Raw genomic sequence first — 228,458 nt, forward strand, 5'->3', positions numbered from 1 at the left:
ATGATGTGAGCGACATCGTCAATCCGAACGGGCCGCTCGGACGGATGGACGCGAACGATTAACGTGTAGAAGGGGTTCCCGGTTCCCATGGTGTATGTTCTCGTATCGCTGCTCGTCCTGCTAGGCATCCTTCTGTTCGCCGCTCGGCGCCGGAGGGACGAGCGGAACAAGCCGGCCATCGCGAATCGCGGCGCCGCGGACCCGCGCCGCCCGAAGCCTCCGGAAACGTCCGGGCGGGAAATCGGGGCTTCGGGCGAGCCGGCCGGCGGCGTCCGCCGCGTGCTCATCGTCGACGATCAGCCGCTGATCCGGACGATGCTCGCCGAACTGTTCGAACGGGAAGGCGCGACGGTCAGCCAGGCGCTGAACGGCGCATCCGCGATCGACGCGGTGCGGTCGGGCGGCATCGATCACGTCCTGCTCGACCTGAAGCTGCCGGACATGGACGGCATCGAAGCGTTAAGAGCCATCAGGCGCCTGGACGACCGCGTGCCGGTGTCGCTGATGACGGGCTACGGGAGCCCCGAGCAATTGGCCGAGGCCGAGCGGCTGGGGATCGGCGCGTGCTTCATGAAGCCGTTCGACCTGCAGCAAGTGAAACGCCACGTGCTGGGAGGCGCGAACGACGCGGGCATCGACGCCGGCGAATTTTCCTGAACGGTGCGGCAACCGGGCATTTCCTCTAAGTCCGAATCAAGCGCCTGCATCAAGCGTCTTTATCAAGCGGTTGAGTTTATAAACCCTAGTCCTTAGCCTCATAACGACCCACGTTCGTCCGCCGGCTGCGCGCAGCCGGCGGTTTTTCATTGGCGGGGAAATGTTTGCGGGGAAATGCTCCGGCGGCGTGCTGACCGAACGGGCCGCTTCATAGAGTCAATTAGGAGGTGTCGGCATGCTGCTGCTTTGGATCGGATGCGCGTTGTTCGCCGCGGTATGCGGACTGGCCTTCTTTTTGGCGCGCGTCGCCGAGCGCGGCGCGAAGCTGTCGCTGCACCGGCCGCTGCGAAGCCATGGCGCCTACGTCCGTTACATGCGGGACAAACACGAGCTGAACGGACTGGGCATCGCCCAGCAGCTCACCCGGCATATGGGCGCCCCGTCGTCCTTCGGCCTCGCGTTCTCGTCGCTGCCGCTTATCGGGGGCGCTCTGTTTCTGCTCGGTCCCGCGATCGCGGCCGGCGGGCCCGCGGTCATCGGCGTCGGCTGGCCGATCGTCGGCTTGTTCGGCCTGCTGACGGCATGCTCGGTCGCCGCGTACGCATCGGCGGTGCCGACGGCCGGCGGCTGCTACCATTGGGCGCTGGCCGCCAGCGGCCGGCGGGCCGGGCTGTGGTCCGGCTGGCTGCATACCGCCGGATCGGCGCTGCTGTTGATTACAACGAACGTGTGGCTCGCGGATTGGAGCTGCCGGACGATCGAACGGCTCTTCGGCTCGACCGGCGGCGCGGGCCTATATTATACGGTGCTGACGGGGCTCTTCGCGTCGCAGGCGGCCGTGGCCGCGCGGGCGATGCGCGGCTTCGGGCGCGTGCTGGCGTGGTCCGCGGCCGTCCAGCTGCTGCTGCCGGTCGCGATCGTCGCGCTGCTGGCGGCCCAAGTCTGGCACGGAGACGATCCGTTTCAGGCGCTTGGCCTGACGGCGGCGGACTTGAGCCCGGCGGGAGAGGGGGGCGGGCTGGCCCCGGCGCTGCTCGGCTTCGTGCTGCTGCAGCGGCTGTTCCTCGGCCTGGGCGAAGGGGCGCAGGCGGGGGAAGAGACGAACGACCCGCGCGTCACCGTGCCGTGGTCGGTCTTCCTGTCCGCCGCGGCGCTCGCGCTGCTCGGCTTCGTGCTGTTCGCGTTCATCGCCATGCACGCCCGGAACGGCGCGGGCGGCCCGGTCCCGCAGGCCGCGGTCGGCGATTGGCTCGTCGGCGCGTGGGAGCGGCTCGGATCCGCCGCCGCCGCGCTGTTCTTCGCGCTGGCCGCGGCAGTCGTCTGGGCGGGCGGAACGACGACGCTGGCCTCCGTTTCGAAGACGCTCTTCGCCATGGCGCGCGACGAATCGGCGCCGTTCGCGGCGAAGCTGGCCGCCGTGTCCATGCGGCACCGCTGGCCGGTCTGGGCGACGCTGGCGGCCGCGGCGGGCGCCGGCTTGCCCGCCCTGGCGTTCGCCCTGGCGGTGCCGCGCGACGCGCTGCCGCTGCTGCTGCCGCAGCTCGTGCTGGCCGGCATCGCGGCCATGCATGCGGCCTACGTCCTGCCGATCGGCGGCCGGCTGAAGGAAACGCTGCGCGGGCAAGGCGCCGCGGGGACGCGGAAGCGCTCCAGGCTCAAGGGGCCGTGGGAACTCGGAAAATACGGCGCCGCCGTCGACGCGGCGACGGCGTGCTGGCTCGCGGGAACCGGCTTGACGGCCGTCTGCCTCCTGAAGCCGGCCGCGCTGCTGACCGCGGCGGCCGTCCTGTTGGCGACGGCGATCGGCATCGAGCGCCGGCATCGCGCGCTGCGGCGCAAATCGCCGCTCAAAATCGTCGGGTCGATGCGCTTCAGCCGAAAGTCGATCGAAGAATGTATCAGAATTGAAAGAAAATTCCCGCAATAACGGATCGGACCAGCGCCTGCGATGCCCGGACGGGAAGTGGCCGAGCGCGCTCGGACGCGCTTGGAAGCGCGGGAAATGACGCGCGGATGACCGGGGAAATATACGCGGCTAGCAGACCGTCATTTCCCGGGGAAGCGCAGAAAGCAACACGATCGGCGGACTTTCGACACGGACTGTAACATTCTGCCTGTTCGTGCCGGCTCCGCTGCCGCGCCGACGCCGGAAGGATTGCCAACCTCCCGGGCTGCGCGTATAATTTCGTTAACGCATGCTAGGCTGGAGGTCGAAAATGGAACTCGGAACATTGCTGTCGTTGAACGTCTCGCTGCTCGAAACCGTGCCGTTCGGCAACAAGGAAGTCGTCACGGGCATCAACAAGAAGCCGTTCGCCGGCGCGCTGCGTCTGGGCGCCGCGGGACTGACCGGCGACGCGCAGGGCGATCTCGTCTTTCACGGCGGACCGGACAAGGCGGTCTGCGTCTACAGCGCCGTCCATTTCCCGTATTGGACGGAACGTTGGGGGAGACCCGCGGGAGCCGGCGATTTCGGCGAAAACTTCACCGTATCCGCGCTGACGGAGACGTCGCTCTGCATCGGGGACGTCGTCGAAGCCGGCGGGGCGCTGCTGCAGGTCAGCCAGCCGCGGCAGCCGTGCTACAAGCTCGGCATGAAGCACGGTCTTCCGTCGCTGCAGCTGGACGTGCAGGAAAGCGGCTATACGGGCTTTTACTTCCGCGTGCTCGAGGAAGGCGACGTCGCGCAGGGCGACCGGCTCGTGCTGCGGCACCGCAGCGACGCCGGAGTTACGGTCGCGGAGGCGAACCGCGTCATGCACCGCGACCAAAAGGACCGGGACGGCATCGCGAGGCTGCTCGCGCTGCCCGAGCTCTCCGAGAGCTGGCGTCAGACGCTGGCCAAGCGGCTGGCCAAGCTGGACGGGGCGCCGGCATGACGGAAGCGCGTGCCGCGGCGTCCGGGGCGGACGCGTATTTCGCCGCCGTCGCGGGCCGGTATCCGCTCGCCGAGCCGCTGCGGATCGCCAAGGAAGAGAGCGGCATGAACAACACGACGCGGATGGTTTATGCCGCTAACGACCGCTACGTGCTCCGCGTGTACGACAATCACCGGGACCGCGCGATCGTCCGCATCGAGCACGGGCTGTTGGCGGCGCTGCAGCATGCGGGCCTTTCCTTTCGCGTGCCGTCGCCCGTCGCGGGCCGGGACGGCTCGACGATCGCCGAGGCGCCGGACGGCAAGCTGGCCGCGCTGTTCGGCTACATCGCAGGCAGCCGGCCGACGCCGGCCAATCCCGCCCACGTCGCGGGCTTGGGCCGCGCGGCCGGCGAATTGACGCGGGCGTTCGCGGCGTACGGCCCGCAAGCCGGGCTGGAGCCGGCGTACAAGCCGTATTACGACTTCGAAGCGACGCATGCCGCCGCGGACGAGGCGATGCTCATGGCGCTGTGCCGGCGTTCGCCGGCGCTTGCGGAACGGGCGGAAGCCGTGGCGTCGCTGCACGCGCTGCGCACGCGGTCAACGGCGTTAATCGATCGCGTCAAACGGCTTCCGCATCAGTGGATCCACGGCGACATCGTGTTTTCGAACGCGCTGGCGGAGGGCGACGCGATCGTCGGGCTGCTCGATTTCGAATTCTGCACGGTCGACGTCCGGGCGATGGAGCTCGCCGTCGTGCTGGCCGAATTTCCGTGCGGGGACGAAGAGCGTGCCGTCCGGCGGATGGAGCTGTTCTGCGCCGGCTACGGCGAGAAACTTCCCCTCGAACCCGAAGAGATCGCGCTGCTGCCGGACTTGATGCAGCTGCGCATGATCGACGTCTGGCTGCATTTCGCGGTCCGTCTCGCGGAAGGCCTGGATCCGGAGCAAGTATGGCTCCGGGAAATCGAACGCGTCTCCTTCGCATGCGGCTGGGTCGAACGCCGTCGGGAGCGGCTGCTGGCGCTGTTTCGGAACGCGCTCACGCGGAAGGCCGCCGTTTGACCGAAAGGAACGACGCGGGCAAAGCCCGGCGGTTCGTCCCCGAAAGGGGCATGAACCGCCGGGCTCTCGTCATATACATGCCATGATGGGTTCGTAATGCCACCGCGTCCGCAGGCGCAGCAGGAGGGGAACGCAATCGATGAAAAGCACGGCCGAGCAGCTCGGATACGGTCCGAACGACCGCCTTTTGATCATTAACGCAGACGATTACGGCGTATGCCATTCGACCAATCTCGGCATCCAGAAGCTGCTGGAGGAGCGCGCGGTCTCGTCCGCCACGATCATGATGCCCTGCGCGTGGGCCCGGGAAGCGGCGCAGTGGAGCGCCGCCCGCGGCCGCCTGGACGTCGGGGTCCACCTGACGTTCACGAGCGAATGGGACGCCTTGAAGTGGGGGCCGGTCTACCGCGGCGGTCCGACCCAGTCGATGACGACGGCGGAGGGGTATTTTTACAAGGACGCCAAGGCGTTCGAGCGGCGCGCCGACGCCGCGCAGGTCAAGCAGGAAATCGTCGCCCAGATCGAAATGGCGCTGACGCTGGGCGTCGACGTGACGCATGCCGACAACCATATGGGCAGCCTGTACGGGCTGCAGACGGGCCGGGATTTCCTAAGCGAGACGTTCGAGGCGTGCGCGCACTACGGCCTGCCGTTCCGGCTGCCCCGCTACTTGCTGCTCGAGAGCGGCATGCCGGCGCCGCCCGAGCTGGGGGGCTTGGCCATGAAGCAGGCGGAGGCCGCCGCGCGCAAAGGCGTGCTCGTGCTCGATTACCTCGTCGGCATGCCGTTCCGGTCGGCGCCGGGCGAGACGTACGCTCAGTTCAAGGCGGGGATGATCGCGCTGCTCAAGCGGCTGAAGCCGGGCGTGACGGAGCTCATCATCCATCCGTCGTTCGTCACCGACGAGCTCGTCGCCTTCCACGGCGAGCCGTACCGCAGGGGCATGGAGCTGGACGTCTTCCGCGATCCCGAGGTGCAGGATGCGATGAGCAGGGAAGGAATCGCGCGGATCGGGTGGCGCGAACTGAGACAGTACCAGCGCAGGCGCAGCGCGCCGTAACGGGCGGCGCGGCAAGGCGGAACCCGCTGTTCCAGCCTTGTTGCGGCAAAACGGACGAGCTGTACTAGCACAGTACGTCGGACAAATCGGCTGTAGCAGTGTTTTGGGCTCCCTGTTTTGGAAAAAACCGCTATTCGGTGGGGGGTTCTAGTGTTATACTGACTGTTGTGAATATAAAAAGTTTTCAGTTAATTCGGAAAGGGAGTGGAGCAAGTGGCAATACTTCCAAAGCAGAATGAACTTGGATTCTTTGAAATTCGTTTGGAGTCGATCGGCGGCCTGGGGGCAAACCTGGCAGGCAAAATGCTGGCCGAGGCGGGTGTTGTTGGAAGCGGTTTCAACGGAGTCAGCTTTTCCTCGTACGGTTCGGAGAAGAAGGGTTCGCCGGTCAAAGCGCATATCCGGTTTTGCGACATCGACACGAATATCCGCGACACGACGCCGGTGGAGCGCCCGCACATCGTCGGCGTGTTCCACGAGAACCTGTCGAAGACGATCGACGTCATCAGCGGCATCTACGAGGACAGCGTCGTGCTGGTCAATTCCTCCAAGACGCCGGAGCAGCTGAAGGACAAGATCAAGCTGGCCGGCGGCACTCTGGCGGTCGTCGACGCGACGGGAATCGCGCTCGAGGAGAACAACCGCGTCAACATGGCAATGCTCGGCGGGCTGTTCCGGCTGTGCGATTTTCTCGATTTCGAGCATATGAAGGGCATTATCCGCAAGTCGCTGGAGAAGAAATACCCGCAGGCGGTCGACCCCGCGCTGCGCACGTTCCAGCGCGGCTACGACGAGGTTCGGTTCCAGACGTTCGCGCTGCCGGAAGGCGTCGCGATGCCGGAGCCGACGCGGTGGGACGTGCCGGCGCTCGGCTACGCGACGCAGCCGATCGGCGGAATGATCGTCAATCCGGGCAACAGCGTGCTGAAGGACCTCAGCATCTCGCGGCAGGGCATGATGCCGCATTTCGACGAAGAGAAGTGCATCCACTGCGCGGCCTGCGACACGGCCTGCCCGGATTTTTGCTTCGTCTGGGAGGAGCTGCCGGACAAGAAAGGCCGGCCGCAGATGTTCCTGCAGGGGATCGACTATCAATATTGCAAGGGCTGTTTGAAATGCGTCGTCGCCTGTCCGACCGAAGCGCTCGCCTCGGAGCGCGAAACGGACGGCTACGGCGACGAGCACCGGGTACCGCACAGATTCGAATGGGCAGCAGCGAATTAACGTCGTGGCGCGGCACCGCGCACGAAAGAGAGGAGCTTCGAAATGGCCATTGAAATCAATAAAGAAGTGAGCACGGGCACGGTCGAGCAGCGGATGGTGTACGAATCGGGCAACGAAATGGCCGCTTACGCGGCGCATCAAATCAACTACCACGTCATGGGCTACTTCCCGATCTCGCCTTCGACGGAGGTCGCGCAGTTCCTCGACCTCATGAAGGCGAACGGCCAGCACGACATCAAGCTGATCCCGGCGGACGGCGAGCACGGCTCCGCGGGCATCTGCTACGGGGCGTCGGCCGCGGGCGGACGCGTCTTCAACGCGACGAGCTCCAACGGTTACCTCTATATGCTGGAGCAGATGCCGGTCCAATCCGGCACGCGCTTCCCGATGGTCATGAACCTCGTTTGCCGGTCCGTTTCGGGGCCGCTCGACATTCACGGGGACCACTCCGATTTGTATTTCGCGCTCAACACCGGCTGGCCGATCCTGATGTGCCGCGACCCGCAAGCGGTGTACGACATGAACATCATGGCGCTCAAGCTGGCCGAGGATCCGGAGGTCCGGCTGCCGGTGCTCGTCGCGTCCGACGGCTACTTCACGTCCCACCAGAAGCGCCGCGTGCAGACGTTCGCGCACCGGGCCGACGTGCACGCCTTCATCGGCGAGCATGCGCCGGACGGCTTCAAGCACGTCCTCGACCGCAACAATCCGATCACGGTCGGCCCGTACATGAACGAGCCGGACTATATCAACAACTGCTACCAGCAGTCCATGGCCATGTACAAGGCGGCGGACGTCTACGACCGCATCCGTCAAGAATACGCCGCGCTGACGGGACGCGATTACCCGATCCTCGACCTGTACCGGATGGACGACGCCGAGGTGGCGGTGTTCCTGATGAACTCGGCTTCCGAGATCATCAAGGACGTCGTCGACCAGCTGCGCGTCAAGGGCATCAAGGCCGGCTCCATCGCGCCGAACATGATCCGCCCGTTCCCGGCGAAGCAGATCGCCGAGGCGCTGCGCGGCGTCAAGGCCGTCACGATCGGCGACCGCGCCGATTCCTACGGCGGGCACGGGGGCAACATGACGAACGAGATCAAGGCGGCGCTGTTCACGCACGGCGCCAAGGACACGCTCGTCGTTAGCCGCATTTACGGACTCGGGGGCAAAGACTTCTACGCCGAGGACGGCCACCATCTGTTCGAGCTTGCGATCGAAGCGGCGAATACGGGCAAGGTCGACGTGCCGTTCGATTATTGGGGCCATACGCCCGGCGATCCGGCCAAAGCGCCGAAGCGCGTCCTGGAGCCGCTGAAGTACGAGGATCTGAAGACGGGTCTGATCACCGTCGACCGCGACGCCACGAGCGGCAAGCTCAAGGTGAAGGTGCCGCCGGTCCGTCAGCTGACGAAGAAGCCGAAGCGGCTCGCGCCGGGGCACGGCGCATGCCCGGGCTGCGGCATTTTCTCGGGGCTCGAGCTGTTCTTCAAGGGCATCGAGGGCGATATCGTGGCGCTCTACCAGACGGGCTGCGCGATGGTCGTCACGACGGGCTTTCCGTATTCCTCGCACAAGGCGACGTATATCCACAACCTGTTCCAGAACGGAGCGGCCACGCTGTCCGGCGTCGTCGAAATGTTCTGGGAGCGCAAGCGCCGCGGCGAGCTGGACCAGTACGGGCTGAAGGACGACTTCACGTTCGTCATGATCACGGGCGACGGCGGCATGGACATCGGCATGGGCCCGGCGATCGGCAGCGCGCTGCGCAACCATAAGATGATCATCCTCGAATACGATAACGAAGGCTATATGAACACCGGCGCGCAGCTGTCGTATTCGACGCCGCTCGGCCACCGCACTTCGACGTCGAACGTCGGCAAGCATCAGGGCGGCAAGCTGTTCCATCACAAGGACACGGCGCAAATCATGGCGGCCACGAATATTCCGTACGTCTTCACGGGCTCGGAATCGCTGCCGCAGGATCTGCTCCGCAAAGCGGCCAAGGCGCAGTACTACGCGCAGAACGTCGGTCTCGTGTACGGCAAAATCCTCATCACGTGCCCGCTCAACTGGCTGTCCGAGGAGAAGATCGGCCAGACGCTGATCGACGACGCGGTGAACAGCTGCTTCTTCCCGCTCTACGAGGTGGAGGAGGGCATCACGTCCATCACGTTCAACCCGGAGGACAAGGGCAAGCGGATTCCGCTCGGCGACTGGCTCAAGAACATGGGCAAGACGAAGCACATGACGCGGCCGGAATACGCCGAAGCGCTGAAGATGTTCGAGGACGAAGTGGAACGCCGGTGGCAGCGGCTGAAAGCGAAGCACGAGAACGCGTATCTGTAATAAGGATCCTTCACGCCGTTAACAAGGCGCGGCTCGAAAGGGCCGGCGCCTTGCTTGCGTTCCGGCATCGGCCCCGGGAAGACCCGGCCGGCGCGCGGGCGGACCGGGCCCGGGGAAAGGAGCGGCATTGCCATGCCAGTCGTACTGCGTCACCGCGCGTCGGGCGAAATCGCCTGCGGCATGTTGAAAAATGTCTATGAATTCGCATATTTTGGCGCCCTTTGGTGGGAGGATAACGAGACGGCGGAGCGCGAGGCCGAAGCAGCGCTCGCGCAGGCCGGCTACGAGGACGACGGCGGCTGGGACGCGCTCGACATCCGGGAGGAGCGGCTCAAGCTGTTCAACGTGAAGCTGAACAACGACCGGCGGCGCCGGCTGGTGCTCGAGCCGGGCGGGACGGTCGCCGTGATCAAAACCTAGCGCCGGCACGGGAGGGAAGGTCGTGAGAGACATGGACGCTGCACACGAGGACGATTATTTCGCAAGGCTGCGCGAGCTTCGCGCGGCGGGAGAGACCGAGGCGTTCGGCAAAGCGCTGCGGGAGGCGGGCTTCACGCCGCTCCGGCGGTTTCTGGACGCGTTCCGGCATTATTTGCGGACCTACGGGGAGGCGGAATGCGCCCAGGCGTCCGAGCTGCTGAAGCGGGCGAAGCAGGCCGTTCCAGAACCGGGCCGGATGAGCCCGTCCTGGACGTACGTCTGGCGCGAATACGACGGGATCGTCCGTACGAAGGCGCAGGTGTTCCGGGACGTGCCCGCGGCGGACCGGGACGGCGAATGGCAGGTGCTGCTCGACAATCCGCATTCCAATCAGAACATCGCGGTTTATCCGGGGCTCGATTTCCTCGAAGCGGCGTACATGTTCGCGTATTTCCGGACGGAGCTGGCGAACAACGAGTATATCCGGCTGCAGAAAATCGCGACCGTGATGACGCTCACCGGCGCGGATTCCGACGGCCTGCAGCCGATCGCGAGCCTGTGACGCGGCCGGCGGCCAAAAAAAAGGGTTTGATTCCCGCAGCGATCCGGCTGCGGCGGAATCAAACCCTTTGCGTTTAGCGGCCGGCGCGGATTTTGCCGGTCCGGAGCAGGTGCGCGGCGATCTTGCGGCCGTGGAACCGCCCGGATTCGATGAAAATCTCGTTCGCCTCGTGGCGAGAAGCAACGACGCCGGCCAGGTAAACGCCGGGCACGTTGCTCTCCATCGTCTCGTCGTCGAACGTCGGATAGCCTTCGTCCTCCATCGTGACGCCGATTCCGTTCAGGAACGCGCGGTCGGGGCGGAAGCCGGTGAGCGCGAGCACGAAGTCGTTCGGCAGCGATTCGCGGACGCCGTCGCGCTCGACCGTCACGGTCCGCGGTCCGATCTCGACGACCCGGGAGGCGAAGCGAATCGCGATCCGCCCTTTGTTCACCAGGCCTTCGAAGCCGGGCCGGACCCACGGCTTGATGTGCGGCGAATACGTCTCCCCGCGGTAGACGACGGTGACGTCCGCCCCTACGCGCTCCAGCTCGAGCGCCGCGTCGATCGCGGAGTTGCTGCCGCCGATGATCGCGACCTTCATGCCGGTGTACGGATGCGCTTCGCGGAAGAAGTGGGTGACCTTGTCCAGCTCCTCGCCGGGGATGCCGATGAGGTTCGGATGATCGAAGTAGCCCGTCGCGACGATGACGGCGTCCGCGCGGTACTGCCGGCCTTCGCCGTAGCGGTCATGGCTGCGCAGGACGAAGCCGCCGTCCGGCTGCGGCTCGACGGCCGTGACCGTTTCGTAGGCGTGCATCCGAACGTTCTTCCGGAGCGCGATGCTGCGGTAATAGTTGAGCGCTTCGAGCCGGGACGGTTTCTCGTTCGCCGTCGTGAAGGGGATGTCGGCGATCTCCAGGTTGGCCGGCGTGCTGAAGAAGTTCATGTACGTCGGGTACTGCGAGATGGAATGCACGACGTTCCGCTTCTCGATGACGAGCGGGGACAGGCCGATCGACTGAAGCTCGACGGCGGCGGCAAGGCCGCACGGCCCCGCGCCGATAATGATGATTTGTTCGTCAGGCATAAACATGATTCTATCAACTCCATTATTCATTTCGAGCCATCTGCGGGAATACGTATTATTTTAACACATCCTCGGGCTAGCGGCGCCTTATCGGCCGCGAGCCGCGACTCCCGCCGCCGCGGGGAACGGCGATACAAGCATTTGGCTCTGTGTCGCAGGAACAAATTGTTGTATAATAAGCTAACGCTGCTTGAAGGGGGAGATAGAATGCGACGGCGATTCGTTATCGAAGCCGTAATGGTTGCTACGTATGGTCAATTGCTCGTGCCAAGCCGGCCGGTCGATTTTGTCTTGCCATATTCGACGATCATGGAGCTTTACGATATGAAGGACGGACCGGAGCCGGTCATGGACGATCCGGAAGACGATAAGCACGTAAAAGGCAAAATCCAAGAGCTGATCGGATTCTTCGAAGATCCGTTCAACCGCAAGAAGATCGAGCGGGCGCTGCAAATGCCGTGGCGCGAAAGCTCGCCGCTGCTTCTGAACGACACGGTGCAGTTCACCGTCGTGCACGCGGTGGACAACGCCCAGTACGGCGAATATTTCGATCCGATCGAGACCGAGCTGCTGCTCACGTCGATGAAGCTCGGCGTGCCGCTGCTGTCGGACCAGTTCGAATTCCAGGATAAGCTGCTGGAAGCCGAGGTGCCGGTTCAGGTATACGATATCGAGGACTACGAGTTCGCGGTCGAACAGGGGATCGAAGCGTCGGACTTCGAATCGACCCGCGATCTGTAAGGCGAAGAACGCCGCGACGCGATGGAGGCTGCGCCGGCGGCGGGGTGACGAACGTCTTCCTCCCCCGGGCGCGGCCTTTTTTCGTTCGCCCCTCTTGCGAAATGCTGGAAGGAATGATAAGATTTGGATGTTTAAGGCGGGCAACCCCACGAATAAGGAGGGCGATGGCTATGATTTTCATGAAGAATGCGTCGCGCATTTCGCATGGCAATCCAGTCCATCGGCCCGATTTCCCGCGCATGAGATGAGACAGCCTTGAGCGGCTGCCCCTGCTCCGTGCGCCAGGAGACTTTGAGCCATGAGGCTCGGAGTCTCCTTTTTTGTTGCCGCCCGCCGGAACGGCTTCGAATCGAGGGAGGAATGCAGGCGATGAACGTTATGCTACGCTTGTTGAAGTATTTGCGCCCGAGCCTGAAATGGGTCGTGATCTCGGCTCTGCTGCTGGTGTTCGGCACGTTCGTCGACTTGGCGGCGCCTTGGCTGCTCAAGCAAGTGTTCGACGAGGGCATCGCGGCGCGGAGCGGGAACAAGATTCTCTTCTTCACGCTGACGCTCGCCGGCATTCAAGTGGCGAAGAGCGTCGCGATGTTCGTGCAGGGGAGATCGCAGGAGCTCGTCGGCCAGAACGTCGTCTTCAAGCTGCGGGAGCAGATGTACGACCACCTCCAAAGGCTGTCTTTCGGTTATTACGACAAAGCGCAGACGAGCCAGCTGATGTCCCGGATGACGGGCGACATCGAATCGGTCAAGAACTTCATCGGCTTCGGCGCGATGGCGATGTTCACGGGCGCGCTCACCTTCGCGGGCACGATCGGGTTCATGCTCGCCATGCAGTGGCAGGTGACGCTGCTCAGCATGGCGACCGTTCCGCTGCTGATGCTCGCCCTGTACCGGTTCAACAAGAAAGTCGGCCCGGCTTGGGGCCAGGTCCGCGAACAGATGGGCAAACTCACGACGACGCTGCAGGAGAACATCTCCGGCATCCGGGTCGTGAAGGCGTTCGCGCGCGAGAAGGTCGAGCAGACCAAGTTCGAGTCGCGCAACGAGGATAACTTCGGGACGAACATGGAACGCGCGAAGCTCGAGGCGAAGGCGTTCCCGCTCATGAATTTCTACGGCGGCGTCGTGTTCGTCACGATGGTCTGGTTCGGGGCCTTGTACGTCGCGAACGGCGGCATGACGCTCGGCACGTTCATGGCGTTCCAATGGTATACATGGGGCATCATCTGGCCGCTGAACATGCTCGGCTGGCAGATCAACGTCATGCAGCAGGCGATCAAAGCCGCGCCGCGCTTCTTCGAGGTGCTGGATACGCCGGCCGGGATCGCCGCGAACGCTTCGAGCGTGGGCGCGGACCGGATCGCGGGCAACGTCGTCTTCGACCGCGTCGCGTTCCACTTCGCGGACCAGGATCCGGAGAGCGAAGCCGGCGTGCTCGAAGACATCTCGCTCGACGTGAAGCAGGGCGAGGTGATCGCTGTGCTCGGCGCCACGGGCTCCGGCAAGAGCAGCCTGATCGCGCTGCTGTCGCGCTTCTACGACGTCAGCCGGGGCGCGCTGAGGATCGACGGCGTGAACGTCAAGGATTACGAGCTCGACGGCTTGCGCCGGAAGATCGGCATCGTGCCGCAGGAGACGTTCCTCTTCTCGGCGACGATCCGCGAGAACATCGCGTACGGCGTCCCGGACGCCACGCAGGAGCAGATCGAGCGGGCCGCGCGCAAGGCGCAGATCCACGCCTTCATCGAAGGCATGCCGTTCGGCTACGATACGATCGTCGGCGAGCGCGGCGTCGGGCTCTCCGGCGGGCAGCGCCAGCGCGTCGCGCTCGCCCGGGCGGTCTTGATGGACCCGCCGATCCTCGTTCTCGACGAAGCGACGGCGAGCGTCGATACGGCGACGGAATCCGCGATTCACGAGGAGCTGCTCGACGTGATGAAGGGGCGCACGACGTTCATCATCGCCCAGCGCCTGTCGTCGGTGAAGCGGGCCGACCGCATCGTCGTGCTGGACCGGGGCCGGATCGCGCAGCAGGGCACCCACAAGGAGCTGTTCGCGCAGGAAGGCTTCTTCCGCAGCCTGTTCGACATGCAGGAGGCGGCGGCTTCGCGCTGAGGCCGGCATTCGTAAACGACGAAAGGCGGGCAGAAACAACAAGAGCACGTCCGACACCGATTCGGACCGAAGGAGGGCAACGCGCGTGAGCCAGGTCGAGTGGGATTCCGGCGAAGAGATCGAAGAAAAGCCGTTTAACCGCGTGTATTTAAAGCGTTTGTTCCGCTACGTGCTTCCCTATCGCCGCGTCATGGCGGCCGTCATCGTCATCGTGCTCCTGAACATGGCGCTGAGCCTGGCGGAGCCGCTGCTCGTGCGGTACATCATCGACGACGGCATCCTGAATCGGGATTACCGGTTGATCAATCTTCTCGGCGCCATCCTGCTCGGCTCCAAGGCGGCGGGCTGGCTGCTCGGCTACCTGCATACGAAGATGATCAATTTTACGGGCCAGCGCATCCTGTTCGATCTGCGCCAGCAGCTGTTCAACCATCTGCAGACGCTGTCGTTCCGGTTCTTCGACGGACGGCCCGCGGGCAAGATCATGTCCCGGATCACGAACGACACGAACGCGATCGGAGAGCTGATCAACGGCGGCCTCATCACGATGGTGATGGAATTCACCCACCTGGCCGGCATCGTCGCCATCCTGCTGTGGATGGACTGGAAGCTGGCGCTGATGTCCTTCGTGACGCTGCCGCTCCTGTATCTCATCGTCGGCCTGATGCAGCCGAAGATCGAAGGCTCCTGGTCGCATTCCCGCAAGACGATGTCCGCCATCAACGGCAACCTGAACGAGACGATCCAGGGCATCCGCGTCATCCAGGCTTTCTCCCGGCAGAAGGAGAACAACCGGCGGTTCGAACGGCTGAACGCGCGCAACAAAAACGCCTTCATGCGGGCGATTACGCTGGAATCGACGGTGTGGCCGTCGGTCGAGATGATCGGCATGATCGGCACGTGCATCGTGCTCTGGTTCGGCGCGCAAGCGGTGCTGGACGGCGACTTGACGCTCGGCTTCATCATGGCGTTCATCAATTACCTTTGGCGGTTCTGGGGGCCGCTCAGCGCCCTCTCCAAGGTCTACAGCCAAGTGCTCTCCGCCATGGCGTCGGCCGAGCGGATCTTCGAAATTCTCGACACGGAGCCGGAGGTGAAGGACCGGCAGGACGCGAAGGACATGAAACGGATCCGCGGCGAGGTCGTGTTCGAGGACGTGTCGTTCCGGTACGGGGAAGAGAAGCCGGACGTCCTGCACGGCGTGAACCTGCGCATCCGGCCGGGGCAGCGCGTCGCGCTCGTCGGACCGACGGGCGCCGGCAAGAGCACCATCGTCAACCTGCTCATGCGCTTCTACGACGCGACCGGCGGCCGGATTCTGATCGACGGCCAGGACGTGAAGGCGGTGACGCTGGAGTCGCTCCGCAGGCAGATGGGCATCGTGCTGCAGGATTCCTTCATCTTCTCCGGCACGATCGAGGACAACTTGCGCTACGGCAACGAGGACGCCCCGGACGAAGCGCTGCGGCAGGCAGCGGAGAGCGTCCGCATCGACAAGTTCGCCGCGCAGTTCCCGGACGGCTTCGGGACGCAGGTCGAGGAGCGCGGCTCCAAGCTGTCCGTCGGCCAGCGCCAGCTGCTCGCGTTCGGCCGCGTGCTGCTGTCCGATCCGCGCATCCTTATTCTCGACGAGGCGACGTCGAGCGTCGACACCGAGACGGAGCAGCACATTCAAGCGGCGCTCCAGACGGTGCTCGAAGGACGCACCGCGTTCATCATCGCCCACCGGCTGTCGACCATCCGCGACGCGGACGTCATTCTCGTCGTGAAGGACGGCCGCATCGCGGAGCAGGGCTCGCACGACGAACTGCTGAAGCAGGGCGGGCTGTACAGAAGCTGTACATGACCCAATACGACATGCAGCAATCGCTCGCGATGCAGACGGGCGCTTGACCGTCAACCGGCAAAAAGGCAGGCCGCTTCCGGCATGGAAGGGCCTGCCTTTTTCGCCTTTGGTTGGCAAGCCGGCGATCGGGGCACACTGGATAAATGAATTGACATTCAGGCCTAAATTATATAAGCTTACAAAGAATTTTCAATTTCACGGAACGGGAGATCGATGATGAAATTCAACGTTAAAATTAAAGATTTTGCGGCGGCTGATATGAATCCGGAAGCGGGTCTTTATCATTTCGTCGTGACGATGTCCGACAATACGCAGTGCCGATTGATCTTCACGAAGAAACCGGACTGGAAGCTGATCGGCGTCAACCGTCTGCTGACCGTGCCTTGTCCGATCTGCAGAAGGGACTACTACTGCAACTGCATGACGAGCTATGTGGAACAATTCGAGCGCGAAGTGCTGGATAACGAGCTGATTTCTTCCGTTCTTTAATTTATGGATTCCCGAGCAGCCGCCCCTTGCGCAAAGGCGGTTGTTTTTGTTATACTTCAACGCAATAGGGCAAACAGGCCGATGATGAGATTCCAACTCGGAGGCGTTGCGTACGGAAGGGCGGCACCATAGGCCGGCTTCCCCAAGCAGTCCGGCACCGCGCCGTTACCCGCGGAACCGAGAGAGTCGGTCGCAAGATCGGCTAATTTGGGTGGCACCGCGAACGCGTTCTTCGTCCCATGGCATGGGGACGGGAACGCGTTTTTTTGATCCCCTTTACCATAAACAGGGAGTGACGGACATGTTGGACATCGGGTTTATTCGGGAACGGGCGGCGGACGTGCAGCGCGCGGCGGATCGGAAAGGGATCGCGCTGTCGGTCGGGGAGCTGCTCGAGGTCGACGAGCGCCGGCGGGCGCAGCTGCGCGAGACGGAGGCGCTTCGCGCGGAACGGAACCGCAGCTCGAAGGCGATCGAAGGCTTGCTGCGGGAAGGACGCAAGGCGGAGGCGGAGCAAGAGAAGGGGGCGGCGTCGGCGGCGTTGGCGAAGCTGAAGGCGCTCGAGGAGCAGTTCCGGCAGACGGAGCGGCTGTACGAGGTGCTCATGCTGCAGGTGCCGAACATCATCTCGCCGGATACGCCGGACGGCGCCGGCGACCGGGACAACGTGGAGATCCGGCGCGTCGGGGAGCCGCCGGCGTTCGGGTTCGGGCCGCGCAGCCATGTCGAGCTCGGCGAATCGCTCGGCATCGTCGACCTCGCCAGAGGCGTCAAGATCGGCGGCGCCCGCCAGTACGTGCTGAAGAACGGAGGGCTGCTGCTCCACCGCGCCGTTCAGCAGCTGGCGCTCGATCTGCTGCATCGCAAAGGCTTCGACCTGCTCGACGTGCCGGCGCTCGTCAAGGAAGGGACGATGCTCGCGACGGGCTTCTTCCCCGCGGGACGCGATCAGAGCTACGCGGTCCAAGGCGAGGACAAATGGCTGGCGGGCACGTCGGAAGTGCCGCTCGTCTCGTATTACGCCGGCGAAGTCATCGACTTGGACCGGCCGAAGCTGCTCGGCGCGGCAAGCGCCTGTTACCGGAGCGAGGTCGGCTCGGCGGGCAGGGACGTGCACGGGCTGTACCGCGTCCACCAGTTCGCGAAGGTGGAGCAGGTCGTCCTGTGCCGCGCGGAGCAAGACGAAGGCTTGGCGTGGCTGGAGCGGTTGGCGGCGAACAGCGAGGAGCTGCTGCGGCTGCTGGAGCTGCCGTACCGCGTCGTGGCCGTCTGCGGCGGCGATCTCTCGGCCAAAAACTACAAGCAGTACGATATCGAGACGTGGATGCCGAGCCGGGACGGCTACGGCGAGACGCATTCGGCGTCGCTGCTTCTCGATTATCAGGCGAGACGGTCGAACATCCGGTACCGGGACGAGGACGGCCGCCTGCGGCATCCGTATACGCTGAACAACACGATGGCCGCCACGCCGCGCATCCTCATCCCGCTGCTCGAGAATCATCAGCGGGAGGACGGCTCGGTCCGCGTACCGGAGGCGCTTCGTCCGTACATGTACGGCATCGAGGCGCTCCGGCCGGAGACCGAAGCGTAAAAGGATGGCCCCCGAAGGGAAATGCAGGTATACTACTGGTGTAAGCACTTCCATTCGATGGGTAACGAGAGGAGCACGGCGAGATGAATCCGGGAAACATCGCGCAAACGGCGCAAGCCATTCGGACCAACGTCAGCAAAGTCATCGTCGGGAAAGAAGATATCGTGGATCAATTGATCATCGCCATTTTGACTTCGGGCCATGTCCTGCTGGAGGACGTGCCCGGCACGGGCAAAACGCTGCTCGCGAAGGCGGTGGCGAGGTCGATCGACGGCGAATTCAAACGGATACAGTTCACGCCGGACCTGCTGCCGTCGGATTTGACGGGCATCCATTTCTATAACCAGAAGCTGGCGGAATTCGAATTCCGGCCGGGCCCGCTGTTCGCCAACATCGTGCTGGCGGACGAGATCAACCGCGCCACGCCGCGCACCCAGTCCAGCCTGCTGGAGAGCATGGAGGAGCGCCAGGTCAGCATCGACGGCACGACGCATCAGCTGGGCCGTCCGTTCCTGGTCATCGCGACGCAGAATCCGGTGGAGCAGCAGGGGACGTTTCCGCTGCCGGAGGCGCAGCTCGACCGGTTTCTGTTCAAGCTGAAAATGGGCTATCCGACGACGGAGGAAGGCATCGCGATCATGAAGCGGTTCATGGCGGACAGCCCGCTGGAGCAGCTGGCGCCGGTCGTCAGCACCGCCGAGATCGAGGACGCGAAGCGCCATTACACGGGCGTGAAGGCGACGGACGAGCTGCTCGGCTACATGCTCGCCATCGTCGAAGCCACGCGCAAGCATCCCGACGCCGTGCTCGGGGCGAGCCCGCGGAGCAGCCAGGCGCTGCTGCGCGCCTGCCAGGCCCGGGCGGCCATCCAGGGCCGGGATCACGTGCTGCCTGACGACGTCAAGGCGATGGCGGTGCCGGTCCTCGCGCACCGGATCTCGCTGCGCAGCGTGCAGCGAATGCGCGCGGACGCCGCCGAGCATGTCGTCGCCGGCATTCTGTCGACCGTCCCCGTGCCCGCGGACGCGCCGCTCGTCGGCCGGGCGTAACCCCGCCGCGGAAGGGAGAGGGGATCCATGGGCATACAATGGTACATTTTGAGCGCGGTGCTCGTGATCGTGCTTCAGCGTTACCTGTTCCGGTATTTCGGCATGCGCAAGGTGAGTTATTCGCGCGCGTTCAGCACGGCGGCCTGCTTCGAAGGGGACGACGTCGAGATGGTGGAGAAGCTCGCGAACGGCAAGCTCTTGCCGGTGCCTTGGCTGCGGGTGGAATCGATGCTGCACGCGGGGCTGCAGTTCCGGAGCGACGCCAACTTCGACGTCAGCAACGGGGAATTTTTCCAGAACCATAAGAGCCTGTTCAGCCTGATGGGCAACAAGCAGCTGACGCGGCGGCATGCCGTGCATGCCGCGCATCGCGGCTGCTACCGGGTGACGAGCGCCTCGCTGACGTTCGGCGACCTGTTCGGCTTGTTCAGCGCCTGGAAGAAGGTGCCGCTGCAGGTGGAGCTGCTCGTCTATCCGCTTCCGGCCGACAGAAGCCTGATTCAGCTGCCGTCCCGCAGCTGGCAGGGGGACATCGCCGTGCGGCGCTGGATCGTCGAGGATCCGTTCGCGATCAGCGGCGTGCGGGAGTACCGGCCGGGCGATTCGTTCAAGATGGTCAACTGGAGCGCGACGGCCCGCACCGGCGAGCTGCAAGTGCACCGCCGCGACTACACCGCGGACTTTCGCCTGATCGTGCTGCTGAACGTCGAAGACCATGCCGGCATGTGGGAGGCGGTCAACGATACGGCGCTGATCGAGCAGGGGATCCGGCTCGCCGCCGGCATCCTGCAGCTGGCGACGGAGCAGGGGCTGGAGACCGCCTTCGCGTGCAACGGCCATTCGATCGACGCGCCGGACGACGTGATGACGGTGGAGCGGGGCAGCGGCAGCGAGCATCTGACCCATTTGTTCGGCCAGCTGGCCAAGCTCGCCATCGTCCGCCGGCTGCCGTTCCATACGATGGTGGAGCAACTCGCGCCGCAATGGGAAGAGCGCAGCGACATCGTCATCGTGTCGGCCTTCATCAGCGACGACATCGCGGAGGCGATGGCGCGGCTTCGGCGGGACGGTCACGCGGTCGACTGGCTGCCCATCGCGGAGAGGGAGGCGGAAGCGGTATGAGAAACAACATGCGTCTTCTCGGCGGCAGCTTGATCGTCGCCGGCGTGCTGGAGCTGCTGCTGTTCTTCCCGGTCACGCTCTTCGCCTATGTCTTGGCGCCGCCCGGTTCGGCCGGGCTCGCCGCCGTCGCGCTGCTGCTGCTCGCCGCGTACGCGGTCGGCTACGGGCTGAACGCGCTGCTGAAGTTCAAGCGCGCCTTTCCCCGGCTGCTGATCGCCGCCGTCATCGGAGCGGCCGGGGGTTACGCGCTGTTCGGCATCGCGAAAGGGAGCATCGTCCTCATGCTGCTGCTCGCCTGCGCCGTCTTCCGGGGCTCCAGGCTGCCGGGCTGGCCGCTGCACGCCAGGCTGGCGACGCAGGATTACATCGTCGGCGTAGGCTTGTATTTCGTCGGAGCGCTCGCGGACGGCATCAAGGAGACGATCGACGGGTATCGGGGGCTCTATCTCGGCGCCGGCCTGTTCACGCTGTTCGCGGCGCTTTATTTGACGAACCGCGGCATGGTCGGCCGCGAGACGCTGTCGGGCGCGGCGAAGCCGACGGTCGAGCCGTCCGTGCGGCGCAACAACCGCATTTTCGTTGCCTTCGCGATCGCCGTCACCGTGCTCGTCGCCGCCAGCTACCAGCTGCAGGCGCTGCTGGGCTCGGCCTGGCAGTCGCTCAAGCAGTGGCTCGCGGGGCTGTTCAGCGGGGGCGGCGGCGACGTGAAGCCGCCGGACGAGCAGACCGCGCAGCCGCCGCCGGACATGCTGCCGCCCCTCGACAAGACGCGCACGATGCCCGCGTGGGTCGACCATTTGATGTACGCGATCGTCATCGCGTTCCTGCTCGTGCTGCTGGTGCTGCTGCTGCGGCGGGTCAACCGGCTGCCCGGCTGGCTGGGCGCGCTCGGCCGCAAATTCATGAAGCTGTTCGACCGCGACGGAAGCGTCGCGGAGCGCGGCTACGTCGACGAAGTCGAGCGAATCCGGAAGACGGAGCGCGGATTGTTCAAGTGGTTCGGCCGATCGAAGGACGAACGGCTGCGGTGGAAGGACCTCGCGGACAACGAATCGCGCCTGCGTTATTTGTACAGACGCTGGGTCGGCGGCGCCGTCAAGCGCGGCTACGAGCACCGGGCCCACCTGACTCCGGAGGAAATCCGGCGCGCGCTGAGCGGCGACGGCCCGGCGGACGACGCGGCGGCGGAGACGCTCGTGCGGCACTATCAAGAGGTGCGGTACGGAAGCGGGAAATTAACCGACGACCAGCTGCAGGCGATCGCGTCCCGGTTGGGCCAATCGAAGCCGTAGCCTAGCGGCCGGCAGGCGGGCATACATATTTACCCATGGTCGGGGAAACCTAAGGCGGCACATCGATGCATTCCGAGGGAGGTTCGTCCATGAATTACAATATGCCCGGTCAGCCGGCCAACAGCCAGCAGCTGACGTACGAACAGTTTCAGGAGCAGGTCAGGCAGCGGCAGGAACAAGAGCAGCAGCGCGCGAAGGATGCGCTTCGCAGCGCGGGGCTCGACCCGAAATCGCAGCATATGCAGGCGATCGTCCAAGCGCTGTACGGCGTGGAAAACGAGCTGAAGCTCGCCGAAAACCAGCTGCAAATGCAGATGGATGCGCAGAAGCGCCAAATCCAGCAAATCCAGCAAAAAATCCAGCAGGCGATGGCGCAGGTGCAGGGCACGGTCACGGGATCGATGCAAAGCGGCGCCTACACGCAAACCATGGCTCAAAATTACATGCAATAAACGGCGACGACCGCCGCGAAATCCTTCTAGCCGTCCGAAAGGGGACGGCGGGAAGGATTTTTTGCATTGTTCGGAGGATATACGTTAGTAAATATAACATTAACATGACATAAGTATTCACTAAGTGATATTCACGTAATATAATATAACATAAACAATAGCGAGCGCGGCCGTCGCCGCGATCCGCAACCGCGGGAGGTGCCCGGCATGGATATGGCGGCCTTGTTGAACCTGATCGCCGAATTGCCCGAAGAAGAAGTCCCGGTGCTGGCCACCGTCGTTCGCGTCAACGGCCATGCGTACCGGAAGCAAGGCGCCGCCATGCTGTTCCTGCCGGGCGGCGGCAGAGCCGGGAGCGTCAGCGCCGGCTGCCTCGAAGACGATCTGCAGGCGAGAGCCGCGGGGGTCGCCGAGTCCGGCAAGCCGGCATGCGCGGCGTATAACCTCCGTTCGGAGGAGGACGCCGTCTGGGGAGAATCGATGGGCTGCGGCGGCGAGATCATGGTGCTGCTGGAAGCCGTCGCGGGCGAGCTGCGGCAGCTGCTCGGCCTGGCCGGCCTCTATCTGGCGAAGGGAATCGAAACGACGCTGGAGCGGAAGTGGGGCGAAGCTGCCGTCGCCTATACGCTCCGCAACGGGTCTGATGTCATTGCTTCCGCGGGCACGGTAGGCGTGCTTGGTTCGTGCGGCAGGGAGCTCGCCGACGCGCGGCCGAACGCAGCGAGACCGGACGCCGCGGAGCGGGCGGACCGGTTGCGGCTGGCCGTGAAGATCGCGCCGAAGCCGCGGCTCGTGCTCTTCGGGGACGGCGAGGATGCCCGGGCGATCGCGGACATTGCGGAAGGCATCGGGTTTCGCGCCGTGACGGCGGATTGGCGGGAAAGCCGCCGCGGCCGAGCGGACGCGGTCGGTACCCCGGCCGAGCTCGTCGACGCGCTGCGGCTAGGCGCGGGAGATTACCTGATGCTGTGCAGCCATCGGCTGGACGTGGAGCGCCGCCTGCTCGAGCTCGTGCTGCCGCTGGGACTGCGCTACATCGGGATTATCGGCTCGCGGACGCGGATCCGCATGCTTTTCGAGGGACTCGAACGGACGCCGAACGTGCATGCGCCGGCCGGACTGCCGCTTCCAGCGGACGGTCCGCGGGAGATTGCCGTCAGCGTCGCGGCTCAATTGATCGAAGAGCGGCATGCCTCGGCCGACTCGAACGAAGAAAGGAAGATGCGACATGAGAATCGGCGCGATTTATTTGGCGGCCGGCTTCAGCCGGCGAATGGGTGAAGCGAAGCTGCCGCTCGAGCTCGCGCCCGGCGCGACGCTCGGCAGCCGCGGGCTGCTCGAGGTGAGGCGAAGCGGCTTTCAGCCGATCGTCGTGGTCGTCCGGCCGGAGGATCCGCTGCTGTGGCTGTACGACGGCACTGCCGGCCTCGACCGGCTGCCGAAGTTCCGGATCGCGCCCTGCAAGGACGCGAACAAAGGCATGTCGCGATCCATCCGGGCGGGGATGCAGGCGCTGCTGCCGGAAGAACCGGACGCGGTGCTGATCGCGCTGGCCGACCAGCCGTTCGTATCGGCCTCGCTGCTTCGACGGCTGGCGTCCGTCTTCCGCAAGGATCCGGCCGCGGACTTCGTTGCGAGCGGCTACGGGGACGTTTCGGCGCCGCCCGCGCTGTTCAACAAAACCATGTTCGACCGGCTATGCCGGCTGGAGGGAGACGCCGGCGCGCGGGCGCTGCTCCGATCGACGGAGTTCCGGGGGAAGGTCGTGCGCTACGCCGCGGAATGGGCGTTCGTCGATATCGACACGAAAGAGCAGCTGGAGAAGGCGAGGCTGATTTGGTCGCAGGTGCAGACCAGAGCGCGATAAGGCTTGGGGGACCGGGCTCGCTCGCGATTAGGGGAGGAGGAGAAGCTATGAGCGTCGTTTGGCAGCCGCGCGATGCGGCGGAGGCGGTCCGGCTGAAGGAATATTTCGGCGCGGCCGGCCAATACGTCGGCGGTGGCACTTGGCTGTCGGTGCAGTGGGAGAACGGCGCGGCGAAGCCCGCGCATCTGATCGACGTCGGCGGCGTGCCGGGCGTCAAGGGTCTGTTCGTCCAAGGCGCGGAGCTGACGATCGGCGCGATGACGCCGCTCGCGGCCGCCCGCCTGGACCCGGTCGTCGGCCGCTGCGCGCCGCTGCTGCGCGAGGCCGCGCGGCACGTCGCGGCGCCGTCGGTGCGCAACCTCGGCACCGTCGGCGGCAACGTCGCGAGCCGGACGGGCGATTTGCTGCCCGCGCTGCTCGCGGCCGATGCCGAGCTGCTCTGGTATGACGGCCGCGTGCAAGCGGCGGAAAAGCTCGCCGATTGGCTGGAACGCCTGCGAGGCGGCTCACGGCCGGACGCGAGTCTGCTGCTCCAAATCAAGACGGCCTGCGGCGAGGCCGAGGATACGAAGCGGCAGCTCGCCGGCGGGCGCGTCCTTGAAGGGTACCGCAAAATCGGCCGGCGGGAGACGTTTACCCCCTCGGTCGCGACCGCGGCGTTCCGCGCCGCGGTGACGCCGGCGGGCGAGATTCGTTCCGTTCGCCTCGCGGCCGGGGGCGGCGCCATGCTTCCGCAGCGGCTGCCCGCCGCGGAGGCGCTGCTGCTCGGCGAAACGATGCGCCCGCAGCTGATGGAGCAGCTGTACGACGAGCTGCTGGCGGAGGTGCGGCCCGCCGGAGACGCATTCGTATCCGCCGAGTACCGCAGGCAGACTACGGCGGCCGTGCTGGCGGCCGGACTGTGGCAGGCATGGCGGGAAAGCGAGCCGGCCTGAGACGCGCCGCCCCCATTTCATGCGGCATCGTCTTGCAGGGTGAAAGCAGTGCCGCGCATCCAAGAAAACCTTCGGAAGGAGTGACATCCATGGTGCTTAACCGCAAGTCCGGCGGCGAACGCTGGCGGATCCGGCCGGACGGTCCCGGCAAAGTGACGGGAGAGCTTGCTTACTTGACTGACCGGACCGCGCCGGGCATGCTGATCGGCCGGGTCCTCCGCAGCCCGCATCCCCACGCGGCGATTCTGGACATCCGCACCGATCGCGCGCGCGCGTTTCAGGGCGTTCGCGCCGTGCTGACGCATCTGGACGTGCCGGGCTTGAACGGCTACGGCATCGCCGTCCAGGATCAGCCGGTGTTCTGCGTCGACCGGGTGCGCTACGTCGGGGACGCGGTCGCGGCGGTGGCCGCCGAGACCGACGAGATCGCCGAAGAGGCGCTGCGGCTGATCGAGGTGGATTACGTGCCGCTCCCCGTGCTCGACGGGCCGGACGCCGCGCTGGCGGACGGGGCGCCGCGCCTGCATCCCGGCGGCAACGTGCTGCACCGGACCGACTACAAGCGGGGCGACGTCGAGGAAGGGTTCCGGCGCGCCGTCCATGTCGTCGAGGAGACGTACGTCTCGCCGCGGCAGATGCATACGTACATGGAGACCGAAGGCGGCTTGTTCGTTCCCGGGGCGGACGGCCGGCTCACCGTCCATTCCCCGACCCAGCATGGGTTCATGGACCGGCTGCAGCTGTCGCGGATCACGGGGCTGCCGGAATCGCGCATTCGCATCTTGTCGAGCCCGATCGGCGGCTCCTTCGGAGGCAAGGACGAGCTGAACGTGCAGCCGTACGGCGCGCTATTGGCGCTGGCGAGCCGGCGCCCCGTCAAGCTTCACAATTCCCGCAAGGAATCCGTTCGCGCGGGCCTGAAGCGGCATCCGATGGTCATCCGGATGCGCACCGGCATCGACGCCGACGGCGCCATTGTCGCGCATCAGGCGTTCGTGACCGCGGATACGGGGCCGTACGCGACGCTCGGCGCGGAGGTGCTCAATTTCGCCACGGAGCATGTCATCGGACCGTACCGCTGCGCGAACGTCGAGGTGGAAAGCGTCTCGGCGTACACGAACAACGGCATGTCCGGCGAATTCCGCGGCTTCGGCGGAAATCAGGCGATCTTCGCGCTCGAGGGCCAGATGGACCGGCTGGCGGACGCGTGCGGCATGGATCCGTGGGCATTCCGGCTGCGCAACCTGCGCGAGCCGGACGCGCCCGGGCCGTTCGGGCAGCCCGTCGCGTCGACGAACGGCGCGCGGCAGGCATGGGACGCCCTCGCGGCGTCGCCGCTATGGCGCGAACGAGCCGCGCGGCGGGAAGGGCCGCGCGCCGGCGCGAAGCCGTGGGTGAGAACCGGCATCGGCGCGGCGTTCGTCATGCACGGCGCGGGGCTCGGCGCCGGCATTCCCGATCCGGCCGGCGGCCGGCTGCTGCTGGCGCCGGACGGGAAGATCGAAGCGCGGTTCGGCTACGAGGAATGCGGCCAGGGTCTCCTCGCTTCACTGGAGCTGATGCTGACGGAGCAGTTCGGGTTCGGCGCCGCGGATCTGCGCCTCGTGATCGGGGACACCGACGCCGTGCCGGACAGCGGGTCGACGACGGCGTCGCGCGCGACGACGATGATGTGGAAGTCGCTGCGGCTGATGAAGCCGGCGTTCGAGGGCGCGCTGCTCGCGGCGGCGTCCGGGCTGCTGGATATGCCGGCGGAAGGGCTGCGGCTCGGCGAGGGCGGGATCCGGCGCAGCGGCGCCGTGGCGGCGGATGAATCCCGCGCCGGTCATGCTTCAGCCGGCTTAACCGCCGCAACCGGCGGCGCCTCGCATAGCCGCGGCGGCGACGCGCGCCCGGCCGGCGCGCCGACCGGCGGCCGGCTGCTCCTGACCTACGCGGAGCTGGCCCGCCGGGCGCCGGAGCAGATCGCCGCGCAAGCGTCGTTCGCGTACCCGGCGACGACGCTGACGCGCGCCGGCGCGCATTACCTCTACACGTACGCGGCCGTGGCCGTGAAGGCGGAGGTCGACACGCTGACCGGGCGCGTGCGGGTGCTGGAGCAGTTTCATGCCGTCGCCGCCGGTCCCGTCGTGAATCCGCAAGGGTATCTCGGGCAGATCGAAGGCGGCGCGATCATGGCGCTCGGCTACGCGCTCTCGGAAGAAGCGCTCATGCGGGAGGGCGTATACCTGACGAACAATCTCGATACGTACCTCATTCCGACCGTGAAGGACGCGGCGGGCCGCATCGACGTCCTGCCGATCGAGGACTTGCCCGACGGGGACGCGCACGGACCGCGGGGCATCGGCGAGATCGGCTCCGTCGGCTTGGCGCCCGCCATTCTGGCGGCCGTCCGCGACGCGACCGGCAAGCGGTTGAACCGGCTGCCGATCGATCCGCTGGAGCTGGCGGAACGGCCGTCCTTTGCCTAAAATGGCTTCACGAAACGAAAAGGGGGAGGAACGGATGAAGAAGCCCGGCGATCTGCGTCAGCCTGTTCCTTCCGAGCAGTTCCGCTGCACGGTGAACGGCGCCGGCGTCAGCCTGGAGGTCACGGCCGACAAGCGGCTGCTGGCGATTCTCCGCGACGATCTGGCGCTGACCGGCACGAAACGATCCTGCGAAATCGGCCGCTGCGGCGCATGCATGGTGCTGCTGGACGGCAAGCCGGTCAACGCTTGCCTGACAATGGCGTATCAATGCGACGGCCGCGCCGTGACGACCATCGAGGGCTTGTCTGGCGCGAAGGCAGGGGTAAGCGGAGCAAGCGCCGAGCTCCATCCCGTGCAGCGGGCGTTCCTGGAGGAAGGCGGCTACCAATGCGGTTACTGCACGCCCGGCATGATCGTCGCCGTTACGGCGCTGCTGCGCGACAATCCGCGGCCGGACGAGGACGAAATCGAAGAGGCGCTTTCCGGCAATTTGTGCCGGTGCACGGGCTACGGCGGCATCGTCCGTTCCGTCAAGCGCGCCATTGACCAATGGAGGGAAGACGCATGAACAACCGGGAGCGCCATATCGGCTTATTGCGCAGAAGCATCGAAGTCTCGAAGGCGGCCAGAGCCGCCGGAAATACGCCGTTCGGCGCGCTGCTCGCGGACGCAGAAGGCCGAATCCTGCTGGAGCAGGGCAACGTCGAAGTCACGACGGGCGACTGCACCGGCCACGCGGAAGCCGCGCTGATGGCCGAAGCGTCGAAGCGGTACGCGAAGGAGGAGCTGCGGACGTACGCGCTGTATGCCTCCACGGAACCGTGCGCCATGTGCGCGGGCGCCATCTATTGGGGCGACGTCGGGACCGTCGTCTACGCCATGGCCGAGGAGAAGCTGATCGGCCTGACCGGCGGGGACGAACGCAACCTGACGCTGCGGCTGCCATGCCGCGATGTCTTCGCCGCGGGACGCAAGCCGGTCGAGGTGATCGGCCCGTTCCCGGAGCTCGAAGCGGAAGCGGCGGCGGCGCATGAGGGGTACTGGCGATGAGCATTCAATTGTGGCAGCTGAATACGCTCAGCCGCGAGCGGTTCATCGGCGAGCTGGGCGCGATTTTCGAACATTCGCCGTGGGTGGCGGAACGGATCTGGCCGTACCGGCCGTTCCGTTCGCTGCGCGAGCTGTACGAGGCGATGATGCACGCGGTGGACGAGGCGCCCGAAGAGCAGGCGCTCGCGCTGCTGCGGGCGCATCCCGGCCTGGCGTCCCGCGCGGCCATGACGGATGAATCGACGGCGGAGCAGCGTTCGGCCGGTTTGGACGCGCTGACGCCGGACGAATACGGCCGGTTCGCCGCGCTGAACGCGGCTTATACGTCGAAGCACGGCTTTCCGTTCATCATCGCCGTGCGGGGGAAGACGAAGGCCGATATTCTGGCCGCGATGACCCGCAGGTTGGAGAACGACGGCGGGCTGGAACGAAGGCAGGCACTGGCGGAAGTGGGCCGCATCGCGGAGCTGCGGCTGCGCGACCGCGTGGAAGAATAACGACGAAGGGGATGGCGACATGCTGCATTTGCGCAACGGACGCACGCTATACTATGGCAAGGGTGACGTGCTGACCTATCGCACGTACGCGGCGCCGCTTGAGGTGCCCGCGATTCCGGAATCGGCGTACGCGGGGGACCGCAATGTCCTGTTCGCGCACAACGTGACGTTCGCCGTCGGCGGCGAGTCGCTGCTGACCTCGTTCAGCGAAGGGGATAACGGCCGGGTCGTGGCGACGGATTCCATGAAAAACTTCATTTTGCGGCATGCCGCTTCCTACGAAGGCAGCACGACCGAAGGGTTTCTCGCCTACGTTGCCGAAGCGTTCTTCGCGAAGTATCCGCATGTCGCGGCGATCGAGCTGCGGGGCGACCGGATTCCGTTCCTGCCGCTGTCCGTCCTCGGCGACGGCGGCCCGCAGGAGAGCGGGCTCGTCTACCGCCGTTCCCATAACGAGCATGGGCATGCCGCAATGACGTTGGTCCGTTCGCCTGAGGGGATCGAGACCGCCGAACAGTGGAGCGGGCTTTCGGACCTGCAGCTGATTAAGGTGAGCGGAAGCTCCTTCTACGGTTTCGTCCGCGACGAATATACCACCCTGCCGGAGACGTTCGACCGGCCGCTCTTTATTTTTCTGGACATCCAGTGGCGGTATGCCGATCCCGAGGACGCGCGCGACGGCGCGCCGGGCCGCTACGTGCCGGCGGAGCAAGTCCGCGACCTCGCGCAGCAGGCATTTCACGTCTACGACTCGCCGTCCATCCAATATTTGATCGCGCGCATCGGCCTGCACCTCTTGGACCGGTTTCCGCAGTTGGCCGAAGTGCGCTTCGAATCGAACAACCGAACGTGGGAAACCGTCGCGGACCGCGGGCCGGCGACCGGCGCCGCCGTCTATACGGAACCGCGGCCGCCGTTCGGTTTCCAGGGGTTCGCGATGACCCGGGAAGATCTGGCCGACCCGCGATTCGCGTTCGACCGGCAGGGCCTCCTTCCGCAGACCGCCAAGGGAATCGCACGGCCATGAGCGGGGGCGGGCGGCTGACGACGCATGTGCTCGACACGTCGCGGGGCGTTCCCGCCGCCGGGCTCCGCATCCGGCTGATGGCGCTGGCGGAAGGGCTGGCCGCGCGGCTGGTCGCGGAAGCGAAGACGAACGCGGACGGGCGCGTCGACCGGCCGCTGCTCGCGGACGGAGAGCTGGAAGCCGGGATCTACGAGCTGCGGTTCGACGTCGGCGCTTACTTCGGGGACCGCGCGTTCCTCGACGTCGTGCCCGTCCGGTTCGTCGTGACCGACCCCGGCGCGCATTACCACGTGCCTTTGCTCGTGGCGCCTTTCGGCTATAGCACGTACCGGGGCAGCTAGCTCGGAACTCCGCGCGTTCCTCGCTCACATCGGGCTTTCGCGTCATCCGCCGGCCGCTTTACAGACCTTCTTCCGGATGATAGAGTGAGACGAACCGATGATCCGACGGAGGAGCGATGGATAGTGGGCACCAACGATAAAGATGCCGTACCGCAAGCCGCGAATGCCGCGCATCCCTATTACCGGCACGCGGAGCAGGCGTTCCGGCTGCTGCCGGGCGCGGTCGAGCGGCTGACGGCGCTGCGCGAGGCGTTTCGCGCCGCGGACGAGGACTTTTTGGCGGTCGAGCTGAAGACGATGATCGCCCGGTTGGAAGAGATCCGCGCGCTGCTGGCGGACGGGCCGCAGGGCTGACCGGCGCGGGCCGGATTCCGGCCGCGATGCGCGGCACGGAGGCGTTTCCCGACTCGCGGGAACGCCTCTTTTTGCGCTGCAATCTATCTGCCGGGCTTAGGAAGATGCCCCGCTCCATTCGATTCCGCGCGTCATAGAATAGAGGAATGGAAGAATAGAGGAGGCGTCACCTTTGCCGGTATTGGACACGGGACTTCTGTATAATCGGGAAAAGCGGCGTACGGCGAGCTTGAGCATCAGCGTCATGAATCGGGGCAGACAGGGGGCGAGGGCGGCCGTGCAGCTGTACACGGCATCGCCGGCGGGAAGCGCGCAGGGAACGGGCGGGCACGAGACGGGCTTCGGCCGGATGCAGACGGAATCGCTGGCGACCGTGCAGCTGAGTCCGGCGGGACGCGACCGGAGCATGTATTTCGTCTCGCGGGACGTGCTGCTGGAGGCTGTCTACGGCATTCGCGTAACCGTCAGCGGACTCGCGGCGGGAGAGGTCGCGGCGACGCTGGCGGAGCTGGACGAGAAGGGCGCCGTCATCGCGCAGCACCGGCTCAAGCTGCTGCCCGCGGGGACGGATGACATCCTCCACGCGTACATCGCGAATCACACCCAGCATTCGCTCACGGTCCTGCAGACCGACACGAACGCGCGGGTGGCTTCGATCCCGCTGCCGGCGGGCAGCAGTCCGCGCAAGCTGTCGTTCACGCCGGACGGCCGGGAAGTATACGTCACCTGCCAAGGCGACAAAACGGTCCGCATCGTCGACACGCTCTCCCACGAGGTGTGCGGCGAGCTGACATTTCCTCAGGAAGCCGTGCCGCTCGCGGTCGCGGTCTCGCCCGTCGGCGCCCGGGCGTACGTCACGACGGTCATTCGCGATTACGTCGCCGTCTTCGATACCGACGCCAGGTCGCTGATCAAGCTGATCGCCATGCCCGCGGGCAGCGATCCCGCGTCGGTCGCCGTGTCGCCGGACGGGAAGCGGGCGTACTGCTGCCTCATCAACCGCGGCACGATCGCGGTGATCGACGCGGAGACGCTGGGCGTCAGCGTGACGATCAAGCTGCCGTTCGGGGCAAAGCCGTCGGCGATCGCGCTCTCCCCGGACGGGACGCGCGCCTACGTGACCGACGTCTATCACGACCGGGTCTATAGCATCCAAACCGCGACGCATGCCGTCGCGGCCGTCATCCAGCTGGAGATCGACAGCGACCCGCAGCAGCTCGCCGTCACCCCCGACGGCGCGCTGGCGTACGTGGCCTGCCGGGGTTCGGACGAGATCGTCGCGGTCAACCTGTCGCGGAACGAGATTTTGACCAAGATCGAGCTGCCCCAGGGCAGCAACGCGAGCGACATCGCCGTGACCGCGGACGGACTCAAACTGTACGTGACGATTTTGACGTTCGGGTACGTGGCGGTCATCGAGGTGGCCAGCCAGCTGCCGATCGCGATCCTGCCGACGGGCAGCTTTCCGTCCGGCGTGGCGGTATCCCCGATTCTGCTGCAGGGCTAGCAGGGATCGAACGGCAAAAGCAAAAAACCGCAAGGACGAGGCAAACGGCCTCTCCCTTGCGGTTTTTTGCGCGCGCCCGGCGAAGGGCTTCGAGCGTTGAAGCACGAGGAGCGAGCCCTGCCGAGCCTTGGCTAACCATGACCAACCATGCGTAACCGTCGGCGACTATTCCTCGCCGAGCGGCAGCCATTTCAGCACGTGCTGGATGTATTCGTCCCAATACTCCCAGCTGTGCTCGCCCGGCGCTTCCTCGTAGGTGAGCGGCAGTCCGAGCGCGTCCGCGTGCCGGCGGAACTTCACGTTGTCCTCGTAAAGGAAATCCTCGGTGCCGCAATATTGGTAGAGCCGCGGAATCGGCCGGCCGGATGCCTTCAGCGTCTCGGCGGCCAGGAACAGGTTGTTCGGGAGCCCGTTCACGACGTACGCCGTGCCGAAGATCCGCCCGAAATCGACCGGCGCGCGTTCCTCGAACGTCGATACGTCGAGCGCGCCGGACAGGCTGGCGGCCGCGGCGTACTGCTCCGGCTTATTGAGCGCGAGCTTGAACGCGCCGTAGCCGCCCATCGACAAGCCGGCGACGAAGTTGTCCTCGCGGCGATCCGACAGCGGGAAGAAAGAGCGGGCCAGCGCCGGCAGCTCTTCGCTGACGAACGTCCAATAATCGCCGCCGCTCGCCATATCGGTGTAGAAGCTGCGGTGGACGGCCGGCATGACGACCGCGAGGCCGAGCGGCGCGACGTAGCGCTCGATCGACGTGCGGCGCAGCCAGATCGTATGGTCGTCGGACAAGCCGTGCAGCAGGAACAGCGTCTTATGCTTGCGCTGGGTTGCCTTCGATTCCATTCCGATTTGCGATTGCGCGTTTTGCGGCAGGATGACGTACATCGAGCTGGATAAGCCGAGCACGTCGGAGAAGAAATCGCATTGAATCAATGCCATGGCGAATGAAGCCTCCCCTACAAGGATATGAATGCAATGGAACCGCTTGCAGGACAAGCCGGTCCGTTCTTCTCTATTGAAGCACTTCTCGCGCGCCGCGTATAGTCCAATTTTCGGTCTCCGGATTGCGCGTGCCGGGACTGTTCATATTCCGTTCAAAATCGAACGTTATGCTGAATCGGCAAGCTAGCGAAGGGAACGCCGAAGAGGCGCGAAAGGAAGGAATGCCATGGAAGCTCGTCGCGTCCAAGATAAACGGGAGGCGGAATCAGCCGAAAATCATCGTCATCCCTCGGATGAGCCTTATACGAAAGCCGAAGCCGCGCGTCATGCATCCGGCCGTGGCAAGGAACATGCCCGCGGGGAAGCGGGAACGCCGAGTCGCAGCCGCTCCGGGAATGGAGCAGGGGAAGGCGAAGGAAAAGGGAACTGGCGGCTGTTCCTGAAGCTGCTCGCCCGCACGAAGCCGTCCAAGCGGCTCATCGCGGCCGCGATCGCGCTGAGCCTCGGCGGCACGCTGGTCTCGTTGGTCATCCCGCTCTTCACGAAGAAGCTGGTCGACGGCTTCGACGTCAGCAGCCTCGGCTTCGGCCAAATCGCCGCGTTCGCCGGCGTCTTCATTCTTCAAGCCGTCGTCAGCGGCGTGTCGATGTACATGCTGAACCTCGCGGGCCAGCGGGTCGTGGCGAATTTGCGCGACCAACTGTGGCGGAAGCTGCTGAAGCTGCCGGTCGCCCACTACGACCGCAACCGGACGGGCGAGACGATCAGCCGGATGACGAACGACACCGGCATCGTCAAGCAGCTGATCGCGGAGAACTTCACCGGGTTTCTCAGCGGCATTATTTCCGTCGCCGGCTCGGTCGTCGTGCTGTTCTACATGGATTGGCGGATGACGGCGGTCATGCTGGGGGTCATCCCCGTGGCGGCGTTGTTCATGGTGCCGCTCGGCCGGCAAATGTACCTCGTGTCCAAAGGGCTCCAGACCGAGACGGCTTCCTTCACGGCCACGCTGACCCAGGTGCTGTCGGAGATCCGGCTCGTCAAGTCGATGAACGCGGAGCCGCGGGAATACGCCGCCGGGGAGCGGGGCATCTCGAGCCTTTTCCGCTTCGGCCGCAGGGAGGCGAAGATTCAGGCCCTGATCGCGCCCCTCATGTTTTTCGTCATGATGATGCTGCTCGTCGTCATCGTGGGCTACGGCGGCATGCGGGTATCGTCGGGCGCCTTGACGGCGGGCGAGCTGGTCGCGTTCATCCTGTATCTCATTCAGATCGTCATGCCGATGTCGCAAATATCCACCTTCTTCACGCAATTCAAGAAGACGGTCGGCGCGACGGAACGCATCGTGCACATCCTGGACGCGGACGAAGAAGATCACGAGCGTGGCGGGGAGGTGGCGGACGCGAACCGGCCGATCCGGTTCGAAGGCGTGAGCTTCGGCTATGAAGGCGGCGAGCAGGTGCTGCGGGACGTCACGTTCGACGTGGCGCCGGGCACGGTGGCGGCGGTCGTCGGTCCGAGCGGCGGCGGCAAAACGACGCTGTTCTCGCTGCTCGAGCGGTATTACGAGCCGACGGGAGGAACGATCAAGCTCGGCGGCGACGAGATCGGCAGCTTCGCCCTGCCGTCGTGGCGCCGGCAGATCGGCTACGTCCCGCAGGAAAGCCCGCTCATCGCGGGGACGATCCGCGAGAACATCTGCTACGGCATCGACCGCGCCGTAAGCGAGGGAGAGCTTGCGCGCGCGGCGGAAATGGCGTATGCGCACGTCTTCATCCGGGAGCTCCCGAACGGTTACGACACCGAAGTCGGCGAGCGCGGCATCAAGCTTTCGGGCGGCCAGCGCCAGCGGATCGCCATCGCGCGAGCGCTGCTGCGCGATCCGAAGATTCTGATGCTAGACGAAGCGACCTCGAGCCTCGATTCCAAGTCGGAGGTCGTCGTGCAGGAGGCGCTCAAGAACCTCATGGCCGGCCGGACGACGCTCGTCATCGCGCACCGCCTGTCCACCGTGGTGGACGCGGACCAGATCGTCTTCGTCGAGAAGGGACGAATCACGGGACGGGGCACGCACGACGAGCTGCTGCGGGAGCATCCGATGTACCGCGAATTCGCGACGCAGCAGCTCCGGCTGCAGGAGCGGGAAGCGGCGGCGCCGGACCTCGCGTAGGTTCGGCTGCCGGTCGGGCGACATCAGGTCAAGGCACAGAGCAGGGCAGAATGACAGGCAGGGGCGGCGGATCGGAAAACGTCCGAAAATTTCATGCCCGAATTTCATTCTCACTGATAATTATTATCAGCCTTGGCTATACTACTTCTAGACGAAGGCGGGCCGCCTTCTAGGCAAAGGCGGCCCGCATAACAGCTTTAGATTTTCGGTTCGAACGTTTTGCAGTCGGTTTCTTCGGAATGATGGGCCTGCTTGCCGCGATTGTTGACGACATAAATCGAAGAAGCGTTGCATTGGTTGCCGGCTGCCCAATATTTGCAGGAATTCACTTCGCATAATACATCTTTCGCCATGAGCGTATTCACCTCCATCCTTCGTCTAGGATGGACGCTTTTGCATGCCTTTTATACCCCACCGACGCAATTCGATTGCCCAATGCTACCGTCCGCTATATCATGGAGAAAAACGGAAGGGGCCTATCGTTCGTTCGGGCATCATAGGCAATAGGATCGGAACCATGCGCATGATTATTCGTTGGCTCGCCTACGGAGCCGCCATGGGCGGCTTGACGGGCAGCGCCTCGGCGCTCTTCCTGCGGGGGCTGGACCGGGCGACGGACATCCGGCTGTCGGCGCCGTGGCTCTTGTGGCTGCTTCCGCCGGCGGGCGCGCTCGTCAGCTTGCTGTATTCGCGTTACGGCGGCAACGCCGGCAAAGGCAACAATCTCATCGTGGAGCAAATCCGCTTGGGCGACGCGCCCGCGGAGCGCTTGGAACGGGTATCCGCCGTCATGGCGCCGTTCGTCCTGATCGGCACGTGGGCGACGCATCTGTTCGGCGGCTCCGCCGGCCGGGAAGGGACCGCCGTGCAGATGGGCGGCAGCCTCGCGGAAGCGTTCGGCCGGCTCGTCCGGGCGGAAGGCGCCGACCGGCGCGCGCTGCTGATGAGCGGCGTCGCGGGCGGCTTCGCATCCGTCTTCGGCACGCCGCTGGCCGGCGCCGCATTCGCGCTCGAGGTCGTGACGCCGGGCCGCCGGATCTCGCCGAAGACGATCGTGCCGTGCGCGGTCGCGGCGTTCGCCGGGGACATGGTCACCCGCGCATGGGGCATTCGCCACCTGCAGTACGCGCTGGGGGCCGTCCCGGCCTTCTCGGCGGCGCTGCTCGCGAAAATCGCCGCGGCGGCGGTGCTCTTCGGGCTGATGAGCCTGCTGTTCGCGTTCGCCGTCGGCTGGGTCAAGCGCGGGCTGGCCGCGCTTATCGCGCGCGCCTGGCTGCGGAGCGTCGCCGGGGGCTTGCTCGTCATCGGCCTGACGTATGCCGCGGGCACGCGGGATTACCTCGGGCTCAGCCTGCCGCTGCTCGTGCAGGCTTTTCACGAGCCGCCGTCCGCGCTTGCGTTTCTGTGGAAGACGGCGTTCACCGCCGTCACGCTCGGCTCCGGGTTCATGGGCGGCGAAGTGACGCCGCTGTTCGTGATCGGGGCGGCGCTCGGCAGCGCGCTGGCGCCGCTGCTTCATCTCGGGGCCTCGTTTCTGGCGGGTCTCGGGCTGATCGGCGTATTCAGCGGCGCGGCCAACGCGCCCGCGGCCTGCTTCTTCCTCGGCCTCGAGTTGTTCGGCGCCGACGGAGCGGCGTACATGCTCGTCGTATGCTTGGTCAGTTATATGTTTTCCGGGCATGCGGGCATTTACGGGGCGCAGCTCGGCGGCGTGCCGAAGCCGCGGTATTTTGTCCGGTTTCCCGGCGCCGCGCTGCTGCGCGACCTTCTGAACCGGAGAAAATCCGCCCGGTCGCGATCGTCCTGAACGAAAAAGAGCACCGTTTCCGGCTTGCGGAAACGGTGCTCTTGTCTTCTCGATGCGTTAGGCGCTGCTAGTCTACACGCGGCGGGCGAACGCGTAGTGCGATTTCCACCAGCCGGAGTTGATCGTGGAAATCGTGACGCCCGGCTTGCCGTACGTGTGGATGACTTTGCCTCCGCCGATGTAGATGCCGACGTGGTGGACCGGGCTATAGAAGAACACGAGATCGCCCGGCTTCAGGTTGCTCTTGCTGACGTACTTGCCGACCTTCGATTGGTCGTGCGACGAGCGCGGCAGCGTGACGCCGTGCAGGCCGAAGACGCGCTTCGTGAACGACGAGCAGTCGAACACCCGGGTCGTCGACGTGGACGCGTCGAATTTGTACGGCGTGCCCATGTATTTTTTAGCGGAAGCGATTACCGCAGACGCTTTCGAGGAAGAAATTGCCGCATGCGCCGGTTTGGCCTGAAGGACCGCCGTGCCGCCCATCAATAAAGAAAAGCTCACCGTTACGCTCATCATCAGTTTACCGAATTTGTTCTTCGTCATGAGTAAATTCCCCCTTGGGTGTAGGTTCTGGTTGTCGGTTCCGACTAGGAATAAAGTTCGGCGACAGTCTGCCTGGATAAGTGCGTCGGACGCTGCGTCTGCCGTCTGACCAAGGTCGTTTGACCTAGTCCAACTATACCACAAGATTTTTTCCCAGCATTTGCATGCAACCTTTGCGTCACAAGCCCATCAAGGCTTTCGCGCGAACTATGAGAAAACCATTAGAAATTCCTCATGAACGATATCTTGACATATTGAAAGCGCTTATCCGAATACAATCAGTCATAATGGGCAAAGGAGCCGGCGATCATGACGGTATTCTATCTGGCAAGCATGGCGGCGGTCACGGGCTTGTCCGGCAGGTCGATCTGGCACGCGTACCGGCGGCGCGCCTCCTTGAGCTGCATGGCCGGCATGATGATCGCCATGACGGTGGGCATGATGCAGAGCCTGGCCGCCGGGACGGTCGCGGGCATCCTGTTTCCGCAGGATTTGGCGGTACCGACGGCGGGCGCGGTGCTGCTCGGCGTCGCCTGCGGCTATTTGGCGGGGAAGCCGGTCAGCACGATGGCGGCGCTCGACGGCATGCTGGCCGGCATCATGGGCGGCATGATGGGCGCGATGCTCGGGGTCATGCTGGGCGACCGCGCGGCGACGATGGTGCTGTTCGTCGACGTGCTGTTTCTATTTATACATATCGTGCTCCAGCAGCTGATCCGGGAAGAAGGCGGCGCGCCGGCCGCGGCGGGGGATCGGGACGCCGGCGCTTCGGGCGCCGGCGCCGTGCTGCTGCATCCGTACGTGTTCGGGCTCGGCATCTTCGTGCTTGCGGCCGTATTCCTCTATCAAGCCTGAAGCGCGGGACGGCCTCCGGCGCTCGCGTTCATTCCGGTCGACATGCGCGCATAGGCTGGTTATGGATGGCGAATCGCCAGTTCAAGACGAAGCGAACGGGAGAGGATCGACATGACGAGCGTGATCGAAGTCAGGGGCATGTCCTGCCAGCACTGCGTCAGCAGCATCGAAGGCGCCTTGAAGAAGAGAGGCGTCGCCGCCAAGGTCGATCTTCCGGGGAACCGCGTGACGGTCGATTACGAAGCGAAGGCGATCACGATCGAGCAAATCAAATCGACGATCGAGGACCAAGGCTTCGACGTGGTCTCCTGAGGCGGTTCCCATAGGAAGGCGCAAACGCAAAAAAAGCCGATCCGCGGCCGGATCGGCCTTTTCTTGCGCCGCTCCGGCATGCTATGATTAAGGCTTGATTGGAGGCTCGCATGTCGTGAATACGTATCCTTTTGAATTCGATCCCAAAACGCCGTTCATCCAACAAGCCAGCGACTGGATCGCGGACGTTTTTTACGAGCGGCTGCCCGAAGCGGGCTTCGAGCTGCGGGACGAGCAGATTTACATGGCGTTTCAGCTGGAACGCGCGTATCAGGAGAAACGGACGATTTTCGCGGAAGCCGGCGTCGGCACGGGGAAGACGCTCGTGTATTTGCTGTATGCCGTGCTGTACGCGCGTTACACGCGCAAGCCGGCGATCATCGCCTGCGCGGACGAATCGCTGATCGAGCAGCTGGTCAAGCCGGAGGGCGACATCGCCAAGCTCGCGCGCTACCTGGACCTGACGATCGACGCCCGGCTGGGCAAGTCGATGGACCAGTACCTCTGCCTGAACAAGCTGGACGACGCGCGCGGGAACGCGGAGCATCTGGAAGCGCTCGGCGAGGTGTACGCCTCGTTGCCGGACTTCGTGAACAGTCCCGGCACGATGCAGGCCTTCCGTCCTTACGGCAACCGGAAGGACTATCCGAGTTTGTCGGACGAGCAGTGGCGCGCGGTCTCCTGGGATCCGTTCCAGGACTGCCTCGTCTGCAGCCGGCGCCACCGCTGCGGCCAGACGCTCTCGCGGGAGCATTACCGCAAGGCGGCGGACGTGATCGTCTGCTCTCACGACTTCTATATGGAGCATGTGTGGACGTACGAATCCCGGAAGCGGGAAAGCCAGCTGCCGCTTCTGCCGGAGCACAGCTCGGTCGTGTTCGACGAAGGCCATCTGCTGGAGACGGCGGCGCAAAGCGCGCTCACCTATAAGCTCAAGCACGCGGCGTTCGAGGCGATCGTCACGCGCCTCCTGCAGAGCGATATCCGCGAATCGCTGGCCATGGCCGTCGAGGACGCCATCGCGCAGAGCGATAAGCTGTTCGGCCTGATCGACGCGACGAGCGTCGCGGTCGAGGCGTCGGACCGGCTGGAGGTGCCGTTGACCGGGCGGCTGCTCCGCGAGGTGGAACGGTTCGCCGCGCTGCTGGACGCCATCGAGGAAGAGCTCGTCTTCGAGAGCGGCATGTTCACGATCGACCCGTACCAGCTGACGATCGTGGAGGAGCATCTCGACATGCTCCAGACGGCGCTGCGGCTGTTCAAGCAGCCCGAAGGGCTGATCTCCTGGGCGGAGCGGGAGCCGGACGGCACGACGCTCGTCATCATGCCGAAGCTCGTGAAGGAGCTCCTCAAGGAGCGGGTGTTCTCGAGCGGCATGCCGGTCGTCTTCTCGTCGGCGACGCTCTCCGCGGGCGGCTCGTTCCGTTACATCGCCGACAGCCTCGGCATCGAGGACGCGCTGTCGTTCTCCGTCCCTTCGCCGTACGATTACGAGAACCGGATGGCGGTGGCGGTCTCGGGCGAGACGGACATCGCCGCGAAGCTGCGGCTGACGCTCGCGCGGCTGCGGGAGTCGGAAGGCCGGGCGCTGCTGTTGTTCCCGTCGCGGGAGGAGCTGGCGCGGTTCCGGGAAGGCATCGCCGGCATGCCCGCCTTCGGAAGGTTCCGCTTCCTGTACGAGGGGGATGCGGAGATCAGCCATTTGATCGCGGACTTCCAGCGCGACGAGGCGAGCGTCCTGTGCGCCGTCACGCTGTGGGAAGGGCTGGACATTCCCGGACCTTCGCTGTCGCACGTGCTGCTCTGGGCGCTGCCGTTCCCGCCGCGCGATCCCGTGTTCGCGGCCAAGCGCCGGGAAGCGGCCGACCCGTTCCGGGAGGTGGACTTGCCCTACATGCTGCTCCGGCTGCGGCAGGGAATGGGCCGGTTGATCCGCAAGCGCGACGACGAAGGCATCGCGACGATCTTCGGCGGCGAATTGGCCGACGAAGCGGTGATGGGCCCGGTCCGGGACGTCCTTCCGGAAGGCGCGGCGGTGTCCGTCCTGGCGCCGTCCGCGAATTGACATCTACCAGCACGGCTCTTACAATTTGAGTAGACTGATAGAAAAGGAAGGGAACCGATGACGCAACCGATCAAAAAGTCCGCCTACAAAAGCCAGCGCAAGGCCGAGCAGGAGCGGATGGAACGACAGCGCAAGACGATGAGGAAGCTGATCTGGGGGACCGCGATCGTCGTCGTGCTCGGCATCGTCGCGGCGCTGATCTTCACGCCGAGATCGAATCCGACCGACTTCGATTACGCCGCCCTCCCCGTGCTCGGCAAGACCGACGCGCCGGTCAAGATCGTTGAGTTCGGCGACTACAAATGCCCGTCCTGCCAGATTTTCAGCCAGCAGGTGAAGCCGGTGCTGGAGAAAGAATACGTCGAGACCGGCAAGGTTGCGCTCTATTTCATGGATTTCCCGTTCATCGGGCCGGACTCCACGACCGCCGCGCTGGCGGCGCATTCCGTCTTCCACCAAAGCAACGACGCGTTCTGGAAGTACTACGACGCCCTGTACAAGAACCAGCCCGACGAGAAGACGCTCTGGGCGACGCCCGACTATCTCGTGAAGCTCGCGAAGGATAACGCGATCGACGTCGATACGGATCTGCTGAAGAAGGACATCGACGGCCAGACGTACATCAAGGAAGTGAACGCGAACAATTCGGCCGCGATCAAGGCCAACGTGCGGTCGACGCCGACGCTCTTCATCAACGGCAAGGAATTTACCGGCAGCTTCGCCGATTACGGCGCGATCAAGACGGCCATCGAGGACGCGCTGAAGGACGCGTCCGAATGACGACGTCGCCGTTTCCGGGGTTCTTCCGCCGCTACGCGCTTTATCTCGCCTGGGTCGTCTCGATCGTCGCGGTCGGGAGCAGCCTCTACTTGAGCGAAATCATGAAATTCATTCCGTGCAATCTCTGCTGGTATCAACGGATCTTCATGTATCCGATCGTCATTCTGCTCGGCATCGCGTGCTATAACCAGGACCGCAAAATCATCCGCTACGTGCTGCCTCTGTCCGTGATCGGAGGCTGCATCTCCCTGTATCACTACTTGGAGCAGCAGATACCCGCGCTCGCGAAGGTGCTGCCGTGCACGGTCGGCGTGCCGTGCAGCGAGGATTACCTGGACTGGTTCGGCGGCTACGTCACGATTCCGTTCCTGGCGCTCATCGCGTTCATCCTGATCACCGCGCTGCTCGCGAACGGCCTGAAGCAAGGCGCGCCGGACGAAGAGGACGAGACGGACGACGAAGAGCAGGTTCTGCCGGCTCGTTAAACGCAGGTCAAACAGGTAAAGGCTGCCGCAGCGTCTTGGACGCGGGCAGTCTTTTTTTACGGAATCTCCCAGCGCTGTCGAATCCTCGGGATGTAAATATGAAGATTATGAGGAGATTTGTCGCTTTATTTGTTCCTCCCATTTAGTTCTGGTATCATGTATGGATGAACGCTATGACGGGTTAATGTAATAAGAAGGACTTTTTTGTTCCCGTTGTACTTACTTTTGATGGAGGTAGCCGTTAATGACAGCAGACAGCAATGACCGCAAGTCGCCCTGGGAGCTCTATTACGGTCCCAACCTGGGGTACATTGAAGAAATGTACGAGCAATACCTGCGCAATCCTGACGACGTAGATCCCGCCGTTAGAGAATCTTTCGAGAAGTGGGGACCGCCGCCGTCCGTCTCGGCCGGCAGCAACGTGAACGTGTTTCCCCCTTTGAAGGTAACGACGGACGGTTCCAATAGCATCAAGACGGTCGACCCCGCTTATTTGAAAAAAATCGTCGACGCCGGGAAGCTGGTCCGGAACATCCGCACGTTCGGTCACTTGGCGGCCGACAACGATCCGCTCGGCCTGACGCCGGCGCCGGACACCCGCCTGATCGAGCCGGCCACGTTCAAGCTGACGGACGCCGATCTCGAGGGCATTCCCGCCTCGCTGATCTGGGAAGAAGCGCCGGAATCCATCAGCAACGGCAAGCAAGCGATTCAACACCTGAGGGACGTGTACACGAAGTCGTTCGGCTTCGAATTCGCCCATATCCATGAACAAGACGAACGCCTCTGGCTTCGCCGCCAAGCCGAGATCGGCATGGCTTCCAAGCCGATGACCGCGAAGGAGCGCATCGCGCTGCTGCAGCGCCTCATCGACGTCGAACAATTCGAAACGTTCCTGCACCGTTCGTTCGTCGGGCAGAAGCGCTTTTCGATCGAAGGAACCGATAGCTTAGTGCCGATGCTGGACGAAGTCGTGAGAGAAGTGGCTCATGACGGCGCACGGCATATTCTGATGGGCATGGCGCACCGTGGACGGCTGAACGTGCTGACGCACGTGCTCGGCAAGCCGTACGCGGCGATCTTCTCCGAGTTCCACCATTCGCCGAACAAGGACCAGGACCTGTTCCCGTCCGAAGGCGCGATCGGCATCAACATCGGCTATACCGGCGACGTGAAGTACCATCTGGGCGCCCACCGTTCGGTGAAGGAAGGCGAGACGGTCGAGACGCGCATCACGCTGGCGAACAACCCGAGCCACTTGGAATACGTCAATCCGATCGTCGAGGGCTTCACGCGCGCGGCGCAGGACGACCGCTCCAAGCCGGGCTACCCGGTCGCGAACTTCGGCAGCGCCGCGGCCATCATCATTCACGGCGACGCGGCTTTCGCGGGCGAAGGCATCGTGGCGGAGACGCTCAACTTCAAGAAGCTGGCCGGATACGAGAACGGCGGCACGATCCACATCATCGCGAACAACCGCCTCGGCTTCACGACGGAGAGCAAGGACTCGCGTTCCACGTATTACGCGAGCGACTTGGCGAAAGGGTATGAAATCCCGATCGTGCACGTCAGCGCGGACGACCCGGAGGCGTGCATCGCCGCGGTCCGGATGGCGTGCGAATACCGCCAGAAATTCGGCAAGGACTTCCTGATCGACATGATCGGCTACCGCCGCCACGGCCACAACGAGACGGACGACCCGGAAACGACCCAGCCGCTGCTGTACCAAAAGCTGCGCAAGCATCCGGTTGCCTCCGTCATATACGCCGAGCGCCTGAAAGAGAAGGGCTTCGTGACCGAGGAGCAAGTTCAGGCGCTTCGCCGCGAAGGCCTCGCGAAATTGCAGGCGGCGCTGGATGAAGTCAAAGAAAATGATAAAGCCTATAAGCAGCCGAAGGCCGACGAAGTGGGCAGCAAGCGCCGCAAGAAGGACACCGTGACCGGCGTGCCGCTGAAGAAGCTGGCGCAGATCAACGAAGCGCTGCTGCAATGGCCGGAAGGATTCAAGGTGTACGATAAGCTGGATCGCATCCTGAAGCGCCGCGCGAACACGTTGAACGAAGGCGGCAAGGTCGACTGGGGCCAAGCGGAAGCGCTGGCGTTCGCCACGATTCTGTCCGACGGCACGCCGATCCGTCTGAGCGGCCAGGATTCCGAGCGCGCCACGTTCGCGTTCCGGAACATCGTGCTGCACGACGTCGAGAACAACAAGACGTTCTCGCCGATGCACACGCTGCCGCAGGCGAAGGCGTCGTTCGCCGTCCATAACAGCCCGCTCGCCGAGGCGTCCGTGCTCGGCTTCGAATACGGCTACAACGTCTTCTCGCCGGAAACGCTCGTCATCTGGGAAGCGCAGTACGGAGACTTCGCGAACTGCGCCCAAGTCATCATCGATCAATTCGTGACGGCCGGCCGCGTGAAATGGCAGGAAAAATCCGGCCTCGTCATGCTGCTGCCGCACGGCTACGAAGGCAATGGGCCGGAGCACTCCAGCGCGAAGCTGGAACGGTTCCTGCTTCTCGCGGCGGAAGACAACCTGACGATCGTCAACATGACGTCCGCTTCGCAATACTTCCATCTGCTGCGCCGTCAGGCATCGATCCTGGGCACCGACGAAGCGCGTCCGCTTATCGTCATGGCGCCGAAGAGCCTTATCCGGAACCCGAGCGTCGCTTCGGATCCGGCCGAGCTGAGCGACGGCTCCTTCAAGCTGGTGCTCGAGCAGCCGGGTCTCGGCAAGAAAGCGGACAAGGTGGAGCGTTTGATTTTCTGCACGGGCAAGATGGCGATCGATCTGGAAGCGGCGCTCGAGCTGAAGGACGGACAAGCCGCCGACGCTTGGGACTGGCTGCACATCGTGCGCGTCGAGCAGCTCTATCCGTTCCCGAAAACCGACGTCGAGCAAATCATCGCGCGGTATCCGAACGTGAAAGAAGTGCTTTGGGTACAGGAAGAACCGCAAAACATGGGTGCCTGGAACTACGTCGAGCCGCGGATTCGCGCGCGCGTCAAAGCCGGCACGACGGTCCGCTACATCGGCCGTCCGAAACGCTCCAGCCCGGCGAGCGGCTTCCACTACATCCACACTATCGAACAGCAGCGGATCGTATCCGTCGCGCTTAACCGCAGCAAGCAAAATTAAATCCAGCGAATCAGGCAAGGAGAGAACGAGCCATGAGTGATATCAAAGTACCCGAAATGGGCGAATCCATCGTAGAAGGCACAATTTCCAAATGGCATGTCAAAGCCGGCGACAGCGTCAACGTCGGCGACGTGCTGGCGGAGCTCGAAACGGACAAGGTCAACATCGAAATCAGCGCCGAGCAAGCGGGCACGATCGAGTCCCTGCTGCGCGCCGAAGGCGACACCGTCGCCGTCGGCGAAACGATCGGCATGATCGGCAGCGGCTCCGGCTCCGGCGCCGCCGCGCCTAGCCAGCCTGCGGCCGCTTCCGCGGCGCCTGCAGCGCCCGCAAGCCAGCCGGCAGCCGAGCAGCCGGAAATGAAGCCTGCCGTGCCGGCGTCGCCGCCGGTCGCGGCATCCGCGCCGGCTCCGGCATCCGACGCCGCGGCGTCGGCGACGCCGGCCGCGCGCAAGCTGGCGCGCGAGCGCGGCATCGACCTGTCGCAAGTGCAGGCGGTCGATCCGCTCGGACGCATCCGCCAATCCGACATCGAAGCGCACGGCACGCGCCCGACGGCGCCAGCGGCTCCCGCCGCGCCTGCCGCGCCGGCCCAGCCTGCCGCGGAAGCCGGCAAGCCGGCCGAGCGCCGCAAGATGTCCCGCCGCCGTTTGACGATCGCGAAGCGCCTCGTCGAAGCGCAGCACACGGCCGCGATGCTGACGACGTTCAACGAAGTCGACATGACGGCGATCCTGGACGTGCGCAAGCGCCGCAAGCAAGCGTTCCAAGAGAAGCACGACGTGGGCCTCGGCTTCATGTCCTTCTTCACGAAGGCGGTAATCGGCGCGCTGAAGGCGTACCCGCTGCTGAACGCCGAAATCCAAGGCGAAGATATCCTCGTCAAGCAGTACTATGACATCGGCATCGCGGTATCCGCGAAGGAAGGCCTCGTCGTGCCCGTCGTGCGCGACGCGGACCGTCTGAGCTTCGCGCAGATCGAGAAGCAGATCGGCGAGCTCGCGTCCAAAGCCCGCGCCAACACGCTGTCGCTGAACGATCTGCAGGGCGGCACGTTCACGATCACGAACGGCGGCGTCTTCGGCTCGCTCCTCTCCACGCCGATCCTGAACGCGCCGCAGGTCGGCATCCTGGGCATGCACAAAATCCAGGTCCGTCCGGTCGCGATCAACGATACCGAGATGGAAAACCGTCCGATGATGTACATCGCTCTGTCCTACGATCACCGGATCGTCGACGGCGCGGAAGCGGTCCGCTTCCTCGTCACGGTCAAGCAGCTGCTGGAAGATCCGGAATCGCTCCTGCTGGAAGGTTAATTGCTGGAATAGCAACTTTCACCTAACCGAAACCTCACAAGCCGACGTCAGGCCATCTGTCCTGGATCGTCAGCTTGCGAGGTTTTTTTATTGCTATTCGCGAACGTTCTACATAAAATAAGAACAAACGAATAAGGGAGGCGGATGAGACGTGAACGTACGCAAGATGCGGTTGTTTGACTCCGAAAACATCCACTCCAGCGAGGACCGGGACGAGTTCGAGAAGGATTACGCCCGCTTGATCCAATCGCCGGCGTTCCGCCGGCTGCAAGGAAAATCGCAGGTGTTCGGCGCCGGGTCCGGCGACTATTACCGGACGCGGCTGACGCATTCGCTGGAGGTATCGCAGATCGCCCGGGAGGTGGCGCGCAAGCTGTGCAAGACGAATCCGTTTCTCGCGCGGCGCGAGCATCCCGGACTGGTCATGGACCCCGAGGTCGTGGAGGTCGCTTCGCTCGCCCATGATCTCGGCCACCCGCCGTTCGGCCACAAGGGCGAGGAAGTGCTGAACGAGATTTTGACGGCGGAATGCGGGATGAAATACGAGGGCAACGCCCAAAATTTCCGCATCCTCATGTTCCTCGAGAAGCGCGCGGGAAGCGACAGCGGCCTCGATCTGACGGCCGCGGTGCTGCTCGCGATCAATAAGTACCCGTTCTGCCTGGACGATCCGGGACGGCTCAAGGGCGTCTACGGCATGGAATGGGAGGGCATCGCCGGCCTCCGCAAAGCGTGGGGCATGCCGGACGGAGTCGCGACGCTGGAAGCCCAGTTGATGGACCTGTGCGACGACATCGCGTACTCGACGCACGACATCGAGGACGGGATTCGCGCCGGCAAGATTCAGATGAATCCCAGCCTGTTCGAGGATGACCGGCTCGTGGCGAGCGTCATGCAGGAGATCGTCGACGATCCCGGCAACGCGGTCATGCACTGGGAGGAAGTCGACATGATGCAGATGGTGCGTCAAGCGCTTCATCACTACCTGCAGCAGTGGGAGACGGTCTACGTCGAGTGCGGCCGGGAGCCGTCCCGGACGCGGCGCGAGATGAAGGCGCGCTGGGTGCGCAAGTTCGTCAGCGGCGTCGGCATCATCGACGATCCCGTCACCGGCTGGAAGCGCGTGACGTTCATCCGCGACGGCGTGCAGGACCTGGAGCTGCTGCGGACGATGGAGATTTTGAAGAAGCTCGCTTGGGTGACGCTCATCAAGGACTTCCGCGTGCAGCGGCTGCACAAGCGAAGCGAGATCATGATCCAGCGGCTGTGGGACAGCTTCCGGACGCCGGAGACGGGGCGGCTCATCATCCCGCCGGACTGGCTGGAGAGCTACGAGCGGCAGCGCAGCAAGTGGCCGTGGGAGCGCATGGTGGCGGATTACATCGCGGGCATGACCGACGCGTATGCCGAGAAAGTGTACGCGGAATTTTACGCGAGCCGGTCGGGTTCGATCTATGAGCGCGATTGATCGCGTACGGGAAGCGCGGGAAGCGATACCGCGGCTCGGCGCGGCTTAAAAGGACAGACGAAGGACGATCGGCGCTTCGGCGCGGTCGTCCTTCTTGCGAAGGGAGCGGGCAAGCGGGATGCGGGAATCGGCGAACGAAGGCGAAGGCGCAAGCTGCGTCGTCCGGCGCGTCGGCATCGTGATCGAAGCCGGCGGGGACGGCGTGACGGCGGCGATCGGCGCCAAGACGCTGCGGCTGCCGCGGGACAAGGTGGCGGCGGACGCCAAGGCGGGGGACGCCATCGTCTGGACTGGCAGCATTTGGACGGTTTCGGAGCGCTTCGGATCGATCGGAACGGGGTACATCAAACATGAGAAAAGCTTAATGGCTCCGGCACCCTTTAACGGAGCCGACGATCCGAATCCTTCATAGAGACAAAGGGAGGATGAACGCATTCATGGAAGTTTTGGATCAGAAACGATGCCTGTTCTGCGATTCGCTCGTACAGGTCAAACATAAAGGCGGCAGCGAATGGTACATGAACTGCCTATGCTCGCCGAGCGCGTCTTACGGCTTGAAGGACGGCAGCTACGAACCGTTCAGGCAGCTGTCCTACGGGGAGAAGAGGAGCATGTTCCCGATCATCTCCGCTTACATCCGCGAGAAGAGCGACTGCGAGGAGACGGTCATCGTCTCCTTCGACGGGAAGGACGAGATCCTGCAGTCGCCGCTCGTGCCGCTGACGACCGAGGACAAGGGGCTGCGCCTGCTGCGGTACTTGCACCGCCATGCGGGAGGGCCGGGCGAGCCGGTCGTGATCAATCAGTTCGCGCAGAGCTTCAACTTGACGTATTCGATGAATTTGCAGGAGCTCGTGTACATCGCCGAGAAGCTGAAGGAAGAGGGCCTGATCGAGCGGATCGGCTCGACGTTCCGGCTGACGGAGAAGGGTTGGCTGGAGGCGGAATCCAGCGCATCGGGCAAGGCGCTCAAGCCTTGTTTCGTGCTGCTTCCGGAACGCGAGGAAGACATGACGCGGGAGTGGATGAACACGGTGTTTCCGCGCTTGATCCAGCTCGGCTACTCGCCCAAGCTGGTGGAGCGGGAAGAGGGACGCCCGTCGGACGGCAAGTCCATGCAGGAGGCGCTGCAGCAGGTGCTTACCTGCAAGATGCTCATCGCCGACATCTCGGCGCCGGAGGCCGAGACGTGGATGTACGCCGGCTACGCGCTCGGCAACGAGATCCCGGTGACCTGGACCTGCAGCTCCGCTTCGGCGTCGGACAAGCCGGCGGGCGTGCGGCCGATCGTCTGGGAGGACGCGGAGCAGCTCGCGAGCCAGCTGCAGCTCGCCATCGGACGGGAAGGCTGACCGGCTCCCGTCCCGAAATCGGATTTGCTCCCGGATCGCGCGTTCGGCTATAATGATTTTATGCAATTTAATGAAATCAACGCGATTTCGGGAGGGACGAGCATGTCTATTTACGATTTTGAAGTGACGACGATCGACGGCAAACCGACGACGCTCAAGCCGTACGAGGGCAACATCCTGCTGATCGTCAACACGGCGAGCGCCTGCGGACTGACGCCGCATTACAAGGGGCTGCAGCACATCTACGAGACGTTCAAGGACGAAGGCGTCGTCGTCCTCGGGTTCCCGTGCAATCAATTCAAGAACCAGGAGCCGGGTACGAACGAAGAGATCGCGCAGTTTTGCGAGCTGAATTACAACGTGACGTTCCCGATGTTCGCCAAGATCGACGTGCGCGGCGAAGACGCGCATCCGCTCTATAAGTACCTTGTCGACGCGGTGCCGGCGCCGTACCATGCGGGCGACATCGATTGGAACTTCGCGAAGTTTCTCGTGGACCGGCAGGGCAACGTCCTGAAGCAGTATCCGGCTCCGACGGATCCTTCGGCCATCGAACCCGACCTGCGCAGCCTGATCGAGACGGGCGGCCTCGGCGCGGCTTCCAATACCGTCAACGATTGAACGGTCGAATCGCGGATGAAGACAAAAAAGCACCTGCTGGTTCAGGTGCTTTTTTTGCGTTTTCCGCCGCCGTACGCCGAGCCGCCGCCTTATCGGCGCCCGGGGGCTTCCGCGCGGCCGACGCGCCTGCGGCCGAGCAGGCTCTTGACGAACGCGGCGTTCCGCGCGTTGTAGACGATGCCGGCGGCGAGCCAGACGAGGCCCATGATCAGCGCGTCCTTGCTGAGCAGCAGGAACAGCCAGGCGATGAAGCCGGCGCCGACGGCCGGCAGAACGAGGTACAGCAGCGTGCCGGTCAGGGAGCGGCGGCGCTCCTTGGCGAAGTAATGGCAGACGACCGACGCGTTCACGAAGAAGAAGGCGGTCAGCGCGCCGAAATTGACGAATTTGACGGCCGTGTCCAGCCGGATGACGAGCGCGAGCAGCGACACGATCGCGACGATCAGGATGTTGGCGAGCGGCGTCTTCAGCTTCGGATGCACGTACGCGAAGGTGCGCGCCGGCAGGATCGATTCGCGGCCCATGACGTACATGAGCCGGGACGCGCTCGAGACGGACGAGACGCCTTGGGTGAAGATCGCGAGCAGCAGGACGCCGATGAACACGGTGCCGAGCGCGGCGCCGCCGACCATTTTCACGATCTCGAGGCCGGCCGAATCGAGGTCCGCGAACGAGAGGACGCCCGGAAAATCGAGCTGGGTCAAATAAGACGGTGTGACATATAGGACGCAGGCGATTATAATGATGAAGGCGATTGCGCGAGGGATCGTTTTCCGGGCGTTCTTCGTCTCTTCGGCCATCGTCGTGATGGAATCGAAGCCGAGGAACGAAAAGCAGATCACGGAGGCACCGGACAAGACTCCGTCGAGAGGGACGCGCGTTTGCAGCAGCGGCGCGAGCGGATCGCCATGCGAAGGCAAATGGCGGACGAGCAGCAGGCAAAAGAGCGCAATGAAGCCCATTTGAAGCAGGACGATCCATTTGCTCAAATTCGCGGAGAAGGAGGCGCCCTTCGCGTTCACCAACGTAACCGCGAGGTTGATGCCGACGATCCACGCCGCGGCGGGAACGGCCGGAAATTGCGCATGCATGTAAATGCCGAACGTAAGACAGGCGATGATGGGGGAGAATAGATAATCGAGCAGCAGCGCCCAACCGACCAGGAAGCCGAGATACGGATGGACGGCTTTCTTGACGTAGGTGTAGGCGGAACCCGACGTCGGATGGGCGACGGCCATCAAGCCGTAGCTGTACGCGGTGAACAGGATGGCGACGAACGCGAGCAGATAGGCCTGCGTCAGCATGCCGGACGAAGCATCGTACGCGATGCCGTAAATGGAGAAATAAATCATGGGCGTCATCCAGGCGAGTCCGAGAAACGCGACCTGGAACAGCGACAGCGTCTGTTGAAGCTTCATTTGCTCTCTCATGCGCAGCAACCCTTTCCGATGGTGGCTAAAATAAAAAAGCTCGGGAGATATCGCGTCGACTGATATCCTCCCGGGCTTTTGTCCCTCCGTGCACACGGCGGCCGCCGTGCGTTTTCTCTCGGACCAGGCCGTCGGTCAGGTTAACTGCCGCCGCGGAACCCTAGAAAACGATTTTCGTATGCAATTCGGTTTTTCTTGTTAGATAATATAACACGAAGAACGCAGACGTCAAATGAAAAGTTATTAAACTTCAGATCATGCGCGATGAATGGAAAGGATGCTTACAAGTTGGCGACCACCGAAGAAGAGAAACCGAAATTGATTCCGACGAAGATTTGGAAATGCAAAAATCCGGAGTGCAAAGCGTGGGTGCGCGAGGAGTTCGCCGAGAGCGAGCAAAGCTGCCCGATCTGCAAAGGCCCCATGCACCGGAGCATGAGGCATTTGCCGGCCGTGCAAAACAAAATCAAACGACAACCGAAAAAACCGAAATCGGAATTCGATTTTTAAGCCGCCGCGCAGGCGGCTTTTTTCGTTTTAGTACAGGAGACGCCAGAGGTAGAACGTCGCGTACGCCTTCCATTCGCCCCATGGCGCGGCAAGCGCCTTGATCTCGGCGAGCGACGGCTTCTCCTCGCGGCCGAGCGCGGCCTTGAGCGCGTTGTGCAGGCCCACGTCCTCGAGCGGGAACGCGCCGGGATTGCGCAGGCAGCGCATCAGCACGTAATGCGCCGTCCACGGGCCGATGCCGCGTATGGCGGTGAGCGCCTTCTCCCGGGCCGTCCAATCGGGCAGCGCGAGCAGGCCTGCTTTGGACAGGGCGCCATCGGCCATCAGCCGCGCGACGCCGACGACGTACTCGGCTTTCCGCCCCGTGAACTGCAGGTCGCGGAGCTCGGCGGGATCGATCGCCGCGATCCGCTCCGGCGCCGGGAACGTCCAGTAGGCGCGCCCGTCCCACCGGAAGGCAGCGCCGTACCGTTCCACGAAGCGGCGCTTGAGCGTGTAGGCGAAGGTCAGGTTGATCTGCTGCCCCATGATGCCCCAGCACAGCGCCTCGAACAAATCGGCGATGCCGACGATGCGCAGGCCGCGGAAACGCCGGACCGCGGGAGCCAGTACTTCGTCGCCGGAAGCGAGCGCCAGGAAGCCGCTCAAATCCCGGTCCATGTCGAACCAATCGCGGACGTACGCGGTGACGGCTCTCGCCGTCGCGTCGTCCGGCGGCCCGGTCAGAGCGAGGAATTCCGCCGCCAGCGCGCCGTCCGCGCGAGCCGACAGCCGGACCAGCGCGGGCGACCCGCCCGCGGGCACGAGCCGGGTCACGGACGCGGCGTCCGCTTCGTACAGGCACTCGTTGGCGGAGCGGTTCAAGTAATCGATGATAGGCGCGAAATCGAAGACGTCCGGCGTCTCGATGGTTATGCTGGCTGCCATGCGTTCGAAGCCTCCCTCGTCGGGCGGAGCTTGCTCTCCGCTCTCTGTACTAGTTGTACCATAAAACGCGGCGACGGCGCCTTTCGCAATCTTGCTTTTCCATTCAAGCAGGCTTACATCCGGCCGGCAAAGCGGGTATACTTTGCGTTGTGGAGGTGAGGCGCGTGGCCGTTCAACCGAACGAGACGCCGTCGGACGCGCAGTGGACCGCGATCGTCGATTGCGATGCGTCGCAAGACGGCAAGTATTATTACAGCGTCAGCACGACGCGCGTTTTTTGCCGGCCGTCCTGCAAGTCGAGGGCGCCGAAGAGGGAGCACGTGCGCGTGTTCAATACCGCGGCGGAGGCGGCGCAAGCGGGCTTCCGGCCGTGCAAGCGGTGCAAGCCGGACGGGCTGCGGCTTCCGGACGAGGAATGGGTGGACGCCATCGCGGAATCGATCCGCGCGCATTATCCGGAGCGGATCACGCTCGATGCGTTGGCCGAACAGCAGCACGTCAGCCCGTACCACCTGCAGCGCACCTTCAAGCGGGTCCGGGGCCAGTCTCCCGCCGATTACCTGCTGCGCGTGCGCATCGAGGCGGCCAAGACGCTGCTGCGCGAATCCGCGGCCGCGATCGCCGCGGTCGGCGGCGAGGTCGGCATGCCGAACGCGGCGCATTTCGCGACCGCGTTCCAGAAGGCCGCCGGCTGCACGCCTACGCAATACCGACTGGCGCATCGCGCGCCGAACCATTCGAAAGACGGTGACGTTCATGAGTAAATTCGACGGCAAATTGTATTGGTCGCTGCTCGACAGCGGCGATTGGCGCATGCATATCGCGGCCACCGACAAGGGACTGTGCTACATCGGCACCCCCGGGGCCGCTTACGCGGACTTGGCCGGCTGGGCCGCCCGGCAGCTCCCGGGAACCGAGCCGCGGCGCGACGACGCGGCTATGGCTCCCTACGCGGCGGCGATCCGCGCTTACCTGGAAGACGGCGCGCGGGATGCCGACGTCGCGATGGATCTGCGGGGCACCGCGTTCCAGCAAGCCGTCTGGCAGGAGCTGCGGCTCATTCCGTCCGGCGAGGTGCGCGCCTACTCGGACGTCGCCGAGCGGCTCGGCCGTCCGTCCGCGGTGCGGGCGGTCGCCGGCGCGATCGGGGCGAACCCCGTGCTGCTCTTCGTGCCCTGCCACCGGGTGCTCGGGAAGAACGGCACGCTGACCGGCTTCCGCGCCGGCATGGCGATGAAGGCGGAGCTGCTCCGGCGCGAAGGAGCGCTCCGGGCGACGTCGTGATTTTCTACTTCTTCGCCTTGTCGGCGGCGTCGGCCGTGCTGCTGCTGGCGAACCCGCGCGGCGGCGCGAACCGCTGGGCGGCGTTCTTCCTGGCGTGCGCGGCGGTCGGCGGCTTGGAGGGTACGCTGCGCGAGGCGGGCCTGCCGCGCATCGCGGACGCGGCGGTGTACGTCAATCAGACGTGGACCCCGTACGGCATTCTCGCGTTCAGCCTGACCCATGCCGAGAAGTGGCCGAAGCGCCGGAGGACTCGCGCGCTCCTGCAAGCCGCGCTGCTGATCCCGGCCGCCGCGACGCTCGCCGTGACGCCGCTGGAGCCGGCGATCCGCGTCGACTTCGGCCTGCTGCTGTGCTGGGTGGGGCCGTATTACGCCGCTTCCTGCTGGGTGCTGCTGCGCGCGCTGCTGACGGAAGCGGACCCGCGGCGCAGGCGCGGCCGGCTCCTGACGACGCTGATCATCGTGCCCACCGTGCTCGCGGCCCTCGCGTTCATCAACGTGGCCCGGGCGATCGAGCCGGACTTCGACTTCTTCGCGTACATCTCCGTCTTCGTCATCTATTCGCTCGCCATGGCGCTCCTGTGCGTCTTCATGTACGGCTTTCTCGGCGTCAAGCTGCGGCTCGAACGCGATCCGCTCGACGCGACGATGGAGGCCGTCAGCTCGGGCACGACGATGCTCAATCACACGATCAAGAACGAAATCGGCAAAATCTCGCTCAGCACGCTCAATCTCGGCCATCGGCTGCCGGACGCCGACGACGAAGCGCGGCAGCATCTCGCCATCATCTCGCAATCCTCCGCGCATTTATTGGATATGGTGACGCGCATTCACGGGCGGACGAAGGCGATCGTCCTGCGCGAGCAGCCGCACGCGCTGGAAGCCGTCGTCCGCGACTGCCTCGCCCGATGCGCCGACGAGCTCGAAGCACGGGGAATCGCCGTCTCGTTCGGCGTGCTGGAACGCCCCGTGCTGACGCTGGACGCCGTCCACGTCCGGGAGGCGGTCGGCAACCTGATCGCGAACGCGGCCGAGGCGATGGAACGGGGCGGCCGTCTCCGGCTGACGCTCGAGGGGAACAAACGGCATGTGCTGCTGACCGTGGCGGACGACGGGCCAGGCATTCCGAAGGAGCTGCAGCGGCGCGTCCTTGAGCCGTTCTTCAGCACGAAGAGCCGCACCGACAATTACGGGCTCGGCTTGTCCTACGCGTACAACGTCATGCTGCTGAGCGGCGGGACGCTCGCCGTGAGCAGCGAACCGGGACGCGGCGCGCGCGTGACGCTGGCGTTCCCGCGCAAGAAACAACTTCGGAAGGAATGAACGTACGGACATGAATGCGATCCGCGTAGTTCTGGTCGAGGACGATCCCGGCTGGATCAAGGCCATCACCGCTTTTCTGAATCGGGAGGAGGACCTGCTCGTCGTCGGCGCCGCGACGAACGCGGCGGAGGCGGCGTCGCTCGCCCGCACGCTGGAATTCGACGTCGTCCTCATGGACATCCAGCTGACCGACCGCAAGCTCGAAGGCATTTACGCGGCGATGGAGATTCACGGGCTCGCGCCGCAGGCCAAGATCATCATGCTGACGTCGATGAGCGAGGAGTCGGTCATGACGAAGGCGTTCACGGCCGGCGCCGTCAATTATATCGAGAAGACGAACTATCTTCATCTGCCGCACGCCATCCGCGCGGCTTACCATCATTCGGCGCCGATGGACGCGCTGCTGAAGGAGTTCGCCCGGCTGAAGCGGGAGGAGCAGTTGAAGCCGCTCACCGCGGCGGAGCGCGAGGTGTTCGATCTGATCGAGGCGGGCTACACCCAGCCGCAGATCGAGCGCAAGCTGTTCAAGGCGGAGAGCACGCTGAAGAACCAGGTCAACAAGATGCTGAAGAAGCTCGGCGTCCGCAGCAGCAAGGAAGCCGTGGAGAAGGTGAAGCGGATCGGACTCGCCCCGGAGAAGCCGGACGGGCCGGAGAATCCGCAGATGTGAAGCCGCGTTAAGCGGGTCGAAGGAACGCAACCGGAAACGGGGGTACTAGAAATTCTAGTACCCTTTTCGCCGCGCGTTCCATGAAAGTTGGTTCTGCCCGAGGCCCGGCGTATGCCGTTATACTTGGCCTTGAGAGGAGCTGACGAAGGACAATGCGGCGAAGCAAACCGATTTACGTCGAAACGACCATCCGCACCGATATGGAGACGCTGTGGAACCATACGCAGAAGCCGGAGCTCCACCGGCAGTGGGATCTCCGGTTTACCGACATCGCTTACCTGCCCCGTCCGAATCCGGAAGCGCCGCAAAGGTTCACGTACGCCACGCGGATCGGGTTCGGCCTCGCGATCGCCGGCACGGGCGAGTCGCGGACGGCGCGGTTCCCGAAGAGCGGCGTGCGGCTGTCCGCGCTGGCTTTCGGCTCCGGCCAACCGCTGTCGCTGATCAGCCGGGGAACGGGGTATTGGAAATACGTGCCGCCGAAGCGGGGCCGGGATGCCGGAGGAGGCGAAGAGCCCGAGGAGGGAAGCGAGGACAGCTGCCCTAACAGAAAGAATGACGGAAGCGATGGCGGCATCCGGTTCATCACGCAATACGACTACCGGACGCGTTTCGGTCCGCTCGGCCGCGCGTTCGACCGCTTCGCGTTCCGCCCGCTGTTCGGTTATGCCACGGCATGGAGCTTCGACGCCCTCCGCCTATGGCTCGAAGCGGGCATTCCGCCGCGGGTCGCGCTGCGTCAGGCCGTCGTCCATTACGCCTGCGCCGGGACGCTCGCCTGTCTGTGGCTCGCGCAGGGGCTGCTGCCGAAGCTGCTGTTCCCGGACGCCGGCGAGCTCGCGATCTTGGCGGCGACGGGCTGGATCCCGGAGGGCCGCGAGCCGCTCGCGGCGCTGCTGCTGGGCATTGGCGAAGCCGGCCTCGGCCTCGCCACGCTGCCGCTGCACCGCCGCGGGCGGTTCCTCGCCGCGCAGGCGCCGCTGCTCCTGCTGCTCGCGGCGCTGGGCGCGGCCGGCGATCCCGCGCTGCTGCGCTCGCCGTTCAATCCGGCGCTGCTCGGCGTCGGCATGGCCGCGCTTAGCCTGGCCGCCGCGCTGACGGCGCGGGAGCTTGCCGCTGCCGGACGCTGCCTGCGCGGTCCGCGGCCGAAGGGAGGGCGGGCGCGATGACGACGGCGTCGATCTACGAGCGCGCGCTCGGGGCGGAGTTCGCGAAGCTGCACCCGCGCATCCGCCAGCGGTTCGGCTTCAGCAGCGGGGACGGGGTCGCCTCCATCGGCGAAGGCGTCATGGAGCGCATCTGGTACAACAAGTGGGCGGCGGCGCCGCTCTGGCTCGGAACGGCGCGCCATATCATGTTCCCGAAGGCGGGCGAGGGCGTTCCGTTCACGATCGCCAACTACGCCTACGAGGACGCCTTCGGACGCGAGACGGTCACGTGGAGCCGCCGGTTCCGCTTCCCGGAAGGCGTCCGCAAGTTCGACGCGACGATGATCTACAGCCGGCAGCGCCGGCGCATCGTCGATTATTTGGGCACGAAGCAGCATCTGGCGGTCGACCTCGAGATGGCGGCGTCGCCGCACGGCGGCATCCTGATCCGCTCGGGCGAGCAGCGCTTCTACGAAGGCCCGCTCGGGTTCCGCTTCCCCGAGCGGCTGACGGGAAGGGCGGAGGTGCACGAATGGTACGACGACGAGGCGGGCCGCTTCCGGATAACGGTCGATGTCGTCAATCCGCTGCTCGGGCCGGTCTTCCGGTACGGCGGCTGGTTCCGGGCCGCGACGGTGCCGATGGCGGGACGGCGCGTTCCCGGCGAGGCGAAGCCGACGCGCGAGGAATTTCGGGAGTAACGCCCGCCCGCGCGCCGTTAACGCTCCTGTCCGCCTCGTCGACGCTTCGGCGATAACCATGCGCCCGCGCCTCGGGGGCGCTCCCATCCTACGCGTCCGGCGCCGATTCGTAACCCGGCGGAGAAAACGGTATAATGGAGCGACGAAGTCAGGAAGGGTGAGGAAATTGATCGAGATCGAAGCCTATACCGTGGAGAAAATCAAGGATCCGTTCGGCATCTTGGCCGGGGAACGATACGAATTCAAGCTGGAAATCGACGTCGCGGAGGACGACGAGCTGTACGTTGAAGGAGGGCTGTTCATTCGGGCCATCTACCGCGTCGACGGGGATGCCGGGCGTCTCGTCAAGTACGAGCTGTACAAGCGGATCAACGATGCGTTCTACGATTTCGAGCTGGAGGACGAGGAAGAACGGATGCTCGAATCGTTTTGCGGGGCGCATTTCACCGAGTCGCAGGAATAGAATAGAAGCGGGCGCGGGCAGCCGGCGTTTCACGGGGGCGAGGCCCGTGTAATAAGGAGTACGGCAAGCGGATAAGCGGGCCGAAACCTAGTGATCAGGCGGTGAATGACATGACAGTCCATTATCTGTTGAACTGTTACAACAATCAAATTTTGGTGAAGCAGGTGGACGGCGAAGCCGAGGCCTTCCATGTCAACATTCAAAGCAACAGCAACCCGCTCAGTTTCGGCAACAAATTGTACGCGGCAGCGAGCAAGGAGCAGGCGGTGCGGATCGCGAACCAGCTTTGCGCGTTCTACTCGATGGCGAGAGCGAACGGCTACCGGCTCGAGGGCACGACGTTCCGCAACGAGAACAAGACCGACATTACCGTCGAGGACGTGCTCAAGGTCGAGCGGACGAAAGACGATATGCACGATTTGCTGCAGCGCGCGTAGCCTCCTTGAATGCGCTCCCAACCAACTTAAAACCCGATTACGCGCAGGACCTTCGCCGAAGGTCCTGTTTTTTGCGTTTCGATTGTTGCCTATCCTGGCGATAACCGGCAGAACCGGGCCCGAAAGTGGACATCGCACGCGCCGGCGTCCTATAATGGAGGGTATGTTGTCGCCGGCCGGCGCCGGCCGAACGAAGGAAACGGGGCATCGCGCATGAAGAAATTCAAAAAGTTTTATATCGAAATCACGAGCGTCTGCAATTTGGCCTGCTCCTTCTGCCCGCCGACGGAACGGGCGAAAGGATTCATCTCCGTGGCGGATTTTACGCGGACGCTGGAGCAGATCAGGCCGCACGCGGACCATATTTATTTTCACGTCAAGGGCGAGCCGCTGCTTCATCCCAAGATCGATACGCTGCTCGACCTCGCCCACGAACGCGGCTTCAAGGTGAACCTGACCTCGAACGGCACGCTGCTCCACAAAGCCGGGCCGAAAATTCTCGGCAAGCCGGCGCTGCGGCAGATCAACTTCTCGCTGCACAGCTTCGACGGCCACGAGGGCTCGGTCGACAAGGAAGGCTACGTCGGCAAAGTGCTCGCGTTCGCCAAGGAAGCCGTCGCGGCGTCGGACGTCCTCGTCTCGCTGCGGCTGTGGAATTTGACGGAGGATAACGCCGCGAACGTCGCGCGCCAGCGCAACCAGGAGATTCTCGACCAGCTCGAGCGGACGTTCGGGCTCGATTTCCGGATCCGGGACCATTATACGCGGGGCAAAGGCATCAAGCTGGCCGACCGCATCTACCTGAACCACGATCACGAGTTCAAGTGGCCGGACCTGAAGGAGAAGGAAGACGAGAACCGCGGCTTCTGCCACGGCCTGCGCAATCAGGCGGGCGTGCTCGTGGACGGCACCGTCATTCCTTGCTGCCTGGACGGCGAAGGGGTCATCGATCTCGGCAACATCCATCAAACCGCGTTCTCGGACATCATCGAGGGCGAGCGGGCGAAGCGCCTGTACGACGGCTTTTCCCGCCGCGAGGTGGTCGAGGAGCTATGCCGCAAATGCGGCTACCGGCAGCGGTTCAGCATGTGAAGGAAAGAAGGTTGCAACGATATATGGCCTATACGACATCACGTCCCAACGAAGCGGTCGTGCGGCTGGGCGGCGAGCGGAAGCTCCGCGTCCCGCTGTTCTACGTCGCGATCGCGATCTTGCTCGCCAAGCTGGCGCTGCTGCGCTACTTCCTGTTCGGCGAGATTAAGTGGCCCCGGCTCTTCGCCGACGCTTCCGCGCTGCTCGTGCTCTTGTGCGCGCTGGAGCTCGCGACGCCGGCCCGGTTCAAAGCATGGGCGTACGGCAGCTTGAACCTGCTCGTATCGCTCCTGTTTTTTTCGTCGGCCGTTTATTTCGAGCACTTCGGCTCGGTGCCGACGTACACCGCGCTCTACGAGCTGCATCAGGTTACCAAAATCCAGGACAGCGTCGAATCGACGATCCGCTGGAGCCATTATTGGTTCTTCCCGGACGTGCTGATCGGGCTCGTCGTCTGGATCGCCGCCTCTGCGGCCGTCCGGCGGGGAAGCCGGGGCAGGGCGCTCTCCGCGGCGACCCCGATGTACCGCGTCGTGCTGAGCGCGCTGTTCATTCTCTGCTTCGCGATGTCCGCGCGGATCATCCATGTCGGCATGCCGATCGAGAACGAGCTTGTCGAAGCGGAGGACGAGGGCTTCCTGAATTACCAGGTGTCCGCGGCCATCAAGGACGCCAAGGACAACAGCATCGCCTCCGAGGGCAACACGGCGGATTTCGTCAAGCAGGCGAAGGACCTGCAGGCGACGTATCCGTACAAGGGCAAGCCGGGCGGCGCGCCCGCCTACTTCGGCTCGCAGAAGGGGAAGAACGTCATCGTCATCCAAATGGAGGCGTTCCAGAACTTCCCGATCCATCTGAAGCTGGACGGCAAGGAAATTACGCCGGTGCTGAACGGACTGGCGGACGGCAGCTTATACTTCCCGCATATTTTCCAACAAATCGGCCAAGGCAATACGTCGGACGCGGAATTCATGTCGAACACGTCGATCTACCCGACCGCCAAGATCGCCATGTCGACCGGCTACGGCGACCGGAACGTGCCGGGCTTGCCGCGGCTGCTGCAGCAGAACGGCTATGCGGCCGACACGTTCCACGTCAACGACGTGACGTTCTGGGACCGCAACAAGCTGTACGCGGCGCTCAACTTTAACCGGTACTACGACAAGCCGTATTACAAGAACGACCATTTCAACAGCTTTGGCGCCTCCGACGAGGAGCTGTACCGGGTAGCCGTCGAGAAGCTCGGCGAAATCGCCAAGACCAAGCAGCCGTTCTACGGGCAGATGATCACCGTATCGAGCCACTTCCCGTTCGACGTGCCGGCGGACCGCGCCAAGATGACGCTGCCGAACGAATTGAAGGGGACGCAGCTCGGCAATTATTTGCTCGCCGTCAACTACACGGACTACGCGATCGGCACGCTGATCGACCGCCTTAAGGCAAGCGGCCTATGGGAAGACACCGTGCTCGTGCTGTACGGCGACCATTTCGGCCTGCAGCCGACCGACAACGATCCGAACGCGGTCACGAAGGCGCTCGGCGTTCCGTACGATCCGAATGTATCGCGCTTCAACATTCCGCTCATCATCCATCTGCCGGGCGAGCAGCAGGGCAAGGTGGTCGATCGGGTCGGCGGCCAGGTCGACATCATGCCGACGGTCGCCAACCTCCTCGGCATCTCGCTCGAGCAGGCGAACTACGCGGCGTTCGGTCACGATCTGCTCAACATCGACCATAACGTCGTCGGGTCGCGTTATTATTTGCCGACCGGCTCGTTCTTCAACGACAAGATCCTGTTCGTGCCGGGCAAAGGTTTCGACGACGGCACCGCCGTCGACCTGCGGACGCTGAAGCCGGTGACGGACTTGGCGCCCTACCGCAAGGATTACGACTATATCCTGAAGCTGATGGACGTGTCGGACAAGTACGTCCGTTCGCTGCCGAAGCGTTGAACCGAGCCTCAAACAAGCCATATGTAATAAAAGCTGACATAGCGATTGACAGACCGGGAAGGCCGCGGCTATAATGAGCAGCAACGGCAGGTACTGACAATCGCATATCGGTTCTCATGTTAGCTATTGAGAACGAAAAAGCTGTCTAGGGTTCCGTTGGCGTTCGCTTTCTTGACGTCAAGCCTGGTCCGAGAGACGGTGTGCGGCACGCGGATGCTTCGGCTTCTAGCGGCTGCATAACACGGAAGGATAAAAGCCTGGGAGATCATGCTCCCGGGCTTTTTTGTTTTCACGACAAAAGGAGGAATTATCCATGACGAGCTCAACCTTGTGGAGCAAGACGTTCGCGCCGGGGGACAAATGGTCCGGAATCGTCGCGCAAGGCCGCCTGCTGACCTTTACGGCGCTGCAGCCGGACGCCAACCTGGCGCTGACGCTGTTTCACGCGAACGATTTGACGGAGCGCTACAACATGCCCGATACGCTGAAAGCCCAGTATACGGCCCGCCTGACGCGCGGCAACGTCCTGATGAGCGACAACGGGCGCGTGCTGGCGAGCATCGTCGAAGACGGTCTCGGTTGGCACGATCCCATCGGCGGTCTCACGACGCGCGAATCGACCGATGCCAAGTACGGGGCGACGGACTACCAGACGATGCGCAACGGCTGGCTGCGCAGCGGCTACGAGAACTTCGCGGTCGAGCTCGTGCGGTGCGGCCTCGGCGTCCGCGACCTCGGTCCCGTCGTGAACCTGTTCGCCAAGGTGTCCTGCGATCCCGCCGGGCGCCTCATCTACGACGCGGACCACTGCCGGGAAGGCGCGGCCGTGACGCTGCGCACCGACATGGACGTGCTCGTCGTGCTGTCGAACACGCCGAATCCGCTCAACCCGGGGACGACTTATCCTGCGGCTTCCGTCAAGCTGGACGTCTCCGCGGCGCCGCCGTTCGATCCGGCGACGGACGATTGCTTTCATCACCGCGCCGAGAACCGTCGCGCGTTCGAGAACACCGCGGAATACCGGCTGCTGGCCGGCCGCTAACACACGAGGAGGTTGAACCGATGACCGCATTTATTCGTACCGAAAGCTCCTTGCCCGAAGAGCAGGCGATTCACGACGAGACCGTCTTGGCCGGCGACGGCTGGATGAACGTGCTGGAGCCGGGGCAGACGCTCCGGATCGTCGACCTGGCCGGCAATCAGGCGGCGGATACGCTCTTCTTCGACGCCGACAACCCGGACGATCATTACAGCGCCGTCAACACGATCGCGGCCCAAGGCAATCTGTATCTGACGACCGGCTCCGTCCTGCGGACGGAATCCGGCAAGCCGCTCGCGCGGATCGTCGCCGACACGTGCGGCCGTCACGATACGGTCGGCGGCTCCTGCTCCGCGCAGAGCAACACGGTCCGGTACGCGCACGAGAAGCTGCAGATGCACAACTGCCGCGACACGTTCATGCTGCAGCTGGCGAAGCACGACGGCCGCTATACGAAGCGCGACCTGGCGCCGAACGTGAACTTCTTCATGAACGTGCCGGTCACGCCCGAGGGCGATCTGACGTTCGCGGACGGCGTCTCGGCGCCGGGCTGCTATGTGGAGCTCGAGGCGATCGCCCGCACGACGGTGCTGATCAGCAACTGCCCGCAGCTGAACAATCCGTGCAACGCGTACGATCCGACGCCGATTCGCGTCCTGATGTGGAACCCCTGATCCGGAGCTCCCGGTCCGAGACCGGCCGACGGCTCGGACGCGTTCCGATGGTTAGATCGAGAAGATACGGATATTCGGGAGGGAACGACCATGTTCACCAAAGTGCTTATCGCCAACCGCGGCGCCATCGCCGTACGCATCGAACGAACGCTGCGCAAGCTCGGCATCGCGTCCGTCGCCGTATACACGACCGCCGATCAAGACAGCCTGCATGTCGACCGCGCCGACGAAGCGGTGCCGATCGGCGCGGGACCGGCCAAGGACAGCTACCTCGACGCCGAACGGATTCTTCGGGCCGCCGTGGAGACGGGCGCGCAAGCGATCCATCCGGGCTACGGCTTCCTGAGCGAGAACGCGGCTTTCGCCCGCGCCTGCCGGGAGCGCGGCATCGCCTTCATCGGCCCGACGCCGGAGCAGATGGAGCTGTTCGGCCTGAAGCATACCGCGCGGGGAATCGCCGAACGCGCCGGCGTGCCGCTGCTGCCGGGCACGGGGCTGATCGCGGACCCGGAGGAGGCGCTCGCGCAGGCGGACGCGATCGGCTATCCCGTCATCCTGAAGAGCACGGCGGGCGGCGGCGGCATCGGGATGCGCGTCTGCGCCGACGCCGCCGCGCTCCGCGAAGCGTTCGACGGCGTGCGCCATCTGGCGGAGACGAACTTCAAGAACGGCGGCATTTTCCTCGAGAAATACATCGCGAAGGCCCGCCACGTCGAGGTGCAGATTTTCGGCAACCGGTTCGGCGAAGTCGCGGCGCTCGGCGAGCGGGACTGCTCGATCCAGCGCCGCAATCAGAAGGTCATCGAGGAAAGCCCGGCGCCGAACCTGCCGGACGACGTCCGCCAAGCGATGTTCGCGTCGGCGAAGCGCCTCGCGGCCGAAGCCGGCTACCGCAGCGCGGGCACGGTGGAATATTTGTACGACCCGGAGACGTGCCGGTTCTACTTTCTCGAGGTCAACACGCGGCTGCAGGTCGAGCATGGCGTCACCGAGGAAGTGCTCGGCGTCGATCTCGTCGAATGGATGGTGCTGGAGGCGGCGGACGAGCTGCGCGGCATCGAGGCGCGGGTGCCGCGTCCCGAAGGACACAGCATTCAGGCGCGCGTCTACGCGGAGGATTGCCTGCGGCAATTCCGGCCGAGCGCCGGCAAGCTCGACCGCGCGGCATTCGCGGCGGACGCCCGCGTGGAGACGTGGGTGCGCGACGGGCTGACGGTGACGACGCTCTACGACCCGATGCTGGCGAAAATCATCGTCCGCGGCGCGAACCGCGCGGACGCGTTCGCGAAGCTGGCCGCCGCGCTCGACGGCACGCGCCTCTACGGCGTTACGACGAATCTGTCGTACGTGCGGGCGCTGCTGGACGATCCGGATTGCCGGAGCGGGAACGTCTATACGCAGCTGCTGAACGGCTTCGCCCCGTCCGAAGCGGCGATCGAGGTGCTCGACGGCGGCGTGCAGAGCACGGTGCAGGATTGGCCCGGCCGGACCGGTTACTGGGACGTCGGCGTGCCGCCTTGCGGACCGATGGATCCGCTGTCGTTCCGGATCGGCAACAAGCTGCTCGGCAATCCGGACGACGCGCCCGGCCTCGAGCTGACGCTGCGCGGCGGCGCCTATGCGTTCCGCGGCGACATGACGGTGTGCCTCGCGGGCGCGGACATGGAGGCGGAGCTGGACGGCGAGCCGGTGCCGTACTACCGGCCGGTCCACGTCCGCCGGGGCCAGGAGCTTCGGTTCGGCGAAGCGAAGGCGGGGATGCGCGCGTATCTGCTCGTCGCCGGCGGCTTCGACGTGCCGAAGACGCTCGGCAGCGCCGCGACGTTCACGCTCGGCGGCTTCGGCGGCCACGGCGGCCGGGCTTTGCGGGCGGGCGACGTGCTCGCCGTCGGCTGCGCGGCTCGAACGTCGGCGCTGGAGGCGGAACCGGCCGGGTTGGCGGCGCCGCGGGAACTGCCGGAAAGCGGCCGTCCGGCCATGGCGCGGGAGTGGACGATCGGCGTCATTCCGGGGCCGCACTGCACGGAAGAATATTTGAAGCCGAGCTACTTGCGGGAGCTGGCGAACACCGAATTCGAAGTGCATTTCAACAGCTCGCGCACCGGCGTCCGGCTGATCGGCCCGGCCCCGCATTGGGCGCGCGAGGACGGCGGCCAGGCCGGCCTCCATCCGTCCAACATTCACGACAACGCGTACGCGGTCGGCACGCTCGACCTGACGGGCGACATGCCGATCCTGCTCGGCCCCGACGGCCCGAGCCTCGGCGGCTTCGTCTGCCCGGTGACGACGGCGTCGGCGGAATTTTGGAAGCTCGGCCAGCTGCATCCCGGCGACCGCGTGCGGTTCCGGCTGCTGACGCTCGAGGAAGCGGACGCCATGCGGCGCCTGCAGAACGATAATCTCGACGCGATCGGCGAAGGCGCGTTCGACCGGCTGCGGCCGGCCGTGCTGCCGGCGCCGGGCAGCGAGCTCGCGCCGTCCTATCCCCTGCTGCACCGCGAGACCGAGCAACGCCGCTTCCCGATTACGATCCGCTGCAGCGGCGACGAGAACCTGCTCGTGGAATACGGGGAGATGGAGCTCGATTTGACGCTGCGCTTCCAGGTTCACGCCCTGATGGAGGCGATCCGGGCGAGCGGCGCGATTCCCGTGCGGGATTTGACGCCGGGCATCCGCTCCCTGCAGGTGCATATCGATCCGAAGGCGACGACGGTGCAGGACGCATGCGCGCGCATCCTCGAGCTGGACCGCGGGCTGCCGCCGCTGGAAACGATCGAGGTGCCGTCGCGCGTCGTGCGGCTGCCGTTGTCGTGGGACGATCCCGCGACGCAGCTGGCGATCGAGCGTTATCAGCGCAACGTCCGCCCGGACGCGCCGTGGTGCCCGAGCAACCTCGAGTTCATCCGCCGGATCAACGGGCTTGACGGCCTTGACGACGTGCAGCGGATCGTATACGAGGCCAACTACCTCGTCCTGGGGCTCGGCGACGTTTATTTGGGCGCGCCGGTCGCGACGCCGCTCGATCCCCGCCACCGGCTCGTGACGACGAAGTACAACCCGGCCCGCACGTGGACGCCGGAGAATGCCGTCGGCATCGGCGGCGCCTACATGTGCGTGTACGGCATGGAAGGCCCCGGGGGCTATCAGTTCGTCGGCCGCACGATCCAAATGTGGAACCATCTGAACCGCGAGACGGCGAGCTTTCAAGCCGGCAAGCCGTGGCTGCTGCGGTTCTTCGATCAAATCCGGTTCTACCCCGTCGGCGCCGACGAGCTGCTCCGCCTGCGGGAAGACTTCACGCGCGGCCGGTTCGAGGCCGACATCACGGAAACGACGTTCAAGCTCGGCGATTACCTGGCGTTCCTCGCGTCGATCGAGGACGGCGCGGCGGCGTTCGCCGGGACCCAGCAGGCCGCGTTCCGGGCGGAACGCGAGCGGTGGAAGGCGCTCGGACTCGCCGAATACGTCTCCGAGAGCGAAGCGGCGAAGCCGGCCGAAGAAGACGAACTGCCGGACGGCGCGGTCGGCGTCCGCTGCTCCATGCCGGGCAGCGTCTGGAAGGTGCTGGTGAACCCGGGGCAGGCGGTGAAGAAAGGCGAGACGCTGATCATCGAGGAAAGCATGAAGATGGAATTCAATCAGACGGCGCCGTGCGACGGGTACGTCGCCGCCGTCTTCGTCAAGCCGGGGGACGAAGTGCATGCCGGCCAGCTGATCGTCGGCCTCGTCCAAGAAAGCGAAAGAGAGGTGTCCATCGCATGAGACGCGCAAACGAGAAATGGCCCGAACACTTGACCGTCTCCTGGTTGAAGGAGCGGTACGCGGACGGAACGATCACGCCGGTGGAAGTCGCGGAAGAAATCGTCCGTCGCGCCGAACGCGACGCGGACATGCGGATCTGGATCACGCCGCCCGCCATGGAACGGATCATGCCGCATTTGGAGCGCTTGGAGGGGACCGATCCCGGCAGCCTGCCGCTCTGGGGCATCCCGTTCGCGGTGAAGGACAACATCGACGTCGCCGGCCTGCCGACGACCGCCGCTTGCCCGGATTTCGCGTTCGAGCCGGACGCGAGCGCCGTCGTCGTCCGGCGGCTGATCGATGCCGGCGCCATTCCGGTCGGCAAAACGAACCTGGACCAATTCGCCACCGGCCTCGTCGGCACGCGCAGCCCGTACGGCGAGACGCATAACGCGCTGCGGCCGGAGCTGATCAGCGGCGGCTCGAGCTCCGGCTCCGCCGTCGCGGCGGCGCGCGGGCAGGCCGCGTTCGCGCTCGGCACGGATACCGCGGGCTCCGGCCGCGTGCCGGCGGCGCTGAACGGGCTCGTCGGCTACAAGCCGAGCCTCGGCGCCTGGCCGACGAAGGGCGTGCTGCCGGCTTGCGCGAGCCTCGACTGCGTCACGGTGTTCGCGCACGGCCTGGACGACGCGCTCGCCGTCGACGCCGCGGCGCGCGGACCGGAAGCGACGGATCCGTGGTCGAAGGCGATCCCGGCTCCGCGGCCGGGGCGATTGCCGTCGGCGGTCTGCCTGCCGGAGGAGACGCCGGCGTTCTACGGGCCGTTCGCGGCGGAATACCGGGCGGCGTGGGCGGACGCGGTCGCGGCCGCCGAAGCGATGAACCTGCCGATCGTCAAAGTGGATCTTGCGTTGTTCGCGGAAGCGGCGGCGATCTTGTACGACGGCCCGCTGGTCGCCGAACGCTGGGCGGATCTCGGCGATTTCGTGACGACGCATCCGGGCGCGACGCATCCCGTGACGGAGCGGGTGCTGCGCACCGGCGCGTCGCCGGCGTATACGGCGGCCGCGGCGTTCCGGGCGACGCACCGGCTGCAGGCGCTCAAGCTGGAGGCGCGCGGGCTGCTCGCGGACGCCGTGCTGCTGCTGCCGACCTGCGGCGGCACCTGGACGCGCGACGAGGTGCGGCGGGATCCGGTCGCGACGAACGGCGACATGGGGCGGTACACGAACCATTGCAACCTGCTCGACCTGTGCGCCGTCGCGGTGCCGGCGGGCGAGGCGCGCGAACGGATGCCGTTCGGCGTCACCTTCTTCGCGACGGCGGACAACGAGTCGCTGATCGTCGGCGCCGCCGCGGCGTTCGAGGCCGCGCGCAACGCGTTGGCGGAGGTTGGGGAGCCGATCGAGGCGATGAGCGCGAATGGAGCATCGGCGTCATGGGAGGAAGATGCGGTCGCGCCGCCGGAAGCGGCGAAGCCCGCCACGACGCTCGTCGCCGTGTGCGGCCTTCATATGCGCGGCTTTCCGCTGGAGCCGCAGATGCGCGCGTGCGGCGCCGCGTTCGTCCGCGAGGCGGAGAGTGCGCCGAAGTACCGGCTCGTGAAGCTGCCGACCGTGCCGGCAAAGCCGGGGATGATCAAGCTGGAGGCGGGCGGCGCGGCCGTCGCGCTGGAGGTGTGGGAGATGCCGCTCGCGGCCTTCGGCGGCTTCGTCGCGTCCATTCCGGCCCCGCTCGGCATCGGCAAGGTGGAGCTGAGCGACGGCGCCGAAGTGCCGGGCTTCGTCTGCGAGGCGTATGCCGAAGCCGGCGCCGAGGACATCACGGCGGCGGGCTCTTGGCGCAAAGCCGTGCTTTCGCGAAGCTGAATTCCGCGGCATGCCGCCGTTCGCGCGGGCTGCTCGCGCGCCGCAAGGCCGCGTCCCGATGAGGACGCGGCTTTTTGCCGTTCGCGCCGCGAATTCCCGCGGACTAGAAGGCGCTCGCGGTTGAAGCGTATAATAGTAGCGTCGGGGGTGAACGCGATATGGTGAAGAAAGGCTTGCTCGCGCTCGGCGTCCTGCTGGTGCTGATCGCCGCTCTGGCGGGCGCGGGGCTGTGGTACGTCAAGCCGCAGGAGAAGCTCGACCTGGCGTACCGGACCGTGCCGCTGGAGCAGCGGGCGATCGAGATGGCGAAGAATTTGAGCACGACGCTGACGCTCTCGGAATCGGACGTCGACAACATCGCCAAGGCGTACATCGCGTCCGATCCGCGTTACGGCCCGGACGTGACGGTGACCGGGGCGCGCTTCGACATCGAGGACGGGCGCATCGCCGCGCATTACAATTTAAAGGTAAAAAACCGGATTCCGGCCGGCGTCGTCGTCTATTACCGCGTCCAGTGGCGCGATCCGAATCTCGTGGCTGTCGTCGACGCAGCGAAGCTGAGAAGCCGGACGCTGCCGAAGCGCTACTTTGACGACATCGTCATCCCGCTCGGCAGCGGCGTACCGAAGCCGATTCGCATCCGCTCCGCGGCGCTTCAAGGCGACAAGCTGGTCATTGCGATCAAAAAGCCCACCTTGGCCGAGCTGACCCAGCTGCTGCGCCGGGAGCTCGGTTTATAGGCGGGCTTGACGATAAAGGCGCGAGGCGCCTTCTAGCATTAACGCAGTCTCGCGAGCAGCGGGCGGAGCGTGCCGATCATGAACGCGCCGATCGCGGCTTTGATGAAATCGCCGACCAGGAACGGGTAGCAGCCGCTCTTCATCGCGGCGCCGAAGTCCAGCTTCGCTTTGAAGGCCAGCCAAGGCACGCCGCCGGCGTAGGCGAGCAGGACGCTGAACAACACGAGACTGAGGAACAGCAGCGCGTAGCCGCCGCGGTTCAGCTTCTTCCCGCGGGCGAACAGCCGGTCGCTGGCGAGCCCGATGAGCAGCGCGGATAACGGAAACATCCAGATGTAGCCGCCCGTCAAGCCGAAAATGACGGAGATGCCGCCGCTGCCGCCGAGAAGCGGCAGTCCGGCCGCCGTCAGCAGGACGACGATGAAGATGCTGAGGAAGCCGTAGCCGGCGCCGAGCAGCCCGCCCGCGAGCATGACGGCGAGCGTCTGCAGCGTAATCGGCACGGCCGTGAACCACAGCGGCACTTTCACGAAGCTGAAGGCGACGAAGAGCGCGGCGAACAAGGCGGTGAAGACGGCACTGCGGATCCAGACGGCGGAATCGGCGCGCTTGGCGTCCGCGATGGCGGTTTGAGCGGTTTCGGTCGGCAAGGTAGTCATTGTCTTTTCTCCTCCTGAATGTTAACCTTGTTATCTGGTGATGGTTAACAATTAGCATCATAGCATGGGAGTAAACTTTTGGGAAGAGGGAAATCGGGTTGGAAGATCGCGGAGAGAGCAAATTGGTTTTGAAGCAAGTGACCATCCCGCGAGCGCCGGAATCGGGCGAGACGGCGCCGCGGCTGGCGGATGTACATATGGAGCTCGGTCCCGGGGAATGGCTCAATCTCGTCGGCTTGAACGGCAGCGGCAAATCGTCGCTCGCCCGGCTGCTCGCCGGCCTCGTCATCGACGGCGTGCAGGGTACGTGGAACCGCGGCTTCGCCGGCGGGCTGCCGTCGCCTTACGTCATGCAGCAGCCCGATGCGCAGCTGTTCGCGGAAACGCCTCGCGAGGAAATCCGGTTCGCGCTGGAATGGCGCGGACTGCCGCCGGAGCGGATTCTGGCGGAATCCGAAGCGATTTTGCTCGAGACCGGCTTGGGGGCCATCGCGGACCTGACGTGGGACAAGCTGTCCGGCGGGCAGCGCCAGCTGGCGGCCGTCGCCGCGGCTTCGGCGACGCGGACGCCGCTCATCGTCTTCGACGAAGCGACCTCGATGCTCGACGAGCAGTCGCGCCGCGGCGTGCGCGCGATCGCGGCGAAGCTGCACCGCGGAGGGACGGCGGTCGTGTGGGTGACGCAGCGGCTGCAGGAGCTGGGCGCCGAGGACCGGGTCGTCGCGATGGCGGAGGGCCGCGTCGCGTTCGACGGGAGCGGCGGGCGATTTTTGTACGGCGCCGGGTATCCGCGCGGAGTCGGCGCGGAGGAACCGCCTTGCGCGGCTTGCGGCCTGCGCCTGCCGTACGTCGCGCGGCTGGCGCTCGAGCTGGGCCGTGCCGGCAGGCTGCGGCCGCCGTTCCCGGAGGCCGACGATGCGGAAGCTTGGGCCGAGGCGCTGAGGCAGGTGAGCGCGCGATGAACGGCATGCACGTGAATTCGCTGCGCTTGCACGGGATCAGGCTCGCCGGCGTGACTGCAGGGGATCGGGCGAAGAGCGATTCGGGCGCGGACGCGGACGTGCTGGAGCTGGCGGCGGGGACGATTACCGTGCTCGCCGGCGCGAACGGCGCGGGCAAAACCCGCCTCCTCGAGACGATCGCGGGGCTGCGCGAGCCCGACGGTTTGTCCGTAGCCTTCGGCGGGGAAGCGATGTGGCTTCGCAAACGGACGGTATGGCGGACGCGGTTCGCGCCGAATCCGCGCGCGCTGCTCGCGTACGCATACGCCTGCCAGTCGCCCGAGGAGCAGCTGTTTCTTCGTACCGTGCGCGAAGAGCTGCGTTACTCGCTCCGCCCGTACGCGCTATCGGAAGCCGAGCTCGAGCGGCGGACGGACGATGCCTTGCGGGCGGTCGATTGGGATCGGGGCTGGCTGGCGCGCGATCCGTACGCGATGAGCGGCGGAGAGCGGAGGCGCACGGCGCTAGCTTGCCTGTTCGCGCCGGCGGCGGCGTGGCTGCTGCTGGACGAGCCGACGGCCGGGCTCGACGCGGACGGCCACGAGCGGCTCGCGGCGCAGCTGCGCCTCCGCGCCTCGGAAGGGCAGGGCGTGCTGCTGATTTCGCACGAGAGCGATTGGGCGTTCGCGCTCGCGGACCGCATTCTGCTGCTGCATGCGGACGGCGCCGTCCGCGTCTGCGGCCGAAGCGAGCTGCTCGCCAATCCGCATTGGCTCGCCGAAGCGGGCATGGACGTGCCGGATTGGTTCGCGGTCGCGCGAATCGGGCTGGCGCTCGGAGCGCCCGAAGGCGCCGTCTGGGATCCGCGCGGGCTGGCCGACGCGCTTGCGGCGCTCCGGCCGGACGACGGCTTCGCCCGCGAGCACGGACAAGCGGGGTATGCGGTCGGAACCGGCGCGCCGCCGGAAAAAGGCGCGCCAGGCGCAACGTCTTCACCGCTCGCCGGCAAGTCCGCGAACCGGCAGCCAAGCGTGGCCGGCGCGTCCGGCGCGGCTCCGGGAACGACCGCGGCTGCCGGAACGCCGACCCTCGTCGTCGATGCGAGCGCGCCGCCTCCGACCGCGTCCGGCGTGCCGCCGCGAACGTCCGCGGCAGCTTCGCCGCAGTCGCCGGACTTAATCGATGCCGGCGCGCTTCCGCCGCCCGCCGCCGCTCCGGCCGCCGCCGCGCCCGCGCCCGTCGCATCCGAGCCCGCGCGGCGGCCGTTCCAGGTCCGGCCGGGCGCGGACGACGCGTCGCCGATCGCGCGCTTCGACGCGCGCGCGGTCTGGCTGACGTACATCCTCGTCTCGACCGCGATCTTGAACGCGCGGGGCTGGACCGCCATCGGCGCGTCCGCGGCGCTGGCGGCGGCGGCCGTCTACTTCGGCCGCATTCCGCTCCGCCGCTGGAAAGGCGCGATCAAAGCGATCGCGACGTTCACGGTCGCCGTGTCGCTGTTCGCCGGCTTCGGCGCCGCCGCCGGAACCGCCGAAGCCGGGGCGGCCGCAAGCGCCGGCCCGTGGCAATCCGCCGCGGCGCTCGCATCGTTCCAGTCGCTTGTCCGGCCCTTGATCGTCATGCTGCTCGGCTTCGGCCTGCCGATCGCCGTGACGCCGCTCCGGCTGCGGCGCGCGCTGGAGCAGCTGTTCGCCCGCTTCGGCCGGATGCCGGCGCGGGGGACGAAGCTGCTGTTGACGATCACGCTGATGCTGCGTTTCGTGCCCGTGCTGCTCGCGGAATGGGAACGGTTCGCGCGGATCGCCGCGGCGCGCGGCAAGCGGACGGGCGGCTTCCTGCGCGGCGGCGTGCGGCGGATCGTCGAGACGGCGCTGCCGTTCATGCTGTCGCTGTTCCGGCTGGGCGACGCCGTGACCGACGCGCTCAAGAGCCGCGGCGTCGGCGCGCGGGCGCATCCGACGCTGCTGGCCGCCGAGGCCTGGCGCCTGCGCGATACGTTCCTCGTGCTCGGCGGCGCGGCCGCCTGCGCGCTGATTCGGCTTTGCTGATTTGGCTATGAAAAATAGGAATTTCGCCCGGAATGGGCTATGATAGGCTAGAAGGTTTCGAAAGGAGGGTTCCGATTCGATGACGCAGCCGCTGCAACCGAATCTCGACCGCACTTATATGTTGGCCTTACTTGAAAGGCTGCTGAACACCCCGAGCCCGAGCGGCTTCTGCGACGCGATCATGAAGCTGATCGAAGCGGAAGCGTCCAAGCTCGGCTGCGCGATGACGCGCACGCCGAAAGGCAACGGCATCATCGCGATTCCCGGCGCGAATCCCGGCGGGGACGGCGCTGTCGCGCTGACCGCGCACGTCGATACGCTCGGCGCCATGGTCCGGTCGGTCAAGCCGTCCGGGATGCTGCGGATGACGCCGGTCGGCGGCTACGCGATGGCGACGGTGGAAGGCGAATACTGCCTCGTGCACACGCGGGACGGCCGCGCCTACGAGGGCACCGTGCTGACGACGAAGCCCTCCGTCCATGTCTACGCCGATGCCCGCGACCTGAAGCGGGACGAAGCGAACATGGAGGTCCGCATCGACGAGCCGGTGAAGAACAAGGAAGACGTGCTGAAGCTCGGCATCGGCGTCGGCGACTTCATCTCGTGGGACCCGCGGACGCGGCTGCTGCCGAACGGGCTCGTCAAGTCGCGGCATCTCGACGACAAGGCGAGCGTCGCGGCGCTGTTCGCGCTGCTGGAATGGATGAAGCGCGAAGGCCGGACGCCGGAGCGCGACGTGAAGATCATCATATCGACGTACGAGGAAGTCGGCCACGGCAGCTCGCATATCCCGTCGGACATTACGGAGATGATCGCCGTCGACATGGGCGCGCTCGGCGACGACCTGTCCGCGACGGAATACGACGTGTCCATCTGCGCGAAGGATTCGTCCGGCCCGTACGACTACGCGATGACCTCGGCGCTGATCGCGCTCGCGAAGCGCGAAGGGATTCCGCACGCGGTCGACGTGTACCCGCATTACGGCTCCGACGCCTCCGCGGCGCTCCGGGGCGGCAGCAATATCCGGGCGGCGCTGATCGGCCCGGGCGTGCACGCGTCGCACGGCATGGAGCGAACGCACGCGGACGCCGTCGCGAACACGGCCGCGCTGCTGGCGGCGTATTTGTTCGAGCCGCGCGCTTGAACGTTCGCCGTAAAATTACAAGTGGACAAGCGCGAAACCGACATTATATGATGAATAGCGGGTGATTCGACATGACGACAGAAAACAACGTATCCAATTCCAACGAAACGCAGGATACGCAGGAACAAGGTAACGTTTCGGAGGCCGAATTCCGGCAGGTCGTTCAAGCCCTGCACGAGAATGGCTTGAAAGCGCTCTGCTTCAAGTTCGAAGACGAACAAGTGGACGGGCAAGTGTTGAACCACAAGGTATACGGACCGATTTTCACCTTCAAAATCGAAACGAAGGACGGCGGCAAATACGCGACGGGCTTCTTCATGCGCGAGCTGCTGCACACCTTCCAAAACAACGAAGATCCGGCGCTGTGGATGTCTTCCTTCTTCTTCGAGCTGATGGACGGCAACGAAGGCAAGGACAAGCTGCTGCCGATGCCGCCGCAATCGGAAGACGAAGCCAAGGCGCTGATCGACAACGTCATCGTGCCGTACTGCGCCAAGACGCTCCGCGAAGAGTTCCCGGACGAGCAGGTATACGTCGACCTGGATCTGCACGAGGAGCACGGGCCCGTGCTGGAAGCCGGGTTCACGGGCATCACGGACGGCAACAACATCTGCGCGCTTCCGCTGCACGTGCTGATCGCGCACTTCCTGCTCAATCGCGATCCGGCCGAGCCGATGATCCAAGGCTTGTACCGCATCCGCCAGGAGCACGGACTGGAAGCCTAAATCGCGCCGCCGATAAGCGGACATAGAAAAAAGCCTGAGCGATCAGGCTTTTTTTCGTTCCCGTTTTCGTTTTTTTTCGTCCCTTGTTCGTGCGTTCGATTTGTCTCAAAGGGGCGAGTTCGGAAAATCGTTCCGCCTACGCTTGCAGCGGATCGGCCGGCGCGGCCACCGCGGCGGCTTCCTGCTTCTCCGCGCGCATGTACAAGACGAGGCCGACGATGATCAGCAGGCCGCCGAACAGCTGGAAGCCGGTGACCATTTCGCGGAACAGCAGCATGGCGAGCAGGCTGGCGCCGACGGGCTCGGCGAGCACGGTCATGGAGATGGTCGTCGGTTTTACATATTTGAGCAGCCAATTGAAAATCATATGCCCGAACACGGTCGGCACGACGGCCAGAAGCGCGAACACGAGCCATTCCTTGGCGGGATAGCCGGTCATGGGAATGCCCAGGGCGACGTTGTAGCCCACGAAGCAGGCCGCGGTAATGCCGAACACGATGAGGCTGTACAAGTACGACGGGAGCCGGCGCATGATTTGCTTCGCGATCAGCATGTTGACGGCGACCGCCAGCGCGCCGAGGAACGAGAGCAGATCGCCGAAGAACGCGCGCTGCGACAGTCCGACGTCCCCCGAGCCGATGCTGATCGCCCCGACGAGCGCGACGAGCATGCCGGCGACGGCGAATTTGGACGGCCGGTCCTTGAATACGAAGAACGCGCCGACCATGACGAAGACCGGCTCCAGGGCGAGCAGAATGGTGGAGCTGGCGATCGACGTATAGGTGAGCGAAGCCATCCACAGCAGAAAATGAAGCGCCAGGAAGAAGCCGGCCGCGATCAGCAGCAGCCAGTCTTTCCGGCCGATCGCGGTCAGCGTCTTCAGCTGCTTGCCGCCGAACGGGAGCATGAACAGGAACGTAAAGAGCATCCGGTACATGCCCTGCACGGAAACGGGAGCGTCCGAGGCGCGGACGAGTATGGGCGCGAAGGAAATGGCGAGCATGCCGACGAGCAACGGGATGGCCGGCGAGATCGCGGGTTGGGCGGATTGCGAAGATGACTGCACGATGATGGTCCTTTCTGCGGCTTTGCTTTAATAAGAATCGAACGGAGTTCGGCACCCTTCATTATGCACCTCCGGGCTTGTCCAGGCAAGAGAAGAAGCGCGTTTCGGCGGACCGCGCAAGGACGGGCCAAGGGTTCGTCATAATGTTGTCATTTGTGCCGCATGGCGAAGTCTGTTATCATTTTTCTGAAAAGACGGACAGCTCCGGCAAGACGGGCTGTCGAAGGGGAGACTAGACAAAATGGGCGTTCCGACAGGGGTGTGGGTGTCCGCGGCCATCATCGCGGTGCTCGTGACGTGGATAACGATCTGGGTGACCAACAAAGCGTATTCCCGGCGATGGGAAGACCACGGCATGGACAAGGAAAAGGATAACGGAGATAGAGATCGCACCAAGTGACGGCCAATTCGCTTGTAACCGGGCCGAAGGTGTCCTATACTGAAAAGCGAAACCAAAAGGGTTCGCTTTTTTTCATAGCGGCTTGGACCGCAAGCACGAAAGCATCAGATACGAAAGCATCGGAGGAGGAATCAAGCATGAATACGCCAAACGCGCTTCCGGACGTGCGCGTGTCGCAGGTCTTCAACGCGCCGATCGACAAAGTATGGCGCGCCATCTCCACGTCGGAAGGACTGGGCGCCTGGTTCATGCCGAACGATTTCGCGCCCGTCGTCGGCCATGAATTTCATATCGACGCCGGCCCGTTCGGCAGGCAGCGGTGCCTCGTCAAGGAGATCGAGCCGCCGTCTCGCATCGCGTTCCAATGGGGAACGGAGTGGACGATCACGATTCTGCTCGAGGACCGGGGCGATGACCGGACCGCCTGCACGCTCGTCCATGCCGGCTGGCGCGAGGACGGCATGACCGAATTCAACCTGCCGCACGCGGCGGTGCGGGAACGCATGGGGCAAGGCTGGGTCGGCATCGTGGCCAAGCTCGGCGCCGTCGTCGAAGCCTGACATGCCGGCGCAGCCGTCCGGCAAGCACGACGTGTTCCAGGCCATCGCCGATCCGACGAGGCGCGAGGTGCTGAAGCTGCTCGTCGACCGGGAGATGCCGATCGCGGCCATCACGGGCCATTTTCCGATGACGCGCACGGCGGTGTCGAAGCATTTGCGCATTCTGTCCGAGGCCGGGCTCGTCAAGGAGCGGAAGGTCGGGCGCGAGATGCGCTACCGGCTGGAGCCGCAGCCGCTGCAGGAGCTCCGCAATTGGCTGCGGTATTACGAGCGGTATTGGGAAAACAAGCTGTCCGCGCTGCAGCGCCTGGTCGAGGCGGACGACGGGGCGGAGCCTCCGAAGCCGGACGGACGTTGATCTGCCCGCGAAAACCCGTGGTTTCGGACCGCGGGTTTTTCTGGTACCCTTTACATAGGACGAAAAGGAGGAATGTTCCATGTTATCCGCTGCCATTCAATACATCGGACAAGTCGGCGTCATCCTGAGCCGCAACGGCTTCAAGCTGGCCGTCGACCCGTTCCTGACGCCGGATGCGCCCGGCGGGCCGCCGACCGAGTGGGTCCGCGCTTACCCGCCGCCGGTCGATGCCCGCGACCTGACCGACTTGAACCTGGTGCTCGTCACCCACGAGCACGGCGATCATTTGGATCCGGTCACGCTGCGCGCCATCGCGGAAGCATCGCCCGGCTGCACGTTCGCCGGTCCGGACGTCTGCGCCCGCATCCTGGTCGAGAAGGGCATTCCCGCGGAGCGCGTCGTCAGCCTTCGGCACGGCGAGGCGTTCCCGTGCGGGGGCGGCTTGACCGTTCATCCGATGCCGGCGTGGCACGAGAAGCGCATCGTGGACGCCGAAGGCCGGGACCGCTTCCTGGGGTACATGTTCGACTGGGACGGCATCACGATCTACCACGCCGGAGACACGCTCGTCGACGAGGCGCTCGTCTCCGCCTTGAAGCCGTTCCGGATCGACATCGGCATGCTGCCGATCAACGGGAGGGACCTGTTCCGCAACCGGCGGAACATCGACGGCAACATGAACGCGCGCGAGGCGGCCGATCTCGCGGCGGACGTCGGCATGGATTACGTCGTGCCGCTGCATTTCGACCTGTATATGAACAACAGCGAAGGCATCGTCGGCTTCGTCGGCGAGCTGTTCAACCGGTTTCGCGGGCAAAAATACCATATCTTTCAGCCCGGGGAAGTGTGGGTCTACGTCAAGACGAACGAGATTTGAAGGCCGCGCGGTTGCCCGCCGGGACATCGGATACACTAGGAAGACATTGGAGGCGACCGCGGGATGAGCATCCTGTCTTTCACGGCCTTGAGCAAGACGCTTCCCGGCGGCCGCACGCTGTTCGCGGACGTCTCGGCCGACATCGAAGAGCCCCAATCGGTCGCGCTGCTGGCGCCGTCCGGCCAAGGCAAGAGCACGCTGCTTCGCCTGCTCGCGCTGCTGGACGAGCCGAGCGGCGGGGAAGTGCGGCTGGACGGGAAGCCGTCCGCCGGCTGGCATCCCCAAGCATGGCGGCGGCGGGCCGCGTACGTGGCCCAGCAGGCCGTCATGCTGCCCGGCACGATCGCGCATAACGTCGGCGCGTTCAGCCGGCTGCACGGCGCGCCGTTCGACCGGGACCGCGCGGCGAAGCTGATGGACGCGGCGGGCTTGGCGGCGACGGACTGGGAGAAGGACGCGGCCGAGCTGTCGGGCGGCGAGAAGCAGCGCGTCGCGCTCGTCCGGTCCTTGATGGCCCGCCCGGCCGTCCTGCTGCTCGACGAGGCGACGGCTTCGCTCGACGAGCATAGCAAGCTGGCCGTGGAAGGGCTGCTCGCGGACGCGCTGGCGGCGGAGCGGACGACGCTGGTTTGGGTGACGCACGATCTGGAGCAGGCGCGCCGCGTCGGTTCGCGGGTCTGGTTCCTGTCCGGCGGCGGGCTGGCCGATTCGGAGGCGGATGCCTTCTTCCGCGAACCGCCGTCGGAAGCGGCGGAGCGGTTCCTCAAGCGGGGCGGGACGGAGGCGGATCCGCCATGAGCCTGACGGCGCTCGCGTTCACGCTGCTCTTCGTCGGCATCACCGTCTTCGCGTCCATGCGGCAGAAGCTGGGCTTGGAGCGCGACATCCTGATCGGGACGGTCCGCGCCGCCGTGCAGCTGCTCGCGATCGGACTCGTCCTGCAATATTTGTTCCGGACGCGGCAGCCGATGCTGCTCGTCCTCGTCGTCGCCGCGATGATCGCGGTCGCGGCCTGGCACGCTTCCCGGCGCGGCCGGGGACTGCGCGGCATCCTGGCGCGCGTCGCGGTCTCGATCGCGGCTACGGAGGCGATGATCATGCTGCTGCTGCTCGGGCTCGGCATCATCGGCGATACGCCGCAGTACATCATCTCCATCAGCGGCATGACGATCGGCAACGCGATGGTCGTCGCGGGCTTGTATTTGAATCAGATGAAGCGCGACGTCGAGGCGTCGCGCGGCGAGATCGAGACGCTGCTCGCGCTCGGCGCCAGCGCGCGGCAGGCGATTCAGCTCAGCCTGCAGCGCGCGGTCAAGGCGAGCATGATTCCGACGATCGACGGCATGAAGACCGTCGGCATCGTCCAGCTGCCCGGCATGATGACGGGCATGATCATCGCCGGCGCCGATCCGCTTCAGGCGGTCCGGTACCAGATCCTGATCGTGTTCGCCTTCACGTCGTCGGCCGCCGTCACGAGCATCCTGCTCAGCCTGCTGAGCTATAAGCTGTGGTTTACGAAGGACATGCGGCTCCGCATGCCGGCGCGCGATTAGCGCGGCCGGCGCGGAGCTTCCGCCTCATAGGCGGGATCGCCTGCTTCATGCGAGACAAGCTGCTACATAATCGAGAGGAGCGAAACATGATGAAATATCGGAAATTGGGCCGAACGGAACTCGAGGTATCCGTCATCGGCGTCGGCACGTGGCAGTTCGGCGGCGAATGGGGACAGCAGTTCGCGCAAGCCGAAGCCGACGCGATCCTGGACCGGGCCGCCGAGCTCGGCATCAATCTGATCGATACGGCGGAGTGCTACGGCGATCATCTGTCGGAATCGCTGATCGGCGACTACTTGTCCCGCCGCAAGCGCGAGGATTGGATCGTGGCGACGAAGTTCGGCCATCATTTTCACGAGCGGTTCACGCGGACCGACGATTTCTCGCCCGCGGACGTCGTCCGCCAGCTGGACGCGTCGCTGAAGGCGCTCAAGACGGATTACGTCGACCTGTACCAGTTCCATTCCGGCCCGGACGCGGTCTTCGACAACGACGAGCTGTGGTCGGTGCTGAACGAACAGAAGCAAGCCGGCAAAATCCGGCATCTCGGCACGTCCATCGGCAGCAATGCCAACGTCCATCAGACGGACGCGTCGACGCGGGTCGGCTCCGAGGTCATCCAGGTCGTGTACAACCGCCTGGATCAAGTGCCGGAGGAGGCCGTGTTCCCGTCCTGCATCCGCCAAGACCTCGGCGTGCTGGCGCGCGTGCCGCTCGCGAGCGGGTATTTGAGCGGCAAGTACAAGCCGGACGCGGTCTTCGACAAGACCGACGTCCGCCATCGGCACGACCGCGAGAACACCGTCAAGAAGCTCGAAGAAGTGCAGCGCATCGCGGCGGAAGAGGTGCCGCAGGGCGTCGGCATGGCGGCCTGGGCGCTCGCTTGGTGCCTGAAGCATCCGGCCGTCACGGCCGTCATTCCGGGCTGCAAGAACCCGGAGCAGGTCAGCTCCAACGCCAGCGTGGTCGAACTGCTGGAGGACGGCCATCCGCAGGACGTGAACCGCTGATCCCATCGCAGCGAGAATCGGCGGGTGCGCCTTGAAACGGCGTCGCGCGATGATTTCGCGAATTGCGCCCCTTGCGCCGCAAAGTCGCCGGCGTTGTTTCTCGGCCCGAAGCGTGCGCTGCCAACGCCGGAAAACCGTTCCCCGGGGGGAACGGTTTTTTTGTTTTGCGGCAGCGGAGGCGGGATGAAGGCCGGATCTAGATCGAGCCGCGTCGGCGAGCCGGGAACGAGACCGGAAGCGTCGCGTCTTGACCGGAGCGGCCGGCGATTCGGGCTTGAACGGAGCCGCGGCGAAGCTGCGAAGCCGGCTCCGGCGCGCAGCCGCGGCAGGAAATTCCTTTCATTCGGCGGCCGCAAAATAATGTTTGCTGCCCCCCCGTTCGCAGTGGTAGTTTAGTAGGTACCAGGCAATTTACGAGACGCGGGGAGGTTGGATGACGGTACATGAAGGCTCTTGTGTGGAAACGCCGGCTGGCGGCGCTCCTGGTGCTGGCTTCGTTCGGCTGGGCGAGTCCGGTCCGCGCGGAGACGGCGGACGACGCGCGGCCCGAGCTGGCTTCCGAAGCGGCCGTGCTGATCGACGCCAAGACGGGAACCGTCTTGTACGCGCGCAATCCGGACAAGCAAGAATATCCGGCCAGCATCACGAAGATCGTCACGGGCATCGTCGCCATCGAGGATGAATCGGATTTGGCGGCGACGGTCACGGTGTCGAAGGAAGCGCGCGGCGAAGATGGAACGCGCATTTATTTGGCGGAAGGCGAGAAGCTGCCGCTGCTGAATTTGTTGTACGGCATGCTCATGAACTCCGGCAACGACGCGGCGACGGCCATCGCCGAGTACGTCGACGGCTCGAAGGCGAAGTTCGCGGAGCGGATGAACGCGTTCGCGAAGGACAAGGCCGGCGCGGCGAACACGCATTTCGTCAATCCGAGCGGGCTGCCGGACCCGCGGCAGTACACCACGGCGACGGACATGGCGAAGATCGCGCGCTACGCGATGCAAAACGAGCTGTTCCGCACGATCGTCGGCACGAAGCGCATGCCCTGGAACGGCCAAGAATGGAAGTCGGAACTGATCAACCATAACGAAATGCTCGGCCAGTACGAAGGAACGACGGGCGTCAAGAACGGCTACACGGGCGACGCCGGCTTCACGCTCGTCGCGTCGGCGAAGCGAGGCGGCATGGAGCTGATCGGCGTGCTGCTGAAATCGCCGACGAAGTCGCTCTTGTACAAGGACATGACGAAGCTGCTCGATTACGGGTTCGACCATTTCGCGCTGCAGCGAGTATCGGCGGCGAATCCCGCCTATCCGCTCGCGGCCGGCACGGAATTCGTCCAGACCGGACCTCTGTACGCGGTGGTGCCAAAGGGCGAGACGCCGGCGGTATCCGTCTCGCCGGACGGCGAGGTGCGGGTGCGGACGTCGCTCGGCGACGCCGCGGCCGGCCGGCTGCGGCCCGCGGTACCGTCGCTCGCGTCGCTCGCGGCGATCGCGGCGCGCTACCCCGCGGTCAAGGCGTCGGAGCTGCGCGGGGACGACGGCGGCAAGGGCGCGCGGGAGCCGGGATCGGCCAAAAAAGCGGAAATTTTCGTCGTATGGGTCGGCATGCTCGTCTATCTCGCCCTGATCGCCGCCATCCGCGCGAAACGTCACCGGCCGGAGCGCGAGCGCAGCTTCTAGCAGCTGTCGAAAATGTTTCCAAGCAGAGGTAAAACGGGTGCAGACGGCGTATATATAGCATGTAACCGTATCCAAAACGAGGAGATGGTAGCAATGAAACTATCGGTGGAACAGTCGGCCGCACGTTGGTATATCCGGGAAATGGATTTGTCGGACGGCGATCATTTGCGCATTTTCGTCAGGCTTGGCGGCAGCGGCAGCGTTCAACCGGGCTATTCGCTCGGCGTGATGAAGGACATCCCCCGGGACCCGGGAATCAAGGACGTCGTGGAAGGCATCACGTTCTATATGGAGTCGGACAATCTGTGGTTTCTGGAGGAGCGGGAGCTGATCATCCGGTTCATGGAGCAGGAAGACGACATCTCGATGGATATCGAATGAAACGGAACGGTAGTAAAGACGGATCCCGAAACATGGCCGCGCATCAAATGAACTCGATTAAGACGGATAACGCGTTGCCCGAATCGAATGCTCGGCCGGCGAATACTTAAATCGGCGCAAGAAGCTAAGCAGCCCGAGAAACGGAGCGACAGACGTGAAGCTGTACCATTTCAGCGAAAATCCCGACATTCAACGTTTCGTCCCTCGGCAGCTGCCCTACCGGCTGCACGAGCCCGCCATGGTATGGGCGATCGACGAGCGCCGCGCGTGCAATTATTACTTCCCGAGGGACTGCCCTCGGGTTTGCTTTTGGACGGAGGCGGAGACGACCGCCGAGGACCGGGAGCGGTTCTTCGGCTTCTCCCGCGCGAGCCATATCGTCGCCGTGGAGGCCGGCTGGCTGGACCGGATCCGGGACGCGAAGCTGTACCGCTACGCGTTCGAGCCCGGTCCGTTCGAATCGTACGACGGGAACGCGGGCTATTACGTCGCGCGCCATGAGGTCGAGCCGGCGTCGGTGGAGCGGGTGGACGACTGCCTCGGCTTGCTGGCGGCCGCGGGCGTCGAGGTCCGCGTCACGCCTTCGCTGCATCCGCTGAAGGAGGCGCTGCCGGCGTCGACGGTGAACTTCTCGATGATCCGGATGGCGAACGCGCGGCCCGAACCGTGAACCGGCGAGCGGCCGGCCGACCTTGCTCCGGGGGACGATGCCCTCTATAATGGTTCCATGAAGCCGGCAAGGACGTGAAGCAGCATGGATTTCAAGAAATACAAGACGTTTCAGGTCGTCGCGGACACGCTCAACCTGACGCGCGCCGCCGCCCGGCTCGGCTATTCGCAGCCGACGATCAGCCTGCAGCTGCAGTCGCTCGAGCAGGAGCTCGGCGTGACGCTGCTCGGCCGCAGCGGCAAGAAGACGTTTTTGACGCCGGCCGGCAAGCTGGTCAAGCATTACGTGGACCAGACGTTCGCCCTGATGGAGGAGATGGAGGCCGAGCTTCGCAAGCTGGAGCATCCGCACGGACTCCTGACCGTGGCGGCGCCCGAATTTTACTGCACCCACTACTTATCGCTCATCCTGCACTCGTACATTGCCGAGAATCCCGAGGTCAAGCTGCAGCTGTTCTCCTGCGACAGCAACGACGCCATGAAGAAGGTCGCCGCGAACGAGGCGGACCTGGCCATTATCGCCGGGCCGTGCAAGTCGCCGCAGATGGAGACCGTGCCGCTCGGGCGGGAGGATCTCGTCCTCGTGACGACGCGGGAGCTCCTGGAACGGCACGAGCTGTCCGACTTGCTGGAGACGTACCCCTTCATTACGTACAAGTCCGGGTCCAATATTCAGCGGCTCGTGAACGAATGCCTGAACGACTACGGCTTCGCGCCGGACAAATACATCGAATGCGTCTCGGACGAGACGATCAAGCGCACGGTGCTCTACAACACCGGCACGGCGCTGCTCGGCGCGGCGCTCGTCGAAGAGGAGCTGCGCAAGGGCACGCTGGCGGAGATTCACCGGTTTCCGCGCAAGATCGAGACGAATATGGTCATCCTCAAGAAAAGGATCGCGGAACAAAACATTCGGTCCTTCGCGGAAATCGTCCAGCGGATATGGAAAGAATGGGACTGACGCGATTTTTCGCGAGACGCTGCCCCCGTCGGCTTCGGCCGGCGGGGTTTTTCGGCGCCGCGCGGGGAATTTCCGGCATCATTGCGTTTTCTAATCGTAATCATTGGATTATTCAATTTTTTACGCAAAAATCGCTATGCTACAATTAAGGATACCGACGGGTTGGAGAAGGAGTGCTGCATATGAACGCGGTAAAGAAAACGGACATCACGGTAATCGGCGTACCGCTGCATTATGGCGCGGACCGCAAAGGCGTGGACTTGGGGCCGGACGCGATTCGGGGAGCTAACCTTCACGAACGGCTGCACGCGCTCGGGTACGCCGTCGAAGACGCGGGCGACCTGCGGGTCGACCGGACGCTGCAGCCTCCGGCGCCGGGCGAGAAGCTGAAATATTTGGCCGAAATCGCCCGGGTCAACAAGGAGCTGTGCGCGGCCGTCTCGGACCACATGGGCAAGGGCCGGTTCCCGCTCGTGCTGGGGGGCGACCACAGCATCGCGATCGGCACGATCAAAGGCGTGCTGTCGCGCGTGAAGCGGCTCGGCGTTATCTGGTTCGACGCGCATACCGACGTGAACACGGAGGCGACCACGGCGTCGGGCAACATCCACGGGATGTCGCTCGCGGCCGTTCTCGGCTACGGCCATCCCGATCTCGTCTCCATCGGCGGAACGGACGCGAAGCTCCGGCCGGAGAACGTCGTCATCATCGGCGCGCGCTCGGTCGATCCCGGCGAACGGGCGTTCCTGAAGGAGAAGGGCGTGAAAGTGTTCACGATGCACGACATCGACAAGCACGGCATGAAGCAGGTCATGGAAGACGCCATGGCCATCGTCGCGAACGGCACGGACGGCGTGCATCTGAGTCTCGATCTCGACAGCATGGATCCGGGGGACGCGCCGGGGGTCGGCACGCCGGTCACCGGCGGCATGTCGTACCGCGAGTGCCATTTCGCGATGGAGCTGCTCTATGAGCGCCAGCTGCTCGTCTCGGCGGAAGTCGTGGAAGTGAATCCGATGCTGGACCACCACAACAAGACGGCCGTGGCGGCGGTGGAGCTGATCGGCTCGGCGTTCGGCGAACGCATCCTGTAAAGCCGGCCGGCGTCGGCCGGACGATGAAAAAACGACAGAGCCGGAAGGAGCGTGACGGCATGACGAACGCGACAACCCGCATCATCGATCAAACGGAACGATTCGGCGCGCGCAACTATCATCCGCTTCCGATCGTCATCGCGAAGGCGGAAGGCGTATGGGTCGAGGATCCCGAAGGCAACCGCTACATGGATATGCTGAGCGCCTATTCCGCGCTGAACCACGGCCATCGCCATCCGCGCATCGTCGCGGCGCTGAAAGAGCAGGCCGACAAGGTCACGCTGACGTCGCGCGCGTTCCACAACGAGCGGCTAGGCGAATTTTACGAGAAGCTGAGCCGCCTGACCGGCAAGGACATGATCCTGCCGATGAACACGGGCGCGGAGGCGGTCGAGACGGCGGTCAAGGCGGTCCGCCGCTGGGCGTACGACGTGAAGGGCGTGCCGGCGGGCCAAGCGGAAATCATCGTCTGCGACGGCAATTTCCACGGGCGGACGGTCACCGTGACGTCGTTCTCTTCCTCCGACGAGTACAAACGCGGCTTCGGGCCGTTCACGCCGGGCTTCCGGATCGTGCCCTACGGCGACCTCGAGGCGCTGAAGGCGGCGATCACGCCCCATACGGCGGCGTTCCTCGTGGAGCCGATCCAGGGCGAGGCCGGCATCGTCCTGCCGCCGGCCGGGTATTTGAAGGCGGCGAGCGAGCTGTGCCGCGAGAATCAGGTGTTGCTCGTCGCCGACGAGATCCAGACGGGCTTCGGCCGTACCGGCCGGCTGTTCGCGTGCGACTGGGAAGACGTCGTCCCGGACATGTACGTCCTGGGCAAAGCGCTGGGCGGCGGCGTGTTCCCGATCTCGGCGGTCGCGGCGGACGCGGCGGTGCTCGGCGTGTTCGAGCCGGGCTCGCACGGATCGACGTTCGGCGGCAATCCGCTCGGCTGCGCGGTCGCGATCGCGGCGCTGGACGTGCTGGAGGACGAGGCGCTGGTTAAGCGCTCGGGCGAGCTGGGTACGTATTTCTTAGACTTGCTGCGCGGCATCGCCAGCCCGGCGATCAAGGAGGTCCGCGGACGCGGGCTGTTCATCGGTCTCGAACTGCACGGCGAGGCGCGGCCGTATTGCGAACGGCTGAAGGCGCTGGGCCTCTTGTGCAAGGAAACGCACGAGACGACGATCCGGTTCGCGCCGCCGCTCACGATCTCGAAGGAGCAGCTCGACTGGGCGTTCGCGCGGATCGCGCGGCTGTTCGACTGAGGGGCGTTGCGGAGGCAGAATAGCGGTAGGCGAGTCGCGAATATCCCTGTCGCGAAGGTACCGGTTACGAAGATACCGGTCGCACGGAATCGAAAGCGCAAGACGACGACTATACTAGCGTGAGAGGTGGCGTAAGCGCAATGGCGGATACCAAGCAGGAGACGGATACGAAGCGCGAGACGGAATCGACGAAGAAGCTGAGCCTGATCCAAGTCCCGTTCGGCTTGGGCGCCGGCAGGCCGGGCAGCGAGGCGGCGCCGGAATCGATGCTGCAGGCCGGGCTGCTCCGGCAGCTTCGCAAGACCGAGTTCGCCGTGACGTCGGAGGCGAACATCGAGGGCGGCACCGATGCGGCCGCGCCCGCGGACGGAACCCGGAGCGGCGCGGCCAAGCACCTGCCGGAGGTACTGGAGACGGGCCGGCGGATCGCGGCCGAAGTCGCGGGCGCCGCGGGCCGGGGCGAGCTGCCGCTCGTGCTTGGCGGCGACCGCAGCGTGACGATCGGCGTGCTGGCGGGACTGGCCGCCGCCGGGAAGCGCGCGGGCGTCCTCTATTTCGACGCGCATGCCGGGCTGAATACGGAGGCGGCGAGCCCGACGGGCGGCGTCGGCGGCATGGCCTTGGCCGCGGCGCTCGGCCTCGCGAAGTCGGACGCGCGCGACTTCGCGGACGGGCTGGACGGCCCCGCAGCCGACAAGCGGCGCGTCGTGCTCATCGGCGTACGGGACGTCGAGCCGGAGGAGCGGGCGCTCATCCGCGCCGAAGGCATCGCCGTCTTCACGATGCACGAAGTCGACCGGATGGGCATCGAGGCGGTCGTCCGCCGGGCGGTCGACATCGCCGGGGACGGCACCGACGGCATCCACGTCAGCTTCTCCGCGGATTGCCTCGACCCGCTCGAGGCGCCCGGCGTCGCGCTGCAGGTGCCCGGCGGCCTGACGTACCGGGAAGCGCACTTCGCCTGCGAGCTGCTGGCGGAGACGGGGCGCGTGGCGTCCATCGACGTGGTCGAGGTCAACCCGCTGCTCGACGAGAGCCGGCGCACGTCCCGGCTGGCGGTCGGCCTGATCGCTTCCCTGCTGGGCAAACGAATTCTATAAACAACGACAGCCGCTGCGCCGTCGCGATTCGAGAATCGCGCGCGCAGCGGCTGTTTTCGTAATGGCATCTATTCGAGGCCGAGCTCCTTGAGCTTGTTGTACAGCGTGCCGCGGGAGATGCCGAGCCGCTTGGCGGCCGCGCTCTTGTTGCCGGCCGTCCGGGCGAGCGCGTCGCGGATGAGCCGCAGCTCCTCCGACGGGCCGGCGCTCGCCTTGAGCGGCTTGAGGTCCGCGGCGGCGATGCCGTCCGCGGCGTCGGCGGCGGCCGCGACGGCGGGCGGCGGGCCTAGCGGGCCGGGGTCCGTGACGGCGGCCGGCTCCGCCTCGAGGCTCGGCTGACGCGCCTGCAGCGCCGGAGGGAGCTGCTCCATCGCGATGAGGTCGCCGTCGCACAGGATGACGCAGCGTTCGACGACGTTGCGCAGCTCCAGAATATTGCCCGGCCAGTCGTAGTTCGCGAACGCGAGCATGACTTCCGGCGACAGCGCCGGAAGCGGCTTCCGGTACTGCAGCGAGAATTGCTTCAGGTACATCTGCAGCATCGCGGGGATGTCTTCGCGCCGCTCGCGCAGCGGCGGCAGCGCGACGGACACGACGTTCAGCGCGTAATACAGGTCCGCGCGGAAGCCGCCTTCCCGCACCAGCGCGTCCAGGTCGGCCGTCGACGCGGCGACGATGCGCGCGCGGGCGGCGATCGGCCGGCTGCCGCCGAGGCGCCTGAACGTCTCCTGCGACAGATACCCGTATAGCTTCGCCTGCAGCTCGGGCGGCATCCGGTCGATTTCGTTGATGAACAGCGTGCCGTCCTTGGCCTGCTCCAGCAAGCCCGGCTGGCCGCCCTCGCTGCCGGTGAACGCGCCGCCCCGGAAGCCGAACAGCTCGGTCTCCAGCAGGCCGGCGGGCACGATGCCGCAGTTCGCGGTCAGGAACGCCTCTTTCGCGCGCGGACTGTAGCCGTGGATGATTTGGGCCAGCTGCTCCTTGCCGGTCCCGCTTTCGCCGAGCAGCAGCACCGGCGTGTCCGCGGCGGCGACTTTCTTCGCCCATTGCATGACGCGGCCGAGCGCGAGTCCCCGGCCTTTCGCGAACGAGAACAACCCGGGATCGGCGGCCTTGTGCTGATGGGAGAAGGTATGCGCGGACGTGAGCTGCTCGTTCAGCTTGACGAGCTGCGTAATGTCCTGCTCGGCCGCGATGCCGCCGATGATCTCGCCTTCCGGGCCGCGGACCGGCGAGGCGCTGATGAGCACGTGCGTGCCTTCCCGCGGCCGGTGGTAGGCGTTGCGGATGAGCCGCCCTTCGTCGAGGATTTTGAGCACCATGAGCGTTTCCGTCTCGAAATGCTCGCCGATGCGCCGCCCCACGATATCCGCGCGCGGCAGGTCGTAAATGTCCTCCGCCGCCGGATTCCAGCAGATGACCTCGCCGTTCCGGTCCACGACCGTGACCGCGTCCGTGACCGTATCGGACAGCGTCGCGAAGTACGCCTGCCATCGCCGTCTCTCGGCGAGCGCGAAGGCGAGCAGCGCGTCCGACTCGATATAGCCGGCCCAGCTGCCGTCCGGGCTTCGCACGAGCAGCGGCCGGCCGCCGCCAGTCGGTTCGGCTTCCAAGGCCGCGACGGCGTCGGCCGCCGATTGGGCGGGCTCGAGCCGTACGATGCGGGAGAGGTACGGCGAATCGGCCAGCAGCGAGGCCGCCGGCTCCGCCGGCCGTCCGGAGAAGGCCGTCTCCAGGAAAGCCGCGTCGCGCGGCAGCAGGAGGGCGGCGCGCGTCCCGCCGAGCCCGTCCGGGACGACGACGGCTTCCCCGCGTTTCAGAAGCGGGAGCAGCTCGCCGATCGTCGCGGCGGGTCCGGCAGTCGTCAAGGAATCCTGCAGGGAAAGTTGTTCAACGTTGAACATATTCGTTCGTCTCCGCATCTATGTAAGGTATGACTGTAATCTACCATGAAAGGCGTCCGGATTCAACGAAGCGCGCTTTTCGCAAATGTGTATAATTGATCACTTCCATGAATAAGTATTTATTTTAGACGGGTATATGTTCAATATCTCTGAACGAGTGTATAATCATAGTCAGAAATTGAACAACTATGTACAAACCACTGGAGGTTTGCCGCATGGACCTGCTTCTGAGAAACCTGTTCCAAACGCTCGGCAAGAGCCGGTCCGCGAATCGCCTGGCCAAGAAATACGGCCTGCGCTTCGGCGCGGGCCGCTTCGTCGCCGGCGAGACGATCCGGCAGGCGATCGACGCCGTGCGCAAGCTGAACGGCGAGGGAAGGATGGCCACGCTCGACCATCTCGGCGAGTTCGTGTACAGCGCGGAGGAAGCGGAGCAGTCCGCGGACATGTGCTTGCGGACGCTCGACGCGATCGCGGATTCCGGCGTCCGGTCGAACTTGTCGCTGAAGATGACGTCGCTCGGCCTCGACATCGACCGCGAGCTTTGCGTCGCCAACATGAAGCGCATCCTGAACCGCGCGCGGATGCACGGCAATTTCGTCCGCATCGACATGGAGGATTACGCGCACTGCCAAGCCACGCTCGATATTTACCGCGAGCTGCGGCGGGAATACGGCAACGTGGGCATCGTGCTTCAAGCGTATTTGTACCGGACGGAGCAGGACGTGCGGGAGCTGAACGCGCTTCAAGCGAACCTGCGGCTCGTGAAAGGGGCGTACAAGGAACCGGCGAGCGTCGCGTTTCCCGAGAAGAAGGACGTCGACGAGAACCTGAAGCGGATCATCCGGCAGCATCTCTTGAACGGCAACTACGCCGCCATAGCGAGCCACGACGAAGCGATCGTTTCTTACGCGAAAGCGTTCGTCGAAGAACACGGCATCGGCCGGGACGCGTTCGAGTTTCAGATGCTGTACGGGATTCGGGAAGATCTGCAGAAGCGCCTCGCCGACGAAGGCTACCGCGTCCGCGTTTACGTGCCGTACGGCATCGACTGGTTCGGTTATTTCATGCGGCGGCTGGCGGAACGCCCCGCGAACGTCTGGTTCGTCCTGAAGAACATGCTGAACTAACAAGCTTCCCGGGCGGGAGAGGAGAATGGCTATGACGACAACCCCAATCAACGAGATCGAACCGTACGCGAACGAACCGTTCACGGATTTCGGCAAGCCGGAGAACGTCGAGGCGATGAAGGAAGCGATCGCGAAGGTCAAATCCGAGCTGGGGCGCAATTACCCGCTGAAGGTCGGCGGCCAGAAGATCGAGACGGAAGCGAAGATCACGTCGGTCAACCCGGGGAACGTCGACGAAGTCATCGGCTTCGTCAGCAAGGCGGACCGGGAAATCGCCGAACGCGCGATGCAGGCCGCGCTCGCGGCGTTCGAGACGTGGAAAAAGGTGCCGGCGCGCGAACGGGCCGAATACCTCTTCAAGGCTGCGCGGCTGATGCGCGAACGCAAGCACGAATTCTCTGCGCTGATGCTGCTCGAATCCGGCAAGAATTACGTCGAGGCCGACGTGGACACGGCCGAGGCGATCGATTTCATGGAATTTTACGCCCGCGAAATGATCCGCCTGAGCACGATCGACGAGACGATGCCGCTCGCCAAGATTCCGGGCGAGGACAACCGGCTGACGTATATTCCGCTCGGCGTCGGGGTCGTGATCCCGCCGTGGAACTTCCCGCTCGCGATCTGCGTCGGCATGACGACGGCCGCGATCGTCTCGGGCAACGCCGTCCTGCTGAAACCGGCCTCGACGACGCCGGTCATCGCCCATAAATTCGTCGCGCTGATGGAGGAGGTCGGCCTGCCCGCCGGCGTCATCAACTACATTCCGGGCAGCGGCGCCGAAGTCGGCGACTTCCTGACGACGCATCCGAAGACGCGCTTCGTCAGCTTCACCGGTTCGAAGGAAGTCGGGCTGCGCATCAACAAGCTGGCGGCGGATACGGCGCCGGGCCAAATCTGGATCAAGCGCGTCGTGGCCGAGATGGGCGGCAAGGACGGCATCGTCGTCGACGAGACGGCCGATCTGGACGCGGCGGCCGCCGCGATCGCGGCGTCGGCGTTCGGCTTCCAGGGCCAGAAGTGCTCCGCCGGCTCCCGGGCCATCATCGTGGAATCCGTCTACGACGAGGTCGCGGAGCGGGTCGTCAAGCTGACGGAACAGCTGCAGATCGGCCTGCCGGAGCTGAATTTCGCCTCGGGCCCCGTCATCGACAACGTCTCGTACGCCCGCATCCTCGATTACATCGAAATCGGCAAGAGCGAAGGGACGCTGCTGACGGGCGGCGCCAAAGCGCCGGGGAACGGCTATTACATCCAGCCGACCGTGTTCGGCGACGTCTCGCCGAAAGCCCGCATCATGCAGGAGGAGATTTTCGGGCCGGTGCTGGCGCTCGCCAAGGCGAAGGACTGGCGCGAAGCGATCGACATGTACAACGATACGGAATTCGGCCTCACCGGCTCGTATTTCTCCGCCGACGAGGACCGGATCGCCGAAGCGCTCGAGACCATCCACTGCGGCAATCTGTACGTCAACCGCAAATGCACCGGCGCGCTGGTCGGCGTGCATCCGTTCGGCGGCTTCAACATGTCCGGCACGGATTCCAAAGCCGGCGGCTACGATTACCTGCTGCTCTTCACGCAGGCGAAGCTCACGTCCCGCAAAGCGTAAGGAAGCTGCGCGGCTCTTCGGACGAAGCACGGGGGCCGCTTTTCCGCGCCGGCGATGGAAGCGCTGACACGAACGGACTCCGACCATGATGGGGGCATCGCCCGTAACGGACGCTGATCAATGCGGAAGGATCCAGCCAACGAACAAGACGACGATTCAGACAAAGACGACGATACGGACCAAGCACGGGACGAAGCTCATGCCGAATTCGAGTTCGAACCTACAAGGGGGATCACGGATATGTTGGTCAAGGAGGAGTTGGACGTGCTCGGCGGTACGCGGCAGGTCATCGGGGACGCGCTGGCGAAGCTCGGCTACGACGAGTCGTATTACGAGCTGCTGAAGGAGCCGCTGCGCCTGCTCACGGTGCGCATTCCGGTCAAGATGGACGACGGGAAGGTCAAGGTGTTCACCGGCTACCGCGCGCAGCATAACGACGCGGTCGGCCCGACGAAGGGCGGCGTCCGCTTCCATCCGGGCGTCACCGCGGACGAAGTGAAGGCGCTGTCGATGTGGATGAGCATCAAGTGCGGCATCACGAACTTGCCGTACGGCGGCGGCAAAGGCGGCATCCAGTGCGATCCGCGCACGATGTCGTTCGGCGAGCTCGAGCGGCTGAGCCGCGGCTACGTGCGGGCGATCAGCCAAGTCGTCGGCCCGACCAAGGACATCCCGGCCCCCGACGTGTTCACCAACTCCCAGATCATGGCGTGGATGATGGACGAGTATTCCCGCATCCGCGAATTCGATTCCCCGGGCTTCATCACGGGCAAGCCGCTCGTCCTCGGCGGCTCGATCGGCCGCGAATCGTCGACCGCGCGCGGGGTCACGATCGTGCTGAAGGAAGCGGCCGGCGTGCTCGGCATTCCGCTCGCGAACGCGCGCATTATTATTCAAGGTTTCGGCAATGCTGGTAGCTATCTGGCTAAATTCCTGCACGACGCCGGCGCGGCGATCGTCGGCATCTCGGACGCGGTCGGCGCCCTGTACGATCCGAACGGGCTCGACGTCGATTCGCTGCTCGACCGGCGATTCCTTCGGCACGATCACCAATTTATTCCCGAACCGGATCGCCAATCAGGAATTATTGGTGCAGGATTGCGATATCCTAATTCCGGCCGCCATCGAGAATCAAATCACGGAAGAAAACGCCCATCTGATCAAGGCGAAGCTGCTCGTGGAAGCGGCGAACGGCCCGACGACCCCGGGCGCGACGGACATTCTCACGCAGCGCGGCGTCATGATCGTCCCGGACGTGCTGGCGAGCGCCGGCGGCGTGGTTGTGTCGTATTTCGAATGGGTACAAAATAATCAGGGCTATTATTGGACCGAAGACGAGGTGAACGACCGGCTGACCAAGATCCTCGTCGACGCGTTCCGCAGCGTGCACGACGCGTCGGTCGCGAAGAAAGCCGACATGCGGTTGTCGGCGTATATGGTCGGACTTAAACGGATGGCCGAGGCCGTCCGGTGGAGAGGCTGGGTGTAGGATGGCGCAAACGAGCATTATTTTCCGGCTGGAGCTGGATCACAGGAAGGTCAGCTTCGGCGACGTGGCGGCGACGATCAGCCGCGCCGGGGGCGACATCACGTCCATCGACGTCATTCGCCCGGGACACGACGCGTCGACCCGCGACATCACCGTGGACCTGCAGGACAACAAGGAGACGGCCGTCGTCGAGGCGCTGCGCAATTTGGACGGAATCAAGGTCGTGAACGTATCCGACCGGACGTTCCTCGTCCATCTCGGCGGCAAGATCACCGTGCAGCCGACGCTCCCGATCAAGAACCGGGACGATCTGTCGAAGGTATACACGCCGGGCGTCGCGAAGGTGTGCCGCGCGATCGCGGAGGACGTCGGCAAGGCGTACTCGCTCACGATCAAGCGCAACACGGTCGCCGTCGTCACGGACGGCACGGCGGTGCTGGGCCTCGGCGACATCGGGCCGCACGCGGCGGCGCCGGTCATGGAGGGCAAGGCGATGCTGTTCAAGCAGCTCGCGGGCGTGGACGCGTTCCCGATCTGCCTGGACACGAAGGACACGGAAGAGATCATCCGGACGATCAAGACGATCAGCCCGATCTTCGGCGGCATCAACCTCGAGGACATCGGTTCGCCGCGCTGCTTCGAGATCGAGACCCGGCTGAACGCGGAGCTGGACATTCCGGTGTTCCACGACGACCAGCACGGCACCGCGGTCGTGACGATCGCGGGGCTGATCAACGCGCTCAAGGTCGTGGGCAAGCGGATGGAGAACATCCGCGTCGTCGTGAACGGCATCGGCGCGGCGGGCGTCTCGATCTGCAAAATGCTGCTCGGGGCCGGCGTGCGCCACCTCGTCCCGATCGACCGGGAAGGCGCGATCGTCCGCGGCGGATCGTACCCGTATCCGATGTGGCAGTGGCTCGCGGACCAGCCGCAGGTCGAAGCGGTACCCGGCACGCTGAAGGAGCTGATCGCGGACGCGGACGTCTTCATCGGCGTCTCCCGCGCGCGGCTGCTGAACCAGGACGACGTGAAACGGATGAAGCCGGGCGCGATCGTCTTCGCGATGGCCAATCCCGAGCCGGAAATCTCGCCGGAAGAAGCGCTGCCCCATGTCGCGGTGTTCGCGACCGGCCGCAGCGATTTCCCGAACCAGATCAACAACGTGCTCGTGTTCCCGGGGCTGTTCCGCGGGGCGCTCGACTGCCGGGCGCGCGAGATCAACGAGCCGATGAAGCTCGCCGCGGCGCGGGCGATCGCCTCCGTCGTGACGGCGGACGAACTGAACGACCAATACATCATTCCGAGCATCTTCAACGAGAAAGTCGTGGCGTATGTACGCAAGGCGGTCATCGAGGCCGCGATTTTGACGAACGTCGCGCGCCGGACGCCGCCGGATTTCAGATAGGGCATCCGGTACCGCATCCATGCGCCTTCGGCCGGGCCGCCGTCTTCGCGGCGCCGCCGATTCGTGCCGGCTTAGCAAGCCGCCGTCCTTCCCCTGCGGGGAGGACGGCGGTTTTTTGCGTTGCCTTCGGATCGTGCGGGTCAGCCGGTAGACGGACTGTTCGGCACATGGCCTTTCTGGTTGCGGTTGCGGTCCGTGGATCCGGCGACGTCGTTCTCCGCTTGACGGTCGCGATCCCGCATGCCTCTCATTTTGCCGGGCAAGCCCGGAACTTGATGACGGCCCATGTCGTTCCCTCCTGACTCCTCGGACGTAGCCGGCCTGCGCGACGGCTGCCGGCCCTATCTAGAATGCCCCAAAGCGCGGAGCGCGCATTCAGCCGGGCGCGCGGCGCCCTAAAAACGGTCCGCATCGGAGAACGCATTGTCCCGATCCGCCATGAAACGCCGCGGAGGGACCGCTATGATGGGGGAAGAAAACGTTTTCCACCCGGACGGATGAGGCCCGCACGAGGCCGATCGCAGCGACGAACGCTTCATTCGCCCGCCACTACGCTACGGAGGTTGCCTATGAACGATACGATCGGCGTCGGCATTCTGGGCTTCGCCCACGGACACGTCAACGCCTATTGCGAGGAATGGACGAAGCGTCCGGAGCTGGGCGTCCGCGTCGTCGCGGGCTGGGATCACGACGCGGCGCGGCTTCGGGCGGCGGCCGACGCTTACGGCTCGGTGGCGCACGAGGACGCGGGAGCGCTGCTCACGCGGGAAGACGTCCGCGCGGTCGTCATCGCCGCGGAGACGTCGCGGCACGCGGAGCTCGCCGAGCTCGCCGCCGCGGCCGGCAAAGCGATCGTGCTGCAGAAGCCGATCGCGCTGACGATGGCCGAAGCGGACCGGATCGTCGACGCCGTCCGGCGGCACGGCGTGCCGTTCACGCTCGCCTGGCAGATGCGGGTCGATCCGCAGAACGTCCAGATGAAGCGGTGGCTGCAGGACGGCACCTTGGGCCAAGCGTTCATGGTTCGCCGCCGCCACGGCTTGAACGCGGGCTTGAACGCGGGCTTCGCGGATACGTGGCACGTCGATCCGGCCAGCAACCGCGATATTTGGGCGGACGACGCGTCGCATGCCGCCGACTTCATCCTGTGGCTGCTCGGCGAGCCGGAGAGCGTCACGGCGGAGATCGCCTCGCTGTACAATCCGCGCATCCCAAGCGACAACGGCATCGCGATCTTCCGTTATCCCGGCGGCCCCGTCGCCGAGATCTGCTGCTCGTTCACGTGCCATGCGGCGCAGAACACGACGGAGATCGTCGCCGAACGCGGCACCGTCGTGCAGAATTACGGCGACGCGCCGAGCGCCAACGCGCCAAGGCCGGACGGCGGCGCGGGGCTCCGCCGGTTCGATCCGGAAGCGAACGCGTGGGCGGACAGCGGGATCGCCTCGCCGCCGGGCCATTACGAGCGCATCCGCGGCCTCGCGGAGCCGCTGGCGGCTTTCCTGCGGGGCGAGCGCGGCCCGATCGCGACGGCGGAGGAAGGCCGGACGGTCCTGCGCATGGTGCTGGCGACGTACGTGTCGTCGCGGGAAGGCCGGCGGGTGGCGCTCGAAGACGCCGCCGTTTATGACGTGTAGCTTTGGGCTGAATCGAAGGTCAAGAATTGCCTGGTAACGCAATAGCGGTTACTGCGAGTTGAACCCTATCCAATTCCACGAATGGGAGTGACGAGAATGCCGGTAAAAATCGGTTTGGTCGGATTGAACGGAATCGGGAATTTGCATGCCGCCTGCTATCAAGAGGAGGAGCTGGCGGACCTGGTCGCGGTGTGCGACGTCGTGAAGGAGCGCGCCGACGCGGCCGCGGAGAAGTACGGGGTCAAGGCGTATTACAGCCTGAAGGACATGATCGAGCGCGAGCCGGACATCGAGGTCGTCGACATCACGACGGGCGGCATCGACAACGGGAGCTGGCATTTCGAGCCGGCGATGGAAGCGGTCGGCTACGGCAAGCACGTGCTCATCGAGAAGCCGATCTGCCATGACGTCCGCGAAGCGCGCGAGCTCGTCGCGTTCGCCGAGAAGCAGAAGGTCTACATCGGCTGCAACCTGAACCACTACTTCACGGAGCCGGCGGCCAAGGCGAAGCAGTACGTCGACAACGGCGACATCGGCGAGCTCGTGTACTGCATGGCCAAGATGGGCTTCAACGGCGGGGTGGACAATTACGGCCTGGCCGGCAGCCCGAAAGTGAAAGGCCATCCGTACTTCCACATGAAAGCGTTCCTGACGCATCCGTTCAGCGTCATCCGCCACTTCTGCGGCGACATCACGCACATCCAGACGTTCTCCGACCGGCCGGGCTTCCGCCGCAGCGCCGGGGACGTCATGGTCTCGATCAACAGCATCCACATGAAATTCGCGAACGGCGGCGTCGGCTACCTGCTCAGCCAGCGCGGCGACGCGGCGTACGGCCTCGGCGGCTGGTGGAGCCTCGAGATGGCCGGCTCCAAGGGAACGTTCTGCATCGAGAACTGCGTCGAGAAGGTGTCCTACTGGCGCGCCGAGAAGGGCATTCCGGCGATCAGCAAGCAGCCGGAGCCGGAAGTGACGGACTTCGGCACGACGAACTTCGACCGCACCTTCAACAACCGGCTGCGCGCGTTCCTCGAGGACGTGTCGGCGGGCGTGCCGCGCGACCAGCTTCGCGCCAACGGCCGCGACGCGCTGGCCGTGCTGGAATACACGTTCGCGGTCATCGAATCGTACGAACGGGGCGGCGAGCTCGTCCGTCCGAATCCGCTGCCGCCGCTGCACGGCGATCCGCTGTTCATGCGCTAAGCTTCGCCGGCCGGCAAGGGCGGGAGCGCTTCGCGGCGCCGCTCGCCCGGCTCGGCCCGCAAGGCGGGGCAAGCGACCGGAGACAGCTCCGAAACCGCATTTCAATTTTCATTTTCATTTCGATTTCGATTTCCATCTCCATTTCCATCCCCATTTCCAGGAGGTCATCCGTTCATGATTTCATTAGGCGTCAACTCCGTCCTGTTCAAGAACTACGATTTCGCCGAGGCGGCCCGCCTGATCGCGGCCTGCGGCTACGACGGCGTCGAAATTTCCGCCATCCAGGGCATGTGCGAGCATCTGGACCTGAGCCGCTGGGAGGAGCAGAAGGAAGAGCTGCAGGCGATCGTCCGCGAGCACGGGCTGAAATTCCTGTCCATGGAAGTCGCGTCTCTCGCCGACGAGCGTCTGATCCCGGCGTTCCAAGCGGCGGCCGCGATCGGCATCCCCGTCGTCAACGTCGGGCCGGGCGGCAAATCCGGCGTCGAGGCGGACCTCGACGCGTCCATCGCGAACCTGGCGCGCCTGTCCGACATCGCGGCGTCGCACGGCATCACGCTGTGCGTGAAAGCGCACGTGGGCAACGCGATCTACAACACGCCGACGACGCTCGCGGCCATGGAGCGGATCGCCTCGCCGGCGTTCGGCATCGACATGGATCCGAGCCACGTGCACCGCTCCGGCGAGAACGCCGAAGAAGCGCTGCCGGCCGTCATCGAACGCGTGAAGCATATCCACATCCGCGACTGCAAGGGACGCGAGCAGGGTCCGGGCCCGATTCAGCTGCAGGCATGCGGCCGCGGCGACATCGACCTGTACGGCTACTGCGCGGCGATGGTGCGGGCCGGCTACGACGGTCCGGTCGTGCTGGAAGTGATCGGCGCGTCGCCGGAGCACGCGATCGAACAGGTGACGGCCGTCGCGGCCGAATCCTACGGGTACCTGAACGCCTGCCTCAAACAATTAGGAGCGCGCTAAGCGCCGCCAAGGAGGAACAATCATGTCCGCCAAAAAACCGAATCTGATCCTGTTCGGCATCGACAGCCTGCGCCGCGACCATATGAGCGGTTACGGCTACGGGAGGCTGACGACGCCGTACATCGACAAGCTCGCGTCCGAGGGCGCGCTGTTCGAGCAGCATTTCAGCCCCAGCATTCCGACGACGCCGGCCTACGCTTCCATGCTGACGGGGCGCGACGTCTTCGGCACGGACGTCGTGGCGCTGCGCCACGAGGGTCCGCTCGGCGGCCACGTGAAGACGCTCGCCGAGGTGCTGGAGGAGAACGGCTACAATACGACCTGCGTCGGCTTCACCGGCAACCCGTCGTCCCGCGGCTTCCAGACGTACTTGAACTACGAATCGTGGGTGCCGGACGAGACGACCGGCCGCACGCCGAAGGCGGAGAACCTGAACGACGTCGCGATCCCGGAACTGGAACGCCTCGCGGCCGACGACAAGCCGTTCTTCCTGTTCCTGCGCCATATGGATCCGCATTCGCCGTACTTGCCGCCGCTGCCGTTCGACCGGATGTTCTACGGCAAGGACGAGAAGGATCCGGCGAATCCGTCGATGGAGCCGGTCTTCGGCTTCAAGCCGTTCGGCGATTTCCTGAAATCGTGGATCGGCGAAGACGTCACCGACCATGAATACGTGACCGCGCAGTACGACGGCGCCGTGGCGTATATGGACGCCTGCATGCAGGCGCTGTTCACGAAGCTGCAGGACATGGGCATCGAGGACGAGACGCTGGTCGTCATCACGGCCGATCACGGCGAGACGCTGTACGAGCACGACTGCTTCTTCGACCACCACGGCCTGTACGATTGCACGCTCGTCGTGCCGCTGATCTTCAAATTTCCGGGCCGCGTGCCCGCCGGCAAGCGCGTCGGGAGCGTCAGCGTCATCGCGGACATCATGCCGACCGTGCTGAGCCTGCTCGGCGTGGAGAACGGCGATCCGTACGACGGCCAAAACCTCGTGCCGCTCATGTACGGCGAGACCGATCCCGCCGCGGAGCGGACCGAGCTGTACATCACGGAGTGCACCTGGATGCGCAAGCACGGCTGGCGGACGCCGGAATGGAAGCTCATCGTCGCGCTCGAGCCGGACTTCCACGGCAAGCCGGCGGTCGAGCTGTACAACCTGATCCGCGATCCGGAGGAGAACGCGAACGTGGCGGAGCAGGAGCCCGAGGTCGTGGAATTCCTGCGCGGCCGCATGCTGGACTACATCGGCAAGCGCGAGGGCGAAGTGAACCGGACGAACCCGATCTACACGAACACGAACTGGCACGGCCAGAACAAGCAGTTCGCGTCCTCGGAAGAGGCCTATAATTCGCTCTACATCGGCTCGATCGTCAACGCCCGCTCGCTGCAGGCGAAGGACAAGGAGAAAGAGAAGGAGCAGGAGAAAGAGACGGTCGGCAATGATTAACGTCGCGGTCGTCGGCGTCAACCATATCGGCAAGATCCACTGCCAGGCGTACAAGAATCATCCCGGCACGGCGCTGGCCGCGGTGTGCGACCTGATGCCGGAGCGGGCGGAGGCGGCGGGCCGCCTCCACGCCGTGCCGGCATACACGGATTTGCGCGAGCTGCTGGCGCGGGAGCGCGTCGACGTCGTGATCGTCGCGACGGCCGGCGTCGAGAAGGGCAGCCATCACTACGAGCCGGCGATGATCGCGTTGGAAGCGGGCAAAGCCGTGTTCGTGGAGAAGCCGATTTCCAACGATATCGAGGAAGCGCGCCGGATGGTCGCGTTCGCCCGGGAGCGGAACCTCCCGCTCGCCTGCAACCTGAACCACCGGTTCACGCCGGCGGCGCACAAGGCCAAGGCGCTCGTGGACGCCGGCAAGCTCGGCTCCCTGCTGTTCCTCAACATGCGGCTGACCATCCAAAATCCGCAGGAGGACACGGAGTGGCTGCACATGCGCGCGCTGCATCCGCATTCCATCGACGTCATGCGGTATTTCGCGGGCGATATCAAGCGGGTGCAGGCGTTCATGACCAAGGCGCCGGGACGCAGTTCGTGGTCGACGGTGTCCGTCAACATGGAATTCGCCTCGGGCGCCGTCGGCCATCTGACCGGCAGCTACGACATGTCGATGCGGCATCCGATCGAATATTGCGAGGTGGCGGGCCATCAGGGCCGGATCGTCGTCGACAACGTCTACGAGAGCATGACGTATTACCCCCACGACAGCGACGAGCTGACGGTCGTGCGCAATCCGCTCTTCGGGGGCATGAAAGGGTTCGACGACACGTTCGAGCATCGCATCAACCGCTTCATCGAAGAGCTTCAGGCCGGCGTGAAGCCGGCGGACATCACGGCATCGGGCGCGGACGCGCTTGCGGCGCAAGAGGTCATCGAGGCCGCCATTCAATCGCAGCGGCTCGGCGGCGCTCCCGTTACAGTCCCTTCGTAGGGATGCTGCAGGAGAAGGAGAGAGTTCACATGTACAACAGTCAGGGCGCGGTATTATGGTTCACCGGCTTGTCGGGCGCCGGCAAGACGACGACGGCGGCCGCCGTCGAACGGCAATTGCGCGAGCGCGGGCGGCGGGTCGAGCTGCTGGACGGCGACGAGCTGCGGGCCGGAATCTGCAAGGGACTCGGCTTCAGCATGGAGGACCGGTTCGAGAACGTGACGCGCATCGCCTACGTCGCGAACCTGCTGGCGCGCAACGGCGTCGACGTGCTGGTATCGGCCATCAGCCCGTACCGGGCCATGCGGGATTACGCGAGAGAGCGCATACCGGGCTTCGTCGAGATCTACGTCGATTGCCCGCTGCACGTCTGCGAGCAGCGGGACGTGAAAGGGCTCTACGCCAAAGCCCGCGCCGGCGAAATCGGCCGCTTCACGGGCATATCCGATCCGTACGAAGCGCCGCAGGACCCGCAGCTTACGTTGAACACGGCGAGCGTGCCGCTCGAGGAGAACGTCCGCACCGTGCTGGCGTACCTCGACCGAAAGCACCGTTTCCAGCCTCCGGCCGGGAAGGAAGTGATCTAGGATGAAGATCATCCTCGTCTCCCTCGACACGCTGAGGGCGTCGCGGCTAAGCGGGTACGGCTACGGCAAGCGGACCAGTCCGCATCTGGACGCGATCGCGCGGGACGGCGTCCTGTTCGAGCGGGCCTACGCGGCGGACATTCCGACGGAGGTGGCCCATACGGGCGTGTTCACGGGCAAGATCGGCCTGACGACCGGCGTGATCTCGCACGGCTCCGACCTGACCCATCTGCCGAAGTCGGTGGAGTGGCTGCCGAACCTGCTGCGCGCCGCCGGCTTCACGACCGGGGCGGTCGACAATCTGTATCAGCTGAAGGAATGGTTCGCCCGCGGCTACAACCATTACATCAATTCGGTCGGCGGCAACCGCTGGATCGACGGAATGAAAGTCAACGAGCTCGCGATGCCGTGGCTGGAGCAGCACAAGGACGAATCCTTCTTCCTGTTCCTGCACTACTGGGACGCGCACACGCCGTATTTGCCGCCGGCGTCGTACGTGCCGGAATTTTACGAGGCCGGGCGGGATCCGTACGATCCGTCGAACGCGAGCATGGAGCCGGCCTACAACCATGCGGCGTACCCGTTCTTCAAGCACCACCATTACGATTTGGTCGGCAACGTCACGGACACCGCGTACTACGACGCGCTGTACGACGCCGAAATCCGGTATTTGGACGATCGCTTGAAGGAACTCGACGACCATTTGGCGAAGCTAGGCATACGGGAAGACACGCTCCTCGTGCTGTTCGGCGACCACGGCGAAAGCTTGACGGAGCACGATATCTATTGGGACCATTGCGGCCTGTACGAGCCGACGGTCCACGTGCCGGTCATTCTGCGCTGGCCGGGGCGGATCGCGCCGGGCCGCCGGGTGCCTGGCCTCGTGCAGCAGGCGGATCTGCTGCCGACCCTGCTCGAGGCGGTCCGCCGGGAATCGCCGGCGGGCATCGACGCGGCACGGCTCGCGGATCCCGAAGGCCTCGACGGGCGCAGCCTGTGGCCGGCCATCGAGGGCCGCGCGGCGGGCACGCGCGAGACGATCTATCTCAGCGAATGCGCTTGGCAGGCGGCCCGCGGCATCCGCAACGACCGCTACAAGTTCATCGCGACGTACGACGCGGGGCCGTTCCGCCGGCCGCCGTGCGAGCTGTACGACCTGCAGGAGGATCCGCACGAGACCGCGAACCTGGCGGACGCGCGGCCCGATATCGCGGACGCCCTCGAGAGCCAACTGAACGCGTTCGTCGCGAAGAAGCTTGCCGGGCGGCCCGATCCGATGACGGAGCAGCTCGAGCGCCGCGGGCTGCCGTTCCGCCGGCGCATCGAGCAGATCTTGAACGGCGCCGGCATGACGTGGGACGCATGGCGGCGCAATCCGGACCGCGCGCTGTTCGACCGCGCGGCCGCCGGGAAGCAGCACCGGTAAACCGACCGTACGGGCAGACCGTGCAGGACAGACTGAGCGTAAGGGTGGGTCACGCATGAGAGAAGCGATCCTGAGCAGCAACCACTACATGAAGTCGGAGTTTCCGTTCTGGATCACGCGCACGGTCCAAGGCAGCATCGACGAGCACGGCCACGAGTTCGTCGAGCTGGTCTTCGTCGTGCGCGGCAACGGCCGGCATTTGTTCCAAGGCTCGCGTTACGACATCCAGGCCGGGGACGTGTTCATCATCAACCCGGGGGAGACGCACGCGTACGCGGTCGAGCCCGGGGAGCAGATGGAGATCATCAACTGCCTGTTCATGCCGTCCTTCATTCCGGACGCGCTCTTGACCGAGCTTGAAATCACGAATTCGATGGACTACTTCTACGTGCATCCGTTCCTGACGCACGACGTGCGGTTCAACCACCGCGTGAACCTGAACGGCCAGGAAGCGTCGCACGTGCTAGCGCTGCTCGAAGGCATGATCCGCGAGATGAACGGCCGCCCGTCCGGGCACAAGACGATCATCCGGCTGCGGCTGATCGAGCTGCTCGTGCTGCTCTCCCGGTATTATTCGCTACTGCAGCAGCAGCGCGCGCATCCGTCGCCCCGCCAGCTGGAGCGGGAGATGACCGCCAAGCGGATCCACGGCTACCTGGAACGCAATTACGAGAAGAAGATCACGCTCCAGTCGCTGGCCTCGCTGTTCAACGCGAGCATCCGGCAGCTGAACCGGCTCATGCGCGAGGAATACGACCGCAGCGTCTTCGAGGTGCTGCACGAGATCCGCATCGAACGGGCGAAGCATCTCCTGCTCGAGACGGACGAGAAGGTCATCGTCGTGGCGACGATGGTCGGCTACGAGGACCAATCGTTCTTCAACCGGCTGTTCGCGCGCCACGTCGGCTGCTCGCCGAGCCATTACCGCTCGACGGGTTGAGAAGAAAGGAGCTGCTTCGCGTGAACGACCGCAAGCCGAATATTTTGCTGATCACGGCCGATCAGCTGCGTTACGATTGCCTCGGCAGCAGCGGCCGCTATCCCGTCCGTACGCCCCGTCTCGACCGGCTTGCCGAACAGAGCTTCCTGTTCGCGCAGGCCTATTCCCATATCCCGGTCTGCGGGCCGGCCAGGCAGTCGATGCTGCACGGCCGGCGGCCGGAGACGTTCGGCGCGCTGTGGAATTACGACGCGTTCCTGCCGGTCGGCTGCCTGCAGCCGGAGCAGTTCACGTGGACGAAGGCGCTCCGGGAGGCCGGGTACGCGACCGCGTTCCTCGGCAAATGGGGCGTCAATCCCGATCGCGATCCGACGGCGTTCGGCTACGATGCCTACGTCGGCGAGCACGAGTATGCCGATTTCCGCAAGGGCAAGTACCCGGACGTGACGTACGCCAACGGATTCTTGGGCGAGACGAACCCGATTCCGGTCGAGGACGCCGGGACGCATTGGTTCGCCGCGCGGGCGATCGAAACGATGGAGCGGCTCGGCGCGGAGGATAAGCCGTGGCATCTGGCGCTGCATTTCGCGGAGCCGCATCTGCCCTGCCGGCCGTCGGGCCGCTTCGCCGACCTGTACGATCCGGCGGAGGTGCCGGAATGGGACGGCTTCCGCGAGACGTTCGCCGGCAAGCCGTACATTCAGCGGCAGCAGCCGTACAGCTGGGGCTTGCAGGATTACGAATGGCGGGATTGGGCGCCGATCGTCGCCCGGTATTACGGAATCATCAGCCAGCTCGACGAGGCGGTCGGCCGGGTGCTGGACGCGCTCGAGCGGTCCGGCGCCGCGAACGACACGGTCGTGATCTTCACCGCGGATCACGGCGACATGTGCGGCTCGCACCGGATGATCGACAAGCATTACATTCTGTACGACGACGTCGTCCGCGTGCCGCTCATGATCCGCCTTCCGGGCGCGGAGCGGACGGGGACGCGAAGCGGCGCATTCGCGTACAACCTGCTCGACCTGGCGCCGACGGTGCTCGAGCTGGCGGGCGTCGAGGCGACGCCGGACCGCCCGTTCCAGGGGAGGTCGCTCGCGCCGCTGCTGGCATCGCCGGACGGCTCGCCGCCCGCCGGGTGGCGCGACGCCGTCGTAGCGTCGTACAACGGGCAGCAGTTCGGTTTGTATACGCAGCGCATGATCCGGACGCCGTCCTGGAAATACGTCTGGAACTTGACCGACGTGGACGAACTGTACGACCTGGAGCGCGACGGGGCGGAGCTCGTCAACCTGATCGCGGAGGAGGCGCACCGCGGACTCGTCGCGGAGCTGCGCAAGCGGCTGTACGAGCAGCTGCGCGCCGACGAGGACCCGGCGGTCGCGAATATGTGGACCCGCCGGCAGCTGCTGGACGGGGCGATCGCGGACGGTCGGACGTGAAGCCCGAGCCGGGGACCGTTCCTTGCGGACGGTCTTTTTCGTTGGCGGCGCGGTTCGGCGTAGCTTTTTCCGGGCGTTGCTTATATAATGGACTCACACTATTCATGTCAGCTTAAGTGACATGATCGAGGAGGCCAAGCATGTTCAAGCAGCTCTGGACAAGCCGCAAATCATGGTCCGGGTACGTCGCCGTCGTCCTGGCGCTGCACGCGCTGGGTCTTGCCGCCCTCGCGTACGCCGCGCGGGTAGACGCCGCGTTCTGGAGCCTCGGCCTGCTGGCGTACGCGCTCGGCATGCGCCACGCCTTCGACGCGGACCATATCGCCGCCATCGACAACACGGTGCGCAAGCTCGTGCAGGAGCGGCGAAGCCCGCTCGGCGTCGGCTTTTATTTCTCGCTCGGGCATTCGTCGGTCGTGTTCCTCATGGTGCTCGCCGTGGCGTGTTCGGTCAAATGGATCCAAACGAACCTGCCCGCGCTGCAGGATGCCGGCGGCCTCATCGGCACCTCGGTCTCCGGCATCTTCCTCCTGCTGATCGGCATGTTGAACTTCATGATCCTGCTCAACCTGTACGGAATCTTCCGCCGCATGCGCGCCGGCGGCCAGAGCGGCGAGGAGCTGGAGCGGCTGCTGGAGTCGCGCGGCCTGTTCGCCCGGCTGTTCCGGCCGCTGTTTCGCCTGATCGGCCGCAGCTGGCACGCATACCCGCTCGGCTTTCTGTTCGGCCTCGGCTTCGACACGGCGACGGAGGTCGGCCTGATGGCGCTCTCCGCCGGCGCCGCGAAAAGCTCGGCATCGGTGCTCGGCATCCTGGCGCTGCCGGTGCTGTTCGCCGCGGGCATGAGCCTGCTCGACACGGCCGACGGCATGTTCATGGCGAAGGCCTATCGCTGGGCGTTTAACACGCCGCTGCGCAAAATCTATTACAACGTCACGGTGACGGCCGTGTCGGTCGTATCCGCGCTGCTGATCGGCGGGGTGGAAATCCTGCAAATCCTGTCGGAGCGGCTGCGGCTCCAAGGACCGTTCGCGGCTTGGGTGAACGGCATCGAGCTGGGCGATCTCGGCTATGTCCTCGTCGGCCTGTTCGCGCTGGCTTGGCTCGTGTCGGCCGCTGTCTGGAAGGCGAAGAAGTTCGAGGAACGGACCGATTTCGCCGGCTGACGGCCTTCGCCGCTTGGCAGGCATCCGATGCGCCTGCTATAATGATGGGAAATAATCGAGGTGATCGCATGGCCAAGAAAGACAAATATCGCCCGGCCTCCGCGCAATCGAACGCGCAGGCGAAGGAAGAGAAGGCGGCGACGCTGAAGGACCTGCTTCGTCCCGACGTGCTCGACAAGCTGAAGGCGACGGCGCAGGACTTGAAATCCGCGGAAGAGAAGCGGCAGGAAGACCTCCGGAAACAGCAGGAGGAAGCCCGCAAAGCGGAGCAGAAGCGGCTCGACAACGATTTCGAATACTTGCTGAACAACAGCAAAATGGACTGGCGGTCGAACAAAGGCTGAGCGCCGGCCGTCCGGGATTAATCCCTTTCCGTTTAGGCGGAAAGGGATTTCTTCGTTTTTTTGTGAAAGCGCCTTTCCGTTTTATCCAATCACTGGAAGACCTCTTGCATAATCTAGTAGCGTAAGGAGGTGATAACTATGCCTGCCAGACTGCTAGATTCCAAAACGTCCCAGAATGCCAGCTACGCCAACTCGATCTCCATCCCGATCTCGGTCATCAACACTCCGAACCTGGTCGCGCAGCAAACGCTGGATCTTTCGGGCGGCACGGCTACGCTGACGCGCGTCGAATTCGCGGGCGTTATCGCGATTCAGCTGCCGCTGCTCCCGGTCGCGACGAACGTGACGGTGTTCGTAACGAGAGGACTGACCGCCGGGGATTTGAACGTGTTCTCCGCTTCGACCAACCTGAACCTCAGCCTGCTCGGCCCGCAGCTCATCTCGTTCTCCGGCTCGGACTTCAACGCGCCGAACATCGCCAACGTGGCGTATTCCGTCTTCGTTCAAGTCACGGCGCTCGGCACGTTCCGCGTCGGCCCGGAAAGCTTCAACTTCACGGGCTATTCCGACTGACGAAGCGGCTTTTTACCTGGACTTGCAAGTTCAATGCCGTATCGTGCTATAATAACCTTAACTTAACCGTATCGGAGGTATCCATTTAGCCATCATGTGGACCTAATTCCCTGTCGTTCATGATTTTCGAATAGAACGGTCAGAGAGGCTTTGCCCGGCGCGAAGCGGAATGGGTTACGTGTGTCTAACTGGAATGACTCCTGCGGGAAGCACGCTTATTTTGGCGTTCCGCTGATCTGGCGGTCGCCGCATGCCGGCTTTTGTTCGGCGCGGCGTTTCCGTACGGTCATTCTTATTCGGACGCATCCGATTTCGACGACAGCAGCCGCGGGCAGGAGCCCCGCGGCTTTTTTTTTGCGCCGCCGGCCCGCTCAGCCGCGACTTCGAAACTCATCGCCCACGCCAGCCATTCGACTAACCAAACGGAGCGGTGATGCGCAATGACATTGATGACGATACGCGAATTACGAAAGCATTTCGGCGACAAGGCCGTCCTGGACCGCGTGAGCGCGGATATCGCGAAAGGGGAACGGATCGGCTTCGTCGGGATGAACGGGGCCGGGAAGACGACGCTCGCGAACCTGATCTTCGGCGCGCTGCGGCCGGACGGCGGCAAGCTGACCCATCACGCGCCCGGTCTGCGCATCGGGTATTTGCGCCAGTCGACCTCGTTCACGGTTCACGCGTTCGGCGGTTTGACGGACGAGACGGAAGCAGCCCCGGAGAACCGGCGGTTTCTGGAGGTGTCGAGCCGGCTTGGCCTGAAGAACGTGAAGGACTGGGGCGCCGGCCGGCTCGAAGGCTTGAGCGGCGGCGAGAAGACGAAGCTGGCGCTCGCGGAGATCTGGTCGACGAAGCCGGATATCCTGCTGCTCGACGAGCCGACGAACCATTTGGATTTCCAAGGCGTCGATTGGCTGATCGGCGAGCTCCGGACGTTCGCGGGCGCAACGATCGTCATCTCGCACGACCGGTATTTCCTCGACGCGACGGTCGACCGGATCATCGAGCTGCAAGACGGCGAGTCTGCCGAATATCCCGGCAATTATACGTTTTACCGGGAGGAGAAGGCGCGCCGCGCGGCGAGCCGGCTGCACCGCTACGAGGAGCAACGGAAGCAGGAGCGCAAGATCGAAGCGGAAATCGCGCGGCTCAAGAACTGGTCCGCCAAGGCGCACCGGGATTCCGCCAAGACGGCCGCGGCCCGGGGCGGCTTCAAGGAGTTCTACCGGTGGCAAAGCGAAGCGCATGGACCAACAGATCAAGTCGCGGCTGCATCGGCTGGAGAAGATCGAACGCGAGGGCGTCAAGAAGCCGAAGGAAGAAGCGACGGTCGCCTTCGGCTGGGACGATCCCGCCAAGCGCGGCCGCCGAATCATCGAGGCTTCCCGCATCGGCAAGCGGTTCGGCGAGCGGCAACTGTTCGCGGACAGCTCCTTCTACGTCCGGCGCGGCGAGAAGATCGGCCTGATCGGGCCGAACGGCGCGGGCAAGACGACGCTGATCGACATGCTGCTCGGCCGCGCGTCCGTCGACGAGGGCCGTCTGTGGGTCACGCCCACGGCCCGCATCGCCTACCTGACGCAGGACGTGAACGACCTCGATGGCAGCCGCACGGTGCTCGAGCTGCTCGGAGATGCCTTCGCGCTTCGGACCGAGGTCGGCAAAGCAAGAACGCTGCTTGCCAACATGGGCTTCGACGAAGCGATGCTGACCAAGCCGATGCATCAGCTAAGCCTGGGCGAGCGGACGCGGATCAAGCTGGCGCAGCTCATCCTGCAGGAACAGGACGTGCTCGTGCTCGACGAGCCGACGAACCATCTGGACCTGGCGAGCCGCGAGCGGCTCGAGGATACGCTCGGCACTTACGCGGGTACGCTGATTATCGTGTCCCACGACCGTTACTTGATCGAGAAGCTTTGCGGCAAGCTGCTGGTCATCGAGGACGGCGCCGTCCGGAGGCGGGAGAGCGGGTACCGGGCGTATGCGGAGCGCCGAACGGACAGGGACGCGGACGCTCGTCCGCAAGCCGTCGGCGAACGCGGGTCGCGCGAGGATGAGCAAGCCCGGAAGGCGTCCAAGCAGGCGGAGGAGCGGCGGCGGGAGGAGGAGCTGCTGCTGGTCACGACGCGCATCTCGTATTTGCTGGGGGAGATCGGCAAGCTGAAGCCGGCGGACGCCGACTACGCCAAGCTGGACGCGGAGCTCGCCGAGCAGATCGCCAAGAAGCGGGAGCTGGGCCGGACCTGAACCTTTCGGACCTGAACCTTTCCCGCGGCGGCCAGCGTATGGAGCCCTAGAGGAGGCGGTGCGTTTGAAACTGTATTTTCGCGATAACTTCTTCAACGCCGGCGTGACGGAAATCATGAACGGCGCGGGCGAGCGGGCGGGGGAGGTCGACCTGCGCAGCCTGCTCGGCTCCGGGCTCGACGTCTACGGCGCGGACGGTTCGTTGGCGCACAGCGGCGGATTCCCGCTGCTGTCGGGCAAGTGGGGCGTATCCGGCCCTTCGGGCGAGAGCGTCGGCCAGCTGCGGGCGCGCATGTCGTTCCTGACGAAGCGCTTCGAATACGAGGCATACGGCCGGGGGGTATACGAGATCGAAGCGGGCGCGTTCTCGCAGGAGTACCGGATCGCGGACGAGAGCGGGAATCCGGCCGCGGAATTTGTCAAGGTCAGCGGCTTCTTCGAAGCGTCGGCCTACGCCCTCGCAACGTACGACGACGCCGTCGGAGCGTACGAATGGGTCGCGGTCATCCTCGGCATGCACGAAATCCAGAAACGCAGAAGGAACGCCCAGAATACGATGTAGTAACCGTTTGCAACCGTGCATGTGACCGTATTCATCGCCGCATACTAAGGGGCATGAAACGCCGAACCGGCCAGCATTCGGCGATCCAACGGGACGGTGATGGGCATGCAGGCAGAAGCGATGTTCGAATGGGATATTTATTTCATGGCCGGCGTCGGTTCGTCGCGGACGATCTTCGCGGAATGCGTGAAGGACTTGCAGCGTCGTTACGCGGAATCCGGGAAAATCCCGCGCATCCGCGAGCTGTATCCGTACGGCGACCATACGCAAAATTTTTACCGCCAGCTGCTGAAAGTCCGCGGCGATCTGTCGCGGCTCGGCAAGTCGGTGCAGATCGGGGCCAGGGCGGTGGCCGATCAGGTGCGCCAGCTGTCGTCCGGGCGTCCCGTCCTGTTCATCGGGCACAGCGGCGGCGGGGTCGCCGCCTACCAGACGGCGGTGCTGCTCAGCCGGGACGGCACGATTCCGGATTGGCGCGTCGTGCAGGTCGGCTCGCCCCGGCTGCCGATCCGGAAGGAGCATGCCGGCAAGGTGCATTACGTCGTCGCGGTCAACGAGAAGGGCGAATGCGCCGATTTCATTACGCGCATCGGCAGCTGGGGAGGATTCAGCCGCAGCCGGTACGGCTTACCGTACTGGAACCGCCGCAAATACGCGCCGATGCATATCCTGCCGATCGCGACGATCGGCGGCCATCAGCATTACTTTCGCAAGGAAGCACCGTTCGTGCATCCGGAACGGGGCTCGAATCTGCGCATGATTACCGACATGATTTGGGAGCGCGTCGCGCGCGAGCTGGAATTCACGGCGAACCTGCTGTGAGCGGGCCGCGGCTTGCTGTGCTTCGCGGGGCGGCGCGGGAAGGGAAGATTACGGCATGTGGATCGCGCAGCCATTGTACAGCCGGTACGCGGCCGCCATCGCGGCTTTGCCGCCGCGCGAAAGCTACGAACCCGGCGACCTGCTCGTGCCGGAGCTCCTCGTCGCCCGGGAAGGGCCGATCGAGGTGTACTACGCGCCGCATAACGAGATCGTCAATCCGCAGGCGCGCGTCATGATCGTCGGCATCACGCCGGGTTGGCGGCAGATGGAAATCGCGATCAGAACGGCGAAACGGGCGATCGCGGAAGGCGATTCGCCGGAAGCGGCATGCAGGAAAGCGAAGCGGGCGGCGCGGTTCGCCGGCCCGATGCGCGACAACCTGCTGGGCATGCTGGACGAGCTGAGGCTGTCCGCGCATGCCGGGCTCCCCGACGCCCGAAGCCTGTTCGAGGAAGACGACTCGCTGCTGCATACGACGTCGCTGCTGCGGTATCCGGCATTCGTCGGCGGCCGCAATTACGACGGCCACCGGCCCGGCTTATCTCGGTGCGAGCCGCTGCGGCGAATGGCGAAAGAAGCGATGTCGAGCGAGCTTGGGCTGTTCGACGGTCCGCCTTTGATCGTCCCGCTCGGCCGGACGGTGGAAGAGATGTTCAGGCGGCTGGCGGACGAACGCCGGATCGACGAACGCCGCGTGCTGTGGGGATTCCCGCATCCGTCCGGCGCGAACGGGCATCGGCGGCTGCAATTCGAACGCGGAAGAGAAGAGCTGGAGCGCCGGATCGCGGCCTTCTTCGAAACACGCGCGAAGTAGACGCGAGGCCTGGCTTCGAAACGGGAAGCCGGGCCGCTCGGCGTCGCCGCCGCGAAAAAAATGTTCATGACCCTCTTGATATACTCTAGGGGGGTATTGTATGATAAAAGCAAAGGAGGCGGGACGATGGAACAAACCGATCCTAACGACCTTGGGGAACACTGCCATACGGGCGGCGCGGAGCGGAAGAGCCATCATTCCGACAAGGCGAAGAGCAATTTGACTTCCCGCCTGAACCGCATCGAGGGCCAAATCCGCGGGCTGAAGGGCATGATCGAGCGGGACACCTATTGCGACGACGTGCTGAACCAGATCGCGGCGGTCCAGTCGGCCTTGAACAGCGTGGGGAAGCTGCTGCTGGAGCATCACTTGAACAGCTGCGTCATCGAGCGCATTCAGGAAGGCGATCACGACGTCGTCAAGGAACTCATGAGCACGATGAATAAATTAATCAAATAAGCGAGGAGCGATTATCCATGCAATCCGTTACGTTGAAAGTCGAAGGCATGTCCTGCAATCACTGCGTGCAAGCCGTGGAAGGCGCGGTGGCGAAAGCCGGCGCCGCCGGGAAGGTCGATCTGGCTTCCGGTTCCGTCGCCGTCGAATACGACGACGCCAAAGTGTCGCTGGCCGCGATCAAGGAAGCGATCGAAGACCAAGGCTACGACGTCGCGAAGTAACGGGGCTGCCGGGCGGCCCCTTCCCGCGCCGGTTCCGGCGCCCCTTTTTTGGCTTCAAATATACCCCCAGAGGGTATTGTGATGAAGAATGGCGCAAGGAACGATGGATACGCAAATTAGACAAGAAGTCGCAATAGCGAGGTGAACGATTATGGAAGAACAGTCGGCCGATCAGCGGCAGACCACGCTGCAAATCGCGGGCATGACGTGCGCGGCCTGCGCGAACCGGATCGAGAAGGGCCTCGGCAAGCTCGAGGGCGTGGACCGCGCGAACGTGAATTTCGCGCTGGAGCAGGCTTCGGTGACCTTCGATCCGAGCAAGGTGGCCGTAGCCGATATGGAGAAGCGCATCGCGAGCCTGGGGTACGGCACCGTGAAGGAAGAAGCCGATTTCCGGCTGGAGGGCATGACGTGCGCGGCCTGCGCGAACCGGATCGAGAAGGGGCTGAGCCGGCTTCCGGGCGTATCCGGCGCCTCGGTCAACTTCGCGCTGGAAACGGCGCACGTGACGTACAACGGCGCCGAAGTGTCGGTGCCGGACATGATCCGCAAAGTGGAGCAGCTCGGCTATCGGGCGATCCGCAAGGAAGAAGCCGGGACCGGCGACGATCGCAAGCGGCGCGAGCTTCGGAGCAAACAGGCGCGGCTGATCGTATCGGCTGTCCTGTCGCTTCCGCTGCTGTGGGCCATGGTCGGCCATTTCTCGTTCGCGTCGTGGATCTACCTGCCCGCGTTCCTCATGAATCCGTGGGTGCAGCTCGGGCTGGCAACGCCCGTGCAGCTCGCGATCGGGGCGCCGTTCTATGCCGGGGCGTACAAGGCGCTCCGCAACCGAAGCGCCAATATGGACGTACTCGTCGCGCTCGGCACGTCCGCCGCGTACTTCTATAGCCTGTATCTCACGCTGGAATGGGCCGCCGCGCCGCATGCCATGCATGCGCCGGAGCTGTATTTCGAGACGAGCGCCATTCTGATCACGTTGATCCTGCTCGGCAAATGGTTCGAGACGCTCGCCAAAGGACGGACGTCCGAAGCCATCAAGAAGCTGATGGGCTTGCAGGCCAAGACGGCGCTCGTCGTCCGGGACGGCCGGGAAATGGCCGTTCCCTTGGAGGACGTCGTCGCCGGCGATGTCGTGCTCGTCAAGCCGGGCGAGAAGATTCCGGTCGACGGCGTGGTGCTTGAAGGCCGGTCCGCGGTCGACGAATCGATGCTGACCGGCGAGAGCCTGCCCGTGGAGAAGGAGCCGGGCGACGGCGTCTTCGGCGCGACGGTGAACCGCTACGGCGCGCTGCGAATGAAGGCGTTGAAGGTCGGAAAGGATACCGCGCTCGCCCGCATCATCAAGGCAGTCGAAGACGCGCAAGGCTCGAAAGCGCCGATCCAGCGCGTCGCGGACGCGATCTCCGGCATCTTCGTGCCCATCGTCGTCGGCCTTGCCGCGCTGACCTTTTTGATCTGGGAGTTCCTCGTCGCCCCGGGCGATTTCGCTTCGGCGCTGGAGAAGGCGATCGCGGTGCTGGTCATCGCCTGCCCGTGCGCCCTCGGCCTCGCCACCCCGACGTCCATCATGGCCGGATCGGGACGGGCGGCCGAGTTCGGCATCCTGTTCAAGGGCGGCGAGCATTTGGAGGCCATGCAGGGCGTGCAGGTCATCGTGCTCGACAAGACGGGCACGGTGACGAAAGGAAAGCCGGAGCTGACCGATGTCCTGATCGAGGGAATGGCGGAAGCCGAAGCGCTCCGGTACGTCGGCGCGGCCGAACGCGCGTCGGAGCATCCGCTCGCGGAGGCGATCGTGGCGGGCATCGAAGCGAGAGGCGTCCCGCTGGCCTCGGCGGAGCGGTTCGAGGCCGTCCCGGGCTACGGCGTCCGCGCCGTCGTCGAAGGCAAGCCGGTGCTCGTCGGTACCCGCAAGCTGCTTGAGCGCGAAGGCGTCGGCTACGCGCAGGCCGAACCGGCCATGGAGCGGTACGAGACGGAAGGCAAGACGGCGATGCTCGTCGCGATCGGAGGCGAATATGCCGGCCTTATCGCGGTCGCCGACACGATCAAGGAGTCGTCGGCCGCGGCGGTCGCGCGGCTGAAGGACATGGGGCTCGACGTAATCATGATGACCGGCGATAACCGGCGGACGGCGGAAGCGATCGCGCGGCAGGCCGGGATCGGCGAGGTGCTCGCCGAAGTGCTGCCGGAGGGCAAAGCCGCGGCGGTCAAGCGGCTGCAGGCGCAGGGCAAGAAGGTCGCCATGGCGGGCGACGGCGTCAACGACGCCCCCGCGCTCGCGACCGCGGACGTGGGGATCGCCATCGGCACGGGTGCGGACATCGCCATCGAAGCCGCGGACGTGACGTTGATGCGCGGCGAGCTGACGAGCATCGCGGACGCGATCGCGATGAGCCGCAAGACGATGGCCAACATTCGGCAAAACCTGTTCTGGGCGCTCGGCTACAACACGCTCGGCATTCCGATCGCCGCGATCGGGCTGCTGGCCCCGTGGGTCGCGGGCGCGGCGATGGCGCTGAGCTCGGTGTCGGTCGTGCTGAACGCGCTGCGGCTGCAGCGGGCGAAGCCGTGACCGGATGCGCCGCATGCCGCGGCGCGAGGCCGCCTGCAGCCCGAACTCGCCGAACGGAGCTTTCCGAAGCGCACGAACGTCAATCGTAATGCGAGAAGCAAAGGAGCTGTAACCGATGAAGAAAAATGCCATGCTGCTGTCCGCCGCCGCCGCGCTGATGCTGGCCTTGAGCGCCTGCGGAAACGATTCGGCGAGCAAGAACGCGAGCATGAACGCGCATGACGGCATGACCGACGCGGAAATGGGAGCCATGAATCATGCAAGCCCGGGCGAGATTCCGGCAGGTCTGAAGCCGGCGGGCCATCCGGCCTTCAAGGTCGGGGACAAGGCGACGCTGCTCGCCGATCACATGCCCGGCATGAAGGGAGCGGCGGCCACGATCGCCGGCGCTTACGAGACGACCGCGTACGCCGTGTCGTATGCGCCGACGACGGGCGGCGCGAAAGTAAGCGGCCATAAGTGGGTCGTCCAGGAGGAAATCAAAGACGCCGGGGACAAGCCGTACAAGCCCGGGGACGAGGTCGTCTTGGAGGCCGGCCATATGAAGGGCATGAAAGGCGCGACGGCCACGATCGACACGGCCGAGCGGACGACGGTCTATAGCGTCGATTATGATCCGACGACCGGCGGAGCCCGGGTGACCGATCATCGCTGGGTGACGGAGAGCGAGCTCGAAGCGCCGAAATAAAGCACGAAGCCTGAAGAGAAGATTAAATGGAATCGTGAAGGAGTCGCTGACGGAAATCCGGCATGAAATCGTGCATGAAACCGTGAATGAAACCGTGAACGAAGTAAAGAAATGGATCGTGAATGTAACTCAATGACAAAACGGCCTGATAACCACATACGGACGGCCGCGGAAAATCCGATCGGGGATTTCCCGCGGCCGTTTTTTTGTCCCGTCGGAAGGCAACGCGCTCGCGAACGTCGCCGCGCAAGTTAAAATTCGTTAAAGCTTGCATGACATTTTCGTAACGGCAAAGGGAAAAGGGCGGCGCGAATCGAAACACGAGAAAGGCGAATTCGGCGAGCGGCGGGTTCGCGCCGTATCCGCGCCGAAGCCGGCGGCTGCACGGATCCCGATTAACGAAAAACGCCGCGACCGAAAAAATGAGCGCGCCGGGTGAACATTTGGATCATATGAAAGCGCTGTCAATAATGCTAGGATAAGAACGAGGCAAAGGTTGCCAAATAACGACGATACAGGGAGGATTCCAAGGATGAGAAAGACGTGGATAACCGCCGTCGCGGTCCTGCTGATCATCTCGGCCGTGCTCGCGGGCTGCTCGCAGCGTTCCGGCAGCGGCAACGGCGCGAACGGCGCGAACGATTCGGGCTCCGGCACGAACGACTCCGGCACCGCCGCGAACGACGGCGGCAACGCGCCGAAGACCGACGACTCGGCCGAGCCGGCCAAGACGGACGGCGGGGAGAAAGTCCGCCTGACGGTGTACAGCACGATCGGCGAGCTGAAGAACCAGGACATGATGAAGTCGATCGCCGCCGATTTCACGAAGGAAAACCCGAACATCCAGGTCGAATTCCAATTTCCCGGCGCGGAGTACGAGAACATCCTGAAGGTCAAAATGGCGGCGAACGACCTGCCGGACGTCTTCGACACGCACGGCTGGGCGGTCATCCGTTACGGCAACTACCTGGCGGATATGAAAGACGAGCCGTGGGCGGCCAACTTGACGGATACGATCAAGCCGGTCGTCACCGACAAGAACGGCAAAGTCGAAGCGCTGGTGCTGAGCGAGGCGAAGGACGGCATCTCCTACAACGCCGGCCTGCTCGAGCAGTACGGCATCAAGCCGCCGACGACGTTCGCGGAGCTGATGGACGCCGCCGAGAAGCTGAAGACGGAGAGCAAGGGAGCGGTGACGCCGTTCTTCATGTCCGGCATCGACAACGGCATGATCGGCGGGTTCCTCGACCTGTACGCGACCTCCCAGTACATCAGCCCGTCGACGAACGACGCGGCGACGCTGCTCGACGGCTCGTTCGACTGGAAGAAGTGGACGCCGCTCGCGCAGAAGCTGCTCGACATGCAGAAGAAGGGCTACATCAACAAGGACGTGCTCACCGCGAAATACACGGACATGCCGCAGCGCTTCGCGCAGGGCAAGGTGGCGTTCGTGTTCGGCGCGCCGTCGTTCGCGGACGAAGTGTACAAAGTGAACAAGGACGTCAAGATCGGCATCATGCCGCTCACGACGATGGTGGACGGCGATTCGCCGACGTTCTCCGGCGGCGAGCGTTACACGATGGGCGCATGGAAAGACGGCAAGCACCTGGCGGAATCGAAGAAGCTGATCGAATTCTTCGCGCGGCCGGAGAACATGTCCAAGATCGCCAACGCGACGAAGCTGCCGCCGGGGCTGAAGGACATCCCGTCGGAACACGAATTCACGACCTACTACGAGCAGTTCAAGGACGTGCGCGTCTTCCCGTACTTCGACCGCGTCTATCTCCCGAACGGCATGTGGGACGTCATGTGCAAGACCGGCACGGCGCTCGTCGCCGGGGACGTCTCGCCGGCGCAGTTCGCCGACAAGATGAAGCAGGAATACGACCGGCTGCGCAATCAATAACGGCAATCCGGGGCAGGGCGCGAAGAATCGCGCCCTGCCCGCAATCACGAATCCGGATGGAGGGGAGCGCATGGCAAACCAAACACCGGCGGCGCAAGCCGTCCGCCCGTCCGCGCCGCCGCTGCGGTCATCCGGCAAACGGAGGCGCAGCAGCGCATGGCTGAACCTGCTTTACGTGCCCGCGTTGATTCTGTTCGCGGTGTTCATCTTCTACCCGTTCATTAAAGGCGTGCAGATCTCGTTCACGAACTGGGACGGCTACAATCAGGACTACAAATGGATCGGCGGCTCCAACTACAAGCGGATCTTCAGCGATCCCGACATGGGCCGGGTCATCCGGAACACGGTCATCTACGGCGTCGGCAGCGCCTTCCTGCAGAACGTCATCGGGCTCGCGTACGCGCTCTTCCTCAACATGAACATCCGGACGCGCGGCGTCGTGCGGACCGTCATTTACCTGCCGGTCATCATCAGCTCGCTCATCATGGGCTACATCTGGTATTTCTTCTTCCAATACGACGGCGGAGCGATCAACGACATCCTGCTGCTGTTCCAGGACGAGCCGTCGAATCTGCTCGGCGACAAGGATGTCAACAGCTGGATCATCACGTTCGTCAACACCTACCAATACCTGGGCATCGCGATGGTGCTCTTCCTGGCCGGCCTGCAAACCATTCCGAAGGATTATTACGAGGCGGCGACGATCGACGGCGCCACGGCCATCAGCCGGTTCCGCCACGTGACGTGGCCCCTGATCGCGCCGTCCCTGACGGTCAGCATGGTGCTGAATCTGATCGGCGGCCTGAAGCTGTTCGACGTCATCGTCGCGATGACGAACAGCGGTCCGGGTTACGCGTCCGCGTCGATGTCCTCGATCATGTATCTGCTCTACTTCGGCCGCGAAGACGCCGGCTACGCCGCCACGATCGGCATCCTGATGTTCGTCATGATCTCGGTCGTCAGCATCGTCGCCTTGTTCCTGCTCCGGAGAAGGGAGGTTCACGCCTGATGCGACGCAAACGCAACCCGTGGCCGACGGCCCTGTCGCTCCTGATCTGCCTCGTGCATATCCTGCCGTTCTACATTTTGCTGACGACCTCGTTCAAGGCGGCCGACGACTTAAGCTCGAAGTGGGTCATGCCCGGCTACATGTACGCGGACAACTTCAAGAACGCCTGGCAGGAAGCGAACCTGCCGTCGGCGTTCCGCAGCAACCTGATCGTGACGATCGTGTCCGTCGCGCTGATCATCGTCGTCGGCAGCGTCGCCGCGTACCCGCTCGCGCGGTTCCAGACGCGCTGGAACAAGTTCGTCTACGCCGTGTTCGTCTCGGCGCTCATCGTGCCGCCGCTCACCATCCTCGTGCCGCTCTATAAATTCATGGTCGACATCGGCGGCATGAACCAGTATTGGGGCATCATCCTGCTGTTCGTCACCTTCAACCTGCCGATGACGATCTTCCTGTACACCGGCTTCATCGGCACGATTCCCCGCGAGCTGGACGAGGCGGCGATGATCGACGGCGCGGGGCGGCTCGGCCTGTTCTACCGGATCCTGCTGCCGCTCCTCAAGCCGATCACGGCGACGGTCGTCATCCTGACCGGCGTCGCCGTGTGGAACGATTACCAGTTCTCGGTCTTCTTCCTGCAGCATCCGCACACGCGGACGATCACGGTCGCGCTGGCCGCCTTCTTCGGCCAATACAACAGCAACATCGGCTGGGTCGCCGCCGGTTCGCTCATGGGGGCGCTGCCCATGATCGTGCTGTACCTGTTCCTGCAGCGGTACTTCATCTCGGGCTTGGCTTCCGGCGCGATCAAAGGGTAGGAGGCGAACGCGCGGCCCATGAGACGATCCATCCGGCTCAAATTGACGCTGTTGTTCCTCCTCACGATCATCCTGCCGATCGTCGTCATCGTCGTGGAGCTTCCCGCTTATTACGTCAAGTCCATCAAAGAGCAGCAGTCCTCGCTAATGGCGGGGACTTTAGCTGCTCTTACGTCGCATATCGAGACGTACCTCGACGACCTCGACCGGATGACGGTCACCCCGTATTTCTACGACGACGTCATGCGCGCGCTGAAGCTGAAATCGACCTACGGCTGGAACCTGCTCACCCCGTTCGAGCAGTACGAGGCCGGACAGACGCTGTCCACGACCCTGCCGAACGCGCTCAAAAACACCCGCAAAGACATTCTCGGCACGATCCTCCTGCCGATGGACGGCTCGGTCTACGCCTCGTATGCCGGCAATCCGAACGGCGCCGCGGCGCGCTTCCCGTTCAGCAAGCAGGACTGGTATATCCAAGCGCTGCGGGCGGACGGCAACGTGGCGTTCATCAGCGTGCACGACCAGGATTACCTGAGCGGCGCGCGCGCCACCGTGTTTTCGGTCGCCCGGCTGATCAAGGATCCCGATTCCCGGCGCCCGCTCGGCGTCATCATGGCGGACGCGGACACGGTCGCGATCGAACGGATGATCACGGGCGTCGGACTCAAGAACGGCGCGCTCGCCGCCATTCTCGACGACAAGGGCAAGCTGATCTACGCCAGCGCGCCCGTCGACGACGGCGCGCGGCGTCAGCTGGCGCGCGGACTCGGCGTCGTGCACGCGGCGGCCGGCGATTACGGCGTCGTCAGCAAGACGGTCTCGCGTTCCCAGTGGGGGCTCTACGTGCTGTTCCCCGAATCGGCCGTCCGGCACAAGCTGCAGCGCGTCTACGCGGTCGGCGCCGGCTTCGCGGCCGGCGGCCTCGTCGTCGCCGTCATTCTGTACACCGCGGTGTCGCGCTGGATGGTGACGCCGTTCAAGCGGATGATTCAGACGATGAAGCGCGTGCAGCGCGGCGATCTCGGAGCGTGCTATCCGGTGAAGGGCAACGACGAGGTGGCGCAGCTGGGCGCGAGCCTGAACACGATGATCAGCCGGCTCGGCGAGCTGATCGACCGCGAATTCCGCGCCGTCCTCGGCCGGCGCGACGCGGAGTACCGGGCGCTGCAATCGCAGATCCAGCCGCATTTTCTGTACAACACGCTGAACGGGTTCATCGGCTTGAACCGCGCGGGGCAGAGCGCGCTGCTCGAGCGGGCGATTTTGTCGCTGAGCGGCTTGCTGCGCTACACGCTGGAGACGGGCGACCGCGCTCGCCTGCAGGACGAGCTGGCGTTCGTCGAGCAGTACGGCGAGCTGCAGCGGATGCGCTTCGCGGACAAGATGGCGCTCGACGTCGACGCCGCGCCGGAGGTCTATCCGATGCTGCTGCCGAAGCTGCTGCTCCAGCCGCTCGTCGAGAACGCGGTCCTTCACGGCATCGAGCCGAGCAAGCGCCCCTGCTTGCTGCGCATCGGCGCCGGACTGGAGGCGGCGGGACCGTCCGGCGAGCCCGAGCTCGTCATCGCCGTGACGGACGACGGCGTCGGGTTCGATCCGCGGCAAAGCCGGGAGGGCGTCGGCTTGTCGAACGTGCGCGAGCGGCTGCGGCTCGCGTACGAGCGGGCGACCTTGGAGGTCGTCTCCGCGCCCGGGGAAGGCACGCGCATCACCATTCGAATTCCGGCAAAGGATGTGGCGATCGGATGAAGCTGGTCATAGCCGACGACGAATATCCCGTACGTTACGCGATCAAGAGCATGATCGGAGAAATGGACGCCGCCTGGACGGTCGCCGGCGAGGCGACGAACGGCGGGGAGCTGCTGCGGCTGCTCGCCGAGCATCGGCCGAACGTCGCCATCGTGGACGTCCGCATGCCGGAGATGAGCGGCCTCGACGCGATCCGCGAAGGCAGGAAGGCGTCGCCGCTGACGAAATGGATCATCCTGAGCGGCTATTCCGATTTCCGCTACGCGCAGGAAGCGCTTAAGCTCGGCGCCTCGGAATACATGCTGAAGCCGGTCCGCTCGGAGGAGCTGGAGCGGGCGCTCTTCGCCACGTACAAGGACGGCCGGGACATGCTGCTGCTGCATAACGAACGGTTCGGCAGCAACCTGTCCGCGCTGATCAACGGGCTGCTGTCCGTGCAGGCGGAGGAACGGGACGGGATCTTCTATACGGGGCGGTTCCGGGGCGCCGTCTTCGAGCCGGACCGCCCGGCGGGCGGTCCGGACCGCGCCGCGGCGCACGGGGCGTTTTACCGCGCCTTGACGGAATGCGTGCGGACGCATGCGCACTGCGGCGTCCGGCTCGCGGTCGTGCCTTTGCCCGGCGGGGAGCTGGCCGCGGTCGGCGCGTGGGAGCAGGCGCGCGGTCAGGAGGAAGGGGGGCGGCAGGTCGCGGAATTCTTCGGCGCCGTCTTCGGACTCGCCGCCCGCGCGAGCGGGGCGGAGGAGGCGGTCACCGTGCTGACGACGGGCGAATGCCGCGGCTTCAAGGAGCTGAGCGCGCGGCTTGCGCGGCTGCAGCAGCTGCGCGACTTGCGGATCTTCCGCGGGTTCGGCGGAACGGTCGATTACGCGGAGCTGAACGGCCTGGCGGAAAAGCGGGGGCTGGAGTCGCTCGGCCGGCAGTTGGCCGCGGCGCTGGAATTGCTGCGCGACGGGCGGTATTTGAACGCGCAGAACGCGATCGCGGAGCTGGAGCCGTCTTGGGCGGCGTGGGAAAGCGAGAGCGGCGAGGCGGAGAAACGGTCGCTGCTGCGGTACATGCGGCATGTCCTGCCGGGGCTCGGCTTGGCGGACGGCGGAGAAATCGGCGGCGTGCCGCGGGCGCTCAAGGCGTACGGGGAACGCGCGCTGCGCGAGCGCCAATCCAAGGAAGCCGAGCGGGTCGACCCCGTGGCGCAGGTGCTGCGCTACGTCGAGCAGCATTACGCGGAGGAGGTCGGCATCGGTCAGATCGCCGACCTGCTGAACGTGTCGCCCAGCTACCTCAGCACGCTGTTCCATAAGCGGACGGGCGTGACGTTCATGAAGTACTTGACCCGGCTGCGCATGGGGAAGGCGGAGGAGCTGCTGCTCGGCACCCGGCTGCAGGTGAAGCAGATCGCCGAAGCGGTCGGGTATTTCAGCACGCGGCATTTCACGAAGCTGTTCACGGAGACGTACGGCAAATATCCGTCGGATTACCGGAAGCCGCCGTAACGGCGGTACGGGAATCCCACGGATCGTTGCCGGATCGCTGACGCGGCTTGAATTAGGCGGGAGATTGAAGCGGCGAGGGCCGGTCAGGCGCGCGGTTGACCGCCGCGGCGCCTAGCCCTTTAGGATTCGGCGCCGCCGTCTTCCGGCCGGCCCGCCGGCGTCTCCGCCGCGGCCGGCGCTTCGGCTGCCGCCGGGCGGGGCTTGCGCTTCGGCCTGGCGAGCTCGGCTTCGAACACCGCCTCGAGCTCCGCCATTTTGCGCGCGTCCTCGATGTCGACCTTCCCCTTCAGCACGTGCTCGACGACGAGCGGCCACGTCGCCGCGAGCTTCTGCGCCGCCAGAATCCGGGTCGCGTTCTTGACCAGCTTGCGTTCCTTGGCGTTGGAATAGACGTCCACGTACCGCTGGATCCGCGAGAAGTCGAGATGCGGGAACACCGCCCGGAAAATTTCCGCCGTCATGCGGGCGTCGTCGAGCGCGCGATGCGCCCGATTGTCGTCGCCGCTGATGCCGAGGTCGGCCAGCGCGTTCTCCACGCTGACGTCGTTGGTGACGCCTTTATGCCGAATGTAGCCTTTGAGCAAATCGAAATAATCGACCCCGAGCCAGTACGCGTCGTCCAAGCCGTGCATCCGCGTATCGAAGACGATCCGCTTCATGTCCTCGCCGCCCCACGTAATGATCCGAAACCGCTCGCTCGGCCCAAGCCAGGCCAAAAATTCCCCGACGACGGCGGGGAATCCCTCCGCGGCGTCGATGCCCTCCTGCGGAATGCCGGTTTTCTTCTGAATAAAGTCGTTCAGCTTGGCGAAATAAACCGGTTTGACCAGCGCCGAGAATTGGCCGGTCTGCCGGAGCTCCGCGTCCAGCCGGACCGCGCCGATCTCAATGACCTCCATCGGCAGGTCGCTGGCGAATTTTCGCCCGTTGAATTCGATGTCGAGTACGATGTAGTCCACGTCCGTAACCTCCGCTGCAAATGTCGCTTCCATTCTAACAGAATACCGCAGCCGCTGTCGCGGTGCAAAATCCGCTTGCCCGCTTGCCGCCCAGAAAGCCGGAAAGCGTCATTGGCTTTTGCCGGACGAATGATAGATAATGGAGCAAGTAGATAGAGTAGGGGACTTACGTGCCGGAGGGAAGACGTGGTTACATTTTTGCAACTGAATACGATTTTTCTGAGCATGATCATGGAAGCGATTCCGTTCATTCTGCTCGGCGTCATCGTGTCGGGACTCATCCAGACGTTCCTGTCGGAGCGGTGGATCGCGCGCGTCATGCCGCGCAACCGGTTCGCGGCTTCGCTGCTCGGCTGCGGCGTCGGCCTGCTGTTCCCGGCCTGCGAATGCGGCATCGTGCCGATTACGCGCAGGCTGCTGCGCAAGGGCGTCCCGCTGCACGCGGGCATCGCGTTCATGCTGACGGGCCCGATTATTAATCCCGTCGTGCTGTTCGCAACGTACATCGCTTTCGGCAACGATTGGCGGATGGTGCTCGTGCGCGGCGGCTCCGCGATCGTCGTCGCCTACGTCACGGCGATCGCGCTCTCGTTTCTCTACCCGAAGCTGCCGATGCGCCTGCGCGAGGACGTCGCCGCGCTGGAGACGGCGGCCGGCCTCGAGACGCCGGCGGTCGGTCCTCGGCCGGTTCCCGCGCCGCTGCTTCGCCGTCTGTACGACGTCATGCTGCACGCGGTCGACGAGTTCTTCTCCGTCGGCAAATATCTGGTGCTCGGCGCGTTCATCGCGGCCTCCATGCAGACGTTCATCCCGACCGCTTCGCTCTTGAAGCTCGGGGGCAATCCGGTGACGGCGTCGCTCGTCATGATCGGCCTCGCGTTCGTCATGTCGCTGTGCTCGGAGGCGGACGCGTTCATCGCGTCGTCGTTCCGCAGCACGTTCCCGATCGGCGCGCTGTCGGCGTTTCTCGTCTTCGGCCCGATGATCGACATCAAAAATACGCTGATGCTGCTCGGCGTGTTCCGCGGCCGGTTCGTGCTCGTCCTGATCGGGCTCGTCGCCGCCTGCACGCTCGGCGCGTCGCTGCTCGTGGGGAGGCTGCTGGGATGATCCGACTCTACCTGCTCGCCGGGTTCGCATGCATGTTCCTGATGATGCACATGAACGGCAACCTGAACAAATACATCAACACCAAGTACGCGTACTTGTCGGAGAGCGCCATCGCGCTGCTCGGCGTGCTGTTCGTCTTCGAGTTCGTCCGGCTCTACGTCAAAGAACGCGAGGCGGCCAAACGGAAAGCCGCGGCCGCGGCGGCGATCTCCGCGGAGCCGGCCGACGGTCGGCCAGCGGCGCTTGACGGCAGCGCGGGGCATGGCCATGACCGCGCTCGTGACGGTCACGGCGGTCATCACGACCACCACGGTCATGACCATAATAGCGACGCTCATGACGACCATCACGACCGTCGTGACCGCGCTCATGGCGGCCACAACCATCACGACCGCGAGCATGACGGTCACGACCGCGCGCACGGCCGCGATCACGTCGGCCATTCGCATGAATCGCCGATCCGGTGGAAGCGGTACGTGGGCTACGGCATCTTGATTTTCCCGCTGCTGACCGGGTTTTGCCTCCCCGTGCAGACGCTCGATTCCAGCTTCGTGAAGGCGAAGGGGTTCTCGTTCCCGGATTTCAACGTCTCCGCCGACAATCCCGGCTTCCATCAGTTTCTCAAGCCGGACACGAGCGTCTTCTACGGCAAGACGGGGTACGCCAAAGCGTCGAAGAAGGAATTGGACGATTTTCTGGGGACGAAGGACGTTCATCTGACCGACGCCAACTTCCTGAAGGGGCTGGAGGCGCTCTACAATTACCCCGACGCGTTCATCGGGCGGACGGTCAGCTTCGACGGATTTATTTACAAGGGCGATCAGACCCAAGGCAACCAGTACTTCGTCTTCCGCTTCGGCTTCATCCACTGCGTGGCCGATTCCGGCGTGTTCGGCATGCTGGTCCGTTTCCCGGAAGGCGCGCCGTTCTCGAACGATCAGTGGGTCCGCGTCGAAGGCAAGCTGGGAGCGGAATTCTACCAGCCGTTCAAGCAGACGCTCCCCGTGCTCGACGTCAAGACCTGGAAAGGGATCGACAAGCCGAAGGATCCTTACGTGTATCGGGCTTAACGTTCTAGCGGCATAAGAAGCAATTGCAAAAAAGCATAAAAATAGCCAAGCAGCAAAGCAGCCAAACAGCAAAGCAGCCAAACAGCAAAGCAGCAAAGCAGCAAAACAGCAAAACAGCAAAACGAAGCGCGGCGCTCCCATCCGGGATGCGCCGCGCTTCGTTGGCGTGCGTTCATTCTTCGTCCGCCTCGACGCGGACCTCCGTTTCGTTGGAGAAGGCCGCGGAATCGCGGCTTCGTTCGTTCACGTAATAGTCGTACGCGGCGCGGACGCGGAAGCGAATCCGGCTTTGCAGCGGATGGCGCGCGACGCGAAGCACGTACGTGACCGAGGCCGCGCCGCCCGCGGCGAGCGTACCGACCGGGATGCCGTCGGCCGTCGCGCCGGAGACGGGCCGGCCGTCGACGAGCACGCTGCCCGGCTCGAGCCCCGTCTCGCGCGGCACGAAATCCCGCAGGATGACGGAAGCGGGGTAATTGCCCGCGTTCGCGACGCGGACGATGGCCAGGAAGCTTCCGCCGGCTTCGACGAGATGCGGGTCGGCGTCCAGCGTCGCGCCGATGTACGGGTAGACGAGCTCCGTCACCGCGGCGTTGGAGAGCATCGTGTCCGTAACGGCGAGGCCGCTTGGCAGCCCGAACGCGTAATCGACGATCGCGCGGTTGGCGATCTGGGACAACGCCGGCTGCAGCACCTCGCGCGTGACGGCGACGTCGAACGTCAGGACGAACGTCTGGCCGGGCACCAGCGAGCCGAGCGCGATGCCCGTCGCGGGATCCGCGTTCGGCAGCGGACGGCCGTTCAAGGCGGCGGTGCCCGCGAGGTAGGAGGTCCCCGCCGGAATCAAATCCTTCACCGTGACGCTGGTCTCCAGCGTTCCCGCGTTCGCGATCGTCAGCGAATAGGCGAGCTTGTCGCCGATCGTCGCCAGAACCGGAGCGACGGCGAGGACGGCCGTCAGCGACGGGCCGGAAACGACGACCGTAACGCTGCCGGATTCCACGGATTGCTCGTATTGGCCGTATCGGAACGCCAGCCGCGCCCGGTTGGTCAGCCGCGTCTGCACCGGCACGTCGAGCACGACGGCGTTGAACGTGACGAGCTTGGAGGAGCCCGGCTCGATCGTGCCGAGCGCGATCCCGGCCGCCGGGGACGATGACGGGCTGCGGACGCCGTTCACGGTCACGCTGCCGGGCACGAACGCCGTTCCGTCCGGAAGCGGGTCGTACAGCACGGCCTGCGCGATGCCGTCGGAGCCTTCGTTGGCCGCGAGGACGGAATACCCGATCATGTCCCCGACGAACGTCACGGCATTGGAAACGCTCTTGCTTAGCGTGACGGCAAGGCCGGTCACGGGCACCGACGCGACGTTCGAGAGCGCCGAGCCGGTAATCGTCCGGTGGTCCAAGGTCACGAACGAATAATCGGCGCGCGCCTGGTTCTCGATTCGGCCCGACGCGGGCACCGAGGTCACGATCAATTGAAACACGATCGATTGCACGCTGCCCGGACCGACTTCGCCTAGCGGAATGCCCGTTCGCGGCGTAATGCCGGGAACGGGCGCTCCGTTGACGAGGATGCTGTTGGCGACGAAGACGGTGCCGGACGGGGGCGTGTCGTACACGGTTACGTTCGCGGAACGGTTGCCCGTGTTCGTGACCGCGAGGCGGAACGTCAGCGGAAGCGACAGTCCCGCCTGCGCCGTATCGGGCGTCTTGGCGATGCCGATCACGGGGCCGTTCACGACGGTATTGACGACGTTGGAATAGGCGAAGCCGGCAGCCGAGCCGGAGTCGAAGGAAACGACCGACTGGTTGCGGATCGTCATCGGCAGGCTGTCGTTCTCGATCATTGCACGAGCACCTGGAACGTGACCGTCGCGGCGGCGCCCGCGGCGATCGTGCCGACCTGGATGCCGGTGTTCGGATTCGCGTTCGGCTGCGTCACGCCGTTCACGGTCACGCTGCCCGCGATGAACGTGACGCCCGCCGGCACGGGGTCGACGACGACGACGTTATCGACCGGCGAGATGCCGTTGTTCGTGACGACGATCGTGTACGTGATCGTGTCGCCGCTGACGGCGTCGATGGCATCGGTCGATTTGACGGCGGTCACGTTCGGCGAGGAGACCGGGATGATGACCGTGTTCGATTGCACCGAGCCGAACAGCGTCCGTCCGTCCGGCGGCGAGAAGGAATAGTTCGCGGTCGCCGTGTTGGACAGCTGCTGCGGCGACGGCAGGGCGTCGACCGTGACCTGCAGCGTGATGATGACGTGCACCGTCGCGCCCGGCTGCACGGGACCGATCGGGATGCCGGTCGTCGGATCGGCGCCCGGCACCGGCACGCCGCCGACGGTGACGCTGTTCGGCACGAAGGCCGCGCCGGTCGGAATCGGCTCCACGACGGTGACGTCGGCCACGAGATTGCCGGTGTTGGTGACGTCGAGCGAGTACGTGATCGTGTCGCCGACGGTGGCGTTGGCGGTGCTGGCGCTCTTCAGCACGCCGATGACCGGATTGAAGACCGGCGTCGTGAGCGTATTCGATTGGCTCGTGCCGGAGAAGGCGCCGGACGTGAAGCTGACCGTCGCGAGGTTGCTGATCAGGCCGCTGGCCGGCAGCGAATTGACGACGATGTTGAACGTCACCGTCACGGACGTGCTCGGCGCGATGGCGCCGATCGGGAAGCCGACGCCCGGATCCGCCCCCGGCAACGGCACGCCGCCGACGGTGACGCTGTTCGGCACGAACGACGTGCCCGCCGGCACGATGTCGCTCAGCACGGCGCTGTTCACGGCGGCGATGCCCACGTTCGTGATCAGGATGGAATACGGGACGATGTCGCCGATGACGGCATCCGTCGCGGTCGTGCTCTTCGCGACCGTCACGTTCGGCGAGCTGACCGGAACCTGCAAAATGTTGGACTGCGACGTCTGCGAGAACGAGCGCGTATCCGGCAGGGTATAGAGGTAGTTGCCCGTCGCCTGGTCGATCAGCTGCTGCGTGGCCGGCAGGGATTCGATCAGGAAGTTGAACGTCGTGGTTACGCTGGTGCCGGGCGCCACAATGCCGATGCTGAAGCCGACGGACGGATCGGCGCCGGCTTGCGGCGCGCCGTCTACGACGACGCTGTTCGGAACGAACGAGGTGCCGGCGGGCACGTTGTCGGAGATCGTTACCGTCGCGGGATAATTGCCGGTGTTGCTGGTGACGACGGAATAGGTGATGTTGGAGCCGACGCTGGCGATCGGCGTAAGCGAGCTCTTGACGAGCGTAATGACCGGATGGTAGACGGGCGTCGTCACGGTATTCGAGAACGTGACGGCCGAGAACGCGCCGGACGTGAAGCTGATCGACGAGCGGTTGCTGACCGCCTGGCTGTCGGGCACGGCGTTGACGGTGACGCTGAACGAGACCGTCACCGAGCCGCCCGCCGGTATGGAGCCGAGCGAGAAGCCGGCTGCGGGATTGGCGCCCGGCTGCGAAACGCCGTTGATCGTGACGCTGCCCGCCAGGAAGGACGTCCCCTGCGGAATGGGATCGGAGAAGATGACGTTGTCGACGGGCGCGATGCCGCCGTTGGTGACGACGGTGGTGTACGTCAGCGTATCTCCGATCGTGAGCGCCGTGTTCGCCGTGCTCTTCACGACGAGGACGTCCGGCGTCGATACCGGGAACGACAGCGTGTTCGACAACGCCGAGCCGGTCAACGTCCGGTTGTCCGGCAGCGTGTAGGCATACGAGGCGGTCGCTTGGTTGGACAGCTGCTGGTTCGCCGGCAGCGAATTAACGACGACCGAGAAGGTGACGACGGTCGTCGTGCCCGGCGCGATGACGTTCAGCGGGATGCCCGCGACGGGATCCGCGCCCGGCTGCGGGGCGCCGTTCACGATGACGCTGTTCGGCACGAAGGATACGGCCGGATCGATCGTGTCGGTCAAGGTCGTCAGCGCAACGTAGTTGCCGGCATTGGAGACGTTGAATGTGTAGACGACCGTGTCGCCGACGGTCGCGTTCGTCGTGTTCGCCGACTTCACGACGCCGATGACCGGCTGGAAGACGGGAATGTTCACGGTGTTCGAGAACGCGAGGCCCGAAAAGGCGCCGGACGTGAAGGAAACCGTCGCCGTGTTCGTGATCGTCGGCGGCGCCGGCACGGTGACGACGGTCAGCGAGTACGTCACCGTCGCGCTGCCGCCGCTCGGAATCGTGCCGATCGAGACGCCCGCCGCCGGGTTGCCCCCCGGCACGACGATGCCGTTCACCGTCACGCTGTTCGGCACGAGTACCGTGCCGGCGGGAATCGCGTCGATGAAGACCGCGTTGGCGATGGGCGCGATGCCGCTGTTCGAGACCACCGCCGTGTACGGAATGACGTCGCCGATCGAGACGGCCGTCATCGTCGACGATTTCGCGACTTGGACGTTCGGCGACGTGACCGAAATCGACAGCGTGTTGGACAGCTGCGATCGCGTCAGCAGCCGGCCGTCGGGCGGCGTGAAGGTGTACGTCGCCGTCGCTTGGTTGACGAGGAACTGCGGTGTCGGCAGCGAATCGATGACGACGGAGAACGTGACGAACACCGTGGCGCCGGGATTGACCGTGCCCGCGTCGATGCCCCCGGTCGGCGTCGCGCCCGGCTGCGGGTTGCCGTTCACGATAACGCTATTGGCCACGAAGGTCGTGGTCGGCGGTACCGTGTCGGTCACGGTGACGTTCGCGGGCAGATTGCCCGTGTTGCCGACGGCGATCGTGAACGTCACGGTATCGCCGACGGTCGCGTTCGCCGTGTTAGCGGTCTTCACTACGCCGATGACGGGCTGCGTGATCGGCGTCGTCGTGACGTTGGACGACGACGTGGCGGCAAAGGTGCCCGACGTGAAGCTGACCGTCGACTGATTGAGAATCTGATCGGAAACAGGCATGCTAATATTCACCTCATAGGTCACGGTCGCAGAGGCGCCTGGCGCCAAGGAACCGATCAGAATGCCGGCGGTCGGATCCGCCTGGGGCCTTGCCGCTCCGTTCACTGTCACGCTGCCGGGAACGAAGGTGGTGCCAGGAATCGGAGGGGCCACGAAGACGACGTTGTTGACGGTCGCGAGGCCGTTGTTCGTCACGACGGCGGTATACGGGACGTTATCGCCGGTGACGGCGTCGATGGCGATCGTGCTGAGCACGACCGGGACGTTCGGCGCGGAGACGGGAATCGTGACGATGTTCGACGGCGAGCTTCCGTTCACGATTCGGCCGCTCGGCAGCGTGTACGCGAACGTCGCGTTGCCTTGATTCGCGAGCTGCTGCGGATTCGGCAGCGAGACGACGGCGACCTCGAAGGTGACGACGGCCGAGCCGCCCGGGGAGACCGTGAAGATCGGAATGCCGGTCGGCGGCGTCGTGCCGGGCTGGGGCGCCCCGTTCAGCAGCACGGAGTTCTCGACGAAGACCGTGCCGGCCGGAATGTTGTCCGTCAGGTTGGCCTCGACGGAGATGTTGCCCGCGTTCTGCACCTGCAGCGTGTAGACGACGGTATCGCCGGGCGTCGTCGCCGCCCGGCTCGCGCTCTTCTGAACCGTGATGACGGGCTGGAAGACCGGGATGAAGATCGTGTCGGTAAACGATGTGCCCGTGAACGCGCCGGACGTGAACCCGACCGCGCCGCGATTGCTGAGCGCGCCGCCGGCGGGGACGGAGACGACGGCGACCTGGAAGGACACCGTTACGGAGGCGCCCGGCGCGAGCGTGCCGACGGCGACGCCCGACGCGGGATTCGCGCCCGCGGCCGGCGCGCCGTTGACGAGCACGCTGCCGCCGACGAGCTGCGAGCCGGCCGGAATCGGGTCCGACACGATGACCTGGCTGACCGGTTCGAAGCCGTTGTTGGCCGCGAGAAGCGTATACGTGACGATGTCCCCAACGGCGGCGTCCGGCTCGCTGGCGGACTTGACGATCGTCACGTTCGGCGCCGACGCGGAAATCGAAACCGGGTTGGATGCGACGCTGCCGTTGAACGTCCGGTTGTCGGGCAGCGTGTACGCATACGAGACCGTGCCCTGGTTCACGAGGTTCGGCGGACTCGGCAGCGACTGGAGCAGCACCGAGAAGGCGACGGTCGCGGAGCCGCCGGCGGCGAGAACGCCGACCGATATGCCGGTCTGCGGCGTCTGGCCCGGCCGCGGCGAACCGTTGACGGCGATGCTGCCTGCCACGTAGGCCGTGCCCGCGGGCAGCGGATCGGTCAGCGTCAGCAGCGCGGCGTAATTGCCGGTGTTCTGAATCGCGAACGTATAGGTAATCGTGTCGCCCAAGGTCGCCTGCGTGAGGCTGGCCGTCTTTTGCGCGGCGATGGCCGGCGCGGCGGCCGGGACGTTGACCGTGTTCGACAACGAAATGCCGCTGAACGTGCCGGAGTTGTAGGTCGTGGAGGAGCGGTTGCTGATTTGGGCCGGATTGGGAATCGACGTGACGAGCACCTGGAAGACGACCGACACGGAGCTTCCCGCGGCGATCGTGCCGAGCGAGATGCCGGCTGCCGGCGACGCGCTCGGCCGGGAGGCTCCGTCGACGGCCACGGTGCCGGAAACGAAGCTCGATCCGGCGGGAATGGGATCATTGAACACGGCGTCCGTGACGGCGGCCACGCCGGTATTGGACACGACGGTCGTGAAGGTGACCGTGTCGCCGATGGTCGTGTTCGCGCGGTTCGAGCTCTTCGCCGAATTGACGCTCGGCAGCGAGACGGGAATCGTCAACGTGTTGGACGCCGCGGAGCCGCTCAGCGTCCTGCCGTCCGGCGGATTGTACGTGTACGCCGCGGTCGCCTGGTCGGTCAGCTGCGGCGGCGAAGGCAGGCTATTCACGAGCACTTGGAACGTGACCGTCCGCGATCCGCCCGCGGGCACCGCGCCGATGTTGACGCCCGTCGCCGGATTGGCCCCCGGCTGCGCGACGCCGTTCACGGTCAGGCTGTTCGCCACGAACGTGCTGCCGGCCGGAATGTTGTCCGTGAAGGTGGTGGTCGCCGCGATCGTGCCGGAGTTGGCGATCACGACCGTGTACGTGACCGTGGAGCCGACGGACGCGTTCGCGGTGCTGGCGGTCTTGGTCATGTTCAGGACCGGCGCGTAAACGGGCGTATTCACCGTATTCGACGGGATGACGCCGCTGATGGTGTCGCCGCCGGCGACGCTTTGGAACGTGAACGCGGCTTTCGCTTGGTTCGAGATTTGCCCGGAAGCGGGCAGGGACGTGACGCTGGCTCGATATGTAAGCGTGACCGAGCTGTTGAGCGCCAGCGTCCCGATGGCGACGCCCGCCGTAATGCTGGCCTGCGGACGCGGGATGCCCGCGACGGTGACGCTGCCCGCGACGAAGGCAGAACCCGCCGGCAGCGAATCGCTGACGACGACGTTCGCCGCGTTGGCGGTGCCGGTGTTGCTGACCGTGACCGTGTACGTAATCTGGTCCCCGATGACCGTTCCGGCCACGTTCGCGCTCTTCGTCACGCCTACCGACGGCGAATTGATGTTGACCTGAATGGCGACGCCGTTGACGACGTACGCGTCGCCGGACGTCGTCAGCTGGAGGACGGCGGACGACTGGTTGTTGACGAACCGGGAGGAGACGTCGACGTTCGTGATGTCCCAGCCCTGCCGGCCGCCGATGATGTTGCTGCCCGGCGCGCCGTTCGTCTGGTTGCGCGTGCCGAACGTGCCCGTCGTGTCGAGCTGGCCCGCGTCATTGTTGATCTGCGACGCGAAGAAGTTGTTGGCGAAGTTGTTCGGTCCCGACAGCGCGACGAGCGAACCCGTGGTCGGACCGAGCAGCGCCTGGTCGCCCGAGCGGTTGGCGTCGCCTTCCTGCGCGCTGAGCAAGGCTCTGGCGCCGAGCGCGCCCGAAGTCGGCGTGGCAAAGCCCGTGATCGTCGTATTGACCGGTCCCGAATCGGCTTGAATGAGTACGGCGCCCGCGCGCAGCGACATGTTCCGAAACGGCAAGGACGGGTTGGCGTAAATCACGCCGAGCGTCCAGCCCGCATGGTTGACGGTCGGATCGGTCACCGTGATCGTGCCGACGACGCCGCCGACGTTGTACGTCCCCGCGCCGCCCTGCTGAATCAGCGAGGTGACGTTGGCGGAACGGGTATAGCCGAGCGAGCCCGAGTTCAGGTCGTACGTGTTGGCGGTGGCGGGATCGGGCGTGACGCTGAAGGTGGCGCTGTTCGGCAGCGTGAGCGTGACGGGATTGTTGATGGCGGACGATAGATTGACGCCCGGCACGACGTACGTGCCGCCCCAGATCAGCTCCGCGTAGACGACGGAGCTGCCTGCGGGCATGACGAGATTCGCGGACGCGTTGTTGACCACGTAGTTGTTCGTCGTCCCGAACGGGTAGGTGCCGAATCGGGAGGTCGTATTGGTCGTGACGAACGCGCCGATGCTGTCTTGGGTGCCGGGAACGCCTTCCGTCGTCGAGCGGCTGAGGCCGAGCGTGTTGCCCGTAAAGGTAATGGCGCCGGTCATGTTCACGGCAGCCCGAACTACGAGAGGAATGTTTCTCACCCCCTATGTGCCAATCTCGCGGATTGCACTATAGGAGCATATGCGGGTCCCCGCCTGCCTATGAGGCGTTAATCGGCAGCGACTTGTCGATTTCGCAGTTGCAGGACGGCGTGCGGCTCGGACGGTTCCAGCCGGCAGAGGCGCCGCCACTCGTCGTCGGGCAGGACATCCTTGACGATGACGAAGCGGTACAGGATTTCGTCCACGACGTTCGCCTGCAGCTCCTTGAGCAGCTCGAGCTCTTCCGGCTCGTACAGCGGCGGGGAGAAGGCCGGCTCGTAGAACAGCTCCATGCGAAGCAAGCGGAAGTCGTAAGGGAGCGGAGGAACGTAATCGTAAGGCGCGATCGGGGGGCAGCGCAGCCCATCCTCGGGCTGCATGAAGCGGGGGGTCAAATAACGGGGCGTATGCTCGTCGAAGCGGTGTTTCAAATACGGGTTGGCGCCGTGGCGGAAGTGATGCGCGTACGGGCAGAGCAAGGTCAGGACGGTCCCGTGCCGGCCGATCCGGTAGAGCTCCGCGAGCGCGGCTTCCAAGTCGTTCGCGTACGGCAGCATGCGGCATACCGCGATGTCGTCGACGGAATCGTCCGGGAACGGCAGCGTGCCGTTCAAGTCGCCGACCCAGTTGACGCCGGGCATCGCGATGCGGTCGATGCCGTAGTAATCGGGGCGCTTATGCGCGCCGCAGCCAATGTCGAGTTTCATCGCCCATGCCTCCTGATAGCGGATCGCCGCTTGCTACCATAGTGTATGGGACGGCGAATTGACAGGTCTCTACGCTTGCCCATCCGCGCAAAAAAGCGGAGGCTGGGGCCTCCGCGATTACCGTATTTATAGAAGTCTTTACTTAATGACGCGCCGCGCCGTGACGAAGTGGCGGTCCCACGCGCTGCCTTTGAACGTCGAGACGGTTACGCCGATGCCGACCCGGTACGTATGCAGCAGCTTGCCGTTGCCGATGTACAGGCTGACGTGGTTGATGACGCCGTCGCCGTTCGTGTCGGAGAAGACGAGATCGCCGGGCTTCAGCGCGCTCTTGGATACTTTCACGCCGACCTTCGCTTGCTGCTGGGACGAACGCGGCAGGCTGATGCCGTTCTTCTTGAAGATGTACTGCGTGAAGGACGAGCAGTCGAACGCGCTGGTAATGCCGGATTTCGCGCCGAATTTGTACGGCTTGCCCAAATATTTCATGCCCGTGGCTTCGATTTTGGCGGCCAGCGACGTTTTGGACGCGGACGAAGCCGTCGCGGCGTGCGTCGTGTGCGGCGTGAGGGTTAATGCGCCCGTGAAGGCGATGGAAAGGCCCAAGGTCAGCGTAAGCGCGCGTTTGGCGAAGCGGGATGGCAAATTAATCATAGGAAGACTTCCTCCTGGCGGTAAGTTTGTGGTTGTCTTGGCTGTCATTGTCATGTCCTAAACCGACTATAACACGCCGAAACTTTCCACCACTTACCAATGTAAACGGAAGTCCTTGCCTGCCATGGAGAAAAGCCGGTTTCTTAGAAATAAATGAGAAAGTATTCATGAAACCGGGGTTGACAATAAGAAAAAACCAACCAGCATCTGCCTGGTTGGCGATTACGATTCCTTTTCTTCTATATTAAGGTTCTGTTAACGGGCGATCAACCGGAAATCGTCGTAATGAAAGCCCGGCGCCACCACGCAGGACACGAGCACGGGCTCGTCGCCGAGCGGCTTCGCCATCTGCCAGGCCTTCGCGGGAACGAGCGCTTGCGGGCGCTGGCCGTTCGCGATATCGGGTCCGACGACGATTTCTTCCTCGGTCGCGGGGTGCTCGCCCGTCCCCCCGAGCGTCAGCAGCAGCGGGCTGCCGGCATGCCAGAGCCACAGCTCGTCCGACAGCACGGTATGCCATTCGGAGAATTCGTCCGGGTGCAGGACGAAATAAATGGAGGACGCCGCGGCGCGATCGCCGGAATACGGCTCCCCGAGCACCTCCCGCGGAATCGTGAAGTCGGCCTTCCATAATTCTTTATACCAGCCGCCCTCCGGATGGGGGGTCAAATCCAGCGCCTTGACCCAGGGCGACCGTTCCTTCGTGATAACGCCGTTGCTCATGTCTCTCCGTGCTCCTTCGTCTTCGAATTTCTCTCTTCATCTATAGCCATGACGCGCGAAACGCAACTCTACCAATGTACCGGATTTGCGCGGGCGTGTAAACGAAAGAAACCATGGCGGGAGGTTTTCCCGGCCATGGTTTCGTCGAAGCGCCTCGCTATTATTGAATGACCCCGCATGCGATCCGGTCGCCGGAGTTGCCCGACGGGTCGGTAACGTAGTCGTCCGCTTTGTCGTGAATGACGAGCGCCGTGCCGCCGTCCTTCAGCAGCGAATTCGGCTGCCCCTTCGCAAGCGTCACGACCTTGGTTTCGAATTCGGCTTTCGCGTTGCCGGCGGCGTCGACCTTCAGGTTCGGGAGGTCGCCGTTGTGGAAGCCCTTCGGATTATTGAAGCCGTGCATTCTCGCGGCCGGGTTGAAGTGCGCGCCTGCCGACGTGAAGGCCGGCGCCTCGCATTTGCCCGTCTCGTGGAAATGAAGGCCGTGCTCGCCCGGCGTCAGCTTGCTCGCTTCGACGCGCACGAGCACCTGATCGTCCTTCTGCATGAGCGTGGCGGAGCCGATGGATTCGCCTTTCGCGTCGATGATCTTCACCGTCACCGTCTGGGATTGCGTTTCGTGATGATCGCTCGCGAGCGCCCGAAGCGGGCTGACGGCCGCGAGTCCGGCAAGCAGCGCGACGGCCGCCGTGCCTTTTAACAAACGTGCGTGTTTCATAATCGGTAATCATCCTCCTGTTTGCAGCTCCGTGTAGTCGTGTTCCTTGCTTAGCTTTGCCTACAATCCCATTCGCCAAACATTGCGATTTTTGGGATGCGCGCGGCCGCAGGTTGGCGCGATATTGGATTGGTAGCGCTTGCCGATTGTGCTACTTTTATGGAGATAGAGCCAATTTCAATCTCATCAGGAGGCGAAGCAGTTGAACGCAATTCGCATGGGGATCATCGGAACGGGCGGCATCGCCGGCTGGCATGCGCGCCAGCTGAAGGAACTGCCCGAGGTCAAGATCACGGCGCTCGCGGACACGAGCGCGGAGAACCGCGACCGGTTCATCGCGAACCAGGCGCTCGAAGGCGTCAAGACGTATACGGATTACCGGGAGCTGCTGGACAGCGGCGAAGTCGACGCCGTCGTCATTTGCTCCCCGCATACGCTTCATTTCGAGCAGGCGAGCGCCGCGCTGCGGAGGGGTCTGCACGTGATGCTGGAGAAGCCGATGACGTGCTCGTCGGTCGAAGCCGCGCAGCTCATCCAGATCGCGGCGGATTCGGGCAAGCTGCTGCAGGTGTCGTATCAGCGCCATTTCCAGCCTGAGTTTCTGTATATTCGGAATGCCATCGCAAGCGGCGAAATCGGCAAGCTGACGTCCGTCACCGCCTCGCTGTACCAAGAATGGAAGCAGGGCACGAGCGGCTCGTGGCGCCAAGATCCGTCCTTGTCCGGCGGCGGCTTCCTGATGGATTCCGGCAGCCACATCATCGACGTGCTGCTGTGGACGACGGACCTCACGCCGGTCGAGGTGTCCCCGCAGCTCCAACTGCACGGCACGCCGGTCGAGATCGACACCTTCACGTCGATCAAGTTCGCCGAAGGGGCGGTCGCCGGCTTGAACCTGGTCGGCAACTCGCCGTGCTGGCACGAGACGTTCGTCTTCTGCGGCGAGACGGGCGGCATCTTCTACGACAACGGCAAAATCACGCTGCGCCGGTGGAAGCAGGAGCCGGTCGTGCCCGAGCTGCCGCAGGCGACCACGAACCAGGACAAGAGCTTCGCGGACGCGATCCTGGGCCGTCACGAGGTGCTCGTTCCGGGCGAATTCGCGCTGAAGGTCGTGAAATTGTCGGAAATGATCTACGAAGCAGCCGGCTATTCGCCGCTCGCGAAGGTGTAATCCGCTTGACCGCACGCACGGCCGGAGGCTCCCGCAAGGGGAGCCTCCGGCCTTTTTTCGTTCGCGGGACCGGGCCGCGCGGGACCTTCGTCCAAATGGCGTTTTGTGCCGAATTGCAGTAAACTGGCTGTAGAGGAGTGGATGTCTACACATGAAGCCGGTTACGTTTACGATCGAAGAAGCGAACGCGCTTCTGCCCGAGCTCCAGGAAGACTTGATCAAGCTGCAGCTGCTCACGCAGCAATTCGAAATGAAGTTCGAGCTGCTTCATCAATTGACGAAGCAGCGCAGGGAAGGCACGCTGCCCGAAGGTCCGGAAACGTCGGATCCGTTCTTCGAGCTCGAGACCCAGCTGGAGTTCATGCGGATGGAAGTGGAGCTGGCCATCGGCAACTTCGAGCGCAAGGGCGTCTTGCTTAAAATGATCAATCCGGGGCTGATCGATTTTCCTTCGGTGCTCAATGGTGAGGAAATTCTAATCTGCTGGAAGCAAGGCGAGGAACGCGCGGCCTATTACCACGGCTACGAGGACGGCTACAAAGCCCGAAAACGCTATCCCGACGCGGGTTTGGCGAATTGAAGAAGAAACCGAAAAAACATTGGAAATTTCTCATTTTCGAAGCCTGAGCAATCAGGCTTCTTTTTATTTCGCCAGAAGAGGCATGTCCGTCGACAAAAGTTCATACGATTCGTACAGAAGCTTTGACATGCTTCTCGTTAGACAGCCTTTACAATCAGACTCATATCGGAAAGGCCCCTAAAAATCCAAGGAAGAGGTGCAAGTCATGACCCGGAGTATCCAGTGGAATGCAGTGGCTTATTTGATGATCGCGGCGCTTCTCGCGTCTCTGTTCTTCTCGTTTAACCTATTGACGAATGAAGGAAGCGCCCGATCCGCCGACATGGCGTACGGCTTCCCGCAATGGCACGGCACGGCGTCGGCCGCGCCGGCTTCCAGGATCGCGGCGCCGGTAGCGCCGGATCAGCCCAAGTCGCTCTTTCAACCCGCGACGGTCATCCCCAAAGCTTCGGCCACGGTTCATATACAGACGGCAGCCGCTCTCAAGAAACCGATCGCTCCGGCAGCCGCTCCCTCCATCCGTACATATCGCGTCACCTCCTATTATCTGAACGTTCGCGCGCTGCCAAGCGCCGATGCCGATATTGTCCGCGAAGTGAAGCAAGACACGCGCCTCGACGTCGTCGGCGCGACCGCCGCCGGCTGGCTCGCGCTGAAGGGCGGCGGCTACGTCAACGGCCGCTACGCTGCCCCGATCGATCCCGCCGCAACCGCGGTTCCCGAGCCGGCTCCCGCCGCTTCGTCCGCGTCATCGGAAGCGGCGAAATCGGCGCATGCCCCAGCACAAGCAAAAGCGAAGTCCGAAGTGTCCGCGCAATCGGCCGCTCCGTTATCCGCATCCTCCGGCGATCCCATGAAGCCGTCTTCCAAGGTCATGTCCGATTCCGGGCTGACGAAGGCGCACATCTCCCAATTGCTCAAAGGAACGAAACTGGAGAATCAAGGCCTCGAGGACGCCATCCTCGCCGTGGAGCGGGATTACGGCATCAACGCGTTCTTCACGATCGCGGTCATGAAGCTCGAGAGCGGCAACGGCAAGAGCAAGCTGGCCAAGACCAAGAACAATCTGTTCGGTTTGAACGCGGTCACCGGCAATGCGCACGCGATGGCGTTCAGCTTCGCCACGAAAGGGGACAGCGTCAAAAAGTTCGGCAAGCTGATCAACGATAATTACGTGGAACGGGGCTATACGACGATCGAGAAGGTCGCGCGCAAGTACTGCCCGGCAAACGGAAAATGGGCGGGGCATGTCCGCACGATCATGCGCGGCGACTTCGGCAAGCTGACTTGAGCCAAGACGGGCGAATTAACGGTTGACAGTGGCTCACTTGTCATGTAAGATTTCGATGTTGAGTTCGCAGCAGCTCGGATCGTTCGTATAGCCTCGCAGCAGGGCGAGGGTTTCTACAGGAAGCCGTAACTTCCTAACTACGAATATGGATTCATCCCCGGATGACTTCATATTTGCGGTTAGGAAGTTTTTTGTGCGTACGGCTTTATTAACCGCCGCCTGCTGCCCGGCTTGGGAAGGAGAGATTATAGCTATGAAATTCGATATGAAATACGCGATCGCGGTGTTCCTCGGCGCCGTCAGCTACGGCATTCTGTCCACCATCGTCGTCAAGGCGTACGGACGCGGTTACGAGCTTGGCGAGGTCGTGGGCTCGCAGCTGCTGGTCGGCTTCGTGCTGTCCTGGCTGCTGGCCGCGGCTACGAAGCGGACCGCCATCCGCAAACGGCGCAACGCCGTCGGCTTAGGAGAGGGCGGCCGTTCGGCCGCGCCGGCGCGTCCCGCTCTGTCGTGGAAGCAGCGGCTGCTGCTGATGGCGGCGGGCATGCCGACGGCGCTGACGGGCCTGCTGTATTACCAATCGCTGCGCTATATTCCGAATTCGCTCGCGATCATCCTGCTGTTCCAGTTCACGTGGATGGGCGTGCTGGTCGACGCTTTGCGCCGGCGCAAGCGGCCAAGCAATCTGATGCTGATTACGCTCGCCGTTCTCTTCGGCGGCACGCTGATGGCGGCTGGCATTCTGGATCACGGCCTGGCGAACTTCGATGCGCTCGGCGCCGCGTTGGGCCTGTCGGCGGCCGTCAGCTATACGATGTTCGTCCTGTTCAGCGGCAAAGCCGTTCCGTCCGCGGAGCCGGCCTATCGCAGCGCCTGGATGATCACCGGCGGCCTGATTCTCGTATTCGTCCTGTTTCCGCCGGCCTTCTTGTTTAACGGCCTGATCTGGGGTCCGCTGCTGCTGTTCGGCTTCTTGCTCGGCTTGTTCGGCGCCTTCATCCCGCCCGTGCTGTTCGCGGCCGGCGTGCCTCACGTCGGCGAAGGGATGGCCGCCGTGCTCGGCGCTTCGGAGCTCCCGGTCGCCGTCATGCTGTCCGCCGTCGTCCTGCACGAATCGGTGAGCGTCCTGCAGTGGGCCGGCGTCGTGCTGGTGCTTCTCGGCGTCGCGATGCCGGAGGTCGTCCGGCGGCTCCCGCATTCGCGGCCGAAAGGCGCGGCGCATCGGGCATAACGCAACGTTTCCGTTGTCATTCGGCTTTGCGCCGGGTATAGTGGAGACAGCTTGGACCGATGGGAGGAAGCGGGCATGACGAATTACATCGCGCTCATTCGCGGCATCAACGTCGGCGGCAAGAACAAGCTGGCCATGGCGGACTTGAAGCGCGAGCTGGAAGCGATCGGCCTCTCGAAGGTGCAGACGTACATCCAGAGCGGCAACGTCGTCTTCCGGTCCGCGAAGGACGCCGGCTCGCTCCGGGACGCCATCGAGCAGGCCATTACGCGAATCTCCGGCATTCGCGCCAAGGTAATGATCCGCGAGCAGCGCGAGCTGGACGCCATCGTCGCCGGGTGTCCCTATGCGGAAGCGGCCGCGGCGGAGGGCAAGAGCGTTCACCTGTCGGTGTTGAACGAACCGCTGACCGGCCCGCAGCTGGAGAAGCTAAGCGCGGGCTGCTCGGAGCTGGACCGGTTTCAGGCGGACGGCACGGTCGTCTACTGCCACTACGGCCAAAGCATCCTGGATTCCAAGCTGGCGGCCAATTTCGCCAAGCTCGGCGACGCCGTGACGACCCGCAATTGGAACACGGTCGTGAAGCTGCAGGCGATGCTGCGCGCGATGGACTGACGGAGCTCGCCTCCGCGGATTGCCGGCGCCGGAATGAAGCGGCGAACCATCAATGCACGGAATACGAACCGAAGACAACGTAAAGGAAGAAGCCTCCCGGGATGCGGGAGGCTTCTTTTCGCGGCGCGCGGCGCGCGTGCGTGCAAACGGCGAATTCACCGCTCGCGAACCGTTTATGCTTCTTCCTCGTTCTGCGCCGAACGGTTGGCGGAAGCGCCGGATTGGAACGCTTCGGCCGCTTCTTCGGCCGAGAACTCGGTGTCGTCCTGGCCCGGGACCGGCAGCTTGTTCAGCTCGGAGGACTGTACGTCGGCTTTGGATGCTTCGTTTTTCGCGTTGTTCATCTATGTACACCTCCTTGCAGCGTGCGATGGATGGCAATGGCAGCCAATCGTAGAATGCCCCCGGAGGCCGGCATCGTATACGCGGTTACGAATTCTTTACGGCGAATGCTCGCCAATCGAATTGGAAATGGCTTCCATTGGCGTCCGCGTTCATGAAAGCGTTATAATAGAGGCCAGACTATGTTTGACGAAAGCGGGGTTGAACATTCATGAGAATCGTCATTACCGGCGCCAGCCGCGGATTGGGCTACGAGCTGGCGGTCATCGCCGCGAAGCGCGGCCATCAGATCGTCGCGGGCGTCCGCGACAAAACGGCGGCCGAAGCGCGTTACGGCGCATTGGAAGAAGAACTTCGCGCGCGGATCGAGCTGTTCGAGCTCGACGTCACGAACGACGCGTCGATCGAGCGGCTTGCCGCCGAATTGAAGGAGCGGGAAGCGCCGATCGACGCGCTCGTGAACAACGCCGCGATTCTGCTCGGCCGCGAGGCCGGCATCGAATCGCTGGCGTTCGCGGACGTGGCGGCTTCGTTCGAGACGAACCTGTTCGGCCCGATCAAATTGATCCAGGCGCTGCTGCCGGCGCTGCGCAAAGCGAGCCTGCCGTCCATCATGAACATTTCGTCCGAGGCGGGGGCGTTCGCCAACGCGTACGCCGGCGATTATCCGTACGGCTTGACCAAATCCGCGCTCACGTTCCTGTCGGAGAAGCTGCGCAAGGAGCTGGAGCCGCAGGGCTTCCAGGTGCTGGCGATTCATCCGGGCTGGATGAAGACCGACATGGGCGGGGACCGGGCGCCGGGCGATCCCGTCGAAGCGGCCCGGCAGCTGGTCGGCATTTTGGAGCGCGTGCGTCCCCTTCGGGTCAAGAAGCACGGATTCGTCGATCCGGCCGGGCGCGAGCTGCCGATTTGAGTTTTTGTTTGGAGTCACGAACGAGTCCTCAAATGACTCCCGACGGAGTCCCTATTTTAAGACCTCATGCAGTGAAACGATTATCGCGGTTTTCCCGGATGCGCCCGGGAACCGCGGTTCTTTTTTGCGCCCGGGAGAGGGGGCAGGCACCGCCGGGATGACTTGCCTGAGGCAAAAAAAGCGTTCCGGACCCCGGGTCCGGAACGCTTTTCGTCATGTCGTCAGCCCATGTCCACCGCATGGGAGACCGGCGGATTCGCTGCGTCCGCCTTCGGCCGCTTCAGCGTGGCCGCGCACAGCAGGCCGAACACGGCCAGCCCGACGAGAACGTAATAGGCATCGTGGAACGCATGGGTCATCGCGTCCGGCATCGCCTTGCCGTCCGCCGCGTAATGCGCCGTCCGGTTGGCGATGATCGTCGTGAGGCCGGCGACCGAGAACGACGTCATGATCTGCTGGGCCGCGCTGGTCAGCGAGGTGACGCGGCTGACGAGGTTGCTCGGCGCGGATTGGATCAGGTGGGTGTTCAGCCCGAGGAACGACAGCCCCATGCCCATGCCAAGCATCGCGCGCGGCACGAGGAACTGCCACGGGCTTTCCGTCGGGTTAATCCGGGCGATCAGGAACGCGCCGACGCCGACGATCGTCAGCCCCGCCAGCACGAGCGGCCGCGCTCCGATGCGATCGTACAGCCGGCCGCCGATCGGCATGAACACGCCCGCGGCGATCGCCTGCGGCAGCGTCCACATGCCGGCCTTGAACGCGGACATGCCCATTAGCTTCTGCATGAAGAACGGCACCGAGAAGATGATGCCGAACATGACGAACTGAAGCACCCATTGCACGAGAATGCCGCGGGTGAAGAGCGAGGAGCGGAAGACGCGAAGCTCCAGCAGCGGCTCCTGCTTGCGGCTCAGCTCGATCGCGATGAAGGCGGCGAGGGCGACGACGCCGACGACGAGCCCGATGATCGTCTTGTCGGACGTCCAGCTGGTGGAGCCTTCGCTCAGTCCGTACGACAAGCCGGCGAACGCGAGCGGGCCGATCAGGATGCCCAGCATGTCGAGCGACGTGTGCGATTTTTTCGGCAGGCCCGGAAGCAGCAGCGCGCATAGAATGACGCCGACAATGCCGACGGGGATGTTGATCAGGAAGATCCACTGCCATTCGACGTAGTCGACGAGGTAGCCGGCGATGATCGGTCCAAGCGCCGGCGCGAGCAGGATCGGCAGGCCCATGAGTCCCATGATCGAGCCGGCTTTCTCCGGCGGGCTCAGCCGGTACGTCATCGCGAACGCGATCGGACTGACCATGCCGCCGCCGAGCCCTTGCAGCACCCGGTAGAAAATCAGCTGGTCGACGGTAGTCGCGGTCGCGCACAGGACGGAGCCGATGGTGAAGAGCACGAGCGAGACGATGAAAATCTGCTTGGAGCCGAACCGGTCCGTCATCCAGCCGGCGAGCGGAATGACGGCGGCCTGCGCGAGCGCGTAGCCGGTAATCGTCCATTGGACGGTTTCCAGCTTGCTGTGGAAGTCGTCCACGAGTTTGGGCACCGCGACGTTGACGGCCGTACTGTCCAGAATGACCATGAAAATGCCGACGATGATGGCGAGAAGCGGACCAACCAATTGACGCATGGACGTGAACGGCACGGTCGGGGGAGCGGTACGTTGAGCGGACATGTCGGGCCTCCTAAAAAACGATTTGTCTCCACTTTAAGCCGTGGCGAAATGGAAGTCAAAGGAAAAGTAGCCGTGAAATTCGCCCCTTCTCAACGTTAAGCATACCCCGCGCCGGTGACAAGGGCTGTCAGTGAAAACCGCTTCTCCCGCGCTGCCGGACAAATAAAAAAGAGGCGTTCTCCGCCCCTTGCCGCCGCTTAGGCTTCCGGTTCGTCCAGCGCCGTGTCGATTTCGCGGAAGGCCTGGTTGTAGCACCGCCTGCAGACCGGCTTGTAATCGTCGTTGCCGCCGATCTGGATCTGCTCGCCGGAGTTGCTCGGCTTCCCGTCGCGAAACCGGATGACCATCGTCGCTTTGCGGTCGCAATACCAGCAGATCGTCTTGATCTCTTCGATCTTGTCCGCCTGGATCAGAAGATTATAGCTGCCTTCGAACAGTTGGTTTTGAAAATCGTTTTTGAGCCCGAACGCCATCACGGGGATGTTCAGCTCGTCCACCACGCGCGTTAGCGCCAGGATATGATGCTTCTTCAGGAACTGGGCCTCGTCGATGAGCACGCAGTAAATTTGCTTCGGGCCCGAAGCGGACAGATGCGACTTGACGTCCGCGTACAGGTCGGTATCCGCCTCCACCGGAATCGCTTCCCGTTCGAAGCCGACCCGCGAGCCGACCAGCTTCGACGTGCCGCGCGCGCTGAAGGACGGCGAATAGATGAGCACCCGTTTTCCCTGTTCCTCGTAGTTGTGGGCGACCTTGATGATTTCGAACGATTTGCCGCTGTTCATCGTTCCGTATTTATAATACAGCTGAGCCATTGCAATCTCTCCTACGCATGATGTCTTTTACTGGTGTACCATATTTGAACGAAGCTGACAAGGCGGCGCCGGCAAAATAAAACAGCTGCCGGATTCCCGGCAGCTGTCCTGAACGCGATTACAATTTGCCTTTCAAATCCATCAGATATTTGACGACGACACCGAATGCGCCAATGTAGTAAGCCGTTTCCATGATCCAGCCGGTGCTATCGAAGACGGTCATGTTGGAAAGCATGAACAGCGGGAGCACGAACATGACGAGATCGGACAGATACTTCGTGATGAGGTCGCTGGAGAACGCGCCGTCCTTCAGGGATTGGTAGAGGCCGACAAGGAAATTGAGGCCCATGGCGCCCATCACGACCCACATCGAATAGAGCATCCAGTCGGTGAGTGCGAATGTCATTTGAAATCACCTCCCCGCGGGAAGAGTAAGGTCATGGTACATCCTATGTCGGAGGGAAGCGGGTCGTACCGGGGCCGTTGCTGATTTTGCCGGCGGAAGGAAATCCGCCTAACGGCGGCGAATAGAACGAACGGCGAACGCTGATCGCGACGAATCATTCCCATCAAGGACGAACGGCCGGGCGGCCGTTCGCGTAAGGAGCATGCACATGGACGACAACATCACGCTGAAGCAGGCGTTCGACAAATCGGCGTATCCCGTCGGCGGACACGGCCGGCGCAACGCGGAGGTGCTGCTGGAAGCATTCCGCGGCATCGACGGGGAGACGGAGAGCGATATGTACGGCTCGGGCGCCGTCATCGAACGGTTTCAGGCGGAGATAGCCGAATATTTGGGCAAGCCCGCCGCGGTCTTCTTCCCGAGCGGGACGATGGCGCAGCAGATCGCGCTGCGGATCTGGAGCGACCGGCGGGGCAGCGCGACGGTCGCGTATCACCCGCTGTGCCATCTCGAGATCCACGAACAGAACGGGCTGCGCGAGCTGCACCGGCTGGAGCCGATCCTGCTGGCGGACAAGAGCCGCACGGTGCTGCCGCGGGACGTCGAGACGCTGGGCGCCGACGTCGCCTGCCTGCTGCTCGAGCTGCCGCAGCGCGAAATCGGCGGGCAGCTGCCGGATTACGCGGAGCTGGAGGCCATGTCGGCGCTGTGCCGCGAGCGGGGCATCAAGCTTCACCTCGACGGGGCGCGCCTGTTCGAAATTTTGCCTTACTACGGCAAGACCGCCGCACAGGTCTGCGCGCTGTTCGACAGCGTCTACGTCTCGTTCTACAAGGGCATCGGCGGCATCGCGGGCGCGATTCTCGCGGGGCCCGAAGACTTCGCGGCCGAGTCGAAAATCTGGAAACGCCGGCACGGGGGCGATCTGATCAGCCTGTATCCGTACATCATTCCGGCCGCGCGCTATTTCCGCGAACGGGTGCCGAAGATGGAGCGGTACTACCGGGACGCCGTCGAGCTGGCCGGGCTGTTCAACGGCTGCCGCGGCGCGAAGACGCGGCCGGAGACGCCGGTGTCGAACATGTTCCACGTCCATCTCGACGCGCCGAAGGAAGACGCGGAGCGGATCTTCGCCGGCATCGCCGAGCGGACCGGCGTGGGGTTGACCGCGTACGTCAACGCCGCCGCGGAAGGCGGAAGCCAATTCGAGGTCAGCTTGGGCGACCGGTATGCCGGCGTGCCGGCGGAGAAGCTGCGCGAAGCGTTCCGGCAGCTCGACGAAGCGCTCGGCGCTCAAGCTGCCGAGCCGGAGGCGGAGCAATAGCGGCCGGCCGATTCCAATCGTTGGATGCGTTTTTGCAGAATGGGGAAATATTGGCAGAAAGATAGTCCCGCAGCGGAAGCTGCGGGACTTTTTGTCATGGCTCCGGCTTCCATGCTTCTCCCTCCTCCGTTTCCGGAGGCCGCTTCGCCATGCGAATAATCCCAACCGCCGATTGGCAAAATGAAGGAACGGGACTAGAAAAAAGAGGGAGGCCTCGCCATGTCCATCTTACGACGCTTGGTCAAGCTAGCGCTGGCAAGCGGCCAATCCGCCGCGCGCCGCGGCGGAGCTTCCGCGAGCGGCCGCGCTCCGGTCGCCGCCGGGCTGGAACGGAACCTGGCGGAGCTGCGCCGCGTCTTCAGCCATACGCCCGACCTGGTCGTCCGCACCTTCCGCTACGAGCAAGCCGGCCGTCAAGCCGCGCTCGTCTATCTCTCCGGCCTGTCGGACAAAAATGCCATCAATAATAACATTTTGCATGAACTCATGCGCCATGTGCCGGATGGAAGCCCTTCCGGCTATCTGCCGGTGACGCTGGGCAGATTGAAGCGGCGCGCCGACTGGCCTCTTATCGAAAGAGACATCCTCGACGGGCGGAGCATCCTGTTCGTCGACGGCTTGGCGCAAGCCTTCGCGATGGATACGCAGGGCTGGCCGCAGCGCGCCATTACCGATTCCCAAATCGAAGCGTCGCTGAAGGGCTCGCATCAGGCGTTCGTGGAAACGGCCGAATCCAACATTGCCCTCATTCGCCGCTATTTGCCCACGCGCGAACTCAAGATCAAGGAATACATGGTCGGCGAGCGAGCCCCGTGCAGCGTATCACTGCTTTACATGGAGGACGTGACGGAGCCCGAATTGATCGAAACGATGGAGAAGCGGCTGCGCGCGCTCCGGGTGGACTGCATCCTCAATACGGGCGAGCTGGCGGAGCTGCTGGAAGACAACGTGCTGTATTTCTTCCCGCAATTCATTACGACGGAGCGGCCGGACACGGCTTCGTCCCAGCTGCTGCAGGGCCGGGTGTGCCTCGTCGTCGACCGCTCTTCCAGCGCCTTGATCGCTCCCGTCAGTCTGGTCGCGTTCTTCCACGGCATCGACGATTACAGCACGCGATGGCCGATCGCCAGCTTCCTGCGGGTGCTCCGTCTGTTCGCGTGCCTGATCGCCGTCTTCCTGCCCGGCTTGTATATCGCGGCGATCTCGTTCAATTACGAGATCATTCCGCTCGACCTCATTCTCTCGATCGGCCAGTTCCGCGCTTCGGTGCCGTTCCCGCCGTTCCTCGAGGCGCTGATCATGGAAGTGACGCTGGAGATGCTGCGGGAGGCCGGGGTGCGGCTGCCCGCGCCGGTGGGGCAAACCGTCGGGATCGTCGGCGGCATCGTCATCGGACAAGCGGCCGTGCAAGCCGGCATCGTCAGTAATCTGATGGTCGTGGTCGTCGCGACGACGGCCGTCGCGTCGTTCATCATTCCCAATTACGACATGGCGGCGTCCATCCGGCTGACGCGGTTCCCCATCATGATCGCCGCGTCGCTCTTCGGCATCGTCGGTCTCGTCGCCTGCTTCATGATCATCATGGCGCGCATCATTACGATGCGGTCGCTCGGCGAAGCGTACAGCTCCCCGCTCGCGCCCGCGCGCGTCGAGGATTGGAAGGACGTGTTCGTTCGGCTGCCGCTCCGGATGATGATCAAGCGGCCGAGAAGCGTGCGCTCCCTGCAGAAGCGGCGAATCGGCTCCGGCGGCGAAGGAGGCGGGGCTCCATGAACGGCATGGCCTATCTGAAGCCGGACGCCAAACAGAACCGGATCACGATCACGCAGTTCGTCTTGATCATTCATAGCATGCAGCTTGGCGTGTCGGCCTTGTCGCTGCCGTCGGATTTGGCGCGAATCGGCGGTACCGACGGCTGGATCGCGCTGTTCGCCGGCTGGCTGGGATCGCTCGCCGCCGGCTTGATCATCGTCCAAGTCATGAAGAAACATCCGACGGGGACGGTCGTCGAGCTGGTCTCCCGCTACTTCGGCCGGTGGCTCGGACGGCTGTCTATGATCTTCTTCGGCGTTTACGCGACCCTCTACGCCTTCCTGATCCTGGACCGGATGGTCCTGCTCGTGCAGAGCTGGATCATGCAGCAGTCCAAAACGTACGTCCTCATGCTTCTCTTCTTCATCCCTGCTTACATGATCGTCAAGGGCGGGGTTCGCGTCATAGGCCGCTATGCGGAAATCGTCGTGTATACGTCGGTTTGGATGCTGGCAATCTTGGGGGTGCTGCTGCGGGAAGGCAACTGGCTGCATCTGCTTCCGGTGCTGAAGGAAGGCTGGCTGCCCGTGATGAACGCGGTCCCGACGACGATCTTGTCGTTTCTCGGGTTCGAAATCATTTTCTTCATCTACCCCAACCTGGAGAAGAAGCAGCACGCGTCCCTCGGCGTACTGATCGCGAACACGTATACGCTGTGCGTCTACCTGTTCATTACGCTCGTTTGCTTCCTGACGTACAGCCCCGATGAAATCACGCAATTCAACCAACCCGTCATCTCGATCTTCAAGATCCTCGAGACCCGGTACGTCGAGCGGTTCGACATCATCATGCTGACCTGGTACCTGCTGATCATCTCCAAGACCTGGATCCCGTCGCTATACATGAGCGTGTATTGCATGAAGCGCTTGTTCGTCGCCGGCAAGCCAGGCACGTATATCGCTATGCTGCTGGGGGGCATGTTCCTGGTCACGTGGATCTGGAACCCGGATTGGAACGCCAGCTCGAGCGCGCTGAAATGGTTCAGCTCGTTCGGATTCGCGATCGCCTACCTGCTGCCCGTCTGCCTCTGGTGCATCCTCTCCGTCCTGCTGAGATTCAAGCGGTGGTCGACATGACGCGGGCCGCTTTCCTGTTGGCGGCATTGTCGGCGCTGCTCCTTCTGCCGGCGTGCAAGGACCGGATGAACCTGGAAGACATCACGCTCGTGCTGATGATGGGCGTCGATCTGGACAAGGACAATCACCTGGTCGTCTACTCCTCCAGCCCGGTGTTCAGCAAGGAGGCGAAGCACAAGAACGAAGTGACGCAGGTGAGCGCGCTGACGCTCCGGGATTCCAGAGGGCCTCTCGACAGCCGCGTATCGGCGCTCATCAGCACGGGGAAGCTGCAAAGCGTCTTGATCGGCAAGAAGGTGCTGCAGCAGCCCGATTGGGTCGATTTGCTCGATCTCTTCTACCGCGATTCCAAGACGCGGAATAACGCCAGACTCGTAGCCGTCGAAGGCTCGGTCGCGGACATCATGTATTTCGCGCCGCCGGACAAGCGGCGGATGTCCTTGCATATCGCGAAGCTGCTCGATACGACTTATAAACGCAATCTCGTCGAGGAAACGACGCTTTGGGAGATGCATCGCCAATTGTACGAGCGGGGGCGGACGCCGGACATGACGATTATCCGAAAAAACGAGCGCGAGGTCGTGGCCGACAGCTCGGCGCTGCTGAATCACGAAGGGCGCTATGTCGCGTCGATCGACTTGAATGAATCATTGATGCTGCAGATCGTACAGGACGACAAGAAATCCGACCTGTCGATCACCCTTTTGCTGCCGGAGGAGCAGAAGAAAGGCTCGGCAATCAATACCGGCGCCGTCAGCTTTTACGTCCTCGACGTCGATCGCAAGATGCGGACGTCATACGCCGGCGGCAGGTTCCGCTTCGATATCGACCTGGAGCTGCCCATTCGGCTGACGGAGCGGCTGTTCGCGTTCGACGTCGACAAGCACGCCGCCGGGCTGGAGGCTCAGATCGACGAACAGCTGAAGGCCAAGATGGATGCGCTCGTCGCCAAGCTGCAGCGGAACCGCCTGGACCCGATCGGTTTCGGCTTGTACGCGAGAGCCTATCAATATCGCGCGTGGAAAAAGGTGCAGGACAACTGGGGCGAAGCGTTCGGGCAGGCGGAGGTCAACCTGCGCGTCCGCACCCGGATCGTCGATATGGGCGATGTCCGGTAAGCGCGGATTTCAACGGCCGCCCTCCGCCGCGTAATGATCGCCGCGCCGCCCGCATAGGTTAAACGGACGAAACCAAGCGGGAAAGGTGGCGGTCCGGCATGGACGGGAAAGACGCCGTGTTGTTCGAGCATCGGTTTTGGCTGCAAATCTTGGGAGATCACAGCCGGTTCATCCGGAACGCGCTCGCGCCCATGGAAACGAAGGACATCGAGCTTGCCATGCGATTCATCCAGTCGTTCGACGGGTTGCTGGACCGCGCGCGCGGCGCGCAGACGGAAGCGGAGGCCGCGGCCGTGACGGCGGAGGCGCGCCCGCTGACGGAAGAGCTGCGGAACTTCAAGCTGCACCTCCTCGAACGGATGCTGCTCGGGCAGCTGACGTTCGGGCTGACGCCGTCGTTCATCAACCATATGGTCAACGAGCTGGAGGAATATTTGCGCATCCTCGGCGAGTTGGAGGCGGGCCGTCCGGTCCCGCTGTTTCCCGCGCTGCACCACGACCTGCTGTGGCTGACGGACGCGGCTTTCCACGCCGCCACGATCGTGGGGGATCTCGATCCCGTCGAGCAGCGGCTGCAGCAGCGCGGACGGGAGTTCATGAAGCATTTCCACGACCTGTACCTGAAGAGCATCGAGCTCGCGGGCTACATGCGCACGCAGCTGCGCGATTTTCCGGCGTTCCGGCGGTTCCACAAGGACGTGGACCTGGAGATGAACCTGTTCCGGAGCTTCCTCGCGGAATTGGAATCGTGGGAGCTGACCGACGAGGTGCTCGACAGGCTCGCGCCGCTCGTGCCCGATCACATGCTGCGCGAGGAATGCTATTACTTGCGCAAACTGGCGGCGCTCGGGCTGGTGCCGAGCCCGAACTGCGATCCGGACCGGCCGAGGGCCGGCTCTTGACGCGCGATCGACGATGCGCTTGCGGGGGACGGCCTTTAACGGCCGTCTTTTTGTTTGGGCGGGGAGCTTCCGCGGGGCGGCGATTTTTCATTGAGTTGGGAGAGGCGGAACGCTATAATAGTACGGAGTAAAAAGTCTAACAGAAAAGGTGTCATCGATGAGCATATTAAACGTAGAACGGCTTAGCCACGGCTTCGGGGACCGGGCGATTTTCAACGATGTGTCCTTCCGGCTCCTGAAGGGCGAGCATATCGGACTGATCGGCGCGAACGGCGAAGGCAAGTCCACCTTCATGAACATCATCACGGGCAAGCTTCAGCCGGACGACGGCAAGGTGGAATGGTCGAAGCGCGTGCGCGTGGGGTACTTGGACCAGCACGCGGTACTGCAGCGCGGATTGACGATTCGCGACGTGCTGAAAGGCGCGTTCCAATACCTGTTCGACCTGGAGCAGGAAATGAACGACATGTACGGCCGGATGGGCGAGGTCACGCCGGAAGAGCTGGAGCAGCTGCTCGAGGACGTGGGCACGATCCAGGACACGCTGACGAACCAGGACTTCTACATGATCGACGCCAAAATCGAGGAGACGGCGCGCGGCCTCGGGCTGACGGATATCGGCCTCGACAAGGACGTCTCCGACCTGAGCGGCGGTCAGCGCACGAAGGTGCTGCTGGCGAAGCTGCTGCTCGAGAAGCCGGACATCCTGCTGCTCGACGAGCCGACCAACTATCTGGACGAACAGCATATTACGTGGCTGAAACGCTACTTGCAGGAATACGAGAACGCGTTCATTCTGATCTCCCACGACATCCCGTTCCTGAACGACGTCATCAACCTGATCTATCATATGGAAAACCAGGAGCTGACCCGCTACGTCGGCGATTACGACCATTTCCAGCAGGTCTACGAGATGAAGAAGCAGCAGCTGGAATCGGCGTTCAAGCGCCAGCAGCAGGAAATCGCCGACCTGAAGGACTTCGTCGCGCGGAACAAAGCGAGCGTCGCGACCCGCAACATGGCGATGTCGCGCCAGAAGAAGCTCGACAAGATGGACGTCATCGAGCTGGCGAAGGAGAAGCCGAAGCCGCAGTTCGGGTTCAAGGAAGGCCGGACCTCCGGCAAGCTCATCTTCGAGACGAACCAGCTCGTCATCGGCTATGACGAGCCGCTGTCGAGACCGCTCGACCTGCGCATGGAACGCGGGCAGAAGATCGCCCTCGTCGGCGCGAACGGCATCGGGAAGACGACCTTGCTGCGCAGCATCCTGGGCGAGATTCCCGCGATCTCCGGGACCGTGCAGCGCGGCGAGCATTTGCAAATCGGCTACTTCGAGCAGGAAGTGAAGGATGCCAACTACAACACCTGCATCGAGGAAGTGTGGAAGGAATTTCCTTCGTTCACCCAGTTCGAGGTGCGCGCGGCGCTGGCGCGCTGCGGCTTGACGACGAAGCACATCGAGAGCAAGATCGCGGTGCTGAGCGGCGGCGAGAAGGCGAAGGTCCGGCTCTGCAAGCTGATCAACCGCGAGTCCAACGTGCTCGTCTTCGACGAACCGACGAACCACTTGGACGTCGACGCGAAGGAAGAGCTGAAGCGGGCGCTGCAGGCGTACAAGGGCAGCATCCTGCTGATCTCCCACGAGCCGGAATTCTACCGCGACGTCGTGACGGAGACGTGGAACTGCGAATCGTGGACGACGAAGGTGTTTTAATCCAACGGCCGAACGCGGGCCGCTTCGCGCGAGAGGGCATGGGCCCGATCCGCGAAGCGGCTTTTTTTGTCGCGCAGCGGGGCGGCGCGGCGCGCATGCGCCGGATCCGCTCCGCCCGCGGCCATCGCCGAGCCTCGCGCTTGACGGGCCTCGTCCCGGCGCGCTACATTGGATTATGCATCCAGTATGAGTTGGGAAGGGCGTGTCGATTTGAAATTGAAGTACGGCAGACCCGCGCGCGTATGGACGGAAGCGCTGCCGGTCGGAAACGGCCGGCTCGGCGCCATGGTCTACGGCGGCGTGGAGAGCGAAGAGATTCAACTGAACGAGGATACGCTGTGGTCGGGCCATCCGACCGATGGCAGCAACCCGCGCGCGAAGGAAGTGCTTCCGGAGGTGCGCCGGCTGATCAGGGAGAAGCGGTTCGTCGAGGCGGACATGCTGTGCAAAGAAATGATGGGCCCGTACACGCAGGCATACATGCCGCTCGGCCATCTGCGGCTGACGTTCGAGCACGGCAGCGTCCACTCCGATTACGCGCGCTCGCTCGATTTGACGCAAGCGGTTACAACCGTGTCGTATAAAGTCGGCGGCGTGGTCTACACGCGGGAGCTGTTCGCCTCGCATCCGGACGGCGTCATCGCGCTGCGCCTGCAGGCGAGCCAAGCCGGGAAGCTCGGCTTCCATGCCCGTTTGGACAGCCCGCTGCGCTATAAGACGTTCGCGGCCGACGGGCGGTACGTCATGCACGGCGTGGCGCCGGAGCATGCGGCCCCGAGCTATTACCCGGTGGACGAGCCGCTCGTCTACGGCGACCCGTTCACGTCGGAGGCGATTTCGTTCGAAGGCGGCCTGACGGTCAAGGTCGAGGACGGCGACGGCTTCTCCTGGATCGACGGCGACGGCTTGCACGTCATCGGCGCCACGGCGGCCGTCTTGTATTGGAGCGCGGCGACGAGCTTCAACGGCTTCGACCGGATGCCGCGCAGCGAAGGCAAGGAGCCGGGACCGATCGCGGCGGCCGCGCTGGAAGCGGCCGCGGCGCTGCCGTACGAGACGCTGCGCGCCCGTCACGTCGACGATTACCGCGCGCTGTACGACCGCGTCGAGCTGGAGCTCGGCCCTTCGGCGGCGCCGGACGCGATGGACACGGACGCGCGGGTCGCGGCTTACGGCGCGAAGGATCCGGGCTTGGCGGAGCTGATCTTCCACTACGGGCGCTACCTGACGATCGCGAGCTCGCGTCCGGGCACGCGGCCGACGAATTTGCAGGGCATCTGGAACAAGGAAACGCGGGCGCCGTGGAGCAGCAATTATACGATCAACATCAACACGCAGATGAATTACTGGCCGGTCGAGAGCTGCAATTTGGCGGAGTGCCACGAGCCGCTGCTCGGCTTCATCGGAGAGCTGGCCGAGAAGGGGAAGCGGACCGCGGCCGTCAACTACGGCACGCGCGGCTGGACGGTGCATCACAATACCGACCTGTGGGCGCAGACCGATCCCGTCGGCGATTTCGGCAACGGCGACGCGATTTGGGTCAGCTGGCCGATGGGCGGCGTCTGGCTGTGCCAGCACCTGTGGGAGCACTACGCGTTCGGCCGGGACAAGACCTACCTGCGGGAGCAGGCCTATCCCGTCATGAAGGAAGCCGCGCTCTTCTGCCTCGACTGGCTGGTCGACGACGGCCAGGGCCGGCTGATCACGATGCCGTCGACGTCGCCGGAGCATAAGTTCCGCACCGCGGACGGGCTGGCCGGCGTGACGAGCGCGTCGTCCATGGACCTCGAGCTGATCTGGGATCTGTTCACGAACCTGATCGAGGCGTCCGAGACGCTCGGCGAGGACGAAGCGTTCGCGGCGGAACTCGCCGCCGCGCGCGAACGGCTGCTGCCGCTCGCCGTCGGCCGTCACGGGCAGCTGCAGGAATGGGCGAGCGGCGACTACGAGGACGAGGACGTGCACCATCGCCACGTTTCGCACCTGTTCGGCGTGTACCCGGGCCGCCAGCTGACGGCGGACGCGACGCCGGAGCTGTTCGAAGCGGCGAAGACGTCGCTCGAGCGCCGCGGCGACGAAGGCACCGGCTGGAGCCTCGGCTGGAAAGTGTCGCTCTGGGCGCGTTTCGGCGACGGCGACCGGGCGCTCGGCCTGCTCGACAACCTGCTGAAAATCGTGCGCGAGGACGAGCCGGACAATTACCACAAGGGCGGCGTCTACCCGAACCTGTTCGACGCGCATCCGCCGTTCCAAATCGACGGCAATTTCGCGGCAAGCGCCGGCATCGCCGAGATGCTGCTGCAGTCGCACTTGAATGAGCTGCGGCTGCTGCCCGCGCTGCCGTCCGCCTGGCCGGAAGGCCGGGTCTCCGGTCTGCGCGCCCGCGGCGGCTTCGGGGTGAGCCTGCGCTGGTCGGGCGGCAAGCTGGCGGAAGCCGAGATCGTCTCGCACGGCGGCGAAGCCTGCGTGCTCGCGGCGGACGGTCCGGTCGCGGTGTCGGCCGCGACGTCTGGCGGCGAAGCGGCGCCGGTCGAGCTCGAGCGGCTCGAAGACGGCCGCGTCCGGTTCCGGACGGAAGCCGGCGGCCGGTACACGGTCGCGCGGGCGTAGAGTCGCGCGGTACTTGTGTTGGCGGTCTCGGCGCAACCGGCGGATCGTGAGATGCGCCGCGTGGCGATCGTAAAGAAGGACCGTCCCATCGGCCATTGGCCGGCGGGGCGGTTTTTTTTTGTGATCGGGAAGGCGGGGGCGCGCGTGGCAGCACTCGACTTCCGGGCCGAGGTCCCCGCGTGCTGGAAGCGTGAGACAGGGGAAGAAGGTGGCGGGGGCGCCCGTATGCGAAATATCGGGGTTTTCAAGCAAGGAGGTGAGAAGGCTTACATGCATGGAAACCCGGATGGTTTCAGGTGATGAAGGTGAGGATCGCTGATTGTCAAAGGATCGCAAAATGTCGAAAATTCTGAGCGGCGTTCGCACGCGGTTACTCCGCTTCGGGCCGCTGCCGCTCCTCTTGGAGTTCCTCCGGCTTGAACCACAGGTCGCGGAACCGCACCCAGCCCAAGGAATCCAGCGAGATGCCGCGGACCGACGGATGGAAGGCGGTTTTCAGATGTTTGCGGTAGAGGAACAGCAAGCTCCGCGACGCGCGCAGCTCCGCTTCGATGGACCGCAGCGCCGCGTTGCGCCGTTCTCCGTCACGTAAGGTCATCAGCTCGTCGATTCGACGCTCCAAGTCCTGTCTGGTCCCGGGCAGCAAGTGGTGCAGCATGCTCCTGAACAGCTCGATGAGCCTTAGCTCGCGATGTTCGTCCAGCATGACCGCGAAGAGCAGCAGGTCTGCCCTCAAACGGGACTCTCCTTTGAACAGCTCGGCGGGAATCAGCTCGATGCTCATCCGAATGCCGGCTTTCAGGCATTCATCCCGCACAAGCTCGGCGTCGTTGCGATACTGGGGAATGGTGGCGAGCACGATGGGGGCGACATCGCCGTCCGCGGTCGCGAGCCGGGAAGCGGCAGGCATCGACGTAAAAGCGCTTTCGTTGCCGGGCTCGCTGGCAGTGTCGGCGGCATCGATACCGTCCCTCGCTCCGTCAGCATCGATAACGCTCCTCGCTCCTTCAACATCGCCGAAGGTCCGCGCCCCCTCGGCATCGCCGCCGGGATCGGAGGCCTGGCCCGAACGCCTGCCAGCGCCGCCTTCGCCATCTCCGGATTCCCTTAGAGCCGCAAATCGTTCTGCATTCACCGAATCGGCCATACCGCCAGCGGAAAATAAACCTCCGAGCCCATGCGCGCCAGCGCCCCAACCGGCCGCGTCACCCGAGGCCGTCTCCGGCCAGAAGCTGTCCGCGGCTTCGATGACGTCGCCGGACAGCCGCTCGATCAGCCGTCCCCGGTCGAGCGCCGCGTCCAGCGCCGCACGGACGGCGGGATCGCGCAGCGGACCGTCGCGCAGCTCGTTGACGGTCAGAAATTTGCACGTCGTGCCGGACTGCCTGATCTGCTGAAGCCGCTCCGCCGCCGGTCCCGTCAGCCTCACGTTGTGCATGACCTGAAAGGCGGGCGCTTCGGCGCCGTCCGCGGCCTCGAAGGCATTTCCAACCGTCTTACCGTCCGCTTCGTCCTTGCCCTCGCCATCTCTGCCCGCGGCATTCCCGACAGAAGCAGTCTCGCGACGCTCGGGATCGGTCCACACCTCCACGACGTCCAGAAAGCCCCTGCCTTGAAAATACGGCGCGAACGCCTCCAGCGTGAAGATCCCATGGCTGCTCCCGGCAAGGCGGAACGGACCGGTCCCGACGGGGTGCAGTCCCAATAAGGCGCCGTTCTCCAGCTCGGGAAGAGCCGGCACGATCGACGCGCGGTTCGTGGCCAAAAACGGCAGGAACAGCTCGTTCGGCGACCGCAGGCGGAAGGCGACGGTGCGTTCGTCCGGCGTTTCGATCGCGGCGATTGCCCGGTACACCAGGCTGAACAGCCCCTTCGGCGCCAGCCGCTGAAGCCGCTCGAAGGAGAACTTCACGTCCGCGGCGGTCAGCTCCCGGCCGTTATGGAACAGGACGCCCTTGCGCAGGTAGAACGTCCATGACCGCCGCGACGGGTCCGTTTCCCAGGCATGAGCCAGATGCGGCAGCGGTTCCGTTCCGCCGGGTCCCATGCGGACAAGCCCGTCGAAGAGCTGATTGACGAGGTGCGACTCGCCGGCGAAATGCATCTCCGCGGGATCCAGCGAATCGATGCGCTGGGGCAGCGGAAAACGCAGCAGATCGAGCCGCCGCTCGCCCCGCAACTCGGACCGGAAGCCGAACCGGCCCGACAGCCAATCCTGGAACCGGGCGCGAAGCCCGCCCCCGGCATCGTCCTCTTCGCCGAGGTAGGCGGCGGCGCGGGCCAGATCCTGCCGTTCCGCGATTTCCTGCGCCTCCGCGAGGATCAGCTCGTCCTTGGCGGCCAGAAACCGCAGGACGGAACGGTTGCCGCGCCCGCGCTTCGGCTCCCAGCCGAGCCAGCCTTCCCGCTGCATGCGCCGCAGCAGCAGCACCATGTTGCGGTGCGTGCAGTCGAGCGCCTCCGCCAGCTCCTGCGTCGTTACCTCGAGCGGTTCCCGCTCGCGGACCTGCGGATACAGCTTGCGCAGCGACAAGTAGTGCCGCCTGATTTTCATCCCGTCCGCCTCCGCTCCGTCATTAAAATAGGAAAAGCCGAAAAAATAACTTTCACTTTTTGTTCTTATTTTATCGGCTACAATAAATGGAAGCAAGATACGCAAGCTATTCGCGCCGACAACGGCGCCTGATCGGAGCGTGACACGATGCGTCACCCGGCCCCGTGGCAGCGGCGGTACGACAACCTCGCGCTGCTGTCGCTGCTGTTCGGTATCGTCAGTCAATATGTATTCGTCGGGAACGGCTTCAACGTCTCCGTCCCGATTTTCGTCGCCGCGTTCTACGGCTTGTTCTTCTACGCGGTCCGCGGGCGGATCGGCGGATTCGAGCGGTGGCGCGGCCAAACCAAGTCCGGCTGGCTGCTGGCCCTGCCCGTCGGCTTGCTGTCGCTGACGTTCGCGATCTTCGCGGACGAACAATTCCGCACGCTCAACCTGTTCGTCCTCCCGGCTCTCGCGGCCGCCCAAACCGTGCTGCTGACGCGCAATAGCGAGAAGCCGTGGTTCCGTCCCCGCTTCTACGGCGACGTGCTGATGCTGGCGCTCGTTCAGCCGTTCGCCTACATAGCGGTGCCGTTCGGCCTGCTCGCGAACCGGCTGCTGCCGAAGCCGGAGGGAGGCGGCCGCCGCGCGGCCGGCAAGGCGCGCCGGATCGCGCTCGGCCTGCTGCTCGCGGCGCCGCCGCTGCTCGTCGTCATCGTCCTGCTCGCCACCGCCGACCGGATCTTCGGCGATCTCGTCTGGCGCGTGCCGAGCCTGCTCCTGCGGGTGGATGCGTTCGAGGGCGTCGCCCGAATCGCCGTCGGCGCCTGGTTCGCGCTCTACGCGTTTTGCTACTTGTGGGCGTTGCTGTTCAACCGGAGCGACCCGCAGGCCGCCGAGCTCAAACGCGCCTTCTGGCTCGAGGCGGAGACGGAGACGGCCGGCGCGGCGGAGAAGCGCGAACCGTTCGGGTTCGATCCGCTGACGGCGAACACGCTGCTGGTCTGCTTCAACGCCGTCTATCTCGTCTTCGCGGCCATTCAGTTCTCGTACTTGTTCGGAGCGGCGAACGGCCTGCTTCCGGACGGCGCCGCGTATGCCGATTACGCGCGGCAGGGCTTCGCGCAGCTGGTGGCGGTCGCGGTCATCAACCTGCTGCTGCTGCTCGGCGGCCTGCATGCCGTGAAGCGGGGCGGGCCGCTCGAGCGCCGCGCGCGCCGGCTGTCGCTCAGCCTGCTCGTCGGGTTCACCGTCGTCATGCTCGTCTCGGCGTTCAGCCGGCTCGCGCTGTACGAGGAGGCCTACGGCTTTACGCGCACCCGGCTGCTCGTGCACGGCTTCATGCTGGTTCTCTGCTTCGTCCTGGCCGTATCGCTGATCCGCATTTGGCGCGACCGGTTCCCGCTGGCGAAGACGTATATCGCGATCGGACTTGCGGCCTACGTCGCGTTCAACTATGCTAATCTCGACAGCATGATCGCGGCGAAGAACGCCGAGCGGTACGAGGCGGGCGGGAACATCGACATGGCCTATATGATGACGCTGTCCGCGGACGCCGTGCCGCCGTTGCTGCTGCTGCGGGACCGCCACCCGGAAGGCGTGGAAGGGCTCGACGTCGTCTTCGCGAGCATTCGCGAGCGATCGGAAGGGTCGGGCGGCTGGCCGGCATGGAACCGGTCGAAGTCCCGGGCGCTGCGGGAGCTGCGCTGACGAGGAATCGCTGTCGCGCAGGTTTGGCGGCGGCGGCCGACGTCATTCGCCATGAACGCCGATACGCCTCGGCATAAGTCGCTCGCGCGCGATCCGGATCCGGATGCACGAAAAATCGCTGGAAGGGAGCCATGCCATGACTGTCGAACACGAACCGTTTTTGGCGGAGACGAGGGCGTACTGCCTGTCGCTTCCGGGCGCGGCCGAACGGGAGAGCCACGGATCGCCCGGCTTCTTCGTCGACGGGAAGAAAGCGTTCGTTCACTACCGGAACAATCATCACGGCGACGGCATCGTCGGCTTATGGTGCGCCGTGCCGCCGGGGATGCAGCAGCTGCTCGTGTCGGGCAACCCGGAGCTGTACTACGTGCCGGCGTACGTCGGTCCGCGCGGCTGGGTCGGCGTTCGTCTGGACCGCGGGGCGGAATGGGGCGAGATCGCCGCCGTGATCGGCGAAGCCTATTGGCACCGGGCGCCGAAGAAATACGCGAAGGCGCCGACCGAGGGCACGGACTGACGCCGTCGGCAATCGTCCGCTTGACACGGGTGCCGGGACTGCTGTAAGGTAGGAAACAATCATCGAACGACCGTCATCAAGGACATGCCGATCCGCACAAGCCGCGTTCAGAGAGGGAGCCCGCCGGCTGAGAAGCTCCCCGCCGCCGCGAATCGCGCCCCGCCTTGTAGTCGCTGCAAGGAATTCAGTATTTGCAGCCGGGAACTCCCCGTTATCCGATCCAGAGCGCCGCCCGGCTATCGCTGCCGCGCGGCTGAATTTGGGGTGGTACCACGAGCGCGCACTCGTCCCTTAACCGGGAACGGGTGCGCGTTTTTTTTGGCGTGATCGGGGCAGTCGAGATCCGGCGCCGCGCGCCGACGACCAATCAAGGGGGGTTATGTTCATGCGGCAACAATCAGCGTTCATCCCGACGATGCGGGAAGTGCCGGCCGACGCGGAAGCGATCAGCCATCAATGGCTAGTCAAAGGCGGCTTCATCCGCCAGCTCTCCGCCGGCGTCTATTCGTTCCTCCCGCTCGGGCGGCGGGTACTGCGCAACGCGGAACGCATCGTCCGCGAAGAGATGGAACGGACGGGCGCGCAGGAGGTGCTGCTTCCCGCGCTGCAGCCCGCCGAGCTGTGGCGGGAGTCCGGCCGGTACGAGGTATACGGGCCGGAGCTCGTGCGGCTGCGCGACCGCGGCGAGCGGGAGTTCGTGCTCGGCCCGACGCACGAGGAGGTCGTGACCGCGCTCGTCGGGCAGGAAATCGGAACGTACCGGAAGCTGCCGGTGACGCTGTTCCAGATCCAAACGAAGTTCCGCGACGAGCGCCGGCCGCGCTTCGGCCTGCTGCGCTGCCGCGAATTCGTCATGAAGGACGCCTATTCGTTCGCCGCCGACTGGGAAAGCCTCGACGCCGCGTACCGCGCCATGTACGCGGCGTACGGGCGGATCTTCGCGCGCTGCGGCATCCGCTACCTGGCGGTCGAAGCGGATCCGGGCGCCATCGGAGGCGAGGGCGGCACGCACGAATTCATGGCGATCGCGGAGTCCGGCGAAGACGACGTCGTCACCTGCAGCCGCTGCGACTATGCCGCCAACCTCGAGAAGGCCGCCGGGCGCACGCCGGCCGCGCGCCATGCCGGCGAAGAGGCGGCGGACATCCCGGCGCCCGAGCGCTTCCATACGCCGGGGCTGCGATCCATCGACGATCTCGCGTCGGGGCTCGGCCTGCGCGAAGACGAGCTGATCAAGACGCTGATCTACGCGGCGGACGGCAAGCACGTCGCCGTGCTCATCCGCGGGGACCGCACGGTGAACGAGACGAAGGTGAAGAACGCCCTCGGCGTCCTGGACCTCGAGCTGGCGGATAGCGCCGCCGTGAGCGCGATCACGGGAGCGGCGACGGGCTTCGCCGGGCCGGTCGGCCTGTCGATCCCGCTGCTCGCGGACGACGAAGTCGCCGCGATGCGGCAGGGCGTCGCCGGCGCGAACGAGACGGATTACCATCTCCGGCACGTCGTGCCGGGCAGGGATTTTCCGCTTGCGTCGACCGGGGATTTCCGCAACGCGGCGGAAGGCGAAGCCTGCCCGAACTGCGCGGACGGGGAGCTGCGCGTCATCCGCGGCATCGAGATCGGCCACGTGTTCAAGCTCGGGACCAAATACAGCGAGAAGCTGGGGGCCGCGTTCGCGGACGCCGGCGGCGAACTTCGGCCCGTCATCATGGGCTGCTACGGCATCGGCGTCACGCGGTTGCTGTCGGCGGCGATCGAGCAGCATCACGACGAGCACGGAATGGTCTGGCCGGCGGGACTGGCGCCGTTCCATGTCCATATCGTGCCGGTCTCGGACAAGGACGCGGCGCAGACCGAGGCGGCGAACCGGCTGTACGGCGAGCTGCGGGCCGAAGGCGTCGAGACGCTGCTCGACGACCGCGGGGAGCGGTTCGGCGTGAAGCTCAAGGACGCCGACCTGATCGGCATTCCGATTCGAATCGTCGTCGGGAAAGGAATCGCCGAGGGCGAGGTCGAATGGAAAGAGCGGGGCGGCGGCGGACCTGCCGAACGCATGGCGCTGGCGGACGTTCCCGCCGCCGTCAAGCGGTGGCTGAGGGAGAACGGGCTGGGTCAAGCGTAAGAAGCGAAGAGAGGCAGGGCATTAGATGCTTCATCAAGATCCGTGGCACACCCGGAATGGCCGCCGCTTCGGCGAACGCCGGCGTCCGGAGCCAGACCTGCCAAAACCGCAAAAAGAGACGGCTCGGAGCCTTGTTGGCTCCGGGTCGTCTCTTTTTGTTGCCGGTACGGCGGCGGCGCCGATCGGAACGGGCCGAGGCGGGTCGTTCGCTCGCGAGCCTCTAGCCTGCTTCCGGGGTCCGCGCGGGCCCGCCACGACGGGCCCGCGCCAGCCAGGCCTGCCGGCGCCCGCCGGGCCAATCGCGCCCGCTACGCTTCCTTCGGCCGGTCGATCGCTTCCGCCATCGTTTTGTCCGTCAGATGCGCGTAAATCTGCGTCGTCTCCGGCGACGCGTGGCCGAGCTGCTCCTGCGTCTTGTACAGGTCGTTGCGCAAGTAATAATCGGTCGCGAAGGAGTGCCGCAGCTTGTGCACGGACAAATACGGCTTGCCGAACCGTTTGGCGTACTTGATGACCATTTCCTGAATGGCCCGCTTGGTCATCCGCGAGCCTTCGCGCTTGCCGTTCGGGAGCGCCAGGAAGAGCGCCTTCTCCCGCTTGGGCGCCTTGTATTGCGATTCCCGCCGGGACAAGTAGTGCTGCAGGTCGCGCAGCGCCTCCTGCCTGAAGTAGACCGGCGTCTTGAACGTGTCGTCGTTTTTCCCTTTGCGGTAGACGTAGAGCAGCCGTTTCTTCAGATCGAGGTCGTCGACGTTCATATTGTACAGCTCCGATACCCGCAGCCCGGAATTCAAAATCAGGCTGACGATCGACGTGTCGCGCGCGCGGTTGTTCGCGTACGCGTACAGCGCCTGCTTGTTGTCCGCGACTTCCGCGCCGTAGTCCTCGTTGATGTAGCGGATGAACTCGTCGATCTCCCGTTCCTGCAGCAGCTTGCCCTCCAGCTTGGCCGCGGTATCCTTCGGCTTCGCCGTGCGCTTGATCGAGACCTTCGCCATGACGTTGCGCTTCAGAAGCGGATAGAAGTCCTCGTCCTCCGCGATCTGGCTCAAATAATGAAACAGCGACCGCAGCGAGCTGAGCTTGCGCGAAATCGTCGTCCGGCTGTTGCTCTGCTCGGCGCGCGTCATCAGGAACATCCGGAACGCGTCGATGCTGTCCATGTGCAGCTTCTCGAGCTCCTCCAGCTTCACGTCGCGGATCGCCGGTCCTTCCGCCAGCCCTTCGGCAAGCAGCCAGGAGAGGAAGGCGTCGTAATCCCGGACGTACTCCAGCAGCGAAGAGGGGGAGAGGTCGGGCAGCTTGTAGTTGATGAATTTCTCGATGTACCAGGGCATGGACGGCGTTCTGCGGTCCAGCTCCTGCCGGTCTTTCGCCTTGATCAGGTTCATGCCGTTGTCCACCTCCAAGTAGCTTCATTGTAGAGCAGCGCGCGCGCAAAGTAAATCCTGGAAAGGAACGTCCGTTCGCCGCTCCTTGCAGGAAGCGGTCGCCCGCGGCCGGTCCGCCGGCTGCGCGCGAAGCCGCGCCGCGCTCTGCCGTCCCGTCAAGCCGTGCCGCATACCGCCGTCCCGTCAGTCAGCGCCTATCGAAGACGCGGCGAAGCGCGGAGGGCCGACCGCGAAACCGGGCCCGAGCGGAAATTTCGCGCCGCGTGTTGACAACGGACCTCGTTGCTTATATAGTTAGTTACATGAGTAACTAACCAATATGGTGGTGAAGCGATGGGCAACCAAATCGACGACAGCCGTCCCATCTTCGTGCAAATCGCCGAACGAATCGAGGACGACATTCTCCAGGGCGGACTGCCGGAGGAATCGCAGGTTCCTTCCACGAACCAGTTCGCCGCGTTTTACGGCATCAATCCGGCGACGGCCGCCAAAGGCGTGAATTTGCTGGTGGATCAAGAGATTCTGTACAAGAAGCGAGGGATCGGGATGTTCGTGTCGACCGGGGCGAAGGAGAAACTGACGGAGAAGCGCAGGGAACAGTTTTTCGAGCAGTACGTGGTGACGATGATCCGCGAGGCGGAGAAGCTCGGCATCACGAAGGAACAATTGACGGACATGATCCGCGAAAGGGGGAACCGCGCATGAACAAGGTCGTGGAAGCGAAGGGACTGACGAAGAGCTACGGCAGCTTCACCGCCGTCGACAACGTCGACTTCTCGATCGAGGCGAACAAGATTTACGGCCTGCTCGGCCGCAACGGCGCCGGCAAGACGACGATCATGCACATGATTACCGCGCAGCTGTTCGAGACGGGCGGGGAGCTGCGGGTGTTCGGCGAGCAGCCGTACGAGAACGACAAGGTGCTCCGGCGAATCTGCTTCATTAAGGAAAGCCAAAAGTATCCCGATACGTTCCGGGTCGTCGACGTGCTGGAAACGGCGGCGCTGCTGTTCCCGAACTGGGACCGGGCGTACGCCGAACGGCTGCGGGGCGACTTCAACCTGCCGCTCAAGCGCCGGGTGAAGAAGCTGTCCCGCGGGATGCTGTCCTCGGTCGGCATCATCATCGGCCTGGCCAGCCGCGCGCCGCTGACGATCTTCGACGAGCCGTACCTCGGGCTCGACGCCGTGGCGCGGAACATTTTTTACGAGCGGCTCATGGAGGACTACACGGAGCATCCGCGCACGGTCATTCTGTCCACGCATCTGATCGACGAGGTCAGCCGGCTGCTGGAGCACGTCATCGTCATCGACAAGGGACGGATCCTGCTCGACGACGAAGCGGATGCCTTGCGCGGCCGAGCATACACGGTTACCGGTCCGACCGCGAAGATCGACGCGTACGCGGCCGGCAAGCGGATCATTCACCGGGAATCGCTCGGCGGCAGCCGCGCGGTCACGGTTTACGCGCCGCTCGGCGCGACCGACCAACGGCGGGCGGAGGAGCTCGGGCTGCAATTTTCGCCGGTCACCATCCAGCAGCTGCTCGTCTATCTGACGAACCGCGCGCCGGAAACGAAGGAGGCGTTCGCATGAATACCGTTCAAGGCATCGTAAGAATGCATTTGCGCGACAAATGGTCCTGGATCTATATGCCCTGGGTCATCGTCCTGTCCAGCTTCGCCGTCAACCTGCTGATCGCCGGGCTGATGGCGGACGATGACCGGATCGTTACCGGCGGCCTCATGTCGATCTTCGTCTACATGCTGGTCAGCGGCATCGTGGCGGTGCATCACACGTTCCCTTTCGCGCTCGGCCTCAGCGTCCGCAGACGGGATTACTTCTCCGGCACGCTCATCATGATTCTGTCCGTCAGCGTCGCGTCGTCCCTTATTCTGTTGCTGCTCTCGTATATCGAATCCTGGACCGACGGCTGGAACGCGGACCTGTTCTTCTTCCATCTCCCTTACGTCAGCGACGGCAACGCCCTGCAGCAATTCATCGTGTTCGGCTCGCTCATGCTGTTCATGTACCTGCTCGGCTTCGCCATCTCGTCGCTGTTCCGCCGGTTCGGCAAAACGGGCCTCTATTCGGCCTCGATCATCGGCCTGCTGCTCGGCACGCTGTTCGTCTACGGGCTGATCTACTGGGGATGGTGGAACGGCATCCGCGATTTCTTCGACGGCCGTTCGGCATTCAACGTGGCGCTGCTCCTGCTTCCGGCGTCCGCGCTGCTGGCCTTGGCCGGGTACGCGTTCCTTCGCAGAAGCACCGTCTGATGGGGGGGCCGCGAAGGCCGGATGAGAAACATTTAAGTTCATTAAAAATCGCCTTTATTCCGCATAAACGCCCCTCCGGCATGCTATGATCGTCTTCCAGACTTTCGCTTTGGAGGGGATTCGGGCTTCATGAGAAGAAAGAAAACATTGACTGCCGTTCTTGCGGGCGCGATCGTCGCGGCCGGCGTCTTGGGAGCCTTCGGCGGTTCGGCTTCCGCTTCCGCGGCGCCGGTCCTGCGGCCGGGCAGCGCCGGCGGCGACGTGGCGGACCTGCAGTTCCGGCTGCAGACGCTCGGTTATTTCAAAGGCGCGGTCACGACGACCTACGGGATGGCGACGCGCAACGCGGTGTCCCGCTTCCAGCGCGCCAACGGGCTCGCGCACGACGGGATCGCGGGACCGGCCACCTGGAGCAAGCTGAAGAAGCTGTCCGTCAACAAGCCCGAGCTGGCGAAGCTGGCCCGGGTCATCTATTCGGAGGCGCGCGGAGAGGTCTACAAAGGCCAAGTCGCCGTCGGCGCCGTGGTCATGAACCGGCTGCGCTCGCCGCTCTTCCCGAAGACGGTGACGGACGTCATCTTCGAGCCGTACGCCTTCACCGCCGTCGCGGACGGCCAATACTGGCTGCTGCCGAACAACACCGCGTTTCTGGCGGCGAAGGATGCCGTGCGCGGCTGGGACCCGACGAAGAAGGCGCTGTATTATTACAACCCCGTGACGGCCAAGTCCAAATGGATTTTGAGGCGCAAAGTCACGACGAAAATCGGAAATCACGTGTTCGCCATCTGACGCGCGAAGACGCGCGCGATCGCGCTTCCAAAAAAAACCGCCTCCGGGCGGTTTTTTTGGCGTTCGGCTGCAACATTCGCGCAAGCAAGCGCGTTGGAAAACATAAGGAGAACGAACGGAACCACGAACGACACATCCAGCCGGCGGCGATCGTTCCCGACGCGCGGGCGGCCGGGCCGCTGATTAGCGCCCGGCGCGCATCGCCCATTCCAGGTAGCGGGGAGAGAGGTTCATGAAGAAGTGGCCCATCATCATGCTCGTCTTAGCGCTGTTCGCGAGCGGCGGCACGGCCGCGTTCGCGCACGGCGGCGGCTCCGGCGGCTCGAACGACGCCAAGCGCCAGCAGCAAGCCTGCAACGAAGCGACGGCCCGGCTCAATCAGGTGCTCGCGAAGACGAAAGACGAACGCGCGCGATCGCTGCTCAAGTCGATGATCGCGTCGTTCAAGGCGCAGTGCGCAGCCTCGAACGCCGCGTCCCAGGACGCCAAGAAAGTGAATGCCGACAGGGACGCGCTCGCCATCCAGTTTCTCGGCGGCAATACCGCGAACAACGTGACGCTGCCCGTGATTCTGCCGAGCCGGGGGAAGAACGGCTCCTCCGTTGTCTGGACGTCCAGCAATCCGAACGTCATCTCGAACGACGGGCTGACCGTCCGCCGGCCGACGCAGGGCGACGTCGCGGTGAACCTGACCGCCGCGCTCCGGTTCCATAACGCGACGGCTGCCCGGACGTTCCGCGTCGTCGTGAAGGCGGACGATCCGCAGCTCTCCGACAGCGACCGCGTCGCGAAGGACAAAGCCGCGCTCGCGATCGATTACGGCGGCTCCGACAACGCGGGCAGCGTGACGCGGGCGTTCGACGCGCTCCCCGCGAAGGGACCGAACGGCTCGAGCGTGAAATGGATCTCCTCGCTGCCGGCCGTCGTCTCGAACGACGGCAAGACCGTCAACCGGCCCGCGAACGGCAGCGGAGACGCCGTGGTCGTCCTGACCGCTTTCATCCAATCGGGCGCTTACACGGACGTGAAGGTATTCACGGTGACCGTGAAGCAAAGCATGCCGGACGCGCAGCGGGTCGCCGCCGACAAAGCCGCGCTCGCGATCGATTACGGCGGCTCGGACGACGCCGGCCGCGTGACCCGGCCGCTCGACGGCCTGCCGGCCAGAGGCGCGAACGGCTCGGCGATCGTCTGGACGTCCAGCGCGCCGGGCGTGCTGTCCGCCGACGGCAAGACGCTCCGCCGGCCGGCGGCCGGAACGGGCGACGCGACGGTCGTCCTGACGGCCATCCTCACGAGCGGTTCCGCCAGCGACGTGAAGGTGTTCGTGCTGACCGTCAAGGACGACTTCACGAGCCAGGAGCGGGCGGCCGCCGACAAGGCCGATCTCGCGATCGCGTATAAGAGCGGCGACGGCGCTTCGAGCGTGACCCAATCGGTCGGCTTGCCGGCGAAAGGCTATTACGGCAGCACGATCGCGTGGTATTCCAGCAATCCGTCCGCGTTGGCCGCGAACGGAACGGTCTACCGTCCCGCGCGGGGCAAAGGCGACGCCGCGGTCACGCTGACGGCCGTCGTCAGCAGCGGCGGATCGGCGGAGGTGCGCGCCTTCAACCTCGTCGTGAAGCAGCAATAACGCGTATGACGGCCCGGCCGTCACGGGCCGTATCCGTCCCGTCCGATATTTGAAGTTGATCTTTAGGCGGCGATGGCGCTATGATTTAAAAGTAACGTCGCTATGTCAGCATCAACATATCGGACAGATCGGGTGAAGCGAATGGGAGCGAATTATTGCATGTCATGCGGAGCGCCGCTGGCGCCGCGGGACGTCGACGGCACGATGCGCCACGCCTGCACGGCGGAAGGCTGCAGCTTCGTGCATTGGGGCAATTACAGCATCGGCGTCGGCGCGCTCGTGCTGCGGGAAGGCAAGGTGCTGCTGGTGCGCCGGGCCCAGGAGCCGGGGAAAGGCTACTGGACGAATCCGGGCGGCTACATCGAGCAGCTGGAAATGATCCACGACACCATCGTCCGCGAGGTGAAGGAAGAGACCGGCGTGGACGCGTCCGTCCGCGGGATCGTCGCGCTGCGCGACCTGCCGCGGAACATCCACAACGTGTACGTCGCTTTCGCGATGGACTACATCGGCGGCGAGCCGGTGCCGGACGGCGTCGAGGTGGACGCGGCGGGCTTCTACAGCATGGAGGAGCTCGAGACGATGAACGTGGCCGGGTTCACCCGCTGGCTGATCGACGTGGCGTTGAAGTCGGGCGGGGACGGCTTGATCGAAGACCGCGAACCGGTCGTCAAGCTGGACGGACACGGATTGTTCCGGCTGTAAAGCCGGCGCGGAACGAAGAAGAAAGAAGAGCCGGGCAAGCGGAGGAGAAATCCTCGCTTGTCCGGCTCTTCGCGTATCGGGCGTTGCTTCGCGCGTAATCGCGCGTTAATTGAGCACGCGGCGGGCGGTTACGTATTTGGACGACCAATAGTTCGAATCCATGTCGGAAATTTCGACGCCGTCGTTCGCGCTGTGCAGAATCTTGTTGTTGCCGGCGTAAATCGCCACGTGGCTGATGCCGTAGCCGTTCGTCTTGAAGAAGACGAGGTCGCCCATGCTCAGGTAGCCTTTCGCGACCTTTTGGCCTTTCAAAGCCTGGTCGATCGAGGTGCGCGGCAGCGTGATGTCGAAGTTGTCGAAGACGTATTGCGTGAACGAAGAACAATCGAAGGCGTTGGTCATGTACGGCACCGCGCCGTACAAGTAAGGCGTGCCTATGTATTTTTCGCCGTAGTTGATCAATTCTTTGGATTTCGCCGTCGCCGCGTTCGCGGTAGCGGCCGTTCCGGCGACAACCGCCGTGATGCCGATCGAGGCGCAAAGGCCCACGTTAAGGATGCTTTTGAGTAAGCGTTTATACGAAACTCTCATGTCTTTCCCTCCAGCTCTTCAAGGTGTCCGTTGGTCTGGTTAACACTATAGCACACTTGAAACAGGGGTTTTTTGGCCGATGAGGAACAAAATGAAGCGCGTTTTTGGCGAAATTCGACTTTATGAGAATTAAGTGAGAAATTTCTCATATGAAAGCGCTTGTCTTCGCTTGTCTTGTCGAAACGGGAAATTTGGAAAGCGGAACCCGCTCTGCTATGATAATCGTATGAAGATCCGATAGGATGTTCAGATAGGAAGGACGTGCGAAAAACATGAGCGACAGCAATGCAAATACAGCCGGCGGCGCCGGCCAAAAATTGGAAAAAGCGACCTTCGCGGGAGGCTGCTTCTGGTGCATGGTGACGCCGTTCGACGAACAGCCCGGCATCCATGCCGTGGTGTCCGGTTTCATGGGCGGGCACAAGGCGAATCCGACGTACGAGGAAGTGTGCTCCGAAACGACGGGCCACGCGGAGGTCGTGCAGATCACGTTCGATCCGGACGTCTATCCGTACGAGAAGCTGCTGCAAACGTACTGGATGCAGATCGACCCGACGGACGCCGGCGGGCAGTTCCACGACCGGGGCGAATCGTACCGGACGGCGATCTTCTATTACGGCGAGGAACAGCGCGCCGCGGCGGAGCGCTCCAAGGAAGAGCTGCAGCGGAGCGGACGCTTCGACAAGCCGATCGTGACGGAGATCGTGCCGGCGACGGAATTCTATCCGGCGGAAGAAGATCATCAGGATTATCATCATAAGAACCCGCTTCGCTACAAGATGTACCGCAAGGGCTCGGGCCGCGACGCGTTCATCGCCGAGCATTGGAACACGCCGAAGGACCGCGAAGCCCGCCGGAGCAAGCTGACGCCGATCCAGTACGAAGTGACGCAGAACAGCGGGACGGAACGCCCGTTCACGGGCGAATACTGGGATTTCAACGGGGAAGGCATCTACGTGGACATCGTGTCGGGCGAGCCGCTGTTCAGCTCGAAGGACAAATTCGATTCGAACTGCGGCTGGCCGAGCTTCACGAAGCCGATCGTCGGCGCCAACGTGAAGGAGCATCTCGACCTCGCCCACGGCATGGTCCGCACGGAAGTGCGCAGCCGCGAGGCGGACTCCCATCTCGGCCACGTCTTCGACGACGGTCCCGGCCCGAACGGGCTGCGCTACTGCATTAATTCCGCGTCGCTGCGGTTCATTCCGAAGGCCGACATGGAGAAGGAAGGGTACGGCCATCTGCTGCCGCGCCTCTAATTCGGCGGGGCAGTCCGACGAACAAGGACCGGCGCGCCGGGTTCGGCGTTCCCGGCCGCTTCGGCGGACCAGGCTCGTGCTTTCGATGACGACGCGGGACGCGACGTCGAATTCGACGCGGGGATAGGCCTCCTGCCAGTGCTTCCAATCCCGTTCGGTGCCGAAATGCTGGGCGAGGCAGCGGAGCCCGAAGCCGTACGGATCGACGCCCGCGTTCCGGATTTTGTGCAGCAGCTTTTCCGTGGACCGGTTGAATTCCTCCTCGAGGCGCTTCTCGACCTCGGGGAGGTTCCGGTTCAGCACGGTCACGCGCTTTGCTCCACCATCGCCCCCGATTTGGCGAAGGCGTTCGCGCTGAGGTTGTACAGGCTCGTTTCGGCCTTGGAGAGCTTCAGGCGCTCTTTCGGCTTGTCCAACAATGAAAGCCGTTGCGCGACGTACGAGTCGCCGTCGAAGCGGATGGTCGGGAAATACGGATCGAGCACGATCACTTTAAAGCGCCGGAAGCTCCTTGAGATTGCGGACGGCTTCCGCGATGCTGGGCGCTTCCACCCGTTCGACCTGGCTCTCGGCGAGGCCTTCGCCGATTTTGGCCGCGGGAATGGCGAGCCGCGGCGTGACGAGGTACGGATTGTCCGGCTTGCCGGTCCAATTTACGCCCATCGCCATGAGGATAAACCGCTTGTCGAGATCCTTGAACCCGCATCCGGCGCAGACGGGCGCCATACCGGCAAGCAGCAGCAGAGCAGCGGCGATTCGTATCATTGGGCCGCCTGCTCCTTTTTGCGCTTCCAGACGAAGAAGAGCATCGGCGCGAGCGTTTCGAATTCGGCGAAGAAGCGGATGACGATGGTTCCCCATCCGGATGCCGGACAATGAAAGCTGTTCAGTCGACCGGAGCGGGGCTATGATAGAGCGGGAAGCACTGAACCGAACATGAGGCAAACCATCGAACGCGAGCAAACCATCGAATGCAAGCAAACCATCGAACGCGAATAAACCATCGAATGCAAGCAAACCATCGAACGCGAATAAACCACCCAACGCGAGACCAACCACCTAGAACGGAGCGTTCAACCGAAGTCCTGACAATCAACCGAAGCAGAAAACCGAACAAAGGAGCAGTCGGCATGAAATTCGTGGTGGCACCGGATTCGTTCAAGGAAAGCATGACCGCCCGCGGGGCGGCCGCCGTCATGCGGGCGGCGATCGAAGCGGCGGCGAAAGAAACCGGGACGGAAGCGGACGTCGTCGAGCTTCCGATCGGAGACGGCGGGGAAGGAACGCTGGAGGTGTTGACGGCCGCCATGGCGGGACGCCAGGTCGAGATCGACGCGACCGGACCGCTCGGCGAGCGGGTGAAGGCGACGTACGGCTTGTCGGGCGACGGAGCGACGGCGATCGTCGAGATGGCGCAGGCGAGCGGCCTGCAGCTCGTGCCGCCGGAGGCGCGCGACCCGCTGCGGACCACGACTTACGGCACGGGGGAGCTGATCCGGCATGCGCTCGGTCATGCTTCCGTGCGCCGGCTGATCGTCACGATCGGCGGCAGCGCGACGAACGACTGCGGCGCCGGGATGCTGCAGGCGCTCGGCGCCGCGGTGCTGGACGCGGCCGGACGGCCGATCGGCCGCGGCGGCGGCGCGCTCGCGCAGGCGGCGCGCGTCGATCTGGCGGGCCTGGATCGCCGGCTTCGGGAGGTAAGCGTCTCCGTCGCGTGCGACGTGACGAATCCGCTCGTCGGACCGCGCGGCGCTTCGCGGGTGTTCGGGCCGCAGAAGGGCGCGACGCCGGAGACGGCGGACGCGCTGGACGCGGCGCTTGCGCATTTCGCGGACGTGCTTGAAGCCGCGAGCGGCGAGCGGCTGCACGACGTGCCCGGCGCCGGCGCGGCGGGCGGAATCGGCGCGGCGCTGCTGCTCTGCGGCGGCAAGCTGATGCCGGGCATCGAGCTCGCGCTGGACGCGATCGGCTTCGACGCGGCATTGGCCGGCGCGGACTACGTGTTCACGGGGGAAGGGCGCATCGACGGCCAGACCCCGGACGGCAAGGCGATCGCGGGCATCGCGCGGCGCGCCCGCGCGGCAGGCGTCCCGGTCGTGGCGTTCGCGGGCAGTCTGCAGCCGGGCTACGAACCGCTGTACGCGGAAGGCCTGCTAGCGGCCTTCGGCATTACGCCGCGGCCGGTCGCGCTCGCGGATGCGCTGCGGGAGGGGGAAGCGAATTTGTATCGGACCGTGACGAACGCGGTTCGGCTGCTGGCCGGCGCAGGGCGGCGGGAATAGGGCGCGAGGCCGGTGGGGGTGAACCGGCGGGCGGCAGCCCGACGGGAAGTACGGCGCTCGGGCAAGCGGCGGGCTATGGGTCCGGGTTCGCACGGCGGGCGAACGTGGCGCCGGTTACGATTCGCGGTATCGCGACGCGAGCCGTCCGAACGCGGCCTTCGGTTCCCACGGCATCCCGGGGTACGCGCCGCCGGAGCGGCCGGTCAAGGGCTTGACGATGCCGTAGCTCGCGATGTCGAGGTCCAGCGCCGGCTCGCCGCGGTGCGGATAATACGGCATGACGAACGTGAACCAGAACGCGGCGTCCGCGCCTTCCTCCTCGAAGACCGGCAGCAGATCGTCCATATACCGGACCTGCTCGTCTTCGTCGCGCGCGTAATCGCCTTTCAACCGCGGCGGCGTCTGCTTCCGGTCGACGATGGCCCAGCCGTAGCCGCCTTTGTCCGCGGCGCCCGCGTATGTGCAGCAGCCGAACTCCAGAATCGCGACGGGCTTGCCGTGCTTGAAGTAGCCCCGCAGCTTCTCGCGGTAGCTGCCCGCGTTTGCGCGGTCGCGGTAATAGTCGACGCCCACGAAATCGAACGGCGTCCAATCGACCTGCTCCCAGGTTCCGGATGCATAGGTGACCGGGCCGCGGAAATGACGGCGGACGACGGCGGCGGCTTTGGCCAGAAACGCGTTCAGCCGTTTCTGGAACGAGCCTTTGCGCACCGTGTTCAGCAGCAGCTTCCACGGGCTCATGAACGTCCCCATGCGGTCGAACGAAGTCTCGCCGGCGACGAGTCCTTTCATGAAGATCGTCAGCTCGCAGCCGGCGACGAACACGACCGACGGGTACTGCTGCCGGAGACGCTCCGCGGCGGCCGCGCACGCTTCGAAGTAGGCGAGCGTCCGCGCTTCGTCGGCGTCGACGAAGGCCGGCGAGAACCAGACTTCGAGGCCTTGCTCGAGCGCGAAGCGCGCGGCGGCCGTCAGCCGCTCGAGGTCCTGGCCCGAGATGCGGACCGCGGTGCAGTGCAGGTCGCGGCGGATGATCTCCATCTCGCGCCGCACGACGTCGGGCTCGAACGCTTCGCGCGAGGACGAAGCTTGCCCCCGGGTATGCGTCCCGACGTCGTAGTTGATGCCTTTCCGTTTCAATGCGCATCTTGTCGTCATTTTGGCGGCCTCCCGTTCTTGAGCGGATCGCATATTTTGTGATAAAGTAAATAAAAATGAATCAATCGAAGTAAAATCGATCTATTCTTTGGGTATAAGATAAATAACTATGAACCGATTGTCAACCTGAGAGAAGGATGAAAGCAGCATGGGGAACGATAACATCGGATCGATCGCCTCCAGTTACATGCAGCTCCTACCGCTGCTGTACCGGGCAATGGACGATCCGCAGCGCGGCAGCGGGGGATGGAAGGCGCCGGCGGACATTACGCATTTGCAGATTCATATTTTGGAGGAGCTGTACCGGCACGAGGACGGCATCGCGATGACGCCGCTGTCCCGCGTCATCCGGGTCTCCAAGCAGCAGCTGACGCCCTTGATCGCGAAGCTGGAAGAGAAGGGCTACGTCGGCAAGCAGGCGGGCGAGACGGATAAGCGGCTCGTGCTGCTGCGGCTTACGGAGAAGGGGCGGGCGATGGTCCTCGAGCGCTGGGGCGGCTTTCACGCCTCGCTTCGCGTCCGGTTGGAGCGGCTTGGCGACGAAGACCGGACCGACCTGGCGTTCGCGATCGACAAGATGGCGCGCATTCTCGGGCGGCTGCCGGATCCGGAAGCGGAGGCCTAATAAAAGCCGCGGCGGGCGCGGCTAACGAAGCTTATTCGCAGGGCTGATTTCAAGGCGCTATGCGCGAAGGACGAGGTCGAACGCGGACGGCGGGCGGAGCTCGGCGAAGTAGAAGTCCTCGGCGGGATCCCAGCGCGCGTGCCAGTCGCGCTCGTCGCCGGGCTCGCGCTCGTCGTGCCGCCTGCGCCGGACGTCCGGCGGCGCGTCCACGAGGACCGCGAAGCCGATCAGATCCGCCAGCTCCGGCAGCGTCGAATAGATGCCGTCGAGCAGGATGATGTCCGCCGGCCGCACGACGACGGGGACCGGCGCAAGCCGGTCCCCGGTTTCGAACGAGAACGGGCGATAGCTCGCGGCTTCGCCGGCCAGCAGCGGCCGCAGCGCTTCCCGGCGCGCGCGGCGCCAATCCATGCAGCGCCGGCATTTCTGCCCGGGCGTGCAGCGGTCCCATTCCTCGTCCGCGACCGACGCGTCGAAGAAGTCGTCGTAATGGACGACCGCCGCGCCGATCAGCGGCGCGGCCAGCAGCGCCAGCGTCGATTTGCCGGCGCCGCTGCCGCCGTCGAGCGCGACGAGGAGCGGCTTGCCGGGCGGCGAATGCCGGCGGCGAAGCCGGACCGCGTCCGCGAGCGAACGCGCGGCGGCGAAGACGGCGTCCGGCGGAACCGGCACGTCCGGCTTTGGTGAAGAGAACGGCTGATTCGGGTAATCACGTTCCATGGGCGGCACTTCCTTTCTCGGGCTGGCTGTCCCCATCTATTCGCGCTTCGCGCCGCATATACCTGCTAACGGGAGGCCGGACGCGGCTCGCGACCGGACCGCCCGAGCTTCGAAAGGGGAGAGGCTGCTCATGCATGGTCCGGGTTATATCCTGCTGTGGCTCGTATTGCTTCTTGTGCTGCTCGCCGCCGGCTGGCGGAGACGGTGGTGGCCGTTCGCAGCGTACGCGGCCGGCTGCGTCGTCTTCTTCGTCGAAGTGAACCGCGGCAACGGCGGCTGGGACGATTTGGCCGATTTCGCCACGTTCCTCGTATTCGTCGTGCCGCTCTATCTCATCGGAACCGCCGCTTGGCTGATCATGCTGCTCGCGGAGCGCAGGCGGAGAACGCGCCGTTAGCGGACGGCGTGACGCGGCGGTTTTGAAAGTCCGCTGCTTATCCGGATTAATCGAAACCATCTACAATAGGAGGGTGATGCAATCATGGCGATCGTACAAGTAACGGTCGTGCCGCTCGGCACGGAATCCCCGAGCCTCGGCGCCTATGTCGCGTCCGTCGTTCGGGTGCTGCAGGAAGCGAAGGAGCCGATTACGTACCAGCTCACGCCGATGAGCACCATCATCGAAGGCGAGCTGGACGACCTGCTGGCCGTCGTCCGGCGCATGCACGAAGCGCCTTTCGGGAGCGGCGCGGCGCGGGTGTCGACGTCCGTCACGATCGACGACCGGCGGGACAAGAAGGGAACGATGGCCCAGAAGCTGCATTCCGTGGAAGAAAAGCTGAAGGTGAACGGTTTTCCCGCGGTCGGCTGACGGCGGCTGTCAGCGAAGCCGGCGTATGCTGGAGGAGAAAGGAGGCGGCGGCATGGAAGAGCGATTCAAGGAGCTCCCCGTACTGGGATTTGCCGACACGGCGGAACTCGAAGACTGGCTGGCGGAGCATCACGCGACCTCGCCCGGCTTCTGGCTGCTGATCGCGAAGAAGGGATCGGGCGAGGCTTCGGTGACGTACGGCGAAGCGCTGGAGGCCGCGCTCTGCTACGGCTGGATCGATAGCCAGAAGGAAAAGCGGGACGCGTCGCATTGGATCCAGCGGTTCACGCCGCGCGGTCCGCGGAGCATCTGGTCGAAGGTGAACAAGGAGAAGGCGGAGCGCCTCATCGAAGAAGACCGGATGAAGCCGGCCGGCCTTCGGGCGATCGAGGCGGCGAAGCGCGGCGGCGAATGGGACAAAGCGTACGCCTCCCAGAGCAACGCGGAAGTGCCGGCGGATTTCGCGGAGGCGCTGGCGGGCAACCCGAAGGCGAAGGCGTTCTTCGACGCGCTCGACAGGCAGAACCGCTACGCGATGACGTTCCGGATCCACGGCGCCAAGAAGCCCGAAACCCGGGCCAAGCGGATCGCGCAGTTCGTGGAGATGCTGGAGAAGGGCGAGAAAATTTATAACTAGCCGGACGGTCCCCGGGCGGTCGGCGCACGCGAAAGAGGAGGCCGCCGGCCTCCTCTTGTCATGTCGCGGCTTCGTCGTTGACGGGCGGCTCGGCCGGAATCATGGCCATGAACGCCGTCAGCGCGCTGCTCGCGAACGCGTCCTTGCGCGTGATGAACGCCGTCGTCATCAGGCGATGCCGTTCGTCGAGGGGGAAGACGCGGATCAGGCCGTCTTCCCGCTGCTTGCGGACGACCGACAAGGGCAGAAGCGAGATGCCGAGCCCGGCCGTCACGCCGCCGATAATGGCTTCCAGCGTGCCGAATTCCATGACGGGCGTCCGCGCCGGCGCGTGCTCGCGCATCCAAACCTCCAGGATGTCGCGGTACGAGCAGCCGCGGGTGAACACGAGAATCGGCCGCTCGACGGCCTCTTCCAGCGTGCCGACCGACGGGTGCGCCCCGATGGCCAGCTCCTCCGTGAACGCCGGCATGGATTGCAGCTCCGGGTGGTCGCAGTCGGCGCCGATGAAGGCCCCGTCCAGCTCATAGCGCAGCACCCGCTCGATCATGTCCTCCGTGTGGCCCGTCGCCACCGAGAGGCGGACGTCCGGGTAGCGCGCGTAATAGGCCGTGAGCAGCCGGGGCAGCCGCACGGCGGCGGCCGTTTGCGTGGAGCCGATCGTAAGCGGGCCGACGGGCGTCTCGTTCGAGGTCAGCGCCTTGACCGCTTCGTCCAGCATGCCCACGATGCGCTCCGCGTAGGCGAGCAGCGTCGTTCCCGCGGAGGAGAGCAGCATGCCGCGGTTGTGCCGGTGAAAGAGCGGCGTGCCGAGCTCCGCTTCCAGCTGGCGGATGCGCGCGGTGACGTTGGACTGGACGTAGCCGAGCCGCGCGGCCGCTTTCGTGATGGATCCTTCGCGGGCGACGGCTTGGAACACCCGCAAATCTCCGCTTTCCATTTGCGATCACGCTCCCATTCTTGGACATCATTATTTGTGATTGCCGGTATCGCTAACAATCATTATACATAAAACCAAACCTCCTCTACAATAGGGTACATCGCTCGCATACAGAAGGAGGAACACCATGAATAAATTCCGCTATTTCGGTCTCGTCGCGCTCACGACGTTCATCATGGGGCTGGCGTTTCCCGTCGGCAAAATCGCGCTGCGCTACGCGCCGCCGTTCTTCATGATGAGCATCCGGTTCGTGTTCGCCGGCATGCTGCTCGCTCTGATCGTTCGGCTGCTCGGCAAGCGGCAGCCGCGGGGAGGCAGGCAGTGGCTGCAGGCGGCGGTCATCGGGCTCGTCCAATCCGGCGCCGTCATGGGCTGCGCGTATTATTCGATGCGCTGGATCACGTCCGGCGAATCCGCGATCATCACGTGCTCCAATCCGCTGATCGTCATCGTGCTCGGCACGCTGTTCGGCGGCGTCTCTTACCGCGCCCTGCAGTGGCTCGGCGTCGCGGTCGGCCTTGCCGGCGTCGCGTTCGCGTTCGGCTTTCAGCTCGGCTTCCAGCCGGGAACCTTCATCGGCCTTGGCGGGGCGTTCAGCTTCGCCGTCGCGACGCTGCTCATCAAACGGTGGGGACCCGGCTTCGACATGACCGTTCTCGCCGCCTATCAAATGCTGGCGGGCGGCCTCGGGCTGCTTGTACTGAGCCTGTTCACGGAGCAGCCGCACTATACGTTCTCGGCCTCGTCGGTCCTGGTCACGCTCTGGCTGTCGCTTATCTGCTCCATTTTGCAGTTCGCGCTTTGGTTCTATCTGCTGCGCACCGGCGATCCGGCCAAGACGAGCTCGTTCCTGTTTCTCGTTCCCGTCTTCGGCGTCCTCTCCAGCTGGCTGCTGCTCGGCGAGCAGGTCCATTGGTACGTCGGCGTCGGCGGAGCGTTCATCTGCGCCGGCATCGTGCTCGTCAACCGGGAGCCCCGGAAGCGCGAAGCGGCCGCCGTGCTATCGGCCTGATCGCGCGCGGCCCGGCGCAAGACGGCTGGAAGGCGGGAGAAGCCGGCCCCTTGCGATCGGTCCGCATGCCCTAAGGCGAATTGCCAGATCGGCGGGCGGCTGATATACTGGACACATCTTTTGGCAAGGGGGCTGGTACGGATGGCAATACGAGATTGCCGGACCGGAGCAACTCATGCAAAGCCCGCATCAGGGGCGATACTTTGCATGGGGCCTAACGGAGCAACGCCGATCGCCCGCATACGTGATCGCGTCTCATGATGGGCTTTGCACCTTATGGAACGACCAATCCAAAATAAGGGGCTGACCATCCAATGCCGACGCCATTCATTCGAAACCATCAATTCAACGCCATTCGCAGGCAATCCGAGCTGCTGATCCAAGCGCTCCGCACGGTCGCCGACCGCAACGTGCTGAAGGCGGTCCGCGACAACGCGTCGTTCAAGCTCGGCGAACTATTCCCGGAGCTGCCGGACGAGCGGAGAAGCGAGCTGTCGGCGCTGTCCGAGCTGGATACGGCCGAACAATTCCAGCAGTTTCTCGAAGGGCTGGAGCCGTGGCGCGAAGCCTTCCCGCCGATCTCGAACAATCAGCTGCAGAAGCTGTTCCCGAAGACCAAGAAGCTGAACGCGCCGGACACGGCGCTGCTGGATTTCCGCCGGCTGACCTATCTCGGCTGGACGGATATCGCCGCGAACCGCATGTACCTCGTCTATCCGAGCGAGGGCCGGTACATCGGCATCGCGGGCCGGTTCACGGCCACGAACAAGAAAGGCTACTGCCTGATCTGCAACGGCTACGAGGAGCTCGCGCTCTTCACGGTCAAGACGCGGCCGGCCAATTCGCCGCCGGACTACTATAAGGCGTTCGGCAATTACATCTGTCTCGACAGCCAGGCGTGCAACCACCGCATCGCGGACACGGCGGCGCTGGAGCAGTTCATTCAAACGATTCGCGAAGGCAAAGCGGCCGACGCCTAATGGCGCATCGCCGGCTCGCTAACGCGGAGTCCCGGGTGCGGGCATCGGAAACGAAAGTTTCTCCGATGCCCGGCCCGGGCTTTTTTTATGCGCGCGGAGGGCGGCTCGGGCGATTTTTGATTTTTCTAAACTTACGTTAACGTAACCTGAAATTTCTGCTATGATAGCAGAAGCAAACCGAAAACCGCGAGAGGAGGGACACGGGACATGGCGGCGGCGGCCAGATTAACGATGGAAGAAGTGACGGAGCGCCTCGGGATCACCTCGCGGACGCTCCATTATTATGAGGAGATCGGCTTACTGCCGGACGTTGCGCGGACGGAGGGCCGGCATCGGGTGTACGACGAGGAGACGGTGGACCGGATCGCGCATATTTTGCGGCTGAAGCAGGTGCTCGGCGCCTCGCTGCAGGAGATTCGCGACATTCTGAATGCCGAGGAGGAACTGGAGCGCATCAAGGCGAGCTATCGCGGCGAATCCCGGCTCGAGGAGCGCGACCGGCTGCTGGACGAAGCGGCGGAACGGCTGCGATCGATCATCGCCCATATCGACGAGAAGATGGAGAAGCTGCAGGCCATGCGGCAAGGATTCCGCGCGCGGCTGGAGCGGGCGCACCGGCTGAAGGGCGGCCAGTCCGAGTAGGAAGAAGAGAGGAAGAAGACCGAAATGAACGATTCCCGAAAATGGTGGATTTTATCGGTGACGAGCCTCGGCTCGCTGCTGTCGGCGCTGAACTTCAGCACGCTGATCATCGCGCTGCCGGACTTATTGAAGGGCCTTCAAGCTTCGCTGCTGCAGGCGATGTGGGTCATGCTGTCCTACATGGTGGCGCAGACGGTCATGGTGCTCATGGCCGGTTCCCTCGCGGACCGGTTCGGACGCAAGCGCATCTATATCGGCGGCATGCTCCTGTTTACCGTCGTGTCGCTGATCGCCGGCTTCGCCGGCAACGCCCCGCTGCTCATCGTGCTGCGGATTCTGCAGGGAATCGGCGGCGCGATGATCATGGCCAACAGCACGGCGATCGTCGCGGACGCGTTCCCGAAGGAAGAGCTCGGGCGCGCGCTCGGCGTCAACATCATGGTCGTCGCCGTCGGCCAGATCATCGGCCCGGTGCTCGGCGGCTGGCTGACCGAGTCGTTCGGCTGGGAATGGACCTTCTGGTTCAACGTGCCGTTCGGCCTCATCGGCGTCATTTGGGGCATAAAGGTGCTTGGCCTGAAGGACGACAAGCTCGCCGCTCCGAAAACGGGCGGCCTCGACCGCGGCGGCGCCGTGACGTACGTGCTCTCCATCACCGGGCTGCTGATCGCCCTCACCTGGGGACCGATCCAGAGCTGGACGTCGCCCGTCGTCTGGATTTCCGGGCTCGTCTTCGTCCTCCTGTTCCCGGCGTTCCTGCGCTGCGAGAAGCGCCATCCGAACGCGCTGCTGCATCTGCCGCTGTTCGCGAACCGGGTGTTTTCGTTCGGGATCATCTCGGCGACGCTGAACGCGCTCGCGCGGATGGGCATCATGTTCATGCTCATCTTCTACTTCCAGGGCGCGCTCGAGAAGGATGCCCTGGTGGCCGGCATCATGACGATTCCGCTCGCGGCCGGCATGCTGGTCGTCTCGCCGCTCGCCGGCTATCTCGGCGACAAGTACGGCGAGACGATGCCGGCGACGCTCGGCCTCTTCCTGAACATCTTCGGCATGGCGGGGCTCGCGCTCGATACGGAGCTGTCGACGCCGTTCTGGCACCTGGCCTTGTACATGACGATCATCAGCGTCGGCGCGGGGCTGTTCAATTCGCCGAATTCCAGCAGCATCATGAACGCGGCCGGTCCGAAATTCCGCGGCGAAGCGTCCGGCATCCGGTCGCTGACGACGAACATGGGCATGATGCTCAGCATCGCCTTCTCCATGCCGATCGTCACGCACAGCATTCCGCACGAAGCGATGCTCGCGATTTTCTCCGGCACGCAGGTCGGCATGGACGACAAATCGTCGCTGCACGGGTTCATTACCGGCCTGCACGGCGTATTCTGGTTCATGGCGGCGCTGATGGCGATCGCCACGGTCATGTCCTATCTGCGTTCGCACCGGGGCTCGCGCGCGGCCTCCGGCGCCACGCTGCCGCATAAGTAACGCATTCGAACGACCAAGGAGACCTTACCGAAGATGCCTGACCGGTCCGTATTAAGCAAACTCTGGGGCGTATCGCTCCTCTGGGGCGGCAACTACGTCGCGAGCGCCTATCTGCTGCGCGAGTTCTCGCCGATCCTGTTATCGTTCTCGCGGCTTGTCGTCATGTCGCTGTTCCTTGTCGCCGTCGCGCTCGTCAACCGTTCGATGCGCCGGCCGACGAAGCGGGAATGGCTGCTGCTGCTCTACGCCGGCATTACCGGCACGCTGATCAACCAGCTGTTCTACTTCACGGGCTTGCAGCATTCGACGGCGGGCAACGCCGCGCTCATCGTGGCGCTCTCGCCCATCATGACGACGATGCTGGCCCGCGTGTTCCTGAAGGAAGTCATTACGGGCCGCAAGCTGACCGGCTCGGTCCTCGCGCTGGCCGGCGTCATCTGCATCGTGCTCTATGGCGGCAAATCGCTCGGCATCTCGCTCGGCGACATCTACCTGCTGCTCGCGACGCTCGGCATGTCCGTCAGCCTGCTGTTCATCCGCAGGCTGACGACGGGCATGAGCTCGTACGAGGTGACGATCTACGCGACGGTCATCGGGACGATCCTCATGTCGCCGGCCGTGGGCTACGAATCGCTGGCGGGCCAGGCGAAATGGAGCCATCACGCGGCCAGCTGGCTGCTGCTCGCCGGCGTCGCCGTGATCGGGCAAGGCCTCGCGGGCTTCTGGTGGAACAAAGGCATCGCCGTCGCCGGTCCTTCCGTCAGCGCGATGTTCATGAACATTCCGCCGTTCGTGGCGATCGTCGTCAGTCACTTCGTGCTGGGGGATCCGATCCGCGCCGCTCAGATCGGCGGCGGCGTCTTGATCTTGGCCGGCGTCGCGCTGGCCAATTGGAGGCCGCGTCCGCGGCCGAGAGCGAAGGGGCAAGAAGCGGTCGGGTTGTAGCCGAACGTCGGCTGGTATTCGGTGCTAGGTTGCATGAGCGCGGGTCGCCGCACCCGTTCGCCGGGTCGCATCGTCGCCGCGGCCGATCGGTGCCGCCGATCGATGCACGCTATCACTGGATTCGCCTGCCGTACCGCCGATTGCCATCGCCCGATAAAAGCCGCGCCTCGCGCGGTTTTTATCGTTTCTTGCGTTAAGTTTCACGTTCCTTTCAACATGTCACCTTGCCGAACATATGGTGGAGCAAGGTGGTGATGAACAATGCATTACGGACTCTCGCTCGGGGATTGGGTCGTCTATACGATGTGGGGCGTATTCGCCTTCATGATCTTGGACTTCGCGGTCGCCTTCGCCCGTTCGTTCTGGTCGGGCTCCTTCGATACGACGTTTCTCGGGTATTTGAAGGATATCTTGTTCTACGTCGTGCCACTGAATCTCATCCTCTCGATGACCTCGATCGACCCTACGCATTACACGCTGATCGTGCTTTACTTTATCGGCGGCGCGTCGGTCATCGTCAAATACGCCGCGGACATCGTCAAACGGTTCCGCGTGCCGCAAACCGACTAGAACCCGAAGGCGCGCGACAGCAAAAAAAGCACCCTGCGTCCGTACCGGGCATCCCGCGAGGGGAGCCCGGAACGGACGGGAGGGTGCTTTTTCACGGATCGGCCGGCGCTTGGCGCTAAGCCACTTCTTGCTTGTTCTCTTCCTTCGGCGCCGTGACGCGCTTAATGAAGAAGCCGAGCACCAGCGCGACGAGGCCGATGAAGAAGCCGATCAGGAACGCGTCCTGCAGGCCGGCGACCAAGCCTTCGGCCGGGGTCGCGTTCGGCGATTTCGTCATGAAATCCTTCGTGCCGGACGACATGATGCTGATGAACAGCGCCGTGCCGATCGCGCCGGCGACCTGCTGCAGCGTGTTCAGAATCGCGGTGCCGTGCGGGTACAGCTGGCGCGGCAGCTGATTCAGCCCCGTCGTCTGCGCGGGCATCATGACGAGCGAGATGCCGACGAGCAGAATGATATGGAGCGTGACGACGTAGCCCGCCGTCGTGTCAACGGAGATGTCGGTGAACAGCCAGACCGCGAGCAGCACGAGAATGAGGCCGGGCACGACGAGCACGCGCGGACCGAACTTGTCGAACAGCTTGCCGGAGACCGGCGCCATGACGCCGTTGATGATGCCGCCCGGCATGAGCGTGAGACCCGCCTTGAACGCCGTCATCAGGAGCGCCGTCTGCAGGAAGAGCGGCAGCAGGATCATCGTGGAGAACAGCGTCATCATGAGGACGAGCATCATGACCGTGACGAGCGAGAACATCGGGAATTTGAACGCCCGCAGGTCCATGATCGGTTCGCGCACGAGCAGCTGGCGGATGACGAAGAGCACGACGCCGACGGCGCCGACGGCGATCATCCAGACGACGACCGGATCCGTCCAGGATCCTTCGCCGGCTTTGCTGAAGCCGTAGACGATGCCTCCGAAGCCGACGGTCGAGAGCAGGATGGACAAGACGTCCACCTTCGGCTTGGTGATGTCGGACACGTTGCGCAGGTACGCCGCCGCGAAGGCGACGGAGAACGCCGCGAGCGGAATGACCAGGTAGAACAGCCAGCGCCAGTCCAGTTGGTCGATGATGAGGCCGGCCAGCGTCGGTCCGATCGCCGGTCCGAACATGATGACGAGGCCGATCATGCCCATGGCGCCGCCGCGCTTCTCGGGCGGGAAGATGACGAGGATCGTGTTCATCATGACGGGCAGCATGAGTCCCGTTCCGAGCGCCTGCACGACCCGGCCGACGAGCAGCATCTCGAAGACCGGCGACACGCCGCAGATGATCGTCCCGGCCAGGAACAGAATCATCGCGCTCAGGAACATCTGCCTCGTGGTGAACCATTGCTGAAGCAGCGCCGTGACCGGCACGAGGATGCCGATGACGAGCATATACGCCGTCGAGAGCCATTGAATCGTGGCCGGCGAGATGTTGAATTCGATCATAAGGTCGGGGAAGGCGATGTTCAGCAGCGTCTCGTTCAGAATCGCCACGAACGCGCCGATGATGAGCGCGGCGACGATCGGCCCTCGCTTGATGCCGCTCAAATCGGTTGAAGCGCGTTCCGCTTCGGGGGAAACGTTCACTTTTTTGCTCCTCCTTTAAATGGGCGAATGGATAACTGGAAAATGCCCTTATCTTTTCCATCTTAGCATCTAACGCGTATTCGAACAACTGTTCGTTTCGTCAATTGAAGCTAACGATTGCCAAATCCGCGAGGCATGGCGCATGGTATTGCTTAAGAACGCCGAGAACGGGTCACCCGTCGGGGGAGGGGCCGCATGTACAGCGTCATGATCGTCGAAGACGAAAGGCTCGTTCGCTTGGGCTTCAAAAACGCGGTCGCGTGGGAAAGGTACATCATGGCGGTCGTCGCGGACGCGGCGAACGGCCGGGAAGCATGGACGCATTACAGCGGCGGGCGGAGGCCCGACGTCGTCATGCGCGACACGCGCGGCGGCATGCCGCCGGAACGGGTCGACGCGCTCAACCGGATGCTGCGGGACGCGGAAGCAAGCGACCGGCCGTCCAAGGGAATCGGCCTCAGCAAGTTAACAAGCGGATCCGGCTGCATTTCGGCGAGCGGTACGGCATCAAGATCGGCAGCGCGGAGCACGCGGAGACGCGGGTGACGCTGAACATTCCGGCCATTTACGGGCATGCGGCGGATCAGCCGGCGCCGACCGGGCGGGCCATTCCCGCGATCGCCCGGGCATCGGCATGTTCGCGAACCGGCAGGGCTTGACCGACTTCACGGCGCTCGGGGACGGCAGCGTCGTCAACCTCTTCAACACGCCGGAAGTGTTCGCGACGAAGGTCAACTCGCTGAACAAGGATTACGACGACCATTACGGGGTGACGTATCCGGCCGAGGCCTACAAGAAGAACGCCGACGCGGGCAAGGTGCTGACGCTCGACGTCGTGCCGCAGGACGTGCAGGCCGCGATGCCGGCGCCGCCGGACGTCGTCAAGCGCGTTCAGACGAAGCTGGACGATCTGATCACGAAGGGGATTCCGGACATCGTGCTGCATGCCAAGGACGACGCGGATTACAAGAAGAAGCAGGACGCGCTGATCAAGAAGCTGAACGACGCGGGCGCGGACGAATACTGGACGTGGTATATGCAGGCGTTCAATGAGACGAAGGCGAAGTTTCAATAAGAGCGAAGGCGAAAGTTTCAATAAGAACGAAGGCGAACTTTCAATAAGAGCGGAGCCGAAGTTTCGATATGAGCGAAGCCGAAGTTGCATTAATAGAAGTAAAGTCAAAGTTTCAATAAGCGCGACATCGAACCAAAAAGGTCCGAAATTCAAGGCGAAGCGATGACGGAGCGACTTGAGCGGGGCCGCAAACCGACGGATAATAAGGGTATTAACGGGGAAGGGCTGTGATCGCCGAATGAAGCAAAACGTCAAGCTGCGGAGACTTAGCGAATTGTCGTACAAAGCGTCGCTTACGCTGTGGAACGAAGGATTTTCGGGCTATTACGCCGATATGATGCGAACGTTGGCCCAGCATGTGAAGTACATCGGGACGGCGAACATCCGGCCGGAGCATTCCGTCGTGGCGGTCGCGGACGGCGAGCCCGTCGGCTTCGTCCTGACCGGCTTGCGCCGGGACGGCGGCCGGACGCTCGCCTGGAACGGCGGCACGGCCGTCGTGCCCCGATATCGCGGCGCGGGCGTCGGGACGGCCATGATGCGCGAAGCGATCCGCGTCTACGAAGAGCTCGGCGTGCATGCGGCCAGCTTGGAAGCGATCATGGCGAACGACGCGGCCGTCGCGCTTTACCGCCGCTGCGGCTACGCGATCCGCAAACGGGTGCTGATCCTGGCGCAGCCGAAGGAGCCGGCGAAGATGCCGTTGTTCCCGGGCGGCGCGGACGGCGGACGCGCCGGTTCCGGCGCCTACGCGCTGCGCCGCGCGCACCCGAGCGAGGCCGGGCGTCTGCGGTATTATCGCGGCGACGCGCCGTGGTGCTCGCAATGGCCGAACGCCGCGGACGCGGAAGCGGCGCTGGCGGCGGACGGAAACGGCGAGACCGCGGGCTTCGCGCTGTACAAGCGCAGCTTCGGCGAGGACGGAACGCCGAGAGGCGTCCATCTCCTGCAGGCCGGGTTCGATCCGGCGCGCGGCGACGGCCGCGAAGCGGCGGCGTTCCTGCTGGCGGCGTTGTACGGCTCCGCGGACGCGCCGGTTCGGCGGACCGCCGACAACCTCCCGGAATCGAGCCTCGCGGCGAAGCTGCTTATCGAGGCCGGCTTCGAGACGGCGTTTGCCCAATACGTCATGGAGCTAAAGGTGCGCCCGTAGAAACGGCGCATGCCGAAAAAGCCGCGGAGTCCGCGGCTTTTTCGTTGCCGGTTATTCCGGCTTCGCGAGCCGTTAGGTCAACGGGGAGTCGATCAAGGTCGCGAAGTTGAATTGGTGCCGATGCGCATCGACGACGGTCGTCCGGCCGCTGACGAAATGCACGTGCTTGCCGTTGCCGACCGGAATGGCGGGACCGGTGCGAATTTTGACGAGTTTGTGAAAATGATCGAAGAAATCGGTGCGGTTCAGGACGATTTCGTGCACATGGCTGCTGCCCGAGCGAATCGCCTGGCCGGTGACGCCGGCGAAACGGTGGTTGTGGCGATCGTTGCCTTCTTCGGCCAGTTTGGTGCTGCCTTCGAATTCGTGGACATGCCGCTGCATCCGGTAACGCGCTTTCGTCCCGGTTTTGAATCGGCTGGACGGCTTTCTCAACATCGGATTCAGGCCTCCTCGCGTGAATTGGTTACACCGTTATGCTATTATCCGGCTTCGAAAGACGTGCTGGGTAGGAGACATGCGGGGACGGCCGCCTCGGCGCGTCGTTCGCCCAAGCATTGACAGGCTTGGGCGTTCGGCGCTACACTACGGATGATTATCGGCCCGCTGCAGGATACCGGCGAGGAGGAAGGGAGCGTTCGGATCGGAATGGAGTTCATCGTTCGTCGGGCACGCTTGGCGGATGCGGAGGCTTTGCGCGAGCTGTACGTGGAAGCGGCGGCGTGGATTCGCGAGGCGAAGGGCATCGCGCAATGGCAGGAAGGCTGGTTCACGCAAGCGTTCATCGAAAACTTCATCGGCGAACACACGGTATTCGCCGCGATGGCGGAGGGACGTCCGGTCGGCTGCTTCTCGGTCCATTGGGCGTACGAAGACATCTGGGGCGAGCTGTACCACGAAGATGCCGGTTACGTGCATAAGCTCGTCACGTCGCGCAAGCATCGGGGGCATGGAATCGGAACCCGGCTGCTCGAGCAGGCCGCCGGTTACATCCGGGAGCAGGGCAAGTCGTGGCTCCGGCTCGACTGCATGGCGGACAATCCGGCGCTCAACGCGTTTTACGTCCGCCACGGCTTGACGCTGCGCGGCCGATTCGACGGGGAATACAGCGCGCATCTATACGAGATGAGGCTTGATGCCGGTGCCGAGTGACGGAATGTTCCGGAGGCGCCGGCGCAAGGCAGGAGAGTCCGTTTCCCTCTTCGGGGGAGGCGGGCTTTTTTGCGCATTCCGCCCGAAACGGGTTTGCGCCACGCGGCCGGCTTGATCAAGCATCGGACCGTTCGGCGGGGACTCGGTCGGACCGCTGGCGCAACGGGCTGCCGATCCGTCATTCCGCCGTGCTTTCACGCGGCGTGGCCAAACCAAACAAGGCTTTCCGAGCGGGCGCATTGCCCGCCGGGAAGCCTTCTTTCAGTGCTGCGGCCGCTTGACGTTCGACCGGGCCGACGACGGATCCGTGTTGATGATTTTCACCAGCTGCTCCTGCATGTAGGCGGGCGAATAATGGAAGCCGTTCTCGATCCAGTAGAAGACGAGCCCGAGCAGCGCATGGATGGCATACACGACGAGCAGCTCCTGGTTGAGGCCGCGCCCGTCGTCCACCGGCTGCAGTTCCTCGACGAGAATCCGCTTCAAGGCGAGCAGCATCGCTTCCTTCACTTTCGGCAGCACTTCGCTCTTCAGCAGCACCGTGTACAACGAGGCGTTCTCGTAAATATGATCGAAAATCATGACCGAATTCGCGGACAGCTCGCTGATCAGAAAGACGTCGGTTCCTTCGTACGGAGCGCGGAACGATTGAAGCAGTTCCCGGATGAGCTCGGCGATGATGTCGTCCAGCAGCGCTTCTTTGCCGTCGTAATGCGAATAGAACGTCCCGCGGTTGTAATTGGCCGTTTCGACGATCTCCGTGATGGAGATCGCGCCGAAGCTCTTCTTCTTCATGAGCGCGATCAGGGCGCAGCGCAGCGCTTCCCGGCTGCGCTGGACGCGCCGGTCCGGTTTCTTGTCTTCTTCCGTCGTCGTCATCGTTTTCATTCCTTTTGCGCGTTATCGGACATTTCCTATCATACTGTATAGTAAGTCACATTTGAAAGAGGTTTAATGATTGTGGGACTTTCGCGCCAGGATTATAATCGGCATATACAGACGTACGTTAATGTACATTTGTATATTTTATTGACGGTAACGGACTGCCCGGCGTCGGAATGAATTCGTGCCGGACAAGCCTACTACGGAAGCGGAGGAATTCGAACATGAGACTTTCCGGTAAAGCAGCGATCGTGACGGGCGCGGCATCGGGCATGGGCAAGGCAATCGCGGAGCTGTTCGCGGCAGAAGGCGCGAAAGTGGTCGTCGGCGACCTGCGGCTCGATGCGGCGCAAGCCGTCGCGGACGGCATCGCGGAGGCGGGCGGCACGGCGGTCGCGGTCGCGGCCAACGTCGCCAAGGAAGACGACGTGCGGCGGCTGGTCGCGAAAGCGGCGGAAGCGTACGGCACGCTCGACATTCTCGTCAACAACGCGGGCATCATGGATAATTTCGTGCCGGCCGCGGACCTGACGGACGAGCTCTGGGACAGGGTCTTCGCCGTCAACGCGACGGGCGTCATGCGCACGACGCGCCAAGCGCTGCCGATCTTCATGGCGAAGAAGAGCGGCGTCATCGTCAACATCGCCTCGGCGGGCGGCCTGCAGGGCTCGCGCGCGGGCGCCGCGTATACGGCGTCCAAGCACGCGGTCGTCGGCTTCACGAAGAACGTCGGCTTTCAATACGCGAACTACGGCATCCGCTGCAACGCCATCGCGCCGGGCGGCGTCAACACGAACATCGGCACGTCCATCAACGAGCCGAACGCCTTCGGCATGGAGCGGGCGATGGCCGGCATCCAGCTGAATCCGCGGTCGGGCGAGCCGGTCGACATCGCCCGCGTCGCGCTGTTCCTGGCATCGGACGACGCCGGCTTCGTGAACGGCACGGTCGTGACGGCCGACGCGGGCTGGACGGCTTACTGATCCGGATCCGCCCGGGCGAGCCTTCCCTGCCAATCGCAATCAACGACAACATACCCCCGGCATCGGATGCCGGGGGTATCGCGCGTTCGGTGGACGTTCGCTCGCGGCCTGCCGCGGCGCGGCGGAAGCCGGCGCCCGTCCGGCCCGGATCAAACGGTCCGGGCTTGGGCATACGAAAGCGGTTTGCCTTCTTTATAATACAGCGAAGGCGAGAGGATGACGAAAAAAATATGAACGTTCTCATAGCCGAAGTCGGTCAGCATCCGGTGCACCTTGGACGCGATGGCGTCATGCATCTCCTGGGCGCGCTGGAACATAAGAATCTCGACGGAGCGGGGCGTATTCGTAATGAGTTGGATGTCCAGCTGTTCGATCTTCACGATCTCCTTCGGAATGCGGACGAGCTTGGCGAATTCCTCGACGAGCGGCGGCGCGAGCTGCTTCAGAAACGCCGTCGGAAAGCCTTTAAACCGTAAAAATGGCACGCGAATCCCTTCATTTCATTGGAATTGTCTACTTGTGATTATAATCACAATCTCGGCATTATTCAATGCCGGATGCGCATGAAACCGATGCCGGAGCGCGCGCGTTCCCGCGCGCGCGCGAAATCCCGATTCGTCCGCGCATGTTGCGCGACGCTTCGAATCGCGTTATTTCGCGCCCGGTTTCGGGCGCCGCGCCGCTCGTTCGCCGGAACGGACACCCCGTCCCGATGCCGAGGACCCGTTTTCGCGCGGGCTTCGGCTTTTTCTGTCGAGGTCTGGCATAAAGATTCGTTAAAGCGTGATTCATTGTCCGCGCGCGGCGGTGATAAAGGGTATAAGCAACTTTAGAAAAGGAGGGGACGCCGAGCGGTGAAGCCATCCGTACAAGTGCTGATCGTGGACGAACGGCCGGAGCATCTGGCCGCCGTCGAAGCCGCCATCGCCGGCATGCCGGGCCGCCCGATGCGGGCCTATTCGGGGCAAGAGGCGCTGCGCCGCTTGCTGGACCACGACTTCGCCGTCATCGTCCTCGCCGTCCGAATGGCCGAAATGAACGGCTTCGAAACGGCGCGCATGATCAAGGCGCGGGACAAGTCGCGGCATATCCCGATTATTTTTCTCTCAGCGGGCGAACGCGGGGAATCCGGCGAGACGGCGGAATTTCCGGGCGCCGTGGATTATATGGAGTGGCCCGTCATTCCGCAGGTGCTGCGGGCCAAGGTCGAAGGATACATCGGCTTCTACGAGGCGAACCGGTCGCTTAGCCGGCAGAGCGAGCTGCTGAAGCTGCAGACGCATCAGCTGGAGAAAGCGAACCGGGAGCTGCAGCGGGCGAAGGAGGAGGCCGAGGTGGCCTCGCGCGCCAAGTCGGATTTTCTGGCGATGATGAGCCACGAAATCCGGACGCCGCTGAACGGCATCATCGGCATGTCCGATCTGCTGCTGACGTGCGACCTGCCCCGCGAGCAGGCCGAGATGGTCGAGATCATCTTTGCGAGCGGGAATGCCCTGCTGAACGTCATTAATCATATTTTGGATTTCTCGAAACTGGAATCCGGCAAATTGGCGCTGAACGAGGAACCGTTCCCGCTCCGCGCGTGCGTGGACGAGACGCTGGAGCTGTTCACGGCGAACGTGCGCAAGCTGCGGCTGACCGTCGGCGTGAACGTCGATCCGGCGCTGCCCGATGTCATTGTCGGCGATATGCTCCGGCTGCGGCAGGTGCTCGTCAACCTGATCGGCAACGCCGTGAAATTCACGGCGGAAGGCCGGATCGATATCGGCGCGAAGCTGCTGGAGGAGCGGGGCGAACGGCTGCTGCTCGAATTTTCCGTCCGGGACACGGGCATCGGCATTCCGGCCGACAAGCTGCGGCTGCTCTTCCAGCCGTTCTATCAGGTCGACGGCGCCGCGAACCGCAAATTCGACGGGACGGGCCTCGGACTGTCCATCAGCAAAGCGCTCGTCGAGCTGATGGGCGGCACGATCGAGGCTATCCCCGTCCACGGCCGCGGCGCTTTGTTCCGGTTCACGATCGCGGCGGGACGAACGCCCGGCGCCGGGCAAGCCAATGGCAAGACCAATCTCGATGAAGGCAGGGATTCCACATGATCGAACCCGATAACGAATGGCCGATGCAGACGGCCGATCCGCTCGACGCGGGGCTGCTGCTCGGCGCTTTGATGGCGATGAAGAAGGGCGATTTCGCGTATCGGCTGCCCTATCACCTGACCGGCGTATCCGGCAAGGTCGCGGATACGTTCAACGAAATCGCCGATATGATGGAAAGCCTGGTGAAGGAAGCGGAGTCCGTCGCGCGGGTCGTCGGCAAGGAAGGCAAGCTGAGCCGGCGCTTCGTCCACAAGAACCCGGGCGGCTCCTGGGAGACGGCGGTGGATTCGCTGAACGGACTCGTCGTCGACCTCATTCAGCCCACGAGCGAGATGGTGCGGGTGATCAACGCCGTCGCGCAGGGCGACCTGTCGCAGAAGGTGGAGCTCGAGTTCGAGGGGCGGCCGCTCACCGGCGAATTCCAGCGGACGGCGACCAACATCAACCGGATGGTGAACCAGCTGAGCACGTTCGCGTCGGAGGTGACGCGGGTGGCGCGCGAGGTCGGGACCGACGGCAAGCTCGGCGGGCAGGCGGACGTGAAGGGCGTCTCCGGCACCTGGAAGGACTTGACCGACAGCGTCAACAACATGGCGAGCAATTTGACGGATCAGGTCCGCAATATCGCCGCCGTAACGACCGCCGTCGCGAACGGCGACCTGTCCAAGCAGATCACGGTCAGCGCCAAAGGCGAGATCCTGGAGCTGAAGAACACGATCAACACGATGGTGGACCAGCTCTCGACGTTCGCCTCGGAAGTGACGCGGGTGGCGCGCGAGGTCGGGACGGAAGGCAAGCTCGGCGGGCAAGCGGACGTGAAGGGCGTTTCCGGCACGTGGCGCGATTTGACCGAGAGCGTCAATTACATGGCGAGCAACCTGACGAACCAGGTGCGGAACATCGCGGTCGTGACGACGGCGGTCGCGAACGGCGACCTGTCGAAGAAGATCACGGCGGACGTGCAGGGCGAGATTCTGGAGCTGAAGAACACGATCAACACGATGGTGGACCAGCTCTCGACGTTCGCCTCCGAGGTGACGCGGATGGCGCGCGAGGTCGGCACGGAAGGCATCCTGGGCGGACAAGCCGAGGTCAGCGGCGTGGCGGGCACGTGGCGCGATTTGACCGAGAGCGTCAACTACATGGCGAGCAACCTGACCAATCAGGTGCGGAACATCGCGGAGGTCACGACGGCGGTGGCGAAGGGCGACTTGTCGAAGACGATCACCGTCGACGCGAAAGGCGAGATCCTGCAGCTGAAAAGCACGATCAACACGATGGTGGACCAACTGAGCAATTTCGCCTCCGAGGTGACGCGGGTGGCGCGCGAAGTCTCCAACGAAGGCATCCTGGGCGGCCGGGCGGACGTGCAGGGCGTATCGGGCACGTGGAAGGACCTCACGGACAGCGTCAATTTCATGGCGAGCACGCTGACCGACCAGGTGCGGAATATCGCCGAAGTCACGACGGCGGTGGCGAAGGGCGACCTGTCGAAGCACATTACGGTAAGCGCGAAGGGCGAGATCCTGGAGCTGAAGAACACGATCAACACGATGGTGGACCAGCTCTCGACGTTCTCCTCCGAGGTGACGCGGGTGGCGCGCGAGGTCGGCACGGAAGGCATCCTGGGCGGACAAGCCCAAGTGCGCGGCGTGGCGGGTACCTGGTACGATTTGACCGAAAGCGTCAATTACATGGCGAGCAACCTGACGAACCAGGTCCGCAACATCGCGGTCGTGACGACGGCGGTGGCGAACGGCGACCTGTCGAAGAAGATCACGGCGGACGTGCAGGGCGAGATCCTGGAGCTGAAGAACACGATCAACACGATGGTGGACCAGCTCTCGACGTTCGCCTCCGAAGTGACGCGGGTCGCCCGCGAGGTCGGCACCGAAGGGAAGCTCGGCGGCCAGGCGCAGGTGAAGGGCGTCGGCGGCACGTGGCAGGATTTGACCGAAGGCGTCAACAGCATGGCCCGCAACCTGACCGACCAGGTGCGCAACATCGCGGAGGTCACGACGGCGGTGGCGAAAGGCGATCTCTCGAAGAAGATCACGGTCGACGTCAAGGGCGAAATTCTCGAGCTGAAAAATACGATGAACACGATGGTGGACCAGCTGAGCAACTTCGCCTCCGAGGTGACGCGGGTCGCGCGCGAGGTCGGCACGGAAGGGAAGCTCGGCGCGCAGGCCGAGGTGAAGGACGTCTCGGGCACGTGGAAGGATTTGACCGACACGGTCAACTATATGGCGAGCAACCTGACCGTGCAGATGCGGAATATCGCCGGCGTCACGACGGCGGTGGCCAACGGCGACCTGTCGAAGAAGATCACGGTCGACGTCAAGGGCGAGCTGTTCGAGCTGAAGAACACGATCAATACGATGGTGGACCAGCTCAATTCCTTCGCGTCGGAGGTCACGCGGGTGGCGCGGGAGGTCGGGACGGAAGGCAAGCTCGGCGGCCAAGCGCAGGTGCGCGGCGTCGGCGGCATCTGGAAGGATCTCACCGATCACGTCAACATCATGGCGACGAACCTGACGGACCAAGTGCGCGGCATCGCCAAGGTCGTGACCGCCGTGGCGAACGGGAACATGAAGCAGAAGCTGAACGTGGAGGCCAAAGGCGAGATCGCCGAGCTGACCGACACGATCAACAACATGATCGACACGCTGGCGACGTTCGCGGTGCAGGTCACGACCGTCGCCCGCGAGGTCGGCGCGGAAGGCAAGCTCGGCGGCCAAGCCCACGTGCCCGGCGCGGCGGGCACGTGGCGCGATTTGACCGATAACGTCAATTACATGGCGACCACCTTGACGACGCAGGTCCGGGCGATCACGAACGTCGCGACCGCCGTGACGAAGGGCGACCTGTCGCGGACGATCGACGTGGCCGCGGCGGGCGACGTGGCGACGCTGAAGGACAATATCAACGAGATGATCCGCAACCTGAAGGAGACGACGCGGATCAACACGGAGCAGGACTGGCTGAAGACGAACCTGGCGAAGTTTTCCCGCCAGCTGCAGGGCCAGCGCGACCTGAACGCGGTCTGCCGGATGATCCTGTCGGAGCTTGCGCCGCTCGTCTCGATGCAGCACGGCGTGTTCTACATCAACGAGACGGCGAACGGAGAGCCGTCGCTCGCGCTGTTCGCGAGCTACGCCTACCAGCAGCGCAAGCATCTGTCGAACGCGTTTCGCGCGGGCGAAGGGCTCGTCGGCCAGTGCCTCATCGAGAAGCAGCGCATCCTGCTCACGAACGTCCCGAACGACTACGTCGTCATCTCCTCGGGGCTCGGCGAGGCGACGCCGCTCAATATCGTGCTGCTGCCGATCATTTTCGAGGATCAGGTGCTGGCGGTGCTGGAGCTGGCGTCCTTCCGGCGGTTCACGGAGATCGACATCGCCTTCCTGGACCAGCTGACGGAATCGATCGGCATCGTCATCAACACCATGCAGGCGAACCTGCGGACGGAGCAGCTGCTGGCGCAGTCGCAGCTGTTGACCGAGGAGCTGCAGAAGCAGCAGGACGAGCTGAAGAACACGAACGAGGAGCTGGAGGACAAGGCAAAGCTGCTCGTCATCCAGAAGGCCGAGGTCGAGAGCAAGAACAACGAGGTCGAGCTGGCGAAGCGATATTTGGAAGAGAAGGCCGAGCAGCTCGCGCTGACGTCCCGGTACAAATCGGAGTTTCTCGCGAACATGTCGCACGAGCTGCGCACTCCGCTGAATTCGCTCCTGCTGCTGGCGGAGCAGCTGGCGGAGAATTCCGACGCGAACCTGTCCGAGCAGCAGGTGAAATTCGCCAAGACGATTCAGGAATCCGGGCTCGACCTGCTTAACCTGATCAACGACATTCTCGACCTGTCCAAAATCGAATCCGGCACGGTGACCCCGGAATACGGCAACGTCTCGCTGGCCGATCTGACGGGCGGACTGGACCGGATGTTCAGGCAGATCATGACGAACAAGCAGCTCGACTTCCGGTTGACGACGGAGCCCGGCGTGCCCGCGGTCGTCTCGACGGACGCGAAGCGCTTGCAGCAGATCCTGAAGAACCTGCTGTCCAACGCGTTCAAGTTCACCGAGCAGGGCCAGGTCATGCTGCAGATCCGCCGGGCGGACGGCGGCTGGAGCGCGGACAACGAGGCGCTGAACCGGGCGAAGACGGTGCTCTGCTTCTCCGTCAGCGACACCGGCATCGGCATCCCGGCCGAGAAGCAGCAGATCATCTTCGAGGCGTTCCAGCAGGCGGACGGCAGCACGAACCGCGAATACGGCGGAACGGGGCTCGGCCTTGCGATCTCCAAGGAAATCGCGGCGATGCTCGGCGGCGAGCTGACCCTCTACAGCGTGCCGGGCATCGGCAGCACGTTCAACTTCTATTTGCCGCTCGACGCCGAGGCGGACGAGCCGGCGCCGAGGCCGGCTTACGTGCCGGAGGTGATCGACGTCGCGCCGCAGGTCCGGTCGCGGAGCTTGTCCGCCTACTCGGGCGAGCCGGCGATCGACGACCGGGAAACGATCGCGCCGGGCGACCGGGTGTTCCTGATCGTGGAAGACGACATGAAGTTCAATGGAATTTTGCTCGATCTGCTGCGAAAGAAAGGCGTGAAGGCGATCGTCACGACGAAAGGGGCCGACGCGCTGCACCTGGCCGTCCGCTACAAGCCCGACGCGATCACGCTCGACCTGCGGCTCGGCGACATGGACGGCGGGCTCGTCATCGAGCAGCTGAAGAACAATCCGGACGTCCGCCACATCCCGATCTGCGTCATTTCCGTCGAGGAAGACGCCGTCGAGCTGCTGCGCAAAGGCGTCACCGATTGCATCCGCAAGCCGGTGTCGAACGAAGAGCTCGACCGGGCGCTGGAGCGGCTCTGCGCGGAAGCCGGCCGCGGCGTCCGCCAGCTGCTCGTCGCCATGCACGACGAAGCGCGTCGCGGCCGCATGGCGGAGCTCGTGGCCGGCAAGGACGTCAAGCTCGTCGCCGTGGACACGCAGCGCAAGGCGGCGAACCAGCTGAAGGCGAAGGCGTTCGATTGCGTCGTCGTCGACAACGACCTGCCGGACTTCGCGCTCGCCGCGCTGGTGCGCGACCTGCAGAAGCTACCGGAGCGGCGTCATGTGCCGATCGTGCTGCACGCGAGCCGAAAGCCGCTGCCCGGCGAGGTCCGGGAAGCGGAAGAGCTGGCGCGGCACGCCGTGCTGAAGGAGGCCGGGACATGGGTGACGCTGCTGGAGGATACCGCGCTGTTCCTGCATCGCAAGACGGAGAACTTGGCGGATTCGTCCCGGGAGATGCTCGTCCGGCAGCGGACGTCCGACGAGTCGATCGCCTTCAAGAAGGTGCTCGTCGTCGACGACGACATTCGGAACATCTTCGCGCTGACGACGATTCTCGAACGGCACAACATGCAGGTGCTTCCGGCCGAGAACGGCCATGACGCCATCCGGACGCTGGAGCAGAATCCCGACGTCGACATCGTGCTGATGGACATCATGATGCCGGTCATGGACGGGTACGAGACGACGCGGGCGATCCGCGAGCGGAGCGCGTTCGCCGAGCTGCCGATCATCGCCTTGACCGCGAAAGCGATGAAGGGCGACCGCGAGCTGTGCCTGGAGGCGGGCGCGTCGGACTACATCACGAAGCCGGTCAACAGCGCGCAGCTGCTGACGATGATCCGCCATTGGCTGAGCAAGCCGGTATTGGAGCCGAGATAAGCCGATGCGCGGGGCTGACGAGGTGAGGCAAACGATGGCAGGGAAATCGGAAAGAAAAGGGCAGCCGAGGCTTCGGCTGCCCTTTTCGCCCGGGTCCGGGATTAGTTTTGCTGGCCGGTCGCCATGCCTTGCTGGCCGGTCGCCATGCCTTGCTGAGCGGGCGCTTCCGCGTACGTCTTGTGGCAGTGCATGTTGGAAATGCGGGGAATGGTGACCGTTTCGCCGGCCTTCAGCTGGTTCGGGTTCAGGTGCGGATTCGCTTCCTCCAGCATGACGTGCGGCATGTTGTATTTGTGGCAGATCGAAGCCATCGTGTCGCCAGGCTTCACCTGATGCTGGGCGAAGATCATGTCGGCCGCTTGATCGTCGCGGAAGAACGGGAAGAAGAACGGGGAGAAGAAGAACGTCGGGAACAGGAAGCGGCCCGGGAAGAACGGGCTGGGGAACGGGCGGAAGAACGGGCGTCCGAAGCCGCCGCCGAAAAATGCGCGATTCATGGTATTACCTCCGATGTTTTTAGTGATAGTCAAAAGTCTATATATCGTATTACGCTCCCGCCCATTGGTGACAACGCAGGACGTTTTTTTCGGCTTCATGCCGCCCGGAACCGGGTAAAGTTCTTCTAAAAAGCTGCGAAGCGACGGGGGCTGAGAAGAATGGATTATACGATGATCGCGTTGAAGCTCGCGACGGGCTTCTTCGGGCTGTGGCTGATGACGAAGCTGCTGGGCAAAAAGGAGATTTCCCAGCTGACGCCGTTCGATTTCGTGTCTTCGCTCATGTTGAGCGAACTCGTCGGCAATACGATCTACGACCGGCAGGTGCATTTCCTCGAGCTGCTCTATTCGCTCGCGCTGTGGATGGCGCTGTCGCTCGCGCTCGAGAAAGCGGTTCAACTGCTGCCTTGGCTGTCGGTGCCGCTCGGCGGCAGGCCGGATATCGTCATCCGCGGCGGGGAAGTCGATCTCCGCGCCATGCGGCGCAACAAGCTCGACATGCACCAGATCGGCATGCTGCTGCGGGAGCAGGGGGTATTCAGCGTGACGGAGGTCGCCTATGCCGTATTCGAGCCGAACGGCAGCCTGAGCATCATGAAGAAACCGGACGAAGAGCCGCCGAAGCGGCGCGAGCTCGGCCTTCCGGTCAAGCCGGCGTCGCTGCCGCGCATTCTCATCTCGCAGGGATACGTGCAGCACGACGAGCTGCGGGAGCTCGGGAAAGACGAAGCGTGGCTGCTGGCGCTGCTGCGGGAGCGGGGCGTCGAACGGCCGCGGGACGTGTATTATGCGGAATGGTCCGAGGATGCGGGCCTGCACGAACAGCGGTATTGAAGTCGGCTTGAGGCCGAGGGGCCGGCGCTGCCGGGGCGAATGGGGGTGAAAGGCGGCGGCCCGGCGCAGCTGGGGGAGCCAAGGCCGAAGGAGGAGACTGGCGCTGCCGGGGTTGCCTGGGCGGAAGGGAGCGATAGACGCAGTCGGGGCAGTTGGCGCGGTAGCTCCATCCCTTGTCGGGACGGGGCTATTCGGCGTGCGATGCGAGCCGGGGGAACGCAACGGGGATGGAACTATTCGGAAGGACGGTTCGGAGCTGGAAAGGGTAGAGCGCGGCTGCGATTTTCGTAACGGGGACCAACGAACGGCGCGAAAATTTGGTTGCGGTGACGAGTGACATTACGAAGCAATCCGGCTATGATAATTGCAAGAGATTGATGTCATCTAATCTGACATGGAAAATGGCGCTGGAAGCTTGGCCGGGGCTGCCCGGCTGCCAAGATACGGACGAGGAGGCAGGCGAGATGACCGATACACGGTGGGATCTGTTGGTGAAGGGCGGCACGGTCGTCTTGCGCGACCGGACGGCGGCGCTCGATATCGCCGTCAAGGACGGCAAAATCGCGGCGATCGCGGCGGGGTTGCCCTCGGATGGCGCCGTTCGGACGCTGTCCGCCGCGGGCAGGCACGTCTTCGCCGGCGTCGTCGACGCCCACGTCCACCTGAACGAGCCGGGACTGGGCGAATGGGAAGGCTTCGCGACCGGCTCGGCCGCGCTCGCCGCGGGCGGCTGCACGACGTTCATCGACATGCCGCTGAACGGCCTGCCGCCGACGGTCAACAAGGCGGCGCTGGAGCTGAAGCTCGCCGCGGCGCGGCAAAGCGGCGTCCGCGTGGATTATGCGCTCTGGGGCGGCCTCGTGCCGGGCAACCTCGGCGACCTCGCGGCGCTCGCCGAAGCCGGCGTCGTCGGGTTCAAGGCGTTCATGTCGTCGCCGGGCGACACCGGCGACGGCTGCTTCGCGAACGTCGACGACGGCGAATTGTTCGCCGGCATGCGGGCGATTGCGGCGCTGAACGGCATTTTGGCGCTGCACGCGGAGAGCGAGCCGATCGTCTCGCGGCTCGCCGCCGGCAAGCAGGCGGCGGGCGAGACGAGCATGCGGGACTTCCTGGCGTCCCGGCCGCCGGAGGCGGAGCTGGAAGCGGTGAAGCTGGCGCTCGAGATGGCGTCGCGCACGGGCTGCAGCTTGCATTTCGTTCATATCAGCACGCCGGAAGCGATCGGGCTCATCGGCGAAGCGAAGCGGGCGGGACTCGACGTGACGGCGGAGACGTGCCCGCACTATCTCGTCTTCGCGGACGACGACGCCGCGCGGATCGGCGTTCACGCGAAGTGCGCGCCGCCGATCCGCGGAAGCCGGGAGCGCGAAGCGCTGTGGGAGCTGTTGGCGGACGGGAAGATCGACTTCGTCGCGTCCGACCACTCGCCTTGTCCGCCGGCGATGAAGGAGACGGCGGACGGGAACGTTTTCGCCGCCTGGGGCGGCATCATGGGAGCGCAGAGCACGCTGGAGGCGATCGTGACGGAAGGCTGGCTGAAGCGCGGCATTCCGCTGCCGGTGCTGTCCCGCGCGCTGTCCGCGGCGCCGGCGGAACGGTTCGGGCTCGCGGCGAGCAAAGGCGCGATCGCGGTCGGTCTCGACGCGGACCTCGCCCTTGTCGACTTGCAGGCGCCGTACGTGCTGACGGCCGATCAGCTGAAGTACCGTCATCCGCGCAGCGCGTACGAAGGCTTCGGGTTCGGCTGCCGCGTCGAGTCCACGCTGCTTCGGGGGGCCGTCGTGTACGACCGGCGCGCCGATCGAGGCGGGCTGGATACGGAGCGGCAGACGAGCGGACGCCGGCTGCGCCCTCGCGGCGAGAAGTCGCGAATCGGTTAAATAGGAGGAGGAGCGAGGGATGGAGGAGACTGGACGTAACGCGAAGCTGACGGCGTCGCGGCTGCTGGAGCGGCTGTCCGCCATCGGCGCGGATCCCGCCGGCGGCGTGACGCGGCTGCTGTACGATGCCGCCTGGCGGGAAGCGCAGATCGCCGCCGCCCATCTAATGCGGGAAGCCGGGCTCGAGGTAGCGGTCGACGCGGTCGGCAACGTCTTCGGCCGGCTGGCCGGCACGGACCCGACGGCGCCCGCCGTGCTGACGGGCTCGCACGTCGACACCGTGCGAAGCGGCGGCGGCTACGACGGCGCGCTCGGCATCGCCGCCGGCATCGCGGCGCTTGCCCGCTTGAAGGCGGAACGCGGCCAGCCGCGCCGGACGCTGGAGGTCGTCTCCTTCTGCGAGGAAGAGGGCAGCCGCTTCCCGCTCGCGTATTGGGGCTCCGGCAACGTGACCGGGAACCGGCCGTTCGACGGCGCTTTGGATGCCCGGGACGGGAACGGGACGACGCTTCGGGCGGCGATGGCGGCCGCCGGCTTCGAGCCCGGGCTGCACAGCCGGAGCCGGCGAACGGATATCGGCTTCTTCGCGGAGCTTCATATCGAGCAAGGCGAGGTGCTGGAGCGGGAAGGCCGCGAGATCGGGATCGTCGACGCGATCTTCGGGCAGCGCCGGTTCTTCGTCGACGTCGAGGGGCGCAGCGGCCATGCCGGCACGGCGCCGATGGCGATCCGCGCCGACGCGCTCGCCGCGGCGGCGGAGATGATCGCGTGGCTGCGGACGGCCGCGCTTGAAGCCGGCGGCGGGCTCGTCGCCACGGTCGGCCGGCTGGACGTCTATCCGAACGTGCCGAACGTCATTCCCGGCAAAGCCGTCTTCTCGCTCGACGTCCGGCATCGCGACGAGGCGGCCATCGAAGCGTTCTGCGAACGCGCGCGCCTCGCGCTCGGCGCGGCCGCCGACCGGCACGGCGTTTCGGTATCGCTGTCGTGCTGGCTCGCGGAGCCGCCTTCGCCAATGGACGCGGCGCTTCAAGCGCGCATCGCGCGTATTTGCGCGGCCAAGGCCTATTCGCACCGGACGATCGGCAGCGGTGCCGGCCATGACGCGGGCTTGTTCGCGCCGCTCGTGCCGACGGCGATGATCTTCGTCCCAAGCCGGGGCGGCATCAGCCATTCGCCGCTGGAGTACACGGCGCCGGAGGACGTCGAGCGCGGCGCGGACGTGCTGGCCGAGCTGCTGCATGCGCTGGCCTACGGGGAGGAATCGGCATGAAACGTTACAAGGATTTGTCCCCGTCGCCCCGGATCATCATGACGCCGGGGCCGGTCGAGGTCGATCCGCGCGTGTCGCGGGCGCTTTCGTATCCGATGCTGGGCCAGTTCGATCCGGAGTTCACCGCGATCATGAACGAGACGATGGAGATGCTGCGCGAGCTGTTCCGGACGGACAACCGATGGGCGTATCCCGTGGACGGCACGTCCCGTTCCGGGCTCGAAGCGGTGCTCACCGGCCTGATCGAGCCGGGCGAACGCGTGCTGGTGCCGATTTTCGGCCGGTTCGGCTACCTGCTCGCCGAAATCGCCGAGCGCTGCGGCGCCGAGGTCGTCACGATCGAGACGTCGTGGGGCGGCGTCTTCGCGCCGGACGACGTCATCGCGGCGATGGACCGGCACCGGCCGAGCCTGGTGGCGATCGTCCACGGCGAGACGTCGACCGGGCGGCTGCAGCCGCTCGCGGCGATCGGGCACGCCTGCCGCGAGCGGGACGTCCTGCTCGTCGTCGACGCGGTCGCGACGATCGGCGGCGTGCCCGTCGAGACGGACGCGTGGAAGCTCGACGCCGTCGTCGGCGGCACGCAGAAATGCTTGTCCGTGCCGGCCGGCATGGCGCCGATTACGTACAACGACCGCGTCGAAGCGCGTCTGCTGCGCCGAAAGCGGATCGAGAAGGGCATTCGTCCGGAAGGCGGCGAGGTCGCCGATCCGGCGGCGTTCATACGCAGCAATTACTTGGACCTCGCGCAGCTGCAGGATTACTGGAGCCCGCGGCGGCTAAACCATCATACCGAGGCGACGGCGATGCTGTACGGGCTTCGCGAGGGATTGCGGCTCGCGCTGGAGGAAGGGCTGGAGGCGCGTTTCGCCCGGCACCGGCTTCACGAGCGGGCGCTCGTAGCGGGCCTTGCGGCGATGGGGCTCGAGCGTTACGGGGACGACGCGTGCAAGCTGCCCGTCGTCACGTGCGTGCGCGTCCCCGCAGGCGTGGACGGCGAAGCGGTCCGCGCGCAGCTGCTCGCCGATTTCGGCATCGAGATCGCGAGCTCCTTCGGCCCGCTCAAGGGACGCATTTGGCGGATCGGCTCGATGGGCTACAGCTGCCGCAAGCCGAACGTGCTGCTGACGCTGGCCGCGCTCGAAGCGGTGCTGCCGCTGCACGGCGCCGCCGTCCGGCCGGGCGCGGCGGTCAAAGCGGCGCTTGGCGCGTACGGGGAAGCGCAGGACGAGGCGAATTGACGGTTCGGCGATGCGGCGGTCAAGGACGCAACCGGTTCAAGTTTAACGGATGGGCCGCGCACCGTTGATTCCCAAGCGACCGCAGGTCGCGCTATCGCTGGCCGGTACCGCGCGAAAGGCAGGAGGCGGCAGCGCGGTCAGCGATCAGACGTATCGGAGTTCCGGCACGGGAGAGTCCCGTCGGCGGGACTCTTTTTGGCGTGTCCGCCGACGCGCGGATAAGCGAGCCTATTCTGTTTTCCGTATGGCGGCTATCCGGGATCGGAATACCCGCGCGCTTGAAATGAGGCCGGCAATCGGGCGATAATGGCGGTACGGCGCTTCCGGTCGGAAGCGCGATGCTCGGGAGAGGGGCGCGGCCGGATGAAAGAGGCGATTAACGAGCCGATCGGCGGGGCGCCTAACGAAGCGGTCTGTCCGATTTGCGGCGGCATCAATGCGTGCGCGGGCAGCCGGGCTTGCTGGTGCGCGGGCGAAACGTTCCCGGAAGGGATATTCGCGTTCGTCCCGCCGCAAGCGCGGGGGAAGGCGTGCATCTGCCGGTCCTGTCTCGAATCCTTTAGGGAAACGGGTCGCCCGCTGCGGAAGGAGACGCGCGAGAAAGAGAGCGGGTCATGCGGGGAGCCTTCGGGCGCACAAGGAGGAGAACGATCATGAATCTTCGATTGGATACGGACGTCTGCCGGCTGTTCGGCATTCGGTATCCGTTGTTTTTGGCGGGGATGGCCGGCGGACCGGGAACCGCCGAGCTGGCCGCGGCCGTTTCGGAGGCGGGCGGGCTCGGCTTCCTGGGCGCGGCGTACATGGAGCCGGAAGCGATCCGGGAAGCGATTCGCGCGATTCGCGCGAAGACGAGCGCGCCGTTCGGCGTCAATTTGTTTACCGTCTCGTTGACGGACCGGAACGACGGCGTCGAGGCGGTACAGGGGCGGTTGGACGTCATTCGCGACCGGCTCGGCATCGATCGCGCGGCCGCGGCGCCGGTGAGAACGCCGGACCGGTTCGAGGAGCAAGTCCAAGTCGTGCTGGACGAGCGCGTGCCCGTGATCAGCACGGCGTTCGGCTTGCTGCCGGAGCGGCTGGCGGCGCGGGCGAAGGCGGCCGGCATGCGGATCGTCGCGATGGCGACGACCGTCCGCGAGGCGATGCTGGCCGAGCAGGCGGGCTGCGACGCCGTCGTCACGCAGGGCGCCGAAGCCGGCGGCCATCGCGGCACGTTCGAGCTGGACGAGCACCCGATGGGCGCGGCGGTCGGCACGTTCGCGCTGGTGCCGCAAATCGCGGACCGCGTGCGCATCCCCGTCATTGCCGCGGGCGGGATCATGGACGGGCGCGGGCTCGTCGCCGCCCTGGCGCTCGGCGCCCAAGGCGCGCAGCTCGGAACGCGCTTCCTGACGGCCGCGGAATCCGGCGCGCAAGCCGCCTACCGGAAGGCGCTGCTCGGCAGCACGGAGGAGAGCACCGTGATTACGAAGGCGTTCTCCGGCCGCCCCGCGCGCGGCATCCGCAACGCGTTCGTGCGGGAATGGGAAGCGGGCGGCCTGGAGCCGCTGCCGTTCCCGACGCAAAACACCGCGACGCGCGACATCCGGGGCGCCGCCGCGAAGCAGGGGAACGCCGAGTATCTCTCGCTTTGGGCCGGGCAGGGCACGCGGATGCTGACCGACGGACAGCGGGCGGCGGACATCGTCGCGGAGATCGTCGGGCAGGCCCGGGCGATGCTCGGGTGAGCGCCGAAGGTCGTTAATATGCAGGTCATCGTCTCCGTGATTCCCGGGAAAGTCCGCCCATACGCCAAAACGCCAAGGAATCGGATCGATTTCTTGGCGTTTTGATTTTGCGGCATTGATCCGATTTCGTGAGGCAAGCTGCAAGTTTAGCGGACCGGAGAGACGTTATTCGCAGGATATTAGCCGGTTTGATGCATTTGGCGGACACGGATGCGCTCATCCCCGAGCCGGTTCCGCAAAGCTCGCCGCCCTCGCCGCCGACCGCCCGCGGCCCTCGCCGGGTGCCTCATTCGACGCCGTCGTTGAAATGCTTCTCGTAATGCTTGTCGCCTTTGTGCTCGAGATCGCAGACCGTTTTCTCCAGAATTTGGACGATTTGCTCCTTCACCTGCGAGAGCGTTTCGTAGAACAGCACTTCCTCGCTGCCGACGATCCTGTAGCCGTTGATCGCGTGCATCGCGGCCAGCAGGCGATGATGCTCCGCCAGTTCGTTGATGGCTTTGAGCGTATGCGCGGTTTGCAAAAACAGATCCTTGTGCTCCTGCTCGATAAGCCGGCGTTCCAGCAGTGCCATTCGTTCGTTCATGGATTTCCTCTCCTTCGCTCGCGCGGCGACGCGGATTCGGCGCACCGAGGTGGGCCGGTACACTGATTTTTATGAGCGGAAGAGGCTCGGCATGACTGCGCGGCCGGCACCGCGGAGGCACCCGCCAATTGCGCCGCCGAGCGCGGACGCAGCAAAAAAGCCGCGCGGACGCGGCTGTTCCGGCTTCCCTATGAACGACCGGCAGGACCGGCGCGAAGGCGCTCGTCAATTCAAGGCCCGGTTGAATTTCCCGGCGAAGTGTTCGATGACGGGTTCGATCAGGGCGTCGTCGAGCAGGTCCAGCTTCCCGGCTTTGAACAGCTGGATCTTTTTGAACTGGTAATAGTCGCGCAGCACTTCATGGACGGTCGTCTGGTTGTACAGCAGATACTTCACGTTCAAAATCTCGCGAAGCAGCACGTTATCCTGAAGCAGAATGAACTTCTCGTTGATGGCGTTGAAAATCCCTCTATCCTGGCCGTCCCGGTAGAACCGCAGCGTCTGCTCCTCGCGCTTGTGCAGCACGTGCTTCAGCTCGTCGTACAGCTCGGGAAAGGCGGCTTGCAAATCCTTCAGGAATACGTCGGATATTTTGCCGACGAGCGCGATCGATTGCTCGAACAGCTGTTGAAACCAGATGCCGAACGACCGTTCGTCGCCGTCCTCGGTCCGCTCCTCGAGCTTCTCGATATAATCGATGAAAATCCGCACGACGCCCTCGATGACCTCCTGCTTGGAGGAGAAGTGCTTGTACATCGTGGCCCGGCTGACGTCCATGCTTTTCGCGATATCGTCCATGCGGAGCGATTGAAAGCCCTCCTTCGTGAAGGAGTCGATCAATTTCTTCAGCAGCTTCGTTCTCGCCGGATAATCTTGATTTCCGTTGGTCATATTCGTCGTCCCCTTAGCCGATTCTCTTCTCCGTATTATACATGAGTCGTGAACGGATTACACATGTTGCGCGCGAAAGACAAATTGGATGCATCTTGAGCATTCGGATTCAGCGCGTGCGGCGTGCCTGGAAAATGACACCGTATGCAGGTTCCTCCAAGAGCCGATACCGGCTCCGCGAACAAACAAAAAAAGCCTCCAACGAGGCTTTATTCGCCGTTCTAGGCTCGCCGGATTACGGCCGGTCGCCCTCCAACGGAACCCCGGCGCCGCCGCGCCGTTCTTTTCGCAGCAGCGGCCGGGCGAGCGCGCCGATCAAGCTGCCGAACAGCAGGAGGATGCCGGCGGTCTGCAGCGGGTCCGGGCGGAAACCCGTCACGCCGACGTCGAGCAGGATGGCGACGGCCGGGTCCACGAAGACGAGCAGCGACACGGCCGCGGACGGCAAATGCCGGATGCTGCGGAAGAACAGCAGGTAGACGAAGCCCGTATGGATGACCCCGGTCAGGACGGCGAACCGCCACTGCGACGGATCCAGCCCCGAATAGGACGCGAAACGGACGAAGGGCAGCAGCGCCAGCGCGCCGATCATCATCTGGAGGAGCGTCGTCGCGTACACGCTCGTCCGGCGGACGCTTCGGCCGAGGAGCATCGTCGCGGCGTAGAAGAACGCGGCGGCGACGGCGTACAGCATGCCCCGCCAATCGGGCGCCGACGCGCGGAAGCCGTCGGCGCCCATCAGCAGCAGCGTGCCGGCGAAGCAGCCCGCGATCGCGACGACCGAGCCGGTCTTCAGCCGGTCCCGGTACAGGAAGCTTCCCGCCAGCAGCACGAGCACGGGCGCGAGGTGGTATAGCGAGATGGCGATCGTGACGGAGATCAGCTCGAACGACTTGAACAGGAAGATCCAGTTGAGCACGTTCGTGACGCCGCACGCCGCGATCAGCAGCGTTTCCTTCGCGGACCAGCGCTCGCGCCCGAAGCTGCCGGACAGCACCCACGCGGCGGACAGGAAAGCGATCGCGCACAGGCAGCGCGCGAAGACGAGCTCGAGCGCCGGCAGTCCGGCATGGCGCGAGAAGAAGCCGATCGAGCCGAAGATCGCCATGGCGAACAGCAATTGCAGCAAAGCGGGTTTATTCATCGCGAACAGTCTCCCGGTCAACGGATTAGGATGCGCGTGCGCAGCGTGACAGTTGGTATTGTATGACGAACCGGCGGCCGCTTGCAAGGCCGATTTGCGTCTGCGGACGGGCCGCGCCGATTTGATCGACGGGATAAATTGAGGTACGATAAAAGGATCATGGAGATTGGAATGACGGGAGAGGAACGTGACGATCATGAATTCCGAAACAGGCATCAAACTCACTTCGCTGTCGAGCAAAGGCGGCTGCGGCTGCAAAATCGGACCGGCGGACCTGGAGCAGGTCATTCGCCGTCTGCCGAAGGCCGATCCGAATCCCGACCTGCTCGTCGGGCTCGATACGAGCGACGACGCGGGCGTTTACCGGCTGAGCGCCGATACGGCGATCGTGCAGACCGTCGACTTTTTCACGCCGATCGTGGACGACCCGTACGCGTTCGGCCAGATCGCCGCGGCGAACGCGATCAGCGACATCTACGCGATGGGCGGCAAGCCGCTGACGGGCTTGAACATCGTGGCGTTCCCGATCGCGACGTTGGACAAGGGCATTCTGGCCGAAATCATGCGGGGCGCCGCGGATAAAGCGAAGGAGGCCGGCGTGACGATTCTCGGCGGCCATTCCATCGACGACAAGGAACCGAAGTTCGGCATGGCCGTGACCGGCGTCATCCATCCGGACCGCATCCGGACGAACGCGGGCGCGAAGGCCGGAGACCGGCTCGTCTTGACGAAACCGATCGGCGTCGGCATTATGACGACGTCCATCAAGAAGGACCAGCTGTCGGCCGAAGAAACGGCGCGCGTGACGCAGGTCATGGCAACGCTGAACAAGCGGGCCGCCGAGATCATGGACCGCTACGACGTGCATGCCTGCACGGACGTGACCGGCTTCGGCCTCCTCGGACATGCCCTCGAGATGGCCAAGGGCAGCGGCGCCGCGATCACGATCCGCAAGCGGGACGTGCCGGTGCTGCCGCGGACGCGGGAGTTGGCCGAGCTCGGCTTCGTGCCCGGCGGCACGAAGAACAATTTCGCGCATATCGCCGGCAGCGTCACGTTCCCGGACGGCATGGACCAGATCGATCAATGGATTTTGTGCGATGCGGTGACGTCCGGCGGGCTGCTGATCTCCGTCGCGGAAGGCGACGCGGGCGCGCTGCTCGCGGATCTCTTGGAAGCGGGCGTCGAAGCCGGCTTGATCGGCGAAGTGACGTCGGCGGGCAGCGGACATATTCGCGTCGAAGCGTAATCGGCGGCGGCCCGGCTGCCGTACATCCCGCAACGCGGACGAACGCAAGGAGCAACCGATATGTTTCAAGACATTACACTCGAGAACTGGCGGGCGCTGAAGGACGATGGAGGCATCACGACGATCGACGTCCGGTCGCCGTCGGAATTCCGCTCGGCCACCATCCCGGGCAGCCTGAACATCCCGCTGTTCGACGACGACGAGCGCGCCGAGATCGGCACCCTCTACAAGCAGGTGAGCGTGGAGGCGGCGAAGCAGCGCGGCCTCGAAATCGTGTCGGCGAAGCTGCCGGCGTTCATTCGCGAAATCGCCGGCGTTCCCGGCAAAAAAGCGGTGTTCTGCTGGCGGGGCGGCATGCGCAGCAAAACGACCGCGACCGTGCTGTCGCTGATGGGCATTCACGCGTACCGCTTGAACGGCGGCTACCGCGCTTACCGGCAGTACGTCGTCGGCGAGCTGGAGACGATGGAGTTCGCGCCGCGCGCCGTCGTGCTGCACGGCAATACGGGCAGCGGCAAGACGGAAATTTTGCGCCGGCTCAAGGCCGAGGGCCGTCCCGTGCTCGATCTGGAGGGGATGGCCGGCCATCGGGGCTCGATCTTCGGCGAGATCGGCCTCCATGCCAGCAACCAGAAGATGTTCGACGCGCTGCTGCTGGAGGAACTGCGGGCGACCCGCGGCGAACCGTTCTTCGCGGTCGAGGCGGAGAGCCGGCGGGTCGGCAAGGTCGTCCTGCCCGAGCTGGTGATGCGCAAGAAGGAAGCGGGCGTCGGCATTCTGATCGAGCTGCCGCTGCGCGAACGGGTGCTGCACATCGTCGGGGATTACAAGCCCTGGGAGAATCCGGAGGCGTGCCTGACGGCGTTCAAGCGCATCAAGGCGCGGCTGCATACGCCGATCGCGCACGAAATCCAGGGCTGCCTGGAGAAGGAATCGTACGAGAAGGCGGTCGAGCTGCTGCTCGTCCATTATTACGATCCGCGGTACGCGCATTCCGCGGAGCAATACGAAGAAGCGCCGCGGTACGTCGTCCGGGCCGGCAGCGTCGAAGAAGCCTACCGCGAGACGGAGCGGATCCTCGACGAGCTGCGGGAGCAACCGGCGCTCGCGGACGAGCATTGAACGGACGGGAAATAAACGAAAAGGTCCGCTATCGGCAATCGCCGATAGCGGACCTTTTGACGTTCGCATCGTTTACAGCACCAGCTCGCCGACGAAGCCGCAGAGGATGCCGAGCACGACGACGGAAAGCGTGACGAAGGCAAGCACCTTCCGCGGGAATGCCCTCGAAACGAGCAGCAGGGACGGCAGGCTCACGGCCGGCAGCGTGACGAGCAGCACGGCGGCCGGCCCCGCGCTCACGCCGAGCGACAGGAACGACTGGATGATCGGAATTTCCGCCGCGGTCGGAATGACGAACAGCGTGCCGGCAATGGCGAAGAACAGGATTGCCCCCAAGCCTCCATGCAACCAATTCGGAAGTTCGAAGCTTTGCAGCACGCCGAGCGCGAGCACGGCGACGATGTACACGGGCACGAGCGTAATTGCCATTTTGAATAAGCTTTTGAACCAAGCGACCCACAAGGAGCCTTGCCGAGGCGCGGCTTCGGCGGCCGGCAGCCGCTCCGAGAGGCGCGCGGCCATGGCGCGCGGCGCTTCGAACCGGTTGGCGGCGTAGCTGACGCCGAAGGTGATCAGCAGGCCGAACGCCACCCGAAGCAAGGTGAATTTCCACGACAGCACGAACGTCATGAAGATCAGCGTCGCGGGGTTAAGCAGCGGATTGCCCAGCCAGAACGCCAGGCTGGCGCCGGCCGATACCTGCTGCTTGCGCAGGCCGGCGGCGATCGGAGCGGCGCAGCACGTGCACATCATGCCGGGCAGCGAGGACACGCCGCCGATCAGCGTGCTGCGCATCGACGCGCGACCGAGCACCTTGAGGAGCCAATTCGCGGGAAGCAGCACTTGGACCATCGAGCCGACGATCATGCCGAGCACGGCCGCTTTCCAGATGGCCTTGAAGTACGCCTGCGCGTAATCCAGCGACGATTGCCAGACCGACAGCGCATGGTCGGCGCCGGCGCCTTTCAAGATCGAGCCGCCGATGGAATGCTTGTCGGCCGCCGTCAAGGCTTTGCCGTAATACGGCCACCATTTGACGTAGGCGAGGCCGGCCGCGGTAAGGACGAGGAATAGAAGGACGAGCAGCCACGTTTTGCGGTTTGACGCGCTTGGCTGCAAGGTAGGGTTTGCGTGCGACATGGGACCTCCGTTTATCCGATGAGTTGTAGACAGACCTTCTGCATTATAGCACAAACCGGACGGTTAGGGAGCATCGGCGCGGGCAAAAAAGCGGATGCGGAAAAGAGGCGGATCGCAGGATCCGCCTTTCGCCGGCCGCGTTAGCGCAAATAAACGCGGCTGTAGTTGATTTCGTAATATTTGCCGGCCAGCGCGGAAGCCGGGAGCGTCTTGTTCACGCTCGCGATCTGCGTATGGCCCCAGCCGAAGTCGAACAGGAAGTCGAAGTCGACCGGCGTGCCGCCCGGCACGTTGCCGACCGTCCAGTTGTAGTTGCTGCCGGACTGAACCAGATGGCCGTCCATGTACATTTTGTACGAGTTGTCCTTGCCGTAGTACAGCTGCCATGTGTGGTATTGCAGCGGATCGAAGGACGACACGCCGCCCGCCGCCATGCCCGAAGACCAGCTGCCGTAATTGATCGCATCGGGATTGTTGACGCTGTTCGAGTGCCAATAGCGGCCGTCGAAATTCGTATTGCCGCCGCCGTTGTCGTAGCCGAAGCTCTCGACGAGGTCGATTTCGGCGTCTTGGCTCCATTGGTTGCCCGCGTTCCAGAGCGCGAACCAGAACGCCTGCGGCGTGTCGTAGCGGACGCGCGTCTCCCACAGGATGTCGCGGCCGAGGAGCGAGCCGCCGTTCGGCAGGTTCCACTTCGCCTGGATCGAGCCGTTGCCGACGTTATGCTGGCTCGGGGATACGGTCGTCGCGCCGTTCAGCGGGACGAGGAACGTCTTGAGCGAGTCGGACATGAACGCGCGCACCGGATGGCTCGGATCCTCGACCGGCTGCGGCCCGGTCGGCGTGCTGGCGAGCGCCGTGGCGGCGGTCGGGGCGACGATGACGGCCCCGTAGTTCGTGCCGTTCGCGACCGTGCCGAACTGGTCGTGGAATTGGAATTCGCCGATCAGGTCGTTCGTGTTCTTGATCGTGCCGTTCGCGCCGAAGTGCCAGTTCTTCACCAGCGTAAAGCCGGAGAACGCGCCCGAAGGCGCCGGTCCGACGGCCGGATTCGCGAAGCTGCCGCCGCCGACCGTCTCGGCGGCCGGCGTGCCGACGGTCGTGCCGGACAGCGTCAGGTCGCCGAAAGCCGACGTATCGGCGTAATCGTTCCCCGTGCCGTTCCAGACGAGCTGGCTGTCGCGCGCGCCGCCGTTGTCGTCGTCGTTGTTCGCGACGTCGAGGCCGATGACCATGCCGGCCGCCGGCGAGACGCCGAGGCTGCTCCACGGGATCGCGAGCTCGGCCGAATAGCCGCCGGCGACGGCCGCCGTCGCGTGCAGCACGCCGGCCGTGTTGCCGTTCTTCTCGGCCAGCGCCCCGTCGTTGTAGCCAACCTGGAATTGCCGGTCGTGGCTGTCGTAGGACGTGCCTTTATTGTGGTTGGCGTCGATGTACACGTCGAAGGAATCGTCGTCGTAGATAAGCGCGGAGTCGTTATTCAGGTTGCCGTCCTGCGCCTTCATGCCGACGTAGAGGTAATTGGCATCCCAGAGCGCGCCGAAGGTTACGGAATTGTTCGGGGTCCCGATCGTCGTCTTGCTTGCGGCCGCGGCGATGCTCCAGACGGATTCGTTCAAGCTGCCGTCGGCCGCGATGGCGGCGAGCGTCTTGTTGGCCGTCGACGTGCCCGCGGCGGCGCCGCCGACCGTCGTCGCGGACAGCGTCAAATCGCCGAAGGCCGACGTGTCCATATAATCGTTCGCCGTGCCGCTCCAGATGCTCTGGCCGTCGCGCGCGCCGCCGTTGTCGTCGTCGTTGGCCGCGACGTCGAAGCCGATGACGGTGCCGGCGGCCGGCGCGGCGCCGAGGCTGCTCCACGGAATCGCGAGCTCGGCGGCGTAGCCGCCCGGGACGGCGGCCGTGGCGTGCAGGACGCCGGCGGTGTTGCCGTTCTTCTCGGCCAGCGAACCGTCGTTGTAGCCGACCTGGAACTGCCGGTCGAAGCTGTCGTAGGACGTGCCTTTGTTATGGTTGGCGTCGATGTAGATATCGATGGAGTCGTCGTCGTAGATCGCGGAAGAGTCGTTATTGAGGGCGCTGTCCAGAACCTTCACGCCGACGTACAGGTAGTCGGCGTCCCACAGCGTGCCGAAGGTCACCGCATTGTTCGGGGAGCCGATCGTCGCCGTGCCGAGCGTGCCGTTCAAATTCCAGACCGATTCGTTCACGCTGCCGTCGATCGCGAGGCCGGCAAGCGTTTTGTTCGCGGAAGCCGTACCCGCGGCATGCGTCGTCGCCGTGCCGATCGGGGCGCTCGCCACGATCAGGGACATGGCGAAGGCTGTAGCTAGAAAGCGCTTTCTAAACCGTCGATTGTTCATCATCTTCCTCCTTGGAGTTTGGATTGGGCCGCGCTGCTTCATTCGCCGGCGCGCCGAACCTAAGGCTCCCGTTCCCGTTGCCGCAAGCGCACGAACAATCACCTCCCGGGCCGGCGGACCGTTCCGCCGGAAGCGTCGAAGCTCGGAATAGCGAAAAATCGTCTTGGCTGCAGGTTCCATGCGGGCATCTCCGACTATACCGCCGTCCGTGGCGGTCCGGCTAGGATCAAACGTGACCGAGTTGATGGTATTGTGATAATAACTCGGGGGGACGGGCCGATGCGATCGGAGGACGATCGGCGGCGGGTCCGCTGGCGGGGGCGTTGTCGATTCTTGTCCGCGTCCCCCCGGTCTTGCTATAGTGAAGGCATGGCGCGAAGCCGGCCGTGGCGATTCAGTCGGGAGACGCGGCCGATTGCGCGGAGGCCGGGCGTAAGGACGATGAAGCCGGAAGCGCGCGTCTTCGTCGGCGACGGCGGATCGCCGGTGCTGGAAGGCGCCGAGCGGCCAGCCGAACGGACCGCCGCGCTGCCCGGCAGGTTGAATCCCGTCCCGCCGGTGCGTCATAATGCAGATAAATCACATTTGCCAACGAGTTAAGGAAAGGGGAAGCATCGCATGAAAATCGGAGAGTACGGGACCGAGCCGGCCACGTTTGCCGGAGGGTGCTTTTGGTGCATGGTGAAGCCGTTCGACGAGCTGCCGGGCATCGTGTCGATCGTCTCGGGGTACACGGGCGGGCATACGCAACATCCGACTTATAAGGAGGTCGGCACCGAGACGACCGGGCATTACGAGGCGGTGCGGATCATGTATCAACCGGAGGTGTTCCCGTACGAACGGCTGCTGGACATCTTCTGGCAGCAGATCGACCCAACCGACGACGGCGGGCAGTTCCAGGATCGCGGCCATTCGTACCGGACGGCGATCTTCGCGCACGACGAGCGGCAGCGGGAGCTGGCCGAGGCGTCGAAGCGGGCGCTGCAGAAGAGCGGGCGGTTCAAGAAGCCGATCGTCACCGCGATTCTGGACGCGGGGCCGTTCTATCCCGCGGAGGACGAGCATCAGGACTATTACAAGACGCACCGGGGACATTACAACAAGTACGTCGAGGCATCCGGACGGGAAACGTTCGCGCGGCGGCATTGGCATACCGAGCGCGACCGGGAGCGGTGGAAGGGGCAGCTGACCGACCGGCAGTTCCGCGTCACGCAGCTGGGCGAGGACGAGCCGGCGTTCGACAACGCATCCTGGGACGATGATCGCGCCGGCTTGTACGTCGACGTTCTGAACGGCGCCGCGCTGTTCGGCTCGGCGGACAAATTCGCTTCCGGCACCGGGCATCCGGGTTTCGTGCGGCCGATCGAGGAAGGGGCCGTACGGCGGGAGGCGGAGCTCGGCGGCGGCCGGGCGCGGACGCTGCTGCGCGCGCGGCTGTCGAACGCGTACCTGGGCGAGCTGCTGCATGACGGCCCCGGCTCCGACAAGCTGCATTACCGCGTGAACGCCGCCGCCTTGCGTTTCGTTCCCGCCGAAGAGCTGGAACGCGAGGGTTACGGTCGTTATGCCGCCCTAATCAGGCCGTAAACCGCGCGAGGCGGTCGGGCGGTCGGCGGTCAGACGGCCGGTCCCTGTTCCGCAATGCGTTTCTCTTCGACGAAGCGCTGCAGCAGGGCGATGAACGCTTTTACCGGGCGTCCGATGAATTTCTCCCGGTTGTGCACGATGACGACCTCGCGCCTCAAGACCGGATCGACGATCGGGATCGCCCGGATCTTCTCGCTGCCGTACAATTGAATGAGCGACTTGGAAAGGATGCTGACGCCGGCGCCGGAGCCGACGAGGCTGAAGATCGATTCAATCGTGTTCGTCTCGATGATCGGGTTCATGGCGATACCGGACGACTTGCACGTCGCTTCGATCAGCTGGCGGCACTTATGGTCCTGCGGGAACCAGATGACGGGCAGCCGCTCCGCGTCCCGGAACGGGACGCTGGCCGCGTTCGCCAGCGGATGGTCGGGGGCGACGGCCAAATAAAATCGTTCCTCGTATAACGGCAGCGCCGCGAGCCGTTCGTCGTTCACGGGCATGAACGTAATCGCCGCGTCCAGCTCGTTGTTCACGACCAGCTCGGCGACGTTCTCGACGGCGGAGATTTTGATCTTAATGTTCGGAAATTGCCGATTGAAGGCCACGAGCTGCGAGGCGGCCAGATGATTCAGCTCGCCGGGCAGCGTGCCGACGGAGATCGTGCCGCGGTCGCCCTCGTGGAGCTCCCCGATTTGATCCTTCGCGCTGCGCAGGGCGCCGAATACGACGGCGGCATGCGTCTTCAGCACGGCGCCCGCCTGCGTCAGGGCGATCCGCTTGCCGATCCGGTCGAAAAGCGGCGTCCCGAGCTCGTCCTCGAGCGCTTTGATCTGGTGGCTGAGCGTCGGCTGCGTGATGCCGAGCTTGTCGGCCGCGCGCGTGAAATGCAGCTCGTCGCAAATCGCGCTGAAATATTCTAGCTGTCTAAGTTCCATGGGACTCCGACCTCCGTGCGGGGTTTTCATTGATGATACCTATCATTATAGACGAATGAATACGGAAAATCTATGAAGCGGGAGAAGCGTGAAATCGACAATGATCAATTTCGTCTATGATTAATATAGAAACGATAGTATTGATCAATGAAAGGTCGCTTTGTACAATGAAGGCGTAAGCCATCATGTTCTTATGGAGGTCATTGATGATGTCGAGAACCATTGCCGATATCGCGATCCCGGACAGCCGGCTGGCGTCGCAGGCGGCCGAGCTGCTGCGCGACCACGGCGACGAGCTGCTCTGGAACCATTCCCACCGCGTCTTCCTGTTCGGCGCCCTGCAAGGGAGGCAAGCGGGTCTAGCTTTCGATTCGGAGCTTCTGTATATCAGCGCGCTGTTCCACGACTTGGGCTTGACGAAGAGGTACAGCAGCCCGGACCTGCGCTTCGAGGTGGACGGCGCGAACGCCGCGCGCGATTTTCTTCGTTCGCACGGCGTGCCGGAGGCGTCCGTCCGGCTCGTCTGGGACGCGATCGCCCTGCACACGACGATCGGCATCGCCCAGCACAAAGAGCCCGAGGTCGCGCTCATTTATTCGGGCGTCGGCTACGACGTCATGGGGGAGAATTTCGACGCCTTGACGACGGACATTCGCGAGCAGGTGACCGCGGCGTTTCCTCGCGACCGGTTCAAGCAGAAGATTTTGCACGCGTTCCTCGAAGGCTTCAAGCACAAGCCGGAAACGACGTTCGGCAACATCAAGTCCGACGTCTGCGAGCTGCTGCTGCCGGGGTACAAGCGCCCGAGCTTCTGCGATTGCGTGCTGCACAGCCGCTGGTCGGAATAACGCCGGGCGGTCCGCCCGCCACGCGCCAAAAAGCTGCCGTCCCAGTCACGGGATGGCAGCTTTTTCGCGCGTTTCGGGCCGATGCTAGAAGAAGGAGCGCGCATCCCGGCTTTCCTTCAGCAGCTCCACCGCTTCGCGGAACCGCTGGCCGTGCACGATTTCCCGCTCGCGCAGAAACTTCAGGCCGTCGTTGAGATCGGGATCGTCGCTGAGGTCGATGATGTATTGATACGTCGCCCGCGCCTTCTCCTCCGCCGCGATGTCCTCGTAGAGATCGGCGATGGGATCGCCTTTGCCCGCGATATAGGAGGCCTGGAACGGCACGCCGGCCGCGTTCTCGTAGTAGAGCGCGCTGCCGTGGTTGACGTAGTGCGGCTCGAGGCCCGCTTCCCGGATCTGGCCGGGCGTCGCGTCCTTCGTCAGCTTGAACACCATCGTCGCGATCATTTCCAGATGCGAGAATTCCTCCATGGCGATATCGGTCAGCAGGCCGATGACCTTGTCCGGAATCGTGTACCGCTGATTCATGTAACGCAGCGCGGCGGCCAATTCGCCGTCGGAGCCGCCGTATTGCTCGATCAGGCATTTGGCCAGCTTCGGGTTGCAGCTGCTCACTTTGACGGGATACAGCAGCTTCTTCTCGTATACGAACATGGGAATTTGCCTCCTTCGCGTTATCTTGCGGGACGAACGCGCGCGAGCTACAGCTGCCAAGGCCACGGGCCTTCGCTCCAGCTGACGGCTTGTCCGGCCCGGGACGCTTCGCTGTGGCAAAGCGGGCCGAAATCCGCCTCGACCTTTTCCTTCAGCTTCAGCCGCTCGCTCGCGAGCTCGTCGAGCTGCGCCTGCGCCTCCGCGTCGCCGGGATGCGTGTCCAGGTAAAGGCGAAGCTCGACGATCGCGAAATCGACGGCTTGCAATTGCTCCAGCTGGGTCATCGCTTTGATGGTCGGTTGTTTCATGGTTAGTCCTCCTTCTTCCGGGCGCGCGGCTCCGGCTCGAACGGCGATTCGTACGGGCCGAACAAGGCCGGCCATAGCGTGCCTTTCTTCAGCGCTTCCGCGGGGGCGAACTGTTCGAGACCGGGCTCCTGCACGCCGAGGTACAGGTTGGGCGGCGTCTCGTACGTCTTTTCCTTCAGCGGGGGACAGGGGTCGTGTTTGCCGGGAATCGGCTTCCAGGTTTTGCGATGTCCGCTCATGCGTTTGAACCTCCTTGACGAGATTACGTGTTAATAAACGCCAGCCGGACGGTTGAATCGCCGGGATAACCGGCCGGGGCCTCGGATGAAGCGTTGGAAAGCGGAAGCCTTCGTCCGTCTCGGCGGACGGATCTGCGAAGAGACGACGATCGAATCGGTCAAGGAAGGCGAGCCGTCCGTCGCGGTTACGGCGGACGGGGCGAAAATCGCGTGCGGGAAATTCGTGTCGTGCGCATCTTCCCGTCTTCGAGACCGGGCTGTTCTTCGCCAGGCTGCACGCGGAAAGCTCGTGCGTCGTCGTCGGGGCCCGGGCCGCCACCCGACGGCTTTCGCGTCCCAAACAGGAGAAAACGGCTCGGGCGTGGAAGTAGGTAGCAATCAACCGTCTGAAGGAGGAAGACGCCTTGTTGCAAGAATACGATCTCGCCCGTGCTTACGACCGCGAATTCGAGCGGCGCTCGAATTCCGTTCCGGCGGAATGGAAACCGTACGAACGGGAGTCGTTCGCGCGCCTGCTGCAGAGCGAAGGGAAGCGGACGCTGCTGGAAATCGGCTCGGGTCCCGGAACGGACGGACGCTATTTTCAAAGCCGGGGCTTGGAGGTCGATTGCGTCGGCTTGTCGCCCGAGATGGTCCGCCATTGCCGGGAGAGAGGGCGTTTGGGAGCAGGACGCGTACGAACCGAAGCGATTTTTCGCGTCGTATACCGACGACGACGCGCGCTCGTCCACCCGTACTTCGGCGCCCCTCATTTTCAATCGCTGACGCTCCGGAGGCGCGAGGACGGCTAACTTGCGCAAGTGGTTCCGTGCGTAACGAACAGGAGAGGATGAATGGAAATGTTCAACGAATCCGAATACTACGACGAGTCCTTCGGCGAGCTCCGTTTCGAGGAGGAGAAGCTGGAAGGCGTCCGGTTCTACGACTGCGTGTTCACGGATTGCCATTTTGCCGGCACGGCGTTCCGGGACTGCAAATTTTCGGGCTGCAGCTTCGTCCGCTGCGACCTGAACGGCGTGCGGATCGCGGATACGGCGTTCGCGCAGGCATCGTTTACGGGCTCCAAGCTGGTCGGCGTCAATTGGACCGAGGCGGACTGGCCGCGGATTGCCGTGCCGGGCTTGCTCAAATTCGAAGGCTGCACGCTGAACCACGCCACCTTCATCGGCCTCGAGCTGCCGCAATGCGTCTTCAACGGCTGCCTGGCCAAGGACGTGGACTTCCGGGAAGCCAATCTGGCGCAGGCCGACATGCGCGACACGGACTTCAGCGAAAGCTTGTTCGGCGATACGGATCTTCGCGGCGCGGACTTCTCCGATGCCGTCAACTACCAGATCGACCCCGGCGCCAACCGGCTCTCGCAGGCGATGTTCTCGCTGCCGGAGGCATTGTCGCTGCTGCATCATATGGATATCCGGCTGAATGAAGAGTGAGCCGGCGATCGTTTCAACCCGCAATTCGCGTTTGAATCATGCCGTGCGGACACGAAAGCCGTTATGTTGCGATATTCGCTTGTTTCGGGAGTTTGGCGCCCAGGAGATCCGTTATGGAGGGCGGATGCGCCGAAAGGCAGCTGTTTTCGGTAAATAGCGGAACGTATGGCCGCTTAGCCGGAAGAAAGGGCGAATTAATTATAACGGCTCCCGTGACCGCTTAAGGCGCGGTTCGCGCGAAGATGCATGCGGAAGCACCCTCCCCGTACCCGCACCGTGCCGCCAGCGAAAACGTCCGCAACCGTTCCGCGACCGCACCGTCGGCGCTCCAACGCCTCGGCGCCGCGCCGAAGGCGCCGGAGCGCGTCCGCGCCGCCGCCAAAACTTCCGTGCGGCACCGCCGGCGCAATTCGCGCCACGCAAAAAAAGCCCCGGACAAGGTTCGCTAAACCTTGCCCGGGGCTATTGCGCCTGCGGGGCCGCTACAGCACGCGCTCCAGAAACCGCTGCGCGCGCTCGCTCTGCGGAGCGGTGAAGAACCGCTCCGGCTCGGCCTTCTCGACGAGCTTGCCGTCGTCGAGGAAATAGATCGTGTCCGCCGCTTCGCGGGCGAACTTCATTTCGTGCGTGACGATGAGCATCGTCATGCCGGAATCGGCGAGGCCGCGCAGCACCTCGAGCACCTCTTTGACCATCTCGGGGTCGAGCGCGGACGTCGGCTCGTCGAATAGCATGATCTCCGGATCCATCGCCAGGCTCCGCGCGATCGCGATCCGCTGCTTCTGTCCGCCGGACAGGCGGGACGGGAAGGCGTCTGCCTTCTCCAGCAGCCCGACGCGCTCGAGCAGGCCCATGCCTTTCGCGCGCGCTTCCTCGCGGGACAGCCCCTTGACCTTCACCGGGGCGAACATGATGTTGTCGATGACGGACATGTGCGGGAACAGGTGGAAATGCTGGAACACCATTCCGATCCGCTGCCGGAAGCGGGTGATGTCGGTCTTCGGATCGGTGATCGTCGTGCCGTCGATCTCGATCCGGCCGCCGCTCGGCGTCTCGAGCAGGTTGAGGCAGCGGAGGAACGTCGATTTGCCGGAGCCCGACGGGCCGATGACGGCGACGACCTCGCCGCGGGCGACGTCCGTCGTGATGCCGCGGAGCACCTCGTGCTTGCCGAAGCTTTTCGTTAATCGGTCTACCTTAATCACTGCGGCGCAGCCTCCTTTCGAGCAATCGGGCGAGCGAGGTCAGGACGAGCACGAGCACGTAATAGATCGCGCCGACGAACAGCAGCGATTCGAACGCGCGGTACGTGGCGGCCTGCACTTCGCTCGCGCGGCGGAGCAGGTCCGCGACGCCGATGACCGAGACGAGCGACGATTCTTTGATCAGCGCGACGCATTCGTTCACGAGCGCGGGCAGGATGTTCTTCACCGCCTGCGGGAAAATGATGCTGACCATCATCGTCCGGTACGGAATGCCGAGCGCCATCGCCGCTTCCCGCTGCCCGCGGTCGACGGCCATGATGCCGCCGCGGATCGTCTCCGACAGGTACGCCGCGGAGTTGAGGCCGAACGCGAGGCCGGCGGCCAATAACGCGGGGATGTCGTAACCCGTCAGCTGCGGCGTCGCGTAGTAGATGAGCACGAGCTGCAGCAGAAGCGGCGTGCCGCGGAAGACCGACGTATAGACGGTCGCGAACCATTGAAGCGGCTTGACCGTCGACAGCTTGAACAGCGAAAGGATCGTGCCCCAGATGAAGCCGAGCAGGGCGGATACGAGCGTGAACAGCAAGGTGACGAGCGTCCCGCGCAAGATGAAGCCGGTGTAGCCGTCGAGCGAGCTGAAGTCGATCAGCCCCGGCTTGGCCGGGACGGCGTCGTGCTTGCCGAACCACGCGTCGATGATGCGCTGCTTCTCGCCGCTCGCGTCCATGTCCTTCAGCGCTTCGTTGAAGGCCGGCGTCAGGCTCGAGCCCTTCGGGAACGCGATCGCGTACCCTTCCTCGGCAGCGCCGGCCGGCAGCATCGCGAAGGACAGGTCCGGGTTCGCCTCGATGTTGTCGAGCGCAACCGCGTCTTCGATGATCGCGGCATCGATGCGGTTCGATTTGATTTCTTGGATGAGATCGGTAACTTTGTTCAGCTTCTTGACCGCGGCGCCGTCGATGGCCGCGGCGACGCTCTCCTGGGTTGAGCCGAGCTGCGCGCCGACGCGCTTGCCCGCCAATTGAGCGAGTGACTGGTACGCGTTTTCCTTGGCCGAGACGATGGTGTTGCGCGCGACGTAGTACGTATCCGAGAAGTCGACGCTCTTCTTGCGTTCCTCGGTAACGGACATGCCGGACATGACGAAATCGACCCGTCCCGTCTGCAGCGCCGCGATCAGGCCGTTGAAGTCCATGCCGGCGATGTCCAGCTTGCAGCCGAGCTTGGCCGCGATCGACTTGGCGATATCGATGTCGAGGCCGATAATCGCGCCGCCGTTCTTGGCATCCGTGTTCTCGTAAGGGGGATAATCGGGCGAGGTGCCCATGACGAGCGTCTTCCCTTGGCAGACGTCGCCCGCCGCGGCGGCCGCGGTACCGGCCGTTTTGGCGGCCGGCGCCATGCTGCCCGCGCCGAATGCCGCAAGCAGCAGCAAGAGCGCGACGAGAACGCGCCCGGCCCGGATGTTCGTGATGGTGTTCATTCCTGACTCCTTCCGGTTCGTTCCGTTCCTGCCTTTTAAACCATTGTTTACTATGCCCTAACGGAAGAAACGCAAGTCAATAGTCCTTTATTGGGATTGCGGCAGGGATCGAGCCCGGATTCGAACGGGCCGGTAGTTCCGAACTCTCTTGTCCGACGTCCGAAAGCAGGCGTTTCGAAAGCCGTCCCGCAAGCGCGGCATGCGGTCCGGTACATCCGCGGACCTAGGCATATCTCCCCGCGCGCCGCATACGATTAGGCGAACGAGACGGGAATGGGGGAGGCTGCGGAAAATGAACGGATACGACGTCCGGCTGGCCCGGCTGGCCGCGGCGCATCTGCCGGCCGGCGCGGAGCTGGTCTGGATCGACAAGCCTTATCCGCATGCGGCGGTGTGCGCGGCGGACTTGAACGGGGACCGGCAGCCCGAGATCGCGGCGGCGTATCGGGCGAACGGGGAAAACCGCCTGCTCGTGCTGCATTACCGGAACGGCGCCTGGACGGAAGCCTGCCAGGCGAGAGGGCTCGGCTACGGCGTCTCGCTGTTCGGCGCGCTGCCCGTGACGCGCGCGGGACGGCCGAACCTGACCGTCGGCTGGCAGCTCGAAGGCGGCTACACGAAGCCGTCGGTCTACGAGTGGAGCCAAGGCGGGCTGCGGGACGCGGCGCCGCCGGATTTGTTCTGCAACCATATGGAAGCGGCGGATATGCCGGGGTTCCGGGGGACGGACGGCAAGGCGGAGCTCGCGCTGTGGACGCATGTCGCCGGCGGCGCGTACCGGGTCGACGTCGTCGGCTGGACGAACGGCGCCTTCGCGCCGGCGCGGGAGTCGTACGCGCATTATTATCCCGGCGTCGCCCGCTATCACGAGGCGCTGACCCGGCAGGATCCGGGCAATGCGTTCTATTGGTATTACCTCGCCGAAGCCCATTGCCGGGCCGGGCACCCGGAGCCCGCGCTGGCGTCGGTGCGCCGGGCGCTCGGCTGCGCGCTTCCGCCGTCGCGCGAGGAGATGCTGAATCTGGAGCGCGGCTTGCTGGCCATGCTGGAGCCGGACGCGGATTCCCGGGCGGCCGGGCTGTACCCGGCCTCGGTCAAGACGGTAGGCGGGCTGCGCTGGGGTTATATCGACGGGGCCGGCAACATGACCGTGCCGCCGCGCTTTGACGACGCGAACGATTTTCAGCCGAACGGACTGGCCGTCGTGGCGGAACGCGGCAAGTACGGCGTGATCGACGCCTCGGCCAACTATGTCGTGAAGCCCGTCTACGATTCCGTCAGCGACTTCTCCGAAGGACGGGCAACCGTCATCGACGCCGACGGCTTCAAGCTGATCGACGAACGGGGACGCGTCCTGACGAAGCGGGCGTATCCGTTCATCGCGGGGATGCGCGACGGCCGGGCGATGTTCTACGTCACGCCCGAAGGCAACGAAGGCGGCGCTTCGCGTTACGGTTACCTGGACGCGCAAGGCGCCGAGATCATTCCCGCGCAGTTTGCGGAAGCCTATGATTTCGAAGGCGGCAAAGCGCTCGCGAAAATCGCCGACAACGAGTACGCGCTCATCGACAAGGACGGGAAACGGCTCGCGACGTATGCCTATCCGTACGTCGGTCCGCCCGGGGACGGCTTGCTCGCCTTCCGGAAGGAAGCGAACGGGAAGTACGGCTATCTGGACGAACGCGGCGCGATCGTCATTCAACCGGCGTATACGTCCGCCTTGCCGTTCCGGAACGGCCGGGCCATCGTGAACACGGCCGAGGATTTCAAGGACAGCTACGGCATCATCGACAAGCAGGGCCGGTTCATCGTTCAGGCGGGCTACAACGATATCCGGGATCTCGGCCAGGACCGGTTCGCGCTCGGCATGGCGATCGATCCCGAGCAGCCGTTCATCGGCTCGCGGTATGCGATCGCGGACCGCGGCGGCAAGCGGCTGACGGATTTCCTGTACCGCGACGTCGGCGAGTTCAAGAACGGCCTCGCTTCGGCCGAGGACGCGAGCGAGACGTATTTCATCGACCGGTCCGGGAAGCCGGCGCCGGGCTATCCGCGGGTGGCGGGAAGCGGCACGCTGACGATGGAGCCGGGCGGGTTGATCAAGGCGTACGTCGATAGCCGGCTGTCCTATTTGCGGCGCGACGGCCGCATCGCGTGGAAGCAGAATACCGTGATTCCGCTGCGGCCGCCCTATGCGGTCAAGGAGCTGAAGTTCATGCCGAACCGGGATTACCTCGTCTATTATCCGCAGGTGGAGGGCATGGCCGACAGCGCGGCGGAGCGGAGCGTGAACGAGAAGCTGAAAACGATGTCGCAGGTCAAGCCGGTTCCCGCGGACGAACAGCTCGGCTATACGTACAGCGGCGATTTCGAGGTGGCGTTCTACAAACAGCAGCTGCTGGAATTGGAGCTGACCGGCTATAACTTTCCCTTCGGTGCGGCCCACGGGATGCCGACGAAAACCTACGCGATCGTGGATTTGACCGACGGCCGGATGTTCGCCTTGAAGGACTTGTTCAAGCCCGGAAGCGACTACGTGAAGGTGCTGAGCGACATCGTCGGCAAGCAGATCAAGGAGGACCCGCAATATTCCTACGTGTTCCCGGACGCCTACAAGGGCATCGCGCCCGACCAGCCGTTCTACGTCACGGCGAACGCGCTTCATCCTTATTTCGCCCCGTACGACATCGCGCCGTATTCCGCGG

208 protein-coding genes, 3 pseudogenes and 3 riboswitches (2 of these 214 running past the window's edge) are annotated in these 228,458 nt (G+C 64.3%); of the genes and pseudogenes, 164 read left to right on the top strand and 47 right to left on the bottom strand.

Going from position 1 to position 228,458, the window contains the following annotated elements; all coding sequences use genetic code 11:
- The 10 genes from BMZ79_RS01925 to BMZ79_RS01970 all read left to right on the top strand — a co-directional run.
- Positions 1–62: the 3' portion of a DUF3298 and DUF4163 domain-containing protein gene (locus BMZ79_RS01925; RefSeq protein WP_090636078.1), read on the top strand. 556 nt of this gene lie to the left of the window's left edge; only the last 62 of its 618 coding nucleotides appear in the window; its start codon lies off the left edge, out of view; its stop codon occupies positions 60–62.
- 25 nt (positions 63–87) lie between these two features.
- Positions 88–657, top strand: coding sequence for a response regulator (locus BMZ79_RS01930; protein WP_090636079.1), 570 nt, complete (start codon positions 88–90; stop codon positions 655–657).
- 235 nt (positions 658–892) lie between these two features.
- Positions 893–2,584, top strand: coding sequence for an amino acid permease (locus BMZ79_RS01935; protein ID WP_090636081.1), 1,692 nt, complete (start codon positions 893–895; stop codon positions 2,582–2,584).
- Positions 2,585–2,873: 289 nt separating this feature from the next.
- Positions 2,874–3,536 (top strand): MOSC domain-containing protein, encoded by a 663-nt coding sequence (locus BMZ79_RS01940; protein WP_090636083.1) that lies wholly within the window; start codon positions 2,874–2,876, stop codon positions 3,534–3,536.
- Positions 3,533–4,582: a phosphotransferase gene (locus BMZ79_RS01945; protein WP_090636085.1), complete on the top strand. Its 1,050-nt coding sequence runs from the start codon at positions 3,533–3,535 to the stop codon at positions 4,580–4,582. Before BMZ79_RS01940 ends, BMZ79_RS01945 begins: the two co-directional genes overlap by 4 nt.
- A gap of 139 nt (positions 4,583–4,721) precedes the next feature.
- Positions 4,722–5,642, top strand: a complete 921-nt coding sequence (locus BMZ79_RS01950; protein WP_090636087.1) for a polysaccharide deacetylase family protein — start codon at positions 4,722–4,724, stop codon at positions 5,640–5,642.
- Between the two features lie 213 nt (positions 5,643–5,855).
- Positions 5,856–6,866, top strand: coding sequence for a 2-oxoacid:acceptor oxidoreductase family protein (locus tag BMZ79_RS01955; RefSeq protein WP_090636088.1), 1,011 nt, complete (start codon positions 5,856–5,858; stop codon positions 6,864–6,866).
- A gap of 42 nt (positions 6,867–6,908) precedes the next feature.
- Positions 6,909–9,215: a thiamine pyrophosphate-dependent enzyme gene (locus tag BMZ79_RS01960; RefSeq protein ID WP_090636090.1), complete on the top strand. Its 2,307-nt coding sequence runs from the start codon at positions 6,909–6,911 to the stop codon at positions 9,213–9,215.
- A 132-nt stretch (positions 9,216–9,347) separates the two neighbouring features.
- Positions 9,348–9,635 (top strand): hypothetical protein, encoded by a 288-nt coding sequence (locus BMZ79_RS01965; protein ID WP_090636091.1) that lies wholly within the window; start codon positions 9,348–9,350, stop codon positions 9,633–9,635.
- A gap of 22 nt (positions 9,636–9,657) precedes the next feature.
- The gene (locus BMZ79_RS01970; RefSeq protein WP_371263616.1) at positions 9,658–10,197 is read left to right on the top strand and encodes a hypothetical protein; all 540 of its coding nucleotides are present in this window, start codon (positions 9,658–9,660) and stop codon (positions 10,195–10,197) included.
- Positions 10,198–10,270: 73 nt separating this feature from the next.
- On the opposite strand, the gene BMZ79_RS01975 is transcribed toward BMZ79_RS01970, so the two are convergent.
- Positions 10,271–11,266 carry a YpdA family putative bacillithiol disulfide reductase gene (locus BMZ79_RS01975; RefSeq protein WP_090637074.1) on the bottom strand — a complete coding sequence of 332 codons (996 nt, stop codon included), beginning with the start codon at positions 11,264–11,266 and terminating at the stop codon, positions 10,271–10,273.
- A gap of 207 nt (positions 11,267–11,473) precedes the next feature.
- Between BMZ79_RS01975 and BMZ79_RS01980 the strand changes: the two genes are divergently transcribed.
- The 20 genes from BMZ79_RS01980 to BMZ79_RS02075 all read left to right on the top strand — a co-directional run bounded on the left by BMZ79_RS01980 (position 11,474) and on the right by BMZ79_RS02075 (position 32,012).
- Positions 11,474–12,007, top strand: a complete 534-nt coding sequence (locus BMZ79_RS01980) for an ADP-heptose synthase (protein WP_090636093.1) — start codon at positions 11,474–11,476, stop codon at positions 12,005–12,007.
- A gap of 369 nt (positions 12,008–12,376) precedes the next feature.
- Positions 12,377–14,122 carry an ABC transporter ATP-binding protein gene (locus BMZ79_RS01985; RefSeq protein ID WP_090636094.1) on the top strand — a complete coding sequence of 582 codons (1,746 nt, stop codon included), beginning with the start codon at positions 12,377–12,379 and terminating at the stop codon, positions 14,120–14,122.
- A gap of 85 nt (positions 14,123–14,207) precedes the next feature.
- Positions 14,208–15,968: an ABC transporter ATP-binding protein gene (locus BMZ79_RS01990; RefSeq protein ID WP_090636096.1), complete on the top strand. Its 1,761-nt coding sequence runs from the start codon at positions 14,208–14,210 to the stop codon at positions 15,966–15,968.
- Between the two features lie 216 nt (positions 15,969–16,184).
- Positions 16,185–16,457, top strand: a complete 273-nt coding sequence (locus BMZ79_RS01995; protein WP_090637076.1) for a hypothetical protein — start codon at positions 16,185–16,187, stop codon at positions 16,455–16,457.
- 301 nt (positions 16,458–16,758) lie between these two features.
- Positions 16,759–18,048 carry a serine--tRNA ligase gene (gene serS / locus BMZ79_RS02000; protein WP_090636097.1) on the top strand — a complete coding sequence of 430 codons (1,290 nt, stop codon included), beginning with the start codon at positions 16,759–16,761 and terminating at the stop codon, positions 18,046–18,048.
- Between the two features lie 83 nt (positions 18,049–18,131).
- Positions 18,132–19,097, top strand: coding sequence for an AAA family ATPase (locus BMZ79_RS02005; protein WP_090636098.1), 966 nt, complete (start codon positions 18,132–18,134; stop codon positions 19,095–19,097).
- A 27-nt stretch (positions 19,098–19,124) separates the two neighbouring features.
- The gene (locus tag BMZ79_RS02010) at positions 19,125–20,219 is read left to right on the top strand and encodes a DUF58 domain-containing protein (protein WP_090636099.1); all 1,095 of its coding nucleotides are present in this window, start codon (positions 19,125–19,127) and stop codon (positions 20,217–20,219) included.
- Entirely contained in the window at positions 20,216–21,511 is a 1,296-nt protein-coding gene (locus BMZ79_RS02015) for a DUF4129 domain-containing protein (RefSeq protein ID WP_143088865.1), read from the top strand. Before BMZ79_RS02010 ends, BMZ79_RS02015 begins: the two co-directional genes overlap by 4 nt.
- 89 nt (positions 21,512–21,600) lie before the next feature.
- Positions 21,601–21,963 (top strand): hypothetical protein, encoded by a 363-nt coding sequence (locus BMZ79_RS02020; RefSeq protein WP_143088866.1) that lies wholly within the window; start codon positions 21,601–21,603, stop codon positions 21,961–21,963.
- 207 nt (positions 21,964–22,170) lie between these two features.
- Positions 22,171–23,244: an XdhC family protein gene (locus BMZ79_RS02025; protein ID WP_090636104.1), complete on the top strand. Its 1,074-nt coding sequence runs from the start codon at positions 22,171–22,173 to the stop codon at positions 23,242–23,244.
- Positions 23,192–23,830 carry a nucleotidyltransferase family protein gene (locus BMZ79_RS02030; RefSeq protein ID WP_177221958.1) on the top strand — a complete coding sequence of 213 codons (639 nt, stop codon included), beginning with the start codon at positions 23,192–23,194 and terminating at the stop codon, positions 23,828–23,830. Before BMZ79_RS02025 ends, BMZ79_RS02030 begins: the two co-directional genes overlap by 53 nt.
- A 47-nt stretch (positions 23,831–23,877) precedes the next feature.
- The gene (locus tag BMZ79_RS02035; RefSeq protein WP_177221960.1) at positions 23,878–24,765 is read left to right on the top strand and encodes an FAD binding domain-containing protein; all 888 of its coding nucleotides are present in this window, start codon (positions 23,878–23,880) and stop codon (positions 24,763–24,765) included.
- An 89-nt stretch (positions 24,766–24,854) separates the two neighbouring features.
- Complete coding sequence (locus tag BMZ79_RS02040; RefSeq protein WP_090636107.1) at positions 24,855–27,236, top strand: molybdopterin cofactor-binding domain-containing protein; 2,382 nt, start codon at positions 24,855–24,857, stop codon at positions 27,234–27,236.
- Between the two features lie 34 nt (positions 27,237–27,270).
- On the top strand, positions 27,271–27,804 hold the full coding sequence (locus BMZ79_RS02045; RefSeq protein ID WP_090636108.1) for a (2Fe-2S)-binding protein: 534 nt from the start codon (positions 27,271–27,273) through the stop codon (positions 27,802–27,804).
- Positions 27,801–28,286 (top strand): nucleoside deaminase, encoded by a 486-nt coding sequence (locus BMZ79_RS02050; RefSeq protein ID WP_090636110.1) that lies wholly within the window; start codon positions 27,801–27,803, stop codon positions 28,284–28,286. The genes BMZ79_RS02045 and BMZ79_RS02050 overlap by 4 nt, the downstream gene beginning before the upstream one ends.
- Positions 28,283–28,783 carry a 2-oxo-4-hydroxy-4-carboxy-5-ureidoimidazoline decarboxylase gene (gene uraD / locus BMZ79_RS02055; RefSeq protein ID WP_177221961.1) on the top strand — a complete coding sequence of 167 codons (501 nt, stop codon included), beginning with the start codon at positions 28,283–28,285 and terminating at the stop codon, positions 28,781–28,783. The genes BMZ79_RS02050 and uraD overlap by 4 nt, the downstream gene beginning before the upstream one ends.
- A 19-nt stretch (positions 28,784–28,802) precedes the next feature.
- Complete coding sequence (gene pucL / locus BMZ79_RS02060) at positions 28,803–29,810, top strand: factor-independent urate hydroxylase (RefSeq protein ID WP_090636111.1); 1,008 nt, start codon at positions 28,803–28,805, stop codon at positions 29,808–29,810.
- A complete protein-coding gene (uraH, locus tag BMZ79_RS02065) occupies positions 29,807–30,151 on the top strand; it encodes a hydroxyisourate hydrolase (protein WP_090636113.1) in 345 nt (114 codons plus the stop codon). Before pucL ends, uraH begins: the two co-directional genes overlap by 4 nt.
- Before the next feature lie 123 nt (positions 30,152–30,274).
- Positions 30,275–30,505 (top strand): hypothetical protein, encoded by a 231-nt coding sequence (locus BMZ79_RS02070; RefSeq protein ID WP_090636114.1) that lies wholly within the window; start codon positions 30,275–30,277, stop codon positions 30,503–30,505.
- A 172-nt stretch (positions 30,506–30,677) separates the two neighbouring features.
- The gene (locus BMZ79_RS02075) at positions 30,678–32,012 is read left to right on the top strand and encodes a beta-propeller fold lactonase family protein (protein WP_090636116.1); all 1,335 of its coding nucleotides are present in this window, start codon (positions 30,678–30,680) and stop codon (positions 32,010–32,012) included.
- Positions 32,013–32,177: 165 nt separating this feature from the next.
- Here BMZ79_RS02075 and BMZ79_RS02080 read toward each other — a convergent pair whose 3' ends face one another.
- A complete protein-coding gene (locus BMZ79_RS02080; RefSeq protein WP_090636118.1) occupies positions 32,178–32,951 on the bottom strand; it encodes an alpha/beta hydrolase in 774 nt (257 codons plus the stop codon).
- Between the two features lie 229 nt (positions 32,952–33,180).
- Between BMZ79_RS02080 and BMZ79_RS02085 the strand changes: the two genes are divergently transcribed.
- Positions 33,181–35,124: an ABC transporter ATP-binding protein gene (locus BMZ79_RS02085; RefSeq protein WP_090636119.1), complete on the top strand. Its 1,944-nt coding sequence runs from the start codon at positions 33,181–33,183 to the stop codon at positions 35,122–35,124.
- A 197-nt stretch (positions 35,125–35,321) separates the two neighbouring features.
- Here BMZ79_RS02085 and BMZ79_RS02090 read toward each other — a convergent pair whose 3' ends face one another.
- On the bottom strand, positions 35,322–35,477 hold the full coding sequence (locus tag BMZ79_RS02090; RefSeq protein ID WP_090637082.1) for a DUF1540 domain-containing protein: 156 nt from the start codon (positions 35,475–35,477) through the stop codon (positions 35,322–35,324).
- 170 nt (positions 35,478–35,647) lie between these two features.
- On the opposite strand from BMZ79_RS02090, the gene BMZ79_RS02095 reads away from it, so the two are divergent.
- Positions 35,648–36,931 carry a chloride channel protein gene (locus tag BMZ79_RS02095; RefSeq protein WP_177221963.1) on the top strand — a complete coding sequence of 428 codons (1,284 nt, stop codon included), beginning with the start codon at positions 35,648–35,650 and terminating at the stop codon, positions 36,929–36,931.
- A 72-nt stretch (positions 36,932–37,003) separates the two neighbouring features.
- On the opposite strand, the gene BMZ79_RS02100 is transcribed toward BMZ79_RS02095, so the two are convergent.
- Positions 37,004–37,477: a C40 family peptidase gene (locus tag BMZ79_RS02100; protein ID WP_090636123.1), complete on the bottom strand. Its 474-nt coding sequence runs from the start codon at positions 37,475–37,477 to the stop codon at positions 37,004–37,006.
- Positions 37,478–37,786: 309 nt separating this feature from the next.
- Between BMZ79_RS02100 and BMZ79_RS02105 the strand changes: the two genes are divergently transcribed.
- The 11 genes from BMZ79_RS02105 to BMZ79_RS02155 all read left to right on the top strand — a co-directional run bounded on the left by BMZ79_RS02105 (position 37,787) and on the right by BMZ79_RS02155 (position 49,873).
- A complete protein-coding gene (locus BMZ79_RS02105; protein ID WP_090636125.1) occupies positions 37,787–38,332 on the top strand; it encodes a hypothetical protein in 546 nt (181 codons plus the stop codon).
- A 111-nt stretch (positions 38,333–38,443) separates the two neighbouring features.
- Positions 38,444–38,644 carry a cation transporter gene (locus BMZ79_RS02110; protein WP_090636127.1) on the top strand — a complete coding sequence of 67 codons (201 nt, stop codon included), beginning with the start codon at positions 38,444–38,446 and terminating at the stop codon, positions 38,642–38,644.
- A gap of 115 nt (positions 38,645–38,759) precedes the next feature.
- On the top strand, positions 38,760–40,709 hold the full coding sequence (locus tag BMZ79_RS02115) for an ATP-dependent DNA helicase (protein ID WP_090636128.1): 1,950 nt from the start codon (positions 38,760–38,762) through the stop codon (positions 40,707–40,709).
- A 57-nt stretch (positions 40,710–40,766) separates the two neighbouring features.
- Positions 40,767–41,489 (top strand): DsbA family protein, encoded by a 723-nt coding sequence (locus BMZ79_RS02120; protein WP_177221965.1) that lies wholly within the window; start codon positions 40,767–40,769, stop codon positions 41,487–41,489.
- Positions 41,486–41,974 carry a disulfide oxidoreductase gene (locus BMZ79_RS02125; RefSeq protein ID WP_090636130.1) on the top strand — a complete coding sequence of 163 codons (489 nt, stop codon included), beginning with the start codon at positions 41,486–41,488 and terminating at the stop codon, positions 41,972–41,974. Before BMZ79_RS02120 ends, BMZ79_RS02125 begins: the two co-directional genes overlap by 4 nt.
- Before the next feature lie 244 nt (positions 41,975–42,218).
- Positions 42,219–45,116, top strand: a complete 2,898-nt coding sequence (locus BMZ79_RS02130; RefSeq protein ID WP_090636132.1) for a 2-oxoglutarate dehydrogenase E1 component — start codon at positions 42,219–42,221, stop codon at positions 45,114–45,116.
- A gap of 32 nt (positions 45,117–45,148) precedes the next feature.
- The gene (odhB, locus tag BMZ79_RS02135) at positions 45,149–46,432 is read left to right on the top strand and encodes a 2-oxoglutarate dehydrogenase complex dihydrolipoyllysine-residue succinyltransferase (RefSeq protein WP_090636133.1); all 1,284 of its coding nucleotides are present in this window, start codon (positions 45,149–45,151) and stop codon (positions 46,430–46,432) included.
- A gap of 151 nt (positions 46,433–46,583) precedes the next feature.
- The gene (locus BMZ79_RS02140) at positions 46,584–47,900 is read left to right on the top strand and encodes a deoxyguanosinetriphosphate triphosphohydrolase family protein (RefSeq protein ID WP_090636135.1); all 1,317 of its coding nucleotides are present in this window, start codon (positions 46,584–46,586) and stop codon (positions 47,898–47,900) included.
- 118 nt (positions 47,901–48,018) lie between these two features.
- Positions 48,019–48,312 carry a hypothetical protein gene (locus BMZ79_RS02145; protein WP_090636137.1) on the top strand — a complete coding sequence of 98 codons (294 nt, stop codon included), beginning with the start codon at positions 48,019–48,021 and terminating at the stop codon, positions 48,310–48,312.
- A 25-nt stretch (positions 48,313–48,337) separates the two neighbouring features.
- Entirely contained in the window at positions 48,338–49,252 is a 915-nt protein-coding gene (locus BMZ79_RS02150; RefSeq protein WP_256252510.1) for a hypothetical protein, read from the top strand.
- A gap of 102 nt (positions 49,253–49,354) precedes the next feature.
- Complete coding sequence (locus BMZ79_RS02155; protein ID WP_090637088.1) at positions 49,355–49,873, top strand: glutathione peroxidase; 519 nt, start codon at positions 49,355–49,357, stop codon at positions 49,871–49,873.
- Positions 49,874–49,962: 89 nt separating this feature from the next.
- Here BMZ79_RS02155 and BMZ79_RS02160 read toward each other — a convergent pair whose 3' ends face one another.
- On the bottom strand, positions 49,963–51,291 hold the full coding sequence (locus BMZ79_RS02160; protein ID WP_256252511.1) for an APC family permease: 1,329 nt from the start codon (positions 51,289–51,291) through the stop codon (positions 49,963–49,965).
- 77 nt (positions 51,292–51,368) lie between these two features.
- A riboswitch (guanidine-I (ykkC/yxkD leader) is annotated at positions 51,369–51,478 on the bottom strand.
- Between the two features lie 113 nt (positions 51,479–51,591).
- Here BMZ79_RS02160 and BMZ79_RS02165 point away from each other — a divergent pair.
- Positions 51,592–51,813 carry a cold-inducible protein YdjO-related protein gene (locus BMZ79_RS02165; RefSeq protein ID WP_371263618.1) on the top strand — a complete coding sequence of 74 codons (222 nt, stop codon included), beginning with the start codon at positions 51,592–51,594 and terminating at the stop codon, positions 51,811–51,813.
- Between the two features lie 27 nt (positions 51,814–51,840).
- Here BMZ79_RS02165 and BMZ79_RS02170 read toward each other — a convergent pair whose 3' ends face one another.
- On the bottom strand, positions 51,841–52,740 hold the full coding sequence (locus tag BMZ79_RS02170; RefSeq protein WP_090636141.1) for a DNA-3-methyladenine glycosylase family protein: 900 nt from the start codon (positions 52,738–52,740) through the stop codon (positions 51,841–51,843).
- Positions 52,741–52,904: 164 nt separating this feature from the next.
- Between BMZ79_RS02170 and BMZ79_RS02175 the strand changes: the two genes are divergently transcribed.
- From BMZ79_RS02175 to BMZ79_RS02245, 15 genes are all read left to right on the top strand, one after another.
- The gene (locus BMZ79_RS02175; RefSeq protein ID WP_090636143.1) at positions 52,905–53,504 is read left to right on the top strand and encodes a bifunctional transcriptional activator/DNA repair enzyme AdaA; all 600 of its coding nucleotides are present in this window, start codon (positions 52,905–52,907) and stop codon (positions 53,502–53,504) included.
- Positions 53,497–54,024, top strand: a complete 528-nt coding sequence (locus tag BMZ79_RS02180; RefSeq protein WP_090636144.1) for a methylated-DNA--[protein]-cysteine S-methyltransferase — start codon at positions 53,497–53,499, stop codon at positions 54,022–54,024. The genes BMZ79_RS02175 and BMZ79_RS02180 overlap by 8 nt, the downstream gene beginning before the upstream one ends.
- Positions 54,025–54,041: 17 nt before the next feature.
- Positions 54,042–55,346, top strand: coding sequence for a sensor histidine kinase (locus tag BMZ79_RS02185; RefSeq protein ID WP_256252512.1), 1,305 nt, complete (start codon positions 54,042–54,044; stop codon positions 55,344–55,346).
- A 10-nt stretch (positions 55,347–55,356) separates the two neighbouring features.
- Positions 55,357–56,016: a response regulator transcription factor gene (locus tag BMZ79_RS02190; protein ID WP_090636148.1), complete on the top strand. Its 660-nt coding sequence runs from the start codon at positions 55,357–55,359 to the stop codon at positions 56,014–56,016.
- A 152-nt stretch (positions 56,017–56,168) separates the two neighbouring features.
- Positions 56,169–57,185 carry a DoxX-like family protein gene (locus tag BMZ79_RS02195; protein ID WP_090636149.1) on the top strand — a complete coding sequence of 339 codons (1,017 nt, stop codon included), beginning with the start codon at positions 56,169–56,171 and terminating at the stop codon, positions 57,183–57,185.
- On the top strand, positions 57,182–57,865 hold the full coding sequence (locus BMZ79_RS02200) for a DUF4166 domain-containing protein (RefSeq protein WP_090636152.1): 684 nt from the start codon (positions 57,182–57,184) through the stop codon (positions 57,863–57,865). The genes BMZ79_RS02195 and BMZ79_RS02200 overlap by 4 nt, the downstream gene beginning before the upstream one ends.
- A 157-nt stretch (positions 57,866–58,022) precedes the next feature.
- On the top strand, positions 58,023–58,328 hold the full coding sequence (locus tag BMZ79_RS02205) for a DUF6509 family protein (protein WP_371263619.1): 306 nt from the start codon (positions 58,023–58,025) through the stop codon (positions 58,326–58,328).
- A 110-nt stretch (positions 58,329–58,438) separates the two neighbouring features.
- A complete protein-coding gene (locus BMZ79_RS02210) occupies positions 58,439–58,765 on the top strand; it encodes a hypothetical protein (protein ID WP_090636155.1) in 327 nt (108 codons plus the stop codon).
- A 213-nt stretch (positions 58,766–58,978) separates the two neighbouring features.
- Positions 58,979–59,857 (top strand): radical SAM/SPASM domain-containing protein, encoded by an 879-nt coding sequence (locus BMZ79_RS02215; RefSeq protein WP_090636157.1) that lies wholly within the window; start codon positions 58,979–58,981, stop codon positions 59,855–59,857.
- A 23-nt stretch (positions 59,858–59,880) separates the two neighbouring features.
- The gene (locus tag BMZ79_RS02220; RefSeq protein WP_090636159.1) at positions 59,881–61,809 is read left to right on the top strand and encodes an LTA synthase family protein; all 1,929 of its coding nucleotides are present in this window, start codon (positions 59,881–59,883) and stop codon (positions 61,807–61,809) included.
- Positions 61,810–61,943: 134 nt separating this feature from the next.
- A riboswitch (guanidine-I (ykkC/yxkD leader) is annotated at positions 61,944–62,075 on the top strand.
- A 47-nt stretch (positions 62,076–62,122) separates the two neighbouring features.
- Positions 62,123–62,851 (top strand): urea amidolyase associated protein UAAP1, encoded by a 729-nt coding sequence (locus BMZ79_RS02225; RefSeq protein WP_090636161.1) that lies wholly within the window; start codon positions 62,123–62,125, stop codon positions 62,849–62,851.
- Between the two features lie 20 nt (positions 62,852–62,871).
- Positions 62,872–63,522: an urea amidolyase associated protein UAAP2 gene (locus tag BMZ79_RS02230; protein WP_090636163.1), complete on the top strand. Its 651-nt coding sequence runs from the start codon at positions 62,872–62,874 to the stop codon at positions 63,520–63,522.
- 90 nt (positions 63,523–63,612) lie between these two features.
- Complete coding sequence (gene uca, locus BMZ79_RS02235; protein WP_090636164.1) at positions 63,613–67,284, top strand: urea carboxylase; 3,672 nt, start codon at positions 63,613–63,615, stop codon at positions 67,282–67,284.
- A complete protein-coding gene (gene atzF / locus BMZ79_RS02240; RefSeq protein WP_090636166.1) occupies positions 67,281–69,131 on the top strand; it encodes an allophanate hydrolase in 1,851 nt (616 codons plus the stop codon). The genes uca and atzF overlap by 4 nt, the downstream gene beginning before the upstream one ends.
- Positions 69,132–69,289: 158 nt before the next feature.
- Positions 69,290–69,871: a hypothetical protein gene (locus BMZ79_RS02245; RefSeq protein WP_090636168.1), complete on the top strand. Its 582-nt coding sequence runs from the start codon at positions 69,290–69,292 to the stop codon at positions 69,869–69,871.
- Positions 69,872–69,909: 38 nt separating this feature from the next.
- Here BMZ79_RS02245 and BMZ79_RS02250 read toward each other — a convergent pair whose 3' ends face one another.
- Positions 69,910–70,530 carry a biotin transporter BioY gene (locus BMZ79_RS02250; RefSeq protein WP_090636169.1) on the bottom strand — a complete coding sequence of 207 codons (621 nt, stop codon included), beginning with the start codon at positions 70,528–70,530 and terminating at the stop codon, positions 69,910–69,912.
- A gap of 137 nt (positions 70,531–70,667) precedes the next feature.
- On the opposite strand from BMZ79_RS02250, the gene BMZ79_RS02255 reads away from it, so the two are divergent.
- From BMZ79_RS02255 to BMZ79_RS02270, 4 genes are all read left to right on the top strand, one after another.
- Positions 70,668–71,492, top strand: a complete 825-nt coding sequence (locus BMZ79_RS02255; RefSeq protein WP_218154637.1) for an energy-coupling factor ABC transporter ATP-binding protein — start codon at positions 70,668–70,670, stop codon at positions 71,490–71,492.
- Positions 71,489–73,519 (top strand): ATP-binding cassette domain-containing protein, encoded by a 2,031-nt coding sequence (locus BMZ79_RS02260; RefSeq protein WP_090636173.1) that lies wholly within the window; start codon positions 71,489–71,491, stop codon positions 73,517–73,519. Before BMZ79_RS02255 ends, BMZ79_RS02260 begins: the two co-directional genes overlap by 4 nt.
- A 79-nt stretch (positions 73,520–73,598) precedes the next feature.
- Positions 73,599–74,663, top strand: a complete 1,065-nt coding sequence (locus BMZ79_RS02265; RefSeq protein WP_090636174.1) for a M42 family metallopeptidase — start codon at positions 73,599–73,601, stop codon at positions 74,661–74,663.
- Between the two features lie 71 nt (positions 74,664–74,734).
- Positions 74,735–75,388, top strand: a complete 654-nt coding sequence (locus tag BMZ79_RS02270; RefSeq protein ID WP_090636176.1) for a hypothetical protein — start codon at positions 74,735–74,737, stop codon at positions 75,386–75,388.
- 136 nt (positions 75,389–75,524) lie between these two features.
- Here the strand turns inward: BMZ79_RS02270 and BMZ79_RS02275 are convergent, their stop codons facing one another.
- A complete protein-coding gene (locus tag BMZ79_RS02275) occupies positions 75,525–76,454 on the bottom strand; it encodes a DMT family transporter (RefSeq protein ID WP_256252513.1) in 930 nt (309 codons plus the stop codon).
- A gap of 241 nt (positions 76,455–76,695) precedes the next feature.
- Between BMZ79_RS02275 and BMZ79_RS34105 the strand changes: the two genes are divergently transcribed.
- From BMZ79_RS34105 to rocF (BMZ79_RS02340), 14 genes are all read left to right on the top strand, one after another.
- A complete protein-coding gene (locus BMZ79_RS34105; RefSeq protein WP_177221966.1) occupies positions 76,696–76,854 on the top strand; it encodes a hypothetical protein in 159 nt (52 codons plus the stop codon).
- A 137-nt stretch (positions 76,855–76,991) separates the two neighbouring features.
- Positions 76,992–77,414 (top strand): SRPBCC family protein, encoded by a 423-nt coding sequence (locus tag BMZ79_RS02280; RefSeq protein WP_090636177.1) that lies wholly within the window; start codon positions 76,992–76,994, stop codon positions 77,412–77,414.
- 1 nt (position 77,415) lies between these two features.
- Positions 77,416–77,772, top strand: coding sequence for an ArsR/SmtB family transcription factor (locus tag BMZ79_RS02285; protein ID WP_090636179.1), 357 nt, complete (start codon positions 77,416–77,418; stop codon positions 77,770–77,772).
- Positions 77,773–77,851: 79 nt separating this feature from the next.
- Positions 77,852–78,649, top strand: coding sequence for an MBL fold metallo-hydrolase (locus BMZ79_RS02290; RefSeq protein WP_090636180.1), 798 nt, complete (start codon positions 77,852–77,854; stop codon positions 78,647–78,649).
- A 63-nt stretch (positions 78,650–78,712) separates the two neighbouring features.
- On the top strand, positions 78,713–79,447 hold the full coding sequence (locus BMZ79_RS02295; protein ID WP_090636182.1) for an ABC transporter ATP-binding protein: 735 nt from the start codon (positions 78,713–78,715) through the stop codon (positions 79,445–79,447).
- Entirely contained in the window at positions 79,444–80,202 is a 759-nt protein-coding gene (fetB, locus tag BMZ79_RS02300) for an ABC transporter permease (RefSeq protein WP_090636184.1), read from the top strand. Before BMZ79_RS02295 ends, fetB begins: the two co-directional genes overlap by 4 nt.
- Before the next feature lie 89 nt (positions 80,203–80,291).
- The gene (locus tag BMZ79_RS02305) at positions 80,292–81,212 is read left to right on the top strand and encodes an aldo/keto reductase (protein ID WP_090636185.1); all 921 of its coding nucleotides are present in this window, start codon (positions 80,292–80,294) and stop codon (positions 81,210–81,212) included.
- Between the two features lie 443 nt (positions 81,213–81,655).
- Entirely contained in the window at positions 81,656–82,897 is a 1,242-nt protein-coding gene (locus tag BMZ79_RS02310; RefSeq protein ID WP_090636187.1) for a D-alanyl-D-alanine carboxypeptidase family protein, read from the top strand.
- 93 nt (positions 82,898–82,990) lie between these two features.
- A complete protein-coding gene (locus BMZ79_RS02315) occupies positions 82,991–83,278 on the top strand; it encodes a HesB/YadR/YfhF family protein (protein WP_090636189.1) in 288 nt (95 codons plus the stop codon).
- A gap of 154 nt (positions 83,279–83,432) precedes the next feature.
- On the top strand, positions 83,433–83,948 hold the full coding sequence (locus BMZ79_RS02320) for a DUF6886 family protein (RefSeq protein ID WP_256252514.1): 516 nt from the start codon (positions 83,433–83,435) through the stop codon (positions 83,946–83,948).
- Between the two features lie 84 nt (positions 83,949–84,032).
- The gene (locus BMZ79_RS02325; protein WP_090636190.1) at positions 84,033–84,908 is read left to right on the top strand and encodes a LysR family transcriptional regulator; all 876 of its coding nucleotides are present in this window, start codon (positions 84,033–84,035) and stop codon (positions 84,906–84,908) included.
- A 182-nt stretch (positions 84,909–85,090) separates the two neighbouring features.
- A complete protein-coding gene (rocF, locus tag BMZ79_RS02330) occupies positions 85,091–86,002 on the top strand; it encodes an arginase (RefSeq protein WP_090636192.1) in 912 nt (303 codons plus the stop codon).
- Between the two features lie 59 nt (positions 86,003–86,061).
- A complete protein-coding gene (locus BMZ79_RS02335; protein WP_090636194.1) occupies positions 86,062–87,255 on the top strand; it encodes an ornithine--oxo-acid transaminase in 1,194 nt (397 codons plus the stop codon).
- A gap of 140 nt (positions 87,256–87,395) precedes the next feature.
- Positions 87,396–88,355, top strand: a complete 960-nt coding sequence (gene rocF / locus BMZ79_RS02340; protein WP_090636195.1) for an arginase — start codon at positions 87,396–87,398, stop codon at positions 88,353–88,355.
- A 68-nt stretch (positions 88,356–88,423) separates the two neighbouring features.
- Here the strand turns inward: rocF (BMZ79_RS02340) and BMZ79_RS02345 are convergent, their stop codons facing one another.
- The gene (locus tag BMZ79_RS02345; RefSeq protein WP_090636197.1) at positions 88,424–90,259 is read right to left on the bottom strand and encodes a sigma-54 interaction domain-containing protein; all 1,836 of its coding nucleotides are present in this window, start codon (positions 90,257–90,259) and stop codon (positions 88,424–88,426) included.
- 215 nt (positions 90,260–90,474) lie between these two features.
- Between BMZ79_RS02345 and BMZ79_RS02350 the strand changes: the two genes are divergently transcribed.
- The 4 genes and pseudogenes from BMZ79_RS02350 to BMZ79_RS02365 all read left to right on the top strand — a co-directional run bounded on the left by BMZ79_RS02350 (position 90,475) and on the right by BMZ79_RS02365 (position 95,889).
- The gene (locus tag BMZ79_RS02350; RefSeq protein WP_090636198.1) at positions 90,475–91,389 is read left to right on the top strand and encodes a proline dehydrogenase family protein; all 915 of its coding nucleotides are present in this window, start codon (positions 90,475–90,477) and stop codon (positions 91,387–91,389) included.
- A gap of 31 nt (positions 91,390–91,420) precedes the next feature.
- A complete protein-coding gene (gene pruA, locus BMZ79_RS02355; RefSeq protein WP_090636200.1) occupies positions 91,421–92,995 on the top strand; it encodes an L-glutamate gamma-semialdehyde dehydrogenase in 1,575 nt (524 codons plus the stop codon).
- A gap of 240 nt (positions 92,996–93,235) precedes the next feature.
- A pseudogene (locus BMZ79_RS02360) lies at positions 93,236–94,484 on the top strand (Glu/Leu/Phe/Val dehydrogenase).
- 1 nt (position 94,485) lies between these two features.
- Positions 94,486–95,889, top strand: coding sequence for an NAD-dependent malic enzyme (locus tag BMZ79_RS02365; protein WP_090636201.1), 1,404 nt, complete (start codon positions 94,486–94,488; stop codon positions 95,887–95,889).
- 140 nt (positions 95,890–96,029) lie between these two features.
- Here the strand turns inward: BMZ79_RS02365 and BMZ79_RS34110 are convergent, their stop codons facing one another.
- Positions 96,030–96,176 (bottom strand): hypothetical protein, encoded by a 147-nt coding sequence (locus tag BMZ79_RS34110; RefSeq protein WP_177221967.1) that lies wholly within the window; start codon positions 96,174–96,176, stop codon positions 96,030–96,032.
- 282 nt (positions 96,177–96,458) lie between these two features.
- On the opposite strand from BMZ79_RS34110, the gene BMZ79_RS02370 reads away from it, so the two are divergent.
- The 26 genes and pseudogenes from BMZ79_RS02370 (at position 96,459) to BMZ79_RS02490 (ending at position 124,007) form a co-directional block, all read left to right on the top strand.
- Positions 96,459–97,526 (top strand): Gfo/Idh/MocA family protein, encoded by a 1,068-nt coding sequence (locus BMZ79_RS02370; protein WP_177221969.1) that lies wholly within the window; start codon positions 96,459–96,461, stop codon positions 97,524–97,526.
- 96 nt (positions 97,527–97,622) lie between these two features.
- Positions 97,623–98,729, top strand: coding sequence for a Gfo/Idh/MocA family protein (locus BMZ79_RS02375; RefSeq protein ID WP_177221971.1), 1,107 nt, complete (start codon positions 97,623–97,625; stop codon positions 98,727–98,729).
- Between the two features lie 174 nt (positions 98,730–98,903).
- A complete protein-coding gene (locus BMZ79_RS02380; RefSeq protein ID WP_090636206.1) occupies positions 98,904–99,707 on the top strand; it encodes a sugar phosphate isomerase/epimerase family protein in 804 nt (267 codons plus the stop codon).
- 22 nt (positions 99,708–99,729) lie between these two features.
- Positions 99,730–101,163, top strand: a complete 1,434-nt coding sequence (locus BMZ79_RS02385; RefSeq protein WP_090636208.1) for a sulfatase family protein — start codon at positions 99,730–99,732, stop codon at positions 101,161–101,163.
- Positions 101,156–102,154, top strand: coding sequence for a Gfo/Idh/MocA family protein (locus tag BMZ79_RS02390; RefSeq protein WP_090636210.1), 999 nt, complete (start codon positions 101,156–101,158; stop codon positions 102,152–102,154). Before BMZ79_RS02385 ends, BMZ79_RS02390 begins: the two co-directional genes overlap by 8 nt.
- A 2-nt stretch (positions 102,155–102,156) precedes the next feature.
- On the top strand, positions 102,157–102,741 hold the full coding sequence (cysC, locus tag BMZ79_RS02395) for an adenylyl-sulfate kinase (protein WP_090636211.1): 585 nt from the start codon (positions 102,157–102,159) through the stop codon (positions 102,739–102,741).
- Position 102,742: 1 nt separating this feature from the next.
- Complete coding sequence (locus BMZ79_RS02400) at positions 102,743–104,167, top strand: sulfatase family protein (RefSeq protein WP_090636213.1); 1,425 nt, start codon at positions 102,743–102,745, stop codon at positions 104,165–104,167.
- Positions 104,168–104,222: 55 nt separating this feature from the next.
- Entirely contained in the window at positions 104,223–105,107 is an 885-nt protein-coding gene (locus BMZ79_RS02405; protein WP_090636215.1) for an AraC family transcriptional regulator, read from the top strand.
- 20 nt (positions 105,108–105,127) lie between these two features.
- Complete coding sequence (locus BMZ79_RS02410) at positions 105,128–106,549, top strand: sulfatase family protein (protein ID WP_143088868.1); 1,422 nt, start codon at positions 105,128–105,130, stop codon at positions 106,547–106,549.
- Between the two features lie 140 nt (positions 106,550–106,689).
- Positions 106,690–107,715: a HoxN/HupN/NixA family nickel/cobalt transporter gene (locus BMZ79_RS02415; RefSeq protein WP_090636218.1), complete on the top strand. Its 1,026-nt coding sequence runs from the start codon at positions 106,690–106,692 to the stop codon at positions 107,713–107,715.
- Positions 107,716–107,783: 68 nt separating this feature from the next.
- Entirely contained in the window at positions 107,784–108,059 is a 276-nt protein-coding gene (locus tag BMZ79_RS02420) for a YqkE family protein (RefSeq protein ID WP_090636220.1), read from the top strand.
- Between the two features lie 138 nt (positions 108,060–108,197).
- Positions 108,198–108,632, top strand: a complete 435-nt coding sequence (locus tag BMZ79_RS02425; protein ID WP_090636221.1) for a hypothetical protein — start codon at positions 108,198–108,200, stop codon at positions 108,630–108,632.
- Between the two features lie 548 nt (positions 108,633–109,180).
- Positions 109,181–109,756, top strand: a pseudogene (locus BMZ79_RS34965) (ATP-binding cassette domain-containing protein); the annotation flags it as partial.
- A 124-nt stretch (positions 109,757–109,880) separates the two neighbouring features.
- Positions 109,881–110,882 (top strand): ATP-binding cassette domain-containing protein, encoded by a 1,002-nt coding sequence (locus BMZ79_RS34970; protein WP_256252515.1) that lies wholly within the window; start codon positions 109,881–109,883, stop codon positions 110,880–110,882.
- 64 nt (positions 110,883–110,946) lie between these two features.
- A complete protein-coding gene (locus BMZ79_RS02435) occupies positions 110,947–111,444 on the top strand; it encodes a hypothetical protein (RefSeq protein WP_090636223.1) in 498 nt (165 codons plus the stop codon).
- A 99-nt stretch (positions 111,445–111,543) separates the two neighbouring features.
- Positions 111,544–112,266 (top strand): alpha/beta hydrolase family protein, encoded by a 723-nt coding sequence (locus tag BMZ79_RS02440; protein ID WP_090636224.1) that lies wholly within the window; start codon positions 111,544–111,546, stop codon positions 112,264–112,266.
- 55 nt (positions 112,267–112,321) lie between these two features.
- Positions 112,322–113,080, top strand: coding sequence for a hypothetical protein (locus BMZ79_RS02445; RefSeq protein WP_256252516.1), 759 nt, complete (start codon positions 112,322–112,324; stop codon positions 113,078–113,080).
- Positions 113,081–113,206: 126 nt separating this feature from the next.
- On the top strand, positions 113,207–113,539 hold the full coding sequence (locus BMZ79_RS02450; RefSeq protein WP_090636226.1) for a metal-sensitive transcriptional regulator: 333 nt from the start codon (positions 113,207–113,209) through the stop codon (positions 113,537–113,539).
- 17 nt (positions 113,540–113,556) lie between these two features.
- Positions 113,557–113,760 (top strand): copper ion binding protein, encoded by a 204-nt coding sequence (locus tag BMZ79_RS02455; RefSeq protein ID WP_090636228.1) that lies wholly within the window; start codon positions 113,557–113,559, stop codon positions 113,758–113,760.
- A 151-nt stretch (positions 113,761–113,911) separates the two neighbouring features.
- Positions 113,912–116,338 (top strand): heavy metal translocating P-type ATPase, encoded by a 2,427-nt coding sequence (locus BMZ79_RS02460; RefSeq protein ID WP_090636230.1) that lies wholly within the window; start codon positions 113,912–113,914, stop codon positions 116,336–116,338.
- A 115-nt stretch (positions 116,339–116,453) separates the two neighbouring features.
- Positions 116,454–117,026, top strand: a complete 573-nt coding sequence (locus BMZ79_RS02465) for a YdhK family protein (protein WP_090636231.1) — start codon at positions 116,454–116,456, stop codon at positions 117,024–117,026.
- Between the two features lie 532 nt (positions 117,027–117,558).
- Positions 117,559–118,932, top strand: coding sequence for an ABC transporter substrate-binding protein (locus BMZ79_RS02470; protein ID WP_090636232.1), 1,374 nt, complete (start codon positions 117,559–117,561; stop codon positions 118,930–118,932).
- Positions 118,933–119,002: 70 nt separating this feature from the next.
- Entirely contained in the window at positions 119,003–119,941 is a 939-nt protein-coding gene (locus BMZ79_RS02475; RefSeq protein WP_090636234.1) for a carbohydrate ABC transporter permease, read from the top strand.
- Positions 119,941–120,759, top strand: coding sequence for a carbohydrate ABC transporter permease (locus tag BMZ79_RS02480; RefSeq protein WP_090636235.1), 819 nt, complete (start codon positions 119,941–119,943; stop codon positions 120,757–120,759). Before BMZ79_RS02475 ends, BMZ79_RS02480 begins: the two co-directional genes overlap by 1 nt.
- Positions 120,760–120,777: 18 nt before the next feature.
- On the top strand, positions 120,778–122,511 hold the full coding sequence (locus BMZ79_RS02485) for a cache domain-containing sensor histidine kinase (RefSeq protein WP_090636237.1): 1,734 nt from the start codon (positions 120,778–120,780) through the stop codon (positions 122,509–122,511).
- Complete coding sequence (locus BMZ79_RS02490; RefSeq protein WP_090636239.1) at positions 122,508–124,007, top strand: response regulator transcription factor; 1,500 nt, start codon at positions 122,508–122,510, stop codon at positions 124,005–124,007. Before BMZ79_RS02485 ends, BMZ79_RS02490 begins: the two co-directional genes overlap by 4 nt.
- 119 nt (positions 124,008–124,126) lie before the next feature.
- Here BMZ79_RS02490 and BMZ79_RS02495 read toward each other — a convergent pair whose 3' ends face one another.
- Positions 124,127–124,966 carry a 3'-5' exonuclease gene (locus tag BMZ79_RS02495; RefSeq protein ID WP_090636241.1) on the bottom strand — a complete coding sequence of 280 codons (840 nt, stop codon included), beginning with the start codon at positions 124,964–124,966 and terminating at the stop codon, positions 124,127–124,129.
- A 186-nt stretch (positions 124,967–125,152) separates the two neighbouring features.
- Between BMZ79_RS02495 and BMZ79_RS02500 the strand changes: the two genes are divergently transcribed.
- Complete coding sequence (locus BMZ79_RS02500; RefSeq protein ID WP_090636242.1) at positions 125,153–126,076, top strand: permease; 924 nt, start codon at positions 125,153–125,155, stop codon at positions 126,074–126,076.
- A complete protein-coding gene (locus BMZ79_RS02505) occupies positions 126,073–127,146 on the top strand; it encodes a TIGR03943 family putative permease subunit (protein ID WP_090636244.1) in 1,074 nt (357 codons plus the stop codon). The genes BMZ79_RS02500 and BMZ79_RS02505 overlap by 4 nt, the downstream gene beginning before the upstream one ends.
- On the opposite strand, the gene BMZ79_RS33495 is transcribed toward BMZ79_RS02505, so the two are convergent.
- From BMZ79_RS33495 to BMZ79_RS02535, 7 genes are all read right to left on the bottom strand, one after another.
- Complete coding sequence (locus BMZ79_RS33495; protein ID WP_143088870.1) at positions 127,143–127,322, bottom strand: hypothetical protein; 180 nt, start codon at positions 127,320–127,322, stop codon at positions 127,143–127,145. The genes BMZ79_RS02505 and BMZ79_RS33495 overlap by 4 nt on opposite strands.
- Positions 127,319–128,998, bottom strand: coding sequence for a COG1361 family protein (locus tag BMZ79_RS02510; protein ID WP_090636246.1), 1,680 nt, complete (start codon positions 128,996–128,998; stop codon positions 127,319–127,321). Before BMZ79_RS02510 ends, BMZ79_RS33495 begins: the two co-directional genes overlap by 4 nt.
- On the bottom strand, positions 128,995–135,669 hold the full coding sequence (locus BMZ79_RS02515) for a DUF7507 domain-containing protein (protein ID WP_256252558.1): 6,675 nt from the start codon (positions 135,667–135,669) through the stop codon (positions 128,995–128,997). Before BMZ79_RS02515 ends, BMZ79_RS02510 begins: the two co-directional genes overlap by 4 nt.
- A gap of 107 nt (positions 135,670–135,776) precedes the next feature.
- A complete protein-coding gene (locus BMZ79_RS02520) occupies positions 135,777–136,415 on the bottom strand; it encodes a methyltransferase domain-containing protein (RefSeq protein ID WP_143088871.1) in 639 nt (212 codons plus the stop codon).
- Between the two features lie 138 nt (positions 136,416–136,553).
- Complete coding sequence (locus BMZ79_RS02525) at positions 136,554–137,069, bottom strand: C40 family peptidase (protein ID WP_090636249.1); 516 nt, start codon at positions 137,067–137,069, stop codon at positions 136,554–136,556.
- Between the two features lie 255 nt (positions 137,070–137,324).
- Positions 137,325–137,777, bottom strand: a complete 453-nt coding sequence (locus BMZ79_RS02530) for a cupin domain-containing protein (protein ID WP_090637096.1) — start codon at positions 137,775–137,777, stop codon at positions 137,325–137,327.
- 175 nt (positions 137,778–137,952) lie between these two features.
- Positions 137,953–138,510 carry a superoxide dismutase family protein gene (locus BMZ79_RS02535; RefSeq protein ID WP_090636250.1) on the bottom strand — a complete coding sequence of 186 codons (558 nt, stop codon included), beginning with the start codon at positions 138,508–138,510 and terminating at the stop codon, positions 137,953–137,955.
- A gap of 202 nt (positions 138,511–138,712) precedes the next feature.
- Here BMZ79_RS02535 and BMZ79_RS02540 point away from each other — a divergent pair, with 202 nt between their 5' ends.
- The 5 genes from BMZ79_RS02540 to BMZ79_RS02560 all read left to right on the top strand — a co-directional run bounded on the left by BMZ79_RS02540 (position 138,713) and on the right by BMZ79_RS02560 (position 143,401).
- A complete protein-coding gene (locus BMZ79_RS02540; protein ID WP_090636252.1) occupies positions 138,713–139,684 on the top strand; it encodes a Gfo/Idh/MocA family protein in 972 nt (323 codons plus the stop codon).
- Between the two features lie 151 nt (positions 139,685–139,835).
- Complete coding sequence (locus BMZ79_RS02545) at positions 139,836–140,264, top strand: DUF2203 domain-containing protein (protein WP_090636253.1); 429 nt, start codon at positions 139,836–139,838, stop codon at positions 140,262–140,264.
- Positions 140,265–140,469: 205 nt separating this feature from the next.
- Positions 140,470–141,555: a glucosaminidase domain-containing protein gene (locus BMZ79_RS02550; RefSeq protein WP_090636255.1), complete on the top strand. Its 1,086-nt coding sequence runs from the start codon at positions 140,470–140,472 to the stop codon at positions 141,553–141,555.
- Positions 141,556–141,618: 63 nt separating this feature from the next.
- Positions 141,619–141,715: riboswitch (purine riboswitch) on the top strand.
- Positions 141,716–141,820: 105 nt separating this feature from the next.
- Positions 141,821–142,786: an EamA family transporter gene (locus BMZ79_RS02555; RefSeq protein WP_090637098.1), complete on the top strand. Its 966-nt coding sequence runs from the start codon at positions 141,821–141,823 to the stop codon at positions 142,784–142,786.
- A gap of 75 nt (positions 142,787–142,861) precedes the next feature.
- Positions 142,862–143,401 carry a DUF1697 domain-containing protein gene (locus BMZ79_RS02560; RefSeq protein WP_090636257.1) on the top strand — a complete coding sequence of 180 codons (540 nt, stop codon included), beginning with the start codon at positions 142,862–142,864 and terminating at the stop codon, positions 143,399–143,401.
- Positions 143,402–143,574: 173 nt separating this feature from the next.
- On the opposite strand, the gene BMZ79_RS34115 is transcribed toward BMZ79_RS02560, so the two are convergent.
- Entirely contained in the window at positions 143,575–143,745 is a 171-nt protein-coding gene (locus tag BMZ79_RS34115; protein WP_177221973.1) for a hypothetical protein, read from the bottom strand.
- A 209-nt stretch (positions 143,746–143,954) separates the two neighbouring features.
- Here BMZ79_RS34115 and BMZ79_RS02565 point away from each other — a divergent pair, with 209 nt between their 5' ends.
- Positions 143,955–144,659, top strand: coding sequence for an SDR family NAD(P)-dependent oxidoreductase (locus BMZ79_RS02565; RefSeq protein WP_090636258.1), 705 nt, complete (start codon positions 143,955–143,957; stop codon positions 144,657–144,659).
- Between the two features lie 221 nt (positions 144,660–144,880).
- On the opposite strand, the gene BMZ79_RS02570 is transcribed toward BMZ79_RS02565, so the two are convergent.
- From BMZ79_RS02570 to BMZ79_RS02580, 3 genes are all read right to left on the bottom strand, one after another.
- Positions 144,881–146,344 (bottom strand): DHA2 family efflux MFS transporter permease subunit, encoded by a 1,464-nt coding sequence (locus BMZ79_RS02570; protein ID WP_090636260.1) that lies wholly within the window; start codon positions 146,342–146,344, stop codon positions 144,881–144,883.
- Positions 146,345–146,541: 197 nt separating this feature from the next.
- Positions 146,542–147,159, bottom strand: a complete 618-nt coding sequence (locus BMZ79_RS02575) for a thymidine kinase (protein WP_090636262.1) — start codon at positions 147,157–147,159, stop codon at positions 146,542–146,544.
- A 118-nt stretch (positions 147,160–147,277) separates the two neighbouring features.
- Entirely contained in the window at positions 147,278–147,565 is a 288-nt protein-coding gene (locus BMZ79_RS02580; protein ID WP_090636263.1) for a hypothetical protein, read from the bottom strand.
- A 208-nt stretch (positions 147,566–147,773) separates the two neighbouring features.
- Between BMZ79_RS02580 and BMZ79_RS02585 the strand changes: the two genes are divergently transcribed.
- The 7 genes from BMZ79_RS02585 (at position 147,774) to BMZ79_RS02615 (ending at position 158,121) form a co-directional block, all read left to right on the top strand.
- Positions 147,774–148,889, top strand: coding sequence for a threonine aldolase family protein (locus BMZ79_RS02585; RefSeq protein WP_090636265.1), 1,116 nt, complete (start codon positions 147,774–147,776; stop codon positions 148,887–148,889).
- 219 nt (positions 148,890–149,108) lie between these two features.
- Positions 149,109–150,662 (top strand): spore germination protein, encoded by a 1,554-nt coding sequence (locus BMZ79_RS02590; RefSeq protein WP_090636267.1) that lies wholly within the window; start codon positions 149,109–149,111, stop codon positions 150,660–150,662.
- Positions 150,659–151,777: a GerAB/ArcD/ProY family transporter gene (locus BMZ79_RS02595; RefSeq protein ID WP_090636268.1), complete on the top strand. Its 1,119-nt coding sequence runs from the start codon at positions 150,659–150,661 to the stop codon at positions 151,775–151,777. The genes BMZ79_RS02590 and BMZ79_RS02595 overlap by 4 nt, the downstream gene beginning before the upstream one ends.
- Entirely contained in the window at positions 151,774–152,895 is a 1,122-nt protein-coding gene (locus tag BMZ79_RS02600; RefSeq protein ID WP_177221975.1) for a Ger(x)C family spore germination protein, read from the top strand. The genes BMZ79_RS02595 and BMZ79_RS02600 overlap by 4 nt, the downstream gene beginning before the upstream one ends.
- Positions 152,896–152,993: 98 nt before the next feature.
- Entirely contained in the window at positions 152,994–153,797 is an 804-nt protein-coding gene (locus tag BMZ79_RS02605; RefSeq protein ID WP_090636271.1) for a DUF2935 domain-containing protein, read from the top strand.
- A 157-nt stretch (positions 153,798–153,954) separates the two neighbouring features.
- On the top strand, positions 153,955–155,511 hold the full coding sequence (locus tag BMZ79_RS02610) for an ABC-F family ATP-binding cassette domain-containing protein (protein WP_090636273.1): 1,557 nt from the start codon (positions 153,955–153,957) through the stop codon (positions 155,509–155,511).
- A 210-nt stretch (positions 155,512–155,721) separates the two neighbouring features.
- Positions 155,722–158,121, top strand: a complete 2,400-nt coding sequence (locus tag BMZ79_RS02615; RefSeq protein WP_090636275.1) for a glycoside hydrolase family 95 protein — start codon at positions 155,722–155,724, stop codon at positions 158,119–158,121.
- Positions 158,122–158,491: 370 nt separating this feature from the next.
- Here the strand turns inward: BMZ79_RS02615 and BMZ79_RS02625 are convergent, their stop codons facing one another.
- Positions 158,492–160,675 (bottom strand): ABC transporter substrate-binding protein, encoded by a 2,184-nt coding sequence (locus tag BMZ79_RS02625; protein WP_090636278.1) that lies wholly within the window; start codon positions 160,673–160,675, stop codon positions 158,492–158,494.
- 147 nt (positions 160,676–160,822) lie between these two features.
- Here BMZ79_RS02625 and BMZ79_RS02630 point away from each other — a divergent pair, with 147 nt between their 5' ends.
- The 3 genes from BMZ79_RS02630 (at position 160,823) to BMZ79_RS02640 (ending at position 165,006) form a co-directional block, all read left to right on the top strand.
- Positions 160,823–162,367, top strand: a complete 1,545-nt coding sequence (locus BMZ79_RS02630) for a DUF4153 domain-containing protein (RefSeq protein WP_090636279.1) — start codon at positions 160,823–160,825, stop codon at positions 162,365–162,367.
- 136 nt (positions 162,368–162,503) lie between these two features.
- On the top strand, positions 162,504–162,884 hold the full coding sequence (locus BMZ79_RS02635) for an MmcQ/YjbR family DNA-binding protein (protein ID WP_090636281.1): 381 nt from the start codon (positions 162,504–162,506) through the stop codon (positions 162,882–162,884).
- Positions 162,885–163,269: 385 nt separating this feature from the next.
- Positions 163,270–165,006, top strand: a complete 1,737-nt coding sequence (locus BMZ79_RS02640) for a proline--tRNA ligase (RefSeq protein WP_090637100.1) — start codon at positions 163,270–163,272, stop codon at positions 165,004–165,006.
- A gap of 308 nt (positions 165,007–165,314) precedes the next feature.
- On the opposite strand, the gene xerS is transcribed toward BMZ79_RS02640, so the two are convergent.
- Positions 165,315–166,397, bottom strand: a complete 1,083-nt coding sequence (gene xerS, locus BMZ79_RS02645; RefSeq protein ID WP_090637102.1) for a tyrosine recombinase XerS — start codon at positions 166,395–166,397, stop codon at positions 165,315–165,317.
- A gap of 333 nt (positions 166,398–166,730) precedes the next feature.
- Here xerS and BMZ79_RS02650 point away from each other — a divergent pair, with 333 nt between their 5' ends.
- From BMZ79_RS02650 to BMZ79_RS02675, 6 genes are all read left to right on the top strand, one after another.
- On the top strand, positions 166,731–167,102 hold the full coding sequence (locus BMZ79_RS02650) for a GntR family transcriptional regulator (RefSeq protein ID WP_090636282.1): 372 nt from the start codon (positions 166,731–166,733) through the stop codon (positions 167,100–167,102).
- Positions 167,099–167,992: an ABC transporter ATP-binding protein gene (locus BMZ79_RS02655; protein ID WP_090636284.1), complete on the top strand. Its 894-nt coding sequence runs from the start codon at positions 167,099–167,101 to the stop codon at positions 167,990–167,992. Before BMZ79_RS02650 ends, BMZ79_RS02655 begins: the two co-directional genes overlap by 4 nt.
- Entirely contained in the window at positions 167,989–168,675 is a 687-nt protein-coding gene (locus tag BMZ79_RS02660) for a hypothetical protein (protein WP_090636286.1), read from the top strand. The genes BMZ79_RS02655 and BMZ79_RS02660 overlap by 4 nt, the downstream gene beginning before the upstream one ends.
- A gap of 129 nt (positions 168,676–168,804) precedes the next feature.
- Positions 168,805–169,464, top strand: a complete 660-nt coding sequence (locus BMZ79_RS02665) for a cell wall hydrolase (RefSeq protein WP_090636287.1) — start codon at positions 168,805–168,807, stop codon at positions 169,462–169,464.
- Positions 169,465–169,696: 232 nt separating this feature from the next.
- Entirely contained in the window at positions 169,697–171,100 is a 1,404-nt protein-coding gene (locus BMZ79_RS02670) for an immunoglobulin-like domain-containing protein (protein ID WP_090636290.1), read from the top strand.
- A 141-nt stretch (positions 171,101–171,241) separates the two neighbouring features.
- Complete coding sequence (locus tag BMZ79_RS02675) at positions 171,242–171,805, top strand: NUDIX domain-containing protein (RefSeq protein ID WP_090636292.1); 564 nt, start codon at positions 171,242–171,244, stop codon at positions 171,803–171,805.
- Between the two features lie 105 nt (positions 171,806–171,910).
- Here BMZ79_RS02675 and BMZ79_RS02680 read toward each other — a convergent pair whose 3' ends face one another.
- Complete coding sequence (locus BMZ79_RS02680) at positions 171,911–172,354, bottom strand: C40 family peptidase (RefSeq protein ID WP_256252518.1); 444 nt, start codon at positions 172,352–172,354, stop codon at positions 171,911–171,913.
- 314 nt (positions 172,355–172,668) lie between these two features.
- On the opposite strand from BMZ79_RS02680, the gene msrA (BMZ79_RS02685) reads away from it, so the two are divergent.
- Complete coding sequence (gene msrA / locus BMZ79_RS02685; protein WP_090636295.1) at positions 172,669–173,655, top strand: peptide-methionine (S)-S-oxide reductase MsrA; 987 nt, start codon at positions 172,669–172,671, stop codon at positions 173,653–173,655.
- Between the two features lie 87 nt (positions 173,656–173,742).
- Here the strand turns inward: msrA (BMZ79_RS02685) and BMZ79_RS35535 are convergent.
- From BMZ79_RS35535 to BMZ79_RS33500, 3 genes and pseudogenes are all read right to left on the bottom strand, one after another.
- Positions 173,743–173,964 (bottom strand): annotated as a pseudogene (locus BMZ79_RS35535) (Ger(x)C family spore germination C-terminal domain-containing protein); the annotation flags it as partial.
- Positions 173,961–174,146: a hypothetical protein gene (locus tag BMZ79_RS34975; RefSeq protein ID WP_256252519.1), complete on the bottom strand. Its 186-nt coding sequence runs from the start codon at positions 174,144–174,146 to the stop codon at positions 173,961–173,963. The gene BMZ79_RS34975 and the pseudogene BMZ79_RS35535, both read right to left, overlap by 4 nt.
- Position 174,147: 1 nt before the next feature.
- The gene (locus BMZ79_RS33500) at positions 174,148–174,699 is read right to left on the bottom strand and encodes a hypothetical protein (RefSeq protein WP_143088872.1); all 552 of its coding nucleotides are present in this window, start codon (positions 174,697–174,699) and stop codon (positions 174,148–174,150) included.
- 86 nt (positions 174,700–174,785) lie between these two features.
- Between BMZ79_RS33500 and BMZ79_RS02700 the strand changes: the two genes are divergently transcribed.
- Entirely contained in the window at positions 174,786–175,940 is a 1,155-nt protein-coding gene (locus BMZ79_RS02700; RefSeq protein WP_090636299.1) for a glycerate kinase, read from the top strand.
- Between the two features lie 114 nt (positions 175,941–176,054).
- Here the strand turns inward: BMZ79_RS02700 and BMZ79_RS02705 are convergent, their stop codons facing one another.
- Complete coding sequence (locus BMZ79_RS02705; RefSeq protein ID WP_090636300.1) at positions 176,055–177,098, bottom strand: abortive infection protein; 1,044 nt, start codon at positions 177,096–177,098, stop codon at positions 176,055–176,057.
- Positions 177,099–177,246: 148 nt separating this feature from the next.
- Between BMZ79_RS02705 and BMZ79_RS02710 the strand changes: the two genes are divergently transcribed.
- Positions 177,247–177,723 (top strand): MarR family winged helix-turn-helix transcriptional regulator, encoded by a 477-nt coding sequence (locus BMZ79_RS02710; protein WP_090636302.1) that lies wholly within the window; start codon positions 177,247–177,249, stop codon positions 177,721–177,723.
- 57 nt (positions 177,724–177,780) lie between these two features.
- On the opposite strand, the gene BMZ79_RS02715 is transcribed toward BMZ79_RS02710, so the two are convergent.
- Positions 177,781–178,443 (bottom strand): uridine kinase family protein, encoded by a 663-nt coding sequence (locus tag BMZ79_RS02715; protein WP_090636304.1) that lies wholly within the window; start codon positions 178,441–178,443, stop codon positions 177,781–177,783.
- 130 nt (positions 178,444–178,573) lie between these two features.
- On the opposite strand from BMZ79_RS02715, the gene BMZ79_RS02720 reads away from it, so the two are divergent.
- From BMZ79_RS02720 to BMZ79_RS02730, 3 genes are all read left to right on the top strand, one after another.
- Complete coding sequence (locus tag BMZ79_RS02720) at positions 178,574–178,840, top strand: hypothetical protein (protein ID WP_090636305.1); 267 nt, start codon at positions 178,574–178,576, stop codon at positions 178,838–178,840.
- A gap of 84 nt (positions 178,841–178,924) precedes the next feature.
- The gene (locus BMZ79_RS02725) at positions 178,925–179,254 is read left to right on the top strand and encodes an MTH1187 family thiamine-binding protein (RefSeq protein ID WP_090636307.1); all 330 of its coding nucleotides are present in this window, start codon (positions 178,925–178,927) and stop codon (positions 179,252–179,254) included.
- Between the two features lie 52 nt (positions 179,255–179,306).
- The gene (locus tag BMZ79_RS02730; protein ID WP_090636308.1) at positions 179,307–179,891 is read left to right on the top strand and encodes a YdeI/OmpD-associated family protein; all 585 of its coding nucleotides are present in this window, start codon (positions 179,307–179,309) and stop codon (positions 179,889–179,891) included.
- Between the two features lie 58 nt (positions 179,892–179,949).
- Here BMZ79_RS02730 and BMZ79_RS02735 read toward each other — a convergent pair whose 3' ends face one another.
- Entirely contained in the window at positions 179,950–180,831 is an 882-nt protein-coding gene (locus BMZ79_RS02735; protein WP_090636310.1) for a LysR family transcriptional regulator, read from the bottom strand.
- 127 nt (positions 180,832–180,958) lie between these two features.
- On the opposite strand from BMZ79_RS02735, the gene BMZ79_RS02740 reads away from it, so the two are divergent.
- The 6 genes from BMZ79_RS02740 to BMZ79_RS02765 all read left to right on the top strand — a co-directional run bounded on the left by BMZ79_RS02740 (position 180,959) and on the right by BMZ79_RS02765 (position 186,468).
- Positions 180,959–181,843, top strand: a complete 885-nt coding sequence (locus BMZ79_RS02740; RefSeq protein ID WP_090636312.1) for a DMT family transporter — start codon at positions 180,959–180,961, stop codon at positions 181,841–181,843.
- Positions 181,844–182,157: 314 nt separating this feature from the next.
- Complete coding sequence (locus BMZ79_RS02745) at positions 182,158–182,823, top strand: FusB/FusC family EF-G-binding protein (RefSeq protein ID WP_090636313.1); 666 nt, start codon at positions 182,158–182,160, stop codon at positions 182,821–182,823.
- Positions 182,824–183,030: 207 nt separating this feature from the next.
- Positions 183,031–183,465, top strand: coding sequence for a MerR family transcriptional regulator (locus BMZ79_RS02750; RefSeq protein WP_090636314.1), 435 nt, complete (start codon positions 183,031–183,033; stop codon positions 183,463–183,465).
- Positions 183,466–183,489: 24 nt separating this feature from the next.
- On the top strand, positions 183,490–184,953 hold the full coding sequence (locus tag BMZ79_RS02755) for an MFS transporter (RefSeq protein WP_090636316.1): 1,464 nt from the start codon (positions 183,490–183,492) through the stop codon (positions 184,951–184,953).
- A gap of 33 nt (positions 184,954–184,986) precedes the next feature.
- Positions 184,987–185,898, top strand: coding sequence for a DMT family transporter (locus tag BMZ79_RS02760; protein ID WP_090636318.1), 912 nt, complete (start codon positions 184,987–184,989; stop codon positions 185,896–185,898).
- Positions 185,899–186,159: 261 nt separating this feature from the next.
- Complete coding sequence (locus BMZ79_RS02765; RefSeq protein WP_090636319.1) at positions 186,160–186,468, top strand: hypothetical protein; 309 nt, start codon at positions 186,160–186,162, stop codon at positions 186,466–186,468.
- A gap of 115 nt (positions 186,469–186,583) precedes the next feature.
- Here the strand turns inward: BMZ79_RS02765 and BMZ79_RS02770 are convergent, their stop codons facing one another.
- On the bottom strand, positions 186,584–188,002 hold the full coding sequence (locus BMZ79_RS02770; protein ID WP_371263629.1) for a DHA2 family efflux MFS transporter permease subunit: 1,419 nt from the start codon (positions 188,000–188,002) through the stop codon (positions 186,584–186,586).
- Between the two features lie 234 nt (positions 188,003–188,236).
- Between BMZ79_RS02770 and BMZ79_RS02775 the strand changes: the two genes are divergently transcribed.
- The 3 genes from BMZ79_RS02775 (at position 188,237) to BMZ79_RS02785 (ending at position 190,269) form a co-directional block, all read left to right on the top strand.
- The gene (locus BMZ79_RS02775; RefSeq protein ID WP_090636323.1) at positions 188,237–188,587 is read left to right on the top strand and encodes a response regulator; all 351 of its coding nucleotides are present in this window, start codon (positions 188,237–188,239) and stop codon (positions 188,585–188,587) included.
- A gap of 88 nt (positions 188,588–188,675) precedes the next feature.
- Positions 188,676–189,116, top strand: a complete 441-nt coding sequence (locus tag BMZ79_RS02780; RefSeq protein WP_090636324.1) for a hypothetical protein — start codon at positions 188,676–188,678, stop codon at positions 189,114–189,116.
- 238 nt (positions 189,117–189,354) lie between these two features.
- Positions 189,355–190,269, top strand: a complete 915-nt coding sequence (locus BMZ79_RS02785; RefSeq protein WP_090636326.1) for a GNAT family N-acetyltransferase — start codon at positions 189,355–189,357, stop codon at positions 190,267–190,269.
- Positions 190,270–190,341: 72 nt separating this feature from the next.
- Here the strand turns inward: BMZ79_RS02785 and BMZ79_RS02790 are convergent, their stop codons facing one another.
- Positions 190,342–190,707, bottom strand: coding sequence for a YmaF family protein (locus BMZ79_RS02790; RefSeq protein ID WP_090636328.1), 366 nt, complete (start codon positions 190,705–190,707; stop codon positions 190,342–190,344).
- A 153-nt stretch (positions 190,708–190,860) separates the two neighbouring features.
- Here BMZ79_RS02790 and BMZ79_RS02795 point away from each other — a divergent pair, with 153 nt between their 5' ends.
- Positions 190,861–191,421: a GNAT family N-acetyltransferase gene (locus BMZ79_RS02795; protein ID WP_090636330.1), complete on the top strand. Its 561-nt coding sequence runs from the start codon at positions 190,861–190,863 to the stop codon at positions 191,419–191,421.
- Positions 191,422–191,682: 261 nt separating this feature from the next.
- Here the strand turns inward: BMZ79_RS02795 and BMZ79_RS02800 are convergent, their stop codons facing one another.
- The gene (locus BMZ79_RS02800; RefSeq protein ID WP_256252521.1) at positions 191,683–192,309 is read right to left on the bottom strand and encodes a TetR/AcrR family transcriptional regulator; all 627 of its coding nucleotides are present in this window, start codon (positions 192,307–192,309) and stop codon (positions 191,683–191,685) included.
- Between the two features lie 218 nt (positions 192,310–192,527).
- Between BMZ79_RS02800 and BMZ79_RS02805 the strand changes: the two genes are divergently transcribed.
- Positions 192,528–193,286 (top strand): SDR family oxidoreductase, encoded by a 759-nt coding sequence (locus tag BMZ79_RS02805; protein WP_090636334.1) that lies wholly within the window; start codon positions 192,528–192,530, stop codon positions 193,284–193,286.
- 149 nt (positions 193,287–193,435) lie between these two features.
- On the opposite strand, the gene BMZ79_RS02810 is transcribed toward BMZ79_RS02805, so the two are convergent.
- Positions 193,436–193,771: a DUF1904 family protein gene (locus BMZ79_RS02810; protein ID WP_090636336.1), complete on the bottom strand. Its 336-nt coding sequence runs from the start codon at positions 193,769–193,771 to the stop codon at positions 193,436–193,438.
- 369 nt (positions 193,772–194,140) lie between these two features.
- Between BMZ79_RS02810 and BMZ79_RS02815 the strand changes: the two genes are divergently transcribed.
- Together BMZ79_RS02815 and BMZ79_RS02820 are read left to right on the top strand one after the other, a co-directional pair.
- Positions 194,141–195,382 carry an ATP-binding protein gene (locus tag BMZ79_RS02815; RefSeq protein WP_090636337.1) on the top strand — a complete coding sequence of 414 codons (1,242 nt, stop codon included), beginning with the start codon at positions 194,141–194,143 and terminating at the stop codon, positions 195,380–195,382.
- Positions 195,379–201,105, top strand: coding sequence for a HAMP domain-containing protein (locus tag BMZ79_RS02820; protein ID WP_256252522.1), 5,727 nt, complete (start codon positions 195,379–195,381; stop codon positions 201,103–201,105). The genes BMZ79_RS02815 and BMZ79_RS02820 overlap by 4 nt, the downstream gene beginning before the upstream one ends.
- Before the next feature lie 101 nt (positions 201,106–201,206).
- On the opposite strand, the gene BMZ79_RS02825 is transcribed toward BMZ79_RS02820, so the two are convergent.
- Positions 201,207–201,602 carry a LysM peptidoglycan-binding domain-containing protein gene (locus BMZ79_RS02825; RefSeq protein WP_090636339.1) on the bottom strand — a complete coding sequence of 132 codons (396 nt, stop codon included), beginning with the start codon at positions 201,600–201,602 and terminating at the stop codon, positions 201,207–201,209.
- A gap of 159 nt (positions 201,603–201,761) precedes the next feature.
- Between BMZ79_RS02825 and BMZ79_RS02830 the strand changes: the two genes are divergently transcribed.
- The 6 genes from BMZ79_RS02830 (at position 201,762) to BMZ79_RS02855 (ending at position 208,563) form a co-directional block, all read left to right on the top strand.
- The gene (locus BMZ79_RS02830) at positions 201,762–202,436 is read left to right on the top strand and encodes a YetF domain-containing protein (protein ID WP_090636340.1); all 675 of its coding nucleotides are present in this window, start codon (positions 201,762–201,764) and stop codon (positions 202,434–202,436) included.
- Between the two features lie 464 nt (positions 202,437–202,900).
- Positions 202,901–204,319, top strand: coding sequence for an allantoinase AllB (gene allB / locus BMZ79_RS02835; RefSeq protein WP_090637106.1), 1,419 nt, complete (start codon positions 202,901–202,903; stop codon positions 204,317–204,319).
- Positions 204,320–204,338: 19 nt separating this feature from the next.
- Positions 204,339–205,592 (top strand): Zn-dependent hydrolase, encoded by a 1,254-nt coding sequence (locus tag BMZ79_RS02840; protein ID WP_090636342.1) that lies wholly within the window; start codon positions 204,339–204,341, stop codon positions 205,590–205,592.
- Positions 205,589–206,833, top strand: coding sequence for a pyridoxal-phosphate-dependent aminotransferase family protein (locus BMZ79_RS02845; RefSeq protein WP_090636343.1), 1,245 nt, complete (start codon positions 205,589–205,591; stop codon positions 206,831–206,833). The genes BMZ79_RS02840 and BMZ79_RS02845 overlap by 4 nt, the downstream gene beginning before the upstream one ends.
- Before the next feature lie 363 nt (positions 206,834–207,196).
- On the top strand, positions 207,197–207,490 hold the full coding sequence (locus tag BMZ79_RS35540) for a cysteine-rich CWC family protein (RefSeq protein WP_177221976.1): 294 nt from the start codon (positions 207,197–207,199) through the stop codon (positions 207,488–207,490).
- Entirely contained in the window at positions 207,487–208,563 is a 1,077-nt protein-coding gene (locus tag BMZ79_RS02855; RefSeq protein WP_090636346.1) for an NAD(P)H-dependent flavin oxidoreductase, read from the top strand. The genes BMZ79_RS35540 and BMZ79_RS02855 overlap by 4 nt, the downstream gene beginning before the upstream one ends.
- Before the next feature lie 286 nt (positions 208,564–208,849).
- On the opposite strand, the gene BMZ79_RS02860 is transcribed toward BMZ79_RS02855, so the two are convergent.
- The 3 genes from BMZ79_RS02860 to BMZ79_RS02870 all read right to left on the bottom strand — a co-directional run bounded on the left by BMZ79_RS02860 (position 208,850) and on the right by BMZ79_RS02870 (position 211,184).
- Positions 208,850–209,149 carry a hypothetical protein gene (locus BMZ79_RS02860; RefSeq protein ID WP_090636348.1) on the bottom strand — a complete coding sequence of 100 codons (300 nt, stop codon included), beginning with the start codon at positions 209,147–209,149 and terminating at the stop codon, positions 208,850–208,852.
- Between the two features lie 225 nt (positions 209,150–209,374).
- Positions 209,375–210,040, bottom strand: coding sequence for a TetR/AcrR family transcriptional regulator (locus tag BMZ79_RS02865; RefSeq protein WP_090636350.1), 666 nt, complete (start codon positions 210,038–210,040; stop codon positions 209,375–209,377).
- Between the two features lie 235 nt (positions 210,041–210,275).
- Positions 210,276–211,184, bottom strand: a complete 909-nt coding sequence (locus tag BMZ79_RS02870; RefSeq protein ID WP_090636352.1) for a DMT family transporter — start codon at positions 211,182–211,184, stop codon at positions 210,276–210,278.
- Between the two features lie 196 nt (positions 211,185–211,380).
- On the opposite strand from BMZ79_RS02870, the gene selD reads away from it, so the two are divergent.
- Entirely contained in the window at positions 211,381–212,433 is a 1,053-nt protein-coding gene (gene selD, locus BMZ79_RS02875) for a selenide, water dikinase SelD (protein ID WP_090636354.1), read from the top strand.
- A 60-nt stretch (positions 212,434–212,493) separates the two neighbouring features.
- The gene (gene mnmH, locus BMZ79_RS02880) at positions 212,494–213,555 is read left to right on the top strand and encodes a tRNA 2-selenouridine(34) synthase MnmH (protein WP_090636356.1); all 1,062 of its coding nucleotides are present in this window, start codon (positions 212,494–212,496) and stop codon (positions 213,553–213,555) included.
- A 72-nt stretch (positions 213,556–213,627) separates the two neighbouring features.
- Here the strand turns inward: mnmH and BMZ79_RS02885 are convergent, their stop codons facing one another.
- Together BMZ79_RS02885 and BMZ79_RS02890 are read right to left on the bottom strand one after the other, a co-directional pair.
- Positions 213,628–214,695 carry a permease gene (locus tag BMZ79_RS02885; protein ID WP_090636358.1) on the bottom strand — a complete coding sequence of 356 codons (1,068 nt, stop codon included), beginning with the start codon at positions 214,693–214,695 and terminating at the stop codon, positions 213,628–213,630.
- 140 nt (positions 214,696–214,835) lie between these two features.
- Positions 214,836–217,058, bottom strand: coding sequence for a sugar-binding protein (locus tag BMZ79_RS02890; protein ID WP_177221978.1), 2,223 nt, complete (start codon positions 217,056–217,058; stop codon positions 214,836–214,838).
- 441 nt (positions 217,059–217,499) lie between these two features.
- On the opposite strand from BMZ79_RS02890, the gene BMZ79_RS34120 reads away from it, so the two are divergent.
- Both BMZ79_RS34120 and msrA (BMZ79_RS02895) read left to right on the top strand, forming a co-directional pair.
- Positions 217,500–217,658 (top strand): hypothetical protein, encoded by a 159-nt coding sequence (locus tag BMZ79_RS34120; protein WP_177221980.1) that lies wholly within the window; start codon positions 217,500–217,502, stop codon positions 217,656–217,658.
- An 18-nt stretch (positions 217,659–217,676) separates the two neighbouring features.
- Positions 217,677–218,645, top strand: coding sequence for a peptide-methionine (S)-S-oxide reductase MsrA (msrA, locus tag BMZ79_RS02895; RefSeq protein ID WP_090636361.1), 969 nt, complete (start codon positions 217,677–217,679; stop codon positions 218,643–218,645).
- Between the two features lie 29 nt (positions 218,646–218,674).
- On the opposite strand, the gene BMZ79_RS02900 is transcribed toward msrA (BMZ79_RS02895), so the two are convergent.
- Positions 218,675–219,583, bottom strand: coding sequence for a LysR family transcriptional regulator (locus BMZ79_RS02900; RefSeq protein ID WP_090636364.1), 909 nt, complete (start codon positions 219,581–219,583; stop codon positions 218,675–218,677).
- Between the two features lie 209 nt (positions 219,584–219,792).
- Here BMZ79_RS02900 and BMZ79_RS02905 point away from each other — a divergent pair, with 209 nt between their 5' ends.
- Entirely contained in the window at positions 219,793–220,431 is a 639-nt protein-coding gene (locus BMZ79_RS02905) for an HD domain-containing protein (protein WP_090637108.1), read from the top strand.
- An 84-nt stretch (positions 220,432–220,515) separates the two neighbouring features.
- On the opposite strand, the gene BMZ79_RS02910 is transcribed toward BMZ79_RS02905, so the two are convergent.
- The 3 genes from BMZ79_RS02910 to BMZ79_RS02920 are packed head-to-tail and all read right to left on the bottom strand — an operon-like array spanning position 220,516 to position 221,632.
- Entirely contained in the window at positions 220,516–221,085 is a 570-nt protein-coding gene (locus BMZ79_RS02910) for a manganese catalase family protein (RefSeq protein ID WP_090636366.1), read from the bottom strand.
- Between the two features lie 47 nt (positions 221,086–221,132).
- Entirely contained in the window at positions 221,133–221,393 is a 261-nt protein-coding gene (locus BMZ79_RS02915; RefSeq protein WP_090636368.1) for a spore coat protein CotJB, read from the bottom strand.
- A gap of 2 nt (positions 221,394–221,395) precedes the next feature.
- On the bottom strand, positions 221,396–221,632 hold the full coding sequence (locus tag BMZ79_RS02920) for a spore coat associated protein CotJA (RefSeq protein WP_090636370.1): 237 nt from the start codon (positions 221,630–221,632) through the stop codon (positions 221,396–221,398).
- A gap of 404 nt (positions 221,633–222,036) precedes the next feature.
- On the opposite strand from BMZ79_RS02920, the gene BMZ79_RS02925 reads away from it, so the two are divergent.
- Together BMZ79_RS02925 and BMZ79_RS02930 are read left to right on the top strand one after the other, a co-directional pair.
- Complete coding sequence (locus tag BMZ79_RS02925) at positions 222,037–222,423, top strand: class I SAM-dependent methyltransferase (protein ID WP_090636371.1); 387 nt, start codon at positions 222,037–222,039, stop codon at positions 222,421–222,423.
- Between the two features lie 42 nt (positions 222,424–222,465).
- On the top strand, positions 222,466–223,065 hold the full coding sequence (locus BMZ79_RS02930) for a pentapeptide repeat-containing protein (protein ID WP_090636373.1): 600 nt from the start codon (positions 222,466–222,468) through the stop codon (positions 223,063–223,065).
- A gap of 482 nt (positions 223,066–223,547) precedes the next feature.
- Here BMZ79_RS02930 and BMZ79_RS02940 read toward each other — a convergent pair whose 3' ends face one another.
- Positions 223,548–224,270, bottom strand: a complete 723-nt coding sequence (locus tag BMZ79_RS02940; protein ID WP_090636377.1) for an amino acid ABC transporter ATP-binding protein — start codon at positions 224,268–224,270, stop codon at positions 223,548–223,550.
- Positions 224,263–225,753: an ABC transporter substrate-binding protein/permease gene (locus BMZ79_RS02945; protein ID WP_256252523.1), complete on the bottom strand. Its 1,491-nt coding sequence runs from the start codon at positions 225,751–225,753 to the stop codon at positions 224,263–224,265. Before BMZ79_RS02945 ends, BMZ79_RS02940 begins: the two co-directional genes overlap by 8 nt.
- A 292-nt stretch (positions 225,754–226,045) precedes the next feature.
- Between BMZ79_RS02945 and BMZ79_RS02950 the strand changes: the two genes are divergently transcribed.
- A protein-coding gene (locus BMZ79_RS02950) for a WG repeat-containing protein (RefSeq protein ID WP_090636379.1) crosses the window boundary here: on the top strand, positions 226,046–228,458 show its 5' portion. The gene runs 86 nt beyond the window's last position; only the first 2,413 of its 2,499 coding nucleotides appear in the window; its start codon is at positions 226,046–226,048; its stop codon lies off the right edge, out of view.

Source organism: Paenibacillus sp. UNC496MF (genome assembly GCF_900113915.1).
Taxonomy (GTDB): domain Bacteria; phylum Bacillota; class Bacilli; order Paenibacillales; family Paenibacillaceae; genus Paenibacillus_Z; species Paenibacillus_Z artemisiicola.

Coding starts and splice junctions, on each gene's coding strand:
- BMZ79_RS01930 (WP_090636079.1), top strand. CDS start 88: ATGGTGTATGTTCTCGTATCGCTGCTCGTCCTGCTAGGCATCCTTCTG.
- BMZ79_RS01935 (WP_090636081.1), top strand. CDS start 893: ATGCTGCTGCTTTGGATCGGATGCGCGTTGTTCGCCGCGGTATGCGGA.
- BMZ79_RS01940 (WP_090636083.1), top strand. CDS start 2,874: ATGGAACTCGGAACATTGCTGTCGTTGAACGTCTCGCTGCTCGAAACC.
- BMZ79_RS01945 (WP_090636085.1), top strand. CDS start 3,533: ATGACGGAAGCGCGTGCCGCGGCGTCCGGGGCGGACGCGTATTTCGCC.
- BMZ79_RS01950 (WP_090636087.1), top strand. CDS start 4,722: ATGAAAAGCACGGCCGAGCAGCTCGGATACGGTCCGAACGACCGCCTT.
- BMZ79_RS01960 (WP_090636090.1), top strand. CDS start 6,909: ATGGCCATTGAAATCAATAAAGAAGTGAGCACGGGCACGGTCGAGCAG.
- BMZ79_RS01965 (WP_090636091.1), top strand. CDS start 9,348: ATGCCAGTCGTACTGCGTCACCGCGCGTCGGGCGAAATCGCCTGCGGC.
- BMZ79_RS01975 (WP_090637074.1), bottom strand. CDS start 11,266: ATGCCTGACGAACAAATCATCATTATCGGCGCGGGGCCGTGCGGCCTT.
- BMZ79_RS01980 (WP_090636093.1), top strand. CDS start 11,474: ATGCGACGGCGATTCGTTATCGAAGCCGTAATGGTTGCTACGTATGGT.
- BMZ79_RS01985 (WP_090636094.1), top strand. CDS start 12,377: ATGAACGTTATGCTACGCTTGTTGAAGTATTTGCGCCCGAGCCTGAAA.
- BMZ79_RS01995 (WP_090637076.1), top strand. CDS start 16,185: ATGAAATTCAACGTTAAAATTAAAGATTTTGCGGCGGCTGATATGAAT.
- serS (WP_090636097.1), top strand. CDS start 16,759: ATGTTGGACATCGGGTTTATTCGGGAACGGGCGGCGGACGTGCAGCGC.
- BMZ79_RS02005 (WP_090636098.1), top strand. CDS start 18,132: ATGAATCCGGGAAACATCGCGCAAACGGCGCAAGCCATTCGGACCAAC.
- BMZ79_RS02010 (WP_090636099.1), top strand. CDS start 19,125: ATGGGCATACAATGGTACATTTTGAGCGCGGTGCTCGTGATCGTGCTT.
- BMZ79_RS02015 (WP_143088865.1), top strand. CDS start 20,216: ATGAGAAACAACATGCGTCTTCTCGGCGGCAGCTTGATCGTCGCCGGC.
- BMZ79_RS02020 (WP_143088866.1), top strand. CDS start 21,601: ATGAATTACAATATGCCCGGTCAGCCGGCCAACAGCCAGCAGCTGACG.
- BMZ79_RS02025 (WP_090636104.1), top strand. CDS start 22,171: ATGGATATGGCGGCCTTGTTGAACCTGATCGCCGAATTGCCCGAAGAA.
- BMZ79_RS02030 (WP_177221958.1), top strand. CDS start 23,192: ATGAGAATCGGCGCGATTTATTTGGCGGCCGGCTTCAGCCGGCGAATG.
- BMZ79_RS02035 (WP_177221960.1), top strand. CDS start 23,878: ATGAGCGTCGTTTGGCAGCCGCGCGATGCGGCGGAGGCGGTCCGGCTG.
- BMZ79_RS02040 (WP_090636107.1), top strand. CDS start 24,855: ATGGTGCTTAACCGCAAGTCCGGCGGCGAACGCTGGCGGATCCGGCCG.
- BMZ79_RS02045 (WP_090636108.1), top strand. CDS start 27,271: ATGAAGAAGCCCGGCGATCTGCGTCAGCCTGTTCCTTCCGAGCAGTTC.
- BMZ79_RS02050 (WP_090636110.1), top strand. CDS start 27,801: ATGAACAACCGGGAGCGCCATATCGGCTTATTGCGCAGAAGCATCGAA.
- uraD (WP_177221961.1), top strand. CDS start 28,283: ATGAGCATTCAATTGTGGCAGCTGAATACGCTCAGCCGCGAGCGGTTC.
- pucL (WP_090636111.1), top strand. CDS start 28,803: ATGCTGCATTTGCGCAACGGACGCACGCTATACTATGGCAAGGGTGAC.
- uraH (WP_090636113.1), top strand. CDS start 29,807: ATGAGCGGGGGCGGGCGGCTGACGACGCATGTGCTCGACACGTCGCGG.
- BMZ79_RS02080 (WP_090636118.1), bottom strand. CDS start 32,951: ATGGCATTGATTCAATGCGATTTCTTCTCCGACGTGCTCGGCTTATCC.
- BMZ79_RS02085 (WP_090636119.1), top strand. CDS start 33,181: ATGGAAGCTCGTCGCGTCCAAGATAAACGGGAGGCGGAATCAGCCGAA.
- BMZ79_RS02090 (WP_090637082.1), bottom strand. CDS start 35,477: ATGGCGAAAGATGTATTATGCGAAGTGAATTCCTGCAAATATTGGGCA.
- BMZ79_RS02095 (WP_177221963.1), top strand. CDS start 35,648: ATGATTATTCGTTGGCTCGCCTACGGAGCCGCCATGGGCGGCTTGACG.
- BMZ79_RS02100 (WP_090636123.1), bottom strand. CDS start 37,477: ATGACGAAGAACAAATTCGGTAAACTGATGATGAGCGTAACGGTGAGC.
- BMZ79_RS02105 (WP_090636125.1), top strand. CDS start 37,787: ATGACGGTATTCTATCTGGCAAGCATGGCGGCGGTCACGGGCTTGTCC.
- BMZ79_RS02110 (WP_090636127.1), top strand. CDS start 38,444: ATGACGAGCGTGATCGAAGTCAGGGGCATGTCCTGCCAGCACTGCGTC.
- BMZ79_RS02120 (WP_177221965.1), top strand. CDS start 40,767: ATGACGCAACCGATCAAAAAGTCCGCCTACAAAAGCCAGCGCAAGGCC.
- BMZ79_RS02125 (WP_090636130.1), top strand. CDS start 41,486: ATGACGACGTCGCCGTTTCCGGGGTTCTTCCGCCGCTACGCGCTTTAT.
- BMZ79_RS02130 (WP_090636132.1), top strand. CDS start 42,219: ATGACAGCAGACAGCAATGACCGCAAGTCGCCCTGGGAGCTCTATTAC.
- odhB (WP_090636133.1), top strand. CDS start 45,149: ATGAGTGATATCAAAGTACCCGAAATGGGCGAATCCATCGTAGAAGGC.
- BMZ79_RS02145 (WP_090636137.1), top strand. CDS start 48,019: ATGCGGGAATCGGCGAACGAAGGCGAAGGCGCAAGCTGCGTCGTCCGG.
- BMZ79_RS02150 (WP_256252510.1), top strand. CDS start 48,338: ATGGAAGTTTTGGATCAGAAACGATGCCTGTTCTGCGATTCGCTCGTA.
- BMZ79_RS02155 (WP_090637088.1), top strand. CDS start 49,355: ATGTCTATTTACGATTTTGAAGTGACGACGATCGACGGCAAACCGACG.
- BMZ79_RS02160 (WP_256252511.1), bottom strand. CDS start 51,291: ATGAAGCTTCAACAGACGCTGTCGCTGTTCCAGGTCGCGTTTCTCGGA.
- BMZ79_RS02170 (WP_090636141.1), bottom strand. CDS start 52,740: ATGGCAGCCAGCATAACCATCGAGACGCCGGACGTCTTCGATTTCGCG.
- BMZ79_RS02180 (WP_090636144.1), top strand. CDS start 53,497: ATGAGTAAATTCGACGGCAAATTGTATTGGTCGCTGCTCGACAGCGGC.
- BMZ79_RS02190 (WP_090636148.1), top strand. CDS start 55,357: ATGAATGCGATCCGCGTAGTTCTGGTCGAGGACGATCCCGGCTGGATC.
- BMZ79_RS02195 (WP_090636149.1), top strand. CDS start 56,169: ATGCGGCGAAGCAAACCGATTTACGTCGAAACGACCATCCGCACCGAT.
- BMZ79_RS02200 (WP_090636152.1), top strand. CDS start 57,182: ATGACGACGGCGTCGATCTACGAGCGCGCGCTCGGGGCGGAGTTCGCG.
- BMZ79_RS02210 (WP_090636155.1), top strand. CDS start 58,439: ATGACAGTCCATTATCTGTTGAACTGTTACAACAATCAAATTTTGGTG.
- BMZ79_RS02215 (WP_090636157.1), top strand. CDS start 58,979: ATGAAGAAATTCAAAAAGTTTTATATCGAAATCACGAGCGTCTGCAAT.
- BMZ79_RS02220 (WP_090636159.1), top strand. CDS start 59,881: ATGGCCTATACGACATCACGTCCCAACGAAGCGGTCGTGCGGCTGGGC.
- BMZ79_RS02225 (WP_090636161.1), top strand. CDS start 62,123: ATGACGAGCTCAACCTTGTGGAGCAAGACGTTCGCGCCGGGGGACAAA.
- BMZ79_RS02230 (WP_090636163.1), top strand. CDS start 62,872: ATGACCGCATTTATTCGTACCGAAAGCTCCTTGCCCGAAGAGCAGGCG.
- uca (WP_090636164.1), top strand. CDS start 63,613: ATGTTCACCAAAGTGCTTATCGCCAACCGCGGCGCCATCGCCGTACGC.
- atzF (WP_090636166.1), top strand. CDS start 67,281: ATGAGACGCGCAAACGAGAAATGGCCCGAACACTTGACCGTCTCCTGG.
- BMZ79_RS02245 (WP_090636168.1), top strand. CDS start 69,290: ATGGTGAAGAAAGGCTTGCTCGCGCTCGGCGTCCTGCTGGTGCTGATC.
- BMZ79_RS02250 (WP_090636169.1), bottom strand. CDS start 70,530: ATGACTACCTTGCCGACCGAAACCGCTCAAACCGCCATCGCGGACGCC.
- BMZ79_RS02260 (WP_090636173.1), top strand. CDS start 71,489: ATGAACGGCATGCACGTGAATTCGCTGCGCTTGCACGGGATCAGGCTC.
- BMZ79_RS02265 (WP_090636174.1), top strand. CDS start 73,599: ATGACGCAGCCGCTGCAACCGAATCTCGACCGCACTTATATGTTGGCC.
- BMZ79_RS02270 (WP_090636176.1), top strand. CDS start 74,735: ATGACGACAGAAAACAACGTATCCAATTCCAACGAAACGCAGGATACG.
- BMZ79_RS34105 (WP_177221966.1), top strand. CDS start 76,696: ATGGGCGTTCCGACAGGGGTGTGGGTGTCCGCGGCCATCATCGCGGTG.
- BMZ79_RS02280 (WP_090636177.1), top strand. CDS start 76,992: ATGAATACGCCAAACGCGCTTCCGGACGTGCGCGTGTCGCAGGTCTTC.
- BMZ79_RS02285 (WP_090636179.1), top strand. CDS start 77,416: ATGCCGGCGCAGCCGTCCGGCAAGCACGACGTGTTCCAGGCCATCGCC.
- BMZ79_RS02290 (WP_090636180.1), top strand. CDS start 77,852: ATGTTATCCGCTGCCATTCAATACATCGGACAAGTCGGCGTCATCCTG.
- BMZ79_RS02295 (WP_090636182.1), top strand. CDS start 78,713: ATGAGCATCCTGTCTTTCACGGCCTTGAGCAAGACGCTTCCCGGCGGC.
- fetB (WP_090636184.1), top strand. CDS start 79,444: ATGAGCCTGACGGCGCTCGCGTTCACGCTGCTCTTCGTCGGCATCACC.
- BMZ79_RS02305 (WP_090636185.1), top strand. CDS start 80,292: ATGAAATATCGGAAATTGGGCCGAACGGAACTCGAGGTATCCGTCATC.
- BMZ79_RS02310 (WP_090636187.1), top strand. CDS start 81,656: ATGAAGGCTCTTGTGTGGAAACGCCGGCTGGCGGCGCTCCTGGTGCTG.
- BMZ79_RS02315 (WP_090636189.1), top strand. CDS start 82,991: ATGAAACTATCGGTGGAACAGTCGGCCGCACGTTGGTATATCCGGGAA.
- BMZ79_RS02325 (WP_090636190.1), top strand. CDS start 84,033: ATGGATTTCAAGAAATACAAGACGTTTCAGGTCGTCGCGGACACGCTC.
- rocF (WP_090636192.1), top strand. CDS start 85,091: ATGAACGCGGTAAAGAAAACGGACATCACGGTAATCGGCGTACCGCTG.
- BMZ79_RS02335 (WP_090636194.1), top strand. CDS start 86,062: ATGACGAACGCGACAACCCGCATCATCGATCAAACGGAACGATTCGGC.
- rocF (WP_090636195.1), top strand. CDS start 87,396: ATGGCGGATACCAAGCAGGAGACGGATACGAAGCGCGAGACGGAATCG.
- BMZ79_RS02345 (WP_090636197.1), bottom strand. CDS start 90,259: ATGTTCAACGTTGAACAACTTTCCCTGCAGGATTCCTTGACGACTGCC.
- BMZ79_RS02350 (WP_090636198.1), top strand. CDS start 90,475: ATGGACCTGCTTCTGAGAAACCTGTTCCAAACGCTCGGCAAGAGCCGG.
- pruA (WP_090636200.1), top strand. CDS start 91,421: ATGACGACAACCCCAATCAACGAGATCGAACCGTACGCGAACGAACCG.
- BMZ79_RS02365 (WP_090636201.1), top strand. CDS start 94,486: ATGGCGCAAACGAGCATTATTTTCCGGCTGGAGCTGGATCACAGGAAG.
- BMZ79_RS34110 (WP_177221967.1), bottom strand. CDS start 96,176: ATGGGCCGTCATCAAGTTCCGGGCTTGCCCGGCAAAATGAGAGGCATG.
- BMZ79_RS02370 (WP_177221969.1), top strand. CDS start 96,459: ATGAACGATACGATCGGCGTCGGCATTCTGGGCTTCGCCCACGGACAC.
- BMZ79_RS02375 (WP_177221971.1), top strand. CDS start 97,623: ATGCCGGTAAAAATCGGTTTGGTCGGATTGAACGGAATCGGGAATTTG.
- BMZ79_RS02380 (WP_090636206.1), top strand. CDS start 98,904: ATGATTTCATTAGGCGTCAACTCCGTCCTGTTCAAGAACTACGATTTC.
- BMZ79_RS02385 (WP_090636208.1), top strand. CDS start 99,730: ATGTCCGCCAAAAAACCGAATCTGATCCTGTTCGGCATCGACAGCCTG.
- BMZ79_RS02390 (WP_090636210.1), top strand. CDS start 101,156: ATGATTAACGTCGCGGTCGTCGGCGTCAACCATATCGGCAAGATCCAC.
- cysC (WP_090636211.1), top strand. CDS start 102,157: ATGCTGCAGGAGAAGGAGAGAGTTCACATGTACAACAGTCAGGGCGCG.
- BMZ79_RS02400 (WP_090636213.1), top strand. CDS start 102,743: ATGAAGATCATCCTCGTCTCCCTCGACACGCTGAGGGCGTCGCGGCTA.
- BMZ79_RS02405 (WP_090636215.1), top strand. CDS start 104,223: ATGAGAGAAGCGATCCTGAGCAGCAACCACTACATGAAGTCGGAGTTT.
- BMZ79_RS02415 (WP_090636218.1), top strand. CDS start 106,690: ATGTTCAAGCAGCTCTGGACAAGCCGCAAATCATGGTCCGGGTACGTC.
- BMZ79_RS02420 (WP_090636220.1), top strand. CDS start 107,784: ATGGCCAAGAAAGACAAATATCGCCCGGCCTCCGCGCAATCGAACGCG.
- BMZ79_RS02425 (WP_090636221.1), top strand. CDS start 108,198: ATGCCTGCCAGACTGCTAGATTCCAAAACGTCCCAGAATGCCAGCTAC.
- BMZ79_RS34970 (WP_256252515.1), top strand. CDS start 109,881: ATGGACCAACAGATCAAGTCGCGGCTGCATCGGCTGGAGAAGATCGAA.
- BMZ79_RS02440 (WP_090636224.1), top strand. CDS start 111,544: ATGGGCATGCAGGCAGAAGCGATGTTCGAATGGGATATTTATTTCATG.
- BMZ79_RS02445 (WP_256252516.1), top strand. CDS start 112,322: ATGTGGATCGCGCAGCCATTGTACAGCCGGTACGCGGCCGCCATCGCG.
- BMZ79_RS02450 (WP_090636226.1), top strand. CDS start 113,207: ATGGAACAAACCGATCCTAACGACCTTGGGGAACACTGCCATACGGGC.
- BMZ79_RS02455 (WP_090636228.1), top strand. CDS start 113,557: ATGCAATCCGTTACGTTGAAAGTCGAAGGCATGTCCTGCAATCACTGC.
- BMZ79_RS02460 (WP_090636230.1), top strand. CDS start 113,912: ATGGAAGAACAGTCGGCCGATCAGCGGCAGACCACGCTGCAAATCGCG.
- BMZ79_RS02465 (WP_090636231.1), top strand. CDS start 116,454: ATGAAGAAAAATGCCATGCTGCTGTCCGCCGCCGCCGCGCTGATGCTG.
- BMZ79_RS02470 (WP_090636232.1), top strand. CDS start 117,559: ATGAGAAAGACGTGGATAACCGCCGTCGCGGTCCTGCTGATCATCTCG.
- BMZ79_RS02475 (WP_090636234.1), top strand. CDS start 119,003: ATGGCAAACCAAACACCGGCGGCGCAAGCCGTCCGCCCGTCCGCGCCG.
- BMZ79_RS02480 (WP_090636235.1), top strand. CDS start 119,941: ATGCGACGCAAACGCAACCCGTGGCCGACGGCCCTGTCGCTCCTGATC.
- BMZ79_RS02485 (WP_090636237.1), top strand. CDS start 120,778: ATGAGACGATCCATCCGGCTCAAATTGACGCTGTTGTTCCTCCTCACG.
- BMZ79_RS02490 (WP_090636239.1), top strand. CDS start 122,508: ATGAAGCTGGTCATAGCCGACGACGAATATCCCGTACGTTACGCGATC.
- BMZ79_RS02505 (WP_090636244.1), top strand. CDS start 126,073: ATGATCCGACTCTACCTGCTCGCCGGGTTCGCATGCATGTTCCTGATG.
- BMZ79_RS33495 (WP_143088870.1), bottom strand. CDS start 127,322: ATGAACGCACGCCAACGAAGCGCGGCGCATCCCGGATGGGAGCGCCGC.
- BMZ79_RS02510 (WP_090636246.1), bottom strand. CDS start 128,998: ATGATCGAGAACGACAGCCTGCCGATGACGATCCGCAACCAGTCGGTC.
- BMZ79_RS02515 (WP_256252558.1), bottom strand. CDS start 135,669: ATGACCGGCGCCATTACCTTTACGGGCAACACGCTCGGCCTCAGCCGC.
- BMZ79_RS02520 (WP_143088871.1), bottom strand. CDS start 136,415: ATGAAACTCGACATTGGCTGCGGCGCGCATAAGCGCCCCGATTACTAC.
- BMZ79_RS02525 (WP_090636249.1), bottom strand. CDS start 137,069: ATGATTAATTTGCCATCCCGCTTCGCCAAACGCGCGCTTACGCTGACC.
- BMZ79_RS02535 (WP_090636250.1), bottom strand. CDS start 138,510: ATGAAACACGCACGTTTGTTAAAAGGCACGGCGGCCGTCGCGCTGCTT.
- BMZ79_RS02545 (WP_090636253.1), top strand. CDS start 139,836: ATGAAGCCGGTTACGTTTACGATCGAAGAAGCGAACGCGCTTCTGCCC.
- BMZ79_RS02550 (WP_090636255.1), top strand. CDS start 140,470: ATGACCCGGAGTATCCAGTGGAATGCAGTGGCTTATTTGATGATCGCG.
- BMZ79_RS02555 (WP_090637098.1), top strand. CDS start 141,821: ATGAAATACGCGATCGCGGTGTTCCTCGGCGCCGTCAGCTACGGCATT.
- BMZ79_RS02560 (WP_090636257.1), top strand. CDS start 142,862: ATGACGAATTACATCGCGCTCATTCGCGGCATCAACGTCGGCGGCAAG.
- BMZ79_RS34115 (WP_177221973.1), bottom strand. CDS start 143,745: ATGAACAACGCGAAAAACGAAGCATCCAAAGCCGACGTACAGTCCTCC.
- BMZ79_RS02565 (WP_090636258.1), top strand. CDS start 143,955: ATGAGAATCGTCATTACCGGCGCCAGCCGCGGATTGGGCTACGAGCTG.
- BMZ79_RS02570 (WP_090636260.1), bottom strand. CDS start 146,344: ATGTCCGCTCAACGTACCGCTCCCCCGACCGTGCCGTTCACGTCCATG.
- BMZ79_RS02575 (WP_090636262.1), bottom strand. CDS start 147,159: ATGGCTCAGCTGTATTATAAATACGGAACGATGAACAGCGGCAAATCG.
- BMZ79_RS02580 (WP_090636263.1), bottom strand. CDS start 147,565: ATGACATTCGCACTCACCGACTGGATGCTCTATTCGATGTGGGTCGTG.
- BMZ79_RS02585 (WP_090636265.1), top strand. CDS start 147,774: ATGGACGACAACATCACGCTGAAGCAGGCGTTCGACAAATCGGCGTAT.
- BMZ79_RS02590 (WP_090636267.1), top strand. CDS start 149,109: ATGTCCATCTTACGACGCTTGGTCAAGCTAGCGCTGGCAAGCGGCCAA.
- BMZ79_RS02595 (WP_090636268.1), top strand. CDS start 150,659: ATGAACGGCATGGCCTATCTGAAGCCGGACGCCAAACAGAACCGGATC.
- BMZ79_RS02600 (WP_177221975.1), top strand. CDS start 151,774: ATGACGCGGGCCGCTTTCCTGTTGGCGGCATTGTCGGCGCTGCTCCTT.
- BMZ79_RS02605 (WP_090636271.1), top strand. CDS start 152,994: ATGGACGGGAAAGACGCCGTGTTGTTCGAGCATCGGTTTTGGCTGCAA.
- BMZ79_RS02610 (WP_090636273.1), top strand. CDS start 153,955: ATGAGCATATTAAACGTAGAACGGCTTAGCCACGGCTTCGGGGACCGG.
- BMZ79_RS02625 (WP_090636278.1), bottom strand. CDS start 160,675: ATGAAAATCAGGCGGCACTACTTGTCGCTGCGCAAGCTGTATCCGCAG.
- BMZ79_RS02630 (WP_090636279.1), top strand. CDS start 160,823: ATGCGTCACCCGGCCCCGTGGCAGCGGCGGTACGACAACCTCGCGCTG.
- BMZ79_RS02635 (WP_090636281.1), top strand. CDS start 162,504: ATGACTGTCGAACACGAACCGTTTTTGGCGGAGACGAGGGCGTACTGC.
- BMZ79_RS02640 (WP_090637100.1), top strand. CDS start 163,270: ATGCGGCAACAATCAGCGTTCATCCCGACGATGCGGGAAGTGCCGGCC.
- xerS (WP_090637102.1), bottom strand. CDS start 166,397: ATGAACCTGATCAAGGCGAAAGACCGGCAGGAGCTGGACCGCAGAACG.
- BMZ79_RS02650 (WP_090636282.1), top strand. CDS start 166,731: ATGGGCAACCAAATCGACGACAGCCGTCCCATCTTCGTGCAAATCGCC.
- BMZ79_RS02655 (WP_090636284.1), top strand. CDS start 167,099: ATGAACAAGGTCGTGGAAGCGAAGGGACTGACGAAGAGCTACGGCAGC.
- BMZ79_RS02660 (WP_090636286.1), top strand. CDS start 167,989: ATGAATACCGTTCAAGGCATCGTAAGAATGCATTTGCGCGACAAATGG.
- BMZ79_RS02665 (WP_090636287.1), top strand. CDS start 168,805: ATGAGAAGAAAGAAAACATTGACTGCCGTTCTTGCGGGCGCGATCGTC.
- BMZ79_RS02670 (WP_090636290.1), top strand. CDS start 169,697: ATGAAGAAGTGGCCCATCATCATGCTCGTCTTAGCGCTGTTCGCGAGC.
- BMZ79_RS02675 (WP_090636292.1), top strand. CDS start 171,242: ATGGGAGCGAATTATTGCATGTCATGCGGAGCGCCGCTGGCGCCGCGG.
- msrA (WP_090636295.1), top strand. CDS start 172,669: ATGAGCGACAGCAATGCAAATACAGCCGGCGGCGCCGGCCAAAAATTG.
- BMZ79_RS02700 (WP_090636299.1), top strand. CDS start 174,786: ATGAAATTCGTGGTGGCACCGGATTCGTTCAAGGAAAGCATGACCGCC.
- BMZ79_RS02705 (WP_090636300.1), bottom strand. CDS start 177,098: ATGACGACAAGATGCGCATTGAAACGGAAAGGCATCAACTACGACGTC.
- BMZ79_RS02710 (WP_090636302.1), top strand. CDS start 177,247: ATGGGGAACGATAACATCGGATCGATCGCCTCCAGTTACATGCAGCTC.
- BMZ79_RS02715 (WP_090636304.1), bottom strand. CDS start 178,443: ATGGAACGTGATTACCCGAATCAGCCGTTCTCTTCACCAAAGCCGGAC.
- BMZ79_RS02720 (WP_090636305.1), top strand. CDS start 178,574: ATGCATGGTCCGGGTTATATCCTGCTGTGGCTCGTATTGCTTCTTGTG.
- BMZ79_RS02725 (WP_090636307.1), top strand. CDS start 178,925: ATGGCGATCGTACAAGTAACGGTCGTGCCGCTCGGCACGGAATCCCCG.
- BMZ79_RS02730 (WP_090636308.1), top strand. CDS start 179,307: ATGGAAGAGCGATTCAAGGAGCTCCCCGTACTGGGATTTGCCGACACG.
- BMZ79_RS02735 (WP_090636310.1), bottom strand. CDS start 180,831: ATGGAAAGCGGAGATTTGCGGGTGTTCCAAGCCGTCGCCCGCGAAGGA.
- BMZ79_RS02740 (WP_090636312.1), top strand. CDS start 180,959: ATGAATAAATTCCGCTATTTCGGTCTCGTCGCGCTCACGACGTTCATC.
- BMZ79_RS02745 (WP_090636313.1), top strand. CDS start 182,158: ATGCCGACGCCATTCATTCGAAACCATCAATTCAACGCCATTCGCAGG.
- BMZ79_RS02750 (WP_090636314.1), top strand. CDS start 183,031: ATGGCGGCGGCGGCCAGATTAACGATGGAAGAAGTGACGGAGCGCCTC.
- BMZ79_RS02755 (WP_090636316.1), top strand. CDS start 183,490: ATGAACGATTCCCGAAAATGGTGGATTTTATCGGTGACGAGCCTCGGC.
- BMZ79_RS02760 (WP_090636318.1), top strand. CDS start 184,987: ATGCCTGACCGGTCCGTATTAAGCAAACTCTGGGGCGTATCGCTCCTC.
- BMZ79_RS02765 (WP_090636319.1), top strand. CDS start 186,160: ATGCATTACGGACTCTCGCTCGGGGATTGGGTCGTCTATACGATGTGG.
- BMZ79_RS02775 (WP_090636323.1), top strand. CDS start 188,237: ATGTACAGCGTCATGATCGTCGAAGACGAAAGGCTCGTTCGCTTGGGC.
- BMZ79_RS02780 (WP_090636324.1), top strand. CDS start 188,676: ATGTTCGCGAACCGGCAGGGCTTGACCGACTTCACGGCGCTCGGGGAC.
- BMZ79_RS02785 (WP_090636326.1), top strand. CDS start 189,355: ATGAAGCAAAACGTCAAGCTGCGGAGACTTAGCGAATTGTCGTACAAA.
- BMZ79_RS02790 (WP_090636328.1), bottom strand. CDS start 190,707: ATGTTGAGAAAGCCGTCCAGCCGATTCAAAACCGGGACGAAAGCGCGT.
- BMZ79_RS02795 (WP_090636330.1), top strand. CDS start 190,861: ATGATTATCGGCCCGCTGCAGGATACCGGCGAGGAGGAAGGGAGCGTT.
- BMZ79_RS02800 (WP_256252521.1), bottom strand. CDS start 192,309: ATGAAAACGATGACGACGACGGAAGAAGACAAGAAACCGGACCGGCGC.
- BMZ79_RS02805 (WP_090636334.1), top strand. CDS start 192,528: ATGAGACTTTCCGGTAAAGCAGCGATCGTGACGGGCGCGGCATCGGGC.
- BMZ79_RS02820 (WP_256252522.1), top strand. CDS start 195,379: ATGATCGAACCCGATAACGAATGGCCGATGCAGACGGCCGATCCGCTC.
- BMZ79_RS02825 (WP_090636339.1), bottom strand. CDS start 201,602: ATGAATCGCGCATTTTTCGGCGGCGGCTTCGGACGCCCGTTCTTCCGC.
- BMZ79_RS02830 (WP_090636340.1), top strand. CDS start 201,762: ATGGATTATACGATGATCGCGTTGAAGCTCGCGACGGGCTTCTTCGGG.
- allB (WP_090637106.1), top strand. CDS start 202,901: ATGACCGATACACGGTGGGATCTGTTGGTGAAGGGCGGCACGGTCGTC.
- BMZ79_RS02840 (WP_090636342.1), top strand. CDS start 204,339: ATGGAGGAGACTGGACGTAACGCGAAGCTGACGGCGTCGCGGCTGCTG.
- BMZ79_RS02845 (WP_090636343.1), top strand. CDS start 205,589: ATGAAACGTTACAAGGATTTGTCCCCGTCGCCCCGGATCATCATGACG.
- BMZ79_RS35540 (WP_177221976.1), top strand. CDS start 207,197: ATGAAAGAGGCGATTAACGAGCCGATCGGCGGGGCGCCTAACGAAGCG.
- BMZ79_RS02855 (WP_090636346.1), top strand. CDS start 207,487: ATGAATCTTCGATTGGATACGGACGTCTGCCGGCTGTTCGGCATTCGG.
- BMZ79_RS02860 (WP_090636348.1), bottom strand. CDS start 209,149: ATGAACGAACGAATGGCACTGCTGGAACGCCGGCTTATCGAGCAGGAG.
- BMZ79_RS02865 (WP_090636350.1), bottom strand. CDS start 210,040: ATGACCAACGGAAATCAAGATTATCCGGCGAGAACGAAGCTGCTGAAG.
- BMZ79_RS02870 (WP_090636352.1), bottom strand. CDS start 211,184: ATGAATAAACCCGCTTTGCTGCAATTGCTGTTCGCCATGGCGATCTTC.
- selD (WP_090636354.1), top strand. CDS start 211,381: ATGAATTCCGAAACAGGCATCAAACTCACTTCGCTGTCGAGCAAAGGC.
- mnmH (WP_090636356.1), top strand. CDS start 212,494: ATGTTTCAAGACATTACACTCGAGAACTGGCGGGCGCTGAAGGACGAT.
- BMZ79_RS02885 (WP_090636358.1), bottom strand. CDS start 214,695: ATGTCGCACGCAAACCCTACCTTGCAGCCAAGCGCGTCAAACCGCAAA.
- BMZ79_RS02890 (WP_177221978.1), bottom strand. CDS start 217,058: ATGAACAATCGACGGTTTAGAAAGCGCTTTCTAGCTACAGCCTTCGCC.
- BMZ79_RS34120 (WP_177221980.1), top strand. CDS start 217,500: ATGAAGCCGGAAGCGCGCGTCTTCGTCGGCGACGGCGGATCGCCGGTG.
- msrA (WP_090636361.1), top strand. CDS start 217,677: ATGAAAATCGGAGAGTACGGGACCGAGCCGGCCACGTTTGCCGGAGGG.
- BMZ79_RS02900 (WP_090636364.1), bottom strand. CDS start 219,583: ATGGAACTTAGACAGCTAGAATATTTCAGCGCGATTTGCGACGAGCTG.
- BMZ79_RS02905 (WP_090637108.1), top strand. CDS start 219,793: ATGTCGAGAACCATTGCCGATATCGCGATCCCGGACAGCCGGCTGGCG.
- BMZ79_RS02910 (WP_090636366.1), bottom strand. CDS start 221,085: ATGTTCGTATACGAGAAGAAGCTGCTGTATCCCGTCAAAGTGAGCAGC.
- BMZ79_RS02915 (WP_090636368.1), bottom strand. CDS start 221,393: ATGAAACAACCGACCATCAAAGCGATGACCCAGCTGGAGCAATTGCAA.
- BMZ79_RS02920 (WP_090636370.1), bottom strand. CDS start 221,632: ATGAGCGGACATCGCAAAACCTGGAAGCCGATTCCCGGCAAACACGAC.
- BMZ79_RS02930 (WP_090636373.1), top strand. CDS start 222,466: ATGGAAATGTTCAACGAATCCGAATACTACGACGAGTCCTTCGGCGAG.
- BMZ79_RS02945 (WP_256252523.1), bottom strand. CDS start 225,753: ATGAACACCATCACGAACATCCGGGCCGGGCGCGTTCTCGTCGCGCTC.